Origin of the sequence: Actinomyces sp. oral taxon 897 (assembly GCF_002999235.1) — a bacterium.
GTDB lineage: Bacteria > Actinomycetota > Actinomycetes > Actinomycetales > Actinomycetaceae > Actinomyces.
Genome location: NZ_CP027236.1, coordinates 634388 through 865073, shown reverse-complemented (window position 1 = coordinate 865073; position 230686 = coordinate 634388). Strand labels below are relative to the sequence as shown.

Sequence of the window (230686 nt, the reverse complement as noted above, 5' to 3'; positions counted from 1 at the left end):
CCAGCTCGTGGCCCTGGTGCTCTCCGAGGCCCCCCTTCAAGGGCGTGACGAGCGCTGGCTGGACCTGTGCGCCGGGCCCGGGGGCAAGGCGGCCCTGCTGGGGGCCCGTGCCGCCCAGCGCGGCGCCACCCTGGTAGCCAACGAGGTCGCCCCTCACCGCTGCGACCTGGTGCGCGCCGCCGTACGGGCCCTGCCCGAGCGGGTCGTGGAGGTCCGCTGCGCCGACGGCCGGGAGGCGGGACGCCAGGAGCCGGGGGCCTACGACCGGGTGCTCGTGGACGTGCCCTGCTCGGGCCTGGGCTCGTTGCGGCGGCGCCCGGAGGCCCGGTGGCGCCGTCAGCCCCGTGACGTCACCGAGCTCGCCGCCCTCCAGCGCGACCTCCTGGCCAGCGCCCTGCTCGCCGTACGCCCCGGGGGGGTAGTGGCCTACACCACCTGCTCCCCGCACCTGCTGGAGACCAGCCTCGTGGTCAAGGACACCCTGGCCGCCCTGGCCAGGAAGGGGGTGGAGGCGAGTCCTCTCCACGCCGGTGAGGTGGCCGCCCGGGTGTCACCGGTGCCGCCGGCGGGGGCAGAGCAGCAGATGCTCCAGCTCTGGCCCCACCTGGACGGTACCGACGCCATGTTCTGCGCGCTGCTGTGCCGTCACTGACCCGCCGCCACGGTTACTGCTAACGTGCCTTAGTCGGCGGGGACGTACCTTAGAGGTACGTCCCCGGTGACCAAGGTACGTCGCAGGCGCATCACCTCGCGCACGTCCTCGGGTACGTACGTCCCCGGTGACCAAGGTACGTCGCCACCAGCTGCCCACCTGCCGCTTGCCCGACAGTCCGCACCGGCCACCCGCCGACCGGCCACCGCGCGCCGGCCCGTACCACCGTCCCGACACCCACCACCAGGAAAGAGCCCATGGAACCTGCTATCCACCCCTCCATCCTCAACTGCGACGTCGCCCACCTGGCCCGTGAGCTGGACCGGGTGGCGGCCGACCCCTCCAGCGGGCGGGCGGGGGCCGACGGGGTGCACGTGGACGTTATGGACAACCACTTCGTGCCCAACCTGTCCTGGGGCCTGCCCGTGGTCCAGGCCGTGCTCGCCCACACCCCCCTGCCCGTGGACGCCCACCTCATGATCGAGGCCGCCGACCGCTGGGCCCCGGCCTACGCGGAGGCCGGGTGCCACACCGTCACCGCCCACCTGGAGGCCAGCACGGCGCCGGTGCGTCTGGCCCGCGAGCTGCACCGCCTGGGCAGCCAGGCGGGGATCGCCCTGCGCCCGGCCACCCCCCTGGAGGCGGTGGCCGACGTGCTGGGGGAGTTCGACATGCTCCTGATCATGACCGTCGAGCCCGGGTTCGGCGGGCAGTCCTTTATCGATGCCATGCTGCCCAAGATCGAGCGGGCCCGGCGCATGGTGGGGCGCCGGGGCCTGGAGCTGCGCATCCAGGTCGACGGCGGGGTGAGCGCGACGACCATCGGCCGGGCCGCCGAGGCGGGGGCGGACGTCTTCGTGGCCGGCAGCGCCGTCTACCGGGCGTCCGACGCCCTGGACGCCGTGGACCAGCTGCGGGCCCTGGCCTCCGCCCACCGCCACGGCTACGTCAGCTGCTAGCGGGCTGGTGCCGGCGACGTGCCCTAGCCAGCGACGACGTACCTTAGCCGACGGGGACGTACCTCTAAGGTACGTCCCCGGTGACCAAGGTACGTCCCCGCTGGCAGACGCCGGGACGGGACCGTCGCCGGGGTGCGCCTGGCAGACCACGGCAGTGCGCCGGGTGCTACCGGGCGCCGGGACGCTAGTGGCTGCTGGGGTTGGTGACCACCTGGCCGCTCAGGGAGAGCACCGTGCGGCTGTAGCGGCCGTCCAGCTCATCCTTGGGCTCGGAGTACACATTGGCCTGGTCGGACATGTCCCCGCCCATCATGGGGCGCAGGCCGACGGCCTCCAGGTAGGCCGAGTCGCCCTCCGGGGTGGCCGGCGAGTAGTAGTCCTTAATGACAATGACGAACCGGTGGCTAATGGAGTCCCCCGGGGACAGGGGCTTCTCCCACTTGACGGTGATCGCCTTCGGCTGCCCGTAGCCCCAGGTGTTCACGCTCGACATCTGCGCGCACTCCGGCCCGCCCGCGTAGTACTTCTCCACCGAGACCCGGTCGTCGTCACGCTTGGGGGCGGTCCCCGAGCCGTGGTAGTCCACCTTGGACGTGGAGGAGGCGCTGCTGACGGCGGTGAGGATCGTGCGCACGGAGACGGTCGTGTCGAACTGCGACGTCGTGGCGGTGACGGTGAGCCGGACGGGGATGACGGCGTCGGTCCTGGGGTCGATCGAGCACGACGAGCCGATCTTCCTGTCCTGCGCGTCACTGAGCACCATCCCGGGAACGTAGTGCTCCGCGGCCCCCATGGCGATCGACAGGTCGTAGCCGTACCCGTTCTTATTGGTGTAGTGCCACACGTGGTCCGCGGTGGTCAGGGGCCCGGTCACTGCCGCGGCGGTGGTGGGCGCCGGGGTCGGGGACGGCGTCGTGTCCACCTGGGGCGTGTCCCCCGGGCCCGTGGCCTGTGGGCCGCTGGTCTCTGACTGCGTCGACCCGCAGGCCGCCAGGCACAGCAGGGTGGCGACGGCCACTGCCCGCGTGCCGACCCCGAGGCGCGACCGTGGTGACGTAGGCGGAAATCTCATGGACAAACTCCCTGGTGGGGGCGGGTTCGGACACGTGGTCGGCAGCTCGGCCGCCGATGTCGGGGGACGCTACCAGCGGCGCCGTCGTTACCGTAACGTGATCAGAGGGCAACTTCCTGCCCCCTTCAGGCCTTGACGCAGCAGGTCCCGGCGTGCTACGCCGATGGACGCCCAAGCACCCGCGGGCTCCTCGGGCGATGGCGTCGTGGTCGCGGCGTGGCGGGCGGCGGGCCCCGCCTTGAGTGCCTGTGGGTTCCTCCAAATCGTGCTGGTGCTTTGGTGCCCCTCTCCAACACCCGCGATATCCTGCGAGAAGCACCGTCCTGGCGGCAGCGGTTTCAAGGTGCCCGACGCCCTTTGTGAGGATTCCACAGTCGGGCTTCCCGTCGCCGGGCCCCTACCGTAAGGTCCGTGGGAGCGGGGCCGTCGCCCCCAGGAACCCGGAAGGAGCCCAGTGGCCAGCATCAACCGCGTCCTCATCGCCAACCGCGGCGAGATCGCCCTGCGCGTGGTCCGCACCCTGCGGGACCTCGGCGTGACCTCGATCCTGCCCTACACCCCCGACGACATCCTCACCCCGCCCGCCGAGCTCGCCGACGAGGCCCACGCCCTGCCCGCCGACACCCGGTACGACAACGCCGCCGCCGTGCTGGAGCTGGCCCGGGCCACCGGCGCCGACGCGATCCACCCCGGCTACGGCTACCTCTCCGAGGACGCCGACTTCGCCCGCGCCGTCATTGACGCCGGGATCACCTGGGTGGGGCCGTCCCCTGAGGCCATGGACGCCCTCGGGGACAAGATGAGCGCCCGCGCCACCGCCCTGCGGGCCGGGGTCGCCCCCGTGCCCGGCCTGAGTGAGCCGGTCACGGACGTGGACACCGTCCTGGCCTTCGCCGCCGAGCACGGCTGGCCCGTGGCCCTCAAGCGCACCGACGGCGGGGGCGGGCGCGGCATTACCGTGCTCCACGACGAGGCGCAGGCCCGGGCCACCGACGCCCTGGTCGGCGCCCAGGCCGCCGGGGCCACCCTGCTGCTGGAGCGGTTCGTCACCGCCGCCCGCCACGTGGAGACCCAGTGCGCCCGCGACGCCCACGGTGGCTTCGCCGTGGTCTCCACCCGCGACTGCTCCCTCCAGCGCCGCAACCAGAAGCTCCTGGAGGAGGCCCCGGCCCCGTTCCTGCCCGAGGGCGTCGAGGAGCTGCTCGTCTCCAGCTCCCACAGGCTCCTGGACGCCGTGGACTACGTGGGGGTGGCCACCTGCGAGTTCCTCCTGACCCCCACCGGCGAGGTCTACTTCCTAGAGGTCAACCCCCGCCTCCAGGTGGAGCACTGCGTCTCCGAGGAGGTCACCGGCACCGACCTGGTGGCCGTCCAGCTCACCCTGGCCTCCGGGGGGCACCTGCCCGCCATCCCCGCCCCCCGCGGCCACAGCATCGAGCTGCGCATCACCTGCGAGGACGCCACCCGGGGCCTGGCCCCCTGCACGGGCGCCATCACCCGCCTGCGCTGGCCCGCCGGCCCGGGGATCCGTATTGAGTCCGGGGTCGTGGAGGGCGACGTCGTCACCCCGTTCTTCGACCCCATGCTGGCCAAGATCGTGGTCACCGGCAGCAGCCGGGAGCAGGCCATTGAGCGGGCCCGCCGGGCCCTGTACGAGACCCTCGTGGAGGGGGTCACCGTGTGCACCGCCCTGCACGAGGACGTCCTGGGCCGTACGGACTTCACCCGGCCCACCGCCGACGGGCGCCTGGGCGTGACCACCCGCTGGATCGAGGACACCGTCCTGCCCGACCTGGCCGCGGGGGACCACGCGGCCGGCCCCGCCGTGGCCGCCGGGCCGGTGACCGCCGGCTCCCAGGCACCCGCCGCCCCCGCGCCCACCGCGCGCACCCGCTCCACCTACGTCATCGAGGTCAACGGACAGCGGGTCCAGCTGACCATCCCCGACGGCATCCTGGGCGGGGCGGGCCCGCGCGCCACCGTCGCCGAGCACCGCCGTCGCGTCCAGCCCCTGCGCGACCGAGCCCGGGCCACCGCGCGCCCCGGGGCCGCCGGGGCCGGGGCCGAGCCCGGGCTCATTATCGCCCCCATGCAGGCCATCGTCACCCGCGTCTGCGTGGAGGAGGGCCGCCGCGTCCAGGCCGGCGACCTGCTCATCGTCCTGGAGTCCATGAAGATGGAGAACTACGTGCACGCCCCGATCGACGGCGTCGTGACCAGCATCCAGGCGGTGGCCGGGCGCACGGTCAGCGCCGGGGACGTGCTGGTGCGACTGACCGGCGAGGACCCTGAGGAGGCCCGAGCATGACCACCACCCACGCCCCCGCAGCCGGGGCCGAGGCCGGGGCAGCCCCCGTGAGCGGGACCACCATGGCGGACTCGGCGACCACCACCGCCTTCCGCGAGCGCACCGCCCAGGTCGCCGCCGCCGCCGAGGAGCGCGCCGCCCAGCGCCAGCACGCCAAGGGCAAGCAGACCGCCCGCGAGCGCATTGACTCCCTGCTGGACCCCGGCTCCTTCCTGGAGATCGGCCGCTACACCGGGTCCGGGGCGGGGGAGGGGGCCCGGCCCTCGGCCGTCGTCACCGGCTTCGGGCAGGTCGACGGGCGCCAGGTGGCCGTCTACTCCCAGGACTTCTCCATCTCCGGGGGCGCCCTGGGCGCGGTGGAGGGGGACAAGATCGTCCGCCTCCTGGACGACGCCCTGCGCCTGCGCATCCCGATTATCGGCCTGATCGACTCCGGGGGGGCCAAGATCCAGGAGGGCGTGGGGGCCCTGCGCCAGTACGGGCGGATCTTCAACCGCACCTGCGCGGCCTCCGGGCTGGTGCCCCAGATCTGCGTCATCCTGGGGCCCTGCGCGGGCGGGGCGGTCTACTCCCCGGCCCTGACGGACTACATTATCGCCACCCGGCAGGCCTCCCACATGTTCGTCACCGGCCCGGACGTGGTGCTGGCCTCCACCGGGGAGAAGATCAGCGCCGAGGAGCTGGGCGGGGCCGACATCCACGGCTCGGTCTCCGGGGTGGTGCACTACGTGGCCGAGAACGAGGACGACGCCCTGAGCCAGGTGCGCACGGTCCTGGCCTACTTGCCCTCCTCCTCCGAGCAGGAGGCCCCCTCCTACGACTACGACGCCGTCGACCGCCAGGAGGACCTGGCCTCCGCCCGGCAGGTGGGTGAGCTGGTGCCCTCCTCCACCCGGCAGCCCTACGACGTGGTGGAGGTGGTCTGCGCGGTGGCCGACCACGGCGAGCTGGTCCAGGTCCAGGAGGACTTCGCCCCCAACGTGGTGGTGGGCTTCGTCTGCTTCGAGGGCCGTCCGGCCGGTGTCGTGGCCAACCAGCCGCTCCACGACGCGGGGACCCTGGACGTGGACGCCTCCGAGAAGCTGGCCCGGTTCGTGCGCTTCTGCGACGCCTTCGGCCTGCCGGTGGTCACCTTCGTGGACGTGCCCGGCTACCGTCCCGGCGCAGCCCAGGAGCACGCGGGCATTATCCGCCGCGGCGCCAAGGTCATTAACGCCTACGCCACCGCCACCGTCCCCCTGGTCACCGTCATCCTGCGCAAGGCCTACGGCGGGGCCTTTATCGTCATGGGCTCCAAGGCCATCGGCGCGGACCTGAACTTCTGCTGGCCCGGGGCCGAGATCGCGGTCCTGGGGGCGCAGGGGGCCGTGGGCATTATCCACCGCCGCACCCTGGCCGCCGTGCGCGCCCAGCAGGGCGAGGCCGCTGCCGCCGCCGAGCACGAGCGGCTGGTGGACGAGTACACCCGGGCCGTGATCAACCCCGACAAGGCGGTGGCCATCGGGGAGATCGACGCCGTCATCGCCCCGGAGGACACCCGGACGGTCATTGTCGACTCCCTGGCCGCCCTGCGCGGCAAGCGTGACGGACGACGTACGACCCCCAAGAAGCACGACAACGGACCCCTGTGAGGCAGGACAGACCAGCTGTGAGCACCCTATCCGCGCCCGCACCGGGCGCCCCGACACCCTTGACCCCCTCCGAGCAGAACCAGGATGAGAACCGGACGATGAGCACCACCCCCTCCACCGCGACGACCGCCGCGCAGCGACTCACTGACGGCGAGCCCTACATCGTGGCCTTCGGCGGCCAGGCCACCCCCTGGCGCGCCGTCCTGGCCGACCTGGTCGCCCTGGACCGTGACCTCGCCGCCTCCCTGGCCGACCTGGACGCGGCCGTGGCCGACCGCCTGGCCCCCGTGGCCGCCGAGCTGCTGACCGTCACCCCTACCGGTACCCGCCTGCTGACCGACCAGGCCGCCCCGGTGGTGGGCCGGCGCCGGGGCGCGGCGGACACCGCCGACGTGTCCGTGCCCGGTATCCTCCTGGCCCAGCAGGCGGTCCTGGAGGCCCTGCCGGCTGCGGGGGTGTCCCTGTCGGCCACGCCCCCGGCGGGGGCCGTCGGCCACTCCCAGGGCGTCCTGGGCGTGGCCCTGCTGGAGGCGCTGCGCGGCTCGCGTGACGCGGTCGTGGACGTCCACGCCCTGGCCCGTCTCATTGGGGCCGCCGCCGCCCGGGCCACCCGCCGCCTGGACCTGGGCACGGTGGGGGAGTCCACGCCCATGCTCTCGGTGCGCGGCGTGACCCGCCAGGAGCTGGACTCCGTGCTGGAGCGGGTGCCCGGCTCCGAGCGCCTGTCGGTGGGGGTCACCAACGGGCGCACCGCCCACATCCTCTCCGGGCGCCCCGGCGACCTGGAGCGCGTGGTCACCGCCCTGGAGGCGGCGGCCGCCGCCAGTGCCAGGGCCCGTAAGGAGCGTCGCCTGGGCGGGGCGGTCCTGGCCCCCGTCACCGAGTTCCTGACCACCTCCGTGCCCTTCCACACCCCGCTGCTGGCCGGTGCCGTGGAGGACGTCGTCGCCTGGGCGGGTGCCTGCGGCCTGGACACCTCCCTGGCCCGGGACCTGGGGGCCGCCGTCCTGACCGACCACGTGGACTGGCCCGCCACCGTCACCGCCGCCCTGGAGGGGGGCGTGCGCACCGTCCTGGACCTGGGTCCGGGGGCCGTCCTGTCCCGCCTGACCGAGGCCGTCCTGGCCGGGACCGGGGCCACCGTGGTGCCCGCCGGGACCGCCGCCGCCCTGGATAACCTGGACCGCCCCGGGGTCCGTCCCGCCGCCACCGTGGACCGCTCCCGGTTCGCCCCGCGCCTGACCCGCCTGCCTGACGGGCGCCTGACCCTGGAGACCGCCTTCACCCGCCTGACGGGCCGCTCCGCCGTCATGCTCGCGGGCATGACCCCCACCACGGTGGACCCGCAGATCGTGGCCGCCGCCGCCAACGCCGGCTACTGGGCCGAGCTGGCCGGCGGGGGCCAGACCACCGGCCCGGTCCTGGCCGCCAACCTCGCCGGCCTCCAGAAGCAGCTCAAGCCCGGGCGCACCGCGGCCTTCAACGCCATGTTCATGGACCGCTACCTGTGGAACCTCCACCTGGGCACCCAGCGCCTGCTGTCGCGGGCCCGCGCCGGGGGGGCCCCGGTGGACGGCATCACCGTCTCGGCGGGCATCCCCGAGCTGGAGGAGGCCGTCGCCCTCATTGAGCGCCTGCACGCCGAGGGCTTCCCCTACGTGGCCTTCAAGCCCGGTACCGTGGAGCAGATCCGCTCCGTGCTGGCCATTGCCCGCGCCGTGCCCACCACCCCGGTGATCATGCAGGTGGAGGACGGCCACGCCGGCGGGCACCACTCGTGGGAGGACCTGGACACCATGCTCCTGGCCACCTACGACGCCATCCGCCAGCGGGACAACGTCATCCTGTGCGTGGGCGGGGGCATCGGCACCCCCGAGCGGGCCGCCGACTACCTCACCGGCCGCTGGGCCCTGGCCTACGGCACCGCCGCCGCCCCGGTGGACGGGGTCATGGTGGGCACGGCCGCCATGACCTGCCTGGAGGCCAGGACCAACGACGACGTCAAGCAGCTGCTGGTGGACACCCCCGGGATCGACCCGCACGGGGCCAACCGCGGCTGGGTGGCCTCCGGGGCCTCCGAGGGGGGCATGACCTCGGGCCTGTCCCACCTGCGCGCCGACCTGTACGAGATCGACAACTCCTCGGCGCGGGCCTCCCGCCTCATCCAGGAGCTCGCCGGTGACGAGGCGGCCATGAACGCCCGCCGTGACGAGATGGTCGCCGCCCTGGCCAGGACCGCCAAGCCCTACTTCGGTGACGTGGAGGAGATGACCTACCTGGCGTGGGCCACCCGCTACGCCGAGCTGTGCGTGGCCCCCCACTCGGGGCGCGCCGCCACGGTGGCGGACTGGGCCGACGAGGGCTGGTACGACCGCTTCCTGGACCTGCTGCACCGTGTCGAGGCCCGGCTGAGCCAGGCCGACCACGGTCAGGTCCCCACCCTGTTCGCCGACCACGACGCCGTCATTGACGCCGACGCCGCCCTGGCGGCCCTGGCCGGGCGCTACCCGTCGGCCGCCACCACCCTGGTGGAGCCCGCCGACGCCGCCTGGTTCGTGGACCTGTGCCGCAAGCACCCCAAGCCGGTGCCCTTCGTGCCCGTCCTGGACGCCGACATCCTGCGCTGGTGGGGCACGGACTCCCTGTGGCAGTCCCAGGACCCGCGCTACACCGCCGACCAGGTCCGGATTATCCCCGGGCCCGTGGCCGTGGCCGGGATCACCACCATTAACGAGCCCGTGGGCCACCTGCTGGGACGCTTCGAGACCGCCGCCGTCGAGGCCCTCCAGGCCTCGGGGACCCCCGAGCGGGCCGTCGCCGGGCGCCTGGGCACCTCCTGGCTGCCTGAGGCGCACACCGTGGCCGACGCCACCGAGCTGGTGCGTACCACCCCGCACGTGCTGTGGAACGGCCACCTGACCGTCAACCCCGCCCGGGTCCTCACCGACGACGCCTACACGGTGGTGGCCCGCCCCGACGTCGCCCCTGACGCCTACGACCTGGACATCCACCTGGACACCCACTGGGACTCCACCCCCGGCGGGTCGGCCATCCACGCCGTGCGCCGCCTGGTGGTGCCGCTGCGCCTGGCCCGCGCCTGGGACGGGGCCGCCCCGCTGGTGGACCCCGAGCGCATTAGCGAGACCATGAACGACCTGCTGCGGGTGACCGCCGGGGTGGGGGCCACCTCCATTACCGGCGACCACGTCGAGACCCTGCCGCGGGTCCGGCCGGCCGTGCCGGGGGCCGTCGACGCCCTGGGCCGGCCCGCCACCCAGCCCTTCGGCACGGTCCACGCCCGCTTCACCCTGGCCGAGACCCTGGGCCACGACCACGCCTCGGTCACCGCCGACGCCCTGCCCACCACCCTGGCGGCCGCCTCCCTGGTCCCCGACGCCCTCCTGGGCCCGTGCTGGCCGGTGGTCTACGCGGCCCTGGGCAGCGTGGTGGAGGACGGCATGCCCCTCATTGAGGGGCTGCTCGGCGCGGTCCACCTGGACCACACCGTCGACCTGCGCCGCCCCCTGGCGCAGCTGGAGGCCGCCGCCCGTGAGGGCGCCGCGGCCGGGGACCGCCCCCGCGTCCAGGTCGACGGCTGGGTCGCGGCCCTGGAGGAGTCCAGTGCCGGGCGCGTGGTGGACGTGCGCCTGGAGCTGACCGACGTCGCCGACGGCAGCCTCATCGCCCTCATGCGCGAGCGCTTCGCCATCCGGGGCCGGGCCTCGGGATCCGCCGTCCCCTCCGCCCCCGAGACCGCCGGCGGCACCGGGCGGGCCACGGCCCCGGCCGCCCGCCGCCTGCTGCGCCGGGTGAGCGTGACCGCGCCGTCGGACATGACCGCCTTCGCCCGGGTCACCGGCGACTTCAACCCCATCCACACCAGCTACCACGCCGCCAAGGTGGCCGGTATGCAGGCCCCGCTGGTGCACGGCATGTGGCTGTCGGCCACCGCCCAGCAGGTGGCCGCCTCCACCGCCGCCGACGGCACCCACTTCGTCCTGGCGGGCTGGACCTACGTCATGACCGGCCCCGTGGAGCTGGGCGACCAGGTGGAGATCTCCGTGGAGCGCACCGGCCTGGTGCGCGGCGGCGGTTACGTCCTGGAGGTCGTCTGCCGTATCGACGGGGAGGTCGTCTCCCGCGGCACCGCCGTCACCGAGCCCGAGCCCACCGCCTACGTCTACCCCGGCCAGGGCATCCAGGTCGCGGGCATGGGCCTGGACGAGCGGGCCTCCTCCAAGGCCGCCCTGGAGGTGTGGAACCGGGCCGACGCCCACACCCGCTCCGCCCTGGGCTTCTCAGTGATCTCCCTGGTGCGCGACAACCCCACCGAGATGACGGCGCGCGGGGTCACCTACCGCCACCCCGAGGGCCTGCTCAACCTCACCCAGTTCACGCAGGTCGCCCTGGCCACCGTGGCCATGGCCACCACCGCCCGCCTGGCCGAGGCCGGGGCCCTGGTGGAGGGGGCGGCCTTCGCCGGCCACTCCCTGGGGGAGTACACGGCCCTGAGCTCCTACGGGCGGGTCATGGACGTGGAGACCACCATCTCCATCGTCTTCCAGCGCGGCTCGACCATGCACACCCTGGTCCCGCGTGACGAGCAGGGCGCCTCCGACTACCGCATGGGGGCCCTGCGCCCCAACCAGTGCGGCGTGCGCGCCGAGGACGTGGAGGCCTACGTGGCCGACGTGGCGGCGCAGACGGGGGAGTTCCTCCAGATCGTCAACCACAACCTGGCCGGTGTCCAGTACGCGGTGGCCGGTACCGTCAAGGGCCTCAAGGCCCTGGCGGCCGACTCCCGGGCCCGGGCCCGGGAGCGCGGCGGCAAGAACCCCTTCATGCTGGTGCCCGGTATCGACGTCCCCTTCCACTCCGAGGTCCTGCGCCCCGGCGTGGCGGACTTCCGTGACCGCCTCCTGGCCCTGGTGCCCACCGACCTGGACTACCACCGCCTGGTGGACCGCTACGTGCCCAACCTGGTGGCCCGGCCCTTCGCCCTGACCCCGGAGTTCGCCCGCTCCATCCTCCAGGTGGTCCCCTCCGAGCCGGTCCAGGAGGTCCTGGACTCCTGGGAGGAGTGGGCCGCCCGTCCCGTGGACCTGGCCCGGGTGCTCCTGGTGGAGCTCCTGGCCTGGCAGTTCGCCTCCCCGGTGCGCTGGATCGAGACGCAGGACGTCCTCTTCTCCTCCCCGGCCGAGGGCGGCCTGGGCATTGAGCACCTGGTCGAGGTGGGGCTGGCCAACGCCCCCACCCTGGCCAACCTCGCGGCCAAGACCCTCATGCTGCCGCGCCACGCCGGGCGCCACGTCACGGTGCACAACGCCCGCCGTGACGAGGCCCGGGTCCTGGCCACCGACACCGACCCGGCCGTGGACCTGGAGGTCCTGGACGAGCCGGCCGCACCGGCGCCCGCGACGCCCGCAGCAGCGGCGTCCGCGGCGCCCGCGCCTGAGCCGGCCCCGGCGGCACCTGCCCCGGCCCCGGCCGCCCCGGCTAGCGCCCCCGCCCCGGCTGGCGCCCCGGCGGGCCCGGTGGCGGACCTGCCCTTTGGCGCCACCGACGCCCTGACGGTGCTGCTGGCCCACGCCTCGCGCATCCGCCCCGAGCAGATCGGTGCCACCGACACCACCGAGACCCTCACCAACGGCGTCTCCTCGAGGCGCAACCAGCTCCTCATGGACCTGGGCACCGAGCTGGAGCTGGCCAGCATCGACGGCGCGGCCGACGCCGACATGACCGCCCTGGCCGCCACCGTGGCCAAGGGGGCCCCGGGCTACAAGCCCTTCGGCCCGGTCCTGTCCGAGGTCGTCCGCACCGGCCTGGCCCGGATCCTGGGGCCCTCGGGGGTGCGCGCCTCGCGCGTCGCCGAGCAGGTCACCGGCGTCTGGGGGCTGGGCGAGGGCTGGGTCTCCCACGTCACCGCCGCCCTGGTGCTGGGCACCCGCGAGGGCGTCTCCGTGCGCGGCCAGGACCTGGCGAGCCTGGGCACCTCCGCCCCGCTGACCAGCGCCGGGGCCGTGGACGCCCTCATTGACGCCGCCGTGGCGGCGGTGGCCGCCGAGCACGGGGTGACGGTGGCCAAGGCCTCCGCCGCCGGCGCCGGAGGCGGCGCGGTGGTGGACTCCGCGGCCCTGGACGCCTTCGCCGCCACGGTCACGGGCGAGCAGGGGGTCCTGGCCACCACGGCCCGCACCCTCCTGGACGCCCTGGGCCTGGCCGACAAGGTCAGCGTCCCAGCCGGTGCCGGGGACGAGGACGCCGCCACCAGGGCCGCCCTGGCAGCCATTGACGCCGAGCTCGGCAGCGGCTGGGTGAGGTCGGTGACCCCGGCCTTCGAGCCCGCCCGCGCCGTCCTCATTGACGACCGCTGGGCCACCGCCCGCGAGGACCTCGCCCGCCTGGGCAACGGTGAGACCCCCCTGGAGGAGGCCCGCCGCCTCCTGGCCCCCGAGCGCTTCACGGGCCTGGGGCAGGCCGTGGCCGACCAGGCCGACTGGTGGGCCACCACCCTGACCCGCTCCGCCCTGCCCGACCGCCAGGAGCGCGCGGAGCTGGCCGCCGCCCTGGCGGCCGCCGCCCGCCGCAGCCCCGCCCCCGGCCAGGACGCCGTACGCTGGGCCGACGACGTGGCCGTCGTCACCGGCGTGGCCCCCGGGTCCATTGCCGCGGCGGTCGCCGGCCAGCTCCTGGCCGGGGGCGCCACGGTGGTGGCCACCAGCTCGCGCCTGACCCACGAGCGCCTGGCCTTCGCCACGCGCCTGTACCGGGAGCACGCCAGCGCCGGGGCCCGCCTGTGGATCGTCCCCGCCAACCTGTCCTCCTACCGGGACGTGGACGCCCTGGCGGCGTGGATCGGGGGGGAGCAGTCCGTCACCAGCGGGGGCACCACCACCGTGGTCAAGGAGGCCCTGGTGCCCACCCTGCTCGTCCCCTTCGCCGCCCCCCGCGTGACCGGCTCCCTGGCCGACGCCGGCCCCGCCGCGGAGGCCCAGACGCGCCTGCTGCTGTGGAGCGTGGAGCGCACCATCGCCGCCCTGAGCGCCATCGGCACCGACACCCACGTCGACCACCGTCTCCACGTGGTCCTGCCCGGCTCCCCCAACCGGGGCACCTTCGGCGGTGACGGCGCCTACGGCGAGGTCAAGTCCGCCCTGGACGCCGTGGTCAACCGCTGGCGCTCCGAGCGGGCCTGGGCGCAGCGCGTCACCCTGGCCCACCCGCGCATCGGCTGGGTGCGGGGCACCGGGCTCATGGGAGGCAACGACCCGCTCGTGGCCGCCGTCGAGGCCGCCGGGGTGCGCACCTGGTCCACCCAGGAGATCGCCTCCGAGCTGCTGGACCTGTGCACCCCCCAGGTGCGTGCCGCCGCCGCCACCGCCCCGGTCCTGGCCGACCTGACCGGGGGCCTGGGCGAGGGGGTGGACCTGGTCGCCCTGCGCCAGGGCGCGGCGGGCACGGCCCCGGCCCCGGCCCAGGCGGCCCCCGGTCAGGTGAGCGTGCCCGCCCTGCCCACCCCCGTGGTCCCGCGCCAGCCCACCGCCCCCGCCTGGGGCGAGGTGGACGTGGACCTGGAGGACGTGGTCGTCATCGTCTCCACCGGCGAGGTCTCCACCTGGGGCTCGGGGCGCACCCGCCGCGAGGCCGAGCTGGGCATGACCGGCGGGGAGGACGTGGAGCTCACCGCCGCCGGGGTCCTGGAGCTCGCCTGGGGCATGGGCCTGCTGAGCTGGCAGGACTCCCCGAAGGCCGGCTGGTACGACACCGAGGGCGAGCTGGTCCCCGAGGAGGACGTCTGGGCGCGCTACCGCGACCAGGTGGTCGCCCGCTGCGGTATCCGCGAGTTCACCGACGACGGCCTCATCGCCACCGTCGCCGACGAGGAGGTGGGCGTCTACCTGGACCGGGACATCACCCTGTCCGTGGCCGACGAGGCCGCCGCCCGCACCATTGAGGACTCCGACCCCGAGCACACGCTCGTGGCGCCCGACGCCGCCACCGGCGAGTGGACGGTCACCCGCCTGGCCGGGTCCCTGGTCCGCGTGCCGCGCCGGGCCGCCCTGTCGCGCACCGTCGGCGGCCAGTTCCCGGTCGACTTCGACCCGGGACGCTGGGGCATCCCCGTCTCCATGACCCAGGGCATGGACCCCATCGCCTCGTGGAACCTGGTCACCGCCGTGGACGCCTTCCTGTCCGCGGGCTTCAGCCCCGCCGAGCTGCTGGCCGCCGTCCACCCCAGTGACGTCGCCTCCACCCAGGGCACCGGCTTCGGGGGCATGGAGTCCATGCGCAAGATGTTCGTCGGCCGCCTCCTGGGCCAGGAGCGCCCCAGCGACATCCTCCAGGAGGCCCTGCCCAACGTGGTGGCCGCCCACGTCATGCAGTCCTACGTCGGCGGCTACGGCGCCATGGTCCAGCCGGTCAGCGCCTGCGCCACCGCCGCGGTGTCCATCGAGGAGGGCTGGGACAAGATCGCCCTGGGCAAGGCCGACGTCGTGGTGGCCGGCGCCATCGACGACATCTCGATCGAGTCCGTCGTCGGCTTCGGCAATATGAACGCCACCGCCGAGGCCGCCGCCATGCGCGCCAAGGGCATCTCCGACCGCCACTTCTCCCGGGCCAACGACCGCCGCCGCGGCGGCTTCGTGGAGGCCGAGGGAGGCGGCACGGTCATCCTGGCCCGCGGCTCCGTGGCCGCCGAGCTGGGCCTGCCCGTGGCCGGCGTGGTCGGGTTCGTCTCCTCCTACGCCGACGGCGCCCACACCTCCATCCCGGCCCCCGGCCTGGGGGCCCTGGGGGCCGGCCGGGGCGGGCGGGCCTCCCGCCTGGCCCGCGCCCTGGCCGCCCTGGGCGTGGAGGCCGACGACATCGCCGTGGTCTCCAAGCACGACACCTCCACCGGGGCCAACGACCCCAACGAGTCCGAGCTGCACACCCGCCTGGCCCGCGCCCTGGGCCGCACCGAGGGCAACCCGCTGGTGGCCGTGTCCCAGAAGACCATCACCGGCCACGCCAAGGGCGGTGCCGCCGTCTTCCAGGTGGCGGGCCTGACCGAGATCCTGGCCACCGGCGTGGCGCCGGGCAACGCCTCCCTGGACGTGGTGGACGCCCCGCTGCGCAAGGACGGCTTCTGGGTGTGGCCGCGCAGGCCCATCCGCCTGGCCGGGCGCGGGGGCGCCTCCGGGCGCGTCCCGGGCGCCGGCCCGGTGCGCGCGGGCCTGCTGACCTCCCTGGGCTTCGGGCACGTCTCTGGCCTGATCGCGGTCGTCCACCCCGGCGCCTTCGAGGCGGCCCTGCGCCGCTCCGGCGGCCAGGAGGCCGTGGACGCCTGGGTGGAGCGCGCCAACGCCCGCCTGGCCGCCGGCACGCGCCGCCGCCGCGCCGGCATGATCGGCCGGGCCGAGCTGTTCACGCAGGTCAAGGGCCGCCGCCTGGGTGAGGCCGAGGACGGTCGCGACCCCCACGAGGTGGAGGCCGCCATGCTGCTCGACCCGCAGGCCCGCCTGGGCGCCGACGGCGTCTACCACGCCGGGGAGACCCTGCCCCGGGGCTGACGGGCCGCTCGGCGGCGAGGTGGGTCCGCCCGCACGGCTCTGGCCGCGCGGGCGGACCCACCGCATCGCCCTGGTCGTCCTCGCTCGTGGCCCGGCGCCCCTTTAGGTAACGTCCTCCCAGGCAGGAGGCTGACAGGAGGCCGATTATGCGGACCGTACCCAGTTCCCTGAAGACCGCCCCCGTGTACTCGCCCGCCGGTGCGCGCCACCTCCTGCCCGCTGCGGACCGCCTGGAGACGGGCCAGCGGCTCCGACCCGGCGGGGGAGGGCGGGAGCATGAGTGACCCGCGGCTCCCCGGGCTCACCGGCCCACCGGGAGGAGGGCTCGCCGTGGGCACGGACCTGGTCCACGTCCCCGGCCTGGCCGAGCAGCTGGGGCAGCCGGGCACGGTCTTCGCCGAGCGCGCCTTCACGCCCCGGGAGCGCCGGGAGGCCGCCCGCCGCTCCCGGGAGAAGGGGTCGGCGCAGGCCGAGCACCTGGCCGCGCGGTGGGCCGCCAAGGAGTCCTTTGTCAAGGCCTGGAGCCAGGCCCTGGTGCTGCGCGCGCGCGCTACCGGCGCGTCCGCCGCCCCCGTCATCGCTCCGCAGTCCGTTGACTGGCGCCAGGTCGAGGTCGTCTCCGACCGCTGGGGCAGGCCGTCTCTGCACCTGGTGGGCGAGGTGGCCGACGCCGTCGAGGCGAGCCTGGGCGCCGGGAGCGCGGAGCCTGGGTGCTGGCCGGTGTCCCTGACCCATGACGGGAACTGGGCGGCCGCCGTCGTGCTCTACACCCCGGCCCGGTAGGGGCCGTGCCCGCGGTGACCGTGCCCTGCACCCCGGCCCGGTAGGGGCCCGGGGGCGAGTCGTCCGGCAGCAGGCGGTCGGAGCCTGGAGGTGACGCGCCGTCCGTTCTCGGTTGCGCCGTGGGGCGGCGAGTGGTGTGTCACACTAATATGACCTGCCCATGCTCGTCCCGCGGTGGCCTTGAGGAACGCCGCCCGGTGCAAGAGGACTGGAGGCGTCATGACTGACACGACCTTCGAGGCCATCGCAATGACCGTCTACTTCGTCGCCATGATCATGATCGGCCTGTGGGCCTATGTGCGCACCTCCGACCTGGACGACTACATGCTCGCCGGGCGCGACCTGAACCCCTTCGTGGCGGCCCTGTCCGCCGGGGCCTCGGACATGTCCGGCTGGCTGCTCATGGGGCTGCCCGGGGCCCTGTACGCCTCGGGGATGGTGGAGTCCTGGATCGCCGTCGGACTGACCGTGGGGGCCCTGGCCAACTGGCTCGTGGTGGCGCCGCGCCTGCGCAGCTACACCGAGGTGGCCGGCAACTCCATCACCATCCCCAGCTTCCTGGACAACCGCCTCCACGACTCGCGCCACCTCATGCGCTGGGCCGCGGGCGTCATTATCCTGGTGTTCTTCACCTTCTACGTCTCCTCCGGCATGGTGGCCGGCGGCAAGTTCTTCGAGTCCTCCTTCGGCATGGACTACCGCCTGGGCACGACCCTGGTGGCTGCCATCACAGTCATGTACACGCTTGTGGGCGGGTTCCTGGCGGTCTCCTGGACCGACCTGGTCCAGGGCCTCATGATGGTGGCCGCCCTGGTGGCCGTCCCGGTCGTCGGCACCGTGCACGTGGGCGGCCCGGGGGAGGTGCTCCGCGCCGTCGGTGAGGTCGATCCCGACTACTGGGTACTGGTCGGGCCGACGGTCTCCCTCGTGGGCGTCATATCGGCCCTGGCCTGGGGCCTGGGCTACTTCGGCCAGCCCCACATTATCGTGCGCTTCATGGCCATCCGCTCACCGCGTGAGGCGGTCCAGGGCGGCGTTATCGGCATTAGCTGGATGCTCTTCGCCGTACTCGGGGCCGTCGGCACCGCCGTGGTGGGCGTGGCCGTCTACCAGCGCGACACCGCCCAGCTCAAGGACCCCGAGACGGTCTTTATCTCGCTGGGCACGCTCCTCTTCCACCCCCTGGTGGCGGGCTTCATGCTGGCCGCGATCCTGGCGGCGATCATGTCCACGATCTCCTCCCAGCTGCTGGTCACCTCCTCGGCCCTCATTGAGGACCTCTACCGGACCGTGCGCAGGAAGGAGCTCTCCACCGGTCACCTGATTATCGCCTCGCGCACGGCCGTCCTCGTCGTCGCCCTCGTGGCGGCCGTCATGGCCTGGAGCCCGTCGGAGACGATCCTGACGCTGGTCGCCTTCGCCTGGGCGGGCTTCGGCGCCTCCTTCGGGCCCACGGTGCTCCTGTGCCTGTACTGGAGGCGCCTGACCGTTCCCGGTGCGCTGGCCGGCATGGTGGCCGGGGCGGTCCTGGTGGCCGTCTGGGGGAACACCGACGGCGGTCCCGGCGGGATCTTCGACCTCTACGAGCTCCTGCCCGCTTTCATCGGGCACCTGGCCGTGGCTGTGGGCGTCTCGCTGCTCGGCCGCCCGGACCCGGCGGTCTCTCAGGAGTTCGACCGGGCCGTCGCCGGCCTCAGGGCCTGAGCGCGGAGGCACCAGGGTAGGGGGCCGTGGTGAGGATCGTAGTGGCGCCGGACTCCTTCAAGGAGTCCATGACGGCCCCGCAGGCGGCCCGGGCAATGGCGGCAGGGGCCCGTGAGGCACTCCCGTCCTGCGAGGTGGACCTCATCCCGGTCTCCGACGGCGGCGAGGGCTTCGCCCGGGCCGTGACCGAGGCCTGGGGCGCCTCCTGGCACCGGGTCGAGACCGTGGACGCGCTGGGCAGGGCGCGGACCGCGGGGTTCGGGCTCGACGGCGGCCGGGCCGTGGTGGACCTGGCCTCCTCGGTGGGTATTGAGCACGTCGCCGCCGCCGACCGCGACGCCATGCGCTCCTCGACGGCCGGGATGGGGCGCGTGCTGGCGGCCGCCGCGGACGCCGGGGCCCGCTCGCTGCTCATCGGGCTGGGCGGCTCGGCCTCCAACGACCTGGGGCTGGGCCTGCTCACCGCCCTGGGCGCCCGGTGCCTGGACGCCCACGGCCGGCCCGTGGCCCCGGTACCGGCCGCGTTCAGCAGTATCGCCGCCATTGAGACGGGCCCGGCACGCAGGCGGGTGGAGGGTATCGACCTGACCCTGGCCTGCGACGTGACGAACCCGCTCACCGGGCCCCGTGGCGCGGCAGCGGTCTTCGGCCCCCAGAAGGGGCTGACCGCGGCGCAGATCGAGCACCTCGACGCCCAGGCCTCACGACTGGCGGCGCTGCTCAAGGCGGGGGAGTGGGTCACGCGCCCGGGGACCGGCGCGGCGGGGGGCACCGCGTTCGCCCTGGCGGCGGTCCTGGGCGCCGGGCTGGTCCCGGGGATCGACTGCCTGGCCCAGGCGGTGGGACTGCGTCGGCGCATCCAGGACGCGGACCTGGTCCTGACCGGTGAGGGGTCACTGGACGCGCAGTCCCTGGAGGGCAAGGCCGTCAGCGGGGTGGTGCGCCTGGCCCGCGAGTGCGCGGTGCCCGTCATTATCCTGGCCGGGAGGGTCGACGCCGGGTCCTGCGGGCACGGCTGTGACGGCGGTGGCGGCAATGACCACGGCCTCGCAGACCTGGGGGCTGAGGCGGTCATCCGCATTAGCGACCCGTCGGTGCCGCTGCGCGACGCCCTGGCCCAGGGGCCGCAGAACCTGCGCCGCTGCACGGCCCGGGCCGTGCGTCGGTGGGCAGGGGCGTGAGGGGGCCTGCCAGGTGGTTCCCGTGGTGACCGGGGCGGGCGGCTGGGCCGTGCCCGGCGGGCTCAGGGGCGCAGGCCCAGGCCCTGGACGACCTGGGCGCCGGGCAGGGCGGCCAGCAGGGCCCCGGGGAGGATGAGCTTGGTCTGGCGTACGCCCGCGCCCACCAGGACGCTGTCCCGTCCTGCCACGGCGGCGTCCACCAGGACGCGCCAGGGGGTGGGCAGGCCCACCGGGGTAATGGCCCCGTACTCCATGCCGGACTCCTCCACGGCCCGGTCCATGGGCACGAAGCTCGCCTTGCGCACGTCCAGGAGCCGCTTGACCACGTGGTTGACGTCGGCCAGGTCGCTGGAGCGCACCACGCAGGCGGCCATCCTCTCCTGACCGGCGCGCCTGCCGGCCACCAGGACGCAGTTGCCGGTGGCGTCAGGGTCCAGGGCGAACCTGGTGTTGAGGGCCTCGGTGTCGGAGTAGGCCGGGTCGATGCCCACCACCCTGGCCCGGTGGACCAGGTCCGCGTCCTGGGGCGAGCGGGCCGCCAGGTCGGCCAGGGCCGCGTGGACCGGGGCCGCCAGCATCTCAGGGTGGTCCAGGGCGGCTACCCACTCGAAGACGTCCTCGGGGTTACGAAGCTGCTCGGTCATGGTGCTCCCTTCCGTGCGTCGGCCTCAAGCCTAGCCCTGGTGGGCGGCGGTCGGGACGGTGGCCGGTAGGCGGCCCGCTTCCGTTCCCGAAACGATCATGTTGCGTAATTAATGCCCTCGCCAGAGCCTCCCGGTCTTCTCAGACAGGCCTTACTGACTCTTACCTTTCGTTGATATGGCAACGATTGGCGGAACAGTCACGGCTCTGATCCATTGGGTTCCTTGCGGGGCGGCAGGAGGGCGGTTACCTTTCTAAATGTCACCGCGCCTCGCGCGACACCACTCACACCGGGAGGCTCATTATGACCGCGTTCACCGCTATCCGTTCCTGCGCCGCCACCGCCTGCGCCTTCAACCACGACGGCTGCACGGCCCCCGCCATCACCGTCGGCGGCACCGCTGGCGCCCCGGCCTGCGGCACCCTCGTGGTCCTGGACGCCCGTGGCGGGCTGCCGGTCGCCCAGGGGCGTGTGGGCACCTGCCAGCGCCTGGAGTGCGTCCACAACCAGAACCTCATGTGCACCGCCGAGGGCATCTCCCTGGGCGGGGAGACGGCCACCTGCCTGACCTACCGGGCCCGCTGACCACCCGCACCACGCCCACCCACCGCGAGAACGGTACTTATTGCTCGTGAGAACGGTACTTGTTCGTCGTGAGAACGGCTGGGCACCGGGGGCGTCCGTCCTGACCGGTGCGGGCGCCCCCGGCCCGCGCCCGTATCAGGGTGGTCTCGCTGCGCCGCCCGCGCCCTAGCCCAGGAGGCCCCCTAGCCCAGGAGAGACAGGCTCAGGGCGCTCAGGGAGAGCCCCTCCAGGGCCGGTCCCAGCGCCGCGGGCGTCAGGGGCGCGTCGGGGAAGAGCAGGACCACCGTGCGCGTGCGGGCCCTGCCCAGCTGCATGAGGGTGACCGAGCGGGCGTCGGCGTCCACGCACAGGACCCGTCCGACCAGTCCCGGGCAGATCCCCTCGCTGGGCCGCTCCGAGCACAGCACGCCGGGGACGTTCCCCGAGGCGACGGCGTCGCACAGGGCGTTCAGGGACAGGTCCCCCAGGTCGCGCACCGCCTCGGTGGCCACCAGCAGCTCGGCCGAGCCCCAGGAGACGGTGGGCTCCGAGCTCAGCGCGACCACGTCCTCGATGGCGTGGGCGCTGACCCCTGAGACGTCGTGAACCACCACCCTGTCGGTCTCGATGAGGGCCAGCCGGCCCCCCTCCACGGCCGCCAGCTCGGCGACCCCCAGGAGCGGGTCCTCGCCGGTGACGGCGCAGTGGCAGGTGGGGGTGCGGGCGGTGGTCAGGACCGTCTCCCGCATGGACGCGGGCACCCAGTGCAGGTGCCCCAGGAGGTGGGCGGTGGCCGCGGTCACCCTCACCGAGGCGTCGGCGGCGTCCAGGGTGACGTCCAGCCGTACGTGCTGGAGCTCGTCCTCGGGTGCCAGGTCCTCGCACAGGGCCGAGCCGGCGGCGGGGCGGACGGCGACGAGCACGTAGCCCTCGTCGGTCAGGGCGTGGGCCACGTAGGTGGTCTCGTTGGGGGCGCTGTGGTAGGCGGTGAGGCTGGCGCAGCCAGCGCCGGCCAGGAGCCGACGTGCGGTGCGGCGGGCGCGGGCGTCTGGGGAGTCGGCGTTCATGGGCACGAGGTGAGGCTACCCTCAGAGCCCGTTCTTGACCAGGGTGGCGCCCCCGTGAGGTGGCCCTGGCCGCCGCCACGCCCCGCGGGTCCCCCGCCAGCGCCCCCAGGGGGCGCACGCCCCCGCGGGCCCTGCCCTCACGGCCCCGGGGCACCACTGCCCGGGGTCTACCGCTGGTGGACGCTGGCGCGGGGGCGAGTCCGGGACGGCGCAGGGGGCCAGGGCGCGCACGCCCCGGCGGGCCCCAGGCTGGCGCCGGTCCTCAGGCCAGGACGCCGATCACGGGGTTCCACTCCCGGGGGGTGCGCCGGGCGATGAGGCCGGCCTGGTTGAAGGGGTCCTCCTCCAGCAGCGCCAGGGCCGCCGCCTCGTCCCGGGCGTGTACCAGGATCAGCGCCTCGTGTGTGCCCACGTAGGGGCCGGCGGCCAGCAGGTCGCCGGCCTGGGCCAGGGCCGCGTTGAAGGCCCGGTGGGAGGGGCGGATCCGGTCCAGGTCCTGGTCCCGGTCGGTCACGTACTGGTACTCCACGGCGAAGACGGTGCTCACCAGGCCATCCTAGCGCCGGGGCGGTGTGACCAAGCACCGCTCCGCCGTCGTCGAACACGTGTACGAGCGGTGGGGCCACTCAGCGCCCCCGCCCTAGACTCACGGCCGTGAACGACTCCCTCATTATCCGCGGCGCACGAGAGCACAACCTCAAGGGCGTGGACCTGGACCTGCCGCGCGAGAAGATGATCGTCTTCACCGGGCTGTCCGGCTCGGGCAAGTCCTCCCTGGCCTTCGACACGATCTTCGCCGAGGGCCAGCGCCGCTACGTGGAGTCCCTGTCCTCCTACGCCCGCCAGTTCCTGGGCCAGATGGACAAGCCGGACATCGACTTCATCGAGGGCCTGAGCCCGGCGGTGTCCATCGATCAGAAGTCCACCTCCCGCAACCCGCGCTCCACGGTGGGCACCGTCACCGAGGTCTACGACTACCTGCGCCTGCTCTACGCCCGCGCCGGGATCCAGCACTGCCCGGTGTGCGACGCCGTCATCTCCTCCCAGACCCCCCAGCAGATCGTGGACCAGGTCCGTGCCCTGCCCGAGGGTACCCGCTTCCAGGTCCTGGCCCCCGTGGTGCGCGGGCGCAAGGGCGAGTACACCGAGCTGTTCGGGGAGCTGCGGGGCCGGGGCTTCAACCGCGTCCGGGTGGACGGCCAGGTCTGGCGGCTCGACGACGTCCCGGCCCTGTCCAAGAAGCTCAAGCACGACATCGAGGTGGTCGTGGACCGCCTGGTCGTGCGCGAGGGCGTGCGCCAGCGCCTGACCGACTCGGTGGAGACCGCCCTGGGGCTGGCCGACGGCCTGGTGGTCATTGAGCAGGTGGACCTGGGGGCCGACGACCCGGACCGCTGGCGCCGCTTCTCCGAGCGGCGGGCCTGCCCCAACGAGCACCCCCTGGCCCTGGACGAGATGGAGCCGCGTACCTTCTCCTTCAACGCCCCCTACGGGGCCTGCCCGGAGTGCTCGGGCCTGGGGACCCGCCTGGAGGTCGACCCCGAGCTCGTGGTCCCCGACGAGGAGCTCACCCTGGCCCAGGGCGCCGTCGCCCCCTGGACCGTCCACCAGAAGCACTTCACCCGTCAGCTGGCGGCCCTGGGCGAGGAGCTGGCGTTCAGCGTGGACACCCCCTGGCGGGCCCTGCCCGAGCGCGCCAGGCAGGCGATCCTGCGCGGCCGGGACTACCAGGTCCAGGTGCGCTACCGCAACCGCTGGGGCCGCGAGCGCGTCTACTCCACCGGCTTCGAGGGCGTGCTGGACTACGTCATGCGCAAGCACGACGAGACCGAGTCCGACCTGTCCCGGGAGCGCTACGAGGCCTACATGCGCCAGGTCCCCTGCCCCGCGTGCCGCGGCGCCCGCCTACGCCCCGAGGTCCTGGCGGTGCGCGTGGGGGGCAGGTCCATCGCCGAGCTGTGCGACCTACCGGTGGGCGAGGCCCGGGACTTCCTGGCGGGCCTGTCCCTGACCGGCCAGGCCGCGAGGATCGCCGGCAGCGTGCTGGCCGAGGTCAACGCCCGCCTGGGCTTCCTGGTGGACGTGGGCCTGGACTACCTCAGCCTGTCCCGGGGCGCGGCCACCCTGTCGGGCGGGGAGGCCCAGCGCATCCGCCTGGCCACCCAGATCGGGTCGGGGCTGGTGGGTGTGCTCTACGTGCTGGACGAGCCCAGCATCGGCCTGCACCAGAGGGACAACGCCCGTCTCATTGAGACCCTCCAGCGGCTGCGGGACCTGGGCAACACCCTCATTGTCGTCGAGCACGACGAGGACACCATACGCGCGGCGGACTGGGTGGTGGACATCGGCCCGGGCGCGGGGGAGAGGGGCGGGCAGGTCGTCCACTCCGGGCCGGTGGGCGCCCTGGCCGACGTGCCGGGCTCCGTCACCGGGGACTACCTGGCCGGTCGCCGTCGCATCGAGGTCCCCGACAGGCGGCGCAGGCGCGAGCGGGGCCGGGAGGTCACGGTGGTGGGGGCCCGGGAGAACAACCTGAGGGACGTCACCGTCTCCTTCCCCCTGGGCCTGCTGACCGCCGTCACCGGGGTCTCCGGGTCGGGCAAGTCCTCCCTGGTCAACTCGGTCCTCTACCAGGTGCTGGCCAACCGCCTCAACCACGCCCGGGGCGTGCCCGGACGCCACCGGACCGTGCGCGGCCTGGAGAACCTGGACAAGGTGGTCCACGTCGACCAGTCGCCCATCGGGCGCACCCCGCGCTCCAACCCGGCCACCTACACCGGTGTGTGGGACCACGTGCGCAAGATCTTCGCCTCCGTGCCGGAGTCGAGGGTGCGCGGCTACGGCCCGGGGCGCTTCTCCTTCAATGTCAAGGGCGGGCGCTGCGAGGCCTGTAAGGGCGACGGCACCCTGAGGATCGAGATGAACTTCCTGCCCGACGTCTACGTGCCCTGCGAGGTCTGCCACGGGGCCCGCTACAACCGCGAGACCCTGGAGATCCGCTACAAGGACAGGACGGTGGCCGACGTGCTGGACATGACGATCAGCCAGGCCGCCGACTTCTTCGCCTCGACCCCCGTGGTCGCCCGCCACCTGACCACCCTGACCGACGTGGGCCTGGGCTACGTGCGCCTGGGCCAGTCGGCGACCACCCTGTCGGGGGGTGAGGCCCAGAGGGTCAAGCTGGCCGCCGAGCTCCAGCGCCGCTCCACGGGCCGGACCGTCTACGTGCTGGACGAGCCCACCACCGGCCTGCACTTCGAGGACATCCGCAGGCTGCTGTCGGTGCTCCAGGGCCTGGTGGACAAGGGCAATACCGTGGTGGTCATCGAGCACAACCTCGACGTCATCGCCAACGCCGACTGGGTGGTCGACCTGGGGCCTGAGGGCGGGTCGGGCGGTGGCAGCGTCGTGGCCGCCGGGACCCCCGAGCAGGTGGCTCAGGTGGAGGGCTCCTACACCGGGCGCTTCCTGGCCCGTCTCCTGGCCCGCCGGCCCGACTGAGCCGGCCCGGCGCGCGGGCCTAGGGGGCGGAGGGGGGCCGTACGGGCCCCGGCGCCGGGAACGGCGCGCCCGGCGGTGCGCCCGGGGCCTGCGGCGGTGCGGGCTCCTGGGCCGCCAGCCGGTTGTAGGCCAGGGACAGCAGGAAGCAGACCAGCCCCCCGACGGCCAGGGCCGCGATGCGTACCAGGGAGCTCTGCGTGCCCACGTCCACGACCGCGAGCTTGAGCACGGCCGCCAGGACCACGAGCAGCCCGTAGTGGCGCAGGGTGGTCAGCCGCCTGAGGAAGCCTCCGATAATGCACACGGTGCCGGTGGCCAGGACGACCCCGGACATGGTCATCCCCTGCACCGTGACGTCGGTGAGCGCGACGACGGTCCCCCACACCAGGAGGGTGGTCGTCGCCGTGACGAGGAGCAGGAGGCCGGGCTCGTCACGGGTCCACGGGGCCGTGAGCCAGACCGCGGTGGCGCACAGGGCCAGGACGACCACGGCGCAGGCCGCCTTCCACGGCCACGAGGAGTCCGCCTGGCCCACGGACAGCAGGGACACGGCCAGGGCCCACGAGGCCACCGTGGTGACCCAGATCTGGGGCGTGGGCAGGGTGGTGGCCCCGGGCGTCCCCGGGGAGCCGGCGCGCTGGCCCCGGGCGCTCCCGCCCAGCAGGACCAGGGGGGTCAGCTCCCTGGCGCACAGCCCCAGGCCCACCAGGGCCATGACGACCAGGGCCGCCACCAGGACCGGCAGGGTGCGGGCGACGTCACCGGACGGCAGGCGGCGCCACAGGAGGTTGGCGGGCAGGACGGTCAGGACCAGGGCCGCCACCCAGGCCGCGGCGGTGAGGAGGTTCTCCCGACCGGGCTCCTGGTCCGCCGTCTCGCGCTCGGGCAGCAGGTACTCCAGGAGCAGGGAGCCGCCGAGGGCGACGGCCGCCCCGGCGGCCAGGAGCAGGACGTCGGTGAGGGTGTCCCCGGGCAGGATGAGCGCGGCCCCGGCGGCCAGGAGCGTCAGGAGGGGCACGAACGCGCCCACGCGCAGGGCCGACAGGGCGCACACGACCAGGACCAGCACGGTCGTCAGGTAGGTGTGGGGCTCGACGCTGACGGCGACCAGCCCCAGCAGGACGGAGGCCCCCAGGACGGTGGGGGCGGCGCGCTGGCGCCAGGCCCGCTCGGCGAAGGGGGTCAGCAGGAGCAGGGCCGAGCCCCCGGTGACCACCAGGGCCAGCAGGATCACCAGGGTCTGCTGGCCGTGCACCGCCGCGGGGGTGGCGCCCGTCAGGCTGCGCTGGGCGGCCCCGTGCAGGACGCGCGCCACCGCCCCCAGCACCAGGGCGTGGCCCAGGCACCAGTCGGCGCCGGTCAGGGAGCGGTGCCCGTTGCGCCACAGCAGGGAGGACCAGTGGGCGGCCTGGCACAGCCCCAGGGTGCCGGTGGCCAGGATCATGAGGGTGTCCACCAGGGGGCTGGCCGCCTGGAAGGTGGGCACCGGCAGGCGGACCAGGGTGAAGGCGGTCAGCACCAGGGAGGCGGCGGGCATCCCGGGGCTCCACCGGCCGGACCGGCCCTGCTCGGACAGGACGGCGGTGCCGGTCGCGAACAGCACGACGTAGAGCAGGGTCGTGGCGCAGGCCAGGAACGTCTGGTCGGGGGTGCGCACGGCCCAGTCGGTGGCGAACCACACGGTGACCAGGGCGCCCAGGGTGGAGACCACGGTGGTGAAGACCTGGCGGGTGCGTGCCGACAGGACCAGGAGGAACAGGGCCCACAGGGCCATGAGGGCCAGGGCGGGGTAGGCGGGGAGCGTCTCCAGCAGCACCGCCCCGATGGCGGACACGAACCCCAGGACCCCGCCGGTCCCCGTCAGGGTGGCCCCCGCCACCCTCAGGCCGGGGCGGTGGCCGGCCACCCACGTCCCGGCGGCCGTCAGCCCGCCCGCCAGGAGCGCCAGGGAGCCGACCTTGACCAGGTCGGGGATGGAGTCCCAGGTCAGGGCGATGAGGCTGATACCGGCCAGGGCCACGAGCAGGGCCGCGGCGGCGGACAGCAGGTAGCGTCCGAGGTTGCCCTCCTGGGTCATCCGTGCCATCCAGTCCGGCAGGGCGTCCACGTCCTCGATCTCGGAGCGCTGCTCCGGGGGCGGCTGGTAGGGGGCGGGGGAGGGGCGGGAGGGCGGTGCGTACGGGGTGGGCCGCGGCGTGGCGGCCTGGTCGCCCGGGCGGCTGACCGGCTGCGCCCTGACGGCCGGGGCGTCATCCGGGGACCATGCGTCCATGGCCGCGATGACGGCCCTCGTCGCCGCGGACGCACCGGGGACGGCCAGAGAGGGGCGCGTCGCCGGGACGGTGTGCGGGCGCGGGTCGTGGGCCGCTCCGGGCGCGCCGTCCGGTGGCGCCCCGCCGGGGGACCCTGCGGCGGGGGAGGGGCGCGACCGGGGTGCCTGCGCCGGTCCGGCCGGTGCGGCCGCCTGCGGTGGCGCGGGCTGGTAGCGGGCGGCCGGGCTGGCGGCGATCCGGGCGACCCGGGTGGCCACCCAGTCCAGCTTGCGTTCCAGGCGGTCCAGGCGGGCGAGGACATCGACGTCCACGGGGTCCAGGGCGTCTGCCTGGGTGGGTGGGGCCGGCTCGGGGGTGAGACCGGGAGGGTAGGGGGCCGACATGGCACCTCCTCGTGGTTCGGGTACCTGAAGGATATCCCGGATTTCCGTCCTTAGCGAGAGGTAGCCGCAGATAGTTGTCAGATGTGGTTGAATGGTGGGGCTGTAGGAACACCTCTCCCTCAACCGAACAGACTCGACCAAATAGGGACAGAATCGCTCATCGTAGGGTAGGCTCGTCCCATGAGCAAGAACGGCCTGTCCGCAGCCCTGGCCAAGATGCGCGACGCCGGCGTCGCGCCCCAGGCCATGAACGTCTTCAGCCACTACTACGGCGAGCTCGAGCGGGGGGCCACCGGGCTCGTCCCCGAGGAGACCATTGAGCCGCTGAGGCAGGTCGCCTCCGTGGACGACGTCGAGGTCAGCGAGCACGACGCCCGCCAGGCCCTGGGCCGTACCGTCCTGATCAGGCTCAACGGCGGGCTGGGCACCTCCATGGGCCTGGAGCGGGCCAAGACCCTGCTGCCCGTGCGCGACGGCAGGACCTTCCTGGACCTGCTGGTGGCCCAGGTCATGGCCGCCCGCGCCAGGTACGACGTCACCCTGCCCCTGGTCCTCATGAACTCCTTCCGCACCCGCCAGGACACCCTGGCGGCCCTGGCCGCCTACCCCGACCTGGAGGTGGAGGGCCTGCCCCTGGACTTCGTGCAGAACCAGGAGCCCAAGCTGAGGGCCGACGACCTGACGCCCGTGACCTGGGACGCCGACCCCACGCTGGAGTGGTGCCCCCCCGGGCACGGCGACATCTACACCGCCCTGGTGTCCTCCGGCGTCCTGGACGCCCTGCTGGAGCGCGGCTACCGCTACGCCATGACCGCCAACGCCGACAACCTGGGTGCCGCCCCCTCAGCCCGCATCGCCGGCTGGTTCGCGGCCACCGGCGCCCCCTACGCCCCCGAGGTGTGCCGACGCACCCCTGCCGACGTCAAGGGCGGCCACCTGGCGGTGCGCAGGAGCGACGGGCGCATTATCCTGCGCGACACCGCCCAGACGCCGGCCGACCAGATGCACTACTTCACCGACCAGTTCCGCCACCCCTTCTTCCACACCAACAACCTGTGGTTCGACCTGCGCGTCCTGCGCCAGACCCTGGAGGAGCGCGACGGCATCCTGGGCCTGCCCCTGATCAGGAACACCAAGACGGTGGACCCCGCCGACCCCTCCTCCACCCCCGTCATCCAGCTGGAGACCGCCATGGGGGCGGCCGTGGAGGCCTTCGAGGGGGCCACCGCCGTGGAGGTGCCGCGCAGCCGCTTCCAGCCGGTAAAGACCACCAACGACCTGCTCCTGGTGCGCTCCGACGCCTACGAGCTCAACGCCGACGGGCTGCTGGTCCAGGTGGCGGAGCAGGCCTGTACGGTGAGCCTGGACGCCCGCTACTACAGGACGATCGCCGACTTCGAGGCCCGCTTCCCCGCGGGCCCGCCCTCCCTGCGCGGTGCCCGCACCCTGAGGGTGGAGGGGGACTGGACCTTCGGGGCCGGCGTCGTGGCCACCGGTGACGCCCACCTGGGCCCCGACGGCGCGCCGGGCACCGTCCCCGACGGCGCCCGCATCTAAGAGGGCCGGGGCGGCCCCGCGCCGGGGGCCGTGCTCTGCCGCACCTTCCTGAGACGGCTGTGTCGCATCGCACTATCATGGCCCCATGAGCCTGACTGACGTCGAGACCACCACTGTCGCAGCCGAGGCCGCCGCGCGGGTCCATCGCTCGTGGGCCGGCAGGCAGCTGGGACGGCGCTGGAAGTCCGGGGCCGACTTCGCCACCGACGTGGACGTCGCGGCTGAGGTCGCCGTCCTGGCTGTCCTGCGTGAGCAGCGTCCCCACGACGCGGTGGTCGCCGAGGAGTCCGGTCGCAGCGGGCCGCAGGACGCGGAGCGCGTATGGCTCGTGGACCCGCTGTGCGGCACTCTCAACTACGCTGCCGGGCAGGGGCCCTACGGCGCCTCGGTGACCCTCACGCGCGGCGACGACGTGCTGGCTGCAGCCGTCGCGGAGCCACACCGGCTGACCTGGACGGACGGGACGAGGGCCTTCACCCGTGTCGCCGGTCGCGACGAGCCCACCGCCCCGAGCGCGTCCTCGCGGATCGTCGAGATCCTCATGGAGACGGTCGACCCCGACGAGCAGGGTTTCTCCTCAGCTCGATTCTGGCGGTCCCCGGCCTTGCGGACCCTGAGCCCCCGGTTCGTAGGCACCGGGATCGCCCTGGCCTGGGTGGCCACCGGACTGCGTGCGGGCTTCGTCCTGCCGGGGTGGCGCGAGGCCAGCGTCCACTTCTCCAGCGGGATCGGGATCTGCCGAGCCGCGGGCTGTGTCCTGACTGATCTGCGCGGTGGGCCGCTCCACCTCGGCCACGACGGTCTCCTGTGCGCCGCCGACGCCGCGACCCACGCCCTGCTGCTGGCCGGGGTCGCCGAGCAGCTTGGCTGAGGGCCCGCGACCGCCTACCGGCCAGGAGCGGTACGGTGAGGGAGAGAAACGGGGTCGGAGCCACCCGGGCTCCGACCCCGTACGCCCCCGCGGGGGCCGGGAGTGGGCGATACTGGAATCGAACCAGTGACCTCCTCGGTGTGAACGAGGCGCTCTAACCCCTGAGCCAATCGCCCGCTGCGCAGGTAGGTTAGCCAGGTGGCCCCCACCGGGGCAACTCCGTGACCGGTGAGGTGAATCACCGGCCCGCCGTTTGCGTCCGGGCCGGGCGGGGGTGTTATGGTTCTCCAGCACCGGGCACCCCGGCAGGGGTGGTCGAGGCGACGCGGATGTGGCTCAGTTGGTAGAGCATCACCTTGCCAAGGTGAGGGTCGCGGGTTCGAGTCCCGTCATCCGCTCCGAGGAGCCGGGAGCGCCCAGCCCCCAGCGTCTCAGCGGTGGGTTGGCCGAGAGGCTAGGCACCGGCCTGCAAAGCCGTTTACACCGGTTCGAATCCGGTACCCACCTCGGGCGATTGGCGCAGCGGTAGCGCGCTTCCCTGACACGGAAGAGGTCACTGGTTCGATCCCAGTATCGCCCACCACCAGCCCGGCGCCGCGACACCGCCACCCGCTACCACCGCGCGGCGGACCCGCCCGCTACCCGGTCAGCCCCAGGCGCTCGAAGGCGTGGGCCAGGCCGTCCTCCTCCACGTCGTCGGTGACCAGGTCGGCCGCCTCCTTGACCTGCGGGGCGGCGTTGCCCATGGCCACCCCGGTGCCGCAGTGCCGGAGCATGCCAATGTCCACCACGGCGTCCCCGAAGGCGACCGTGTCCTCCAGGCGGGCCCCGAGAGCGGCGAGCAGGACGTCCACGGCCTCCACCTTGCTGGCCGCGGGCAGGGCGACGTCCCCGAACAGGGCCTCGTGCCCGCGCCCGCCCCAGGAGCCCACCAGCAGGTCGGGGAAGCGCTCCCGGGCCGCCTCCACGTCGGCCCAGGAGGACAGCACGAAGCTGATCTTGTTGACGTCACCGCGCACCAGGTCCTCGGTGAGGACCAGGCCGGTCAGGACGTCCTCCACCTCCAGGTCCCGCGCGTCCCGCCCCCGCCCGGCCGCGTAGGACCGGATAGCGGGGCGGGCCCCCTCGCGGAAGGCCGGTGGGGCGTACAGGCCGGAGTTGGCCTCCAGGTAGAAGACCAGGCCGCGGGCGCGCAGCCAGACCGTGACCGCCTGGCACTGCTCCCGGGACAGGTGCCGGTGGAGCAGGACCCGGCCGTCGTCCTCCACGTAGGCGCCGTTGCCGCCGATCATGCCGTCCAGGCCGATGTCCCAGATCTCCTCGGGCACCTCCGCGCGTGAGCGTCCGGTGCACACGTAGACGCGCCTGCCCGCCGCCCGGGCGCGGCGTACCGCCCGCACCGCCGAGGGCGGCAGCTGGTTGTCGTAGTCCACGAGGGTGCCGTCCACGTCCAGGAGGACGACCTGGCTGTTGCGCCCCATTGCAGGAACCGCCTTCCCGGGCCGCAGGACCCCGTCGTCGTGGGCGCCCCGCGCCCGGGCACCACCATACCCGGGCCCGGTGCCCGGCTCCGACCCGGAGCCCCCGCCCTCGTACCGGGGCCGCGCGCCCCATGGACCACCACTGCCTGCCCAGCCCGTGGGCCCGGCCCGGGGCCGTGGCGCCGACGGTGTGCAGCAGGGCCACCGGGACGCCCCGGGCCACCCGGCCCGGGGCCGTGGCGCCGACGGGGGCGGAGCCCGTAGGCTGCCGTGCATGGCCGACCCGTCCACCTACCGGCCCGCTCCCGGGGAGATCCCCGCCGCGCCGGGCGTCTACCGATTCCTGGACGGTCAGGGCCGCGTCATCTACGTGGGCAAGGCCAAGAGCCTGCGCGCCCGCCTGTCCAGCTACTTCCAGGACCTGTCCGCCCTGCACCCGCGCACCCGCACCATGGTCACCACCGCGGCCGCCGTGGAGTGGACGGTGGTGTCCACCGAGGTGGAGTCCCTGGCGCTGGAGTACTCCTGGATCAAGGAGTTCAACCCCCGCTTCAACGTCATGTACAAGGACGACAAGTCCTACCCCTACCTGGCGGTCACCATGTCCGAGACCTACCCGCGCGTCCAGGTGGTGCGCGGGGCCCGCAGGGCCGGGACCCGCTACTTCGGCCCCTTCGTGCAGGCCTGGTCCATACGCGAGACCCTCGACCAGCTCCTGCGGGTCTTCCCGGTGCGCTCCTGCGCCCCCGGGGTCCTGCGGCGCGCCCAGGCCTCGGGGCGCCCCTGCCTGCTGGGCTACATCGACAAGTGCTCCGCCCCCTGCGTGGGTCGCGTCAGCCAGGCGGAGCACCGCGCCCTGGCCGAGGACCTGTGCGCCTTCATGTCCGGGCGCACCGGCCCCTACCTGCGCCAGGTCGAGTCCGAGATGAGGGCGGCGGCCGCCGCCCTGGACTTTGAGAGGGCCGCCCGCCTGCGCGACGACGCCGCCGCCCTGCGCAAGGTCGTCGAGCGCAACGCCGTCGTCCTGCCCGACGCCACCGACGCCGACGTCTTCGCCCTGGTACGCGACGAGCTCACCGCCGCCGTCCAGGTCTTCCACGTCCGGGGCGGGCGGGTGCGCGGGCAGCGCGGGTGGGTCATCGACCTGGTGGACGCCCCCGGTGACGCCGAGCTCGTCCACAGGCTGCTCCAGCAGGTCTACGGGGCCCTGCCCGACCCCGCCGACCCGGGCCCCGGGGCGCGGGACGCGGGCGCGCCCCCGCGCTCTGGCCCCACCACGAGCCTGGGCGTGGGGGAGCGCGCCCCCGCCGACCCGGCGCCGCGCGCCGACCCCGCCCCCGGGCCCGCCCGCCGGGCGGCCACCAGCGTGGACGACGTGGCCCACACCGCCACCACCGCGGTGCCCCGCGAGATCCTGGTGCCGGTCCTGCCCCAGGACGCCGGGGCCGTCACGGACTGGCTCTGCGGCCTGCGCGGGGGCCGGGTGGAGGTGCGCGTCCCCCGGCGCGGTGACAAGGCCGCCCTCATGGACACGGTGCGCAGGAACGCCGAGGAGGCCCTGCGCCTGCACAAGACCCGCCGGGCCGGGGACCTGACCCAGCGCTCGGCCGCCCTGGAGGAGCTCGCCGAGGCCCTCGACCTGCCCGAGGCCCCCCTGCGCATTGAGTGCTACGACGTCTCCCACACCCAGGGCACCTACCAGGTCGCCTCCATGGTCGTCTTCGAGGACGGGGCGCCGCGCAAGGCCGACTACCGCCGCTTCACCGTCCGCGGCCAGGACGGGGCCGGGGCGGTGGACGACACCGCCGCCATGGCCGAGGTCCTCGCCCGCCGCTTTAGGCGGCTCGTCGCCGAGCAGGGCGCCGGGCCCGGGGACGCGGGCGCCGGGACCGTCGACGGCACGCCCGTCGATGACGACGGCCTCCCCATTGCCTCCGGCCCGATCGACCCCGCCACCGGCCGCGCCAGACGCTTCTCCTACGCCCCCAGCCTGGTGGTGGTCGACGGCGGCCTGCCCCAGGTGCGCGCCGTGCGCGCCGTCCTGGACGACCTGGGCGTGGAGGTACCCCTGGTGGGCCTGGCCAAGCGCCTGGAGGAGGTGTGGGTGCCGGGCGAGGAGTTCCCCGTCATCCTGCCCCGCACCTCACCGGCCCTCTACCTGCTCCAGCACCTGCGCGACGAGTCTCACCGCTTCGCCATCACCCACCACCGTAAGAAGCGCTCGGCGGGCATGACCCGCTCGGTCCTGGACTCGGTCCCCGGCCTGGGGCCCGCCCGCCAGGCCGCGCTGCTCAAGGAGTTCGGCAGCGTCAGGCGCCTACGCGGTGCCAGCGTGGAGGACCTCACCCGGGTCAGGGGCATCGGGGAGGCCCTGGCGGGTACGATCCTGGCCTACCTCAACGGCCCGGGCCCCGCGCCCGGCGGCTCCGGGCCCCGTGACAGAAGGACGCCCCCGTGAGGACTTTCGCGTGATTCGTGGCACAATCAGGGCATGGTGATCCTGAGGGTCCTGAACAACAACGTCGTACTGGCGCGCGACGAGATCGGGCGTGAGGCCATCCTCACCGGCCGCGGCCTCGGCTTCGGGCGCAGGCCCGGCCAGGACGTGGACGCCTCGCTCGTCGCCCGCCGCTACGTCCCGGCCGACAACGCCGAGTCCGTGGCCGAGGTGATCGCCGGGATCCCGCTGGAGCGCCTGGCCCTCATTGAGCGCGTCTTCCGGCGCGCTGCCCGGGAGCTGGGCACCGGGGTGCCCTCCTCCACCATCGTCGCGGTCGTGGACCACGTCAACCAGGCCATGGAGCGGGTACGCCAGGGACTGGTCATGGACTACCCCCTGCGCGCCGAGGCCGCCCACCTCCACCCCCAGGAGCTGGCCCTGGCCGAGGCCATGGTGGCCGAGCTCAACGCGGCCCAGGACGTGCAGCTGCCCGCGGGGGAGGCGGTCGCGCTGGCCCTCCACCTGTTCACCGCCGCCGTCGGGGCGCGCTCGACCCGGGAGGCCGCCCGCCGGTCGCGGCTCATCGGCCAGGTCTTGGACGTCCTCCGGGCCGCCTACGGCAGCGGCCTCGACCCCGACTCCATTGACGTCGCCCGCTTCGCGGCGCACCTGCGCTACTTCCTGGCCCGGGCCCGCAGCGGGATCCAGGTCGCCGACGGCGCCGCCTCCACCATCGGGGCCGCGCTGTGCCAGGCCCGGCCGCACGCCTACCAGGTCGCCCGGCGCGTCAGGGACCTCCTCGAGCTGAGGCTCGGTACCACCGTCTCCGAGGACGAGGTCGCCTACCTGACGGTGCACGTGGCCCGTCTCGAGGACGCGGCCGCCGCACGCCCGCCGACCGGCCATGAAGGTGAGGTGGATCATATGCGTGAGACCTGTCCGGCAGGGTACCGGTCGCCGTAGAATAACCACGGGCCCGTGAGGGCTCCCAGGATTGTGACCCGAGGGGGCAAGACCTGAGGCACGTATGCGCTGACACGCTGCGGGGTCTCGGGTCTTTTTTATTCCCCCGCACAGGTTCGCCGGATCAAGGAGGATACCAATGGCGAAGACGGACTACGCGGCACTGGCGCCGCGCCTGCTGGAGCGCGTGGGGGGTGAGGACAACGTCTCCGCCATGAACCACTGCGCCACCCGCCTGCGCTTCGTCCTCAAGGACGTCTCCAAGGCCGACACCGAGGGCATTAAGGCGCTCGACGGGGTGGTTACCGTGGTCCAGGCCGGCGGCCAGTACCAGGTGGTCATTGGCAACGACGTGCCCATCCTTTACGAGGAGCTGACGAGGCTCCTCCCCGGCCTGGGCGCGGACTCGGGGGAGAGCGGGCCGAAGGAGAGGCGCAACCCGCTCGACGCCTTTATCGGGCTCGTCTCCGCGATCTTCTCCCCGATGCTGTGGACGCTGGCGGGAACCGGCCTGTTCAAGGCGTTCCTCGCCATGTTCCTCACCTTCGGCTGGATCAGTGACACGTCCGACACCTACAAGGTGCTCTACGCCGCCGCGGACGCGTTCATGAACTTCCTCCCGCTCGTCCTGGCGGTCACGGCGGCACGCCACTTCAAGACCAACCAGTTCACCGCCATGGCGATCGCCGGCGCCCTCGTCTACCCCTCCATCATCGCCATGAACGACGGGGCCTCGCACACCTTCATGGGTATTCCGCTCGTCATTATGAGCTACACGTCGTCGGTGCTCCCGATCATTGTCGCGGTGTGGGTCCAGGGCTACGTCGAGCGCTGCTGCAACCGCTTTATCCCCAGCTCCTTCCGCAACTTTATGACGCCGTGGATCACGGTCCTCATTATGGTCCCGCTCACCCTGCTCACGATCGGCCCGGTGACCACGATCATCGCCAACGGCATCGCCTCCGGCGTCCAGTGGCTCTTCGTCACTGTCCCCGTCGTCGGCGGGATCGTCATCGGCGGGTTCTGGCAGGTCTTCGTCATGTTCGGCCTGCACTGGGGCCTCGTGCCGATTATGACCCAGGAGATCACGTCCAACGGCTACTCCCTGATCTACGGCCCGATCGAGGCGGCTGTCCTCGCCCAGGCCGCCTCGACCCTCGCCGTCATGATCCGCACCAGGGACAAGAAGACGAAGGGGCTCGCCGGGCCGGCGTCCCTGTCCGGGTTCCTGGCCGGCGTGACCGAGCCCGCGATCTACGGTGTCAACCTGCCGCGCAAGCTCCCCTTCTACTTCGGTGTCGTCGGCGGCGCCATCGGCGGCGCCATCGGGGCCATCGCCGGAGGCCGCGTCTCCCAGGCCGGGGTCTTCCCGTCCCTCATCGGGCTGCCCGCCTACCTCGAGACCCCGAACTTCCCCCTGTGGGCCTTCGGCGTCGTCCTCGCCGTCTTTATCGCCTTCGCCCTCACCTTCTTCTTCGGGGTCAAGGACGACGCCGTGGAGGGCAGGCCGCAGGCCCCGGCCGCGCCGACGACCGCGTCGGACGCCGAGCCCACCACCGCCCTGACCGCGCCCGTGGCCGGCACCGCCACGCCCCTGGAGAAGGTGGCCGACCCCGTCTTCTCCTCCGGGGCGCTGGGCAACGGCGTCGGCATCGTCCCCTCCGACGGACACGTGCGCGCCCCGGTGGCGGGCACCGTGGTGACCGCCATGGACTCCGGCCACGCCTACGGCATTAGGACCGACGACGGCGTCGAGGTCCTCGTCCACGTCGGCCTGGACACCGTCAACCTCAAGGGCGAGGGCTTCAGCCCCAGGGTGGGCGCGGGGCAGCGGGTGGACCGCGGCGACCCCCTGGTGGACGTGGACCTGGCCGCGGTGCGGCAGGCCGGCTACGACCCCACGACCGTCCTGGTGGTGACCAACACCGCCTCCCTGGGCGCCGTCGTGCCCGTCGTGGACGGCCCTGTCACCACCGCCACCACCGTGGTCGAGATCGACCACTGAGGACGCAGGCGCATCCGGAACGACAGCAACGAAGGGACGACAACCACCATGACAGCCACTACCCCTGCCTTCCCCGACGGCTTCCTGTGGGGCGGGGCCACCGCCGCCAACCAGCTCGAGGGCGCCTACAACGAGGGCGGCAAGGGCCTGAGCGTCCAGGACGTCATGCCCGGGGGCATTGTCAGGCCCCGCACGCAGGAGCCCACGCCGGACAACCTCAAGCTCAAGGCCATCGACTTCTACCACCGTTACAAGGAGGACATCGCCCTCTTCGCGGAGATGGGCTTCAAGGTCTTCCGCTTCTCCATCGCCTGGTCGCGGATCTTCCCTCTCGGGGACGAGGAGCAGCCCAACGAGGAGGGCCTGGCCTTCTACGACCGGGTCCTGGACGAGCTCGAGAGGTACGGCATCGAGCCCCTGGTGACCATTAGCCACTACGAGACCCCCCTGCACCTGGCCCGCACCTACGACGGGTGGGCCGACCGGCGCATGGTCGGCTTCTTCGAGCGCTACGCCCGGACCCTCTTCGAGCGCTACGGGCGGCGCGTGAGGTACTGGCTGACCTTCAACGAGATCAACTCCGTGCTCCACGAGCCCTTTATGTCCGGGGGCATTAACACCCCCAAGGAGGAGCTCAGCGAGCAGGACCTCTACCAGGCCATCCACCACGAGCTCGTGGCCTCCGCGGCCGCCACCCGCATCGCCCACGAGGTCGATCCCGGCATCCAGGTGGGCTGCATGATCCTGGCCATCCCCTTCTACCCGCTGACCCCCGACCCGCGCGACGTGTGGGCGGCCAAGCAGGCCGAGCGCGACAACTACGCCTTTGGCGACGTCCACGTGCGCGGCGCCTACCCCGGCTACTTCCTGCGCAAGCTCGCCGAGAAGGGGGTGGAGCTGGAGGTCACCGAGGCCGACCGGGCGCTGCTGGCCGAGCACACGGTGGACTTCGTGTCCTTCTCCTACTACATGTCCTCCTGCGAGACCGTCTCCCGGGAGCGCGAGTCCGGGGGCGGCAACCTCATGGGTGGGGTGGTCAACCCCACCCTTAAGGTCTCACAGTGGGGCTGGGCCATTGACCCGCTGGGCCTGCGCACCATCCTGAACGACTACTGGGACCGCTGGGGCAAGCCGCTGTTCATCGTGGAGAACGGCCTGGGCGCCAAGGACGTCCTCGTTCAGGGCCCCGACGGCCCCACCGTCGAGGACGGCTACCGCATCGACTACATGAACGACCACCTTGTTCAGGTCCGCGAGGCGATCGCGGACGGCGTCCAGGTCCTGGGCTACACCTCCTGGGGCTGCATCGACCTGGTCTCGGCCTCCACCGCCCAGATGTCCAAGCGCTACGGCTTCATCTACGTGGACCGCCACGACGACGGCACCGGCACCCTGGAGCGCTACCGCAAGAAGTCCTTCTACTGGTACCGCGACCTCATTGCCTCCAACGGGGCCACCCTGGTGGAGCGCACCGGGGCGCAGGACTGACCGGCACAGCGCACAGCCCGGCACAGCCCGGTACCTGGCCCGGCCACCAGAGGCTCGGTCAGGTACCGGCCGGGGCCGTCCCCCGGGGCCCGCGCGGGCCCCGGCGCGCCTCACACGCTGGGACGCACCGACGCGGCCGCCGTCGCCGCCCGGGCCCGGGCGGTACCCACGTCCTCGGCGCACGCCACCACCACCCCCAGGCGCCGGCCCGGGTGCGCCTCGGGCTTGCCGAACAGGCGCAGGTCGACGCCCTTAACGGCGAGCGCGGCCTCCACGCCGGCAAAGCTCACCCCCTGGCCCGGCGCCGAGTCCCCACCGGCCCTGATCGTCACCGAGGCGCCCGGGCAGCGCAGCGAGGTGTCCACCGGCAGCCCCAGCAGGGCCCGGGCGTGCAGCTCGAACTCGTTCAGACGCTGACTGGCCAACGTCACCAGGCCGGTGTCGTGGGGCCTGGGGGAGACCTCCGAGAACAGCACCTTCTCGCCGCGGACGAACAGCTCCACCCCGAACACGCCCCAGCCGCCCAGGGCCTCCGTCACCCGCTGCGCCACCGCCCGGGCCTGCTCCAGGACCACCGGGGCCAGGGCCTGGGGCTGCCAGGACTCCACGTAGTCCCCACCCACCTGCCTGTGCCCGATGGGGGCGCAGAAGCCCGTCACCGTCCCGCCGGTGCGCGGGTCGCGCGAGCGCACCGTCAGCAGCGTGACCTCGGCGTCGAAGTCCACGAACCCCTCGACGATCACCCGCCCGCGGTCCACCCGGCCGTCATCGGCCGCATGGCGCCACGCCGCGGCGAGCTCGTCAGGGCCGCGCACCACCGACTGCCCGTGGCCCGAGGAGGAGGTGACCGGCTTGACCACGCAGGGGAAGCCCACGTCCTGCGCCGCCCGAGCCAGCTCCTGGGGGCCGGAGGCGAAGGCGTAGGGGCTGGTGGCCAGCCCCAGCTCCTCAGCCGCCAGCCGCCGGATCCCCTCCCGGTTCATTGTCAGCTGCACGGCCCGGGCCGTGGGCACCACCCGCACCCGCCCCCCGGCCTCCAGGGCCACCAGGGCGTCGGTGGCCAGCGCCTCGATCTCGGGGACCACGACGTCCGCCCCGCTGGAGAGGACCGCCGCGGTCAGCGCCGCCGGGTCACCCATGTCTACCGTCAGCGCGTTGTGCGCCACCTGCTGGGCCGGGGCGCCCTCGTAGCGGTCGATGGCCGTGACCTCCACGCCCAGGCGGGTCAGCGCGATCGCCACCTCCTTACCGATCTCACCCGCCCCCAGCAGCGCGACCCTGGTGGCACAGCCCGTCCAGGGGGTACCGATAACCGGGGCTCCCGGGCCCCCGTGGGGGGCGGCAACGACGTCGCTCATCATGCTCCTTGGCAAACGGTAGGGACGACACCGCCCAGGCTACCGGCGCCACACACCGGTAGCCACACTCCAGCGCGGCCAGGGCCGTCCGTGAGAAGGTGGTGGTATGGACGCCCAGGACCGCCCCCCACGGGCACGCCCCCCACGCACCCGCTCGCCCCGCCCGGACACCGTACCCGCGGAGATCCCCGCCATGGACGCCGCGGCCCCGCCCGTCTCCCCGGCCGGGCGCCCCGAGATGATTATCGTCACCGGCATGTCGGGCGCGGGCCGCTCCCGGGCCGCCATGGCCCTGGAGGACCTCGACTGGTACGTCGTGGACAACATCCCGCCCCAGCTCCTGCCCGCCCTGGCCGGCATGATGACCACCGTCGGCGCCGGCGTCCACCGCCTGGCCGCCGTCGTGGACGTACGCAGCCGGGAGTTCTTCGCCTCCTTCATGACCTACCTCCGCCAGGTCCGCGAGTCCGGGACCGACGTCCGCCTCCTGTTCCTGGACGCCTCCGACGCCGCCCTGGTCCGCAGGTTCGAGTCCAACCGCCGCCCCCACCCCCTGGGCACCACCTCGGTCCTGGAGGGCATTACCAAGGAACGCACCCTGCTGGGCGGCCTGCGCTCCATGGCCGACACCGTCATCGACACCTCCGACCTGTCCGTCCACGACCTGGCCCGCCAAGTCCGCGACCTGGTCGCCGACGAGTCCGACATCGCCTTACAGGTCAACGTCGTGAGCTTCGGCTTCAAACACGGCCTGCCCCTGGACGCCGACCACGTCCTGGACGTGCGCTTCATCCCCAACCCCTACTGGGTCACCGAGCTGCGCCACCTCACCGGCCGCGACGCGCCCGTGGCCGACTACGTCTTCGCCCAGGACGGCGCCGCCGCCTTCGTCGACGCCTACGCCGACCTGCTGGCCCCGGCCCTGCCGCGCTACCTCGACGAGCTCAAGCCCTACGTGACCCTCGCCGTGGGCTGCACCGGCGGCAGGCACCGCTCCGTGGCCTCCGCCGAGCGCATTGCCGCCCGCCTGCGCGCCCGCGGCCTGGACGTCGTGGTCCAGCACCGGGACCTGGGGAGGCAGTGACATGCCCCAGCGAGTCACCCGCAAGACCGGGACCATGCTCGACGCCGCAGGCTGGCCCCTGCGCGGGGAGGAGGGCGCCGCGGTGGTCGCCCTGGGCGGGGGGCACGGCCTGTCGGCCACCCTGCGGGCCCTGCGGCACGTCACCCACCGCCTGACCGCCGTGGTGACCGTGGCCGACGACGGCGGCTCCTCGGGCCGGCTGCGCCGGGAGTTCGACTGCCTGCCGCCCGGGGACCTGCGCATGGCGCTGGCCTCCCTGTGCGACGACTCCGAGTGGGGGCTGACCTGGAGGGACGTCCTCCAGCACCGTTTCGCCGGCCACGGGGAGCTGGACAACCACGCGTTGGGCAACCTGCTCATCCTGGCCCTGTGGCAGCTGCTCGACGACGAAATCAAGGGCCTGGACTGGGTGGGGCGCCTCCTGGCCATCCACGGGCGGGTGGTCCCCATGAGCGCCTCCCCGCTGGTCATCGAGGCGGACGTGGTGGACGGGGGCCAGCGCCGCCGCGTCAGCGGGCAGGTGGCGGTGGCCACCAGCACCGGGCGGCTGGAGAACGTCAGCGTGGTGCCCACCGACGCGGACGCCCACCCCGAGGCCGTGCGGGCCATCGAGCGGGCCGACTGGGTGGTCATGGGGCCCGGCTCCTGGTACACCTCGGTGCTGCCCCACCTCATCCTGCCGGCCATGCGCCAGGCCCTGGAGCGTACCCGGGCCCGTAAGGCGGTGGTCCTCAACCTCACCGTGCAGCGGGGGGAGACCGACGGCATGAGCGCCGCCGACCACCTGCGGGTCCTGGCCGAGTACGCCCCCGGCCTGCGGCTGGACACGGTCGTCGCCGACCCGATGGCCGTGGGCGACGTGGACGACCTCCAGCGGGTGGCCTCGGACCTGGGCGCGTCCCTGCTGCTGCGCCAGGTGCGCACGGGGGAGTCCATGTGCCACCATGACCCCCTGCGGCTGGCAGCCGCCTTCCGTGACGCCTTCGACGGCGTCGTCTCCGACCTCGACACCTGAGCCCGGCGCGGCCGGCCCCGGGTCGGCCACCCTGCCCCGTCCTCAACCTAACCTAGGGAGATCCTGCCTCATGTCGCTGACGGTCATCGTCAAGGACGAGCTCGCCCACGTGAGCACCACCGCCTCCGCCGTGCGCCGCGCCGAGCTGGCGGCCACGCTGCGCTTCGGCGGCGGCCTGCACATCGTGGCCGGGAAGATCGTGGTGGAGGTCGAGCTCGACCACGTCGGCGCCCTGCGCCGCCTCCACCGTGACCTGCGCGAGCTCTACGGGATCGAGTCCGAGGTCATGATGATCCAGGGGGGCTCCCTGCACCGGGGCTCGCGCTACGTGCTGCGGGTGGCCGAGCGGGGCAAGGACCTGGCCCGCCTGTCCGGCCTGGTCGACACCCGGGGCCTGCCGGTGCGCGGCATGCCGGTGGCCGTGGTCCAGGGCGGGCGCACGGCGGCGGCCGCGGCCTGGCGCGGGGCCTTCCTGGCCCGGGGATCGCTGACCGAGCCCGGCCGCTCCTCCTCCCTGGAGGTCACCTGCCCGGGGTCGGAGGCGGCCCTGGCGCTGGTGGGGGCGGCCCGGCGCTTCGACGTCGCCGCCAAGGCCCGTGAGGTCCGCGGCTCGGACCGGGTCGTCGTCCGTGACGGGGAGGGGATCGGGATCCTCCTGCAGCGCATGGGCGCCCACGAGGCCTACCGGGTCTGGGGGGAGCGGCGCAGCCACCGGGAGAGCCGGGGGACCGCCAACCGCCTGGCCAACTTCGACGACGCCAACCTGCGGCGCTCGGCACGGGCCGCCGTCGCCTCCGGGGCGCGGGTGGAGCGCGCCTTCGAGATCCTGGGCGAGGACGTGCCGGCCCACCTGGCCGAGGCCGGGCGCCTGCGCCTGGAGCACAAGCAGGCGTCCCTGGAGGAGCTGGGCCAGTACTCCGACCCGCCGCTGACCAAGGACGCCGTCGCGGGGCGCATCCGCCGCCTGCTGGCCATGGCGGACAAGCGGGCCCAGGAGCTGGGGGTGCCCGACACCGAGTCGGTCCTCACCCAGGACATGCTCGACCTCTAGGCCCCTCCCGTCCGGACGGTCGGTCGCCAGGCCGTCTAGGACCAGGGTCCCGCCGGGGCGGTCGCGGACCTGTCAAACGTTGGTCAATCCCCTCCTGTTCGCCCCTGGCGTGCCAAGTGTCCCCGAAGGAGGGGTCCGTCACGCTAAACTCGGCCCTGCCGGATAGATAAGGGATCCGTCCCACAAGGTCCGGGGCACACACCGTGTGTGAAGACCCACGACACCGTGCGCCTGCCGGCGCACTAGGAGGACACAAAGTGACCACCCGCGTTGGTATCAACGGCTTCGGCCGCATCGGCCGTAACTTCTTCCGCGCCGCCCTCGAGCAGGGTGCGGACATCGAGGTCGTCGCCGTCAACGACCTCACCGACACCAAGACCCTCGCCCACCTGCTGAAGTACGACTCCATCAAGGGCCGCTTCGACGGCGAGGTCTCCCACGACGAGGACGGCATCATCGTCAACGGCAAGAAGATCAAGGTCCTTGCCCAGCGCAACCCCGCCGACCTGCCCTGGGGCGAGCTCGGCGTCGAGGTCGTCGTGGAGTCCACAGGCTTCTTCACCGACGGTGAGAAGGCCAAGGCCCACCTGGATGGCGGCGCCAAGAAGGTCGTCATCTCCGCCCCGGCCAAGAACGTCGACGGCACCTTCGTCATGGGCGTCAACGACGGCGACTACACCAACGACATGACCATCGTGTCCAACGCCTCGTGCACCACCAACTGCCTCGCCCCCCTGGCCAAGGTCCTCCACGAGAACTTTGGCATCGAGCGCGGCATTATGACCACCATCCACTCCTACACGGGTGACCAGCGTGTCCTGGACGCCCCGCACAAGGACCTGCGTCGCGCCCGCGCCGCCGCCCTGAACATGATCCCCACCAAGACCGGTGCCGCCCAGGCCGTGGCCCTGGTCCTGCCCGCCCTCAAGGGCAAGTTCGACGGCCTGGCCGTGCGCGTCCCCACCCCGACCGGCTCCCTGACCGACCTGACCTTCGTGGCCGAGAAGGAGGTCTCCGTCGAGGCCGTCAAGGCCGCCGTCAAGAAGGCCGCCGAGGGTGAGCTCAAGGGTGTCCTGGAGTACACCGAGGACCCGATCGTCTCCACCGACATCATGGGCGACCCGCACACCTCGATCTTCGACGCCACCGAGACCAAGGTCATCGGCAACCTCGTCAAGGTCCTGTCCTGGTACGACAACGAGTGGGGCTACTCCAACGCCCTGGTCCGCCTGACCGCCCTGGTCGGCTCCAAGCTCGCCTGAGGCCGGACGAGAGCATGACTCTCTAGAGACTGCGCCCGCGCACACCCCCGTGCGCGGGCGCAGTCCGCTCAGGGACCCAGGCCTCACGGTCAGGGCCCCGCCCCTGGGGCCGACGGCGGCCCCGCCATCCAACCCACCACCGATGAGAGGTTTCATGAAGACCATCGAGTCCCTGGGCGACCTCAAGGGCAAGCGCGTCCTGGTCCGCTCCGACTTCAACGTCCCGCTCGACGCCGACAAGAACATCACCGACGACGGCCGCATCCAGGCCGCCCTGCCGACCCTGCGCACCCTGCTGGACGCCGGGGCCAAGGTCATTATCGTGGCCCACCTGGGCCGCCCCAAGGGGAAGGTCAACCCCGACTACTCCCTGGCCCCGGTGGCCAAGCGCCTGGCGGAGGTCACCGGCGTGCACGTCACCCTGGCCGAGGACACCGTGGGCCCCTCCGCCAAGGCCGCGGTCGCCGCCCTGAAGGACGGCGAGATCGTCCTGCTGGAGAACGTGCGCTTCAACGCCGCCGAGACCTCCAAGGACGATGCCACTCGCGCCGCCTTCGCCAAGGAGCTGGCCGCCCTGGGCGAGGTCTTCGTCTCCGACGGCTTCGGCGTGGTCCACCGCAAGCAGGCCTCCGTCTACGACGTCGCCAAGCTCCTGCCCGCCGCCGCCGGCCTGCTGGTGGCCAAGGAGATCGAGTCCCTGGGCCGGGCCGTCAAGGACCCCGAGCGCCCCTACACCGTCATCCTGGGCGGCTCCAAGGTCTCCGACAAGCTCGGTGTCATCGCCAACCTCCTGGGCAAGGCCGACCGCCTCCTCATCGGCGGCGGCATGGCCTACACCTTCCTGGTGGCCCAGGGCTACCAGGTGGGCACCTCCCTGCTGGAGAAGGACCAGGTCGAGACCGTCAAGGGCTACCTGGACACCGCCAAGGCCAACGGCGTGGAGCTGCTCCTGCCGGTGGACACCGTGGTGGCCCCGGTCTTCGCCGCCGACGCCCCGGCCACGGTGGTCCCCTCCACCGAGATCCCGGCCGACCAGATGGGCCTGGACATCGGCCCCAAGACCCGTAAGCTCTTCGGTGAGGCCATTGCCACCTCCAAGACGGTGGTGTGGAACGGCCCCATGGGCGTCTTCGAGTTCCCGGCCTTCGCCGAGGGCACCAAGGCCGTGGCCCAGGCCGTCTCCGACTCCGACGCCTTCAGCGTCATCGGCGGCGGGGACTCGGCGGCCGCCGTGCGCACGCTCGGCTTCGACGTGTCCACCTTCTCCCACATCTCCACGGGCGGCGGCGCCTCCCTGGAGCTCCTGGAGGGCAAGACCCTCCCCGGTATCGCTGTCCTGGAGGGCTGAGACCAATGAGCAACCGCACCCCGCTCATGGCGGGCAACTGGAAGATGAACCTGGACCACCTCGAGGCCAACCACCTCGTCCAGGGCCTGGCCATGGAGCTGTCGGACCACGACCACGACTACGCCAGGTGCGAGGTCGTCGTCATCCCGCCGTTCACGGACCTGCGCACCGTGCAGACGGTCGTCGACGCCGACTCCCTGAGCATCAGGTACGGCGCCCAGGACGTCTCCGTGCACGACAAGGGCGCCTACACCGGCGAGATCTCCACCGCCATGCTCACCAAGCTCGGCTGCACCTACGTGGTCATGGGCCACTCCGAGCGCCGTGAGTACCACGGCGAGTCCGACGAGCTGGTCGGCGCCAAGGCCCGCAAGGTCCTGGACGCCGGCATGACGCCGATCCTGTGCTGCGGCGAGGCCCTGGAGGTGCGCAAGGCCGGCACCCACGTGGAGTTCGTGCTGGCCCAGATCCGCGCCGCCCTGAAGGGCTGGAGCGGTGAGGACGTCGCCAGGATCGTCATCGCCTACGAGCCCATCTGGGCCATTGGCACCGGCGAGACCGCCACCGCCGCCGACGCCCAGGAGGTCTGCCACGCCATCCGTCAGGCCCTGCGCGCCGACTACGGGGACGCCACCGCCGAGGCCACCCGCGTCCTGTACGGCGGGAGCGCCAAGCCCGGCAACATCAAGGAGCTCATGGCCCAGGACGACGTCGACGGCGCCCTGGTGGGAGGCGCCTCCCTCAAGGCCGACTCCTTCGCCGCCATGGCGAACTTCTACGCCTGAGATCCTGGTGGCGTCCTCGGCGCCACCGGCCCCGGCGGGCCCGGGCACCCTCACCGGTGCCCGGGCCCGCCCCGCTCTCAGGTAGAGTCACCCTGGACGGGCCGGTTCCGTCTCCTTAAGATCCTCACTCCTGTCGAAAGGGACGAGCGTGGACATCCTCCGCACCATCCTCCAGGTGCTGCTCGTGGCGTCGAGCTTCTTCCTCATCCTGACGATCCTGCTGCACAAGGGCAAGGGCGGGGGCCTGTCCGACGTCTTCGGCGGCGGGGTCTCCTCGGTGGCCAGCTCCTCGGGCGTGGCCGAGCGGAACCTCAACCGGATCACGGTGAGCGTGGCGTTGATCTGGGTGGCCACCATTGTGGGCCTGGGCCTGCTGACCAGGTACGCCTGACCGGGTACGGCCATTAGCACCACCACGCACCCGGGCCCGCGCGGGGACGCGCTGGAGCGCTCCCTGCGCGGCTACCTCTCCCACCTCCAGGTCGAGCGGGGGCTGTCTACCAACACGGTGGGCGCCTACCGCCGCGACCTGAGGCGCTACGCCTCCTTCCTGCGCGCCCGGGGCCGCGGGACGCTGGGCCAGGCCACCGAGGCCGACGTGACCGCCTACCTGGAGACGCTGCGCACGGGGGCGGACGGCGGCAGCGCGCTGGCCACCTCCTCCGCCTCCCGGGCGGTGACCGCCCTGCGCGGGTGGCACCAGTTCGTCCTCCAGGAGGGCGAGGCCACCGAGGACCCCTCCGCCAGGGTCCACCCGCCCCAGGTGGGGCGGCGCCTGCCCAAGGCGCTGACGGTCCCCCAGACCCAGGCCCTCCTGGAGGCCGCCGGGGACGCCGACACCCCGGTCGGGCTGCGCGACCGGGCCCTCCTGGAACTCCTTTACGCTACCGGCGCACGTATCTCGGAGGCCGTGGGCCTGGTGGTGGACGACCTGGATCCTGACTCGGGCTGCCTGCGCCTGTTCGGCAAGGGGCGCAAGGAGCGGATCGTGCCCATGGGCACCTACGCCTGGTCGGCCCTGGACGCCTACCTGGTCCGGGGCCGCCCGACCCTGGCCAGCCGCGGCCAGGGGGTACCTGAGGTGTTCCTCAATACCCTGGGGCGTCCTCTGAGCCGCCAGAGCGCCTGGGCGGTGCTGCAGGCGGCGGCCGCCCGGGCGGGCCTGGGCGGCAGGAAGGGGACCGGCAGCCAGCGGCCCGTCTCCCCGCACACCCTGCGCCACTCCTTCGCCACCCACCTCCTGGCCGGGGGGGCGGACGTGCGCGTGGTCCAGGAGATGCTCGGCCACGCCTCGGTGACCACGACCCAGATCTACACCAAGGTCACCATCGACCAGCTGCGTGAGGTCTACGTCACTAGCCATCCTCGGGCTCTCGGCTAGTTTTCAGCGCCCTGGGTTAGGCTGGGTGTGTGAATGACCCCATCCAGTCTGGTCCTGATGACCTGCCAGAGCCCCCCGACAAGGAGTTCCCGGCGCCAGCGCCCCTGGAGTCCCACGGGCCGGCTCGCATTATCTCAATGTGTAACCAGAAGGGAGGTGTCGGCAAGACGACGACGACGATCAACCTCGGTGCGGCCCTGGCGGAGTACGGGCGCCGGGTCCTCATTGTGGACTTTGACCCCCAGGGAGCCGCCTCCGCGGGCCTGGGAATTAACGCCAACGAGGTCGACAAGACGATCTACGAGCTCCTGGTGGCCCCGCGACCGGATATCCGCTCGGCCGTCCGCCCCACATCGGCGCCGGGGATGGACATTGTGCCCGCCAATATCGACCTGTCCGCCGCCGAGGTCCAGCTCGTCAACGAGGTCGCCAGGGAACAGGCCCTGGCCAGGGTGCTCCGTCCCGTCACGGACGACTACGACGTCATCCTGGTGGACTGCCAGCCCTCCCTGGGACTGCTGACCATTAACGCGCTGACCGCCTCCCACGGGGTCATCATCCCCCTGGAGACGGCGTTCTTCGCCCTGCGCGGCGTGGCCCTGCTGGTGGAGACCGTGGACAGGGTCCGTGACCGCCTCAACCCGCGGCTGCAGATTGACGGCATCCTGGCCACCATGGTGGACCAGCGCACCCTGCACTCCCGCGAGGTCATTGAGCGCCTGGAGCAGGCCTTCGGGAACAAGCTCTACGACACCCGGATCCGTCGCACCGTCAAGTTCCCCGACGCCTCCGTGGCGGCGGAGCCGATTACCAGCTACGCGCCCAGCCACCCCGGCGCCGAGGCCTACCGGCGCCTGGCCAGGGAGGTCATTGTCCGAGGCAATGTCGCCTGAGAGGCACGGGACCACGACGGCGCAGGCCGACGGGCCGCCGGTACCGCTGCCGGGCACGGAGGCCGGGGGGCAGGGACCCACCCGCCTGTCGGGCTTCCTGGTGGCGCTGCCCCAGTTCGAGGGCCCGTTCGACCTGCTCCTGACCCTGATCGCCCGCAGGCGCCTGGACGTCACCGAGCTGGCCCTGGCGGAGGTCATCGACGACTTCCTGACCCTCATGCGCACCTCACCCGACCTGGGGCAGGCCAGCGAGTTCCTGGTGGTGGCCGCTACCCTCGTGGCGCTCAAGGCCCACCGCCTCCTGCCCCAGGAGCCGGGTGAGGAGGAGGCGGACATGGAGTACCTGGAGGCCCGCGACCTGCTCTTCGCCCGTCTCCTGCAGTACCGGGCCTACAAGGAGGCGGCCGGTGCCATCGCCCGGGCGGTACGCGACGGCGCCCGCAGCGTGCCCAGGCGGGTCGTCCTGGCCCCTGACCTGGCCGCCCTCCTGCCGCCCCTGGTCGGCACGCTCAGCCCCCAGGACCTGGCCCGGCATGCCCTGCGGGCCCTGACCCGCCCGGGGCCGCCCGAGGTCCAGACCGTCCACCTCCACGAGCGGGTCGCGGTGGGGGAGCAGATGAACCTGATCGCCCTGCGGCTGCGGGGCGCCGGGCGCCTGGCCTTCAGCGAGCTCATAGGGGACGCCGACCACGCCTCCGTGGTGGTGGCGCGCTTCCTGGCGCTGCTGGTGCTGTACCGTCAGGGCAGTGTGGACCTGGAGCAGGCCGAGGCCATGGGGGAGATCGCCGTGACCTGGTGCGGCCCGGCGTCCGACCTGACCGGGCTGGTGGCCCCCGAGGTGGAGGAGGAGTTCACGTGAGCGTACGCCCTGCTGGGGATCCCGCCCAGGGGGAGGAGGCTGCCCTGAGGGAGGAGGCTGCGCTGGCCCCGGGGGGCCAGGAGCGTCTTCTGGCGGCGGTGGAGGCCGTCCTCATTGTCTCCGACGCGCCGGTGACCACCAGGGCGCTCTCGGCCGCCCTGGGCCTGGGGGCCACCGAGGTGGAGCGGCTCCTGGTGCGCCTGGCCGCCGAGTACCGCGGCGAGGTGCCCGGGTGCCGGGCCCGGGGGTTCGTGCTGCGGCGGGCGGCAGGCGGGTGGCGCCTGGCCTCCGCGCCTGCCTACTGTCGGGTGGTGGAGGGGTTCGTCATCGGCGGGGCCACCGCGCGCCTGAGCCAGGCCGCCCTGGAGACCCTGGCGGTCATCGCCTACCGCCAGCCCGTGAGCCGCTCACGTGTCAGCGCGATCCGGGGCGTGGCCGTGGACGGCGTCGTGCGCACCCTCCAGGCGCGCGGGCTGGTCGAGGAGGCTGGGACCCAGCCCAACGGGGCCGTCCTGTACCGCACCACCGAGGACTTCCTGGAGCTGGTCGGCCTGGACAGCCTGGAGGACCTGCCGCCCCTGGCCCCCTACCTGCCCGGGGCCGGGTCCCTGGACGAGCTCGACGCCGAGCTGGACGGCTGAGCCTCTGCCTACCCCTTTAACGCCCCATGCTGGTTGCCTACCGTCGGCAAGCTCAACCAGTCGGAGGACGGCACAGGGTAGTACCCAGAAGGTCGCCTTCGAGGTATGCCGTACTTTGTACAGGGCGGAACATTTTGTGCACAGGGTAACGTTTTGCGCAGAAGGTAACGAATCTAGGTCACTTTGTGCGCAATTGGTTACCCTGTGCACAAAATGTTCCGCTGCGCGCCGTACAGCGTGAGCAGGGCAGGGCCTGGTCGCGGGGAGGAGGTCCTCGTGGGATGAGCTGGGGCCCGCCGCGTGTTCTCGTGGTGGTGGGGTCGGAGGCGGTGCTGTTCCTGGCCGGGGAAGGTGGATGACGTTTGATGGCTTCAGCGCGAGGGTCAAGTCGATGGGATGGCAGAAGTATGTCAAGATCAGGTGACGGGTGTGAGGTCGGTGGCCCGGTCGGGCGGGTGGTGGGGGTTGCGGACAGGTGGCGTGCGGGGTGCTCCCTGCTGGCTCCCCGGGACGTGTCAGGGCGGGTGATGGGGGTCCTGGGCCGGTGCCTGACCACCAGGACGCGGGGCGGTGGGGGCGTCTCGGTGGAGCAGGCCCTGTCCGCGGCGGGGTTCCTGGATACCGCCGGGGTGAGGGTCCTGGCGCCCGCGCTGGTGTACTGGTCGACCGTGCTCAGGTACCGCGAGAGGGTGCTGCGCCTGCTGGGGCGGCTGGGCCGCCGGGGGATCTGCCAGGTGGTGGCCCCCTGCGTCAGGAGGGAGCTGTCCACCCCGGTGGGGCTCGACTGGTGGGACTACCGCTGCCACGCCGGCATCCTCTACCACTTCGGCCTGTACGACGAGGTTGCCTGGGTCGCGGAGCGGGCCCTGGCCAGTGAGGACCCCGAGGTGCGTGAGGTCGGCCAGGACGAGGTCGAGCGCCTCCTGGACCTGGACGACGGGCAGAGGCCGCCCCGGGGCTGCCCCGAGGCGCCGGTGGGCGGGGCGGCGCGCCAGGGCGCCCGGTTGGAGGACGTGCCGGTGGGCGGGGCGGACGCCGGCGGTCTCGGGCATGATGGGGCCTGGACCGCAGCCCGGCGCCCCAGGCCACGGGCGGGTAGACACGAGCAGGGGAGGCCCATGAGTACGCGACGTACCTTTGACCAGGTCGCACCGGTAGGGGAGCTGGGTAGCGAGGAGTTCTACGACGAGGACGACCTGGAGGAGCTTGACGGCTCCGCTGGCGCCGGTGCCCTGGCCTCCTTCGACCAGGACGCCATCGGGGAGGACGAGGAGGCCCGGGAGCTCACCCGGCGCCAGCGCGCGTCCCGGGGCGGGCAGGACGACCCCTACGTGGTCGGCGGGGAGCGTCTGGCCAAGGTCATGGCCCACGCGGGCGTGGCCTCCAGGCGCGCCAGCGAGGCCATGATCACTGCCGGGCGGGTGAGCGTGGACGGGGTGACCGTGCGCGAGCCCGGCATGCGGGTGGACCCCGCCTCCCAGGAGATCCGGGTGGACGGCTCCCGCCTCCTGGCCGACCCCGACGTCCTGACGGTCATGCTGCACAAGCCCGCGGGCGTGGTCACCACCATGGAGGACCCCCAGGGGCGTCCCACCGTGGCCGGCCTGGCCGAGCGCTACCTGGACGAGCACGCCCAGGAGCTGGGCGTGCGGGAGCGGCCCCGCTTGGTCCACGTCGGCCGCCTCGACACCCAGACCGAGGGGCTGCTGCTGCTGTCCAACGACGGTGAGCTCTCCCACCGCCTGACCCACCCCTCCTACGAGATCGCCAAGACCTACGTGGCGATCGTGGAGGGCAGGGTGGCGCCGTGGGTGCCCCGCAAACTCAGGCGCGGCATCGAGCTGGAGGACGGCCCGGCCCGGGCCGACCGCGTGGTGGTCAAGGAAGCCGGCCCGCGCCGCTCGATCGTGGAGATCACCCTGCACTCGGGCAGGAACCGGGTCGTGCGCCGCATGCTGGCCGCCGTGGGCCACCCGGTGGTGCGCCTGTCCCGCACCCGCCTGGGGCCGCTGACCCTGGCGGGCCTGCGCCCGGGGCAGGTGCGTGCGCTGACCTCCCAGGAGGTCGTCTCCCTCCAGAGGGAGGTCGGGCTGTGAGCACCTCGGGGATCCCCGACGTCCCGGACCCGGCGGGCGGGAGGACGGACCAGGCGGGCGGGGGGACGGACCCGGACCCGAGGACGGAGCCGGGGGAGCGCCCCCCGGGCCCTGAGGACGGTGCGCCCCCGGCCCGGCGCACGGCCACGCAGGGCCCCGTCCTGGTGGTGGGCACCGGCCTGCTGGGTACCTCCCTGGCCCTGGCGCTGAGCGCCGCCGGCGTGGAGGTCCAGCTCTCCGACACCTCCCCGACCTCCCTGGCCCTGGCCCGCGACATGGGCGCCGGGCGCCCCCGCCGCCCGGGCGACGCCGAGCCGCGGCTCGTGGTCGTGGCCACACCCCCGGACGTGGCCGCCGACGTCGTCCTGCACGCCCTCGCCGCCCACCCCCACGCCGTGGTCACCGACGTCGCCAGCGTCAAGGACCAGGTGGTGGCCCGGGTCCGCCGGCACGGGGGGGCGGCGTCCGGACGCTACGTGGGCAGCCACCCCATGGCCGGCCGCGAGCGCTCGGGGGCCGCGGCGGCGGACTCCGACCTCTTCGCGGGCCGCCCGTGGGTGGTGGTCGCCGACGGCTCGTCGGCCCGGGCCGAGCTGGTCGTCCGCGACCTCGCCGTGGACGTGGGGGCGACCCCGGTGCGCATGGGCGCCGCCGAGCACGACGCCGCGGTGGCGGCCGTCAGCCACGTCCCCCAGCTCGTATCCTCCCTGGTGGCGGCCCGCCTGGAGGGGCTGCCCGAGTCCTGCCTGGCCCTGGCGGGCCAGGGGCTGCGGGACGTCACCCGCGTCGCCGCCTCCGACCCCCGCCTGTGGTCGGCCATCGTGGTGGCCAACGCGGGGCCGGTGGTCGGGCTGCTGCGGGAGGTCGCCGCGGACCTGGAGCGGCTCATTGAGGGGGTGGCCCCGGCCGCCGGCGAGGTCGGCGGGGAGGGGGCCGTCGCGGCTCCCGGTGCCGTGGGGGCGGTCACCGACGTCATGAGGCGGGGCAACACCGGTCAGGCGCGCATCCCCGGCAAGCACGGTGGGGCGCCGCGCCGCTACGCCCGGGTGCAGGTCCTGGTCCCCGACTCCGCCGGCGAGCTGGGGCGCCTGTTCTCCGACGTCGGTGCGGCGGGGGTCAATATCGAGGACTTCTCCCTGGAGCACTCCGCCGGGCAGAGCGCGGGCCTGGCCCTGCTGTCCGTGGTGCCCGGGGCCGCCGCCGGCCTGGAGCGGGCCCTGGAGGGGTGCGGCTGGCGCGTGGTGCGCGGCTAGCGGCCGCCACGGGCGCCCTCGCCCCGCCCGGACCCGCCCGTCCACCGGGGACGTGCTTTAGTCACCGGGAACGTACCCTTAGAGTACGTCACCGGTGACTAAGGTACGTCGCCCATGACTAAGGCACGTTGCTGAAGGGGAGGGGCTAGCTGGGCTGCTCCATGCCCAGGCGGGAGCGGACGTCGTCGAAGCACTTGAGGATCGTGGACATGGCGCAGTCCAGCTGGAGGTAGATCTGCTTGTCGGTCACCCCGTGCTCCCAGTCGATGGCCACGGCGGCGCCGATGGAGAAGGTCAGGCCCGCGTCGTCGTTCTCCCGCCAGAAGGCGGTGGGCCACAGGTGGTCCCGGTGCCACTCGTCCAGGGCGAAGCGTGCCTCGTCGAGCCTGGTCATGGGGATGTCCTCCTTGATGTACCCCAGGACGTTGAGGATCTCGTTGTTGTCGCCGCGCAGCAGGTAGGAGAAGAAGTCGCCGTCCCAGACGGCGGTCAGGTCACCGTCGTCGTCCTCGCTGTAGCGCCACCCCCGCTCGTCGAAGATCGCCGCCACCCGCTCCTTGGTCAGGGGGCTGACCCGCTGGGCGGGCTCCGACGTCGGGCTGCTGGCCCGGGACAACCAGGGCATGAGGGTTCTCCGTTTCTCCGTGAGGGTGGGTGAGGGCGGGCCGGGCCCCTAGCGGCCCAGGGCCTTGTCCATGGACTCGTACAGGGTCAGGGAGGTCCCGATCGAGCACCGTACGTGCTGGAGCAGCTGGTCGTCGGTGGCCCCCATCTCGCAGTCGAAGGCGTTGGAGGCCATGACCCGGATCTGGCCCTCGTCGTCCATCCGGTACCAGCTCTTGGGGAAGGGGCGCCGCCGGTGGGAGTCCTCCAGGACGTCGCGGACGGTCCCCACCCGGGCGGGGTCGACCGTCCCGGGGTACTGGGAGCGGATCACCAGGAGCTCGTCGTCGGAGCCGGTGATGAAGAAGTAGAAGGTGACGTCGTCCCACTGCCCGCCCAGGTCGCCGTCGGAGTCAATGAAGTAGTGCCAGTCCTGTCTCCTGAACAGGTCGATGAGCCGCTGCTGGCTGATGGGGGTGGGCACGAGCGGGTCCGGCTCGTCCGGCTTCGGAGCGCGGCCGAGGAAGGGGAAGGGGGCCATAGGGGTTACCTTAGCCTGCGGCCAGACGGCTGGTCTCGTCCTGGTAGAGCAGGGCGGCCTCGCGCAGGCGCGCCCCCGCCGCCCGGGCGTGGTGTCCGCAGAAGTAGAGCTCGCCCCGGCCCAGGACCACCCGGACGTAGGCCTGGGCGTTGCAGACGTCACATCGGTCCGCACTGGTCAGGGGGCGGGAGGTCGGCCGGGTCGTCGCGGCGGGGACGTCCTGGACCCGTGCGGGCACGGCCGGTGCGGTGACAGGGGCGCTCATCGCGTTCATGGCTGCATTGCAGCACGCCAGGGGGCCGTCGTGCCCGGTTCCGCGCCTCTGTCCGCCTCCGGCGCACGGCTTACGCCGACGGCGCAGGCGCCGGGGGCGGGGAAGGTACGGGCGGCGCGGCAGAACACGTGTTCGACGGATGTGGGCTAGATTCGCGCCGTGGCCCAAGACAACTCGTACTCCGCCCGGCACCTGTCCGTCCTGGAGGGACTGGAGGCGGTGAGGAAACGCCCCGGCATGTACATCGGCTCCACCGACCAGCGCGGCCTCATGCACTGCGTGTGGGAGATCGTGGACAACGCCGTCGACGAGGCCCTGGAGGGGCACGGGGACACCATCGGCGTCACCGTCCACGCCGACGGCTCCCTCGAGGTGCGCGACAACGGCCGGGGCGTGCCCGTGGACGTCGAGCCCTCCTCCGGCCTGACCGGCGTGGAGCTGGTCTACACCAAGCTCCACGCCGGCGGGAAGTTCGGCGGGGGCTCCTACGGGGCGGCCGGCGGCCTGCACGGGGTGGGCGCCTCGGTGGTCAACGCCCTGGCCGCGCGCATGGACGTGGAGGTGGACCGGGGCGGGAGGACCTACGCCATGAGCTTCCACCGCGGCGTGCCCGGGGTCTTTGCCGACCCCGTCGGCCCCGACGGCACCCCGCTGCCCGGCCCGGGGTCGCCCTTCACGGAGTACACGCGGGCCACCGAGCTGCGGGTGGTCGGCAGGGTCGGGCGCGGGGTCACCGGCACCCGCGTGCGCTACTGGGCCGACCCCCAGATCTTCCCCGCCCCCACCGACTACGACGCCGCGGCCCTGGCCGCCCGCCTGCGCCAGACCAGCTTCCTGGTGCCGGGCCTGACCCTGCGCCTGGTGGACGAGCGCCCGGGGGACCCGGAGCACGCCCCCGGCCAGGCGCGGACCTTCCTGGCCAGGGGCGGCACCGCCGACTTCGTGGACTTCCTGGCCACCGACGCCTCGGTGACCGACACCCTCCACCTGACCGGGTCGGGCACCTACACCGAGACCGTCCAGCAGCTGGACCAGGACAGCGGGCACCTGCGCCCGGTGGAGGTGGAGCGCACCTGCGCCGTGGACGTGGCCCTGCGCTGGGGCATCGGCTACGACACCACCGAGCGGTCCTTCGTCAACATTATCGCCACCCCCATGGGCGGCACCCACCTGACCGGCTTCGAGCAGGCCCTGGTACGGGTGCTGCGCAGGCAGATCGAGTCCAACGCCCGGGCCCTGAAGGTCACCACCAAGGACCCCCGCATCGAGAAGGACGACATCCTGGCGGGCCTGACCGCCGTGGTCACGGTGCGCGTGCCCGAGCCGCAGTTCGAGGGGCAGACCAAGGAGGTCCTGGGCACCGCCCCGGTGCGCGCCATCGTGGCCAAGGTGGTCGAGGCCGAGCTCACCGCCCTGCTGACCAGCCCCAAGCGGGACCTCAAGGCCCAGTCCCGGGCCCTGCAGGAGAAGGTCGTCGGCGAGATGCGCGCCCGGGTCAGCGCCCGGGTGCACAAGGAGATATCCCGGCGCAAGAACGCCCTGGAGACCTCCACCCTGCCGGCCAAGCTCGCGGACTGCCGCAGCGACGACGTGGGCTCCTGCGAGCTGTTCATCGTGGAGGGCGACTCCGCCCTGGGCACGGCCAAGAACGCGCGCAACTCCGAGTTCCAGGCCCTGCTGCCCATCCGCGGCAAGATCCTCAACGTCCAGAAGGCCTCCCAGGCCGACATGCTGCGCAACGCCGAGTGCTCGGCCATTATCCAGGTGGTGGGCGCCGGGTCCGGGCGCACCTTCGACCTGGACTCGGCCCGCTACGGCAAGGTCATCCTCATGACCGACGCCGACGTGGACGGCGCCCACATCCGCACCCTGCTGCTGACCCTCTTCTTCCGCTACATGCGCCCCATGGTGGAGGCCGGGCGGGTCTTCGCGGCCGTCCCGCCCCTGCACCGGGTGGAGGTGGCCGCCAAGGGCAGGCGCCGCAAGGAGGTCATCTACACCTACTCCGACGCCGAGCTGGTGGACACCCTGCGCCGCCTGGAGAGGGCCGGGCGCACCTTCAAGGAGCCCCAGCGCTACAAGGGCCTGGGGGAGATGGACGCCCACCAGCTGGCCGAGACCACCATGGAGCCCGGGCACCGCACCCTGCGGCGCATCACCGTGGAGGACGAGGCCGCCCTGGCCGAGGCCGAGGGCGTCTTCGAGCTGCTCATGGGCGCGTCGGTCGAGCCCCGCCGGGACTTTATTATCGCCGGTGCCAGGGACATCGACCGCGAGCGCATCGACGCCTGACCCGCGCCCGGGGCGCCCCGGGGCAAAGGTCACGGGACGGTAACGTCCCTGCGGTAGCCTGGCAGCCACACCGACCCCAGGAGGTCCCCTTGACTCCCGTCTACGGCGGCCCCCGGCGGGGTACCGCCTGGTCAATGCTCCGACCCGGCCTGCGCTCCGCCCTACCCCGCCTCCTGAGCTGGTCCCCGCTGGGGCCCGCGGACAACACCGACCTCGCCGCGCTCATCGCCCGGGCGGAGCAGGCTGACAACCCTCCCTTCCGCACCAGCGCGGAGGAGACGGCCGAGTACTTCCTCGACCCCACCTACTCGGGGGTGGCCGGGCGTGACGAGGACGGGCTCATGCGGGCCTTCGGGCTGGTGCGCCTGCGCCCGGCCGCTGAGATCTTCGCCTCCATGAGCGGGGTGGTCGACCCCGCCTGGCGCAGGCGCGGCATCGGCATGGCCCTGCTGCACTGGCAGGCCGAGCGGGCCCGCCACCTGGTGGGGGCCGAGCGCAGCGGCCGGGCGTCCCCGGAGGGGGGCAGGCCGGTGCCCGCCCACGTGGTGACCACCGTCATGGAGGACGACGAGGGCCTCAAGGACCACCTGGCCGAGCTCGGCTTCGAGCCCCGGCGCTGGTACCGGGAGGTGCGCAGGTCCCTGAGCGAGCCGATCCCGCACGTGCGGACCGACGGGTTCCTGACTATCGAGCCCTGGACGGCGGAGCGTGAGGACGCGGTGCGCCGGGCCCACAACGAGGTCATCGGCCAGGGGTGGGGCAACCAGGTCCTCACCCCCGAGGAGTGGTCGGTGGGGCGCGCCTTCTTCGCCCCCTCCTGGAGCCTGGTGGCCGTGGACCGCTCCGGGGACCGGGACCGGGTGGCCGGCTACCTGCGCAGCGCCCGCTACGAGCAGGACTGGCAGGCCCTGGGGTGGTCCGAGGGCTACACGGACATGCTGGGGGTGCGCGCCCAGTACGTCGGGCGGGACGTGGGCCGGGCCCTGCTGACGGCGGCCATGCGCGCCTACGCGGCCGACGGCATGGACTACGCGGCGGCGGGGGTGGACTCGGAGAACCCCAGCGGGGCCGTCGACCTGTACGAGGGCCTGGGCTACCACGCCACCCGCGGCACCATCCTCTACGGCCTGGACGTGTGAGGGGCCCGGGGCGGGGGTGCTGTCTCCCGGGGGGCGGCCCGGCCCCGGGAGACAGCCTGACCGTTCCCCGGGAGACAGCCCGGCCCCGGGCGTCCCCGCCCGCGGGGACGGGCGTCACCCGACGGCGGCGATGGGGGCGGGTGCGGGCGTGCCGGAGGCGTCGCGGCGCTCGTCGGCCTCGGGCAGGTCCACGGCCCGGCCCCGGGCGTCCACGGCTCGGGCCGGCCCCAGGCCCACCCAGGCCAGGGTCAGGTGGTCCTCCCCGCGCAGGAAGCGCTGGGCGCGCACCCCCCCGGTGGCCCGCCCCTTGGCGGGGTAGCGGTCCAGGGGGGTGACCTTGACGCTGCCCGCGCTCGTGCCCGGCAGGGCCTGCCGGGCCCCGGCCACGGTGACCACCAGCGCCTCGGACACCAGGTCGGCCGGGACGCGGCCCGCGGCGACGACCCGGGCGCCCTCGTGCAGGCTGATGCCCGCCATGCCCCCGGCCCCCCGCCCCTGGGGGCGTACCCGGGCGGCCTGGAAGCGCAGCAGCTGGGCGTCGGAGGCCACCAGGACGATGACGTCGGTGTCGGCCGCCGTGGACGCCCAGACCACCTCGTCGCCCTCGGCCAGGGAGATGACCTCCCAGGCGTCGCCGTTCCTGGGCTCGTCACCGACCTTGACCCGCTTGACGACCCCCTGGGACGTGGCCAGGGCGATCGGCGCGGCCGGGCCGTCCCCGCCACGGTCCGACCCGGCCAGGGGGACCAGGCCCACCACGGTCTCGGCGTCCTCGAGCTCCGCCAGCAGGCCTGCGGGCGTGCCCCCGTCCAGGGCGGGCGCCCCCTGGGTGCGGGCCACCTCCGGGACGGAGACCACCTCCAGGCGTACCAGCCGCCCCCGGCTGGTGACCGCCCCGACCTGGCCGCGCACGCTGCCCGCCACCTGGGAGGCCAGCGCGTCGTGGGCCTGGCGCGCCCCGGTGCGGGGCACCGCCTGCGCCCCGGGCACGCGGGCCACCAGGCCGGTGGCGGACAGCAGCACCCGGCAGGGGTCGTCGGGGATGGTCAGGGGCACGTCCCTGGCCCCGGCCACGAGGCTGACCGCCGGGCCCGCCTCCTGGGGCCCGGCGTCGGCCCCCGGGGTCGGGGGCCCGGCCACCGCGACGCCACCGGGTGACTCCATCAGCGCCGTGCGCCGCGGGGTGCCCAGCTCCCTGGCCACCTGCGCCAGCTCCCTGGAGACCAGGCGGCGCAGCCGGGCGTCGTCGGCCAGGACCGCCTCCAGGTCCTTGATCTCACGGGCCAGCTCGTCACGCTCCTTCTCCAGCTCGATGACGGAGAACCTGGTGAGCCGGCGCAGCTGGAGCTCCAGGATGTAGGAGGCCTGGGGCTCGGAGAGGTCGAGGGCCTCCATGAGGCGCGTCCGGGCGGCGGTGGCGTCGTCGCTGGAGCGGATGAGCGCGATGACCTCGTCAATGCTGACCACGGCCACCAGGAGCCCGTCCACCAGGTGGGCCCGCTCACGCCGCCTGCCCAGGCGGAAGCGGGTGCGTCGCCTCACCACCGCCAGGCGGTGGCCCACGAACACCTCCAGCAGCTCACGCAGGCCCAGGGTGCGGGGCTGGCCGTCCACCAGGCACACGTTGTTGATGCTGAAGGAGTCCTCCAGGGGCGTGTACCGGTAGAGCTGGGCCAGGACCGCCTCGGGGTTGTAGCCGTTCTTGACGGTGACCACCAGGCGGGTGCCGTTGTGGCGGTCGGTCAGGTCCGCGATGTCGGCGATGCCCTGGAGCTTCTTGGAGGCCACCGTCTCCTTGACCCGGGCGATGACCTTCTCCGGGCCCACCAGGTAGGGCAGCTCGGTGATGACAATGCCCTTCCTGCGGGGGGTGAGGTTCTCCACGCGGGCCACCGCCCGGGTGGAGAAGCGGCCCCGCCCGGTGCGGTAGGCCTCCCGGATCCCCTCCAGGCCCACCACCACGCCGCCGGTGGGCAGGTCCGGGCCGGGCACGAGGGCCGTCAGGTCCTCCAGGGTGGCGTCCGGGTGGCTGACGAGGTGGCGGGCCGCGGCCACCACCTCGGCCAGGTTGTGGGGCGGCATGTTCGTGGCCATGCCCACCGCGATGCCCGAGGCCCCGTTGACCAGCAGGTTGGGGAAGGCCGCGGGCAGCACCTCGGGCTCGGTGAGGGTGTAGTCGTAGTTGGGGGAGAAGTCGACGGTGTCCTGGTCGATGTCCGCCGTCAGCGCCAGCGCCGGGGCGGCCAGGCGCGCCTCGGTGTAGCGGGGGGCCGCCGGGCCGTCGTCCAGGGAGCCGAAGTTGCCGTGCCCGTCCACCAGGGGCAGGCGCATGGTGAAGGGCTGGGCCAGGCGCACCAGGGCCTCGTAGATGGCCGTGTCCCCGTGCGGGTGCAGGCGTCCCATGACGTCGCCCACCACCCGGGAGGACTTCACGTGGGGCCGGTCGGGGCGCAGGCCCATGCGGTCCATCTGGAACAGGATGCGCCGCTGGACCGGCTTGAGGCCGTCGCGGGCGTCGGGCAGGGCGCGCGCGTAGATGACGGAGTAGGCGTACTCCAGGAAGCTGGTGCGCATCTCCACCGACAGGTCCTGCTCGACGACCTCGCCGTCGCCGTGCACGGAGGAGGGAGGCGTCGAGGGCTGAGGAGTCATGGCGGCATTATGGCCTGCCCCTCCGACGTGCCCGCGCAGGGCGGGGCGTGAGGTGGACGGCGCCGCCTGGGCCCGGCGGTGGCACAATGGCGGCCATGACGCAGCCCTCCCCTACGGACGCAGACGCGGCCACCACGCTCGCCGCCCAGGTCGCCCGCGCCGGCTACTACCCCGAGCTGGTGCTGGCCTCCCTCGACCTGGCCCTGGGGGCCGAGGAGGTCGTGGCCGACCTGGTCCAGAGCGAGACGACCTTCGGGGAGGACGTCCACCGGCACGTGACCGTCATGGCGCTGACCGCCACGCGCCTGGTCATCGTCCACGTCGACGACGTCCCGGGCCCTGACGGGGCCCCCGGGGCCGTCGCCACCAGCGAGGCCGTGCCCGTGTCCTCCATACGCTCGGTGGTCCTGACCCGCGCGGTGACCAGCCCGGCCGACGCCGGGGGGGTGCTCACCGAGCTGACCATCGCCGTGGCCTGGGGCGCCGTACGCCGGCTGGACCTGGAGCCGGCCTCCTGCCCCGACCCCGCCTGCAAGGCCGACCACGGCCTGACCGGCACCTCCGTGCCCGAGGACGTCGTCATCCGGGTGGCCGCGGGGGTCGAGGGCGCCCACGCCCTGGCCCGTGCCGAGGCCTTCGCCCGCAGCCTGTCCGCCGCGACCGCGCGCTCGCCGTGGTGAGCCCCGTGCCCCCCGGTCCGGGGAACGCGGCACGGCCCCGCCCGGGGGCGGGGACCGTGACCGGGGCGACCGGCGTGCCCCACCTGCGTGAGGTGCTCGCCGCCGCCGCCGTCAGCTCCGGCCTGCACCTGCACGGCACCGTCCCGGGGGCCCTGACCCACGACCAGGCCTGCCGGGCCGCCCGCTCCTGGGGCCTGGGCCAGGACCCCGGCGGGACCGTGCTGGTCATGGCCGACGGGCTGGGCCTGGAGCTCCTCCTCCAGCGGCGCGGGCACGCACCCACCCTGCGCTCGTGGCTGGCCGAGGCCGAGTCCGCCCCCACCCTGGAGGCCACCACCTGCGCCCCCACCACCACCGCGGCTGCCCTGACCACCCTGGGGACCAGCGCCCTGCCCGGGACCACCGGCATGGTCGGCTACAGCGTGGTCAACCCCGCCCACCAGCCCCTGCCCCCCGATGCCACCCCCTGCCGGGAGCACCTCCTGTGCCTCATCTCCTGGGAGGGCCAGGACGCCCCCGCCCCCCGCGCCTGGCAGGACGTCCCCACCGTCTTCGAGCGCCTGCGCCCCGCCGCCCGCGCCGCCGCCCCCCTGGCCGTGGCCGTCACCCCCGCCCGGTTCGCCGGCTCGGGGCTGACCGAGGCCGCCCTGCGCGGGGCCCGTCACGTCGGGGCCGACCGCCTCGAGGACCGTCCCGCCCACGCGGTCAGGGCCCTGCGCCGCGGGGTCCCCCTGGTCTACCTCTACGTCGGCGAGCTCGACCACGCCGGGCACGCCCACGGCTGGCGCTCCCAGCAGTGGCTCACCCAGCTCGAGCGCCTCGACAGGGCCCTGGACCACCTCCTGCGCGCCGTGCCCGCGGGCACCCGGGTCGTCCTGACCGCCGACCACGGCATGGTGGACACCGACGCCGACCACCGTGTCACCGTCACCGACCACCCGGACCTGGTCCGGGACGTCACCGCGGTGGCCGGCGAGCCGCGCCTGACCTCCCTGTGCGTGCGCGGCTCGGACCCCGACCTGGCCCACGAGGTGGCCCGGCGCTGGCGCGACCACCTGGGCCAGGCCGCCCTGTGGGTGGGCACCCGCGAGCAGTCCGCCGCGCTGCTGGGGCCCCTGTCACCGCGTGCCCGGGGTGTCGTGGGGGACGTCCTGGTGGCCATGGCCGGCTCCTGGGTCGTCGTCGACCCCCGCGTCCACGCCCCCGCCGCCATGGCCCTGCCCGGGGTCCACGGCTCCCTGACCCGTGCCGAGACCAGCGTCCCCCTGCTGGTGCGTCGCGCCTGAGGCCCAGGCCCGGCCCGACCTGGGAGGGAAGACGACCACGGTTCCCTGGTCGGGAGCGGTGTCCTCCTGCCGGGGCGCCGGGGTGGGCTGGGCCCCGTCCGGCCGGGGCGGGCCGGAGCGGTCCTTGTGCATCTTGAGGTGGAAGGCGAACTCGACCACGTCGATCACGCGTTCCTGGGCGGGAGCGGGCTCCTCCTCCCAGGGCATCGGGGTGAGCGGGTCGGAGTAGTCCCTGTGTGGCTTGTCGTGGGAGGCGGATTCGACCATGTCCATCGGGAGTCCGAGAGTAACGTCCTCCTCCTGCCGAGGTCGTCGGGGTGCCGGGGTGGGTCGGGTCCCGTCCGGCCTGGCGCCGAAGACGATCTCGTCCCAGGAGGGTATGCGCCTGCGGGGCTCGGGTTTCTCCGGGCCGGTCTCGGGCTCTGCTGGTTCGGGCTCCTCCGGGCCGGTCTCGGGCTCTGCTGGTTCGGGCTCCTCCGGGCCGGTCTCGGGCTCTGTCGGCTCCCTGTCCTGGGTGTCGTGGTCAGCGTCAGCTACCGGGGTGGGCTGGGTCCCGTCCGGCCTGGCGTTGAAGACGATCTCGTCCCAGGAGGGCAGGCGCCTGTGGGGCTCGGGCTCCTCCCCGGGCTCTGTCGGCTCCCTGTCCTGGGTGTCGTGGTCAGCGTCAGCTACCATGGCCGTCTCCCTTGCAGTCAGTGGTTACGGGCGGTGGCGCCCTACTCGGGCTTGGCGCCGAAGACGATCTCGTCCCAGGAGGGCACCTGCTGGCGGCGCTTGCGCTTGCGCTGGGAGCGGCGGGGTTCCTCCAGGACGCCGTCCTGGACGATCTCCTCCTCCACGGGGCGCTGGGTGCCGGTCAGGGCCGTCTGCACGCCGGCGGTGGTGCGCACGGCCCCCGTGAGCGTGTGTACCGCCCCGGTCACCGGCGCCTCGGAGGGGGCCTGGGCCGACGCCTGGCCGTAGGCGCGGCGGTGGTCCGACATGGACAGCACCTGGGCCTGCCCCTCCTCGTCGGCCTCCCGGATGTCGTCCTCGTCCTCCTCCGGGGGCTCCAGCACCGTCAGGCGCCGGCCCCGGTTGGAGGCCAGGTTCTCCAGGAGCACGTCGGTGCCGGTGGGGGAGACGGACTCGGCGTCCTCGGGGTGGGAGGACGCCCCGGAGGCCTCGGTGTCCTGGTCGAAGACCGAGGGGCGGCGCCCCAGCGAGGCGGCCTCGGTCAGCCAGCGGGCCTCGTCGTCCAGGGCGATGACCGAGCGTGCCGGCAGGTTGAGCTCCCAGCGGGCCTCCTTCTCCTCGGCCCCCTGGATAAAGGTCAGGGTGATCTGCCAGGGGTCGCGGCCGTGGCGCAGCGCGTCCCAGCTCAGGGTGGCGGGATCCACCCCGCGGGTGGCCAGGCGGTCCACGACGAGCTCGCCCAGGACGGGGGAGTCCTTCTCCCAGCCGATTCGGTAGGACTGGGCCTGCCGGACCGCGTTGTGGCGCTCGGCGCTCACCGGGCCCTCGAACCGGGAGACGTGGTCCACCGTCAGGCCGGTGGCCGTGGCCACCTCCTGGACGGAGGCCCCCGAGCGCAGCAGGGCCTGGATGTCACGCGGACGCACCGGCGTGCCGGGGGCCGGGGGCTCCTCGGCGGACGGACGGGCGGAGGGGCGCTCCCTGCGGACCGCCGCGCGCAGGGCGTCGTCGACCACAATGTTGTACCGCGTCCCGCGCGCGTCGGTCATCACGACGCTGTCGCCGTTGGCGCCCAGCAGCTCGAGCTCGATCATGGACGGGCCTCCTCGTGTCGCGCTGTCCGCATCCCAGACTGCCATCACCGGTGGTGTCAGGGGCGGAGGCTGGCCGGTGTGGCACATTGTGACGCGGCAGCCGCCCCGAATCCACCCGTACCTGTTCGCCCACAGCCCCTATGACAGACCCGGCTCCGGGTGCCCGGGGGCGGTTAGCGGTGCTACTGTGCGCGTGCCTCGCCCGGCGCGCGGACCCGCTTACCACAGTGAGACCGGCCACGTCCCGGGCACCCAGTGCCGTCGACGAGCGAGAGAGAGTGACGAGGCCATGGCAACTGACTACGACGCCCCGCGCAAGAACGATGACGAGCCGGAGGCCGATTCCATCGAGGAGCTCACCGCCCGCCGCAAGGACCACTCCCAGGAGGCCATCGAGGAGGACGAGAACGAGGTCGCCGAGGGCTTCGAGCTGCCCGGCGCCGACCTGTCCCGCGAGGAGCTCAGCGTGCACGTCGTACCCCAGGCGGAGGACGAGTTCACCTGCTCGGAGTGCTTCCTGGTGCACCACCGCAGCCAGCTCGCCTACGTCGACGACGCCACCGGCCTGCCGGTGTGCACCGACTGCGCCAGCTGACACCGGCCGTCCCGGCCCACCACCACGCCCGCCGACGGCGGGCCACACCACCCAAGGAGCCCGTCATGGGTCTGTTCTCCCGCCACCGTGCCGCCCGCGTCGCCGACGCCGCCCCCGAGCCCGCCCCGCCCGACCCGGACCCCCAGGGGCCCTGGGACGCGGCCGCCGTACCCGAGGCCGTCAGCACGGCCTCCTACATTGACCTGGGCTCCCTGCGCGTGCCCGCCGTGGCCGGCATGCAGCTGCGCCTGGAGAGCATGACCCCCGACGGCCACCCCACGGCCGCCGTCATCGTCCTGGCGGGCTCCAGCCTGGAGCTGCGCGCCTTCGCCGCCCCGCGCACCACCGGGATCTGGGAGGAGCTGCGTGAGGACATCACCCTGGAGCTGCGCCGCGGCCGGGCCCGCACCTCGGTCACCGACGGCCCCCACGGCCCGGAGATCACCAGCCAGGTGCCGGTACGCGACTCCCAGGGCCACGAGGCGGTGGTCAACGTGCGGTTCATCGGCGTGGACGGCCCCCGCTGGTTCCTGCGCGGCGTCCTCCAGGGGCGGGCCGCCTCCGACGAGGCCGCGGCCGCCCCCCTGCGCGAGGTCCTCGACCAGGTCGTCGTGGTACGCGACTCCCAGGCCCGCCCGCCCCGCGAGATCCTGCCCCTGCGGGACCCCTCGGCGGCTGCCGGCCCGGAGCCGGAGGACCTGCCCGGGCTCGACCCCCTGCGTCCCGGGCCGACGATCGCCGAGGTCCGATGAGCCTGGCCGGACGCGCCCACGACCTGCTGGCGGCCCTGCGCTGGAGCCGTGAGGACCTGGACGCGCGCGACGAGGCGGCCTCGGCCAGCGCCCGCGGCACGGTCCCCATCGGCGACCTCACCCCGCGCAGCCCCGCCCGGGTCTCCGGGGTGCTGCGCGCGGTGACCTACCGACCCGCCACCGCCAAGCCCGTCCTGGTGGGCCAGCTCTTCGACGGCACCGGCAGCGTGGACCTGGTGTGGATCGGACGGCGCTCCATCGCCGGGGTGACCCCCGGCAGGCACCTCATCGCCTCGGGCACCGTGGTGGCGGGCCGGGCCCGCCCCGTCATCTACAACCCCGCCTACGAGCTCCTGGTGCCAGGCGCATGAGCACCCCACCGGCCCGCCCGGCCCGGGGGGTGGGCGCCCTGGGAGCGCAGTCCTTCGACGCCCTGGCCGCCCTGGGCGGGTGGCGCGGCGTCACCGAGTCCGTGGCCCCCACGCTCGTCTTCGTCCTGGTCCTGGCCGCCCGGCCCAGCGCCCTGCTGGCGGCCCTGGGGGCCTCCCTGGCCCTGAGCGCCCTGGCCCTGGCGGCCCGCCTGCTCCGCCACGAGCCCCCCACCCAGGCCGTGGGCGGGGCCGCCCTGGCGGCCCTCAGCGCCGCCTGGGCCTGGCACAGCGGCAGCGCCACCGACTTCTACGCCACCGGCCTGCTCGTCAACGCCGCCTGGCTGGCCGGCTCCCTGGCCTCCCTGGCCCTGGGCTGGCCGGTGGTCGGCCTCGCCCTCAACGGCGTCCAGGCCCTGGCGGGCGCCACGGGAGCCGGGGGGCAGGACGCCGCCCAGGCCCCCCGGGACGCCCCGGCCCCCTGGGCCTGGCGCACCGACCCCGGCCTGCGCCACCTCAATCGGCGCTACCGGCTGGGGACCTGGATCCTGGCCGCCATGTTCGCCACCCGCCTGGCCGTGGAGACCCCCCTGTACCTGGCCGGCGCCACCGGCCCCCTGGGGGCGGCCCGCCTGGCCCTGGGCGTCCCCCTGTTCGCCCTGACCCTCTGGCTCATCTGGCTGCTGGTCGGCCCCGCCCACCACGCGGCCCCCGATACCACCGCCCCCTAGAGCAGCTCGTCCAGCTCCTCGGGGGCCGGCGCGTCGTCCTCGGGGGAGAAGATCAACGGGATCTCGCCCAGCGTGCCCTCACCCTCCCTGGCGGTCAGGAAGATCAGCTCGTCCCCGCGCTCAAAACGCTCGTCCCTGTCAGGGTTGATCGGACGGTACTCACGCAGGATGGCGGCCAGCACCGTGTGCGGGGGCAGGGGGATCTCGCTGACCAGCTCACCGATGACCGGCGAGTCGTCAGGCAGGGTCAGCTCGTGCATGAGCGCCCCGGACTGGTGGAAGGAGAACACCGGCACCAGCGACCCCACCGAGACCGCCTCCTCCACCAGGGAGGTCATGATACGCGGGGTCGACACCGACACGTCCACGCCCCAGGCCTCGTCAAAGAGCCACTCGTTCTTGGGGTTGTTGATCCGCGCCACCACCTGGGGGACCCCGAACTCCGTCTTGGACAGCAGGGAGACCACCAGGTTGGTCTTGTCGTCCCCCGTGGCCGCCACCATGACGTCGCAGTCCCCCACACCGGCCTCGGTCAGCATGTCGATGTCACCGGCGTCAGCCAGGTGCCAGTCCGCCTCAGGCACCGAGGCGATACGCATGGCCTCAGGGGACCGGTCGATCAGGACCACACGGTGCCCGTGGCTAATGAGCTCACGGGAGATGGAGCACCCCACCGACCCGGCCCCGGCGATAACGATCTTCATGACTCACACCTCACTGGCAGGGGGACGGGACAGGGCACGCTGCACGGCACCCACACGCTCGGAGACCACCGCCACGTGCAGCCGGTCCAGATCCTGGACCACCGTGGCCGCCTCGGGCAGCAGGGCCGACGAGCCCCGGGAGATCCAGGCCACCCGCACCCCCAGGCGCTCCTCCAGGGACGACACCGTCATCCCCACCCAGGCGCCCGCCACGTCAGGCTGCACCAGGCTCACCGCCCCCGAGGCGTCGACCATCTCACTGGCCGCGCCCCCGGGCAGGACGTGACGCATCATCTGGTCAGCGGTCTGACGCACCGTCGCCACCGTCGGGATCCCCAGGCGCTCGTAGATGTCGGCCCGGCGGGCGTCGTAGATACGCGCCACCACCCGCTCCACCCCGAAGCTCTCCCGGGCCACCCGCGCGGCCACGATATTGGAGTTGTCCCCGTTGGAGACCGCCGCGAAGGCGTAGGCCTCGTCAATGCCCGCCTGCTCCAGGGAGTCACGGTCATAGCCGATCCCCTTGACCTTACGGCCGTTGAAGGTAGAGGGCAGGCGCCTGAAGGCGTCCGAGCTCTGGTCGATCACCGACACCGAGTGCCCCATCCGGTCCAGCTGCGTGGCCATGGAGGCGCCCACGCGCCCACAGCCCATAATGACGAAGTGCACGGGGCCAACCGTACCCCTCGTCCCGCCCCGGAGCGGCCACGGAGTAGCATCTGAGTTTGTGCGTGACTTCGCTGACCGCCTCAAACGGCTCCTCGTCGGCCGCCCGGTACCCAGCCAGGCCCTGGGGGAGACCCTCCTCCCCAAACGGATAGCCCTGCCGGTCTTCGCCTCCGACGCCCTGTCGTCCGTGGGGTACGCCCCCGACGAGGTCTTGGTCACCCTCGCCGTGGCGGGCCTGGCCGCCACCGCCCTGTCACCCTGGATCGCCCTGGCGGTCGTCGGCGTCCTGGTCGTCGTCGTGGCCTCCTACCGCCAGACCGTCCACGCCTACCCCTCCGGCGGCGGGGACTACGAGGTGGTCTCCACCAACCTGGGCTCCCACGCCGGCCTCCTGGTGGCCTCCGCCCTCCTGGTCGACTACGTCCTGACCGTCGCGGTCTCCGTCTCCTCGGGCACCTCCTACCTGGCCGCCGCCGTACCCTCCGTGGCCCCCTACAAGGTCCAGGTCGCCGTCGGCGTCGTCACCCTGCTGGCCGTGCTCAACCTACGCGGCTCCAGGGAGTCCGGCGGCGCCTTCGCCGTCCCCACCTACCTGTACATGGCCGCCATCGGCGCCATGGTGGTGGCCGGGCTCTTCCAGGAGCTCACCGGCCACCTGGGACGCGCCGAGTCCGCCGGCTTCGACATCGTGGCCCAGCCCGGCTGGGACCAGGGCCTGGCCGGCCTGGCCGGGGCCTTCCTCATCCTGCGCGCCTTCTCCTCAGGCTGCGCCGCCCTGACCGGCGTGGAGGCCATTAGCAACGGCGTGCCCAGCTTCCAGCGCCCCAAGTCCAGGAACGCCGCCACCACCCTGCTCCTCCTGGGCTCCATCGCGGCCCTCATGCTGCTGAGCATCATCCACCTGGCCGGCGCCACCGGCGTCCACATGGTGGAGAACCCCGCCACCGGCCTGACCAGCAACGGCCAGCCCCTGGGCGCCTCCTACCACCAGGACCCCGTCATCGGGCAGATCGCCGCCACCGTCTTCTCCGGCTTCAAGCCCATGTTCTACCTGGTCACCGCCGTGACCGGGCTCATCCTCGTGCTGGCCGCCAACACCGCCTTCAACGGCTTCCCCGTCCTGGCCAGCGTCCTGGGCCGCGACGAGTTCCTCCCCCGCCAGCTCTCCCAGCGCGGCGACCGCCTGGCCTACTCCAACGGCATTATCGTGCTGTGGCTGGGAGCCGTCGCCTTCATCGTGGGCTTCCAGGCCGACACCAACAGCCTCATCCAGCTCTACATCGTGGGCGTGTTCATCTCCTTCACCCTGTCCCAGGTCGGCATGGTGCGCCACTGGACCCGCGAGCTGGCCACCGTCACCGACGCCCGGTCGCGCTCACGGATGCGGCGCTCGCGGGTCATTAACGCCGTGGGGGTGGCCGGCACCGGCCTGGTGCTGGTCATCGTCCTGGTCACCAAGCTCACCCGGGGTGCCTGGGTCACCCTGACGATCATGGGCTTCCTCTACCTGGTCATGAACCGTATCCGGCGCCACTACCAGCGGGTGGCGGAGGAGGTGGCCGTGGCCGACCTCCACGACTCTCGGGTCCTGCCCGCCCACGTCCACGCCATCGTCCTGGCCTCACGCCTCCACCAGCCCACCCTGCGGGCCCTGACCTACGCCCAGTCCACCCACCCGACCTCCATCGAGGCGGTGACGGTGGACACCGGCAACGGCGCGGCCGAGGAGCTGCTGGACGCCTGGGACGACGCCGAGCTGCCGGTGCCGCTGACGGTCCTGGACTCGCCCTTCCGTGACATCACCCGCCCCATCGTCTCCTACGTGCGCAGCGTGCGCCGGGAGTCCCCCCGCGACCTGGTGGTGGTCTTCCTGCCGGAGTACCTGGTGCGCCACTGGTGGGAGCAGGTCCTGCACAACCAGACGGCGCTGCGGATCAAGACGGCGCTCCTGTTCACCCCCGGCGTGGTCGTGGCCTCCGTGCCCTGGCAGCTGGGCCTGGGGGAGGGGGCCCGCCTGAGCCGTACCTCCCGGAGCCGTACCGACATCCAGGACGCCGACGTCGCCTCCCGTGACGCCGACGCCAGCCGCCTGGCCCCCCTGCCTCACGAGGAGCAGCCATGACCCCCACCCCGTCCGCCGCGCCCGCCCGCCCACGGCCCTGCCCCCAGGCCCCCGGCGGGGGCGGGACAGCCCCCGAGCTGCTGGAGCTGGACGCCGGTGCCCCCGCCCACGGAGGCTTCTGCGTGGCCCGCAAGGACGACGACCCCACGGGCGTGGTGGTCCTGGTCCGCCACTGCCTGCCCGGGGAGAGGGTCCGGGCCCGGGTAACCGCCAGGGCCTCCAGGGTCTGGTACGCCGAGGCCGTCGAGGTCCTCCGGGCCTCACCGGACCGGGTGAGCCCGGTGTGGGCGGAGGCTGGCCCGGGGGGCGTGGGCGGCGGCGAGCTCTCCCACGTGGCCCTGGGCGCCCAGCGCACCTGGAAGCGCTGGGTGCTGGCCGACTGCCTGCGGCGGATCGGGGGAGGCGACGTCGTCCAGGCCGTGGAGGCCCTGCCCGGGGCGGCCCCGGGGCAGGCCGTGGCCGTGGAGGCCCTGCCCTCCGAGCTGGCCGCGCAGGCCAGTGACGACCCCCGCACCCGGGCCCGGGCGGGCACCCGGACGCGCACGCGCGTGTCCCTGGAGGTCACCGCCCAGGGGCGGGCCGGTATGCACGGCTTCCGCTCCGGGCAGGTCCTGGAGGTCCGGCAGCTGCCCCTGGCGGTCGCGCCGATCCAGCAGCTGGGCCTGACCCAGGACCGGCGGTGGCGCCACCACTACCGTCCCGGTGCCCGCCTCACGGCGGTGGCACCCAGCACCGGCGAGCCCCTGGTCGTCGTCGGCGAGGAGGTCCTCACCGCCCGGGCCCGTCCCACCGGCCGGAGGCGGGTCACCGAGGTCGTGGACGCCACCGCCCTGGGGCTGGGCGAGCTGCGCTACCACGTCCACGTGGGCGGCTTCTGGCAGGTCCACCGGGACGCGCCCCGGGTCCTGACCGAGCGGGTGGTGCGGGCGGTGGTGGAGGACCACCCCACCGCGGCGGGCGGCCACCCGGGCCCCGGCGCCCTGAGGGCCGACGGGCTGCGGGTCCTGGAGCTGTACTCCGGCTCGGGGCTGCTGACCCTGCCGCTGGCCGCCCTGGGGGCCCGGGTGACCTGCCTGGAGGGATCCGCCCAGGCCGTGGCCGACGCCCGCAGGAACCTCCACGACCACCCCGACGCCCGCCTGGTGACCGGGGCCGTCACGGCGGACTCGGTCACCGAGCTGGGGAGCTCCTTCGGACCCGGCCGGGGGCGGGGGGCCGACGTCGTCGTCCTGGATCCCCCGCGGCGGGGGGCCGGGCGGCGGGTGGTGGAGGCCGTGGCCGCGCTGGGTCCCTCCCGGGTGGTCCTGGTGGCCTGCGACCCGGCCGCCCTGGCCCGGGACCTGGCCGCCTTCCTGGGCCTGGGGTTCAGGCTGGGGGACCTGGCCGCCCTGGACATGTTCTCCCACACCCACCACCTGGAGGCGGTCGCCGTCCTGACCCGGTAATCCCGTAAAATGTAGGTGTCGGCGCTCCCCACCGGTCCGGTGGAGGGCAAGCCGCTAGACCGCGGCACCATCGTCAGGTACCGGCAAGCTAGGGAGGTGAGGTGCATGGCGCATGTGAGCGAGTACGAGATAAACCGCTACCGCATTTACGCGGTCAAGGCTGCCAAGAGGCGCGTGCTGGAGTCGAACCAAAACGGATACGTGTTCGCCTGCACCGGCTCGGGTAAGACCCTAACTTCGTTCAAGCTTGTCCAGCTGCTGCGCGACGAGTCGAGGGTGGATAAGGTCGTGTTCCTCATCGACCGCAAGGATATCGACGACCAGACGGTGGCTGAGTGCAACAGCTTCGAGAAGGACTGCGCAGGCATGCCCACCTCGACGCGCGTGCTCGTGAGCCAGCTCAAGGACGACTCGGCGCGGCTCGTCGTGACGACCATTCAGAAGATGGCGACCGCCGTACGCGCCAAAAAGTATGAGAACGTGACGGACGTCTACCGCACAAAAAGGTCGTGCGATGAGCAACAGTAACCCCACCCCTCCGCGAGCCATTTCTCCCGCCTTGAGCGTTGACAATCCTGAGCTGATTTCGGCGGCCGAGTTGAATCAGTGGGCGGACAGGGGCGACGCCAAGCAGGCGTTCCCAGAACTAATGCGGCGACTGCTTGCCCAGACTCCTGGAATTACAAACATAGACATCCGCGCCCACGAAGGCACATCTGCGCCGGGATGGGACGGCACCGCCGACTCTACCGGCTCATCCTTTCTCCCCGCAGGGAAATTGCGTTTCGAGTTCGGGACAGGCAAGGACTCAAAGAAAAAAGCGGAAAGTGACTATAAAAAGCGCGCCAACGATAAGAGGATGACAGGTGACTATGTATTCGTTTTCGCAACGCCGCGGAACTGGCCGGACGCACAGAAGTGGGAAGTTAACCGTACTAACGACGGGATTTTTGCGCAAGTCAAGTCTATCGATGCACATGTCCTCGAGGGCTGGTTGCAGGATACACCCTCGGTACACTATTGGATCTCAGAACGACTGGGCCGCCGTCCTCGGGCAGTCAGCACCCTACAAAATTGGTGGGAATCCTTCCAAGGAAATTCAAAGATCAGCATTCCGCCCGAGTTTTATACGGCGGGCCGCAAGTCCCAGAGCGATAAGTTAGTAAGTCTGTTACTGTCGGCAGGTTCCGGCGATACGATTCCTGTCGTTAAGTCGTCCTGTGTCGACGAGTCGTTGGCATTCATTTACGCGGCGTTGGTGGACGCTCCCGATCTTCTCGAACTGGCAATGGTCGTTGCAACTCCGGATGCATGGCACCAGTTGGCGATGTCTCCTACAAGAGAACTCCTGATACCCACATTCAATCATCCAGATTTGCATGCCGTGACTCATGGGCATCGCGTCGTACTCGTCGCGGGAAGAGATTCATGCGTTCGTCGCGATGAAGATGCTATAGAACTTCCGAAGATTGGAAGGGCTACGGCAGTTGAGGTACTGCAAAAACTAGGTCTGCGTCGCCCCGAACATGTAGTGGCACTCGCCCGACGGAGTATTCCAGCTTTTCTGCGCTCGGTGTCTCGTAATCCTTCGTTTGAGAAACCCGAATGGGTGCAAAGCGCAAAGAAAGCTGCCGTATTGGCTCCACTAGTCCTTGTGGGTTCTTGGGACGACAGCAAGGACGATGATAAGCGGGGGGTCGAAGAGTTTGTTGGCTTGCCGTTTAAGGAGATCACTTGCCTCCTGAAGGATCTCTGTAACTACCCAGATGCGCCGTTCGTGCAATCAGGAGGGGACTGGCGTCTTACAAACCCAGCAGAAGCAGCTGAGCTACTACTCCCTGAGTTGGATTCTGATATCCTTGCGCGTTGGGATAAGTTCGTGCTCGACGTGCTGCTGATCGACGATCCATTTGCTAATCTGACAACCAACGAACGTTTTGTCGCACAGCTTCGGGGCATGAAGCCGCGCTATTCAGACACGTTACAAAGGCATGTCGCTGAGGGGCTGGCGCTGGCGGCGACAACCGCATCAGTCAACCTAAATATACCACGCCTCCAAGGTTACGTCGATCATACAGTGGAGCTATTGTTTCAGCAAGCTTATCAAGATGCAAGTGGAGCTAAGCTAGCCGTTCTGTCCAAGTCATTCTCTTTCCTGGCCGAAGCGTCGCCCGATGTTTTCTTGAAATCTTTAGAGGGAGGTCTGACCGCCGACAAACTGCTTGTCAGAACACTGTTTCGAGATAGTTCTGATTCAAACTGGCTTTTTGAACCCTTGTCACCACATTCTAATCTCCTGTGGGCGCTCGAAAGATTGTGTTGGTCGGCAGACCATTATGGCCTGGCTACATCAATGCTCGCGAAGCTTATAGCTATCGACCCTGGCGGGAGAATGGCGAACCGCCCTCTGGATAGTCTACATGCATTCACATCCGGTTGCGCTCCTTACGGAGCCGCTTCTGCGGAGGACAAGATTACTGCTATAAGACGGGCGGTCAAGCTTTCCCCTGATACAGGGTGGGAACTCATAATGAAACTGTGGCCTTCTCGTGGCACGGTCACTATGATGGCTCCTAATAAACCTCAGTATCGGGATTGGGAGCCGTCACAAGACGGTGGCACGCGTGACGAATTAGATCGATACGTTAAGGGCCTGGTTGACCTTGCTCTTGACTCGGCTGGAGACTCGGCAGACCGATGGGTAGAAATTATTGAGAGGATTGGCAACACGCTTGCCGCGGAACGTCCCAAAATAATTGACGCTCTTCGCAATGCACTATGTAGGTCGTCATGGTCACCCGACGAGGTGTACCGGGTGTGGAGCGCGTTAACGAATCTCATTGAACGGCACACGCGGTTGTCTGATGCCGACTGGGCAATGCCCGATACTGTGCTTGCTGAACTCAGAGGAATTGCGACCAAACTTGAATCGTCGACTGATCCTCGTCATAACTCACGACTATTTGATTGGGATAGTTTTATGGTTATAGACGGCCTCAAGCACGGTGACGATGGATTCGAAGAACGACTAGAGGAGAAACGCCGACAGGCGGTAAAGTGTACCGTCGATCAAGGAATTGAGGCGATAAAGGCCCTCATAGAGAACGCGAAGCGGCCAAATGTTGTTGGAGAACATCTCGCGCAGATCGATGGCGTTTGCCGGTCAGATCTTCTCGTCTGGCTCGATGCTGAGTCGTCTCAGCTCCGGTGCGCTGTCATCGCCTATGCCTGGTGTAAGGTGGTGAACCATGGGGTCGGCTGGCTGAAAGCAGCACTTGAGGAAACCTCTCTCAGTGATAACGCTCAGAAACTGCTCATGTCGTCCGTGCCCATTGGTAAGACATACACCGAAGCTGGCCAGCTATTCCTTGAACATAACCGTCCCTGGCAGGCCGTCGATATTGCGTGGACCATTCTTTACGCTGGGCAAGAGCTAGACGTTGACTTCGTCAAGAGCGCGCTATGTGCTGCTTGCCGTGCGGCAGATACGTATAACCCGGTAAACGATACTGAGTATGCTGTCTCGGAACTGCTAAAGTGGCTGGAGCGTGAGGCTCCGGACGACCCGGTCCTTCCAGGCCTAGAATTTCAGTTCTTCGATTTTCTCCACGACCATAATCCGTCCAGTGCGCTTTACAGGGCGCTTGGCGGCAGTCCCGCTGACTTTGTTCGGCTGGTGAGGTCGGTCTACGTCCGAGAGCCGGACGAGATGGAAGGTAGCGATAAAGAACAGAAGGAAGCCTGTTCCCGGCGCTCCTGGAACGTCCTGAATGAGTGGAGCATACTTCCGGGGCCTCGTGAGGATGGCACGGTTGACAGGGACCATCTTCTTGGCTGGGTAAAACAGGCGCGTGATTTGCTTGCGCAGTGCGACTGCCTGGATGTAGGTGATTCTCAGATTGGACACGTGCTATCTTGCAGCCCTGATGATACGGATGGCGTCTGGCCAGCTGTGGCAGTGCGCGATGCTGTTGAGGAAGTAGCGAGCGAAAGAATGGATTCCGGAATCATCAAGGGGAAGCTGAATAGACGAGGCGTGTCGTTAAGAGGGGTGTTTGACGGCGGAAGTCAAGAGCGAGACCTTAGCGGTCAGTATTCGAGAATGGCCCGACAAGTGGCCAATCGCTGGCCGCGAACAGCGACCATCCTCCGTGCCATTGCATCGGAATACGAAGGAGAAGCGCAATTTTTTGACATGCAGGCGGAACGCCTGGCTGATGACGGGTGATATAATCACTCCCCCAGCGCACGTACCAGGCGGCGGGATCTCTCGGGTATGGGGTCCAGGACGCGGATACCATCACCGATGTAGATCGATTCAGTCCTCGTCCTTACCGTTGAATCGGTGGCGAGCGATGTCGAGGTGTCCATCGTGCTCGACAGTGGTGCCCCGGGCAACCCGTGCGCTGCGGGCCACGGACAGCCGGTAGAGGCAGAGCAGGACAGCGGCGTACGCGCCGAGACGATCGTCGTGCTCGACAGGGTCTGGAGGGACGAGGGGTGCCCGCCGTGGCCGATGTGGGCTGCGACGCGCGGAGCCAGCGGTGCCAGGGTGGGAGCTCGTAGCCGCCCAGGTGCTGCTCGCTGGCTGCGGCCCGCCCGCTGAATGCACGCGGACGGGCTTGCGTAAAGCGAGCCGCGTGACGCCGTGTTGACGCCGTGTCACAGGGCGTCGGCTATGGTGACGGGGTTCCTCGCCTGCTGAGCCAGCAGGATCCCCTTGCCAGAACAGGAGTCAGACCGGTGAGCCTGGATACCTTCGCCTCCCGCAGCACCCTGAGCGTAGCCGGTACGGACTACGAGATCTTCCGCCTGGAGGCCGTCCCCGGCCTGGGGCGCCTGCCCTACTGCCTCAAGGTCCTGGCCGAGAACCTGCTGCGCACCGAGGACGGGGCCAACGTCACCGCCGACCACGTGCGCGCCCTGGCCACATGGGATCCCGCCGCCGAGCCGGACACCGAGATCCAGTTCACCCCTGCCCGCGTGATTATGCAGGACTTCACCGGCGTGCCCTGCATCGTGGACCTGGCCACCATGCGCGAGGCCGTGGCGGACCTGGGCGGCGACCCCGCGGTCATCAACCCCCTGGCGCCCGCTGAGATGGTGATCGACCACTCCGTGCAGATCGACTCCTTCGGCCTGTCCTCCTCCCTGGAGACCAACAAGGAGCGTGAGTACGAGCGCAACGCCGAGCGCTACCAGTTCCTGCGCTGGGGGCAGGGGGCGCTGGACAACTTCCGGGTGGTCCCCCCGGGCACCGGCATCGTCCACCAGGTCAATATCGAGTACCTGGCCCGTACCGTGTTCACCAGGCAGGTGGTCGGGCCCGACGGGGCGCGCACGGTCCAGGCCTACCCGGACACCTGCGTGGGGACCGACTCCCACACCACCATGGTCAACGGCCTGGGCGTGCTGGGCTGGGGCGTGGGGGGCATTGAGGCCGAGGCCGCCATGCTGGGGCAGAGCGTGTCCATGCTCATCCCGCGGGTGGTCGGCTTCAAGCTCACCGGCTCCATCCCGGCCGGGGCCACCGCCACCGACGTCGTGCTCACCATCACCCAGATGCTGCGCGCCCACGGGGTGGTGGGCAAGTTCGTGGAGTTCTACGGGGCGGGCGTGGCCGCCGTGCCGCTGGCCAACCGGGCCACCATCGGCAATATGAGCCCCGAGTTCGGCTCCACCGCCGCGATCTTCCCCATTGACGAGGTCACCCTGGACTACCTGCGCCTGACCGGCCGGGACGAGGCGCAGGTGGCGCTGGTGGAGGCCTACACCAGGGCGCAGGGCATGTGGCACGACCCGGGGCGCGAGCCGGTCTACTCCGAGTACCTGGAGCTGGACCTGTCCACCGTGGTGCCCTCCATCGCCGGGCCCAAGCGCCCCCAGGACCGTATTGAGCTCTCCCGCTCCAAGGAGTCCTTCGAGGCGACCCTGCCCGCCTACGCCGCCCAGCCCCACCGGCCCACCCCGGTGACCCTGGCCGACGGCACGGTCACCGAGCTCGACCACGGGCACGTGGCCATCGCCTCCATCACCTCGTGCACCAACACCTCCAACCCGTCGGTCATGGTGGCCGCCGGCCTGCTGGCCCGCAACGCGGTGGCCCGGGGGCTGAGGAGCAAGCCGTGGGTCAAGACCTCCACGGCGCCGGGCAGCCAGGTGGTCACCGACTACTACGCCAAGGCCGGGCTGTGGCCGGCCCTGGACGCGCTGGGCTTCAACGTGGTGGGCTACGGCTGCGCCACGTGCATCGGCAACTCCGGGCCGCTGCCCGCCGAGGTCAGCGCGGCCGTGGCCGACGCCGACCTGGCGGTGGTCTCGGTGCTCAGCGGCAACCGCAACTTCGAGGGGCGTATCAACCCCGACGTCAAGATGAACTACCTGGCCTCCCCGCCGCTGGTCATCGCCTACGCCCTGGCCGGGACCATGGACTTCGACTTCGCCACCCAGCCCCTGGGGCGCGATACGCAGGGCCGTGACGTCTTCCTGGCCGACATCTGGCCCGACCCCGCCGAGGTCCAGGCCACCATCGACGCCACCATCGACCGCCAGATGTACACCCGCGACTACGCCGACGTCTTCGCCGGCGACGAGCGGTGGCGCGGCCTGCCCACCCCGGCGGGGCGGACCTTCGCCTGGGACGAGGCGTCCACCTACGTGCGCAAGGCCCCCTTCTTCGAGGGGATGACCATGGAGCCGGCCCCGGTGGGCGACATCGCCGGAGCCCGCGTCCTGGCGCTCCTGGGCGACTCGGTGACCACCGACCACATCTCCCCGGCTGGCGCCATCAAGGCCGACTCCCCGGCGGGCCGCTACCTGGCCGCCCACGGGGTGGCCCGCCGCGACTTCAACTCCTACGGCTCGCGCCGCGGCAACCACGAGGTCATGATCCGCGGCACCTTCGCCAACATCAGGCTGCGCAACCTGCTGCTTGACGGCGTGGAGGGCGGGTACACCCGCAACTTCCTCACCGGTGAGCAGGAGTCCATCTTCGACGCCTCCCAGGCCTACCAGGCCGCGGGCGTCCCCCTGGTGGTGCTGGGCGGCAAGGAGTACGGGTCCGGCTCCTCACGTGACTGGGCGGCCAAGGGCACCGCGCTGCTGGGGGTCAAGGCGGTCATCGCCGAGTCCTTCGAGCGCATCCACCGCTCCAACCTCATTGGCATGGGCGTGGTCCCCCTCCAGTTCCCGGCCGGTGAGTCGGCCGCGAGCCTGGGCCTGGAGGGCACCGAGACCTTCACCGTCACGGGGCTGACGGCACTCAACGACGGCGTCACGCCCCGGACTGTGAAGGTGGAGGCGGCGAAGGCCGACGGGTCGGTCGTCTCCTTCGACGCGACCGTGCGCATCGACACCCCCGGCGAGGCCGACTACTTCCGCAACGGCGGCATTCTCCAGTACGTCCTGCGGGGTCTGGCGCGCGGCGAGTCGGCCTGAGGGCCGGGTCGGCCGCGGTCAGTCATCCCTTCCCCGGCGCGTACGCCGTGACCCGCCCGCTCTGGTAGTCCAACGCGATTATGAGGGAGGGGTTGGCGAGGTAGAAGATGCTCTTCTCCGTATTCGATCCGGGGAAGGTGATTTCTCGCTGGTCGGCGAGCGTCCAGGCCTTCATAATACGGGCGGACTCGGGGGAGAACGGCGAGTCCAGCAGGGCCATCATGACTTCCCCGCCCTCGGAGGGGGAGTAGACGGAGGGATATGTCATGCAATTGGTGCCCGTCGACTCGATCCTGCTCTCAATCGTGGTCCCGTCGAAGCTGATGCTGACGTCGCACCCGTCCTTTCCCAGGCCGGTGTAGCTCACGGAAGCCTCGGCCCAGGAGAGGTCCCCCTCTTCGACGTGCCCGCGGTACTGCTCGCTGGAGGGCCACTCCTGCGACGGCGTCGCCCCGAACTGTTTATCCGGATCCCACCCGCTTCCGGCTCGGAAAGTGTCTTTCTTCTCGCCCGTGGGGGACAGGATCGTGTATTCACTGCCGTTGTAAGCGACCCAGCCATCGGTGGTGGCGGTCACGGAGGTGTAATCGTCCGAACTCAGGTCGAAGGTCTCCCCGGTGTCGACGTCCACGAGCGTCTTCGGGGACAGGGCGATAATGGTGCGCTCCCCGGCATGGACGTTCGTGCGCGAGTCGAATCTCATTCCGTCGATGCCGAGGAGCGCCTGCCAGCCCTCGGCGGTGATGCTCCACACCCGGGAGGCGGGGTCGGAGGACCTCCAGGCCTCGCAGGCGTTCGACTTGCGGCAGGCGATCGCCGTGTCATTGATGACGATGAGGACGTCGGGATCGGACCACGGCGCACGCGTGTTCTGGCCGTCCGAGCGACTGATGAGTTCGCCGCCGACGATAAGATAATCGCCCCAGACGCCGCGCTGATATCCTTCCATGTCGCGCATCTGGGTCTCCCACTGCTTCTCCGGCTCGGCGCCGGAGATGGAGTAGGCGATCATCGAGGCGGGAGTGGATTCCGGAGTGTATGTGGTGACGAAGAGTTGATCGTCGACGACGGTGATCGAGGTCCTCTCCTTCTCCCCGGCGTCGAGGCTCCACGCCTCGTGGGCGCCGTCGGCCCAGGCGGCGTCGGGCACGGCCACATTCGTGGTCGGGCCGGCCGAGGGGGTCTTCGACGCGTTCTCGGCCGGTCCGGACACAGGCGAGCTCCCCGCTCCCAAGAAGCGGATCCCGGCCCAGGCCGCGCTGCTTAGAACGAGGACGGTCACGAGTACGACGGCGATGACGGCGGGGCGCGGGAGCCTGGTCTTTCGCTTCGTCTTGGCGGTCGGTGCGGGCGCGGTGGACGTTGACGGGTTCGTGGGGGCGTCTGTCGTTTTGGCGGGTGCTTTCGCCTGTGCCGGTGCCGCTTGCGTCGGTTCTGGTTGGGCGGGCGCGGCCGTGCGCTGGGTGAGGGCGGTTTGGACGGCGGGGTCGGGGGAGGTGCGCAGCCAGTCGACGAGGTCGGGGTAGGTGGCGGGGTTGGTGGCCAGGGCGGGGTGCAGGTCGGGTCGGGAGGCGGCGATGCGGGCCAGCTCGGCGGCCGGGGTGGAGGGGGAGGAGGCGGCCAGGCGGTCCGCGTCGGCGTCGGACCCGGCCGCACCCGAGTTGGTTGGGGACGGCTGGGACGACGGGCCCGGCGGGTCGGCTGGGGACGATGGGGAGGCGGTCATGCCCACATGGTATGGGGACGCGCGCCCCCGCCCGGCGCCCGCGAGTACACAATTTCTTGTACTTCTGCCCCGCCGCCCGGCCGCGGAGGTGCGACCGGGGGCGCGGCTCGCCCCGCCCGGCCTACTTCTTGCCGGGGCGGTAGGCGGTGAGCTCTCCGCTCGTGTCACGGGCCACGATGAGTTCGGGATTGACGAGGTAGAAGACGGTTCCCTCGTCGAAGCTGTTGCCGGGGAAGTCGATGGTCTCACCGTCCTTGACGGTCCACGCGCCGCTGAGCCACATGCCCGTGGACGTGCTCGTCGGATCGGTGGACACTCGCATGAGCACCGACCCGTCCGAGGACGGGGAGTACAGAACGACGCCGTCCGGTTCGTAGCATTCTCCCGACTCGTTGGCCGGTTTGAAAGTCGACTTGCCGATCGTGAGCTTGGTCGGGCAGCTGCTGCTCGAGTTCCTGGTGGTGGTGATCTTGATCTTCGCCCAGCTGACGTCCTCGTCCTGGATGAAGGATTTGAATTCGGCCGCGCTCATGAGAGGGTGGTCGAGGGTGGGCGCGGCGTAAACGTTCTCGGGGTACTCCCCGTCGAAGCTCTCGCGCTCCTCGCCGGTGGGGGATAGGATCGTGAACCGCTCCTTTATGTAGTTGTACTTGCACCAGCCGTCGGCCAGGGCGAAGACGAAATCCGAACTGGTCGTATCGAAGTCGTAGACGTCGCCGGTGACCACGTTGATCCAACTGCTCTCGGAGGCCTGCGTAATGAACTTGCCGTCCCCCTGGTATGGCTGGAATTAAACAAGATCGGTGTGTGGTGGTGTGACTGGGAGGTGCTCGAGGTCGTAGTCGAAGGTGCGGTTGGTGATGTAGGTGGTGAAGGCCGTGAAGGTTTTCTCCGGGGTGTCGCGTTGGAGGTTGGCGGTGCTGGTTCTTGGCGGCGTCCCGTACGTGTTCCGTGGGACCCAAGGTCGGGGGCGTAGGGGGGAAGGTAGATGGGTGTTATGCGTCCGGGGCCTGGCCGGGGGCGTAGAGGTCGGTCAGGGCCCTGGCGTGGTGGAACCTGGCGTTGTCCAGGACGACGGCGATCTTCTTTCCCTCGTCGGTCTCTCGTTGGAGGCGGCCCCGTCATGAGGATGGTCTGCTCGGTGTTCTGGTTTCCCTCGACGGGGTAGATCCTCATTTTCCTGGTCGTCAGGCCCGGTGCCCCGAAGAACGACTGGCTCGCCTTCTCACGGTCCACGTACAGTTTTGTCCTCCTTCCTCTGGGGAGCCACATGCGCCTTGTCTCGGCCTCGTGGCGGGCGCGGACCTCGTCGACGGTGTAGACCTCCCAGCCCTCCTGGAGCAGGTCGTTGACCTGGTGCCGGGTCCCGGTCATCCGCCTGGTGATGGCCTCCTCGTCGCGGCGCCCCCGAACGGGTCGGGGAAGCAGAGGCCCGTGCCCAGGAAGCGCATGAGCAGCAGGTCAGGAGGAGTCCGACCTGTACCAGGCGCCGAACCTGATCTGCACGACGTCCCTGAGAGCCGGGACGTCCCAGAACTCTGCTCTGACTCCCGACTCCGATGGTGGCTTACTGAGAATCTCCTCCAGCTCCTCCTTCTGCGCCCTCCTGAGCTTCGCCGCGTTCTCGTTTCCGGCGTGACCGGTCACCACGGATCCCAGCCTGTACCTCCGCCATTCCGAGAGCCACTCGCGTACCGTCTTCTCGGTCCGCTCGACCATCTCCGCGATAATGTCCAGGCCGACGCCACGGGCGGCGTACACAATCGCCTCCGCCCCCGTCCGAACCAGCTTGTGGGTGTCCGAACGCTTCTTCCACCTGATGAGGATGTCCCGCTCCTCGTTCGTCATGTCGATCTGCACGAGACAATCCTGCACGAGATACTCCGAAGACGTCAACCAGGAACCCCGCAGAAGCCACCCCAGAATACCGTTTTGTTTAATTCCGGCCATAGGTGGATCTGCTCGCGGAGGGCATGCCCTGGAAGTCGGAGCTGCCGGAGACGGTGGCCTCCCACAGTTTCTGGTCCGGTTTCGCGGCGCTCCAGCCGGTGCACCGGTCCTTGCGGTCGCAGGAGAATGCGTAGGCGCCGACAATGGTGGGGTTATTATGCCAGGGGGCGTCGGTGGTCTTGCCGGTGTCGGCCTTGATGAGAATGTCTCCGGCGACGACGTAGTCGCCCCAGTAGGACAGGTAGAAGGAGTCGGTGCGGGGATCCGTGGACCACTTCTTCTTGGGCTTGTCGCCGGAGACGTCATAGGCGGTCACCGTCGTGATCTTGTAATCCGAGTCCATATCGGCGACGACGAGCTGGTCCTTATCGCCGATGAGCATCGACCGTTCGCCGACATCCATGTCCCAGGCCTTGTGGGAGCCCTTCGCCCAGCTGTTGGAGGGGGCGGTGGGCCCGTTCGCGGAGTCCCCGCGCAGCAGGTGCAGTCCCAGCACGACCGCACCGCTGATGACGAGGACGACGACGGTGATGATGACGGGCCGTGAGGCCCGGCGGCGCGGCGGCGCGGGGGCGGCGGGCGCCGGCTGCACAGCCGCCGCGGGGTATCCGGCGGTTTGCGGGCCCGGGACGGCGAAGCTCCCCGAGGCGGGCGTGCCCGCCCCGGGCGGCAGTGCCGGTAGGGAGCTGGGCGCCGAGACGGCGACCGGCGCCGAGGCTGTGGCCGGGGGAGCTGGGCGCCGAGACGGCGACCGGGGGCGGCGGGGGCGCCGGCGCCGCCCCGGGGTGTGCGAAGCGGGCCGCGAGCGCGGCCTGGACCGCGGGGTCCTCGGACTGCCGCAGCCAGTCCACGAGGCCCGGGTACGTCGACGGGTTCGTGGCGAGGACGGCGTGCAGGTCGGGCCGGTAGGTGGCGATGCGGGCCAGCTCGGCGGCGGGGGTCAGGGGGGAGGCGGCGGCGTCGGCGTCGGCGGCATCGGCCGGGGCGTCGGCGTCGGCGTCGTGAGGAAGGGCCGAGGAGGGCGGAGTGCTCATAGGGGCAAGGTAGGCGCCCGGAGCCCGGCATCCTGGGACTTCGGGGCCGTGACACGGCGGCGAGATCCCTCATGGCGCGGCGCGACCGGCGTCACTCGCCGTCGGGAATGAAACGCCCCGATCTCATGGTTCACGCCTATCGAGAATCGAGTGCAAGGAGAACCGCTGTGACTCACGTCGACACGCCCGCCGCAGCCCCCGACCCCGCCGTCCCGACCGGGCCGGCCGAGACGACCGAGGATGTCGACCTGCTCGTCGTCGGCGGCGGCAAGGCGGGAAAGTCCCTGGCGATGCTGCGCGCCAGGGCCGGGGACAGGGTCGTCATGGTCGAGCGCGACAAGGTCGGCGGGACCTGCATTAACGTGGCCTGCATCCCCACCAAGACCCTCATCTCCGCCGCCCGCGTCCTGCACGACGTCCAGGGTGCGGGTACCCACGGCGTCACCCTGCCCGAGGCCGACGGCGGGACGGCCGCCCTGGAGCGGGCCCGCATCGACCTGGCCGCCCTGCGGGCGCGCAAGGAGGGCGTCGTGGGCGCCATGGTGGCCGCCCACGAGACGATGTTCCCCGCCTCCGGCATGGACTTCGTGCGCGGCACCGCCCGCTTCGTCGCCGAGCGCACCGTGGAGATCACGCTGACCGACGGCTCCACCCGGCGCGTGCGCGGGGCCAGGGTGCTCATTAACACCGGCACCACGCCGTCCGTCCCCGCGATCGAGGGGCTGGAGGGCGTGCCCTACTGGACCAGTGAGGACCTGCTGGCCCTGCCCGAGCTGCCCAGCCGCCTGGTGGTGCTGGGAGGCGGCGTCATCGGCGTGGAGATGGCCTCCCTCATGGGCCTGCTCGGCGTGCCGGTCACGCTCCTGCACGCCGGGGAGCACGTCCTGGACCGTGAGGACGCCGACGTCGCCGCCGAGGTCACCGCCGGACTGGAGGCCCTCGGCGTCACGGTCCTCACCGGGGCCCGCGCCACGCGGGTGGGCGCCGCCCCGGGCGGCGTCGTCGTGACCGCCCAGGACGGTCGCGAGGCCACCGGCTCCCACCTGCTCGTCGCCCTGGGACGCACCCCCGTGACCGCGAACCTGGGCCTGGAGGCCGCCGGGGTAGAGACCACCGGGCGCGGCTTTATCAAGGTGGACGACCACCTGCGCACCAGCGCCGAGGGCGTCTACGCCGCAGGCGACGTGGCCGGGAGCCCGCAGTTCACCCACGCCTCCTGGAACGACTTCCGTATCCTGCGCGACCTGCTGGCGGGCAAGGAGGCCTCCACCTCCGGGCGCCTGGTCCCCTGGGCCGTCTTCACCACGCCCGAGCTGGGGCACGTGGGCCTCACCGAGGCGCAGGCCCGCGCCGCCGGGCACGAGGTGCGCGTGGCCAGGACCCCCACCGCCGCCGTCCCGCGCGCCAGGACCCTGGGACGCACCGAGGGCTTCTACAAGGTCGTGGTCGACGCCGAGTCCGAGAAGATCCTGGGCGCCGCCGTCATCGGCCCCGAGGCCAGCGAGGTGGTCACCAGCGTGCAGATGGCCATGCTGGGCGGCCTGACCTGGCGCCAGGTGCGCGACGCCGTCATCACCCACCCCACCATGGGCGAGGGCCTCAATATCGTCCTGGACTCCCTGGGCTAGGACCCCGCAGCCGGGCACGCAGGTGCCCCGCCGCCCGCCCCCGAGGCCGCCCAGCCCCGGCGCACCCGCGTGCAAGCCACCGGCGCGCCGGCGGCCGGACGGCGTCAGCCGGCAGCCAGGTGGCGGGCGACACGCTCCTCCAGACGGGCCCTGACCCGGGGCCAGGTGTCGGGCGTCACGTAGTACATGGCCGTGTCCCGCACCCGCCCCTGCTCACCGGGCGCCAGGGAGGGCTGCCAGGCGTGCAGCACGGCCTCGAGGCACGCCCCCGTGGCCGCGACAGCCCGGCGGGCCACCTCGTTGCGGGCGTCGGTCTTAATGTCGAGGCGGTCCACGCCCCAGCCCTCAAGGGCCTGGGTCATCAGCAGGAGCTTGGCGGCGGGGTTGACGGCCGTGCCCCGGGCGGCCGGGGCCAGCCAGGTGGACCCGACCTCGACGGCGAACAGGCGCCCGTCCGGCATCCACCGCGGCGTCAGGTAGGCGGTGTGCCCCAGGACCCGCCCGGTAGCGGCGTCGACCTGGGCGTAGGGCCAGTAGCACCCGGTGGCGCGCCGCCCCAGGCTGTGCTCCACGTAGGCCTCCACCTCCTCCGGGGTGGGGACGGTGGCCCAGGCGCCCGGCCCCGCCCCGTCAGCGGCCTGGCGCAGGCCGGGCACGTGGGAGGCGCGCAGCGGCTCAAGACGGACGACGTCGCCCTCCAGGGGCGGGGCGGTCAGGACGTGGGAGGTGGTCATGACCGCGAGGATATGCGACCGCCTACCCCCCGGGGCGGCGTCGACCAGGGCGGACGCCCCCGGCCCCGGGCCCGGAGGCCGGTGGCAGGATGACCCCGTGCTGCACGTCATCTTCTACGAGCCCCGCATCCCGGGCAACACCGGGGCCGCCATACGCCTGAGCGCCAACACCGGGGCCTGGCTCCACCTGGTCGACCCCCTGTTCGACATGGAGGACTCCAAGCTGCGCCGGGCGGGCCTGGACTACCACGACCTGGCCCACACCCTGGTCCACCCCACCTGGACGGACTGCCTGAAGAGGATCCCGGGACGGATCTACGCCTTCACCTCCCACACCACCACCCTGTACACCCAGGTGGACTGGCAGGACGACGACGCCCTGCTGTTCGGCCCCGAACCCACCGGGCTGCCCGAGGCCGTCATGGACGACCCCCACGTCACCGCACGCGTACGCATCCCCATGGTAGAGGGCAACCGCTCCCTCAACCTGGCCAACTCCGCCGCCATCGGCCTGTACCACGCCTGGCACACCCTGGGCTTCACCGGCGGGCGCTGAACCCCCTTAGCGGCCGGCCTTCTCCGGGCGGACACTCAGATCCTCCACAATCGTGTCGTGCGGCATACTCACGGCCAGACGCACGCAGGAGGCCACCGAACCCGGCCGCATATGGTCCCTGGCCCGGTAGGGCCGACGCCGCCCCGAGCTGGTCAGCGGCGCCGCATGACGGTGCAGACGCTTCTGCATGGGGGTGTCCACCCGCCCGGGGTAGATCGAGGTGACCCGCACCTGACCGCGCTCCTCCTCACGCAGGGCGTCAGCCAGGGCCACCAGCCCGTGCTTGGCCGCCGAGTACAGGGCCTGCCCCGGCCAGGAGTGCTGACCGGCCCCCGAGTTAATGAAGACGACCAGCCCCTGGGCGTCACGTACAGCCGGCAGCAGAAGACTAGTGAGATGAGCCACCGCCACCAGATCCAGGTCCAGCACGTCACGCCACCGGGCGGGACTGAGCCCCTCCACGACCCCGGGCCCCTCCACCCCCGCGGAGTGGACCAGGACGTCCAGGCTCTCCACGCCCAGCTCGGCGATCGCCTGGGCCAGATCCGTGTCCAGGGTCAGATCCACCGCACAGGTAGTCACCAGGCAACCGGTCTCCCGGTGCAGCAGACGCGCCAGGTCCTCCAGGTCCGAGGCGGTACGGGCCAGCAGGATGAGGTCGTGGTCATGAGCCAGGTCATGGGCCACGGCCAGCCCGATCCCACTAGTGGCACCCGTGACCAGGGCCAGGGGACGACGCTCGTGACGCCCCGAGCGCGAGACGCTGCGGGAGGCCGCACGCGACGAGCCACGAGAGGCGGCGTTGACGGAGTCCAGGCGACGCCGACGACGGGTCTGGGCGGTAGTGATCGTCGGGGTCACTGGGCGTCCCGCAGGAAGGGGGCGGCGCCATCGACCCCCTGGACCTCAAAGGTGGCGGTCAGGGTGGCACGGGCGATGCAGTGGTGGACCACGGTAAAACCCACCGCCGCAGGAGTAGCGTCCTCGTCCAGCTCCAGGCTCTCCACGTCCAGGGCACTGACCGCGAACACGTAACGGTGCACCCCGTCCCCCGCAGGCGGGCAGGGCCCGAAGTAGGCGTGCTCACCATTGTCCCCACGCACATGGAAGGCGGCACCGTCCAGACCCAGGTCAGAGGCCCCCGCCCCCTGCGCCAGGCAGGTGGTGGACAGAGCCAGGTCCACCACCACCCAGTGCCACCACCCCGACCCCGTCGGGGCGTCAGGATCCAGGCACGTCACGGCAAACGACCGCGTCCGCCCCGGGAACCCCGACCAGTGCAGCTCAGGGGAGACCCCCTGACCCAGGGCGGTAAAACGCTCCGGCACCGGGGCGCCCTCACTCAGATCCGCCGATGCCAACTCAAAGGCAGGAACCGGGGGAAGGAGGTCGTAAGGGAAAGGGGGACGCGGTCGGGCCAGGTTGACGGACACAGGAACCTCCAGAAACAGGTAATCACCACGGCGCCACCTACTCTACGGCCTCCGCCAGGCCCATGCGGCCCCGCGACCACACAGGTCGCCGCCGATGAGCCCTGACAACCAGGACCGACAAGGGCCCCCGGCGCGCGTACACCAGCCGTGACCGCGACGTCACCCCCGACCAACCCCACCCCACCAGGAACAAGGTGCGATCAGTCACACGCGAGACGTCACCTTGGCGATAACCGTGACACCCGGTAGTCTTGCTGCCCAGCAACGTGCTCCGGGGTCGGTGAAAGTCCGAGCCGGCGGTAACAGTCCGCGACCCGGCCACACCACCCCGCCGGGGTGACGTGACCGGCTGAGCCGGTGGAACCCCGGCACCGACGGTGAGAGTCCGGATGGGAGGAGACACGAGGCGCCCAGGACCCTGCGCAAACAGGGCCCTGGGCACCTGGCGCCTGCGCCCTCACCCCGGACTGTCCCGGGGACGCCCCCGAGGAAGGGCAGGCCCCATTGAGCACCACAACCCACCCTGAACACCCGGCCAACCACCAGGACCCCACACCACCACCCACCCACCCCGGCAGCACCGGCAGCACCCGGCGCCCCCGGGGACACCACCCCCGACACACCCACCGCCCACCCTGGCCGGCCCTGACACTAGGCGCGACCCTGCTCCTGACCTGGGACCTCACCACCCGCTCAGGCTCCGTACCCGCCGTCTTCCTACCCGCACCCACAGCCGTCCTGCACCGCCTGTGGCTGGGACTGACCCGAGCCCACCTACTGGACTACGCCGCAACCACCCTGCACGAGGCCCTCCTGGGCTGCCTACTGGCCGCGGCCCTGGCCCTGCCCCTGGCCTGGACCCTGCACCACTGCCGCCTCTTCTCCCGCGCCACCCTGCCCTACGTGGCCGCCAGCCAGGCAGTACCCGCCATCGCCATCGCCCCCCTGCTGGTCCTGTGGATCGGCTACGGAACCCTCCCGGTAGTCATCCTGTGCGCCTTCATGGTCTTCTTCCCCATCACCGTCACCGTCCTCCTGGGCCTACGCGGACTGGACACCGACATCATCGACGCCGCCCGCCTCGACGGCGCCCACGGCACCAGCATGCTGGTCTACATGGAACTGCCCATGACCCTGCCAGCCGTCCTCACCGGCCTGCGCACCGGCTTCACCCTGTCCATCACCGGAGCCGTCGTAGGGGAGATGACCATGGGCGGCACAGGACTCGGCCTGCTGCTGTCCTCCCAGCGCGACGCCGTCGACACCACCGGCCTGTTCTCCACCATCACCCTGCTGTGCACCCTGGCCACCACCATCCACTGGGCCCTCACCGAGCTGGAGCACCGCAGCCGCACCGTCTCCGCCCTCCGCGGCCGCCGCGCCACCTGAGCACCACCGGCCAGGCACGCCAGCCACCTGCGCGCTCGCGGCCCAGGCCCCTTCGTCCCCGTCGTCATCGTCTAAGGAACCTGTTATGACCACCGTGAACCGCCGTCGTCTCCTGACCGCCCTGGCCCTGGGCGGTGCCGGGGCCCTGGCCGCCTGCGCCTCGGGCACCGCCGCCAGGAGCCGGTCCGCCTCGCCCGGCTCCGGCGGGACGGACGCCCTGACCCTGGGCCTGACCTACACCCCCAACATCCAGTTCGCCCCCGCCTACCTGGCCCTGCGTAACGGCGACTACGCCGCCAACGTCGCGCTGCGCCACCACGGGGCCCAGGAGGGCCTGTTCGACGCCCTGCTGGCGGGCACCGAGCACGCGGTGGTCGCCGGCGGGGACGAGGCGGCCGTGGCGGCGTCCAACGGCCGTGAGCTGGTGGTGATCGGCGGCTACTACCAGAGGTACCCGGTCCAGGTCATTGTGTCCCAGGACTCCCCGGTCACCACCCTGGCCGACCTCAGGGGCAGGACCGTGGGCCTGCCCGGCCGCTCCGGGGAGACCTGGTACGGCCTCAGGCTGGCCCTGGACACGGCGGGCCTGAGCCAGGACGACGTCACGGTGCAGGAGACCGGCTACACCCAGGTCTCCGCCCTCATGACCGGCAAGGTCGACGCCATTGTGGGCTTCTCCAACAACGACGCCGTGCAGCTGGGCCAGGCGGGCTTCCCGGTGCGGGGGCTGGACGTGGCGCAGACGGTCCCCCTCCTGGGCGCCTCCATCGTGACCAGCGCCAGCGTGCTGGCGGCGCGCAGGGCGGAGCTGGCCGACGCCGTGGTGGCCACCGCCCGGGGCATGAGCGCCTTCGTCGAGGATCCCGACGCCGCCGTGGAGGCTGCCAGGGCCTACGTCCCGGACCTGGTGGACGCCACCCAGGCGGCCCACGCCCGGGAGGTGGCGGTGGCCACGGCCGCCCTCATTAAGCCGGACGAGGGCAGCGTCATCGGGGCCCTGGACCGCGAGCTGGTCACCAGCATGGTCAGCTTCCTGGGCAGCCACCAGCTGCTCGGGGACACGGCCGTCACGCCCGAGACGATCTGCGACCCGCTGCTGACCGTCTGAGACAGAGGGACCGGGTTTCTGCCACTATACTGCGGGTCACGGTTGTCCTGCGCACCAGGAAGCAGCGTCAATGAGTGACACAAAGTTTGACAGAACGCCCATGGCGTCAAGGCGGGTCCTCGCACCAGGGGGCCGCGTGAGGGCCGTGCTGTCGCTCGCAGGGAGGCTCAGGTACGTCGCGGTTGCGTGGGATTATCGCGGCCTCCTCTGCCACGCTGCCGTCGTCGTAGTCGTCATGGTGGTCGCGGCACTGGTGGGCCTTGATGCTCCCGGGCCGGTTCCTGAGGCGGGGTGGAAGGACGCTGTCCCCTCGTGTCAGGCCGGTAGCGGGCAGGTGGGTGGTGGCCTGGAGTCGTGGGACTACGCGCAGGGCACGACCGCCCCTGCTATTGCCCAGGTGGTGCGGGACACCGACCTGACCGACGAGGAGATCCGGACCTTCCAGGATGAGTACGGTCCCGCACTGGGGGACCCGTTCGTGGCGAACGCCCTCATGGAGACGGTATCGGCTCGCGAGCTGTACGCCTTTGCGGAGCGTGTGGGAGTGCCCTCACCGTACTCGACGGCGGGACGGGCCCGTGCGGATATCCTGTACGAGCTGGGTGAGGTGCTGGTGCTGTCCACCGGCGGGGTGAACCTGGGGTCGGCGGCGCAGGCCGGTTTTGACCAGGTGCGTGGTGACCTGCGCGGTGCCCACGGTGAGACCATGGACGAGCTGGCTGCCTACCGGGTGGCCGAGTACCAGGAGGCCGGGCGCAAGGTGTTCGGCCAGGTGCGCCAGACCCTGGGCTACTCCCTGTTCTCCCAGCTCACGGGGGCCGCGGCCCAGAGGAACCCGGGCCTGGCCCTGGGGGCCGGGTTCTACCAGGAACATGACTCAGGTCCTTCCATGGCGGCGGACATAGTCACCTGGGACCATGACGAGGAGGTCGGGAGCGAGGTCTTCCACGCGGATATGGCAGATACCGAGTTAATGGTGGGGTCAGACCGGTCGGTCATGGATCCCCTGCACTCCGTGTACCTGCTCTCTGACACCCCGGACCCTCTCTGCGCTGCTGCCGACCCGGCAGTGGGCCCCGTGGAGGAACGGCGCCTGGAGGCACTGCGGGGCTTCCTGGCCTCGGACACCGGTTTCAACGTCGACGCAGTGGAGATGCTCAAGCCATTCCCCATGAGTACCGCACGGTACCTTACCGGGCACCGGGCGGACGGGGACTTCCCCGGCTTCCAGGACGGTGGTGAGGCGTTTGGTGACGTACTGGCGGACGCCTCGCGCCCGGATCCGGACACGGACGCGGACTGGAGATCGCCTGACCCAAGTGCCTACGCAGGCGGTAAGGACGACCCGGCCTACCTGGAGGACCGGGACGCTTACGACGCCAAGAAGGCCGACGACAAGCTCCGCGCCGATATAGCTGCGAACTTTGTGATCGGCTACCAGGACGGGCTCGACTGGAGACGAGGGTCGCCGCAGGACGACGTCGAGCGGGAGGCCGACGGTGAGCCCGCCTGGGGGCGAGCGAGCTCCCGGCTGCGTTCCTGGGCCGGAACGATTATCTCACCCCACCTGAGCGGCATGGCGAATTCTCTCGGTGAACGCTATCCGATAAATGTGCATACGTTAGTGATCGGAGGAAGAAGGGGGCATGACACCGTAATCAAGTTTGACCCCAGCAGCAGGTTCCGTTTATTGAATAGAGGTAGCATATTCGAGGATCTCGCCTTTGACGCCCCGGCGGTCACTGACCCCCACGACCCGGACGACCCGCGTGACGACGAGTACGAGGGCGGCAGGCCCCCGGCCATTAAGACGCTGCTCGCGTCGGCCCAGGACGGCTACACCCGCGACCTCGCCGAGGCGATCTCCGCCCCCGCACAACAGGACCAGTACCTAAAACAGCCCCTTGATAACGTGGGCAGGAAATGGGCGATGCTCCTGACCGTCCTCTACGCCGCACCCGCCGAGGCGACCAGGTCGGTAGCGCAGGCCGTGGACGAGGAGAACGCGGCACAGAGATCCATTATCGGAGAGGCCTACGACCTGGTGCCGTACAGCAACCTGGTCGATAGGAAGCTCGCCGACTGGCTGCTCGACGGGGCCCCCAGCTACCTGTCCCGGGGCCTGGACCGCCTTCTTCCCACCAACAATGCCGAGCAGGCCTGGCCCGCCGTCAAGGAGAAGAGGACCGAGGCCGCCAGGTGGATGACGGAGGAACTGTACGCGGCTATTGCCGACGGCGGCACCCTCATGGATATGAACGGGAGGCCCATTGACCTGGAGGCCCTGTCTAGATCCTTTTCTAAGGACAGTAGTTTCGTTGACGACGACAATCATCTGATCCCGTGGTCCTCCATGACCGATGAGCAGAAGGGGACCTTTATGCACTACGTGAGTGATAATACGGGCTACTACAAGGTCCTCAGGAACCTGCGCCAAAAGATCTTGGACGCAGGGGAAATGCTGGACCAGATCCGCTCCGGACGCTACTGACCGGACCCGGGGCTCAGGCGTCGTCCCCCTACAGCCGGCAAGCCAGGAGCTCACAGACCAGGATGGCCCGCGCCCCCACCTCGTAGAGCTCGTCCATGACGCGATTGACGTCCTTGCGAGGCACCATGGAGCGCACCGCCACCCAGTCAGGATTCTGCAGCGGGGAGACGGTGGGCGACTCAATGCCCGGCGTGATCGCCGTCGCCCGGTGCAGGTCGTCCGCCCGCACGTCGTAGTCAATGAGCACGTAGGAGCGGGCCCGCAAGACCCCCTCCAGGCGCCGCACCAGGGTGGCCAGGGCGGGCTCGTCACGGTACCGCCCGGTGGTGATCAGGACGGCCTCGCTGGCCAGGATGGGCTCCCCGAAGACCTCCAGCCCCGCGGCCCGCAGCGTGGTGCCGGTCTCCACCACGTCCGCGATGAGGTCGGCCACCCCCAGCTGGACGGAGGACTCCACGGCGCCGTCGAGGTGGACGGTGGTGGCCTCAATGCCCCTGCTGGCCAGGAAGCCACGCACCAGGACGTCGTAGGAGGTGGCGATACGCCTGCCGGCCACGTCCGCGAGCGCGCTCATGGTCCCGGCCGGTGCGGCGAAGCGGAAGGTGGAGCGGGCGAACCCCAGCGCCAGGTGCTCCACGGCCTCCACCCCGGAGTCCAGGAGCAGGTCCCGTCCGGTGATGCCCGCGTGGACTGTGCCCTGCCCCACGTAGACGGCGATGTCACGCGGGCGCAGGAAGAACAGCTCCACGTCGTTGGGCTGGTCGACCAGCACCAGCTCCCGGCCGGTGCGGCGGGTACGGTAGCCGGCCTCCCTGAGCAGGGTGGTGGCGGGCTCGGACAGGGACCCCTTGTTGGGGACGGCGATACGTAGCATGGACGCTCCTGGCAGGTGGGGGTGGCGTGGGCCGGTGCTCACAGGAACCGGTAGACGTCCGCCAGGGTGTAGCCCTTGGCCAGCATCATGACCTGGACGTGGTAGAGCAGCTGGCTGATCTCCTCGCAGGCGGCCTCGTCCGGCTCGTGCTCGCAGGCCATCCACGCCTCGGCGGCCTCCTCCACGAGCTTCTTGCCGATGAAGTGCACGCCCCGGTCCAGCTCGGCCACCGTGCCCGAGCCCTCGGGACGGCTGGCCGCCTTGGCCTGGAGCTCGGCGAAAAGGTCCTCGAACGTCTTCATGGCGCTGAGCCTAGTGCACCCGGTGGCGCCTTGCCGTGGCGGCCGGGGCTAGGCTGGTCCCATGATGTGGCGTGATGGCGAGGTGGGCGGGGTCCGGCGGATCTGGGGCAGTAGGCCCAGACGCTGCGCCGAGCTCGTGGTTAAGGTCACCCGCGCCCCTGCCGGCGCCGACACGCTCCTGGCGGGCACGGTGGTCCGGGCCGTGGCCTACGAGACCCTCACCGGGCTGCCGGAGGTCGGCGAGGCCGTCCGCCTCGAGGTCTCCGCCCTCGCCCGGGGCCTGGGCACCGGCGGCCACGCCATGCTTGCCGCCCGCCTGTCCGTCCTGCCCGAGGACCCCGCCCCCGGCGGCCACCTGGTCAAGGCCCGCTACATGCCCGACCAGGTCATGGTCACCGGGGTCGACGAGCAGGACACGCCCCACCACCGGCTCCTGTCCGCGCCGGTGGGTACCCTCACCCTGGGGTGTGTGCCCGTGGTCGTGGCCGACCTGCACTCCAGTCTCCCCGCCGTGGTCGCGGGGGTCAGGGCGGGTGCCGCGGGCGTGCTCCCGGGCCGCGGCGAGGCGGCACCGCGCGTGGTCTACGTCATGACCGACGGCGGCGCCCTGCCCCTGCCCTACTCGCGCACCGTGGCGGCCCTGACCGGGGCGGGCTGGCTGGCCGGGACCGTGACGGCCGGACAGGCCTGGGGCGGTGACGTCGAGGCCGCCAGCCTCCACAACGCCCTCCTGGCGGCCCGTCACGTCCTGGGGGCCGACGTCGTCGTGGTGGCCCAGGGCCCGGGGAACCTCGGTACGGACACGCCCTGGGGTTTCTCCGGCGTGGCCTGCGGGGACGCCGTCAACGCCGTCGCCACCCTGGGCGGGCGCCCGGTCGCCTGCCTGCGCGTCTCGCAGGCGGACGCCCGTGACCGGCACCGCGGCGTCTCCCACCACTCCCTGACCGCCTACGGGCGCGTCGCCCTGGCCGGTGCCGACGTGGTCCTGCCCGAGCTGGAGGAGACCGGCGACGGCCTGGCGGCGCGCGTGCGCCGGGACGCCCAGGGGCTCTGCGGGCCGCGGGAGGGGCAGCGGCACCGCCTGGTTGCGGTCAGCACCTCAGGGCTGCGCGAGGTCCTGGAGGCCGCGCAGCGGCAGACGGGCCTGCGCCTGTCCACCATGGGGCGCGGCCTGGAGCAGGACGAGGCGGCCTTCCTTGCCGCCGCGGCCGCCGGACGCCACGCCCGGGCGCTCCTGGCGGGCGCGACCGGGCGCCCCTAGGGCCACCCCGTACCTCTTCCGGCTCCTGCCCGCTAGGCTGTGGGCCGTGAGCCAGACCGTCCCGACCCAGGAGCGCCAGATCAACCTCCTCCTGGCGCTGCGGCACACCCGGGACGGGATGAGGCCCCAGGACGTCATCAGCCAGGTCTCCGGCTACGACGCCACCTCACCGCAGGCCGCCTACCGCATGTTCGAGCGGGACATCGCGGTCCTGCGGGACCTGGGGATCACCCTCGTCGTGACCGGCACGAAGGGCGCCCTGTGCTACCGGGTCCCCCGGGGCGACGCCCTGCCACCGCTGCACCTGGACGCCGCACAGGCCGCGGCCCTGACCCTGGCGGCCTCCGCGTGGAGGGACGGGGACCTGCCCGAGGCCGCCCACCGGGCCCTGACCAAGCTGCGTGCCGTGGCGGAGCCGGGGGCCCCGGACGCCCTGCCCGCCCTGAGCCTGGACCTGGCCGGTCAGCAGGTGCCCACCGCCCTGGCCACCGCCGTCGTCCAGCGCCAGGTGGTCACCTTCGACTACGCCGGCCCCGGGCAGGGGCCCCGGACGCGCCGGGTGGAGCCGCACCGGCTGCACCTGTCAGAGGGGGCCTGGTACCTCCAGGGGGTGGACACCTCGGTGGGGCAGGTACGCCGGTACCGGCTGACACGGATCACGGGGCCGGTCACCCCGGTGGGCCCGCCCGGGGCCTTCACCCCACCGGCCCCGGCGCGCGAGCCGACGGCACTGGTCGCGACCCTGGCCCTGGCCCCCCGTCGGGCGCTGGCCCTGCGGGCCCAGGCCCTGGAGGCGGCCCCCGCCACCGACTGCCCCGGGCAGGGGCCACCGCCGGACGGCACGGGGCGCTGCGGGGCGGCGTTGCACCAGGCGGCGTTGCGGGCCGGGCGGGACGTGGTCAGCGTGCCCTACACCGACCCCCTGGCCTTCGCGGGCCTCCTGGCCTCCTACGGTGAGGGCGTGGTGGTGCTGGCCCCCGCCTGCCTGCGCGCGCAGGTGCTCCAGCACCTGGCCGGGGCCGCCGCCCTGCCGGCAGGGGCCCCGGACCCGGACGGCGCGGGGGCCCTGCCCGGGCGGGGGCGGGTATGACCCGCCAGTCCGCCACCGGGCGCCTGGTCCGACTCCTGGCCCTGCTCACCTGGGTGGCGGACCACGACGGCGTCACCGTCCAGGAGGCGGCCAGCCACTTCCAGGTCAGCCCCGCCACCATCCGCCGGGACGTGGAGACCCTGTGGCTCTCCGGCCTGCCCGGGGGCATGCCCGACGACCTGGTCGACTTCGACGCCACGGCCTGGGAGGCGGGGCGCCTGCGCCTGACCGACTCCCAGGGCCTGGACCACCCGGTACGCCTGACCCCGCAGGAGACCGTCTCCCTCCTGCTGTCCCTGCGGGTCCTGGAGGACCTCCTGGCCTCCGACCCCCACGCCGGTACCGTCATCACCCGGACCAGGCAGGCCCTGGCGGGGGCGCTGGGCGCCGACCCGCACGCCGCCGGGGCCGTGGCCGGGGCGCCAGGCGGGCCAGGCGGGCCCGACCCCGCCGTCCTGGCCGCGGTCCGCCAGGCCATGGACGGGGGCCGCCGCCTGCACCTGGCCTACGTCTCGGCCACCGACCGGCGCACCGAGCGTGACGTGGACCCCCTGGAGCTGGTCAGTAACGGATCCCACCTCACCCTGCGGGCCTGGTGCCTGGACAGCGGGGCGGAGCGCAGCTTCCGCCTGGACCGGGTCCTGGCGGCCAGGGTCCTGGGGGAGCGCTCCCGTCCCCACCGCCTACGACGTCGCCCCGCCGGGGCCAGGCCCACGGCCACGCTGCACCTGCGCCCCACCGGGCGCTGGCTGACCGAGCAGGTCCCGACCCTGCGGACCACCACGAACCCCGACGGCACCATTACGGCGGTGGTGGAGGGGCGTGACGAGGAGTGGCTGGTCGGTCTCGTCCTGTCCGCCGGACGTCACGTCCTGGACGTCCAGCCCCTCGACCTGGCTCATGTCACAGTCCGGCGGGCGAGGGCCGCACTGGCCGCTGACCAGGCCGTTTACCAGGATCTCGCACCTACGCCTGTGGTGGAACAGGACGTTGGGCGTGACGAGGCGGGTCCGCGGGGACGTTAGACTCACGACTACCCGGACCACCACGAGATCACTAGGATGTCGAGCCATGAAGTTCACGCCGACCCACATTATCGTCCTGCTCATCGTCCTCATCCTGGTCTTCGGCAGCACCAAGCTCCCGCAGATCGCCAGCAGCCTGGGCCAGTCGATGAAGGTCTTCAAGAAGGAGATCAAGGAGCTGCGCGACGAGGACACCACGGCCGCCTCCGGCCAGCAGGCCCCGGCCCAGATCCAGCAGCCGGCTGAGGGCACCTACTACACCCAGCCCACGCAGACCGGTCAGGCCGCCCCCCAGCAGCCCACCGAGACCCAGAAGTAAGGCCCCGGCGGCCCTACGCCCGGCGCCCCCGTAGCCCGGGCGCCGCCTGGCTGACCGAAACGCGAGAGGGAGACACCGATGCCCAGACTGCCCAGGGTCTCGAAGGTGCGCCGCAAGGAGAACCCCGAGGCGCGCATGTCCATCGGAGACCACCTGCGCGAGCTGCGTAACCGTCTTCTTGTCTCCGCCGTCGGCGTCCTGGTCATGTCGGTGGTGGGCTACATGCTCTACGACCCGGTCTTCGCCCTCATTACCACCCCCATTACCGAGGCCAACGCCAGGGGCGCCCACCTGTCCATCAACTTCGACACCATCCTGTCCTCCTTCGACATGAGGCTGCGCGTGTCGATCTGGCTGGGCGTCATCCTGTCCTCGCCCCTGTGGGTGTTCCAGTTCTGGGCCTACGTGGGCCCGGGCATGACCCGCAAGGAGAAGCGCTACGCCTGGGCCTACGGGACCGTCGGGGTGGTCCTGTTCACCGCCGGGGCGGCGCTGGGCATGTGGGTCATGCCCCACGCGGTGGTCATCCTGACGAACTTCATCCCCACGGATGTAGGAACCGGGTTCATCCAGGCCAGTCTCTACCTGTCCTTCATTATGAGACTGGTCCTGGTCTTCGGCGCGGCCTTCCTGCTGCCCGAGCTGCTGGTGGCGCTCAACAGCCTGGGCCTCATGCGCGGCACCACCATGATCAAGGGCTGGCGCTGGGCCGTGGTCATCATCTTCACCTTTATGGCGTTCGCCAACCCGCTCCCCGACCCCTGGTCCATGATCTTTATGGCCGTGCCCGTCACCGGCCTGTACTTCCTGGCCTGCTTTATCGCCATCCGCCACGACAAGCGCGTGGACAGGAAGCGCGCCGCCTTTGAGGCCGAGCTCGACGCCGCCCTGAGCTCCGAGGGCCCCGCCGCCCTCGCCCCGCCCTCCCAGCCGCAGGGCTGAGCGGACCAGTACGAGACACCCGCCCCACCATGCGTATCGTCCTGCTGAGCAACCCCACCTCCCGGCACGGCCGCCACAGCGGTGCGGCCGACGCCGCTGTGGCCGCCCTGGAGGACGCGGGCCACGAGGTGCTGGTGGCCACCTCCACCGGCTACGAGGCCACCCGCCGTAGGGCCGTCGCGCTCCTTACCGACATGGGCCACCGGCCCGACGCCCTGGTCGTGGTGGGCGGCGACGGCATGATCCACCTGGGCCTGGGCGTCGTCGCCCGCACCGGCGTGCCCCTGGGCGTGGTGGCCGTGGGCACCGGCAACGACATCGCCCGCCACTTCGGGCTGCCGGTCGGCGACGTGGGTGCCAGCGTGTCCATTGTCAACCACGCCCTGGCTGGCACCGGGCGCGTCCTGGCGGTGGACGCCATCCACGCCGCCCGCCCCGACGGCACCCCGGTGCAGGCGTGCCACCAGTGGTCCATGGCCACCGTGGGGGCCGGTATCGAGGCGGCCGTCAACGCCCGCGCCAACACCCTGCCCTGGCCCTCCGGGGAGAGCCGCTACACCGTGGCCGCCCTGGAGGAGATCGTCCGGCTGGCGCCCTACGGCTACCGGCTCACCACCGACTCCGGCACCTGGACCGGGGCGGCCCTGCTGGTCAGCGCCGCCAACACCCGGTACATCGGCGGCGGCATGGACCTGGCGCCCCAGGCCGACCCCACCGACGGCCTCCTGGAGGTCGTCCGGCTGGACCCCTGCGGGCGCCTGAGCGTCCTGGCCCTCCTCCGCCGGGTCTTCGCGGGGACCCACGTGGGCCGCCCGGGGGTCCACGTGGAGCGCAGCCGGAGCCTGACCATCGAGCCCTGGCCGGACGACGGTGCCGGCGGCTGGCTGCGTGACCCGCCCCACCCCTACGCCGACGGTGAGCGCCTGGCCAGCCTGCCCCTGCACCTGGAGGCGGTACCGCAGGCGGTAGGCCTCCTGCTGCCCGCCTGAGCGGGCCCGGTGAGACGGGCCCCTGGTGCCCGGGCGCACCATCACGGGTAGTCTTGCCCCTATGCCGTCAGCCGCAGAGCGCTACGCCGCCGCACGCCGTCGTCAGGCCGCCGCCAACAGTGAGCTGTCACGCTTTGCCACCAGCTACGACTTCCCCTTCGACGACTTCCAGGTCCAGGGCTGCCAGGCCCTGGAGCGCGGTGAGGGCGTGCTCGTGGCCGCCCCCACCGGCGCGGGCAAGACGATCGTGGGGGAGTTCGCCGTCCACCTGGGGCTGGTCAGGGGGCTCAAGACCTTCTACACCACCCCCATTAAGGCCCTGTCCAACCAGAAGTACCTCGACCTCGCGGCCCGCTACGGGCAGGAGGCCGTGGGCCTGCTGACCGGCGACACCTCCGTCAACCCCCACGCCCAGGTCGTGGTCATGACCACCGAGGTGCTGCGCAATATGCTCTACTCGGGCTCACGCAGCCTGGAGGGGCTCGGCTTCGTGGTCATGGACGAGGTCCACTACCTGGCCGACCGCTTCCGCGGCCCCGTGTGGGAGGAGGTCATTATCCACCTGGACCCCGCCGTCCAGGTGGTCTCCCTGTCCGCCACCGTGTCCAACGCCGAGGAGTTCGGCGACTGGCTGGGCCAGGTGCGCGGCACCACGGCCGTGGTCGTCTCCGAGCACCGCCCCGTCCCCCTGACCCAGCACATAATGGTGGGCCGCCACCTCATGGACCTCTACGCCGCGGAGCCGCCCGGGCCCACCGGATCGCCCGACACGGACACGGGCACCCCGCCGCTCAACCCCGACCTGGTCAGGGCCGTCAAGAACGCCCGCCGAGCCGCCGCCAGTGAGCAGACGGCCCGGTCCCAGACCTGGAGGCGTGGCCGCCGGACCACGTGGCCCGCCCCGGCCGGCGCCCGGGCGGCCCGGCTCCGTCCCCCCTCGCGCACCACCGTCATTAGCGTCCTGGACCAGGCCCACCTGCTGCCGGCCATCGTCTTCGTCTTCTCGCGCAACGGGTGCGAGCAGGCCGTCCGCCAGGTGGTGGCCGGGGGAGCGGACCTGACCACCAGGGCCCAGGCCCGGCAGATCGAGGAGGTCATCGAGCGGCGCACCGCCGCGGTACCCGAGGGCGACCTGGCCGTCCTGGGCTTCCACTCCTGGGCGCACGCCCTCCAGCGGGGCGTGGCCGCCCACCACGCCGGGCTCCTGCCGGTGTTCAAGGAGACGGTCGAGGAGCTCTTCAGCGCCGGGCTGGTCAAGGTCGTCTACGCCACCGAGACCCTGGCCCTGGGCATTAACATGCCGGCACGCACGGTGGTCCTGGAGTCCCTGCGCAAGTGGAACGGCTCCGGGCACGTCCAGCTCACCCCGGGGGAGTACACCCAGCTCACCGGGCGGGCGGGACGCCGGGGGATCGACACCCAGGGGCACGCCGTCGTCCTGGCCGCCGACCAGGTGGAGCCCCAGGTCGTGGCCTCCCTGGCCTCCAGGCGCACCTACCCCCTGGTCTCGGCCTTCCGGCCCACCTACAACATGGCCGTCAACCTCCTGGGACGCACCTCCCGGGCCCGGGCCCGGGAGGTCCTGGAGTCCTCCTTCGCCCAGTTCCAGGCCGACCGGGGCGTGGTCGAGCTCGCCGCCCAGGCGCGCCGGGCCCGCCAGGGGCTGGCCGCCCTGGAGAGGCAGATGGAGTGCAGCCACGGGGACTTCCGGGAGTACGCCATGCTGCGCCAGCGCCTGGGGGAGGTGCAGGCCGAGCTGGCCCGCGCCAACCGGGAGGGGCGTCGCAGTAACGCACGTCACTCCATGGAGTCCCTGCGCCGCGGTGACGTCGTGGTCTACCCCCGGGGCCGACGCCGCCGCCACGGCGTGGTCCTGGGCACCGGCACCGACCAGACCGGGGTCCCCCTCCTGGAGGTCCTGGGGGAGGACTCCCGCCTGGTGACCCTCACCCCGGACACCGCGCCCGACGGCGTCGTGAGGGTCGGGGCCCTCACGGTGGCCGACACCGTGGACCCCCGTCGCCCCCGTCAGCGGGACCGTCTGGTGCGTCGCCTGGTGGACGCCATCCGCTCAGGCGACCTGGCCCAGGACGGGCGCCGTCGACGGCGCACCCGGGCAGGGGAGCAGGCGGAGGACGGGACCGGCACCGACGTGGGCCAGGTCCAGGCGCTGTGCCACGAGCTGCGCAACCACCCCTGCCACGCCTGCCCGGACAGGGAGGAGCACGCCCGCGTCGGCCGCAGGTGGGCCAAGGCCCTGGTCACCTCCGAACGGCTCCAGGAGCGTATCCAGGCGCGCACGGGCACCATCGCCCGGCTCTTCGAGGCCGTCTGCGAGGTCCTGACCGCCCTGGGCTACCTGGAGCCCGTGGACCGGGGGCACCCTGAGCGTGAGCTGCGGGTCACCGCGGCCGGACGGGTCCTGTCGCGGGTCTACGCCGAGCGGGACCTGCTCATCGCCCAGTGCCTGCGGGAGGGGCTGTGGGAGGACCTGGGACCGGCCGAGCTGGCGGGCGCCGTGAGCGCCTGCGTCTACGAGCCGCGCGCAGCCGTGCGCTCCGTGGGCCCGGCCGTGTCCCCGGGCTCGCGCCTGGGGGAGGTCCTGCGCGCCGAGCTGGACCTGTCACGCAGGATCCACGACCTGGAGTCCCTGGCGCAGATCGAGTCCTCCTCGGGTGCCGAGCCCGCCCTGGCCGGGGCGGTCCTGACCTGGGCGCAGGGGGCCCACCTGGCCCAGGTCCTGGAGGACAGCGACCTGACGGCCGGGGACTTCGTGCGCTGGTGCAAGCAGCTGCTTGACGTCCTGGGGCAGATCTCGGCCCTGGAACCCGCCCTCGCGGAGCAGGACACCGCCCTGGCCGTCCTGGCCCACGGCGCCGCCCAGGCCAGCAGCGCGGTCAACCGGGGGGTCCTGGCGTGGTCGGCCCTGTGAGCCGACCGGCCGCGCGGCGGGCGGCCGCCGTCCGCCACCGGCTCGGCCTGCTCCTGGCGGCGGTCGGCAGCGGCCTGCTCATGGACGCGGCCTTCGCGCCGTTGTCCTGGTGGTGGGCCGCCCCGCTGGGGGTGGCGGGGCTGGTGACCGTGCTGTACGGACGCCGGGTGCGCGCGGGCGTGGTGCTGGGGCTGGTCCACGGGCTCGGGTTCTTCACCCCGCTGCTGCACTTCACCGCCGTGTCCATGGGCAACGTCGTGGGCTGGCTGGCGGTGACCGTGGTGGAGTCCCTCTACCTGGCGGCCCTGGGCGGGGCCTGGGCGGTGGCACAGCGCCTCGTCCCCGGTCCTGGTGCCCGGTGGCGGGGCCCGGCCGTCCGGGCCGTGTGCTTCCCGGTCCTGTGGGTGGCCGTGGAGGAGGTGCGCTCCTCCTGGCCCTGGGGAGGTCTTCCCTTCGGGCGGCTGGCCTTCGCCATGGCCGACGCGCCCGTCCTCCCGCTGGCGTCCCTGGCCGGGAGCACGGGGCTGGGGCTCCTGGTGGCCCTCACGGGCGCGGTGCTGGCGGAGGGGATCCGGGCGCTGCGCGACGGGCGGCGTGCCACGACGCTGGTCTGCGCGACCGCCGCCTGCGCCCTGACCGTCTCCCCGGCGTTCGTGGGCCTGCCGGAGCGGGCCGAGGACGGCACCATCCGCGTCGCCGCCGTCCAGGGCAACGTGGCCGGGGACGCCCAAGACGCCTACTCACGGGCCCTGGAGGTCACCCGCAACCACGTCCTGGCTACCGTGGAGCTCGCCGCCAGCGGCTCCGCCACCGGGGTGGACCTGGTCATCTGGCCCGAGAACGCCGCTGACCGCGACCCGCGCCAGGACCGGGTCACCGCCGTCCTGGTGGAGCGCGCCGCCCAGGCCGTCGGGGTCCCGGTCCTGGTGGGCGCCATCGCCTTCGCCGACCGCCCGGAGGGGATGAGCGGGGTGACGGGGCGGGTCCGCTACAACGACATGGTGGTGTGGACCCCGGGCAGCGGGGCGGGCCAGGTCTACACCAAGCACCGGCCGGTGGCCTTCGGCGAGTTCGTCCCGCTGCGCCGCCTCATTCGAGCGGTCAGCGGGCAGGTGGACCGGATCGGCTCGGACCTGCTGCCCGGCAGCGGGGGCCACACGCTCACCGTCCGCACCCGTGACGGCCGTGACGTGCCCCTGGCCGTGGGGATCTGCTTCGAGGTGGCCTACGACGACGTGCTGCGCGCGGGCGTGCGCCAGGGCGGGGAGGTCATTGTGGTCCCCACGAACAACGCCTCTTTCATAGGCTCCAGCGAGGCCGCCCAGCAGCTGGCCCAGGGCCGGGTCCAGGCGGTGACGCACGGCCGGGCCGTGGTCCAGGTCTCGACCGTGGGGGTCACCGCGGTCATTAGCCCCCGGGGCGTGGTCACCCAGGAGGCCCGGCCCTACACCCGTGCGTACCTGGTGGCCGACGTGCCCCTGCGCCGGGGGCTGAGCGTGGCCGACCGCCTGGGGCCCTGGCCCGCACGGGTCGTCCTGGCCGCCGCCACTATCCTGGTCCTGGCAGGTGCTGCCCCGGTCCTGACAGGTGCGATCCCGGCCCGAGCAGGTGCTGTCCCGGTCCGGGCGGGCGCCGTCTCCGCCGGGGCCAGCCGTCCCACCCGAGCGTGAGAACGGTACTTATTCGTCGCGAGAACGGTACTTGTTTGTCGTGAGAACGGTACTTATTGCTCGCGAGAACGGGTTACGGGCCGACTCCGCACCGGTGCGCAGCCTGCTGGGCCCCTGCCGGGCGGGCGGTCAGCCCCTGACCTGCGGCTGCCGCCCTCTGACTCCGGACGCCGGCTTTAAGGCGGGCTGGCCCTGACCCCAGCCCCAGCAGCCCCGACCCCGACGTCGGACTGGCGGCGGATCTCCGGCCGCCGGCAGGCGCGATCGGCTGGCCCGGGCCGCGGCGTCGGGGCTCAGAAGCGTTCCCGGTAGATCTCCCCGCTGCGCAGCATGGTCAGACGCTCCTCCAGCAGGACCTTGAGCTCGTCGACGCTGCGCCGCTCCAGGAGCATGTCCCAGTGGGTGCGCGGCGCCTTCTTGGGCTCGTCGCCCTCAGGCTCCTCGGACTCGCCGCGGCGGGCCGCCGCCTGCCCGCACTCGGGGCACTCCCAGGTGGGTGGGACCTCCGCCTCCTTGGCCATGGGAATGGTGGTCGTGTGCCCCAGCGGGCACTCGTAGGTGACAGTGATCCGCTCAGCGAACTCGACGCCCTCCTCGGACTCCATCGACTTGGCGCCGATCGTCATCCCCCGTAGCGCGCGGTCTGCCATGCTGTGCCTTCCCTCGTGGCTCTCGTCGGCCCCTGGCCGGTAGTTGCAACACTGCGACGCCCGGGACTGTTCCCGCGCCCGCGCAGCGACGCACCATTGTACCGTCCGCACCGGGCCCGGGCCCACCGTCGTCGGTCCGGCACCAGGAACGGCGCAAGAGGGTGCACCCGGTTTGTCCCACCACGCCCCCTGGCGGGCCTGTGACCTCTATCCTAGGTGCTATGGCAACCAAACGCATCGGCATCCTGACCGCGGGCGGCGACGCCCCTGGACTCAACGCGGCGATCCGCGGATTCGGCAAGGCCGCGATCCAGGACCACGGCTGGAGCCTCATCGGCTTCCGGGACGGTATGCGGGGCCTGGCGGAGAACCGCTTCACCGTGCTGGACGGCGCGGCCCTGTCCGGCATCCTGACCACCGGCGGAACCATGCTGGGCACCAGCCGGGACAAGGTCCACCGCATGGTGGTCGACGGCCAGGCCCGCGACATGATCCCCACCATCGTGGAGAACTACGAGAAGAACGAGCTGGACGCCCTGGTCTGCCTGGGCGGCGGCGGTACCGCCAAGAACGCCAAGCGCCTCATGGACGCCGGTCTCAACGTCGTGCACCTGCCCAAGACCATTGACAACGACATCGTCGAGACGGACACGTCCTTCGGCTTCGCCACCGCCCTGGAGATCGCCACCGAGGCGGTGGACCGCCTGCACTCCACGGCCCACTCCCACCACCGGATCATCCTCACCGAGATCATGGGGCACCGTGCCGGCTGGCTGGCGCTGGGCGCGGGCATCGCCGGAGGGGCCGACGTCATCCTCCTGCCGGAGATCCCCTACTCGGTGGAGGCGATCGCCGAGCGGATCGAGCAGCGCCGCTCACGCGGCTCCACCTTCTCCGTGGTGGCCGTGGCCGAGGGCGCGCTGAGCGTGGTCGACCGCGAGGAGATCACCCACGCCGAGGCCCTGGTCAAGGACGCCTCCTCCCCGGAGGCCAAGGCCGCGGCCAAGCGTGGCGTCAAGCGCCTGGAGGCCTCGCACCGTGCCAACACCTTCACCCTGGCCGAGCAGCTGGAGGCGGCCACCGGCCTGGAGGCGCGCGTGTCGATCCTCGGCTACGTCCAGCGCGGCGGCACCCCCTGCGGGGCCGACCGGCTCCTGGGCACGCGCCTGGGAGTGGCCGGCGCCGACGCCATCGCGGACGGCAGCTTCGGGGTCATGGTGGGTGACCGCGGTAACGGCACCGAGCTCGTGCCCCTCAAGGAGGTCGCTGGCAAGGTCAAGTACGTGCCCCGCGACCACGAGTGGATCCAGGCGGCCCGCTCCGTGGGCACCGCCCTGGGCGACTGATGCCTCCCGGGCCGGGAGCACCCCGAGGGCGCCCCACGTGCACCTGGTTTGCGACGGGCGCCACGTCTGGGCCCGGAGGCACGGTCCTGGCCGACGCCGACCGCGGCCGCCCCGAGACCCTCCGGCCCCCGGGCGGTCCCAGGTGACGGCGGCCCGCCCGGGGGCCGGGGTCCACCTTGCCGACGGGGCCCGCCTGCGCCGCTGGCCGGGCCCGGTGCCCGACGAGCCGGCGGGTCTGTGCCTGGTCGTCCCGGGCCGGGGCTACCCGGCCACCATGCCGCTGCTGTTCTGGCCGGCCACCGCGCTCGTGGAGGACGGTTGGGCGGTGACGGTCCTGGAGTGGGGCACGCCGCCTACTGATCCCGCCGCGCTCGAGGCCCTCGCCGAGGCCGCCCTGTCCCGCGCGCTGGAGGCGCCTCTCAAGCAGGCTGACGTCCCGCTGCTCCTGGTGGCCAAGTCCCTGGGGACCCGCCTGGCCCCGTGGGCGGGCCGTCACGAGGTGGCCGGGGTGTGGCTCACGCCCCTGCTCGACGACGCCCGGGTCAGGCGGGCCATTGAGACCTACCCGGCCCCCGGCCTCGTCGTCGGCGGGACGGACGACCCCCACTGGGACGGCGGCCCCGCCCTCACCCCGGTGGCGGCAGGCGTGCAGGTCTGGGCGGTCCCCGGTGCTAACCACTCGCTGCAGGTGCCCTCCTGGCGCGCCTCGGTACGCACCCAGTGCGAGGTCACCGACCGCGTCCTGGCGCTGGCGCGCGGGCTGCCCGCCGGGCGCGCCCCCAGCGGCCCAGGCACGCGGGTGTCCTGAACTGGCACGCAGCTCACCGGCCCCGGCCCCGCGCTGGCGGGCGCTCGGCCCCGGCCCTGGTTGTTGGGCGCCCGGCCACGCTGATTCTGCCCGACCCGAGCTTGGAGACCCCGCCCCGCGCTGGCGGGGGAGTAGCGGTGTACGTCGTCACGGGCCCGGATGCCGAGCCGTAGGCCCCGTGCCCACGGGCACATCCTTCACTTATGGCCGAGCGTGAGCAGGCCCCGGGGGAGTGGCACCACTTTCCGGCTGGGTGTCGGGCCGGGATGGAGGAACCTGCGCAGGAGCCTACTGTATAGTACCCGCGTGTGATCCCTCTAACTACTGAGCGGCTGCGGCTGCGTGCCTTTGCGCCCGGTGACCTCGAGTTCGTGCGCCGTCTGCACGCCAACCCGGATCTGGTCCGCTTCATCCCGTCGGCCACCACCCCCGACGAGGCGACGGCACGCAGGCGCCTGGGGCGCTTTATGAGCCTGGTGGACCATCCCGTCCAGGGCTTCAGCCTCATTGAGCTGCGCGACGGAGGCGGAGGTGGCGGGCGGACGGCACCGGGGACCGCCGTCGGGCTCGTCCTGGTCAAGCCGATTCCGTCCTCGGACGGGGCAGAGGCCAGCGTGCTGGAGATCGGCTGGAGGCAGGTGGCCGAGCACTGCGGGCACGGCTATGTCACCGAGGCGGCGCGGGCCGTCCTGGACGCCGTGCACGCCGCCGGGGTGGAGCAGGTCGTGGCCGTCACCGACCCGGAGAACCTCGCCTCGCAGCGCGTGGCCGAGCGCATCGGCATGGAACGCCTCGGCCTGAGCCGGGACTTCTACGGCGCCCGGCTGGTGCTGTTCCGCTCCTTCGATGCCGGCCGTGGCGCGGGCTGGCTGCCGGCGGGCTGGGAGCTGCTCGACGTGGGGGAGTACGCCTTCCCGGGGCCGTCGCGCGACCGGCTGGTGGCGGCGGTCCTGGCAGGCGGCAAGCGCACGACGACGGCGCTGCTGGCCGAGTACGAGGCGGGCTCCGAGCTCCTGCCGGCCCCCGGCCGCCGCGAGCTCGTCGTCGACTCCGCCGGGACGCCCGTGTGCGTCACCGAGGACGTGGCTGTCGACGTCATCCGCCTGGGTGAGGTCACCCTGGAGCACGCCGTGGCCGAGGGGGAGGGGCACACGGATCTGGTCGGGTGGCGTACGGCCCATGAGCGCTTCTGGACGGGGCCCGACTACCGGGGGTGGTTCACCGTGCGCGGCACCGAGCCCCCCGACGTCGACGACGACACGCTCGTGGTGTGCACGCGCTTTGAGGTCGTCGCCCGGCGCCCCGGGCGGGAGGGCGGGCGGTAGCCCGTCGCCGTCTCTCGCCCGTCGGTGGGATCGTGCCGACCACGGTGGAGCCCCGGCGCTCGTGCAGGCGGGCAGGTAGGGTGCCCGCCCCGATGACGGCGATCATGGTCCGGTCGCCTGGTGCGAGGCCCCGGTGGGTGCAGTCAGGGGCCTGTCGCAGGCCCTAGTCCTGAGGTGTGGGTGCTGGGGTGTGGGTGGCAGGCCGCGTTGCCACCTGGTCCGGGGCCTGCCCCGGAGTGAGGAGGGGAGAGTATGTGCGGCCCCGGCGGTGGCGAGCGGACGGTTCTGTCGCAATCTGAGGATCAGAGCCGACCCCACCCTGCACAACTCTTTGTACACCCAATGTCCACGCAGGTCAGGAGCCTGGGCCTCGACGCGGTCAAGGGTGGCCCTCGTTCTGATCCTCAGATTGCGACACGTGCACGAAACCGGGCCAGCAGACAGGCGGTAGACCATCCAGAGAACTGCATAGAACCACCCGAATCCCGCGCCACGAGCAATCAGGGACCCCCGCCCCCGCAAACCAATCGTGTTTTACTCACGCCATAGCGGTGCGAGGTACTCCCTGACCGAGAGCCAGACCGCCTACATCATCAGCCTACTCGAGTCTTAATGCACCTAACGGTGCGGGGTGGTCCCTGACCCTGCTCCTGGGAGCCGCGTGGTTGCAACGTTTCCAGGGACTGGATCGCCACCGGTCTGTGGGGGGCCTTCCGGGAGCGGCCGGAACAAACCTATTTTTACCACCTTTCGTTGGTATGACGCCACTCGCCACAGACGGCCCCCGGGAGCGGATCCGGCGCCGGCTTTGGACGAGACCATGCGGAAAAGTGGCGGTCAAGAGGGGTGTCCCGCACCACATCGATGGTGACCAAGACCACAAGTCTGGCTGGCCTCAACCCCGCGAGCACCCGCCCCACGCCCTCTCCGCCCACCAAGATCCCCTCCGATACAGGCCCCGTCGTCGATTACAGGCGCCGTGCCGTAGACCTCCACCCGTCTCGCACACGACGCGCGCAATGAGGCGGCGACGGACCACGTCACTGGACCCCCTATAACACCAAAACAAAACCTAAATCCTGGACCTATTTGTCCGAGGCAGGCCGGGAGACAGGGGAAAACCCTTCAAAATAGTAGCACGCTGCCCCCACCCGCACCAGCGGGACCAGGGGACGTCCCGCACAATGAGTCCCTGTTCCGTTCACGCTATTGCGTATGAGGGACCCCGTCGTCGAGCTGTCCGGTAAAAAGGCGGTATCGTCAGCCGGAGACGTCAGGGAGTCAAGGGGCGTCTTCGGGCTCGCACTGGTTGAGCTGGTCGCAGGCGGGGGAGGAGCGGCTGAGCAGAGAACAACTGGGACGCGCGGGACCGCCAGGTCATTCACCCGTCGTACCAGGCCTGGGGCCAGCCGGTCCGGCAGGGCCGAGAGGCCCGCGGACCCAGGCGACCTCGCGATCGGCCAGGCTCTGGGGGTCCTGTCCCGCGACAATGACGTCGGCACGCTCCCAGGGACGGTCCACGGCGAAGAAGGCTCGCTCAGCCGCCATCCACTGGTGCCAGAAACGCACCGACTCCTGGGCGTCACCATTCACGCCCTCGGCGATGTCGCGCCTGATCCCGCGCTGCTTGGCGACGTCGTCACCGGTCTGGACCCACACGTGGGCGTCAATCAGGCCGTTGACGGCGCGCATGCCCGCCCCGCTGCCCTCCACGATGACCAGCGGACAGGAAGAGATATTGATCGACCCCTCCACATGGTGGGCCTGCCAGGCCGGGGGCACAAGGTCGAGGACACCGGTCTGACGCAGCTCGGTCAGTGCGGCCACAAGCAGGTAGTCCCACTGGTAGAAGGGCTCGTTCCAGGCCAGGTCGTCAATGCACAGGACCTGGGCACTGGGGTAGAGGGCCGTGATCGCTCTGGTGAGGGTGGTCTTGCCCGCTCCGCCGCGCCCGTCGACGGCAAAGACCGCAGGATGATAAGGAAGGTCGTCAAGTGGACCGACCAGGTCGAGCAGGTGACTGATGAGGGTGGGCAGAGTGGTGACGTCCCAGGTGGTCACCGCGGGCTCCTCGGGCTGGAGGGCCACCGGCAGTCGCGCTGGCAGGGTGCGTACAGGTCGGCGGCTGGCCGGGCTGGTGGTCACGGGACCTCCTTAAAGTGGTGGAGGCAAGCCTACCCGGCCGGCAGGGGGTGAGGACCCGGAGCTGCACATTCTTTTTACAATGCCCGAACATAAAACGTTGCAACCACACGGATCCGTGCGGTGGAGCGGGGACGGGAACCAGGATGAATGTGCAACGGCGCCGGAGTTGCACATTCATCCTGGTTCCCGTCCCCGCCTGGAGGCACAAAACGTTGGAATCACGCCACCGGCCGGTCAGCGACCCCCGGATGAATGTGCAACTGACCGCTCGGTAGGGTGGGGGAGGGGACTCCCCCCGGGCGCAGACGGACGTGCGCCCGGCGCCCGCGCGGACGCCAGCTCGGTTGAGACGACTTCTGACCCAAGGTGGGCCCGGCCGGCGCAGACGCCGCCCCTGGGTCAGAAGCAGGGGATGAGGTCGCGCAGGTCGGCGACCACGTTCAGGTCCTGCTCCACCCTGTCCAGGGCCAGGACCGTTCCGGGGCGCACCAGCAGCACTGCCGGCATGCCCGCCGCCGCCGCGGCGCTGGCGTCAATGACGCGGTCGCCCACGCACAGCACGCTGGCGGGATCCAGGTCGTGACGCCGGGCCAGCAGGAGGTTCATCTCCGGGCTGGGCTTGCGTGCCAGCCCGTCGGGTGCGCAGACCATGTCGTCCAGGTCGAGCCCGAGCACGGTGACCAGCATGGTGGCGCTGGCCCGGTCCCGGTGGGTGGCCACCATATTGAGCCCGCCCTTCTCCCACACGCGGGCCATGAGCTCGCGGGCGCCGTCCATAACAGGGGCGGGGCGGGTGCGCCACCGCGTCTTGAGATCCTCCAGGGCCTGCTCCAGGTCCTTAGGCGCGACGCCGCGGGCGGCGGACAGGGTCGTCACGGCGTGGGCGGTCGAGACGTGCGTCAGGGAGCCCGTGTACCGCAGGTGCTCGGGGGCGGTGTCCCCGTAGGCGGCCCGGCACAGGGCGGCCACGACCCCCGGGTAGGTGTCAATGAGGGTGCCACCCATGTCCCAGATAATGTGCTTCATGCCACCATTATCCCGGACGGGGACGATCCTGTCAGCCCCACCAGAGGGTTTCCCCGAGGCCCGGGCCAGCCGCGACCGCAGACCGACGTCGCAGGGCTACCGAGCACCCGGGTTCATGGCGGCGTCCTCGGGCCGTGCAGCTGCCCAGCCAGGCGAACACGCATCCAGGCGCTACCGTCCCCGGATCCTGCCCGGGCAGGCGCCCGCCTACGCGAACACTGTTCTCGTAGGCGGGCCCCAAAGCGCGCGCCACCTAGGGCGGAGGAGGAAAGGAGGACAAGTACACAGGTGGGGTCCGGAGTGTTCGCGCCCACATATCACTATCGCCGATAATGGACATTATGTCATTCTGTCGGCGGCGGCGCAGCTCCTGCCCCTTCCTCCCTCAAAGCGCCTCTGACCTGCGAGGACGCTCCTGCCTGGGGTGCGCAGGAAATCGGATCCTATATAGTCCCCGCAAAAGAGGAACCGGTCCCCCAATTGATGCCCGGACGCTCGTAAGAACCGGTGCCCGACTGGTGCGCAAAGGCGTCGCCCACCTGGCCGCCACGTCCCTGCGACCGCGGAAATACAGGGAAATACGGCGGAGTACGGCACGGCGCAAGGACGCCCGGGACCGGCCGGGCGCCCGGAGCGACACCGCTGACAGCGGGCGCCCATCCGACAGGACGGCCCAGGATCGGCGCGGCGACGTTCTCACAGCGGCCCTGAGATCGCGGTCCCGCGACGACAGCGCCACGGGATCGCGCCCGCGGCGCTGACAGGGCCGCTGACAGCAGGCGCCCTGGGCACCGCCCCGCCTGCCCCGGCGCGCCACGGAGGGGTCGAAAATGACATAAGCACTCTCCCGGGCGAGCCCTACCCAGGAGCAGCTCGTGGGTGGTCCGGACTGTGAGCTGAAGACACGGCGGGTCCCGCCCCTAGGAGCAGCGGTGCGGGTGGCCCTACGCCGGTGCCGGAGCGAGCCCCCGCTAGGAGCAGCTGCTGGTCAGCCTGGGGCTGGCCACGATGACCGGGTTGACGTGCCTCTCGGTGGCCCCGGCCTCGGCGACGTCGGCGTCGGTGGCGGCCTGGACCACCATGAGGACGAGGACCTCCTCATTGGCCGCGGGCGTGTACTGCGCCACGAGCGTGGACGTGGTCGGCGCGCTGCCGTGCGCGGTCAGGGCCTCGGCGGTCGAGCCGAGCCAGGCCCCCGCGCTCAGGGGGGCGTCGGAGTAGCGCGCCGGCCTGAGCGCGGCCGGGACGAACCCGACCGTCAGCCGCAGGTTGCGCTGCTCGATGTAGCCGGTCCACACCTCCGCCTGGAAGGTGTAGGTGCACCCCGCACCCAGCTTCTGCGTCTGGGACATGAGCGTGGTCCGTGACGTGGCCCCGCTCCCCTTGGGGTCCCCGGTGAAGGCGAGGTAGGGTCCGGGCAGGCTGGGTGAGACGCTCCCGCCCGCCGGGTCGGTCAGGACCAGGGGGTTCTTGATCCCCGGGGTCTCGGGCCTGCCCCAGGCGTCGGCGTCGTGGTAGCGCAGCAGCCAGCCCCAGCTGCTGAGCCTGGGCTGTCCCGCGTAGACCGGGGTGTCCACGTAGGTGGAGTTGTCGGTGGCCATCCAGGTCCACCTGTCGACCCCTCCCACCCACGGCCGCCGGATCACGCCGCTGCCCAGGCGCCTGGCCTCCATCCCGGTCCCCGGCTGGAAGGAGACGTCGGTTATGCGCTCGGTGTAGCTGACGGCCATGACCGGGGCCGCCGCCGCCAGGGCGATCGTCGGTACGGACCAGGCGAGTCCCTGGGCGACCCTGCGCCGACTGGGCTCCGGGACAGGGTGGGCTGAGGATGCCATGGCTGCGAACACCTTTGTCTGCTACGAGCGACTGATAGCAATGACCATAGCAAGAAGGGTGCGGGCCCGCAAAGATCCTTAGGTCCTTCCTACCTGCGGCACCGCTCCCGGGGGCACTCCCCACCCGCCCCTCCCCCGGCGTACAGTGGCCGGTGCGCCCACTCCCCCGCAGGCCTTGGCCGCGGCGCCCGGACCTGACCACCGGGCGCTCGGGGCCAGGGCGGCGACACGGGTCGGCCGCGGTCCCCTGGGTCTGCCGACCCGCTCCCCGGTCCCAGGTGGGCACGGGCGTCCGGGCTGGTAGGCGTATGCTCAGCCCTGTCATCAGACGATCGAAGGAGATGCGATGCCGGCCCGCCGTGAACCCACTCTCGCGGACGTCGCCGAGCGTGCGGGCGTCTCCCTGACCACCGTCTCCCGGGTGCTGAACAACCGCGGCTACCTGAGCCAGTACACCCGGGACCGGGTCGCCTCGGCCATTAAGGAGCTGGGCTACCGGCCCAACCAGGTGGCGCGGGCGCTGCACGGCATGTCCACCAACACCGTCGGGGTCATTATGCCCACCACGTCCCTGCCCTTCTTCGGCGAGCTGGTGGCCGGGCTTGAGAGCACCCTGGCCGAGGCCGGCTACCGCACCCTGCTGTGCAACTCCATGGGACGGGTGGACCGGGAGCGGGAGTACCTGGACCTCCTCATCGCCCAGCGGGTGGACGGCATTATCTCCGGGGCCCACAACGAGATGCAGATGGACTACGACACGGTGCGAATGCCCCTGGTGACGATCGACCGTGACCTATCCCCCACCATCCCCAATATCCGGGCCGACAACCTGGCGGGCGGACGCCTGGCCACCGAGCACCTCCTGGCACGCGGGCGCACCCGACCCGCGATCCTGACCTCGCGCACCGGGCCGCACAACCTACGTGAGGCTGGCTACCGCGCGGTCCTGGCCGAGCACAGCATCCAGCCCGTGCTCCTGACGGTGGAGTTCCACACCCCGGACTCCATGCGCTACGGGCTGGTCAGCTCCCAGCTCGACGCCGTCGCCCAGGAGATCGACTCCGTGTTCGCCACCGACGACCTCGCTGCCGCCGCCGTCCTGGAGTGGGCCTACCAGCACGGCAGGCGCGTGCCGGAGGACTTCGCGGTGGTGGGCTTTGACGGCACCAGCGCCGTGCGCCGCGCGCTGCCGGGACTGACCACCATCCAGCAGCCGATCGCCCAGATCGCCCGGGCGGCCGTCAGCCAGCTCCTGGAGCAGGTGCGCGCCTACGCCGACGGGCAGGAGGTCCGCACCAAGCCCACCCGCGCCACCGAGCTGCCCATTACCCTCCTGGAGGGGCGCACCGCCTAGGCAAGCCCCTGCCGGGCCTGGGCAGGGGCGCACCCGGCCGGGCACCGCCTGAGCCCCTGCCGGCCGACCGCCGCGGGGATCCGTGGACCCCGGCGTGGGCAGGGACAGACGCCAGCCGGGCTCGCGTGCCGTCCCGCCGTCGGGCACAGGTGTGGGGAGGCCTGACAGATCGCAGGCCTCCCCACATGTCCATCGATGGAGAGCTGTTGCCTCAGACCTTGGCGGCAGCCTCGGCCGGGGCCACGGAGTAGAAGGCGTCGCCCAGGTTGACCTCGGTCGGGGAGGTCTCCGAGACGCCCCCGAACTTGGTGGCGTTGGACACGACGACCGGGGTCACCGTCTCGTAGCCGGCGGCCTTAATGGCCGCCCAGTCCACGTCCACCAGGGGGGTGCCGCGGCGGACCTTGTCACCGGCCTTGACGTGGGGGGTGAAGCCCTTGCCGTCGAGCTTGACGGTGTCCATGCCCACGTGGATGAGCAGCTCGACGCCGCTGGCCGAGCGCAGCCCGTAGGCGTGGCCGGTCGGGAAGGCGACGAGCACCTCGCCGTCCACCGGGGAGACCACCGGCCCGGAGTCCGGGACGATCGCCATGCCCGGGCCGAGCAGGCCCTGGGAGAAGGTCGGGTCGGCGACCTCGCTCAGCGGCACCGAGCGGCCCTTAATGGGGGCGGTCACGGTGAGGTCGTGCGCGGCCTCGGCCGGGATCTCCACGGGAGCGGCCTGGGCGGCCGCACCGTCCGCCGGGGCGCCGTCGTCACCGGCCAGGGAGGCCTTGCCCTTGGGGGTACTGGCGTAGAACAGGGCCCCGGCGAAGGAGATCACGAAGGTGATCACCTCCAGGACCAGGTACATGGGGATGTCCTCGGTGCGGATGGACACGAAGCCCACGAAGCCGGCAGCACCCAGGGAGGCGCCACGCACCCCGAAGAGGGCCACGCCGGCGGAGCCAATGGCGGCCGCGCCCATACCTACGAAGAAGGGCCAGCGCAGGCGCAGGTTGACACCGAAGATGGCGGGCTCGGTGATACCGAAGATGGCCGACATACCACCGGCCCCGGCCAGGCCCTTCATCTTGGCGTCCCGGGTGCGCAGGAAGACCGCCAGGGCGGCGGCGCCCTGGGCGACATTGGCCATGGAGGCAATGGGGAAGATAAAGTCTCCGCCGGTTCCGCTGTTCTGGAGCTCGGTAATGAGCGGGAGCTCGACGGCAGGGAAGGACTGGTGCAGGCCGGTGACCACAATGGGCGAGTAGAACAGACCGAAGATGAGGCCGCCGATGACGCCCAGGGTGTTGAACGTCCAGTTCAGTCCGTCCGTGATCCACACGGAGAGCTGGCGGGTGAGGGGGCCGACCGCCACGAAGGTGAGGAAGCCGGTCACCAGCATGGTAATGAGCGGGGTCAGGAGGAAGTCGGTGGTACCCGACAGGCGCTTGTGGAGCCACTTCTCAATGACCGACATAATAAAGGCCACGCAGATAATGGGGATGACCATGGCCTGGTAGCCAATCTTATCCACATGGATACCGAACAGGTACCAGGCGCTAGCAGCCGGGATCGACCCCTTGGCCGACAGGTCGGCAATGCAGCTGGCGTCTGTCAGGGCGCAGTCCGTACCGATGCCCTGGTACAGCCAGAAGTTGTTGGCGGCCGCGTCATTGGCCATGGAGTAGGCGCTGAGCAGGGAGCTGGAGACCATGGCCGCGCCCATGGCGGCACCGAGGTAGACGTTGCCGCCGAAGCGCTTGGCCGCCGAGAAGCCCACCAGCACGGGCAGGAAGGCGAAGGGGGCGGCGGAGATGAGGTTAATGAGGTCGGCGTAGTCCTTGAGCCACTTCATCTGGTCCACGAGGGACTGCTCGCCAAAGAGGCCCTTGGCCTGGAGCACGTTGTTAATGGCCATCATGAGGCCGCCGGCGATAAGGGCCGGAAGGATCGGGACGAAGATGTCCGCGATCATCTTGATAAAGCGCGAGAAGAGGTTGCCACTCTTGGCGGCCTCCTCCTTGGCCTCGTCCTTGGAGACCTCCCGCACGCTGTGGTCCTTGACCATGTGGTCGAACACCTGGTCCACGTCACCAGGGCCGACAATGATCTGGAACATGCCGCCAGCCAGGAAGGTGCCCTTGAGGTCGGGATCCTTGTCGAGGGCCGCCTGGTCGACCTTGTCCATATCGTTAATGACCAGACGCAGGCGGGTCGCGCAGTGCGCCGCCGCGTCAATGTTGTCTGCGCCGCCGAGGTACGTCACGACGTCTCTGGCGACTCGGGCGTGATCCATAGCCACCCGGGTGTCCTTTCTCTGTAGGCCTGCGCTCAGCGCCGCGTCCTTGGGGCGTGCGGTTGTGAGGGGTCGGGGACGTCCCGCCGCAGACCGTGTGTCAATCGTTGGTCACAGTACTTGCGACCGCCCGGTCTTGCAACCGAAGATCACAAGTGAGTTGCATCACGTATGGGTGTGCGTGTCAGTCCCTCGCCTGGAGGGACACGACCCGCATCTGGGCACCGCCACTGCTCAGCAGCGAGACGCCTGACGTGCCAGGTGTCACAAACGAGCGTAGCGCGAAAACCGTCTCCCCGTCTGCCGAGACGATCTCCGTGACCGAGCGGTCGTGGAGGACCTCCAGGACGGAGTCGGCGCCCGGGGGCAGGGTGACCACCCGGCGGGCGCCGTGCTGGGTGTAGCGGGAGGTCGAGCGGTCCACCACCAGGGAGCCGTCCTCGATGGTGACGTCCACGTGGCAGTCCGCGGTGCCAATGCGCACCCCCCACGTGGGAGCGGGGCCACCGGCCTGGGGCCCCTCCACCCGCAGCTGCCAGGACCGGGAGCCGGACAGCTCGGGCACCGGGGTGGCCCCGGCGGTCAGGACACTGCCGGACAGGCAGCTGGTGGAGGCCCCCTCCCCCAGCTCCAGGACCGGGCGCTGGACGAGGCGCCCGCCGCGCAGCGACAGGCGCCGCGGGACGCTCAGGGCGTGGACCCAGCCGCCGGTGGACACCGAGGGCTGGTCGTCCTCGCCGGCGTTGCCCAGCCACCCCACCAGGGTGACCGCCCCCGGCTCGCTGGGGCGGCGTGCGAAGGCCTGGGGGGCGTAGAACTCAAAACCGCGGTCCACCTCGTGGAAGGTGCCGTCGCAGTCGCGCAGCTCGGTGCCCACCAGGTGGCCGACGGTGTAGGTGCAGGCGAAGACGTTCTCGTAGCCCTCCGCCTGGGGGCTGATGCCCTGCGGGCACCAGATGAGCACGTCCCAGTCCTCACCGGTGAGCTCGTCGGTGAGGCGGACGATGCCGGGGCACTCCCACATGTAGCCGAAGCGCTCGAAGGCGCCCCCGGCGTCGGGGAAGGTGAGCTCGCCCTCCAGGTCCCAGGAGAGCAGGTCGGTGGAGCGGTACAGCAGGGCCGCCCCGGTCTCGTCCTGGCGCTGGACCCCCAGCAGCATGCGGAACTGCCCGGGGGCGTCGGGGTCGCGGAAGACCTGGGGGTCGCGGTAGTGGGCGGTGTAGCCCGGCGCGTGCGTGGGGATGAGGGGGTTGCCCTCCCACTTGGTGAAGGTGACCAGGTCCCGGCTGGTGACCAGGTTCTGGCTGGCGGTGCGCTCCCCCGTCACCGGGTCCTTGAGGTTGCCGGTGAAGAAGAGCTGGTAGGGGGCGGACGCGGGGGCGGCGGGCAGCTCGGCGCCCTCCAGCACGATCGCGTTGCCCGAGTAGGCGCCGTTGGCGTCGTAGGGGGAGTCGGGCACGACGGCGGGGGCGTGGTGCTCCCAGCGGGCCAGGTCCGTGGAGGAGGTGTGCCCCCAGTACACCAGCTTGCGGTGCGGGTGCAGGGGGGTGAACTGGTAGAAGACGTGGTAGGTTCCGCCGTCCACCAGCAGGCCGTTGGGGTCGTTGAGACGTCCCACCGGCGGGGCGACGTGGAAGACGGGGTAGTCGGGGTCGGACGCAGCCCGCGAGGCGGCCACGGCGTCCTTGGCGAGTGCGGAGAGGTCCTCGGTCACATCCCCCAGGGTAGCAGTGACCGGGGCCTCATGACGCTCGTTAGGGACAATCTCTGGTCGGTTCCCCGCCCGGCCTCAGTGGAAGTAGGGGATGAGCAGCCACAGGCCGAAGAGCGCGATGGCCACGACGCACAGGATGAAGAACCCGGCCGCGACCTCCGCGGCGTGCAGGCCCTGGACCTCACCCGCCCTGCGCTTGAGGTGGATCTGGCCCAGCAGACGTACCGCCGAGGCGCAGATGACCAGGATGAATGAGGTGCCCAGGACGGTCACGCCCGTGACCAGCCCCAGGGAGGCCCAGTCCACGCTCATCGCAGCCCCTTCCCGCCCGCGGTGGCGAGCTCCTGCTTGACCTCGGCGATGCTGCGCGCGGGGCGGGCCAGCTCGGGGTCGTTCTGCTTGCCCACGACGACCTCGTTCGCGTCGTTGACGTTGGAGAAGTCCACCTTGTTGTGGTTGGCCTGGCGGATAATGAGCAGGGTCGCCGCAATGAGCAGGACGATGACGCCGACCACGCCGACCACGCCGCCCTTGACGGCGATGAAGGAGGTCAGTGCCCCGACCACCGCGGAGCAGGGCAGCGTGACCAGCCAGGCGATGCCCATCCGCCCGAAGGTGCCCCAGGAGACCTTCGAGCCCCGTCCGATGCCCGAGCCCAGGATGGAGCCGGTGCAGATGTGCGTGGTGGACAGGGCGAAGCCCAGGTGGGAGGAGGCCAGGATGGAGACGGTCGAGGCCGTCTCGGCGGCGAACCCCTGGGGGGAGTCAATGTGGACCAGGCCCTTGCCCATGGTCCGCATAATGCGCCAGCCCCCGGAGTAGGTGCCCAGCCCAATGGCCAGCCCGGCCGCGGCGATGACCCACCAGTGCGGGGAGCTGCCCGCCCCCTGATACCCGGCCGCGACCAGGACCAGGGTGATCACGCCCATGGTCTTCTGCCCGTCGGAGGTCCCGTGGGACAGGGCCACCATGGAGGCCGAGACGCGCTGGCCGTAGCGGAAGATTCCCTGGCTGTAGCGGTCCTCGGGACGCGCCAGGCGGTAGGCCAGGAAGGTGGCCAGGGCGGCGGCCAGGCCGGCCACGCAGGGGGCGATGAGGGCGGGGAGGATGATCTTGGAGACCACGGTGCCCCAGTGGACCCCCTCCAGGCCCGCGGCCACGATGACCGCCCCGATGAGGCCGCCGAACAGGGCGTGGGAGGAGGAGGACGGCAGCCCGAAGAGCCAGGTCGCCAGGTTCCACAGGATGGCCCCGGCCAGGCCGGCGAAGACCATCTCCGGGGCGGCCTGGATGAGCGCGTCGTCGAACATGCCGTGGGAGATCGTCTTGGCCACCTCGGTGGACAGCAGGGCGCCGACCACGTTGAGGACGGCGGCGACGAGCACCGCGCGCCTGGGGGTGAAGGCCCCGGTGGCCACCGCGGTGGCCATGGCGTTGGAGGAGTCGTGGAAGCCGTTGGTGAAGTCGAAGACCAGCGCCGTGACGACGACGACGACCACGATGAAGAGGGTTGTAGTCATACCAATCCCAGTCCAGAGTGCGGTCCGACGGCCTGGCGGGCAGTCCGCCGGCCGTGGTCCGTGGCCGCGTGAGCGCGGCCTGACGTCATTGTTACCAGCCGGGGCCCCGGCAGCGAAGCCAGTTCACCAACTGTTCACCTCCCCGGCGCCACGTGGTCCTTCGTCCCAGGCCCGGCCGCCTGCCGACGAACACCACACGCCGGGGCCGCGACGGGCGCCCGGAGGCTCCCGGCTTTTACGCCTCGGCACGGATAAGGTCGCCCCATGGCTGCTCCAGTCCCGACCTCAACGCCCCACCCATCCGGCCCCGACCGGGCGAACCGGGAGGGACCTGTCCTCGACATCGGCGTCGACCTGGGAACGACCCGCACCGTGGTCGCCCGCGCCGACCGCGGCAACTACCCGGTCCTGACCTTCAACGACACCGCCGGTGACCCCCAGGAGTACCTACCCTCCCTGACCGCGCTCACGCCCCAGGGACTGGTCCACGGGTTCGCGGCCCGGGCGGCGGCGCGCCAGGGCGCCCCGCTCCTGCGCAGCCTCAAGCGCGTCCTGGCCTCACCCAGGGTCACCCCCGCCACCACGGTGGAGCTGGGCGGGCGGACCTTCACGGTCCTGGAGATCCTCACTGACTACCTGCGCACGCTGCGCACGGCGGTGGAGGCCTCCCTGGGGGTCGGCATCGACCGCGCCCGGGTGGTGGTCGCGGTCCCGGCCCACGCCTACGGGGCCCAGCGCGTCCTGACCCTGCAGGCCTTCGGCGACGCCGGGTTCCCCGTGGTGGCCATGCTCAACGAGCCCAGCGCCGCGGGATTTGAGTACACCCACCGCAAGTCCGGGACGATCTCCTCGCGCAAGACCCGCGTGGTGGTCTACGACCTGGGCGGCGGCACCTTCGACACCTCCCTGGTGGACGTGCGCGGCACCTCCCACGACGTCCTGGCCTCCCGGGGCCTGTCCGACCTGGGCGGGGACGACGTGGACCTGATCCTGGCCCAGCTGGTCCTGGAGCGCGCCGGCGTGGCCGAGGAGTCCCTGAGCAACACCGAGCGCGACGACCTGCTCGACCAGTGCTGCCGGGCCAAGGAGTCGCTCTCCCCCCAGTCCCGGCGCATCCTCGTGGAGCTGCGGGGCCAGGACGTCGTCCTGCCCGTCCCCGACCTCTACGCGGCCACCGAGCCCCTCATCGAACGCTCCATCCAGACGGTCACCCCCCTCATTGACCGCCTGGACTCCGGGCGCCCGGACCTGACGGAGGTGGCTGGCATCTACCTGGTCGGCGGGGCCTCGGCCTTCCCCCTGGTCCCCCGCCTGCTGCGGGAACGCTTCGGGCGGCGCGTGCACCGCTCCCCCTACCCGGGGGCCTCCACCGCGATCGGCCTGGCCATTGCCGCCGACCAGAACTCCGGCTACGACCTCACCGACCGCCTCTCACGCGGCTTCGGGGTCTTCCGTGAGGCCGAGGGCGGGGCGCGGACCACCTTCGACGCCATCCTGACCCAGGACTCGGTCCAGGCCCGGGTGGACGGGACCGAGGGCACCGTCATCATCCGCCGCTACCCGGCGGTGCACAATATCGGCTGGTTCCGCTTCGTGGAGTGCGCCGGGGTGGACGACCGCGGGGAGCCGCGCGGGGAGCTGGCCCCCTACCAGGACGTCCTCTTCCCCTTCGACCCCGCCCTGCGTGAGGTGGAGGACCTGCGCGACGTCCCGGTGGAGCGTGCCGGCTTCGGCCCCTACATTGAGGAGCGCTACGAGATCGACTCCACGGGGGTGGTCCAGGTGAGCCTGACCGACCTGGGTGACGGCTACTCCCGCTCCTACGTCCTGGGCCGCAGGACCGCCTGAGTCCCAGGACCGGGTATAAGGACGGCGCCGCCCCACCTCTTCGGTGGAGCGGCGCCGTCCCTTACGTACCGGCTGGCCGGTGGCCTTAGGAGGCCACGCGCTGGCGCTTGGCCGCCCGGCGGGCGGCGAGCTCGTCGTCGACCTCGGGGGCGGGCTCGGCGTACTCCACGGGGAGCTCGGCCAGGGTCCCCTCGACCTCCTGCCACACCCGGCCCACCGCGATCCCGAAGACCCCCTGGCCGCCCTGGACCAGGTCGATGACCTCGTCGGCGCTGGTGCACTCGTAGACCGAGGCGCCGTCGCTCATGAGGGTAATGGCGGTCAGGTCCTCGACGCCGCGCTCGTGGAGGGCGTTGACGGCCACGCGGATCTGCTGGAGCGAGACGCCGGTGTCCAGGAGCCTCTTGACGACCTTGAGCAGCAGGATGTCGCGGAAGGAGTAGAGCCGCTGGGAGCCCGAGCCCCGGGCGCCCCTGACCGTGGGCTCGACCAGGCCGGTACGGGCCCAGTAGTCGAGCTGACGGTAGGTGATGCCGGCGACGCGGCAGGCGATGGGCCCCCGGTACCCGGAGTTGGCGTCAAGGTCGGGCAGCGGGTCACCGAAGAGCATGGCCTGGGCGCGCTGGGGCACGGCGTTGAGACTCGCGCGGGTAGCACTCATGGGCCTGCTCCTGTCATGAATCATGGGACGCACACGGGGGGCGTGCGGTGCGGCGTGGTCTACGCCAGCCACAGAGAACACATTAGGCCGCCTGGGGGCACGCCGGTCGCAAGGGCGCGCCGCCTGCACGGGTCACTCTTATCTCAACCTCGACTTGAGGTTGAGATCCGCTCTTGGGACAGCCACTTTTCCCTGCAATGAAGCCAGAGGTTAAAAAGGCGACAAACGTCAACGTGTCTTAGTTCACAAAGTGTGGTCGGAAGGTGACCTACGCCCGCGTGTCGCCCGGCATCCCGGGGCTCTACGCTCCCAGCGGAGCCCCTTGGGGGCACCCGGAGCCGACGCCCTCACCCCAGGGAGGCCACCGCCCGGTGCAGCAGGACCGCGTGGAGGTCGCTCAGGGCCTCGGCCAGCTCGGAGGCGGCGTCCTCCGCCCGGGCCGTGGAGCGCGAGCGGGTGTGCTGCACCGCCTGGTCGATCGCGTCCGCCTCCAGGTCCGCGGCCCGGCGCACCGCGCGCAGGTTGCGCAGCGGGATGCCCTTGCGGTTCACCGCCAGGGCCAGCTCGACGGTACGCAGCGCCGAGGGCCTGAAGCGGCCGTGGGCGTCAGGGGTCACCAGGCTGGCCCGTACGAGCTCGGCCACCTCCTTCTCCGTGGCACCGGTGTGGGCCGTCAGGGCCGCCAGGTCCAGGCCCTTGCCACGCAGCTCCCCGTCGGAGGCCACCACCCGGGCCACCGGCACGTGGGCGTCCTGCCCGGAGTCGAGCTTGGCCAGGCGCTCGCGGATGACGGACAGGGGAAGGTACTCCTCCCGCTGGGCCGTCAGGGCGAAGCGCAGCCGCTCCAGGTCGGCGACCGAGTAGCGGCGGTAGCCGTTGCCCACCCGGTGGGGGAAGATCAGGCCCTCGCTCTCCAGGTAGCGCACCTTGGAGATGGACAGGGCCGGGAACTCCTTCTTGAGGCGGTCCACGACCTCGCTAATGCGCATGACAGGCTCACGCGAGGCACCACGAGGCCAGGGCTGGCTCGTGGGTACCGCGGAGGCAGCGGCGTCACGCCCGTTCCCAGGACGCCGCGCGGCCAGTGCGCTCACCGGGCGACGGGACGCTGCGGACCGGGGTGGTACGTCATCCGGTACTTGCCGATCTGGACCTCGTCACCGGGGTGGAGGAACGCCTCCTCGACCCGTTCGCGGTTGACGTAGGTGCCATTGAGGCTGCCGGAGTCACGCACCGCGAAACCGCCCTGGCGGGCCAGGAAGATCGCGTGCTTGCGCGAGACGGTGACGTCGTCCAGGAAGATGTCCGCACGGGGGTGGCGTCCCACGGTGGTCTCGGCTGAGTCCAGGAGGAAACGGGCCCCCGTCGTGGGCCCCTGCTGCACCAGGAGCAGGGCGGTACCGGGGGGCAGGGCGGCGACGGCGGCCGCGTCCTGCGCGGAGAGCCCGGGGGCGATGGACTCCAGGAAGGAGCCGAAGTCGAGGAACCCAAAGACCTGGGTCGAGGAGGGATCCGGCTCGATCGGCGTCGACATCTGGTCTCCTTGGGTCGGGCGGCACGGGATGCGCCGCGGGCAGAACCACAATACCTGGCAAACCGGGGCAGGTGGGACGAGTGTGCCAGGAGTGAAGCGCCGCTAGGCGTCCGCGCTCCGCCGGCTGGCCGCGTCCCGCACCCGGACGGCCCGGTCGAGGTCATCATAGGACTTCAGCACCAGGCGACGCAGCGCGGGCGGGGCCTGCTCGTGGTCCGCCAGCCACCGCCGCACCGCCCGGAGGTCGTCCGCGTCCCCGGCGGCCGGGAAGAGCCCGGTGACCAGGCGGGTGGCGATCTCCTGGCTCCGTGTGGACCAGATCCCCTCCAGGGCCGCCAGGTAGCGGGTGGTCAGGGGCGCCGTGAGACCGCGGTGGGCGTCCACGCCAAAGGCCGCGACCAGGGCGTCCACGTGGTCGTTGCCCAGCGTCCGGTCCTCCAGCAGGCGGGCCAGGACCGCCTCCTTGACCTCCCTACGCGGGCGGGAGGAGGAGGCCTGGAGGTGGCGGGTGACGCCCAGGGCCCCCGGGTCGGCCTCCAGCTGGGCGCTGAGCTCCTCGTCGGTGACCGCGTCCAGGCGGGCCAGGGCCGTCAGGGCCCGCCAGCGCAGGTCGGCGGTCAGCTCCAGCCCGCTCAGGGCGCCGTCCAGCAGGCGGCGCACGCGCCCGGCCACCGCAGTCCCCTCCCCCGCCAGGCCTGCCTGCCCGGCGGCCGACAGCCAGGCCCGGGCACGCACCAGCTGGGCGTCGGAGCCCGGGGCGGAGGCACGCAGCAGGCCCCAGCATCCCCGGGCGGGGGCACCGCCCTGGTCGTCCCCCACCAGGCGGGCGACCAGGGCGGCCGAGCCGCCCCCGGCGTAGCGGGTGGCCGCCTGGAGGGCCTGGGACAGCAGGGTCGCCAGGGTGGCCGCCTCCGTGGTGTCGTCGGCCTGGCGCAGGACCGTGTCCACGAACGCCTCCGCCTCAAGGAGCCCGTCACGCACCAGGTTGTGCAGCATGGACCACAGCAGGGAGCGGGCCAGGGGGTCGGCCAGGTCGGCCAGGTGCGTGCGGGCCGTGGCCAGGGAGCGGGCGTCGGGACGGACGACGGCGTAGGTCAGGTCCTCGTCGTTGACCAGGACCAGGTCGGGGACGTCCAGGCCCACCGCCCCGGCCACCTCCGCCTCCCGCCCCGTCAGGGTCACCGGCAGGCGGTGGGTGCGCACCAGCGCCCCGGAGGGGTCCAGGGAGTACAGGCCCACCACGAGGGTGTGCGGACGCAGGACGTCCCGGCCGGTGGACAGGTCCACGCCCTCCTGGCGCACGGTGAGGCGGGCCACCCGCGCGTCGTGCACCTGTGTGGTGCTGCTCAGGTAGGAGGGGCCGGAGGTCCGCAGCCAGGCGTGGGCCCAGGCGCTCATGTCCCGGCCGGAGGCGTGCGTGAGCGTCTCCAGGAACTCCGACAGCTCCCCGTTGCCGAAGGCGTGCTCGGCGAACCACGTGTTCGCGGCCGCCAGGAAGCGCTCCTGGCCAACGTAGGCGACCAGCTGCTTGAGGACGGAGGCGCCCTTGGCGTAGGTGATGCCGTCGAAGGCCTGGCGGGCGGCCTCGACGTCGTGGACGGTGGCGACCACCGGGTGGGTGGTGTCGGGGCGGGTGTCCTCCTGGTAGGCCCACAGCTTGCGGGAGGAGGCGAAGGCCACCCACGCCTCGGCGTAGCCCAGCTGCTCCTCGGCCCAGGTGCCGGTGTAGTCGGCGAAGGACTCCTTGAGCCAGGTGTCCTCCCACCAGCGCGGGGTGACCAGGTCCCCGAACCACATGTGGCACATCTCGTGCAGAAGGGTGTTGGCCCGTCCCGCGTGCTGGGCGCGCGTGGCGGGCCCCCGGAAGAGGTAGGCGTCCTCCGAGAAGGTGACGCAGCCGGGGTTCTCCATGGCCCCGATGTTGTACTCCGGGACCAGGACGCAGTCGTAGGAGCCCCACGGGTAGGGGTAGGTGTAGGTGCGCTCGTACAGGGACAGCCCCCGGCCGGTGAGGTCCAGGAGCTCGTCGGCGTCCAGGTGGGCGGCCAGGCTGGAGCGACAGGACCAGGACAGGGGCACCGGGGCGGTAGGCGCGGCGGGGACCCAGGTCCCGGTCACGCGGTGCCAGGGCCCGGCCGCCAGGGCGGTCAGGTAGGTGGGCAGCGGCTCGGTGGTGGACAGGCCGGACACGACGGCGGCGCCGACCTGCCGGGTGGTGGCCACCGTCCCGTTGCCCAGGACGGTCCATCCCGCCGGGTGGGTCACCGTCAGCCTCAGGCGCGCCCTGAGGTCGGGCTGGTCCAGGCACGGCCAGGCACGGCGGGCGTCGGAGGGCTCGAAGTGGGTGTAGAGGTAGGTGGCCCCGTCCACCGGGTCGGTGAGGCGGTGCAGGCCCTGCCCGGAGTTGGAGTACCGGCCGACGGCCTGGATGACCACCTCGTGCTCCCCCGCGGCCAGGGCGGGCAGCCCCACCCGGGCGCCGTCCCAGGCCACGGGCACCGCCGCGCCGTCGAGCACGACGCGGTCCACCGACTCCCCCAGGAAGTCCGCCCACAGGCCCTCCACGTCCTGGCGGGCCACCAGGTGCAGCGTGCTGCTCACGGGGAAGCCCGTGGTCCCCGCGTCCACGGCGCCGGTGACGTCCACGTGCACGTCCAGGGCGGTCACGTGGACGACGTCGGAGCGCCACCGGGCCTCCTGGCGGGACAGGTTGGTGGGGCTGGTCAGGCGTGCGGGCGGGACGGAGAGGGTCATGAGGGCCTCGGTTCGGCAGGGGTGGGGCTCCCCCGGTGCCCCGGGGAGCCGCGTTGACGCGCCCATGCTAGAGGGCGGGCTGCCGAGGCGACGGCAGGAGGCCGGTCCCTACCGGTCCCACCTCTCCTCGGCGCGCCCCGGCGTGGCCCACAGGACGTGGTAGACGCCCTCGGGGTCGTCCACGCGGTGGTAGGTGTGCGAGCCGAAGAAGTCGCGCTGGCCCTGGATGAGGGCGGCGGGCAGGCGGGGTGAGCGCAGCTGGTCCACGTAGGCCAGGGAGGCGCAGAAGGCCGGGGCGGGCACGCCCGACCTGGCGGCGGTGGCCACGACCTCGCGCCAGGCCGGCAGGGACGCCTGGAGGCCCTGGAGGAGGCCCGGGGCGGTGAGCAGGCTGACCAGGTGGGGGTCCTGGCGGTAGGCGCGGGTGATGTCGTCCAGGAAGCGGGCCCGGATAATGCAGCCGGCACGCCAGATCCGGGCCATGTCCCCCAGGCTCACGTCCCAGCCGTACCGCGCGCTGGCGGCGGCGATCTCGTCGAACCCCTGGGCGTAGGCGGCGATCTTGGAGCCGTAGAGGGCGGCGCGCACGGCGTCCACGAAGGTGTCACGCCCGGCGGGGCTGGGGACGCTGGTGGTCCCGGGATCGATCCGGGCGGCGCGCACGGCGGCGCGCGGCCCCGGGCTGGAGGAGACGGCCCGGGCGAAGGCGGCCTCGCCGATGGCGGGCACGGCCACGCCCAGGTCCAGGGCGGTCTGGGTGGTCCAGGCGCCGGTGCCCTTCTGGCCCGCGGCGTCCACCACCACGTCCACGAAGGGCTCGCCGGTGGCCGGGTCCACCCTCTCCAGGACCTCGGCGGTGACGTCAATGAGGTAGGAGTCGAGCTCGGAGCCCCTCCAGGAGCGGAAGACCCCGGCCACCTCCGGCACGCTCAGCCCGCCCACCCGGCGCAGGAGGTCGTAGGCCTCGGCAATGAGCTGCATGTCGGCGTACTCGATGCCGTTGTGGACCATCTTGACGAAGTGCCCGGCGCCGTCGGGCCCCACGTGGGTCACGCAGGGCGTGCCGTCGGGCGCGGTGGCGGCGACGGACTCCAGGATCGGGCCGAGGCGCTCGTAGGAGTGCGCGCTCCCCCCGGGCATGATCGAGGGCCCCAGGAGGGCGCCCTCCTCGCCTCCGGAGACGCCCATGCCCACCAGGTGCAGGCCGCGCTCCCGCAGGGCGGCCTCGCGGCGCCGGGTGTCGGTGTAGAGGGTGTTGCCCGCGTCCACGACAATGTCCCCCGGCTCCAGGAGGTCGGCGAGCTGGTCGATGACGGCCTGGGTGGCGTCGCCGGCCTGGACCATGACGACCGCCACGCGCGGGCGGCGCAGGGAGGCGGTGAAGTCGGCGAGGCGCTCGGACGGGACGAAGGTCCCCTCCTGGGCGTAGCGCTCCATGAGGCGCTGGGTGCGTGCCGTGGTCCGGTTGAACACGGCGACCTCGTGGCCGTGACGGGCCAGGTTGCGAGCCAGGTTGGCACCCATGACGCCCAGGCCCACGACGCCGATGTCGGCGCTCTCGCGCTGGGGGGTGAGGCTGGTGGTCTCGCTCATGAGGAGCCTTTCTTCAGGCCGGGGCGGCTGGTGGTCCGGCCCCGGGCTGACGGGTGCCGCCGTCGGCGAGCCTACCCGTACCCGGGTGGTGCCACCGGGTGCCGGGTGCCGCCGGCTGCCGGGCGGCGGGTGAGGGGCCGGGGCCGTACAGTGGGGCGGGACCGCCCGTACCGGCAGGCCGACGCCCGTCCTAGGAAGACTCATGCCCATCTCCGCCACCGCACCGCAGGGTGTCAACCCCCTGCTCGACTCCCGCGACCTGCGTCTGCCGCGTATCGCGGACCCCTGCGTCCTGGTCATGTTCGGCATCACCGGGGACCTGGCCAGGCGCAAGCTCCTGCCCGCCGTCTACGACCTGGCCGGCCGCGGCCTGCTCTCCCCCGCCTTCTGCCTGGTGGGGGTGGGGCGGCGCGACTGGGACGACGAGGCCATGCGCTCCTACGTGGCCCAGGCGGTCCGCTCCGGGGCCCGCACGCCCTGGCGCCCGGCCGTCTGGGAGCAGCTGGCCGCCGGGATGCGCTTCGTCACCCTGAGCTCCTTCGACGACGCCGCCGCCTACGCCCGCCTGACCCAGGTGGTGGAGGACCTCGACGCCAGGCGCGGTACCGGCGGCAACCGGGCCTTCTACCTGTCCATCCCACCGGGCTGGTTCCCGACCGTCACCCAGCAGGTGGCCGCCTGCGGGCTGGTGGAGGAGGCGCCGGGCGCCTGGCGGCGGGTCATTATCGAGAAGCCCTTCGGCCACGACCGCGCCTCCGCCGCCGAGCTGGACACCCTGGTCGGACGTATCGTGCGCCCTGACGACGTCTTCCGGGTGGACCACTACCTGGGCAAGGAGACCGTCCAGAACATCCTGGCGCTGCGCTTCGCCAACACCATGCTCGAGCCGCTGTGGAACCATCGCTACGTCGACCACGTCCAGATCACCATGGCCGAGGACATCGGCATCGGCACGCGCGCTGGCTACTACGACACCATCGGCTCGGCCCGCGACGTCATCCAGAACCACCTTCTCCAGCTGCTGGCACTGACGGCCATGGAGGAGCCGACCTCCATGACCGCTGCGGCCGTGCGCGCGGAGAAGGAGAAGGTTCTGGCCTCTGTGCGCCTGGAGCGCCGCGGCGAGCTGGACCTGGACGCCACGACCGCCCGTGGGCGCTACGACGCCGGGTTCCAGGGCGGCGTCCCCGTCAAGGGGTACCTCGAGGAGGACGGCGTCGCCCCCGGCTCGCGCACCGAGACCTTCGCGGCCATCCGCCTGGAGATCGCCAACCGCCGCTGGTCGGGTGTGCCCTTCTACCTGCGCACCGGCAAGCGCCTCGCCCGCCGTGTGACCGAGGTCGCCGTCGTCTTCGAGCGGCCGCCCTTCCTGCCCTTCGACGGCGCCGCCACCGCCGGGGTGGGCGCCAACACGATCGTCCTGCGGATCCAGCCCGACGAGGGCGTCACCATGCGCCTGGCCTCCAAGGTCCCCGGCTCCCACATGGAGCTGCGTGACGTGTCCATGGACTTCGGCTACGGCGGCACTTTCAACGAGGAGTCCCCCGAGGCCTACGAACGGCTGATTCTCGACGCCCTCCTCGGCGACGCCCCGCTGTTCCCCCACCAGCGGGAGGTGGACCTGTCCTGGCGGATCCTGGATCCGGTCATCGATCGGTGGGCCGCCGCAGGCGAGCCCGACGGATACCGGCCGGGCTCGTGGGGACCGGCGTCGGCCCACCAGCTCCTCGCCCGCGACGGCCGTACCTGGAGGCGCTCATGATCACCACCCTCACCGCCACGACCACCGACGAGATCGTCTCCGTGCTCCTGACCCAGGAGGGGGCGGCCGGATCCAGCCGGGTCCTGACCCTCGTCATCGACACCTGCGCCGCCGACCTGGAGGAGGCCCTGACGGCCGCCCACGGGGCCAGCCGCGACCACCCCAGCCGGGTCGTCGCCGTCGTGGCCCCCGGGGACCCCCGGGCCGGTGCCGGTCTCCCCGGCGCCGCCGTCCCGCCCGCCAGCACCGCCCACGCCGGGCACGACGCGGGGGGCGGGCACCTCGACGCCGAGGTCCGCCTGGGCCACCACGCCGGCGCCGGGGAGACCGTGGTCCTGCGGCCCTTCGGGGAGGCGGCCAGGCACACGGACACCCTCGTGGTGCCCCTCCTGCTGCCCGACGTCCCCGTGGTCACCTGGTGGCCGGGCCCCTTCCCCGCCGTGCCCGCCCAGGCGCCGCTGGGCCGCCTCGCCCACGCCCGGATCACCAACACCCCGGCCCAGGCCGACCCGGCCGCGGCGCTGGCCTCCCTGGCGGCGGTGCACACCCCGGCGGACACCGACCTGGCCTGGACCCGTATCACCCTGTGGCGCGCCATGGTGGCCTCCGTCCTGGACCCCGCCCTGCGCAGGCAGGCGGTAGAGCACGTCGTCGTGGCCGGCGAGCCGGGCAACTCCTCGGTACGCCTCATGGCCGCCTGGCTGCACCTGCGCCTGGGGCTGCCGGTGAGCCGGACGGACGTCGCGGGCATCCGCGGTATCGCCTCCATCACCACGCGCACCACCGAGGGCGATATCACCATCACCCGCCAGGACCCCGACCGCGTCGTCATCACCAGGCCGGGGCGGGGCCAGCCGGAGGCCGTCACCATGGCCCGGCGCGAGCCGGTCACCACCCTCAACGAGGAGCTGCGGCGCCTGGCCCCGGACCTGGTCTACCAGGAGGTCCTGGCCTCCCTGGAGCAGGGGCCCGGGAAGGGGGAGCCCCGGTGAGCACCACGTCAGGTACCGGCGCGGGGGCGCGCGGCGCCGACCCCGCCGCGGCCACTGAGGCCGCAGCCGCCGCGCTCCCGGCCCCCACCGTCCGTGTCCTGGGCGACCTCGCCGCCGCCGCGCACCTGGCCGCCCAGGACACGGCCGAGCACCTGGCCAGGGCGGTGTCCGCCCGGGGCGTGGCCCACCTGGCCCTGACCGGCGGCTCGGCGGGCCAGGCCCTGGCCGGCCTCCTGGCCCAGGTCCTGCCCCGACGCCTGGGCGCGGGGCTGGGGGCCGTGCACGTGTGGCTCGGTGACGAGCGCTTCGTGCCTGCCGGGGACCCGGAGCGCAACGACCTGCTGGCCGCGGCCCTGCTCGACGCGGGGCTGGGGGACGGCAACCTCCACGCCGTGCGCGGCCCGGAGCGGGTCGCCGACGTGGAGGCCTCCGCCCGGGCCCTGGAGGCGGACCTGGACAGGTGGCTCGGCCCGCCCGGGACCGGGCGCCTGGACGTGGTCCACCTGGGCCTGGGGCCGGACGCCCACGTGTGCTCCCTGTTCCCGGGCCACCGCGCCGCCCTGGCCCAGGGGACGCGCGCCGTCGCCGTGCGCGACTCCCCCAAGCCGCCCGGCCAGCGGGTCTCCCTGACCTTCACGGCCCTCCAGGCGGCACGCTGCGTCATGGTGGTCGCCGGGGGCGCGGCCAAGGCGCGCTCGGCCGCCCTGGGGCTGGGCAGGCCCGACGTCCGGCGGGCCCCGGCCTCCTGCGGCCGCGGTCGGCAGACCCGGTGGTACCTCGATGAGGCCGCCGCGTCCCTGCTCCGCTGAGGTGCCCGGGCAGGCCGGGCGCCACGCCGTCGGACCCGCCGCCGATGCCGGCGCCCCGTCCTACCCTGCACCCATGGCCTCTACCACCCCGCCCCACCCTGCGCGCCACCCGGCCCCGCTGCGCCGCCTGGCAGCGGCCCTCTGCCTCAGCCTCCCGGTCCTGGCCTTGCCGCTGGCAGGCGTCCCCACGGGGGCGGCCCACCCGGTGGCCCAGGTCCTCTCGGTCCCCTCACCCACTCCGTCGGCGGGCTGGGACGAGCGCGGCGACATGGTCATGGGCGCCCAGGACGCCCTGGCCGCCCTCGACGCGCTCCCGGCTGACAACCCGGCGGCGACATCCTGGGGCGAGGGGGGCAGGCTGAGCTGGTTCGGCCAGTCCTGGGAGGACGTGGACGGTGACGGCTGCGACACGCGCAACGAGATCCTGGCCCGGGACCTGACGAGCCCGGACTTCTCCCGCTCCCAGGGGATCCAGGACCGCAGCCAGGGGGCCGGTCAGGGCGCGGCGGGCTGCCCCAACGCGACCGTGTGGTCCGGGACCCTCCACGACCCCTACACGGGGCGCGACATCAGCTTCAGGCGGGGGCAGGACACCAGCGGTGCCGTCCAGATCGACCACGTCATCCCCCTGAACTACCTCTACGCCCACGGCGCGTGGGCCTGGGACCAGCGCACCCGGCTCCTGGTGGCCAACGACCCCCTCAACCTCCTGGCCGTGGACGGCCCGGCCAACAACGCCAAGGGGGCCTGCGGGCCGGCGACGTGCCCGGCAGGCTCCACGGAGAGGGGGAACTGGAACCCGGCCAAGGGGGGCGGCTGGTGGCCGCCGAACGACGCCTACCGCTGCCAGTACGCCCAGCATTTCGTGACGGTGGCCGCCACCTACCAGCTGGGACTGCCGGAGGCGGACAGGAAGTCACTGCGCTCGGCCCTCAGTGACTGCGCGGCCGGAGGCGACGGCGCCCCCTTCCCGGGCCACCAGATCCAGCAGCTGGTGGAGGCGGTCCTGGGCGACTCCTGGATCTCGGCCCTGACGGCCGCGGGGCTGTCGGCGCTCGGCGTGGGGCTGATAATGCGGGTCCGCCGCAGGCTGGGGCGTGGCAGCGGGCGCCGCTAGGATCGCTAGGAATCGCTAGGATCAGGCCATGACTACCCAGCAGGCCTTGGGCAACGGGCCGGTGAGCGTCCGGGTGGACGTGTGGCTGTGGAGCGTGCGGCAGGCCCGCTCTCGCTCCGCGGCCACCGCCGCCTGCCGGGCCGGGCACGTGCGGGTCAACGGTGAGACCGCCAAGCCGGCCCAGCACGTGCGGGTGGGCGACGAGGTGCGCTACCGGGTGGACGGGTTCGACCGCTTCCTGCGGGTGCGTGCTCTCCTGCGCAAGCGCGTGGGGGCGCCGCTGGCCCGGACGGCCTACGAGGACTTCTCCCCGCCACGCCCCTCGCCCCTGGACGCCCCCGCGGCCATTATCCGCCCCCGTGGCGCGGGGCGGCCCACCAAGAAGGAGCGCCGCCAGCTGGACGCCCTCATGGGAGGGGGCCGCCACCCGGGTCGGTCATCCGGCTGACCCCTCCTGCCTGAGGGCCCCGGGATCTCCGCCATACGTCCCTACCAGACAGGTGAGGTGGACGGGCCGCGGAGGACGTAGCCTGCACAGGTCCCAATCGTGCCTCACGTCTCAGGAGATCCCCATGATCCCGTGCTCGGCGCAGACCCACTCCGTCGGCTCCCTCGCCCTGGCCGGGCTGGCCGCCCTGGGGGCGGCGACGGCGTTCAGCACCCGCCGCCCTGACCTGGGGCCCGCCTTCCACCTGGTCTCCCCCGAGCTCCGCGCCCCGCTGCTCGTCCTGGGGCACGGGCCCACGCAGGCCCCCGAGCCTGCCCCCTCCAGGCGGCGACGGGGCTCGACCATGACCATGGGCAGGGTCTTCCCCCGAGGCCTGGGGCACCCCTGCATCGTCATGTGCCCGGACCGGGCGGTGCGCACCTGGTTCTACGAGACCCCCGAGCGCGGCGAGAAGGGGCCGACCGGGGTCCTGGTGTGGTTCCACGGTGGCGGCATGATCTCGGGCTCCCCCGCCCAGGACCACCCGTGGTGCAGCCGGATCGCCTACGAGCTGGGGCTGCTGGTCATCTCGGTGGACTACCGCCTGGCCCCGCAGCACCCCTTTCCCGCGGGGCTCGACGACGCCTTCGACGTCGTGACCTGGGTGCACGAGCACGCCCAGGACCTGGGCGTGGACCCCCGGCGTATCGCCGTGGGCGGGGCCAGCGCGGGGGGCGGTATCGCCGCGGCGCTGGCCCAGCGCGCCCATGACGCGGGGGTGCCGCTGGCCCTCCAGCTCCTGGTCTACCCCATGCTGGACTGCACCACCGGGGCCGGTGGCGTGGAGGTGCCCGGGCGCGGCGACTTCGTGTGGACCGCGCACCAGAACGTCGAGGCCTGGAAGGCCTACCTCGGCCACTCCGCCAGCGAGCCGGAGACGCGCCCCTACGCCTCCCCGGTCCAGCGCGAGGACCTGCGGGGCCTGGCTCGGGCGTGGGTCGGTGTCGGTGACCTCGACCTCTTCTACGCCGAGGACCTGGCCTACGCCGACAGGCTCGCCCAGGCCGGTAACAGGGTGACGGTCAGGACGGAGCCGGGGATGTACCACGGCGCCGACTACATCCCCTGGGCGGCCGCCATGCGTGAGTTCCGCGCGGACGCGCTCAGGTCGCTGCGTGAGGCCGTGGCCGCCTAGCTGCCGGCCCTGTCCCAGGGCCTTGGGGACGGGGCCCGACCCCGGGCGGGGTGCGACGCAGGAGCTCGGAGATGGTGCGCAGGACGCCGTCGTCGGTGTTGGCCGGGGCCGTGTAGTTGGCGACGGCCTGGATACCGGGGTGCGCGTTCTCCATGGCGAAGGAGAGATCGGCGTAGTCGTACAGGCCCAGGTCGTTGAGGTAGTCCCCGAAGACGGCCGTCTGGGCAGGGGTGATGCCGTGCGCCTCCTGGAGGGCCCTGAGGGCCAGGCCCTTGGAGGCGGTGTAGGAGATCATGTCAGTCCAGTGGATCCCGGCGGCCATGACCTGGACGCCGGTGACGGCGGACATGAGGGCCTGGGAGCTGCCCCTCTCCACGTCCTGGAAGTCGAAGGTGGCCGCCTTGACCACGTTGTCCAGGTCAATGGTCAGCAGGTCGTCCACCTCCTGGCAGGAGGCGTAGAAGCGGCGGACCTGCTCCATAAAGCGCTCGTCACGGCGCTCCACGTAGGCCCGCTCCACGCCTGAGACGACGATGCCGACGTCGTAGCCCTGCTCAAAGAGCCGCCGTGTGGCCAGCACGGCCTGGCGCACGGCGGGAGCGGGCATGGTGTTGGTGTAGATGACCCTGGGGCCGTCGGCGACAATGGTGCCGTTCTCGGCGATCACGGGCCCCTGGGCCACGATCTCCCCCAGGAGCTCCTGGAGGTTCCCCAGCTGGCGTCCGGAGGCGGGGGCGAACAGGACCCCGTGCTCCCTCATGCGCGCCAGCACCTCGTGCAGGCCGGCGGGCAGACAGCCGTCGCCGTCCAGGAGCGTCCCGTCCATGTCACTGACCACGAGCCGGAGATCCACCGTCCGGGGCAGGGCGTTAACCAGGCGAGGTGGAAGGGGGGCAGGCGTCATAGAGGCATCATCGCAGGGAGCCCCGGAGGCCGCCACACCGGCACGACGTGATCTGACCACGGCCGCCTGCCCCGGGGTGCCTGTAGCGCCTCAGGCACCCTGAGGACCGACGCCCCACCCTCCCCGCCCTTTTCGCGAGAACGGTACTTATTGCTCGCGAGAACGGTACTTGTTCGTCGTGAGAACGGTACTTGTTTGTCGTGAGAACGGTACTTGTTGCTCGTGAGAACGGAGTGTGCCCGGCAGGCTCCCGGGGCCGGTCTGCGCAACCGTCCTGCTGGCGGGTGTGAGGAGCTGGGCCTCGGCGCGTGAGGTATCTGTCCTGCCGCTGGCGTGAGGGCCTCGACGGCGCCTGACCGGGCCCGAGGGTGACCGGGACCCGTCCCCCGGGCGTGGGGATCTCTTAGCCGGTCTGACCGTAGGGGGGCTGGGTGCCGTAGCCCGTGGCCCCGGGCCGGCCGTAGCCGGTCTGCGGACTCTGCCCGTAGCCGGGGGTCTGCCCATAGGTGGTGGGCGTGGGCTGGGTGCCGTGAGGAGACTGGGTGCCGTAGCCGATCTGCGGGGGCGTGCCCTGCGTGCCGCGAGGCCCTGGGGTGCCAGGAGCTGTGGTGCTGTGGGCTCCTGCGATGCCGTGGGGCCCTGTCTGGGTAGCGGACTGGGCCTGCCCATAGCTGGTGGCCTGCCCGTAGCCGGTCTGCGGACTCTGCCCGTAGGTGGTGGCCTGCCTCGAGGACCTCTTGTTCAGGGCGCGCCAAATCCCGCGGCCGGCCCTGAACAGGAGGACAAAGGGAAGTGTCAGGAGCCGGAGCAGGAGCTTGAAGAGGTACTCCCCGATCTCGTCACCGAACAGGAACATAATGATCATGAGCAGTATCACGGCCCCGATCAGGATCCCGAACTTGACCTCAGCAGAGAGGTAGCCGTTGACCCACAGGTAGACAATGGCCCCCAGCACCACCAGGACCACGACAACAGCGTACAGGAACGTGCGGTGGCCGTGGTGGTTGTCATTGACTCCCCGGGGTGCGGGACCAGGAACTGACGAGGGCGGTCCCTCGGAAGAGAAGTAGGAGATGGCAATCCTAATAACCTCAACAAGACGTTGGAGCAGTCCCTTAGGAGAGGAGTGGGAGGGCCGGGACGGCGGCTGTGAGCTCATAGGCTCTATCGTGCCTGCCTCATGGGGGCAGGACGAGTAGGACAGGGCCCGTCCCGCCGGAGTATCTCCTGTTCGTGCCGCCGGGGGGCGGGGCCCGCGTCGGGAGTCGAGCACCGCGGGGACGCGACCGGTCCGGCGTCAGGTAGGTGCAGGTAGGTGGCGGAACGGGGACGGGCCGCAGTCGACGGCGACCGGCGCCGCTCACCCACGTAACCCCCGTACCAGCTCCCCCGGATCCACGTCCAGGACACGGGCGACACGCAGGATGTTGTGCAGGGACAGGTTGCGCTGGCCGCGTTCGACCTGGCCAATGAACGTCCAGTGCAGCTCGCTGCCCTCGGCCAGGGCCTCCTGGGACAGCCCCAGCTCCCGGCGTCGGGCACGCACCCGCGCCCCGAACTCGCCGGCAGCAGACGAGATGGGCGGCTTGGGCGAGGTACCAGACACCTTCTCATCACAGCGAGCCCAACCTTCTGTGTCCAGAGACTATGCGTCTCAAGTAAATATATCCTATACCATGGCTAAATATGTTCTATACTGTGGTGCGACAGTCAGACCGAGGAGGTGGTGCTTATAGGGCGACAAGCGGTACAACAAGGCACCTGCGTCACACACGTCAGGCGGAGATGACGTGACGGCCCGCGCTGCTACTGCGTAAAAGCGCCGTCGCGCCTCGCCGCCTGAAGGATCCCCCACGACGAGGGTGAGCTCTGTACACGTGCCTGAGAGCGCCCGTCACCGCATGACGGGCGCTCTCAGGCTTTGTGCGCCTGCATTGCTCGGCTGGCACGCCCTTTGCGTCCTGGGAGCCGGACAAGGCCACGCCGTCCGCCCCGCGCGGGCGCACTTTCCTGCAGATCTCACGACCCGCGGAGGAGCGTACGGGGCCTTACGGTTTATCCCGATATACCTCGGAACCCGGTGAGGGACCGGCACAGGAGCCCGCGGGATCTGCAAGGAGCTCGTGCAACAGCTTCCCTCCGAAACAAAGGGGAAACCCCGTGCTAAAGGTGCAGACAAGGGTAGAGCCGGAGACGGGCTCTGGGGTCCGCTCGGCGAGTTATCGCCCTGACTCCCGGAGACGACGAGAGCCGCTGGGAGTCCCAGCGGCTTGCGGTCGGCGCAACCCTATCCCACTCTAACCTCTGGGAAGCCTGCTGGCGGTACGTGATGCAGCATGCTGCCCAGGAGGGTTCGGGTGGCTCCCCTGACCGGGCTGCTGATACCGAGGGTCCTGACGGCGGCAGGGCTACCGTGTCTGCGCCCCGGCGCATCAACCGCTACCTCAGGCCTGAGCTGGTTGAGGAGATGGTGGAGCTATACCAGGCCGGCTGCACGGTCAAGGAGCTCGCTCAGCGGTTTGGCTTCCATCGGCAGACCGTGGCTCGTCACCTGAAGCGTGCTGGTCTGAGGCTGCGCACCGACATCGCCGATGAGTCCTTCCGCCAGCGGGTTCGCCAGGCCTACGCCGCTGTCGGGACGATCAAGGGCACGGCGAGACAGCTCGGGGTCAGCAGGAGCACGGTGCAGAAGGTGGTGCGGGGAGAGTAGCCCGGCCTTCCTCGTAGTGAGGTTGCTCACCCCACCGGTTCCAGCAGCTTCCGGGGGTCCACCTCCAGTACCTCGGCGATGCGTTCCAGGCTGCGCAGGGTGAGGTTGCGCTCGCCTCGCTCGACACCGCCCATGTAGGTGCGGTGCACGCCCAGGACCTCGGCGAAGGCTTCTTGGCTCAGGCCGCGGGCGTGGCGCCAGGCGCGCAGGTTCGCGCCCACCGTCCGCTGGAGTTCTCCCTGGGCCATGTAGCCCAGCGTGAACGGATGCCACTTGAGAGTCTACATACTTATGAGTAGCATCGATGGTGTCCGGCAGGCAGATGATGAGGGGGTGAGTACCATGGGCGGCGACTGAGCGACAGGCAGGAGGTGAGGGTCGCTCGCCTCCCCAGTACGAGCGCACCCGTTTAAGCCGCCTTGGATGGACGGGTGTGCTCGTGCTGCGTCTGTCGTGCTGAACTCGATGACATGGCAGCGGCCGCTAGTGTCTTCGGTAGCGTCCAAGAAAAGACGAGGCCTGCCCGTGGGAACAGCCATCCGTCATAGCGGTAGCGTAGCGTCTTTGTCTCCTGGTCTCTGTCTGCACGCCCACCTTCACCAATGGAGGCGAAATCAAGCATCCGCACCTCAGCAACATCGGCGTCGCTGTAGTGGAACTCGACTTCCAGCCCCCTGGTTGGACGATCAATATCCAGGTGAACGACATGTCCGTCACGCCTGGTCCGTGTTCTAAACCGGAACGACACCACTACTGACTCACCTCGTTGAACAACTTCTTCTCCGAGGTCTACCACGTAGACCTGTGACACATCGTCTACCTGGCGCTCGAAAGATACTTCGTCTCCGTCCACGGTGAACTGCTCCAGCGCGAACACCTCCGGGTCGGTGACGTCAAACCCGGCTGCTGGCCGGCGATACCACACGCTCGTCTCCCCGCGCTGAGCTGCCAGCTCCTCGTAGCGCCGTCGGTCTGACACTACCGCGAACTTCCGGAACCGGTGGCGTGGTACCACCCGGTATTCCCAACGAACAAGTAAATCGAAGAAAGGGTTAGAGGCGAAGCCTCTAACCCTAGCTATAGCTAGGGTTGCGTCGATACGAGCATCGTACCAGCGCTCCTCCGCCGTGATAGCCTGGTGCTTAATATCCCCATACACCTCCCGGCCGAAGGCTGCGTCACCGAAGCGCAATCCCAGGCTTGTCTCGGCCAGGTCGTCCAGCAGCTCCGATGTCGCGATCCGACCCACGTCCTGACGCTGGAATCGGAAGGCCTCAATCACGGCGTCGCGCAAGGCAGGTGCCTCGTCGTGGATCGTCTGCCGGAACCGCTCCACGGTGGCCTCTTCCTGGTCCCGGTGGAAGGTGTATTCAAAAAGAGTACTGAGCAGCCCGGCGCCGAACAGCGTCCCGCCGAGTTCACCGAGTGGCAGGGCGTGTAGCCAGCTCCATGTGCCGAGATCCTGTCCGGCCAGCCACCCGTTGGACATGATGAGCAGGATACCGGCAAGCGTCAGCGAGACAGCGAGCAGTGCCGCCTTGGCTCTGCGCAGGCGATGAACGGTGGAGACGGAGCTAGTGGGCTTGTCTGAACGGCGACTCATTTCTGTATGGTATTGTAGCAAAGTGGTTGTGATTATGCCAGGCAGGCAACAGGTCGCGAGAACTGAGGGTGACAAGACAACGCGCAGTACGCAAAAGAAAACTCAAGAGAGGCTACTCCTCTCCTGAGCTATGGATTTACCCTATACGCCTACACCGCCTCATCCATCTCATTCACCTCCTCCAGATACATCAGCAGCATGGCTGTCAGCCGCCGCGCGCTCTCCGGGCTCAGGTCGAAGCCGTGGAATCCGTCTCCGAGGTAGAGCCAGGTATCACGGTCTGCAGCGTAGCGGTACTGTTCAAGGTACAATGTTGCAGCAGCAGGGTTACGTAACACGGCACCGTCCTCGTTGGTGCGCCGCTCTAGGACGACGCAGGGAACCCCACGGCAGAGAGCTTCGTGCAGGTAATCTGACGGAGGATCCTCCGGATCGTGGATGGCGACACACCAGGCTGGACAGGATCTGTTCACCCGGACTGGGTGGTTGTGCATGGCTGAGCTCCTCCTCCGCGCTTCGTCTGGTCTGGTACACCGCCCGAGGGACGGTCGGGCACCAGACAGACAACCGTGAGGAGGGACGGAAGTCCAGGGAGAACGCTGGGGGAGAAAAGCGCACCTACCCTATCTCGTGTCTCATGTACCTTTCTGTGGCGCGATCGATTTACTCATGCGAAAAATCCAAGAAGCATAAACACCTATAACAACTATGATTAGTATTCGCGGAGAAAGAAGAATCCAATCGCACCACGACGCCCCTATCCATGCAACAGGAAACCCTTCGTGAGGTGAGCGAACCGCGAGAATCCGTGGTCCGGTCGGGCTTAATAGAAAGGTAATAACCAGCACAACGAGAGCTGCTAAGGCACGCCTGTAACGTTTAGTCAATTGACGATGCATGTAGGAAGATTTGATCGATTCCGTCACTCCCGCCACGACAAAGGGGGCGAGCAGGGCGGTCATAAGGAAGAATGCGCCACCGCGCGCCTGAGGATCACGATATGATACTCGACCAAAAAACCAAAATACGCAACAGATGAACGACACCAAGTAGCCATGAAGGGTCGGAAAAATAATTTGTGTGCGACATGGAGCTATCCAGAAGAGCCAGCGTATACTAATCGCCCCAACAGGGACATCTCTATCATGATTAGCTCCCCATCGATCAGAATAAATATCCATTTTTCTATTGGTGGGGGCAGAAATTTGACCACCATAAGTGCCATACGCTCTTACTAGACGTATATCTTTTGGCATAAAAACCTTTATCGATTCGATAGGTCTGGTCACCGCAGTCCTTTTCACGCAATACCCTGTTCTGTCCGATCCCGGCATAAGACTACTGCGCCACACCCCGGTACGACGCTCTGAGGTCTTAATCAATGAAAAGTCACGATCCGCGCGCAACTTGATCGCAACAATATGATGTTTCTCAACCTTTTCAAGATACTGATCAAATTGCGGTTGCGACCCCAAGCTCTCCCAATGCAGATTATGAACACGAAACTCGTTACACGTACAGAAACATTGACTCTTATCCTTGCGTGCGTCATTGCATACGATCCGAGCAACATATTCGTTAATGCATTCAGGCAAGTCGTCACCGAACCACTGCAGAAACAGCCAATATGCGTATCCTTCATTAAACTTGCGATTCATGAGGGAAGCGGAATGCCCGTCGTTTAATGAACAGTCGTACTGAAGATATGATTCCTTCGTTCTCCATCCGAGCGGAATGTATAAAAAGTTTTCTCTCTTTTTGCCACCCTGTGCAGGTAGATAAAACTTCTTTGCCAGATCGATTAAGATCGTAGTCCTAATGTCGATTGACTCTTTTTCTAACCAGGTTCGTCGACCTTCACTGAAATCAAGCATGAGAAGATGGCGTCGACTCCAAGCAGACCTATTCTCCTCAAGCTTAAACAGCATTTGGTATGCACGACCATATTTCCTGACTGAGTCCATCAGCAAAGAGCTGAAGCGTCCCATCGGAACCTCCGCATTCGCAAACCAGCAATAGTGTCTCTGCCTATTTCAGATATTGTGCGGCGAAGTATCGAGTCTACGCCCTACGCCTTAAACTTAGAATATATATGTTCCTCCATCGGAGTCTCCGAGTGCATCACGAGCCTGTTCTTCAAATGCTTCATATGCGTCTTTTTGGGAATATGTCGGGTGCGGGTCGAATTGCGTCCACGGCGTCAGTAGGTCACCCGGCTTCCAATATTCTGAATTCTTTTTCTTTAACTTTTTGAGATTGGTTCCCTTCATGGTTGCAACCATAACTCCCACCTGTATGAGATCAACAATTTGTCTACCTATACTCCGAGATTGCTCGCTATGTTCATTTTCTTCACTCTCAGTATCGTTAACATGTTCGCTCATTTCATTTCCTATACTCTCACATGATTCTCTGGATGGCAATACACTGGCAGATAGTGAAAATCTTACTCCCACTCCCATCCCATTCCGCTGAAGAGTCCTCCGTAGAGGTCGTGGTACTGTGTGGTCACGGTGCTGCCTCCTTTTAGGTCGAGCTGGTTGTTGGTGGTGGGTGTGCCTGGTCGTTCGAGGAAGCTGAGGCGGTTGAAGGACCAGACCGTCCGGGGTCTGGCGCCGAGGAACACGGTCTCGAAGATGGCGGTCAGGGTGCGTTCGTGGAAAGCGCGGCTGGTCTCGCGGAGGCGTCCGGGGTGTCCGTAGTCGGGGTCGGGGACGAGTTTGTAGCGCAGGTCGTAGAGGTGTCCGCGGCGCATGGGCCCGGCGTGGTGGAAGTCGTGGTTCCAGGAGTCGTTGAGGCGTCTGGTCCGTACCGTGAACGGCGGCTCCGGGACAGGGCGGCCCGGGAACGAGCTGGAGATACGCAGGTAGTCCGCCTCGTCAAACAGGGCCAGGAAACGGTAGTGCTCGCGGGTCTCCTGCCAGTACCCGTCGGCCACCACGGTGGTGATACGCACGCTCTCGTTGACGATCCCGTTGTGCAGTTCCGGCACCCGCACGCCTAGCGGGGAGGCGGGGTACCAGCCGGTGAGCAGCTGGTTGCGCAGGTTCACCACGGCCTGCTTCTCGCGCGCGGCCACGGTCTCGGCCTTGCGCCCGACCTTGTCCCCGTAGTAGGCCCGTCGCTCCCTGAGTAGCCCCATCCGCCCGGTATCCGGGCTCAGGGCGAAGACGTCCATGAGCAGCTCGGCGTCCGCCTCGTGCAGGGACCGGATCGCCGAGACCAGGCGCTCACGCACGTCCGCGTAGGAGAGGTCCTGCCCGCCGAGCACCAGCCGTAGCACCCCCGCAGCGTTGACTCGCTCCGGCGTCACACCCGCCCCCTTGCGCAGGTAGAGCAGGTCGGCCTCCAGGTCCTGGATGTCGGTCGGCACGGTGGGACGGGTACCTCCTTTACGGGGCAGCGGACAGGACACCGGGGGCGTGTCCGGCGTCACGAGGGGGATTCTACGCCAGGACCCCGACGATCCAGGTACAAGTTCCTGCCGTTTTACAACTTTGCCCCAACTTCCACCGCGCCCGCACGGGCACGGGTTGCCTGGTCCCGTGCCCACCACCTGGTGGCACCGGCCCCGCCAGCAGGGCCGACCTACCCACCACGCAGGAAGGGGATCGTTCCCGTGCCCACCGACATCACCGCCCCGCAGGACCCTGCTCCCACGGCCGGCCAGCGCCCCCGGACCCTGGCGCGCGCCCGACGCCGCGACCTGGCCGCCCTGGAGGCGCGCACCGAGCTGGCTCACGCCACGGACCAGGCCCGAGCCCTCCTGGCCGCCAGCGCCATGCACAACCTCGCCGCCCTGGGCGCCCTGGCGGACCAGCTCTACCAGGTCACCCCCACGGCCGCCCCCTACTACGACGCCATCATCCACACCTACGCCGCCACCGCCGCCCGGACCATCACCACCCTCTAGGGCCACCAGCCCCGAGACCACCCAGCAGGAGAACCAAAGGAGACCCCGCCCATGGACACCACGACCCTGGCCGCGCTCGCCGTACCCACCGCCCTGGCGCTGCTCACCCTCCTGGTCCGCCGTGCCCGCCACCGCCACGACCACCAGGCCGCCCGCCGCCAGGCCTGCATGCGCGCCCATCCCGCAGGCAGGGCCCTGGATGACACCACCAGCGGCCTGTGGGCCCGCACCGCCACGGCCAGGTACGCCCAGGACCAGGCGGCCCTCCGGGCCGCCACCACCATGATCCGCACCGCGCTCCACCACCAGCCCCGCGACCGGCCCTGACACGACAGGGGGCAGGCAACCCCTCCAGGAGCGGGACCCGGGGCGCCGGGCAGGAGAGAGGGGTGGGGCAACCGCACCCCTGCCCACGGCCCGGTGCTCCGGGAACCACCGGCCGGGCAGGAGCGCCCGGGACAAACCGCCTGTCGTCATTTCCACATCACTCGCACCCACGACCACAAACCCGGGGGAGCCCGCACCCCACCAGGAGGGAGCGGCTCAGCCAACCCGTCCGACCGCTAACAGAACCACTGCTCGCACCCATTGTCATCTCGCATGCTCTCAGGCTCACTAAAGGGCAACGGCAACCGCAGGACATCGAAAGAGGCATTACAAGCCACAAGAACCTCCTCTAGAACCCTTCCGCAGCCGTAACAGAATCACTAACACCCCTCCACCAGGAGCAGAGGGAGGGGAGACAAGGAGACCCGCCATGCACGACACAGGACACCACCCCCAGAACAACCAGGGGAAGGACGGACCCGGCGCGCCCGCCGCCTACAGCGGCCCACGCTTCCGTACCATCCTGGCCGACCCGCCCTGGGACACCCACCAACGCGGGCCCCTTGGCGCCTCCCGTCACTACGACCTCATGACCCTCGACCAGATCCGCGGCCTCCCCGTGGCCCAGCTTGCCCAGCCGGACGCCCACCTGTGGCTGTGGGTCACCAACGCCACCCTGAGAGCCGGCTACGACCTGGCAGAGGCCTGGGGCTTCACCCCACGCTCCCCACTGACCTGGATCAAGCCGCGCTTCACCCTGGGCAACTACCTGCGCAACGCCACCGAGCACCTCCTCCTCGCCACCCGGGGGCGGGCACCCGTGGCATACCACTCCCAGCCGACCTGGATGTTCGCGCCCCTCCAGGACCACTCCCACAAGCCCGAGGAGCAGTTCGCCGTCATCGAGCGGATCAGCCACGGCCCCTACCTCGAGCTCTTCGCCAGACGCCACCCACCCAGCAACAGGAACTGGGCCGTCTGGGGCAACCAGATCCCCTCGGACATCCACATCCCCGGCTACCCCGTACCACGGTACAGCGAGAGAGCCGGACGGGACGAGAACGGGCGTGACCACGCAGACAGGGACAGGTCGTGAGAGGGGTCAAGCATGCCGGACGGTGGCGGGCCGCGCTCGCTCGCGGCGAGGTTCTGGAGGAGCTGCCTGTACGTGTTCGGCGGCGTCGTGCTGCTGACGTGGACGGTGGACCTGATCTGCCGCTACTGGTGGGCCCTGGCGACCGCAGGCGCCGTGGCCGCGACCGCGGCCGTCGTGCGCTGGTACCTGCGGCGCTGGTGAGAAGAAGCAGGCGGAGGCGGTCATGACCTACCGGAGCAGGAGGAGCAGCGGTCGCGGTACTCAGCGGCGGTACCGGGCAGTGGCCTCATGGCGTCGGAAGATCGACGTCGAGGCGCTGGCTCGGGTCCTGCTGGTGCTGGCCCTGCACCACGCCGAGCAGGAGGCTGCGACAACCGACCCGGACGAGACGGCGAGAACCCTTCGGCCAGCTGGCGCCAGGAGCGAGCCTCCTCAGACGGAGGACAGGTCGTGAACGGGACCTGGCAGTGGCAGGAGCTGGCCTGGGACAGCCCGGCAGCACCCGCGGTGGGCGCAGCGGCGCTGGAGCGCCTGGCTACCGCCGTCGAGGTGGGGCCGGTGGTGCTGGAGCTGCGGGCCTGGGCCGGTGGGGAGTGCTGGCTGGTCGGCTGCCGGCCGGGTCGGGCCGTTGAGCTCGAGCAGCTGCTGGGCCATCACCTGCCGGCACGGCTGCACCGTCCTCAGCGACAGCGCCCGGCGGTGGGCCAGGCGGTACGGCTGCAGGTCCGCGGCAGCCATGTCAGCACGTCAGCGGATCGTGTCGTAGCGGCGACCCGGGCGCTGTACGCCTGCCTGAGCGGCCTGCACGAGGACCAGCAGGCGGTGGTGCAGCTGCTGATCGGACGCCGCCTGCCGTCGTCGTCCTTCACCGGGCCACCAGCACCGGGCTGGCGTGAGCTGTTCCTGGGCCAGCCCGCTCCGAGGTCACCGGAGCGTCCGACCAGGACGACCAGCGAGCAGCACGGGGCGGCGGCCTGCCTGCGCCTGGGACATACCGGCACGCCCGCCCAGGCGCACCAGTTGTTCTCCCGGTTGCTGGGGGCGCTGCGGATCGTCGAGACGCCCCGGGCCCGGTTCCGCCTGAGCGCCGAGACGCCAGACAGGCTCAACCGGGTGTCACGCCCGTGGGCCTGGCCGCTGCGTCTGCGCTCGGGGCAGCTGGCAGCCCTGTGCGGCTGGCCGATCGGCGAGCCACCGCTACCGCTCCTCGGCGACCTGCACCCGCGTCTGCTGCCACCACCAGCCAGTCTGGTGAGATCCGAGCGGGTCATCGGCCTGACCAGCACCCCAGGGTGCAGGCAGCCCGTCGCGATCCCGATTCGTGACGCGGTCTTCCACACCCATCTGCTGGGTCCCACCGGTACCGGGAAGTCAACCGTGCTGCTGTCCCTCGCCCTGGCCGACGTCGAGGCCCACCGGGCGGTGCTGCTGCTCGACCCCAAAGGCGACCTGGCGACCGACCTGCTGGCCCGCGTCCCGGAGGGCCGCCACGAGGACGTGGTGGTGATCGACCCGACCAATCCTGCTCCGGTGGGGTTGAATCCGTTGGCCGGGCCAGCCCGCCTGGCACCAGTGACCGCCGACAGCCTGCTGGGAACGCTGGCAGCACTGTTCCGTGAGCACTGGGGCGTCCGCACCGCCGACGTCCTCAACGCAGCACTGCTGACCCTGGCGCGCACGCCGGGCGCCAACCTGCTGTGGCTGCCGCCGCTCCTGACCGACCCGGCCTTCCGGCGCCGGGTACTGGACGACCAGGACGACCCGCTGGGCACCGGCGCCTTCTGGGCCGCCTACGAGGCCAAGAGACCACAGGCGCAGGCGGTGGAGATCGCCCCGGTGCTCAACAAGCTGCGCCAGCTCATCCTGCGGCCCCACCTGCGCGCCGTTCTGGGACAGAGCGCTCCACGCTTCACGGTCGAGGAGCTGTTCACCCGCAAACGGATCGTGGTGGTCAACCTCAACCGCGGCCTGCTCGGGGCGGAGGCCGCCCGCCTACTGGGAAGCCTGCTGGTCGGACAGCTGTGGTCACGGCTGCTGGCCCGCCAGGCGCTACCGCCCGAACGCCGCCACGTCGTCTCCGTCTACATCGACGAGGCCCACGACTTCATCAACGGCCTGCCCGGCGACCTGTCCGAGGCACTGGCCCAGGCCCGGTCCCTGGGCGGAGCCCTGCACCTGGCCCACCAGTACCGCGCCCAGCTCAGCCCGTCCATGGTCCAGGCCCTGGAGACCAACGCCCGCAACAAGATCTACTTCGGCCTGTCCGGCACCGACGCCGCCGCGGCCGCCCACCTGGCACCAGGACTGGAGGCCCAGGACTTCATCGGACTGCCCGCCTACCACGCCTACGCCACCCTGATGCAGCAGGGGCGGTCCACCGGCTGGCTGTCCGTCACCACCAGGCCCGCACCACCGGCCCGCCAGGAACCAGCGTCCCTGTACGCCGCCAGCCACCAGCGCTACGGCGTCCCAGCCGCCCGAACCGAGCAGCAGCTACTCGCCCTGACCAGCCGCACACAGCAGACGAACCACCACCCACACCCACCACCGAACCAACCGGACGAGCCCGACCAGCCGGACCCTATCGGCCGCCGACGCCGATAAGAACCCGAGACGGGTCGGGCGACGATCCGGCAGACACGCCGCCACCACCGACCAGCACCAGAGAACCCCCGTACACCACCGAGACCGCCGCCGTAGAGGACGGTGACTGACCCCGCCGAGCCGGACGCCTCCCGTACGGACAGGCGCACCGACCCACCCGGTGGCAACCAGATACCCGGATAGCAAGGAAAGGAGCCCCTCATGAACCAGTCCCTGAACCGACCCACCACTCTCGACCACCCGATCTACCCGCGCCTGCTGGGGCTGCTGCAGGCGCACAGGTTCGCCACCACCACCCAGCTGGCCCGACTGACCGCTGACGCCTACACCAGCCTGCGCTCGGCTACCCGTCAGACCCTGCGTCACCTCAACCAGCTGCTGGAGCAGCACCTGGTGACGTGCCTGGAACGCCGCGTCGGCGGCTGGCGGGGCGGCTCCACCGCCGGCATCTGGGCCCTGACCACCCACGGGGCACGCACCCTGACCGGCCGGGCCACACGCCAGCGCAACCAGGCCGTCTCGACCAGCTTCCTGGCCCATCTGCTGGCCGTCACCGAGACCCGCACCATTATCGACGAGACCGTCCGCCAGCTGCCCGGCACCACCGCCACCATCACCACCGAGCCGGACTGCTGGCGCCCCCACCTGGGCACGGCCGGCCAGCACCTGACCCTGCGACCCGACCTGCACGCCGTGGTCACCAGCCCCGGCTACCAGGACCACTACTTCATCGAGGTCGACCGAGACACCGAGAACCCAGCCCGCGTCATCACCACCTGCCACCGCTACCAGGCCTACTACGCCACCGGTATCGAGCAGCAGGCGGGCGGCGTCTTCCCGGTCACCCTGTGGATCGTCCCCCACGACAGGCGCCAGCGCCAGCTCCAGCGATACCTGGATGCCGAGTCCGATCTGAACCCCCACCTGTTCGCTGTCACCACCCAGCAACAGCTGCCGGAGATCATCACAAGTGGACCACCAACCACCGACCAGGCAGAGGAGGATCCCTCATGACACAGCGCGCCACCAATAACACCAACTCTTCAGACCTACGAAACCCGAGAGAAACACCCGACAGATCTCCCACAGGAGAATCATATAAAGCGCTGGACACCTCGCACAAAAAGAGCGTTAATGGAAACATGAACGCATCTACAATACCATTTACTAGCCAGAACGCCATGGCGCTCCTGGCCCAGGAACTCACCCCCAAGCGAGCCGTGTCCTACCTGCGGGTGTCCACCCGCGAGCAGGCCCAGCGCGGCGGCCACGAAGAGGGCTTCTCCATCCCCGCCCAGCGAGCGGCCAACAAACGCAAGGCCAAGACCATCGGCGCGACCATCGTCAAGGAGTTCGTCGAGCGCGGAGCCTCGGGCACCTCCACCCGCCGCCCGGCCCTGCAGGCCATGCTGCGCTACCTGGAGGAGGCCATCGCCAGCGGTGAGACCATCGACTACGTCATCGTCCACAAGCTCGACCGCCTGACCCGCAACCGCGCCGACGACGTCGTCCTCAACCAGCGGTTCCACGAGCTCGGCACCCGCCTGATCTCCACGTCCGAGAACATCGACCAGACCCCCGGCGGCATGCTGCTGCACGGCATCATGGCCAGCATCTCGGAGTTCTACTCGAACAACCTGTCGAGCGAGGTCAAGAAAGGCATGAGCGAGAAGGCACGCAACGGCGGCTGCATCGGCAAGGCGCCCCTGGGATACCGCAACACCACCACGACCAGTAACGGCCGCGAGGCCCACGTCGCCACCATCGACCCGGACCGGGCCGAGCTCATCACCCGGGCGTTCACCGCCTACGCCACCGGCGACTACACGCTCAAGTCTCTGGCTGCCGAGCTGAATAGCCGAGGGCTGACCGTCCCGGCCACGGCTCGCCTGCCGGAGCGTCCGATCTCGATCCAGTCCCTCCACCGCATCCTGTCCAACCCCTTCTACACCGGCCAGGTCGTCTACCACGACTGCCTCTACCCCGGCACCCACCAGGCGCTGGTGGACCAGCAGACCTTCCAGCGGGTCCAGGCCATCCTGGCCGGCAAGGTCAACGGCGAGCGCACCATCCGCCACCCGCACTACCTGAAGTCCACCGTCTACTGCGGCATCTGCCACTCCCGCCTGATCATCACCACCGCCAGACCCAAGAAGACCACCTACCAGTACTTCGTCTGCCTGGGCCGCCACTCCAGGAAACAGCCGGACTGCACCTTCCGCGCCACCCAGACCGAGACCGTAGAGGACGAGGTCGAACACCTCTACCAACGCATCCACCTGCGGCCCACCCGGCGCGAGGAGCTGGAACAGGCACTCCACCACCAGCTGGGCCAGCTGGTGGTGGACACCCAGCAGCAGCTGGCCCAGATCACCGCCACCCGGCAGAAGCTAAAGCACCAGCAGCACAAGCTCCTCCAGGCCCACTACGAGAACGCCATCCCCGTAGAGTTGCTACGCAAGGAACAACAACGTATCACCCACAGCCTAACCACTGCTAACCATCGTATCCAAACCTTAGAATAAGACCTAGAAGATAAAGAAAAACTAGTTGTCCAGGCACTGGACATCGCCCAGCACATGGCCAGCGCCTACCACCACGCGCCCAACCACATCCGCCGCATGCTCAACCAACTACTCTTCGAACACGTCTACCTCGTCCCCCACGACGACACCAGACAGCTCACCGCTACCGCCACCTGCATACCACCCTTCGATAGCATCCTGGGATGGAGCGGGAGCCCGACAGACAGCGAGCAGACCTCGCAGGCATCAGGGGGTCACGAGGTCGCAAACACCAGACCCGACATGCAGCCTCCGAACCGGCAGAGCTGCCTCAAACCACCAAAAACCGCCCAGAACAAGCCGTGTTCAACCCAAAAACCCACGCCTGAGGTCTCTCAGGACGTGGGTTTGAGTGTCGAACACTTGGTCGGGCTGGCGGGATTTGAACCCACGACCCCTTGACCCCCAGTCAAGTGCGCTACCAAACTGCGCCACAGCCCGTGCCCTGCGCAGCCGCTTGTGGCAGCCCGCCCGGGACGAGAAGAACCTTAGACCACGATCCGCCCGGACCAGAAATCGACTCGCGGTGACACCTCCCACACCTCCTGTCCGACGGCGTCGTCGCGGGCGGTTCGGGGCCTGCCCCGGGGCAGGCCCCGAACGGGTTCAGGCGTTGGCGAGCCAGGCCCGCATGCCGCCGCTGACGTTGAGGAGCTCACCGGGGTACCCGGCGGCGGTCAGCGCCTCAATGGCGCGTGCTGAGCGTACGCCTGCCGCGCAGACCACGGCCGTGGGCCTGGTGGCGTCGAGCTCGTCGCGGCGCTCCACGACCTGTCCCAGGGGGATGCTCACCGAGCCCTTGATGGCCGCCTGGGCGACCTCGTGGGGCTCGCGCACGTCGAGGACCACCAGGTCCCCCTTCTCCAGGCGGTCGCGCAGCTCCTCGGTACTGATCTCCTTCACGGGCTCCTCCTTTTCAGGCTCGGTGGTGGTCAGGCGCCGTAGCGCAGCGCCCGGTAGCGGGTGATCAGGCCCTGGGTGGAAGCGTCCTGGGCCCCCAGGGCATCGGCGTCGCCCTGGACGGCGGGGGCGATCTGCAGGGCGAGCTTCTTGCCCAGCTCCACGCCCCACTGGTCGAAGGAGTCGATGCCCCACACGATGCCCTGCGTGAAGGTGATGTGCTCGTACAGGGCGATGAGCTGGCCCACCACGCTCGGCGTGAGCGCCGGGGCCAGGATCGACGTCGTCGGCCGGTTGCCGGGGAAGACGCGGGCGGGCACGATCTCCTCGGCCGTGCCCTCCGCGCGCACCTCCTCCTCGGTCTTGCCGAAGGCCAGCGCCGCCGTCTGGGCCAGGTAGTTGGACAGGAACAGCTCGTGGACGTCCACTCCCCCGTCCTTGGTGGGGTGAGCGGGGGTGGCCACGGCGATGAAGTCCGCGGGGATGAGCTGAGTGCCCTGGTGGATGAGCTGGTAGAAGGCGTGCTGGCCGTTGGTGCCCGGCTCGCCCCAGAAGACCTCGCCGGTCTCAGTGGTCACGGGGCTGCCGTCCCAGCGCACGGACTTGCCGTTGGACTCCATGGTGAGCTGCTGGAGGTAGGCGGCGAAACGGTGCAGGTACTGGGCGTAGGGCAGGATGGCGTGGGAGTCTGCCTTGAAGAAGTTGACGTACCAGACGTTGAGCAGGCCCATGAGCATGGGGACGTTCTCGGCCGGGGCCCTGGTGGCGAAGTGCTCGTCGACGGTGTGGAAGCCGGAGAGGAAGTCGGCGAAGTTCTCCGGACCGATGGCCACGGCCAGAACCGTGCCGACGGCGGAGTCCACCGAGTAGCGCCCGCCCACCCAGTTCCAGAAGCCGAAGGTGTTGGCCGGGTCGATGCCGAAGGCCTCGACCTTGTCCAGGGCGGTGGACACGGCCACGAAGTGCTTGGCGATGGCGCCCTCGGCGTCGATGCCCCGCGCCTCGAGCGCGCCGAGGAACCAGTCGCGGGCCATGCGGGCGTTGGTGAGGGTCTCCAGGGTGGTGAAGGTCTTGGAGGCGATGATGAACAGGGTCGTCTCCGGGTCGAGGTCCGCCACCTTCTCGGCGCAGTCGGCGGGGTCGATGTTGGAGATGAAGCGGCACTGAAGGCCCTTCTGCACGTAGGGCTTGAGGGCCTCGTAGACCATGACGGGGCCCAGGTCGGACCCGCCGATGCCGATGTTGACCACCGTCTTGATGGGCTTACCGGTGATGCCGGTCCACTGCCCCGAGCGCACGCGGCGGGCGAAGGCGTAGATCTTCTCCAGGACCTCGTGGACGTCGGCGACGACGTCCTGGCCGTCCACGCTCAAGGAGTCAGTGGCCGGGCGGCGCAGGGCCGTGTGCAGGACGGCGCGGTCCTCGGTGATGTTGATGTGCTCACCGGCGTACATGGCGTCACGACGGCCCGGGACGTCCACCTGCTCGGCGAGCTCGGCCAGGGCGTCGCGAACGTCATCGGTCAGCAGGTTCTTGGACAGATCGACGAACAGGTCCCCCAGCTCGTAGGAGAAGCGCTCGGCGCGGCCGGGATCCTCGGCGAACCAGGCTCGCAGATCGGGGTCCAGGGACTCGTGGAGAGCGGTGAGAGCGGACCAGGCGGGTGTGGTGGTGGCGTCAATGGGCTTGATCATGACGCCCAGTCTAAACGGGGAAGGTCCCGGCGAGGGGCGCTCCGGCCCCGCGGGGCGGGGGAATCATGGCGCTGCGCGGGGAGGGCCGGCGGCCCCGGCCCTACAGCCCCGCCCGCCTCAGCTCATCGTGCACGGTGGGGCGGTGCCGGCAGCTGTCGCGCAGGTTGTCCAGCCAGACCCGGAAGCGCCTCGTGTGCGCGCCGACCCGCCGCCCCGCCCCGGCGGTCCCGACGGCGCCCCCGCCCTCATCCGCCGGGCCCGCGCCCGCGTCGGCGGCGGTCTCGGCCGCGGCCGCCTCGTCGGCCGCCGCGGCGATATCGCGCAGCCGCACGGCGAACTGCGCGATCCTCTGCGACGTCTCCCTGCCGGAGCGCCGCCCCAGCGTCCGCGTCACCGCCTCCTCGTACAGGCGCATCGCGTCCGCGGGCCGGGGCTGGGGCGCGGCGTCGGCCAGCTTTTGCCAGGCGTCGTCGGCGCCCCACCGGTCGGCGGCCCGCCAGGCGCGCTCGACGTCGCCCTCGTGCAGCGCCAGGGCGATGGGGATGTCCGCGTCGCGCCAGTTGCGCCCGTCGATCCACGCCAGCGCCGCCTCGCGCTCCCGGTCCCGGCGGCCCAGGCGCTCCGCGGTGTCCAGGAGCAGGTCGTAGGCGTCCGCGCCGGGGTTCTCCCGGAACAGCCGGTGCGCCAGCTCCACGGCGTCGTCGGGCCGTCCGGCCCCGATGTACAGGTCGATCGCCCGCGGCGCGTCCAGGCGCCTTCTGACGATGTCCGTCTCCTCCGGCCGGTCCCAGAAACTCCTCCCCACGCTCTCGGCGGCGACGGCGCGGTCGAGCCAGGCCATCGCCTCGTCCCGCCGCCCCGCCGCCAGCAGCCGCTCGACGATCGAGGCGTACCAGGGGCCGGTGTTCTCCTCGGCCAGGAGCCCCACGGCCCGGTCGACGTCCCCGTCCGCGTCGGCCAGCTCCACCTCGAGCACGAACCTCTGCCGACTCGGCGGCGCGGCCTCGACGGCCCCCCGGTAGACGGCGAGCCCCTCCTCCCCCAGCGCCGGGAGGAAATCGGTCAGGGCCAGCTCCGGGCAGCTCAGGCCCTCCAGCCGGAACTGCGCCAGCCAGGCCGCCAGCGCGCCGACGTCGGGCCGGCCCTCGCGGCAGGCGCGCGCGTACAGCTCCGCGGCCCGGTCGCTGGCCCGCTCCATGAGCCCGCCGGTGTCACCCAGGCCCTCGTACAGGTCCGGGCGCAGGCGCACAATGATCATGTGCAGCGGCGGGGCGGCGGCGTCGGCCCCGCCGTCGTCGATCAGGGCCTCCAGCTCGTCGAGGAAGTCGAGGATGTCGGTGGCGTAACCGTTGTCCGCGTACTCCCCGTACTCGAAGTCGTAGGATTCGTAGTCCTCGTAGCCCTTGGGCGCGGACAGCAGGGCGGCGGCCCGGCGGACCGGGTCCTCGCCCGCCCCGCCCCGGCGCTCCCCGGCCAGCTCCGCGACGGCCTCCAGGGTGCGGCGCACCGTCTCGGAGCACTCGGCCAGCGTGAGCACCAGCTCGTGCAGCTCGGAGCGGCTCAGGCCGTCCAGGTAGGCCTGCACCGCGGGGCCCGGCCCGTCTTCGCCGATCACGACCTTCATCGCACCGTCCTCCTCGACTGTCCCGGCGCTCCGCTGCACCCGAAATCCGCCGCCCGCCGGGGCGACCGGGCCGGCGACGGCTACAGTCTACGGGGTCAGCCCCGTGCCGCGCCCGCGCGGCCGCGACCCGCAAGGAGCCCCATGGCCCCCGCCGAGCCCGCCCTCACCACGGCCGACGCCGTGCGCGCCGCCCTGGCCGGGTTGTCCGACGACTCCAGGGCGGAGCAGTGAGAGGAAGCCCAGATGTCTGAGACGACCGGTACGAGGAGGCCCCGCCGCGGGTTCCTGCGCGCCGTGACACGCCGGTTCGGTACGTGGCCCCTGTTCGGCGTCATCCTCGTATGGGTGGTGCTCGCCCTGGTCGTGTTCACCGTCCTGGGGTGGCTGTGGGGTGAGGGCCCGCTCTGGTCCTGGCAGCGGTGGCTGACGAACTGGCGCGGCGCCAGCGCGGGGGCGGGTTCGCTCGACCTCGTCAAGGTGTCCCTGACCACCATCGGAGGCATTGGAGGCACTGGCTACCTCGTCATCAAGTACCGCGAGCGGGCCAGCGCCGAGCGCGCCGAAAGGGATGCCGAGCAGGACAGGGCCGAGCAGAGGCTGCTCAGCGGGGTGCAGCAGCTGGGAAGCGGGTCACCACAGGTGAGGATCGCCGGGGTCTACTCCCTCGCCGACGTGGCGGACACCTACCGCGGGGAGTACCGCCAGCGCGTGGTGAGCATCCTGTGCGGGTACCTGCGAACGCAGCGCGGTGAGCGGAGGACCATCGTCAACGAGCAGGACGGACCGGAGCAGTCCAGCGAGGAGAAGGTCTACGTGAGCCACGACGGCGCCGTCGAGTCGACGGTGCTGGAGGTGCTCGTCAGACACCTGCACAAGCGCTGCGAGAAGACGAAGCACCGCGAGGCGGTCACCCAGCTGGTCGAGGACGACCAGCTCTGGTGCGACTGCACCATCGACCTTCACGACGCCGTTCTCACCGAGTTCGCCAACTTCCGGGACGCGACCTTCAACGGCTACGCCGACTTCCGGGGCGCGACCTTCAACCGCTACGCCGACTTCGAGCGCGCGACCTTCAACCGCTACGCCGACTTCCGGGGCGCGACCTTCAACCGCTACGCCGACTTCCGGGGCGCGACCTTCAACCGCTACGCCGACTTCCGGGGCGCGACCTTCACCAACGCCAACTTCCGGGGCGCAACCTTCAACCGCTACGCCAACTTCTGGGACGCGACCTTCACCAACGACGCCAACTTCTGGGACGCGACCTTCACCAGCTTCGCCGACTTCGAGCGCGCGACCTTCACCCACGACGCCGACTTCCAGGACGCGACCTTCAGCAGGTCGGCACCACCGAGGGGTCTTCCACCTGGGCGGGTCGATAAGGACGGTCTGCCGCACGGTGCCCGGTGGGCCGACGCCGATGACGAGGGCCTCGAGGCCGGCTCCCCTGACGACGCCCCCGCTTGAGGGCACGGGCCCCGGTTCCGCCGGCTCCGCTGCCTCGTGACCGCCGGGAACCGCTGACCGCGCGGCAACGGCGCCGCCTCACCGCCGCCGGCGCTTCTCGCGCGCGCGCACCGAGATCTGGATGGGCGAGCCGGTGAAGCCGAAGTCCTCGCGCAGGCGGCGCTCGATAAAGCGGCGGTAGCCGGCGTCGAGGAAGCCGGTGGTGAAGATGACGATCCGTGGTGGTGCCGTCTGCACCTGGGTGGCGAAGAGGATCCGCGGCTGCTTGCCGCCGCGCAGGGGGTGGGGGGTGGCGGACTGGAGCTCGCCGAGGAAGGCGTTGAGGCGTCCGGTAGGGACGCGGGTGGTCCAGCCCTCAAGGGCGGCGTCCAGGGCGCGTGCCAGGCGGTTGGTGTGCCAGCCGGTGCGGGCGGCCAGGTTGATGTGGGGGGCCCAGGCCACGTGCGCCAGGTCCTGGTCGGTCTGACGGGCGAGCTGGGTGCGGCGGTCCTCGTCCACCAGGTCCCACTTGTTGTTGACCAGCACCAGGGCCCGTCCGGCGTCGACGACCTGCTGGATGACGCGCACGTCCTGCTCGCTCAGGGGCTGGGAGGCGTCCAGCAGGACGACGGCGACCTCGGCCTTCTCAATGGCGCCCTGGGTGCGCAGGACGGCGTAGTAGTCCGCGCCCCGCACCTGGCGTACCCGGCGGCGGATGCCGGCGGTGTCGACGAACACCCACTGGCGTCCGTCGAGCTCGATGACCTCGTCCACCGGGTCGCGGGTGGTGCCGGCGGTCTCGTTGACCACGACCCGGTCCTGGGCGGCAATGGTGTTCAGGAGGGAGGACTTGCCCACGTTGGGGCGTCCGACCAGGGCCACGCGGTGCAGCCTCCCCTCGGGCGGGGGGGCGGCGACCGCCGAGACCTGCGGCAGGACGCTGACGACGGCGTCGAGCACCTCCCCGCTGCCGCGGCCGTGGAGCGCCGAGACCGGGTAGGGCTCGCCCAGGCCCAGGCCCCACAGGGCGGCGGCGTCGCCCTCCTGGGCCGAGGAGTCCACCTTGTTGGCGGCCAGGACCACGGGCTTGCCGCTGCGGCGCAGCATCCTGACCACCTGGGCGTCGGTCTCGGTGACGCCGACCCGGGCGTCCACCACGAGCAGGACGGCGTCGGCCCTGTCGACGGCGACCTCGGCCTGGGTGGCCACGGCGGCGTCCAGGCCGGCCACGTCCACCTCCCAGCCGCCGGTGTCCACGATGGTGAAGCGGCGCCCGGCCCACTCGGCCGGGTAGGAGACCCGGTCCCGGGTGACGCCGGGGGTGTCCTGGACCACGGCCGCCCGGCGTCCGATGACCCGGTTGACCAGGGTGGACTTGCCCACGTTGGGGCGTCCGATGACGGCCAGGACCGGCAGGCCCGCCTCGGGGGCGTCTCCGGCGGGGCCCTCCTGGTCACCCGAGAGCAGGGCCAGGTCCTCCTCGTCCAGCTCGTAGTCCTCCAGCCCGGCGCGCAGGGCCCGGGCCCGCTGGTGGTCCTCCTGGCTCTCCGCGGGGTCCTGGGGCCGGGCCCCGGGGCCGGACGGGCCGGGCAGGGCGGCCCGGACCAGGTCCAGGACGTGCCCGACCGTCTCCTCCAGGGTCATGTCGGAGGTGTCCACGAGGGTGACGCCCTTGGGGGCGGTGAGGAACTGGGAGACGGTGGCGTCGTCCCGGTCCCGGCGCAGCACCTGGTCGCGCAGGGCGGCCGCGTCCACGGCCTTGCCCGCGGCCTCCAGGTCCCTGGCGCGGCGCTCCAGGCGGGCCTGCTCCGAGGCGGTGAGCAGGAGGCGTACGTCGGCCCCGGGGGCGATGACGGTGGTGATGTCACGGCCCTCGGCCACGATCCCGGCGCCCCCGGAGAAGGAGTCCGGGCTGGTGGACTCGCGCTCAATGACCTCGCGCTGGAGGCGGGCCAGCTCGGGACGCACCCGCGGGTTCGTGGCCACCGTGGAGACCACGGCGGCGATGTGGGGCTCGCGGACGGCGGCGGTCACGTCCTGGCCGTCGCAGTGGACGCGGGGGTCGGCGGGGTCCACGCCCACCTGGAGCGGCATGGCCTCCACCGCCGAGGCGACGGCGTCGGCGTCACTGAGGTCGATGCCCTGGCGCTCGCACCACCAGGCGGCGGCGCGGTACATGGCGCCGGTGTCCAGGTAGGCCAGGCCCGCCCGGGCCGCTACCAGCCTGGAGACCGTCGACTTCCCCGATCCGCTCGGTCCGTCAATCGCGACAACGACTCCCATGGGGCTCCTTACACGTCAGGGCAGGCTGGGCCCACCGGCCATCTGGGACCAAGCCTGCCACGGGGCCCGGGAGCCCACGGTGCCCGGTGCCATGAGTTCGCGCACGCCCCCAGGCCTCCCCCCCGGCCGCCCCGGGGCGCGCGGCCACCGGCCGGGGCCCAGGTCGGGCGGCGGGCCCGCCTGGTGTGCACGCGCGGTCACCGGCCGGCAGGGAGGCCCTAGTCCAGGTAGTCGCGCAGCACCTGGGAGCGGGAGGGGTGGCGCAGCTTGGACATGGTCTTGGACTCTATCTGCCTAATGCGCTCGCGGGTGACCCCGTAGACCTTGCCGATCTCGTCCAGGGTCTTGGGCTGGCCGTCGGTCAGGCCGAAGCGCATGGACACCACCCCGGCCTCACGCTCCGAGAGGGTGTCCAGCACGGCGTGGAGCTGCTCCTGGAGGAGGGTGAAGCTCACCGCGTCGGCCGGGACCACGGCCTCGGAGTCCTCGATGAGGTCGCCGAACTCGCTGTCCCCGTCCTCGCCCAGGGGGGTGTGCAGGCTAATGGGCTCCCGGCCGTACTTCTGGACCTCCACGACCTTCTCGGGGGTCATGTCCAGCTCCACGGCCAGCTCCTCGGGGGTGGGCTCGCGGCCCAGGTCCTGGAGCATCTGGCGCTGGACCCGGGCGAGCTTGTTAATGACCTCCACCATGTGCACCGGGATGCGGATGGTGCGGGCCTGGTCGGCCATGGCCCGGGTGATGGCCTGGCGGATCCACCAGGTAGCGTAGGTGGAGAACTTGTAGCCCTTGGTGTAGTCGAACTTCTCCACGGCGCGGATCAGGCCCAGGTTGCCCTCCTGGATGAGGTCCAGGAAGAGCATGCCGCGCCCGGTGTAGCGCTTGGCCAGGGAGACCACCAGGCGCAGGTTGGCCTCCAGCAGGTGGTTCTTGGCGCGCTGGCCGTCCTGGGCGATCCAGTGCAGCTCGCGGCGGTTCCTGGCCTGCAGGGTGGAGCCGGTGGTGGCCAGCAGGTGCTCGGCGTACAGGCCGGCCTCGATGCGCTTGGCGAGCTCGACCTCCTGGAGGGCGTTGAGGAGGGCGACCTTGCCGATCTGCTTGAGGTAGTCCTTGACCGGGTCCGCGGTGGCCCCGGCGGTGACCACCTTCTGGGCGGGCTCGTCGGCCTCGTCGGAGTCGGAGACGGTGAAGGAGCCGTCCTTGTCCTTGTCCTGGTTCCTGGAGCGCCTGCCCGAGCGCTTGGCGGCCGCCTTCTCCGCCTCCTCGCGGCGCATGCGCTCCAGCTCACCGGTCAGGGCGGCGATGGAGGGCTGCATCTTAATGCCCTTAATGACCCAGCCGCGGAAGATGTAGCCGTTCTGCGTCAGGAACTCGCGGGCCACCATGGGGGCGGAGTCCCCCACGATAAAGCGTGGCACCGGGCCGTGCCCGTAGGGGGCCATGGTGATGGGGGCCTCCAGGGTCCCGTCGCCGCAGATCTCCAGGCCCGTCACCACGGTGCGGGAACGCACGTAGAGGGTGGAGCCGGGGGTGATCCTGAGTCCCTTGAGGACGGCGGGGTCGTTGAAGGGGTGCTTCTTGGTGCCGTCCCCGTTGGCCTCCAGGGAGACGTCGAGGTAGTAGTCGTGCGGCTCGGGGACCGGCTCCTGGTCGGGCTCCTGGTGGGAGCCCTCCTCCGGGTGCTCGCCGCGGCCCTCGCCGGCCTCGGCGCCGTCGTGCTCGTCGGTCCCGTCAGCGCCGCCCGGGCCGGTGTCCTTCTCGTCCTGGGGGTCGTTGACGTGGTCCACACGGGTGCGCGTAGCGGTGGAAGAAGCCACGGAGTTCCTTTCGCGTCAGGTAGGCCAGGCGGTGGCTGGTGCGGGAGCAGCGCGACCAGCCTCACCAACTCAGCAGACAACCTCGCTATTGTAGCGTTTATTCCCGTTTCTGACGCCCTGTGCCCGGGGCCGGTTAGGCTGGGGCAATGAGTGAGCTGAGCTTCGTCACCACGCTGGTACGCGCCGCCGTCGACCGCCGCCTGCACGAGCTCACGGACCGGTGGCGCTCCCGGCTGCCCGGGGAGGCGGGGGCCGACCTGCTGGGGCCGGCACAGCAGGCCCTCTCCGGCGGCAAGCGTATGCGCCCGGTCCTGGCCGCCGTGGGCATGACCCTGCGCACCCGGGCGGGGCGCCCGGAGGTGATGGGCGGGGCGGCCTCGGCCCGCCTGGGCGCGGCCCTGGAGCTCTACCAGGCCAGCGCCCTGGTGCACGACGACGTCATTGACGCCGCCCCCACCCGCCGGGGCCTGCCCGCCGCGCACCGCTCCTTCTCCACGGCCCACCGGCAGCGCGGCTGGCGCGGACGGCCCGGCACCTACGGCACCAGCGCGGCCCTGGTCCTGGGGGACTGGCTGCTCTCACAGGCCGGGCTGGAGATGGGGGCCGCCTGCGCCGCCGCCCGGGACGGGGCGGGAAGCGGGGCCGCGGGCCCCTGGCGGGCCCGGGAGCTCTTCGACCGCATGACCGCCGAGGTCGCCTACGGGCAATTCCTCGACGTGCGCGCCGAGGTGGTGCCCCTGCCCGGTGAGGAGGACCCGGCAGGGGCCGGGCAGGAGATGCTGGGACGGGCCCTGGAGGTGGTACGCCGCAAGTCCGCCCGGTACTCCGTCGTGCAGCCCCTGCTCCTGGGCGCCCTCCTGGCGGGCACCGACCCGGACGCGGCCCTCCTGGGGGGCCTGGCGCGCTTCGGCGAGGAGGTGGGGACCGCCTTCCAGCTGCGCGACGACGAGCTGGGGGTCTTCGGCGACCCGGCCGTGACCGGCAAGCCGGCCGGGGAGGACCTGCGTGAGGGCAAGCGCACGGCCCTGCTGGCCCTGACCTGGCAGCGCACGGACACCGCCGGACGCGACCTGCTGCGCCGGGTCCTGGCCTCCCCCGGGGACGGGACCGGGGCCGCGGCACGCCTTATCGAGGACTGCGGGGCCAGGGCTGCCCACGAGGACCTCATCGCCTCCCACCGGGCGTGCGGCCTGGAGGCCCTGGAGGCGGTGCGCCCCCTCATGGAGGCCCCCAGCGCCGCGCTCCTGGAGGCCCTGGCCGACCGGCTCACGCGCCGCAGCGCCTGACTCCCCGGGGGCGCCCCGGCGTGCCCGCCGCGCGGCGCTTCCGCCACGGGTCGCGGCCCCGTACAATCCCGCTCGTGGTCGCAGATCCGCTTCTTGATCGCCTGATCGACTCTCGCTACGAGGTTGTCGAGCGCGTCGCCCGTGGTGGCATGGCCACGGTCTACAAGGCCAGGGACAGGCGCCTGGACCGGGTCGTGGCCCTCAAGCTCATGCACCCCCACCTGGCGGACTCCCCCGACTTCGTGGCCCGCTTCCGCCGGGAGGCCCGGGCCGCGGCACGCCTGTCCAACCCCGGTGTGGTGGCCGTCTACGACCAGGGCAGTATCGACGGCGTCGCCTACCTGGTCATGGAGTTCGTGGACGGCACCAACCTGCGTGACCTGCTGGAGGCCGGGCCGGTCTCGGTCAAGGAGGCCCTGGGGCTGACCGCCCAGATCCTGCGGCCCCTGGCGGCGGCCCACCGGGCCGGTCTGGTCCACCGGGACATCAAGCCCGAGAACGTGCTCCTGCCCGCCGACGGCTCAGTGGCCAAGGTGGCCGACTTCGGCCTGGCCCGCGCGGTCACGGAGGTGACCCAGACCACCACCGGCAATGTGCTGGGGACGGTGGCCTACCTGGCGCCCGAGCTCATGACCACCGGCAGCTCCACCCCCCGGGCCGACGTCTACTCCGTGGGCATTATCCTCTTCGAGCTGCTCACGGGCCACCAGCCCTTCACCGCCGACTCCCCCATCCAGATCGCCTTCCAGAACGTCCACGAGGACGTCCCCGCCCCCTCCACCCGGGTGCCCGACATGCCCGCGGAGGTCGACAGGCTGGTGGCGCAGATGACGGCCCGCGACCCGCAGGCCCGCCTGGAGGACGGTGACACCGCCCTGACCCGCCTGCGTCAGGTGGCCGCCTCCCTGAGCGACGCCGAGCTCGCCGTCCACCTGGGCGGGGGGACCGGGACCGTGGCGGCCCAGGAGGTCCTGGCCGCCAACGCCGCCGCGGCCAGCGCGGCCGTCAGCGCCACCCCGGCCACCGCCCAGGAGGCGGCCGCCCCCCACGCCGGCCTGCGCACCGTCTCGGTGCCCATCGGCTCCATCGGACCCGGCCCCGCCGACGGCGTCACCACCATGCTGCCCCGCGGCCAGGCCCCCCAGGCCGACGGCAACGAGACCGTGGTGCTCTCCCCCCTGCCCCGGTTCCTGAGCCGGCGCGCCCTGCTGGTGGGCGCCGGGGTCGTCCTCCTGGGCGGGGGCGCCACCACCTGGTACTTCACCATGGGACCCGGGCGCACCGTGACGGTGCCGGACACCACCGGCATGACCGAGGACCAGGCACGTGAGGCCGTCCAGGCGGTCAGGCTGACCTGGGGGCCGGTGACCAAGGCCTTCTCGGACACGGTCCCCGAGGGGGCGGTCATCTCCACCGAGCCGGGGGCCGGCAGCGGCGCCCGGGTGGGCTCGGAGGTGTTGGCGACCGTCTCGCGGGGGATTGAGAAGAAGATCGTGCCGGACCTGACGAACATGACCCAGGCCCAGGCGGCCCAGGCCCTGGAGGACGCCGGCCTGTCCCTGGGCGCCGTCACCCAGGAGTACTCCCCCACCGTCAAGGAGGGCCTGGTGGCCTCCTCCTCCCCCGCCGCGGGGGCCTCGATCGACCACTCCTCGGCCGTGGCCATCGTCGTCTCCAAGGGGCGCCAGCCCGCCAGGGTCCCCGAGGTCAAGGGCAAGACCCTCCAGGAGGCCACCGCCATGCTCACCGCCGCGGGGCTGAAGGTGGGGGCCACCACGGAGGAGTACTCCGACACCGTGGAGTCCGGCAAGGTCATCTCCTCCGACCCCGAGGCCGGCAGCGGCGGGCACTACGCGGGCGAGGAGGTCTCCCTCAAGCTCTCCAAGGGCCCTGAGATGGTCACCGTCCCCAACGTCACCGGCAAGTCCAGGGACGAGGCGGTCTCCGCCCTGGAGGCCGCGGGCCTCAAGGCCGATGTCAGCAACGTCCTGGGGGGCCTGATCGACTCCGTGCGCTCCACCGACCCCGAGGCCGGTACCAGCGTCAGGAAGGGCTCCACGGTCAAGGTCAGCGTGTGGTGAGCCCGCCGCGGGGCGCCTAGCTGCGCAGCATCTCAGCGACCTCGAAGGCGATCTCCAGGGACTGCTGGTGGTTCAGGCGCGGGTCCACCAGGGTCTCGTAGCGCTCCTCTAAGGTGGCGGTGCCAATACGCTCCCCGCCCCCGCGCACCTCGGTGACGTCGTCGCCGGTGAGCTCCACGTGCACCCCGCCGGGGACGGTCCCCAGCGCCTGGTGCACCTCGAAGAAGCCGCGGACCTCGTCCATGACCGTCTCGAAGTCGCGGGTCTTGTAGCCGTTCTCCGCGGTGACGGTATTACCGTGCATAGGGTCGGTGATCCATGTCACCGGACGGCCGTCGGCCTGGACGGCCTCGACCAGGGCGGGCAGGACGTGGCGGATCCGGTCGGCCCCCATACGGGTGATCAGGCTCAGGCGCCCGGGCTCGCCGTGCGGGTTGAGGCGGTCCATGAGGGAGAAGACGTCCTCCGGGCTCGTACCCGGGCCGATCTTGACCCCCACCGGGTTGTGGACCCCCTGGAGGATGGCCACGTGGGCGCCGTCCACGTCCCGGGTGCGCTCCCCCACCCACAGGAAGTGGGCGGAGGTGTCGTACAGGCGCCCCGAGCGGGAGTCCCGGCGGATCATGGCGTCCTCGTACTCCAGCAGGAGGGCCTCGTGGGCGGCGTAGAAGTCCACCTGGCGCAGCGCCTCGAAGTCCACGCCCGCGGCCTCCATAAAGCGCATGGCCCGGTCGATCTCCTCGGCGAAGGCCTCGAAGCGCGAGTAGGCGGGGTTGGCCGTGAAGCCCCGGTTCCAGGAGTGGACCTCCCGCAGGTCGGCGTAGCCGCCCATGGTGAAGGCCCGGATGAGGTTGAGGGTGGTGCCGGACCGCAGGTAGGCGTCCAGCATGCGGCGGGGGTCGGGGGTGCGGGCCCGGGGGCTGAACTCGTGGGAGTTGACCGAGTCCCCCCGGAAGGAGGGCAGGGTGACCCCCCGCGGGTCTCGGTGTCGGCGCTGCGCGGCTTGGCGTACTGCCCGGCCATGCGCCCGACCTTGACCACCGGGGTGGAGGCGCCGTAGGTCAGGACGGCGGCCATCTGGAGGATGGTCTGGACCTTGAGGCGGATATTGTCCGCCGTGTTGTCGCTGAAGGACTCCGCGCAGTCCCCGCCCATGAGCACGAACGCCTCCCCCGCGCTGGCGGCGGCCATGAGCTCACGCAGGGCGTCGACCTCCCCGGCGAAGACCAGCGGGGGGCGGGTGCGCAGGTCGGCGACCACCGCGGCCAGCTCGACGGCGTCGGGGTAGACGGGCTGCTGGGCGGCGGGACGCTCCCGCCAGGGGCGGGCGGGTGGCGGGGCGAGGTCAATCACGTGTACCACCATATGGCACCCACCGGCCGCGCCAGCCCTGCGACCACATGGTGAGACACCCTGTGCCGGCCGGGTACAGGGCCCTCCCCCGCACCCGGCCGGCAGGGCCGGGCCTCAGCGGGCGGGGCTGGCGGGCTCCACCTTCTGGCCCAGGTCGGCCATGAGGTCGGTGAACCAGGACTGGGTGACGTCGAAGGGCTTGCCCCCGGCGATACGCGGGAAGGCGATGGCGCACAGCTCGTCGTCGTTCTCCTCGTCCTGGCCGATGACGCCGGACTCCCCGCGCAGGGCGCACTCGACGGCCAGGTCGCACATCCTCTTAATGAGGGCCAGGTCCTCGGCGTTGGCGGCCGAGGCGCGCGAGTAGTAGCCGGACTTCTGGACCATGACCTTCTCGGCGCCGATCAGCTCGGAGAACTGCCTGGCGAACCACTGGCCGGGGTTAATGGTGTCGAGCTTGACGTGGCCGAAGGGGTCGCGCTGGACCTCCTGGCCGGCCGCCTCCATCTCCGCGATGATCTCGGGTACGCCGGCGCCCTCGGACAGGAAGATGTTGACGTTGCCCTGGGAGTCCATAATGGCCTTGAGGCGCTTGGCCTCGGCGGCGATGTCGAGCTTGGCCTCGGGGACGAACACGGCGTGGACGTCCCAGCGCTCGCGGGTCAGGCCCAGCGAGGGGACCCACTGCCTGGTGGCCAGCAGCTCGTGGTAGCGGCGGGCGGTCTCGGCGGTGAGGTAGCCGCAGTTGCGGCCCATGCACTCGTGGACAATGAGCATGCGCGGGTTGGAGCGGTGCTCACCAATGACGTTGAAGGCGAAGCGGGCGCCCTGCTCGGCCGCGGTCCAGGCACCCAGGGACTGGCGGATCGGGACGACGTCGTTGTCAATGGTCTTGGGCAGGCCGACGACGGTGAGCTCGTAGTCGTTGTCGTGCAGGTAGGCGGCCAGGTCGGCGGCGGTGGTGTTGGTGTCGTCCCCGCCGATGGTGTGCAGGACGTCCACCCCGTCCTTGCGCAGCTGCTCGGCGGCGAACTCCAGGGGGTTGACGCCCTCGGCCACCAGGCCGCGCTCGACGAGGTTCTTGGCGTTGGTGAGCTTGACGCGGGAGTTGCCGATCGGCGAGCCGCCGAAGTCGCGCAGGATGCCCGCGTTCTTGCGGGCCTCGTCGTCGATGACAATGTAGTTCCCGGTCAGCAGGCCGTGGTAGCCGTACTGGTAGGCGATGATCTCGACCTCGGGGGCGACCTCGGTGTAGCGCTCGATGAGGTCGCCGACGGCGGCGGACAGGCAGGGGGCGAAGCCGCCCGCGGTGAGCAGGGCGACGCGACGGATTGACATCGTGGACCTTTCGGGTTGGGTGCGTGGGGCGCGGGCCCCGCCGGATCGTGGGGCGCAGGCCTCATTGCGCGCCAGTCTAAGGGGAGAGTGCCCCGGCCGACAGGGACCGAAGGGCTGGGCCCGGCGCCAGCGTCGGGGACGGGGGCCAGGAGCGGGCGCCCGGGACGGGTACCGGGCCCGCAGGGCGGGTACCTCCCCGAAGGCTCAGTCCTGCTGGTCCGTCTGCGCACCCTCGGCGTCGGGCGCGTCCTCGTCCTCGCTCTCGGCGTCGGGCGGCTCGGGGACGCTGACCTCCGGCGCCGGCCGGCCGCCGGGGGCGTGGACCTCGGGGGCGGCGGGGCGTGCCGCGGCCTGGGCCGCCAGCATCTGGGCCACCACCTCCTCGGCGCTCTTCTTCTCGGCGCCCATGGCCTTCTTGACGTCCGCAGCGTAGAGGTCCACGTACTCCTGCCCGGACAGGCACATGAGGGAGTACATGACCTCGTCGGTAATGCTGCGCAGCACGAAGCGGTCGTTCTCCAGGCCCTGGTAGCGCGAGAAGTCCAGCGGCTCACCCACCACGATCCCCACCCGGTGGCGGGTGGAGGGGATGGCCCGGCCAATGGGCTGGGCCAGGTCGGAGCCGATCATGGCCACGGGGACGACGGGGGCGCCCGTGGCCAGGGCGACCCTCGCCACCCCCGTCTTGCCCCGGTACAGGCGCCCGTCGGGGCTGCGGGTGCCCTCGGGGTAGATGCCGAACAGCTCCCCGGCGCGCAGGCGGTCGATCCCGGCCTGCAGGGCGGCCTGGGAGGCCTTGCCCCCGGAGCGGTCCACCGGGATGGTGCCCACGGTCTTCATAAAGTTCTTCACCACCCAGCCCTTGACGCCCTTGCCGGTGAAGTAGTCCGACTTGCCTATGAAGGCCACCTCCCGGTCCACCAGGAGCGGCAGGAAGAAGGAGTCAATGACCGCCAGGTGGTTGGAGGCCAGGATGGCGGGGCCCTCGGCGGGTATGTTCTCCTCGCCCCGGATCCAGGGCTGGTAGAGCATCTCGATGGCCGGTCCGGCGGTCGCCTTGATCCCTCGGTAACCCATCGGTGGCCTCCTGTGCGTGTGCGGCTGGCATGGTCGGGCGGGGGCGCCCCGCGTGCGGGAACTCCTGGAGGCAGAGTCTATAGCCTCGTCCCGTGCCGCATCCTGCCGGTCCCGGCCTCCCCCGCGCGGGGCGGGCTCGTGCCAGGTGGGTGGGGCTGGTGGCGGCGCACGCCTGGCGGGCGGCCGGGCCCTGAGGAGCCCCGCGGCCGGGCGCTGAGAAGATGGGCGCAGGCCGTGACCTCCGTCGGCGGGCCCGAAGACACCGGGGCCCGGCCCTAGGCGGCCGCCGGGTGGCGCAGGGCGGAGGCCACGGCCTGGGCCAGGGCCAGGGTGTCCAGGGGGCGGGGCACCACGGCATCGGCCCTGGCCCAGGCGGCCAGCCAGCGGTCCTGGGGGCGGGCGGTCAGCAGGACCACCGGGGGGCGGTGCTCCATCTCGGTGTAGAGCTCGTGGGCCAGGCCCATGCCCCCCAGCTTCTTGGCCTCAGCGTCCAGGATGAGCAGGTCAAAGGGCCTGTCCCCGGCCCGGGAGCGGTCCCTCAGGGCCAGGCGGACCCCCTCGGCGGTGGCGGCCTGGGTCCAGGCCACCAGGGGCAGGTCGGCGGCGGGGCGGCGCCCGACGCCCTCCATGACCTCCTGGCGTACGCGGGCGTCGTCGGAGTAGACGAGGATCGTGAGGCGGTCGGCGTCCTGGTTGGCCATGGGGTCCTCCGGCAGGGGCACGGACAGGTTCTGCGCACAGTGTAATCGCGCCCGGGACGGTGGTCGCGCGCCTCGGCCCGCGTCTAGCATGAGGCCCGTCCAGGACTTCGGTCCCATATCGGGGGCCGGGTCATGCCAGACCGAAAGGCATCCTCATGGCCGTGTACACGCTTCCCGACCTCCCCTACGACTACGCCGCCCTGGAGCCGTACATCTCCGGGCGCGTCATGGAGCTCCACCACGACCGCCACCACGCCGCCTACGTCGCCGGGGCCAACGCCGCGCTGGAGGCCCTGGCCGCCGCCCGCGACGACGGGGACCTGGGCGCCGTCAACCTGTGGGAGAAGAACCTGGCCTTCAACCTGGGCGGGCACACCAACCACTGCGTGTTCTGGGCCAACCTCTCCCCCGCCGGCGGTGGGAGGCCCGAGGGCGAGCTGGCCGAGGCCATTAAGGACTCCTTCGGCTCCTTCGAGCGGTTCCAGGCCCACTTCACCGCCACCGCCCTGGGCATCCAGGGCTCGGGCTGGGCGGTGCTGGCCTACGACTCCGTCTCTGGCAAGCTCGTGGTCCTCCAGCTCTTCGACCAGCAGGGCAACGTGCCGGTGGGCACCATCCCGCTGTTCATGGTGGACATGTGGGAGCACGCCTTCTACCTGGACTACCTCAATGTCAAGGCCGACTACCTCAAGGCCGTCTGGAACATCGCCAACTGGCAGGACGTCGCCGGGCGCCTGGCCGACGCCGTGGCCAGGGGCCGCGGCCTCATCGTGCGCTGAATCGTGCGCCAAGACGCGGCGCGGGCCCCGGTTTGGTTTCCGGGGACCCGCGCCGCGTCCGGGGACCCGCTCAGGCCAGGCGGTCCAGGTCCATGACAAAGGCGGCGGCGGGCTCACCGACCTTGGCGCCGGGCAGCAGGATGACCACCCGCGAGCCCACCGGGACCCCTACCAGGCCGGCCAGGGCCGGGGATGAGGCCATGGAGATGGTGTCGGGCTTACCCGTCTTCCAGGTGGACTGGTCCTTGGAGTTGGTCCAGTCCGTGGCCGCGTGCTGGGCGATGATGGTGGACTGGGCGGTAACGGCCTCCCCGGTGCCGCGTGCCAGGACGATGACCTCGGGCTGGGTCGGCTCGGTGGCCCCGTCCTTGACGGTAATGGTGGCGGAGGCCCCCAGGGCGCCGCTGACGGTGATGCCGCGGTCGGCCAGGGCCTGCTCGCCCTCCACGGTGGCGTCCTTGGTCCCCGCGGTGACCTCGGCGACCGTGAACACGTCCTTGATCTCCACGACGAAGACCAGCGTGCCGGCGGGGCCCACGCTCTCGTCGTTGCCGTAGCCGAGCTCGGGCGGCACGGAGATCTCCAGGCGGTCGCCCACCCTGTGCTTGTTGAGCCCGCAGCGCCAGCCCGGCACCACGCCGCCCAGGCTGAAGGAGGACGCCTTCCCGCGGCTGTAGGAGGAGTCGAACGGCTTGTCCTTGTTCCACTGCCAGCCGACGTAGTCGGTCACCACCCAGCTGTCCTGGGCCACGGGGTCGCCGTCCCCGGCCGCGAGGGTCTTGACGGTGAGGTTGGTCGGGGCCTCCTGCCCGGTCCAGGTCGGTGTCGGCTCCTGCCCGGCGTCGCCGGACACGCTCGGCAGCGCCGTGTTGTCCTTGTCAATGGTCAGGTCGGAGCAGTCCGTCTTGTTGTTCACGGGGACGGTGGCCTGGGTGGGGGTGGACGTGGACTCCACCTCGGTGTCCGTCGGGCCGGAGCTGCACCCGGTCAGGACGATCGCCCCGGTCAGGACGAGTGAGGCCAGGGCAAGGGGTGTGCGGCGCACAGGGGCTCCTTCTGGTCGTACGGTCCGTGGCGGGCGGGGGGTGCCCCGTGGCCTGCTCACGCACCTGGGGTCAGTGGAAGGACTCGCCACAGGCGCAGGTGCCGGTGGCGTTGGGGTTGTCGATGGTGAAGCCCTGCTTCTCAATGGTGTCGGCGAAGTCGATCGTGGCACCGGAGAGGTAGGGCACGCTCATGCGGTCCACGACGACCTCGACCTGAGGCATCTGGGGGTCCCCGGTGGAGAAGGCGCGCACGGCGTCGCCGTCCAGGGTCCGCTCGTCGAAGTAGAGCTGGTAGACCAGGCCCGAGCAGCCGCCGGGCTGGACCGCCACCCGCAGGCGCAGGTCGTCACGGCCCTCCTGGGTCAGGAGGCTGGCGACCTTGGCGGCCGCCGCCTGGGTCAGGAGGACCTCGTGCCCGGGGGCCTGGGTCGTGGGCTCGGTAGTCGTGGCTTCAGCCATTATGTTCTCCTCATGTCCGGGGCGCCGGGACGGCGCTGGCAGCGGGGCGGGGCACCCTGGACTCGAACGCCTCGGGGGTGGGTTGTGTTCCCGGCGCACACTCTACGTCCTGTCGCCCGCGGCGTCGGTACCCGGGCCCAGCGTGGCCGACGCCGCGTCTCAGGCCAGGGTGACCAGCTCGAGGTAGGAGTCCGACCACAGGTCCTCGTCGCCGTCGGGCAGCAGGAGGACCCGGTCAGGGCTGAGCGCCTCGACGGCCCCCTCGTCGTGGGTGACCAGGACGACAGCGCCCTCGTAGGTGCCCAGGGCCCCCAGGATCTCCTCGCGGCTGGCGGGGTCGAGGTTGTTGGTGGGCTCGTCCAGCAGGAGCACGTTGGCCCCGGAGACCACCAGGGTGGCCAGGGCCAGGCGGGTCTTCTCCCCCCCGGAGAGCACCCGGGCGGGCTTGTCGGCGTCGGCCCCGGAGAACAGGAAGGAGCCCAGCACGCTGCGCACCCGGGTGTCGTCCAGGCCCGGGGCCGCGGCGCGCAGGTTCTCCACCACGGTCAGGGTGGTGTCAATGGTCTCGTGCTCCTGGGCGTAGTAGCCGACCCGCAGCCCGGTGCCGGCCACGACCCGGCCCGAGTCGGGCTGCTCGGTACCCGACAGGAGCCGCAGGAGGGTGGTCTTGCCCGCGCCGTTGAGGCCCAGGACCACCACCCGGCTGCCCCGGTCGACGGCCAGGTCCACCCCGGCGAAGACCTCCAGGGAGCCGTAGGCCTTGGACAGGCCGGTCGCGCGCAGGGGGGTCTTCCCGCAGGGGGCGGGCTCGGGGAAGCGCAGGCGGGCGACCTTCTCCGCGGCCCGCTCGGCCTCCAGGCCGGACAGGAGCCTGTCGGCCCGCCTGAGCATCTGCTGGGCGGCCACGGCCTTGGTGGCCTTGGCGCGCATCTTCTCCCCCTGGGCGCGCAGGGCCGCGGCCTTCTTCTCCGCGTTGACCCGCTCGCGGCGTCGGCGGTGCTCGTCGTCGGCCCGCTGCCTGAGGTAGGCGTCCCAGCCCAGGTGGTAGACGTCCAGCGCGCCCCGGCTGGCGTCCAGGTACATGACCTGGTTGACGGTGTCGCGCAGCAGCTCGACATCGTGGCTAATGACCACGAAGCCCCCCGAGTAGGTGCGCAGGTGGTCGCGCAGCCACAGCACGGAGTCGTGGTCGAGGTGGTTGGTGGGCTCGTCCAGCAGGAGGGTGTCGGGCCGCTGGAACAGGACGCGGGCCAGCTCCACGCGCCGCCGCTGGCCCCCCGACAGGGTGCCGACGCCCTGGTCCAGCACGCGGTCGGGCAGGCCCAGGGCGGCGGCGATGCGGGCGGCCTCGGAGGCGGCCGCGTAGCCGCCGGCCATGGTGAACTCGTGGTCCAGGCGCGTGTAGCGGTCCAGGGCCCTGGCCTGGGCCGCCCCCTGGGTGGTGGAGATGCGCTCCTCGGCCTTGTGGATGCGGGCCAGCAGGGCGTCGATGCCGCGGGCCGAGAGGATCCGGTCGCGGGCGGCCTGGGTGAGGTCGCCGACCTTGGTGTCCTGGGGCAGGTAGCCCACCGAGCCGTTGCAGGTGATGGTGCCCTCGTGCTCGACGGCGGCCAGGCCGTGGCGGTCGTCGGCGTCGGCCACGGCCTGGCTGGTGCCCTGGGCCACGGAGGCGGCTGCCAGGAGCTTGGTCATGGTGGTCTTCCCCGCCCCGTTGCGCCCCACGAGGCCGATCCGCATGCCCTTGTCGACGCGGAAGGAGGCGTGGGCGACGAGCTGGCGGGCACCGATACGCATGGTGAGGTCCTGGACGTTGATCACGCGCGCCATGGTAACGGGCCGGGCGGTCAGTCCCACCAGAACCACCAGCCGCTCTCACCCCCGCCCCAGGGCGGCGCCATCCGGAGGATCTCGTCGGGCACGGCCGCGGCGTCGAGCTGGTAGCGGGCGGCCACCACCTTCCACAGGCTCTCGCACTGGCAGCCGGCGTCGTGCTCGGGGGACACCCGGTAGCCTCCCAGGTCCTCGTCGCGCAGCCACAGCGCCTCGACGCTGACGCGCTCGTCGCTGCGCTGGGGGCCGATGCCGTAGCCGCACAGCAGGAGCCTGTCCCCGCTGGCGGCGCAGGCCCGCAGGAGGCTGCGCAGGGTGGGGCCGTTGTTCTGCCGGTCCTCCAGGGCCTGTGCGGGGAGCCACTCCAGGAGGTCCAGGGCGGCCTCGCAGGTCAGGCCCGCGAAGGTCACGTACTCCTCCCGGGGCGCCCCGTCCGTCAGCAGGTAGCCGGGCAGGAGGCTGCCGTCGGGCTGGTAGACCGGCTGGGTGGGGAAGGTGCGCAGCAGGTACCACAGGGGCGTGCGGGTGGTCCAGCCCCGTGGCCCGTACAGGCCGGGGGCGGGCTCCTCGGGGGTGGTGTCGTTGGTGGTCGTCGGGGGGATCTGCGTGGTGGTCATGGTCGTTCTTCCTCTGTCCGCCGCGTGCCGGTACAGTGCTCGACGTCCTGCGTAGCCTGAGAGGCTGTTAGGTAGCGTGAGAGCACGTCAACCATTCTTAAGGGTCCGGCACTTGGGACCGCGGACCGGCCACCGAATAGACCTCGCGGTAGGTTCTCGCCCGGGTTACCCACAGCCTGTGCGCACGAGTGGGGCCGCACCAGGGCGCGGATCCCCTGTGACCCTCGTTTGACACACGGGCTCCGTGAACTTCTTGGCGATCGACCCGTAGATTTTTCTGCCAGACGGGGAACATGTGACTAGACTCGCAGGGAGGTCCTCCGCCCCGGCGACCGCGTCGCGCCTGGCACACCGTGTCGTCTCAGGCAGACGCCGTCCCCGGGAGCAGTACCCCGCACCCCCGCCCAACACCGCTTGGCCCCTAAAGGGCCGGCGGCCCACGGAAAGGCCACACATGGCAACAACCACATCGACACCCGAGGCGATCCTCGCGGCCGTCGGTGGCGCAGAGAACATCACGCACCTGACCCACTGCGCCACGCGCCTACGCTTCGAGCTCCGCGACGCCTCCGTCGTCGACAAAGCCACTGTCGAGGCGATCCCCGGCGTCCTGGGCGCGGTGCCCCAGGCCGGTGACCGCTACCAGATCGTCATCGGCGGTGCCGTCGCCAGTGTCTACGAGCAGATCAGCAACCTGCCCGAGATGAAGAACGCCGCCCACCCCTCTGACGCCGACGTCAAGGCCGCCGCCCGCGCCAAGGCCCGGGGCAAGAACGCCTGGGTGGACGCCTTCTTCGAGTACCTCTCGGACTCCTTCCGCCCGCTCCTGCCGGTGCTGCTGGGAGCCTCCCTCATTATCGCCGGCGAGGCCATCTGCGAGGCCTTCGAGCTCATCGACACCCACGCCGAGGCCGCGGACAAGCCGGCCACGCTGCTCTTCGTGGACGCCATGTTCCGCAGCGTCTTCTACTTCCTGCCGCTCATGGTGGCCTACAACGCCTCCAATAAGCTCAAGATCGACCCCTGGGTGGGGGCCTCCATTATGACGGCTCTCCTCACCCCGGAGTTCCTCGAGCTCACGAACCACCCGAGTACCACCTGCATCCACAATGAGACCCTGAACAAGGACCTGTGCACCGCGCACATTATGGGCCTGCCCATGCAGCTCAATGAGTACGGCGGCCAGGTCTTTGTGCCGCTGCTCATGGTCGTGGTACTGGCGGGGGTCTACAAGCTCCTGGTCAAGATCGTCCCGGACAACGTCCAGATGGTCTTCGTGCCCTTCCTCTCCTTCTGCATTATGATGCCCGTGACGGCCTTCATTATCGGCCCCATCGGGATCTGGGTCGGCACCGGCCTGGGCACGGGACTCTTCTGGCTCAACGCCCACGCCCCGATCGTCTTCGCCATTGTCATCCCCATGGTCTACCCCTTCCTGGTGCCCCTGGGCCTGCACTGGCCGCTCAACGCCCTCATGCTCGCCAATATCGCCTCCGAGGCCACGGGCAAGACCGACTTTATTCAGGGCCCCATGGGGGCGTGGAACTTCGCCTGCTTCGGCGCCACCGCCGCCGTCCTGGTGTGGTCCGTCCGGGACAGGGACAAGGAGATGCGCCAGACCGCCACCGGCGCCCTCTTCGCAGGCCTCCTGGGCGGTATCTCCGAGCCCAGCCTGTACGGTATCCACCTGCGCTTCAAGCGCATCTACCCCTTTATGCTGGTGGGCTGCTTCGTGGGAGGCCTTATTGAGGGCATTGGCGGCGGTGTCAAGACCGGCACCTTCGTCTTCACCTCGCTGCTGACCATCCCGGTGTTCAACCCCATGTTCCTCTACGCGGTCGCGGTCGTGGCGGCCTTCGCCACCTCCTTCACCCTCATCCTCTTCTTCAACTACCGCACCAAGGAGGAGAGGGCCGAGGCCCTGGCCGCGGCGGGCGTCGCGGAGGCCTCCGCCGAGGAGACCGCCGCCGACCTCGCCCTGGAGCAGGGTGGCGCCCAGGCAACCGCCCCCGCCCTGGTCCCCGGGACCGTCACCGAGATCGCCTCCCCCCTGACCGGGTCCGCCATGGCCCTGGACGCCGTCCCCGACCCGGTCTTCGCCTCCGGGGCCATGGGCGGCGGCGCGGGCGTGGACCCCTCGGGCGACGTCGTGGTGACCGCCCCGGCTGACGGCACCGTCGTGGTCGCCATGGGCTCCGGCCACGCCTACGGCTTGTCCCTGGACAGCGGCGTGGAGATCCTCATCCACGTGGGCCTGGACACCGTCAACCTCGAGGGCAAGGGCTTTGACGTGAAGGTCGCCAAGGGCGACCGGGTGCGTGCCGGCGACGTCCTGGTGCGGGTGGACCGCTCCGTGGTGGAGGCCGCCGGGTACTCCCTGGTGACCCCGGTGATCGTCACCAACACCGCCAAGTTCTCCTCCGTGGAGCTCGTGGCACCCGGCAGCGTCGCCTCCGGCGCCCCGCTGCTGCGCGTGACGGCCTGACCCCAGATCGCGTGACGGCCTGACCCCTACCGCACCGCCCCCGGGGGCGGGGACCACCACGGTCCCCGCCCCCGTCCCGTGAGAACGGTACTTGTTTGCCGCGAGAACGGTACTTGTTGCTCGTGAGAACGGTACTTATTCGTCGCGAGAACGGTACTTGTTCGCCGTGAGAACGGGTTCCGCCGCAGCTCCCTGACGCCCGGCTCCGTCAGCCCGCACGACGACGCTCAGCAGCCGTACGCAGCGCGACGACCGGCGCGCCCTCAGTCATTGTCCGGGGCAGCTCGCCACGCAGGCGGTCGACCACCCAGGAGCCGTCGCAGACCGCCTCGGGGGTAAAGCGGATGACGAGGAAGCCCGCGTCGCTGATGGCGCGCTCACGCCACTGCTGGGCCCGCAGGGTCCGCTCGGCGTCGTCCTGGTACTTCACCGCACCGTCCACCTCCACCACGAGGCGCGCGTCCCACCAGCCCAGGTCGGCGTAGAACTCCCCTGCACGCGTCCGAACCGGCATCTGCGGCTCCGGCGCCACGATGCCGTAGGCCAGGCACAGACGGCGCAGCTCGCTCTCCCACACGGACTGGCTCAGGGGCGTCATGGCCGCCACGACGGCGCGAGCCTGCCGGACCCCGCGCTCGCCCCGCCGTCGCGCGAGCGCCTTCTCAACCTGACGCCGCAGGTCCGCGGCCCTTGCCTCGACCTCGGGGCGTCGGTCCCAGGGACAGCGCCCCGCGCCAGCGGCCACCGCGACGAGCGAGTCCGCGGCCGCCAGGGCACGGTCGGCGGGGAGGAACCGCGCGCAGTCCTCCAGGGTGCGCTCAAGGCTCGTGACCCTCAGCCCCTCGATCGTGACGACCTCGTGCTCCCCCAACGTGTAGCAGTGGCGGACAATGGGACGCTGCCCCAGCACCCGCCGGTGGCCGGAGGGCCCCAGGGACCGGGCGGAGGGCCGCTCGGGGTCGCGGCGGGTCGGCGGACGCCTGAGGCCCGAGGAGTGGTGCGAGCGGATGAGATCCACCTTGCCCGGAACCGTCAGCGTCCGTCCTCCGTGGAGGAGGACCGCGCTCTCCCATCCGACGACGCCGTCGAGCCCCTCGTCGCTCACGGCCCCGAGAAGCAGCGCGTGGCGCTCCTGGGCGATCTCCCAGTGCTGCCGGGTGATGTCAGTGCGCTGGTAGGTACCTCGGCGCAGCCGTACGAGCTCGGACCTACCCGGCACGGCGAGCTCTGTCTCATAGATATCAGTACGACGCAGTGGTTGTGCTACTCGGTCCATACTGTATGGTACATCATCTTAGCCTCTTTTTGAGGCTGTACCTCTGTCTCAGGTGCGACACACCCGTTCTCACGGCGAACAAGTACCGTTTTCGCGGGCAATAAGTACCGTTCTCGCGGTGTCACGGTGTCGCGGTGGGTCAGGTGCGCAGGGCCCAGAAGGCGACGGCCGCCGCCGCGGCCACGTTGAGGGAGTCCACCGCCCCGGCCATGGGGATGCGCACGACGACGTCGGCGGCGGCCAGGGTCCGCGTGCTCAGGCCGTCCCCCTCGGTTCCCAGCACGAGGGCCACCCGCGAGTCCGGGGCCGTGCAGGCCTCCGAGGCCGCGAACTCCTCCAGGTCCACCGACTCCCGGCTCAGGGCCAGGGCGGCCACGGTCATACCCGCCGCGTGCAGCCCGTCCAGGTCGGGCCAGCGCCCGGTCCGCGTCCAGGGCACCTGGAAGACCGTGCCCATGGAGACCCGTACGCTGCGCCGGTAGAGGGGGTCGGCGCAGCGCGGGGTGACCAGGACGGCGTCAACGCCCAGGGCCGCGGCGCTGCGGAAGGCGGCCCCCACGTTGGTGTGGTCGACCAGGTCCTCCAGGACGGCGACGCGGCGCGCCGGGGCGCCCGAGCGCGCGGTGGCCAGGAGCTCGTCGAGGCCGGGCAGGGCGGGGCGGTTCATGGCGGCCAGGGCGCCACGGTGCAGGTGGAAGCCGGTGACGGACTCCAGCACCTCCTCCGGCGCCAGGAACACCGGCACATCCCCGCCGTCCTCCCGCCCGCCCGTGCCCGCCGCGGCGGCGACGACCGGGCGCATCTGCTCGTAGTGGCGCCCGCTCATGAGGAAGGAGCGCGGGACGTGCCCGGCGGCCACGGCTCGGGCGACCACCTTGGTGGACTCGGCCATGTACAGGCCCCGCCGCGTCTCCAGCCGACGGCGCAGGGCCACGTCGGTCAGGCGCGTGTAGTCCGTGAGCCGCTCGTCGTCCGCCCGGTCCAGGGTGATGATCATGCGGCCACTGTACGCACCGCGCCGTCCGGCGGGACGGGGGCGCGGGGCTGGCCTTGAGGCCCTCGCCCGCTGGCGGTTCCCTACCCGGAAAGAGGGAGACCGACGAGAAGCGGTGGGGTGGTGGGGACGTTGCCACCACCCCACCGCGGCCCCTACGTCCGTGGGCGCGGGCCCGGCGCGGAGCTCAGCAGCCCAGGCCACGGGAAATAAGTACCGTTCTCACGACGAACAAGTACCGTTCTCACGACGAACAAGTACCGTTCTCACGACGAACAAGTACCGTTCTCACGACGAACAAGTACCGTTCTCGCGGTGGTCAGTAGCCCACCATCCCCGGGGTGCCGGGTGCGGGCGGGTACGTCCTGGGGGTGCCGGACGCCGGACGCGAGCCAGGGGCGGAGTGCCGCGAGCGCGAGGGGGTGGACGGGTCGGCGGTGTGGGTGGCGCTGGCCACCTCGCCGCGGGCCTCGGCCAGGGCGTCCTCGGGTGCCTGGAGGTTGGTGGCGGCCAGGTCGCCGGCGATGCCCAGGTCGGTGTCCATGCCTGAGAGGTCCACCCTCACCGGGGTGTCGCCGGGGCCGGAGGGGCCGTCGTCCTTGTCTCCCCCGCCCAGGGCGCCGGCGATGCCGTCCAGGGCCGCGGTGAACTCCGTGGGCACGATCCACATCTTGGACGAGGAGCCGTTGGCGATCTTGGGCAGGGTCTGGAGGTACTGGTATGCCAGCAGCTTGGGGTCGGCGTTGCCGCGGTGGATGGCGTCGAAGACCTGGAGGATGGCGCGGGACTCGCCCTGGGCCTTGAGGATGGCGGACTGGGCCTGGCCCTCGGCGCGCAGGATGGCGGACTGCTTGTCGCCCTCGGCCGTGAGGATCTGGGACTGCTTAACGCCCTCGGCGGTCAGTACCGCGGCGCGCTTGTCGCGCTCGGCGCGCATCTGCTGTTCCATGGCGCCCTGGATGGAGGCCGGGGGGTCGATGGACTTCAGCTCGACGTTGCTCACCCGGATGCCCCAGCGGCCGGTGGCCTGGTCCAGGACCCCGCGCAGCTGGCCGTTGATCTGGTCGCGGCTGGTCAGGGTCTGTTCCAGGTCCATGGAGCCGATGACGTTACGCAGGGTGGTGACGGTCAGCTGCTCGATGGCCTGGAGGTAGTTGGCGATCTCGTAGGTGGCCCGCCTGGGGTCGGTGACCTGGTAGTAGATGACCGAGTCAATGCTCACCACGAGGTTGTCGGAGGTGATCACCGGCTGCGGGGGGAAGGAGACGACCTGTTCGCGCAGGTCGACCGTGGTGCGTACGCGGTCGATGAAGGGTACCAGGAAGTGCATCCCGGCGCCGTACTCGGCCTGGAACTTGCCCAGGCGCTCGACGATGATCGCGTAGGACTGCGGCACGATTCTCACGGCCTTGGCGATCAGGGTAATGCCGAAGATGACGAGGAGGGCTGCGACGACGATCGTCATCGTCTGGACTGAGCTGTCAGACACAGCGGTCACCTTTCTGTTGAAGGACTTTTGAGGGCTGGTTCCCGCCCCGGCTGGGGAGGGCCGGTGGGGTTCTCAGGGGCGGGGTAGGGGTACGACGACGGCTACGGCCCCGTCGATAGCGGTGACTCTTACGGCCGTCCCCTCGGGCAGGGGGGTGGGGGCGCCGGCCGGGCCGGTGGTGGCCAGGCGGGCGCTCCAGTCCCCGCCGGCCAGGCGGACGCGGCCACCTGAGGTCGTGACCTCGGTCAGGGTCACTGCCTCGAGCCCGATGAGGGCCTCCGCGTTGGTGCGTACTCCTGGGGAGGTGGCGGCCAGGCGGCCCCTGACCCAGGGGCGTACCACCAGGAGCAGGAGTGCTGAGACAATGACGAAGACGAGTGCCTGGAGGGGCAGGGGCGCCCCTAGGAGCGCCACGAGCACGGCTCCCAGGGCGCCTCCGGAGAGCATGAGGAAGGTCAGGTCCGCGACGAGTGTCTCGATGGCGCCCAGGGCGATCGCTGCCGCCAGCCACCAGAGCCAGATCATAGTTGTCTCCTTGCTTTGAGGTGAGGGTAGGGGCCCTTCAGGCCGTGTGCTCGCCCCTGGTGGGGCCGGGTAGGGCGCCGCGGGCGGTGTAGCGTCCGCGGTCGTGGCTGACCTCTAGCTCCAGGCCGAAGGTGGTGCTCATGACCTGGCTGGTCAGGACCTGGGTCAGGGGGGCGGCTCGTACCACTGATCCTGCTCTCAGGGCCAGGGCGTGGGTGAAGCCCTGGGGGATCTCCTCCAGGTGGTGGGTGACCAGCACCATGGCGGGGGCCCCGGGGGCCTGCACGATCTCGGCCAGGGCGGCCAGGAGCTGTTCGCGTCCGGCCACGTCCAGTCCTGAGGCGGGCTCGTCCAGGATGAGGAGCTCGGGGTCGGGCATGAGGGCGCGGGCGATCTCCACCCGCTTGCGCTCCCCGGAGGACAGGCTCCCCCAGGCGCGTCCTGCTAGGCCGTCGGCGCCCAGGGCCTCCAGCAGGGCCCGGGCCCGTTCCACGTCGAGGGCGTCGTACTCCTCGCGCCACACCCCGATCCGCCCGTAGGAGGCGGACAGGACCACGCCCAGCACGCTCTCCCGGTCCTGGACGTGCTGGGCCAGGGCGGAGGAGGTCAGGCCGATGCGGGGGCGGAGCTCGCTGACGTCCACGCGCCCCAGCCTCTCCCCCAGGACCTCCACGGTCCCGCTGGAGGGGAAGAGGCGGGCTGCGGCAATGCGTGAGACGGTGGTCTTGCCCGCCCCGTTGGGGCCCAGGACCACCCAGTGCTGGCCCTCGTCCACCACCCAGCTGACGTGGGAGAGGATCTGGGTGTCGCCCCGGTGCAGGGAGACGTCGGTGAGGCGAAGCACACTGGTCATGGGCCTAACCTTAGCGCGTACCCGTGACAGAGGTCCTAACTGCCGGCTCCGGGTGTGCCTGGCGTCGTAGGCTCTGGTCCCATGTCGTCTCTCAGTGCGCCGGTCAGTGTCCTCCTGGCCCTGTGGGCGCCCCTGCCCTCCTCCTGGGGCGCGGTCGTCGCGGGTCCGGGCCCCCACCTGGTCCGTGACCAGAGGACCGGGGCGCTCGTCCCCCTGGGGGCCTGGCTGGACGCCGTCCGTCCCCTGCGGCGCTGTGCCGCGCTCCTGCCGGTGCCCGGGGACGGGCTCCCCGGCGGCGTGCCGGCTGGTGACCGGGGTCAGGCGGTGCTCCTGGAGGGTGCCGCCGACCCGGCCGGGACCGCCGTGGTCCTAATCCCGCAGGGGGACGGTGAGGCCTGGCGGGCCGACGTCCTGGAGGCGGTGGTCCCGCCGCTGGACGCCACCCAGCTGCGCCGGGAGGTCCACCTGGCCACCGAGGAGGCCATTGCGGCCCTGACCGGCCTGGATCTGGCCAGGGAGCGTCCTGAGCTGGCCGACGAGCTCACCGACCTGGTCACCGCGGTGGTGGACCCGCGTCTGCTGCCGCCGATGCCGTCACGTCGTCGTGACCTGCTGGAGCGCTCCCTGCGGCTGGCGGGCCTGTGCGAGCGGGCGCTGGAGGACGACGGCGCGGCCGCGAGCGCCGCCCAGGCCGCCCGCCGGTCCGCCGTCCTGCGTCCTCTGCTGGCTGTGGCGCGCAGGGGCGTCTGCGCGGCGACCGAGTGGTGGGCCTAGGGGCCGGGGCGGCCTGCCGGGGCGGGGTGCACAAGGCGCCCCGCCCCGGGTCGGTCAGCCGTTCTGGAGCACCCAGTTGTAGACCGCCATCGTCTTGACGGCGATGGACTGCCAGGAGAAGTGCTCCTCGACGCGCTTGCGGGAGGCGGCCCCCATCTGGCGGGCCCGCTCGGGGTCCGTGGCCAGGCTGGTGAGGCGCTCGGCCAGGTCGGACACGAAGATCTCGGGGTGGAGCGGGGTGCCGGTGCCGTCCTGGACCTGCTCGATGGGCACCAGCAGGCCGGTGGTGCCGTCCACGATGACGTCGGGGATGCCGCCGGTGGCGCTGCCCACCACGGGCAGGCCCACGGCCATGGCCTCCAGGTTGACGATGCCCAGGGGCTCGTAGACGCTGGGGCACACGAAGACGTCGGAGGCGGTCAGGACGGCGATGAGCTGGGGGCGGGGCAGCATCTCCTCGACCCAGACCACGCCGGTGCGCTTCTCGCGCAGGCGTGCCACCAGGCCCTCGACCTCGGCCTTGATCTCGGCGGTGTCCGGGGCGCCGGCGCACAGGACCACCTGGACCTCGGCGGGCAGGAGCTCGCAGGCGCGCAGGAGGTAGGGCAGGCCCTTCTGGCGGGTGATGCGTCCCACGAAGACGACCGTGGGGCGGTCGGGGTCGATGCCCAGGCGCTTGAGGGTGGCGGCGGCCTGGGCGGCGGCCTCCTCGCCCTCGGGGCGCTGCCAGGCGTCCAGGTCGATGCCGTTGTGGACGACCTTGACCCGCTCGGGGTCCACGGCCGGGTAGGAGCGCAGGATGTCGGCGCGCATGCCGTTGGACACCGCGATAATGCCGGCGGCGGCCTCGTAGGCGGTCTTCTCCGCCCAGGAGGACAGGGCGTAGCCGCCGCCGAGCTGCTCGGCCTTCCAGGGGCGCAGCGGCTCCAGGGAGTGGGCGGACAGCACGTGCGGGGCCCCGTGGAGCAGGGAGGCCAGGTGGCCGGCGAGGTTGGCGTACCAGGTGTGGGAGTGGACGATGTCCGCCCCCTGGCAGCCCTGTGCCATCTCCAGGTCCACGCCGAAGGTCTTCAGGGCCGCGTTCGCGCCCTCGAGCTCGGCGATCTCGGGGTAGCCGGTGACGCCTGGCTCGGCGTCCTCGCGGGGGCCGCCGAAGGCGTGGACGCGGACGTCGGCGAGGGGTCGCAGGACCTTGGCCAGCTCGTTGACGTGGACGCCGGCTCCTCCGTAGATGTACGGCGGGTACTCCTTGGTGAGCAGGTCAACCCTCATAGTCACGTCTCCTCTGTGGGCTCGGGGTGGGGTCGGACGGTGGCGCTCGTGGCCACCACGGCCGACGGTACCCGGTAAAACAGGGTGCGCGTCACATGTTGGGGCGTGGAGGGGGCCCGTGTCGCCCCAAGGCGGGCCCTGGGGGCCCCGGGGGCGCCGTCGCCCGGCCATAGGTCCTAGATCACAGGTCCTGAGGGGCGTGGAGGGGAGCCTGTGGCGCGACGCGCCCGACCCAAATTTTCCGGATTGGTCGCGGACGTGTCTGGGGTCACCGTATGGTTGGCCCATGGCTTCTCCTCGAGTCCTCGCAATCATCCTCGCCGGCGGTGAAGGCAAGCGCCTCATGCCCCTGACCGTCGACCGCGCCAAGCCGGCCGTCCCCTTCGGCGGGATCTACCGGCTCATCGACTTCTCACTGTCCAACATGATCAACTCCGGCTTCCTGAAGGTCGTGGTGCTCACCCAGTACAAGTCCCACTCCCTGGACCGGCACATCGCCAAGACCTGGCGCCTGTCCTCCATGCTCGGCAACTACGTCGCCCCGGTCCCCGCCCAGCAGCGTGTGGGCAAGCACTGGTTCCTCGGGTCGGCCGACGCCATCTACCAGTCCCTCAACCTGCTCGACGACGAGCGCCCGGACTACGTGGTCATCACCGGTGCGGACAACATCTACCGCATGGACTTCTCCCAGATGCTGGAGCACCACGTCGCCTCCGGGCTGCCGTGCACCGTGGCGGGCATCCGCCAGCCGCGCTCGCTGGCGGACCAGTTCGGCGTCATCGAGTCCGACCCCGAGCGCCGCGGCGTCATCAAGGCCTTCGTGGAGAAGCCCAAGGAGACCCCCGGCCTGCCGGACTCCCCCGACGAGGTCCTGGCCTCCATGGGCAACTACATTATTAGCGCCGACGCCCTCATGGAGGCCGTGACCAAGGACGCGGCCGAGGAGGACTCCAAGCACGACATGGGCGGCAACATCGTGCCGTGGTTCGTGTCCCAGGGCGGCGCGGGCGTCTACGACTTCAAGGACAACGACGTCCCCGGCGCCTCTGAGCGCGACCGCGACTACTGGCGTGACGTGGGTACCGTGGACGCCTTCTACGAGGCCCACCAGGACCTCATTAGCGTCACCCCCGTGTTCAACCTGTACAACGAGCAGTGGCCGGTCTTCGCCGGGAGCCAGAACTCCGTGCCCCCGGCCAAGTTCGTCTACGGCCACCACGAGCGCCTGGGCCACGCGGTGGACTCGATCGTCTCCCCCGGTGTCATTGTCTCCGGCGGCGAGGTCATCTCCTCGGTCCTGTCCCCGGGCGTGCGCGTGAACTCCTGGTCCTCGGTGCGCGAGTCCGTCCTCATGGACGGGGTGAACGTGGGCCGTAACACGGTGGTCAACCGCACCATCCTGGACAAGTACGTCCGCGTGGAGGAGGGCGCCATGGTGGGGATCGACCCCGAGCACGACCGTGAGCGCGGCTTCACCGTGACCGACTCCGGTATCACCGTGGTGGCCAAGGGGCAGGTGGTCTCGCGCTGAGGCCCCCCGGCACCCGTCCGGCCGGCCACCCACCGGTGGCCGGCCGGACTCTGTTCTCGCAGCCGGGCCGGGCCGGCTGCGGGGCGGTGGCCGGCCGGGCTAGCCTGGGGCCATGGAGCGACTTCGTGGCGCGCTGAGCAGCGGCCCCCTGGTGGAGGAGGGGCCCGGCCTGCTGGTCATGGACGTGGACTCCACCCTCATTGAGCAGGAGGTCATTGAGCTCATTGCCGAGCGCGCCGGCACCCGGGCGCAGGTCGCCGAGGTCACGAGGCGGGCCATGCGCGGTGAGCTGGACTTCGCCGCCTCCCTGCGTGAGCGCGTGGCCACGCTCGAAGGCGTGGGCGAGGGCGTCTTCGCCGAGGTGCTCGCCGAGGTCCGCCTGACCCCCGGCGCCCAGGAGCTCATTGGCACCCTGCACGCCACGGGCTGCGCGGTGGGGGTGGTCTCGGGCGGCTTTGAGGAGGTGGTGGGCCCCCTGGCCCGGCGCCTGGGTATTGACCACGTGGCGGCCAACCGCCTGCAGGTCGCCGACGGCGTCCTGACCGGGAGGGTCCTGGGCCGCGTCGTGGACCGGGGCGTCAAGGAGCGGTGCCTGCGCGCCTGGGCCGCCCGGCACCGTGTGCCCCTGGAGCGCACCCTGGCCGTAGGCGACGGCGCCAACGACCTGGACATGCTCCGCGCGGCGGGGCTCGGCGTGGCCTTCTGCGCCAAGCCGGTAGTGGACCGGGCCGCCCGGGCCGCCGTGAGGGTACGTGACCTGGCGGCGGTGCTGGAGCTTATCGGCGCGCGCTGAGGACGTCGTACAGGTGGGCGCTGCGGGCCCCCAGGACCGCCCAGGGCACCGGGACCTCCAGGACGCAGGCGGTGGCCGTGGGCAGGCCGAAGGAGACCTGGCGGGCCAGCTCGTCGTCGTCGGCGTCGTGGAGGGCGTAGGCCAGGGCGCTGATGGTGGGCTCGTGCCCGACCACGACACCGGCCCGGGTGGTCTCGTCCAGGGCCCGGATGAGGGCGAGGATACGCTCGATCCCCGCGTGGTAGATGGCGGGCTCGACCACGAAGGCGGCCTGCGGGTAGTAGTCGGCCAGGGGCAGGGCCGTCTGACGGGTGCGGGCCGCCGGGGAGACCAGGAGGGTCTGGACCTCGGGGACGCGGGAGCTGACCTTGCGGGCCAGGGCGTCGGCCAGGTCGACCCCCCGGGGCGTCAGGGGCCTCTCCAGGTCCGTGGGGGCGTCGTGGGAGGCCTTGGAGTGGCGGACGAGCACGAGCGTGTGGGCGGCACCTGGGGTCTGCGGGGTCACGCCCCACACTGTACGACACGTGTGGCCCCGCCCGCCCCCCAGGGGGTGGCACTCAACGTCAGGACGGCGAGGTGCCCCCCATCGCGTTGACCGCCAGCGGCACGCCCCGGCACGTCAGGACGGCGGCCGGAAGCCGAGCTCCCGGTACAGGTGCGCGGCGGCCGCGGAGGTCCCCTCGCCGGTGCGCAGGGAGAGGGTCTTCTCCCCGGCACGGGCGCAGGCGCGCACGGCGCCGCCCAGCAGCGCCCGCCCGGTGCCTCGCCCCCGGGCGCCGGGGACCACGACGAGGTCGATAATGAAGGGGCCGGGGAGGTCCGCGTCCCAGATCGAGCGCTCGACGGTGAAGACGGCCCCGACGGCCGCCCCGCCGTCGTACGCCACCAGGCTGGCGTCCGGCCGCAGGACGCCGTACCCACCGGTAAGGGTCAGGGCCATCTCGGCACGGGCCTGGGCCAGGTCCGCGGCCGCCACGCCGGGAGGGTAGCCCTCCAGGTAGATCCGGGCCAGCTGGTCCGGGTCCTCCCCCAGCAGCGGGCGAAGATCCGCCTCCCCCGTGGGCGGGGCCGGGATCCTCAGGAGATCCAGTACCAGGAGGTCGTGGGCAAGCACTGTCCGCTCCTTATCGTTCTCTCAGCCGCCGGAGGCGTCGGACTCGGCCTGCCCCAGCAGGGCCCGCTGGTCCGGGGACAGGTATTGCCTGCCGCGTTCACGCCAGTGGACAGTGTAGCAGGGCCCGCTGGTCCGGGGACAGGTAGGGTGAGTCCAGCCAGCCGTCGGGCAGGTGGGGTCGTCGGGGCGCCCCGGCCCGGCCCCGCGGCCCCTCGACGGCCTGGCCCGGGTAGGGCACGACCCGGGGCAGGCCCGAGCGCACCTGCTCCAGGGCGGCCTCCAGGCCGGCCAGGGAGCCCACCCGGGCCAGGGCGGCGCGCCCGGCCCCGCCCACCGGGTAGCCCCTGAGGTACCAGCCCACGTGCTTGCGCAGGTCGCGTACCCCCCGGTCCTCCCCCAGCTCCGCGGCCAGGAGGCGGGCGTGCTGCCGGAGCGTGTCCAGGACGGCGTCCAGGTCGGGGCGGGCGCGCTCCCCCGAGCCGGTCAGGGCGTGGACGATGTCGGCGAGGAGCCAGGGGCGCCCCTGGCAGCCGCGCCCCACGACCACCCCGTCTGCCCCCGTGGAGCGCATCATGGCCGCCGCGTCGTCCCCCGTCCAGACGTCCCCGTTGCCCAGGACCGGGATGTCCACGGCCTCCTTGAGGGCGGCGACCCGCTCCCAGTGGGCGTGCCCGGAGTAGTGCTCCTGGGCGGTGCGGGCGTGCAGGGTGACGGCGGCGATACCGGCGTCCTGGGCGGTGCGCCCCGCCTCCAGGAAGGTCTCGTGCTCGGGGTCGATGCCAATGCGCATCTTCATGGTCACCGGGACGGCGTCGCGGTGGGCGGCGCGCGAGGCCGCCTCGGCGGCACGGACCGTCTCACGCAGGATCGCGGCCAGCAGGTCGCGCTTCCAGGGCAGGGCCGCGCCCCCGCCCCTACGGGTGACCTTGGACACAGGGCAGCCGAAGTTGAGGTCAATGTGGTCCGCCAGGTCCTCCTCCACCAGGATCCTCACCGCCTGCCCCGCCACCACCGGGTCCACGCCGTAGAGCTGGACGGAGCGGACCCGCTCGGCGGGGTCAGGGCGGACCATGGCCAGGGTCCTCTCGTTGCGCTCCACCAGCGCCCGGGTGGTGACCATCTCGGTGACGTACAGGCCGGCCGGGGCCGTCAGGGACCCGTCAGGCGCCCTCAGGGGGCCGGGGGCGCCCGGGCGCAGCGAGGCGGGCAGGGCCGACTCCCCCTGCTCGCGGCACAGGCGCCGGAAGGAGGCGTTGGTGACCCCGGCCATGGGGGCGAGCCCCACGGGGACGGTGACGGTGAGCGGCCCGATGCGCAGCGGAGGGAAGGGGCCGGGCGCCGGGGCCGGCACGGGGGCGCGCTCAGGCGCTGTGGCGTCCACGCCGCACCTCCCGCGGCCCGGGATCCGGCACGGGGGCCGGTGCGGGGGCCGCCGTGGTGGGGCACAGGGCCGCGGCAATGGCCGTGGTGACCGGGATGGCCAGGACCAGGCCGATGGAGGACACCAGGGTACGCACCACCTCCTCGGCGATCTCCCCGCTCAGGACCGTGTCCACCACGGCCCGGTCGATCAGGGAGGCCGTCAGGATCAGGGGCAGGGCGGTGCCCGCGTAGGCGAAGGCCAGGGTGTACACCGTCGAGGCGATGTGGTCCCGCCCGATCCTCATACCGCCGGTGAACAGCCGCGCCCGGGACAGCCCCGGGTTGGCGGCGTGCAGCTCCCACACGGCCGAGGCCTGGGTGATGGTCACGTCGTTGAGGACGCCCAGGCCGGCTATGACCATGCCGCAGGTCAGCAGGGAGGTCAGGCTCAGGCCCGGCACCAGGCTCATGAGCGTCACGGAGGTCTCGTCGCTGGCCCCGGTCAGGTTGGCTGCCCCGGTCCCCCACAGGGACAGCCCGACCGTGATGACCACCCCGGCGAAGGTGCCCAGCAGCGCCGTGGTGGTACGCACCGATATCCCGTGGGCCACGTAGACGGCCACCAGCATCATGGTGGTGGAGCCCACCAGGGTCACCGCCAGGGGGGAGCGGCCGGAGAGCAGGGCCGGGATCATGAAGAGCACCAGGACCGCCGTGGCCAGCAGCAGCCCGACGACGCTGAGCGCCCCGCGGCGGCCCGCCACCGCCACCACCAGGACCAGGTAGACGACCCCCAGGGCCGCCACCGGCAGCTGGTGCTGGTAGTCCACGAACACGTAGGGGGTCCCCCCGGCCAGGGCCGAGGGCGTGTACATGACCTGCAGGCGGTCGCCCACGTCAGCGACCCGGCGGGACTCGGTGGGCACGTGGACGGGCAGGACCAGATCCTTGCCCGCCCCGGAGGTGATCCTGGCGCACAGCGCGTCGGCCAGCAGGGAGGCGTCCGCGCTGCCGCCCAGGGAGGCGGCAGCCTGGCGGCAGTCGCCCACGTCCAGGGAGGTGACCGTGGCGGTCTCCAGGCTCGCCCCCGGGGCGGCGAAGGGCCGCGAGCCGATCGGGCTGCCCTCCCCCCGGGGCCAGAGCACCACCATGCCGACGACGGCGGCCAGGACCAGGGGCACGATGACCGCCGCCAGGACGAACCGGACCCGCCGGGCCTCGTGGTCGGGCAGGACCAGCGGCCCCGACGCGTGGGAGTGGCCGTGTCCGTGGCCCATTACCCCGCCCCCGCCTCAGGCGCCCACGAGGCGCTCGGCGAGGTAGCGCTCCACGCCCTCGAGCGGGACGCGCTCCTGGACCATGGTGTCGCGCTCGCGCACGGTGACCGCGCCGTCGCCGGGCGAGTCGAAGTCGTAGGTGACGCAGAAGGGGGTGCCGATCTCGTCCTGGCGGCGGTAGCGGCGGCCCACCGCCCCGGCGTCGTCGTACTCCACGTTCCAGATCCGGCGCAGGCGCGCGGCCAGCTCCCGGGCCGGGGCGGTGAGCTCCTCCTTACGGCTCAGCGGCAGCACGGCGGCCTTGACCGGGGCCAGACGCGGGTCGAGCCGCAGCAGCACCCGCCTGTCCACCCCGCCCTTGGTGTTAGGGGCCTCGTCCTCGGTGTAGGCCTCCACCAGGAAGGCCATGAGGGAGCGGGTCAGCCCCGCGCTGGGCTCGATGACGTAGGGGGTCCAGCGCTCGTTCCGCGTCTGGTCGAAGTAGGACAGGTCCTTGCCGGAGTGCCTGGCGTGGGTGGACAGGTCGAAGTCGGTGCGGTTGGCGATGCCCTCCAGCTCACCCCACTGGCTGCCGGCGAAGCCGAAGCGGTACTCCAGGTCCACGGTGCGCTTGGAGTAGTGGGAGAGCTTCTCGGCGGGGTGCTCGTAGAGGCGCAGGTTGTCCTCGCTAATGCCCAGGCCGGTGTACCAGGCCCTGCGGTAGTCGATCCAGTACTGGTGCCACTGCTCGTCGGTGCCCGGCTCGCAGAAGAACTCCAGCTCCATCTGCTCGAACTCCCGGGTGCGGAAGATGAAGTTGCCCGGGGTGATCTCGTTGCGGAAGGACTTGCCCACCTGGCCGATGCCGAAGGGCGGCCTCTTGCGGGCGGCGCTCATGACGTTGGCGAAGTTGACGAAGATGCCCTGGGCGGTCTCGGGACGCAGGTAGTGCAGGCCGGCCTCGTCGTCGACCGGGCCCAGGAAGGTCTTGAGCAGCCCGGAGAAGGCCCGCGGCTCGGTCCAGGAGCCGGCCTGGCCGGTGACCGGGTCGGGCACGTCGGCGAGCTGGACGGTCTCGGGGTCCAGGCCCTTGCGCTCGGCGTAGGCCTCGATGAGCTCGTCGGCCCGGTAGCGCCGGTGGGTGTGGAGGGACTCCACGAGCGGGTCGGTGAAGGCGCTCACGTGCCCGGAGGCCACCCACACCTCCCGGGGCAGGATGACCGAGGAGTCCAGGCCCACGACGTCGTCGCGGGAGCGGACCATGTACTGCCACCACTGGCGCTTGATGTTCTCCTTGAGCTCGACCCCGAGCGGCCCGTAGTCCCAGGCGGCCCGGGTGCCGCCGTAGATCTCCCCGCAGGGGAAGACGAAGCCGCGGCGCTTGGCCAGGTTGATGACGCGCTCGAGCGTGGAGGGTGTCTGTGCCACCGGTGATCTCCTGGGTCGTTGTCCGCACCTGGTTGGTGGGAACGAGTGCGGTCAGTGTACGCCGGGTGCCCGGGCTCACCCCGACCCCGTTTGACGGCACCCCACCCTTAAGTGAGAATCATTCCCATGCGGACCCTCAACCTGAGGCGCCTGACCGCCGTCGGCGCCGCCCTGACCCTGACCGCCGCCCTGACCGCCTGCTCGGCGCTGTCCTCCGACTCCCCCTCCACCTCGGGGGCCTCCGCCGACCCCTCCTCAACGGCCTCCCAGGGCAAGCTGGCGGTCTCGGTGTCCTTCTACCCCATCGCCTACCTCGCCGAGGCGATCGGCGGGGAGCACGTCTCGGTCACCTCCGTGACCCCCGCCAACGTCGAGCCCCACGACTTCGAGCTCTCCCCCAAGGACGTCACGTCCCTGTCCTCCGCCAAGGTGGTCCTCTACGTCGCGGGCTTCCAGGCCTCCATGGACGACGCCGTCAGCCAGGTCTCCGGCCCCTCGGTCACGGACCTCTCCGGGGTGGTGGACCTGCGCCACCACGACGGCGTCGAGGAGGAGCACCACGACGACGCCTCGGCCACCGAGGCCGACCACGACCACGACGCCAGCGCCCTGGACCCCCACTTCTGGCTCGACCCGTCCCGGATGCAGAAGGCGGCCGACGCCGTGGAGAAGGCCCTGGCCGCGGCCGACCCGCAGCACGCCGGCGACTACGAGGCCAACCTCAAGGCCCTGACCGCCACCCTGACCGACGTGGACACCTCCTACACCCAGGGCCTGTCCCAGTGCGAGCGGACGACCTTCATCACCTCCCACGCCGCCTTCGGCTACCTGGCCGACCGCTACCACCTCACCCAGGCCCCCATCTCCGGCATCGACCCCGAGTCCGAGCCCAGCCCCGCCGACCTCGCCGCGATCAAGCAGGTGGTCCAGTCCACGGGCACCACCACGATCTTCACCGAGGAGCTCGTCTCGCCCAAGACCGCCCAGGCCCTGGCCAGCGAGACCGGCACCACCACCAAGGTGCTCAACCCCCTGGAGTCCGCCCCGGACTCCGGTGACTACGCCTCGGAGATGAAGAACAACCTCTCCGAGCTGCGTACCGCCCTGGCCTGCAAGTAGCCCCCCGCCCGCCGACGGCGCCGCGCCGTCCCCACCACCCACAGGACACGGTCTATGGCACCCTCCCCCACCGAGCCGGCCCAGGCCCGGGCGCCCCGCGCCCCCGGCAGGCCCCCCGACCCGCCCGTCAGGGTGCAGGACCTCAGCGTGGTCCTGGGCACCAGCCTCATCCTGTCCGGCATCGACCTGACCGTGGGCGCCGGGGAGTCGGTGGCCCTGCTGGGGGCCAACGGCTCGGGCAAGTCGACCCTGGTCAGGACCCTGCTGGGCCTGAACCCGGTGGCCGGCGGCAGCGTGCGCCTGTTCGGCGCCGACGTCCGCCAGCGCTCCCGCGTGCCCTGGGACCGGGTGGGCTACGTGCCCCAGCGGGTGGGGGCCGCCGCGGGGGTGCCCGCCACCGCCCTGGAGGTGGTGCGCTCGGGACTGCTGGGGCCGCGCCGGCCCTGGGCGGACCGGGGGCGGCGGGCCCGGGCGCGGGCCGAGGAGGCGCTGGAGGCCGTGGGCCTGGCCCACCGCGCCCACGACCACGTCCAGGTCCTCTCCGGCGGGCAGGCCCAGCGGGTCCTCATCGCCCGCGCCCTGGTGCGCCGCCCCGAGCTGCTGCTGCTGGACGAGCCCCTGGCCGGCATCGACCGGGAGAGCCGCCAGGGGCTGGCAGGCATCCTCACCGCCCTGAGCGCCTCGGGCCTGACCCTGGTGACCGTGCTCCACGAGATGGGTGAGCTCGCCCCGGTGGTCCACCGCGCCGTCGTCCTGGCCGAGGGGCGCCTGGTGGCCGACCGGCCCGCGGCGGACCTGGCCCCCACGCAGTACGACCCGGCCGACCCCGTCGGGCACGACCCCGCCCTGGGGTGCGAGCACGAGCACGTCCACGGGAGCACCGCCCCCGTGGTCCACCACGCCCCCCGGCTCCTGGACCACGACACCTGGAGGGACCGCCCATGACGGACACGCTCTACGACATGCTCTCCAGCCCCCTCATGCAGCGGGCGCTCATTGTGGCCGTGCTCGTGGGCCTGTCCGCCCCGGTGGTGGGCACCTACCTGGTCCAGCGGGGGCTGGCGCTGCTGGGCGACGGGATCGGGCACATCGCCCTGACCGGGGTGGCCCTGGGGTGGCTGGCCGGGGCCGGGGCCAACGTCACCCCCAACGACGCCTGGGCCGTGCCCGGGGCGATCCTGACCTCGGTGGCGGGCGCCGTCCTCATCGAGGTCATCCGCGCCCGGGGCCGCACCCGCGGCGACGTGGCCCTGGCGATCCTGTTCTACGGGGGCATCGCCGGCGGGGTCATCCTCATTAAGCTCGCCGGGGGCACGACGACGAACCTGACCAGCTACCTGTTCGGCTCCATCGCCACGGTCAGCGTCCCGGACGCCTGGTTCACCATCGCCCTGGCGGCCCTCGTGCTGCTCGTCGGCCTGGGGCTGCGCGGCCCGCTGTTCTGCCTGTGCCACGACGAGGAGTTCGCCCGCTCCATCGGCCTGCCCACAGGGGCCCTCAACGTCCTGGTCGCGGTGGTGGCCGCCCTGACCGTCTCGGTGTCCATGCGGGTGGTCGGGGCCCTGCTGGTCAGCGCCGTCATGATCGTGCCGGTGGCGATCGCCCAGCTCGTGTCCGGCTCCTTCGCCCTGACCATGCGCCTGGCCATGGGGATCGGGGTGGTCTCCTGCGTCCTGGGCCTGGTGGTCACCTACGTGGTGTCCGCTTCGCCGGGCGCGATGATCGTGGTCATCCTGGTGGGCGCCTACGCCCTGACCGCTATGGTGACCTCCATTGTCCGGTTGGCGGTGCGTGGGCGCCGCCGTGAGGAGGTCAGCACATGAGCACGGCAGCCAGGCAGGACGGACCGGCCACGCCCGGCGTCCGCAGGCAGCGGGCCACCAGGCAGCGGGCGGCGGTCGCCGACATCCTGTCCCGCACCGAGGAGTTCCGCTCCGCCCAGCAGATCCACGCCGCGCTCGACGCCGAGGGCACGCGGGTGGGGCTGGCGACCGTCTACCGCAACCTCACGGCCCTGGCGGGGAGCGGGGAGGTGGACCAGATCCGCAACGCGGAGGGCGAGACCCTCTACCGGCGCTGCGACGCCCACAGCCACCACCACCACCTCGTGTGCCGCTCCTGCGGCACCACCGTGGAGGTCTCCGCCGCCCCGCTGGAGACCTGGGTCGCCAGGATCAGCCAGAAGAACGGGTTCACCGACGTGGAGCACACCGCCGAGCTCTTCGGCCTGTGCGCCGCGTGCTCGGCGAGGCAGGGCTGACGCCCCTGGCTGGCCAGCCGAGGCCGCTCGCCGGCCTGCGCCCCTAGCCGGCCTGGGCCGCGTGGTCCACGGCCCCCCCGAAGCGGCGGTCGCGGTTCACGTACGCCTCGACCGCCTTCCACAGCTGGACGCGGTCGAACTCCGGCCAGGGCAGGGGCGAGAAGTACAGCTCGGCGTAGGCCGACTCCCACATGAGGAAGTTGCTCGTGCGCAGCTCGCCGGAGGTGCGGATAAAGAGGTCCACGTCGCGCATGGTCGGCGAGTAGAGGTAGCGCCGGACCGTCCTCTCGGTGATGGAGGAGGCCTTGAGCCGCCCGGCGGCCACGTCCTGGCCCATGGCGCGGGCGGCGTCGGCGATCTCCGCCCGGCCCCCGTAGTTCAGGCACATATTGAGCACCGTGCCGGTGTTGGCGGCGGTAATGCGCTCGGCGCGGCGGACCTCGGAGAGGACCGACTTCCACAGCCGCGGCTCCCGGCCCACCCAGCGCACCCGCACGCCCCAGCGGTCCAGGTCGTCGGTCTGGGAGCGCAGGACGGTACGGGTGAAGCCCATGAGGAAGCGGACCTCGGCCGGCGAACGCCTCCAGTTCTCCGTGGAGAAGGCGTAGACGCTCAGCTCGGGGATGCCCAGCTCCACCGCCCCGGCGATGACGTCCATCATGGTGGCCTCCCCCACCCGGTGGCCCTCGGTGCGCGGCAGGCCCCGGCTGTTGGCCCACCGGCCGTTACCGTCCATGACGCAGGCCACGTGCTGGGGCAGGGCCTGGGCGTCCAGGTCCGGGGGCGTCAGCCCCGGGCGGTGCAGGGGCACGTGCTCGACGGCCAGCCGGTCGGTGTCAGCCATCTCAGGTCCTTTCCACGAGGCTCAGGGAACGCAGCCTACGCTCCAGGTGCCAGGTCAGGTAGGCCGAGACCACCCCCGAGGCCTGGGCCCGGTCGCGGGCCGTGGAGGCGTCCGCCACCGCCCAGTCCCCGGACAGGAGCGCCCCCAGGAGCGCCATGGCGCCGGGCTCGACCTCCACGGCCCCGGCGGTGCGGCAGGAGGCGCACACGGCCCCGCCGTTCTGGACGTGGAAGGCGGCGTGGGGCCCCGGCGCGCCGCACCGGGCGCAGTCGTAGCACGACGGCGCCCACCCGGCCAGGGCCAGGGCCCGCAGGAGGTAGGAGTCCAGGACCAGGCCGGGGGCGTGACGGCGTCGGGCCATGGCCGCCAGGGCCCCGGCCAGGAGGAGGTACTGCCGGGGGCTGGACTCGGTGCCCAGGTCCCCGTCGTCCCGGGTGAGGCGCTCGGCGGTCTCGGCCATGGTGGTGGCGCAGGTGAACATGGCGTAGTCGGCGCACACGACGCGGCAGAAGGGGTCGATGGTCTCCACCTGGGTGACCACCTCCAGGCTGCGTCCGGGGCGCAGCTGGACGTCGACCATGCTGAAGGGCTCCAGGCGGGCCCCGATGCGGGAGGTGGTGCGCCGCACCCCCTTGGCCACGGCCCGGACCTGGCCGTGGTGGCGGGTGAGGGCGACCACGATCCGGTCGGCCTCACCCAGCTGGTAGGTCCGCAGGACCACGGCCTCGTCCCGGTACAGCCTGACGCCCACGTCCGCCTCAGCGCAGGGCGCGGTTGACCGCGGAGATGACGGCCCTGAAGGAGGAGGTGGTGATGGAGGGGTCGATACCCACGCCCCACAGGACCTGGCCGTCCACCTCGCACTCGACGTAGGAGGCGGCCAGGGCGTCGCGCCCCTGGCTCAGGGCGTGCTCGGCGTAGTCCAGGATGCGCACGTCCACCCCGGTGGACTCCAGGGCGAGGACGAAGGCGTCCAGGGGGCCGTTGCCCGAGGCGGTCAGCAGCCGCCGGGCGCCGCCGTCGCGCAGGGTGACGGTGAGGACGGAGTCCTCGTCCTGGCTCTGGGTCAGGGTCGCCCCCGTGAGCGCGAAGCGGCCCCAGGGGGCCAGGTCGGCCCCGGGGGCGGCCTTGGCGGGCAGGTACTCGTCGGTGAAGATCGTCCACAGGGTCGCGGCGTCGATCTCCCCGCCGTAGGTGTCCGCGTGCCGCTGGACAATGCGGGAGAACTCGATCTGGAGGCGGCGGGGCAGCTCCAGGTTGTGCGTGGTCCTCAGCAGGTAGGCCACGCCGCCCTTGCCGGACTGGGAGTTGACGCGCACCACGGCCTCGTAGGAGCGGCCCACGTCGTGGGGGTCGATGGGCAGGTAGGGCATGGACCAGGTCACCGCGGTCTCGGCGCCCTCGGCGTCGAGCCCCTCGGCCCGGGCGGCCTCGACCTGCTTGGCGCGGGCGGCGAAGCCCTTCTTAATGGCGTCCTGGTGGCTCCCGGAGAAGGAGGTGTAGACCAGCTCGCCGACGTAGGGGGTGCGCGGGGGCACGTCCATGCCGGTGGAGCGCTCCACGGTGCGCCGGATGCCGTCGATGTCGGAGATGTCGAGCATGGGGTCCACGCCCTGGCTGAAGAGGTTGAGGGCCAGGGTGACCAGGTCCACGTTGCCGGTGCGCTCGCCGTGGCCGAACAGGCAGCCCTCCACCCGGTCGGCCCCGGCCAGCAGGCCCAGCTCGGCGGCGGCCACCCCGGAGCCGCGGTCGTTGTGGTTGTGCAGGGACAGGCACACGTGCTCCCGGTGGGGCAGGTTGCGGCTCATCCACTCGATCTGGTCGGCGTAGACGTTGGGGGTGGCCCGCTCCACGGTGGCCGGCAGGTTGATAATGATCTCCCGGTCCTCCCCCGGCTGCCACACCCCCATGACGGCCTCGCAGACCTCCAGGGCGTACTCGCGCTCGGTGTCCACGAAGATCTCCGGGGAGTACTCGAAGCCGAAGACCGTCTCGTCGCCCAGGACCTTCTCGGCCCGGGCCAGCACCTGGCGGGTGCCGTCCACGGCGAGCTCGCGGATGTCGTCCCGGCCCATGCGGAAGACGACCTCGCGGAAGAGCGGGGACAGGGCGTTGTAGAGGTGGACGGTGGCCCGGGGCAGGCCCACGCAGGCGTCCAGGGTGCGGTCAATGAGGTCCTCACGGGACTGGGTGAGCACCGAGACGGTCACGTCCTGGGGCACGGCACCGTCCTGGACCAGGGAGCGCACGAAGTCGTAGTCGGTCTGGGAGGCGGCGGGGAAGCCGATCTCGATCTCCTTGAACCCCATGTCCACCAGCAGGTCGAAGACGGCGCGCTTGGCGGCGGGGCCCATGGGCTCGATGAGGCTCTGGTTGCCGTCACGCAGGTCGGTGCTCAGCCACCGGGGGGCGTGGGTGATGCGCCTGGTGGGCCAGGTGCGGTCGGGCAGGTCCGTGACCACCGTGTCCAGGAAGGGCCTGTACTTGGCGTACGGCATGCCGGAGGGCTGCTGGGGGGCGGGGCGGGCGGTGCGCATCGGGGACTTCTCCTGTGACGTGGTGCTTGTGGGCCCGTGGCAGGCGCCTGCCACGGGCCTGGCCGGGCAGGGGGCGTCAGCCGCGGTCGGGGTGCCGGCCGTTCAGACCCCGCCGCGGCGACTAAGCAGGAGGCCCGCCCCCGGGCGCGTGGTCGCTCGCACGGAGACGACGTTACCGCAATGACGCGCCGCGCGTCGCGTGGCCGGGGCCGGGCCCCACCGGGAGGCAGGCGGAGGGGGGCAGGGACACACAGGAGGTAGCGGACTCCTCCGTCATTCTGTAGCATGTGTACTACATCCAATGGCATACCTACTGAGGAGGTTTCTGTTGCCCCCTGCTATCATCACCACGGAGAGCCTGGAGTTCTCCTACGGGGCGGAGCCGGTCCTGCGGGGCCTGAGCCTGTCGGTCGAGGCCGGCGAGGTCGTCTGCCTGCTGGGCCCCAACGGGGTCGGCAAGACGACCCTGGTGGAGAACCTGCTGGGCTCCCTGACCCCCACCGCCGGCTCGGTCCGGGTCCTGGACACCGACCCGCGCCGGGCGGGCGCCGCCTTCTGGGCGCGCGTGGGCCTGGTCCAGCAGAACTGGACCGACCACCCCAAGTGGCGGGTGGTGGACCAGCTGGAGTGGATCCGCGCCATCCAGCTGACCGCCTCCCCCGACGTCATGGGCACCTCCGAGGTGCTTAACGCCGTCGGGCTGGCCGACAAGGCGACCTCCCGCCTGTCCCGCCTCTCAGGCGGGCAGCGGCGCACCATCGACTTCGCCGCCGCCCTCATGGGCCGCCCCGAGCTGCTCGTCATGGACGAGCCGACCACGGGCCTGGACCCGGCCTCCAAGGCCCACCTGCACGACCTCATCCTCCAGTGCGTGGACGACGACAACGCCACCGTCCTCATGACCACCCACGATCTGGCCGAGGCCGAGCGCATCGCCTCGCGCGTGCTCATTATGAGCCGGGGGCGCGTGATCGCCGACGGGACTGTGACCGCCCTGCGCGAGCGCCTGGGCCACGACGCCGAGGTCACCTGGGTCCAGGACGGGGAGCACCACGTCCACGCCACCGCCGCCCCCGAGCGCTTCCTGGCCCAGCTCGACCTGGGCGCTATCACCGACCTCACCATTACCCGCCCCACCCTGGAGGAGACCTACCTCGCCCTGGTGAACAAGGAGGAGCAGTCATGACCATGCGCACCGTCCCCGCCGTCCTGCACGCGGCCGCCCGGCAGGCGGCCAGCGACCTGCGGCCGGTCATCCTGGGAACGGGGGCCGTCTCGCTGCTGTTCACGGCCGTCCCCGTCATCCTGGTCGGCAGGCTCAGCAACGGCGCCGTCGACGCGGCTACGGCGTTCGGCCCCATGTTCGTCGCCGGCAGCATCGGCGCGTTCGGCTGCTTTATCACCATGCAGATCGTCGGGGAGACGTACGGCGACCGCGTCGGAGGCGCCCTGCTGCGGGTGCGCATCCTGCCCCACGGCCCGGCCGTGTGGGCGCTCGGCAAGACGATCTCCACCATTGCGAACACCATGGCGATCCAGGCGGTCATGCTCCTGGCCGCCGTGCTCTTCGTCGACCTGCCCCTGAGCGCGTCCCAGATCCTGACCTGCCTGCCGCTCATCGCGCTGTCCGCCGTCGCCTCGGCCCCCCTGGGCTTCCTCATGGGCGCCCTGGCACGGGGCGTCTACAGCATGCTGGTCACCTACCTGGTCATCTTCGCCCTCGTGCTCACCAGCGGCGTCCTCTTCCCCCTGTCCTGGCTCCCGGGCTGGGCCCAGGGGGTCCAGCTCGTGCTGCCCACGTACTGGTCGGGGCACCTGAGCCGGTGGGCGCTGGCGGGCGACCCGGCCTGGGAGATCGGCGGGGCCTTCGCCCCGGCCCTGGCCGCAGGGGTCCTGGCGGCCTGGGCCGTCGTCGGCTTCGCGGCGGTGCCCGCGGTCGTCCGCCGCTCCTTCCGCAGGGAGAGCATCGGTACCCTGTCCCGTATGCAGTCCACTATCCGCTCGCAGTCGGGCCTGTAATGGCCGAGGAGAGCGTCCACAACCGGATCGCGGTCCTACGCGCCGACCGCAGGGTCAGCCGCCGCGAGCTCGCCCAGGCCCTGGGTGTGCACTACCAGACGGTGGGCTACCTGGAGCGCGGCGAGTACGCCCCCTCCCTGCACCTGGCGCTGCGCATCGCCCGGTACTTCGACGTGCCCGTGGAGTCGGTGTTCTCCCTGGAGGAGTTCCCCCGCCTGAGGTGAGACCAGGCCGCCGAGCGCCCCCGCGGGCCGAGCCAGGATCCGTCCCCCGCCGCGTGCCGCCCTGCCGACCAGGAGGGCGGCACGCGCGCGTGCCCGCCGCCTGGTCCCCTTAAGACGCACACCGCTACAACTTGACATGTGTTGCGCACCATATTTTACTTACTGGTATGTCCCTCCCGACGTCGGGAGGGGACCCGCCCCAGCCGTGCGCCCACCGCGCAGGGCCCTCGGTGCCGGTCACCGGCACCCTCGCGCGGGGAGACTACCAACGGCACGCAGGACCGTCGGCACCTCCCCCGCCCCGTGTACGCCGACGCCTGCGCGCAGGCCCGCTGACTCCTATCGGCCCAACTCTCTCCGGCGTGCTGCACAACAGCGTGAGCACGCACCACCCCACCCCAGGAGAAGTCACAACTATGAACCCACTCGTCCTACGATCATCCATTGTCGCAGCAGTCGGAGGACTCATCTTCGGTTTTGACACCGCGGTCATCTCCGGAGCCCAGAGAGGCATTATCGCGCACTTCGGCATCACCGAGACCCGGTACGGTTTCGTGGTGGCCACCGCGCTCATCGGCACCATTATCGGGGCCGTGATCGCCGGCAGGCCCGCCGACCGCTACGGGCGCAAGCGCGTCCTGGTGTGGATCGGCTTCCTCTTCCTCGCCGGGTCCCTGCTCACGGCCATCTCCCCCAACCTGTGGCTCCTCATGGCCTTCCGGCTCCTGGGAGGCGTGGGCGTGGGCATGGCCAGCGTCCTGTCGCCCATCTACACCGCGGAGATCGCCCCGCCCTCAAAGCGCGGCCGCCTGGTGGGCCTGGTGCAGCTGTCCGTGGTCATCGGTATCCTGACGGCCTACCTGTCCAATGTCGTGGTCCTCAAGCTCGTCCCGGCGATCGTGTCCGGCGACCCGACAACGGTCGAGTGGCGCTACATGCTGGCGGCCATGGCCATCCCCACGCTGATCTTCCTGGCCCTGCTGCCCACCATCTGCGAGACCCCGCGCTGGCTCATCGGCCAGGGCCGCATCGCCGAGGGCGAGGCCGTCGCCCAGCGCCTGACGGACGACGAGGAGGAGGCCGCCACCATGGTCGCCGAGGTCCGCGCCCAGATCGAGCAGGACCGGGCCCTCAACGCCACCAAGGCGCCCTTCTTCGTCAGGCAGAACCGCAAGGTCATCCTCCTGGCCATCGCCATCGCGGCCTTCAACCAGCTCTCGGGCATTAACGCCGTCCTGTACTACGCCCCCGAGATCTTCAGGCTCGCCGGCTTCGACACGACGGCCTCCTTCCTGCAGTCCGCCGGCATCGGCCTGGTCAACCTGGTGGCCACCGTGGCGGCGGTCTCCATTATCGACCGGGTGGGCCGGCGCAGGCTCATGCTCATCGGGACCGTGGGCTACCTGGTCTCCCTGGGGACCCTGACGGTCCTGTTCTTCACCGTCATCAAGAACAACGGCGCCGAGAGCACCGGCAGCCCCGGCGGGGCCTCCTACCTGGTGCTCGCGGCCCTGGCCCTGTTCATCGCCTCGCACGCCTTCGGCGAGGGGTCGGTCATCTGGGTCTTCCTGTCCGAGATCTTCCCCTCGCGCATCAGGGCCCGGGGACAGTCGCTGGGCTCGCTGACGCACTGGACCGCGGCCGCGATCATTACCTGGCTCTTCCCCGGCGTCGTGGCCAGGATCGGGCCGGCGGCCGGCTTCGGCTTCTTCTTCGTGTGCATGGTGGGCCTGCTGTTCTGGGTCATCCTCGTCATGCCCGAGACCAAGGGGGTCGCCCTGGAGGACATGGACGAGTACCTGGGCCTGGAGGAGCCCAAGACGGCTGGCGCGAGCCGGTAGCGCGCGCCACGGGCCGACAGACCGGTAGCGGGGGCGGGAGGCCGATCGGATCGGCCTCCCGCCCCCGCTACCGCTTAAGGGCCGGCGCCCTAGAGCAGCCCGGCGGCCAGGTCCAGCGGGGTGCCGAAGCGGTGGGCGGTGACCGACACGGCCTGCTCACGCAGGAAGGGCAGCAGCTCGGTGTGCGGGCAGGCGGTCACCGCACCGGTGTACAGGGCGACGTCGGGGCTGCCGGAGGTGGCCCGGCAGGCCTGCTCCCACCGCTCCCGGGCCGACTGGGTGCGCGGGCCGAGGATCCGCACCCGCGCCCCCTGGGGGCCGCAGGCGGCCGTGTCGGCCAGGCGGGCGCTCCACACCCGGCCCCGCTCCACGGCCACCACCACCCCGGCACCCGTCAGGGCGGCGCCCAGCTCCGGGGGCAGCGGCTCGGCCACCGACAGGCTCAGCGGCCCCGCGGCGCGCACGCCGGCCGCCAGGACCCGGACCAGGTCGGCCAGGTGGGTGCCGGCCTCGGCCCGCACGACCACCGCGGTGGGCCGGTAGCGCAGGACGTTGCGCTCGCACACCAGGGCGCCCACGTCCCGGCTGCGCCCGTAGGCGTTCTCCCAGGCCTCGGCGTCGGCCAGCAGCGCCTGGTGGAGGAACACGGAGTCCTCACGGCCCAGGCCGGAGCGGACGGCGTCGTAGACGGCCCTGACCCCTCCGTCCAGGTGCGCCCGCAGGTCCCCGGCCCCGGGCGGGGCGGCGTCGGCGGCCACGACCTCCCCCAGGCCCAGCAGGTAGCTGGGGCCGCCGGCCTTGGTGGTCGCGCCGATCGCCGAGCGCTTCCAGCCGCCGAAGGGCTGGCGGCGCACAATGGCGCCGGTAATGCCGCGGTTGACGTAGAGGTTGCCGGCCTGGACGCCCTCCAGCCAGGTGGCCAGCTCGTCGCGGTCAAGGGTCTGCAGGCCCGAGGTGAGCCCGTAGTCCACGGCGTTGACGACGTCCACGGCCTCCTGGAGGGTCTCCACGCGCATGACCCCCAGGACCGGGGCGAAGTACTCGGTGAGGTGGAACTCGCTGCCGGGGGCCACCCCCACGCGGATGCCGGGGCGCCACAGCCCGCCACCCAGGTAGCGGGGCTCGAGCACCCAGCGCTCACCGGGCCCCAGGGTGGTCAGGCCCCGCAGGGCCTTGGGGTCGTCGGGCACCACGGCCGGGCCGACCTGGGAGTCCAGGTGCGCGGGGCCGAGCACCCGCAGGGAGGCGGTGGCGTCAATGAGCTGTCGGGCCAGGCGCGCGGAGCGGCCCGCCGAGCCCACCAGGACCAGCAGGGAGGCCGCCGAGCACTTCTGCCCGGCGTGGGCGAAGGCGGAGGCCACCACGTCGCGCACCGCCAGGTCCGGGTCGGCCGAGGGGGTGACCACAATGGCGTTCTTGCCGCTGGTCTCCCCCAGCAGGTGCATGTCCGGCCTCCAGGAGCGGAAGAGGCGGGCGGTGTCGTAGGAGCCGGTGAGGACCACGCGCCCCACACCCGGGTGGGTCACCAGGTGCCGGGAGACCTCGCCGTCCTCCACGGGGGCCAGGACCAGGACGTCAGCGGGCACGCCCGCGTCGTGCAGGGCCCGCACGAGCTCGGCGGCGCAGCGGCGGGCCGGGGGCGCCGGCTTGAGGACGACGCCGCTGCCGGTGGCCAGGGCCGCCACGGTGCCGCCCACGGGGATGGCCAGCGGGAAGTTCCAGGGGGAGGCGACCACGGTCACGGCCACGGGCTCGAAGCGCGCCCCCACCAGGTAGGCGGGGTCCTCCAGATCCAGGGCGGCGGCCGCGTAGTGGTGGCAGAAGTCAATGGCCTCACTGACCTCCGGGTCGGCCTGGTCAATGGTCTTGCCGGCCTCGGAGGCGGCGACCTCGATGAGCTCGCCGCGGCGGGCGGCCAGGACGTCCCCGGCGTGGTGGAGGACGGCGGCCCGCTCCCGGGCCCCCAGCGCGGCCCAGTCGGCGGCGGCCCGGGCCACGGAGGCGAGGACGGCGTCGACGTCGGCGGTGGTGGCCCAGGCCCCCTGGGCGTCCTGGACCGCCTGGGCGCCGCGCGTGGAGGTGGGCACGGCCTCGGCGATGCCGCGGGCCCAGCGGCGGTTGGCCTCCAGGGACGGGTCGGAGTCGGGGGTGGAGGCAAAGGGGCGGCGGGCCCGCTCCTCCAGGCTCCCGGTCGGCTCGGGCACCCCGGCCCCGGCCTCGGCCAGGCGGTCCTGGACCCGGCGGGGGGCGGGTGAGGGCGCACCGGGGTCGAGGTCGGCCAGGGAGGCCAGGAAGCGGTCGCGCTCACGGGCGAACACGGACCCGTCGGTGGCCAGGGAGAAGACCCCGGACATGAAGTTCGCGGGGGCGGCGTTCTCCTCCAGGCGGCGCACCAGGTAGGAGACGGCGACGTCGAACTCGTGGGGGTGGACCACGGGGACGTAGAGCAGCAGGTGCCCCACGTCACGGCGCACCACCTCGGCCAGGTCGGTGGCCATGCCCGAGAGCATCTCGAACTCCACGGCGTCGGCGTCCTCCAGGCGGGCGGCGCGCAGCTCGTAGGCGAAGGCGATGTCGAAGAGGTTCTGCCCGGCCACGCCCAGGCGCACGTTGGCGGTGCGCTCGGGGGTCATGGCCCAGGTGAGCATGCGCTTGTAGTTGGTGTCGGTGGCCTGCTTGGTGGGCCAGGTGGTCAGCTCCCAGCCGTGGATCTCGGCGTCCACCCTCTCCATGGACAGGTTGGCGCCCTTGACCACGCGCACCTTGACCCGGGCCCCGCCCCCTGCCACCCTCCGGGCCGCCCAGGCCTGGAGGCGCTCCATGGCGGCCGGGGAGTCGGGCAGGTAGGCCTGCAGGACGATGCCGGCCTCGTAGTCGCGCAGGTCCTCCTGGTCGAGGATCCCGGTGAAGACCGCCAGGGTGAGGTCGAGGTCCTTGTAGTCCTCCATGTCCAGGTTGACAAAGGTGCCGTGGTCGCGGGCCAGGCGGTACAGGGGGCTGAGGACCTCCACGCCGTGGGCGACGACCTCGGTAAAGCCCCAGGGGTTGTGGGGGCCGGTGACGGCCGAGACCTTGACGGAGACGTAGTCCACGTCCTCGCGGGTGACCAGGCGGGAGACCTCGGCCAGGCGGCGGGCGGCCTCCCTCTCCCCCAGGACCGCCTCCCCCAGGAGGTTGACGTTGAGGCGGTTGCCTCCGGCGCGCAGCCTGGCCAGGGCGGGGCCCAGGCCCCGGTCGGTGGCGTCGACCACGAGGTCGCCCACCAGCTCCCGGAAGGTGCGGCGGGCCACGGCGGCCACGGCCCTGGGGGCCAGGCGGGCGGCCGCGCCCCCCAGGCCCATGGCGGCGGCCAGGGGGACGGGCAGGAAGTCGGTGCGCCCGGCGGCGAGCCTGGTCAGGGCCGCAGCGGCCACGTCGAGGTCGGCGGGGCGCACCACGTCGTCCACGAAGCGGGTGGTGAAGCCCAGGCCCTCGGGGTCGGCCAGGACGGAGGACAGGAGCCTGGCGGTGCGCGGCGTGGGCTCGTTGACGGACTCGTCGGCCCAGCGGCGGGCCCGCTCCACTGCTTTGAGACCAAGGTCCCACAGGTGATCGGGGCAGCGGCGCTCCCGGGCGGAGGGCGGACAGGTGGGGCCGGAGACGGGGGCCTTCATGGGGGGCTGCCTTTCGCGAGGCGTGCGGTGACCCCCACAGTGTGCGTCATTGCGGCGTTCTACGCACCTATATTACGAGGTGTCGCCTCGGGGGCGCCCGGGCGGAACCAGGGCGCGGGGCCTGGGGGCGACGGGCAGGGAGATGGCGCAGACGCCGACACGACTAGGACTAAAGTCCCCGCCAGGGGCGCTGACCAGCGGTGTCAGTGGGCGGGCCCGCCGCCCGCGCTCAGAAGCCGAGCCGGGCCAGGGCCCTGGGGTCGGACTGCCAGTCCCTGGCGGTGCGCACGTGCAGGTCCAGGTAGACCCTGCGGCCCAGGAGCCGCTCGATCCCGGCGCGGGCGCGCACCCCCACCTCCTTGAGGCGGGCCCCGCCCCGCCCGATGACAATGGCCTTCTGGGAGTCACGCTCCACGACCAGGCTCACCCGCACCTGGAGGCGGTTGCCCGACCCCTTGACACGGCTGCCCCGCTCGCGGGCGGAGCGGGGGTCGACGATCTCGTCCACGACCACCGCCAGGGAGTGCGGCAGCTCGTCACGCACCCCCTCCAGGGCGGCCTCGCGCACGAGCTCGGCGACCATGACCTCCACGGGCTCGTCGGTGACCTCCCCGGTGGGGTACAGGGGCGGGGAGGGGGGCAGGTGGGAGACGAGCACGTCGGTCAGCACGCCGACCTGCTCGCCGCGCACGGCCGAGACCGGGACGATGTCCGCCCAGTCCCCCAGCGCGTCCACGGCCAGGAGCTGGGCGGCCAGGGCCTGGCGGCTGACGGTGTCCGTCTTGGTGACCACGGCGACCACGGGAGCGCGCAGCCCGGCCAGGTCGCGGGCGATGTAGCGGTCACCCGGCCCGATCCTCTCGTTGGCCGGCAGGCAGAAGGCGATGACGTCCACGTCCGCCAGGGTCTCGCGGACCAGGTCGTTGAGCCGCCTGCCCAGCAGGGTCCTGGGACGGTGGAGCCCGGGGGTGTCCACCAGGACCAGCTGGGCGCCCTCGCGGTGGACGACGCCGCGCACGTTGTGCCGGGTGGTCTGGGGGCGGCCGGAGGTGATCGCCACCTTGGTGCCCACCAGGGCGTTGGTCAGGGTGGACTTACCCGTGTTGGGGCGCCCGACCAGGCACACGAAGCCGGCGCGGAAGCCCTGAAGGGCCTCGGGGACCTCCACGCGCGCCGAGGCGGGCAGGGGGTCGTGCGCGCCGCCGGGAGGGCGGACGGGCTCACCGGCGGCGGTGGTGTCGGTGCCGGCACCGCCGTCGCCGGTCTGCTCGCTGGCTGGGTCGCTCATGGGCGCTGTCCTCTCTGGCCTCTCTGGGGGCTCCGCCACGCGCCGTGCCCGCGCTGCGGGCGGCCCGGCGCCGAGGCGAGGTCTTACGGGTACCACCCGGTAGTCTGCCACGCCCTCGGCGCGGCAGGCGCAGCCGGTCCCGGGGGCAGGCGGCCGGGAGGCGGGGCGCGCCGGCGGGCCGCTACCCGGAGGCGGGCCCGGGGTCGCGGCTGGCAAGGAGGGTGGCGACCTGGCGGCGTCGCCCCATGGCCTGCTCGGCCTCCAGGCGCAGGCCCTGGGCGTAGCCCACCGCCCCGGGCAGGGGGACCCGGCCGACGGCCTTGGTGAGCAGGCCCCCGGCGGTGTCCACGTCGTCGTCCTCGACCTGGGTGCCGAAGAGCTCCCCGAGCTCGTCCAGGCCCAGGCGCACCGGGACCCGGTAGACGCCCCCGCCCAGGTCCTCGGCCTCCGGCTCGGCGTGGTCGTGCTCGTCGGTCAGGTCGCCGACGACCTCCTCCAGCAGGTCCTCCAGGGTCACCAGCCCGGCGGTGCCCCCGTACTCGTCCACGGCCAGGACCATGTGGACGTGGCTGACCTGCATCTCGCGCAGGAGGTCGTCGGCGAGCTTCGTCTCCGGGACGTAGACGGCCTCCCTGGCGTAGGAGCCCACCTCGTGGTGCTCGCGCCCGGGGTCCTCGGTGACGTGGCGCAGCACGTCCTTGAGGTAGAGGATGCCGCGCACGTCGTCGGCGTCCTCCCCCACCACGGGCACGCGCGAGTAGCCCGAGCGCACGAACAGGCGCAGCGCGGAGGCCATGGTCTTGGCGGCGTCGATGGTGACCATGTCGGTACGGGGCACCATGACCTCGCGCACCAGGGTCTGCCCCAGCTCGACCACGCTGCGCAGCATCTGGCGGTCCTCGTCCTCAATGGACTGCGGCTGCCCGATCTCGTCGATCATCTCACGCAGCTCCTGGCCCACGACCTCCCGGGCCTCGGCCTGGGTCAGGGTGGAGGAGCGCCCGAAACGCTGCTCCAGCCAGCGCCAGGGGGCCCCCAGGGAGTTGACCCGCAGCAGCAGGCCGGCCAGGACCAGCAGGACGCCCTCGGGGTCGCGCCGTCCCAGGGTGCGCGGGGACAGGCCCACGACCCCGCCCAGCAGCAGGGTGTTGAGCACCAGCGCCACCCCCAGGACCTGCCACCAGGAGGTCAGGACGCCGGCGACGGCCAGGGTCAGCAGGATCGCGGCGAGCATGTAGACCGCCACCCGGGTGCTGCCCACGGTGGTCAGCACCTGGCTGCGGCGTCGGGTCAGCTCCACGACCTGCTCCGCCCCCCGGTGCCCCTGGTCCACCAGGTCCTCGGCGGCGGCCCGGGTCATGCGCACCAGCGCCGACTCCCCCGCGGCCAGGACGGCCCCGAGGGCGAGCGCCACGACGGCGCAGAGCACCAGGAAGGCGACTGGCACGTGGCTCATGCCTGCCGCTCCGCCAGGAAGGTCAGCAGCAGGGTGCGCTGGAGCTCGAACATCTCCTGCTTCTCCTTGGGCTCGGCGTGGTCGTAGCCCAGCAGGTGGAGGATGCCGTGGGTGGTCAGCAGCAGCATCTCCTCCACCGTGGAGTGCCCGGCCGCCAGGGCCTGCTGGGCGGCCACCTGGGGGCAGATGACAATGTCGCCCAGGGTCCCCGGCGGGGTCTCGGAGCCGGGTGTGCCCGGGCGCAGCTCGTCCATGGGGAAGCTCATGACGTCGGTGGGGCCGGGCAGGTCCAGCCAGCGCAGGTGGAGCTCGGCCATGGGGTCGGGCTCAATGAAGATGATATTGAGCTCGGCCATGGGGTTGACGTGCATGGCCCGCAGCACGTGGTCGGCCAGGGCGGCGAACTCGGCGCCGTCGATCTGGACGTCGGTCTCGTTGTTGACCTCAGTGGTCATACGCGGTTCTCCTCACGGCTGCGGCGGGCTGGTTGCGGGGGCGGGCCCCGGGACGGTAGCGGCCCCCGCGGTGGCGCCCGCCCTCCCCCGCCGCCAGGGCGGCCGCCTCGGCGTCGTAGCGGGAGTAGGCCTCGATAATGCGGCCCACCAGGCGGTGGCGCACGACGTCGGCCGCCCCGAGCTCGCAGAAGCGCACCCCCTCCACGTCCTGAAGGATACGCCGTACCACGACGAGCCCGCTGGGGCGGCCCCCGGGCAGGTCCACCTGGGAGGTGTCCCCGGTGACCACCATCTTGGAGCCGAAGCCCAGGCGGGTGAGGAACATCTTCATCTGCTCGGGAGTGGTGTTCTGGGCCTCGTCCAGGATGACGAAGGCGTCGTTGAGGGTGCGTCCGCGCATGTAGGCCAGGGGCGCCACCTCGATGGTGCCGGCGGCCATGAGCCGGGGCAGGGCCTGGGGCTCGAGCATGTCGTGCAGGGCGTCGTAGAGGGGGCGCAGGTAGGGGTCGATCTTGTCGGTCAGGCTCCCGGGCAGGAAGCCCAGGCTCTCCCCGGCCTCCACGGCGGGGCGGGTCAGGATAATGCGGGAGACCTGCTGGCGGGCCAGGGCGTCCACGGCCTTGGCCATGGCCAGGTAGGTCTTGCCGGTCCCGGCCGGGCCGACGCCGAAGGTGATGGTGGACTCCTCAATGGCGTCGGTGTAGGCCTTCTGCCCCAGCGACTTGGGGCGGATGGTGCGGCCGCGGGCGGTCAGGACGTCCTCGGCCAGGACCTCGACGGGGCGGGCGGCGGCCTCCAGCAGGCTGATGGCGCGCTCGACGGCGTCCGCGCCCAGGGGCGTGCCCGTGCGGGCGACGTCAATGAGCTCGCTGAGCAGCACCATGACGGTGTCCACCCGGGGCGCCTGGCCGCTGACGGTGACGGCGGTGCCGCGCACATGGATGTCCACGTCCGGGAACCCCTTCTCGACGGCGCGCAGCACCTCGTCGCGGGCGCCGAGGATCTGGACGGGGGCGAGGTCGCCGGGCAGGACGAGGGTGCGGGTGGTACCGGTGGCGGGGCTGTCTGTCATTGTGGCCTGATCCTATGCGTGAGGCGCCCAGAAGCGCGTGCGCCGCCCCCGCGCCACGGCCCTGCGGGCCCCACTACCTGGCGCCACCTGCGGCCCCGCGCCACCTGCCGGGCGCCGGGCGGGGGTCAGGCGGGGTCGAACTGGCTGTTGTACAGCGTGGCGTAGGCCCCGCCGCGCTCCAGGAGCTCGTCGTGGGTGCCGGACTCCTTCACGTCCCCGCCCTCGAGGTAGAGGATGAGGTCCGCGTTCTTGATCGTGGACAGGCGGTGGGCGATGACGAAGCTGGTCCGCCCGTGCATGAGGCGGTCCATGGCCGCCTGGACCTGGAGCTCGGTGCGCGTGTCCACCGAGGAGGTCGCCTCGTCCAGGATGAGCAGGGGCGCGTCCTTGACCATGGCCCGGGCGATGGTCATCAGCTGCTTCTGGCCCGCCGAGAGGGTGACCGTCTCGTCCAGGAGCGTGTCGTAGCCCTGCGGCAGCTGGCGGACCAGCTCGGTGATCCCGGTGGCGGCGCAGACCTCGTCCAGGCGCTCGTCGCTCACGCCCTCGACGTTGTAGACGAGGTTCTCCCGCAGGGTCCCCTGGAAGGTCCACGTGTCCTGGAGGACCATGCCGAACAGGTCGCGCAGCTGGGCGCGGGTCATGGCCGTCACGTCGTGCCCGTCGATGCGGATCCTCCCGGAGTCGGCCTCGTAGAAGCGCATGAGGAGGTTGACGATGGTGGTCTTGCCCGCCCCGGTGGGTCCCACGATGGCCACCTTCTGGCCGGGCTCCACCCGTGCGGACAGGTCGTGGAGGATGACGCGGTCCCTGGTGTAGCCGAAGCGCAGGTGCTCCACGTCCACCTCGCCGCGCACCACCTCCCCCGGGCGCGGCGCCCCCGCCGGGTCGTCGCTGGTGATCTCCGGCCCCATCTCCTCCTCGTTCAGCAGGGTGAAGACGCGGCGCGCCGCCGCCGTCATGGGCTGGATGGAGGCGGCCACCTGGCCGACGGTCTGCAGGGGCTGGGTGAACAGGCGGATGTAGACCATGAAGGCCACGATCGTGCCGAACTCGATGGACCCGTTCATGGTCAGCACGGCGCCCACCACGCAGACCACCACGTAGGAGAGGTTCCCGACGAAGATCATCAGGGGCATCATGAGACCCGAGAGGAACTGGCTCCTCCAGGCGGAGTCGTAGAGCTCGTCGTTGCGCTCGTGCATGACGCGGCTGGCCCGCGCCTCGCCCCGGAAGGCCTTGACCACGGTGAAGCCGTCGTAGGTCTCCTCCACGTGGCCGTTGAGCGCCCCCAGCTGCTCGGCCTGGCGCTGGAAGTACACCTGGGACCTACGCACGGTCCCCATGGTCAGGGTCATGCCCAGCAGGGCCGCGGCAATGCCGGCCAGCGCGAGGACCCAGTTCGTCCAGAGCATCATGACGGTGCTGCCCACCAGGAGGGCCGCCGAGGAGACCAGGGAGGACATGGACTGGTTCATGGACTGGCTCATGGTGTCCACGTCGTTGGTGACGCGGGAGAGCACGTCGCCGGTGGAGCGTGAGTCCAGGTAGCTCAGCGGGAGCCGGTTGAACTTGCGCGACAGGTCCTGGCGCACGGCGCGGGTGGTGGACTGGACCACGCCGGCCATGAGGTAGCCCTGGACGTAGTTGAGCACGAGCCCCAGGGCGTAGAGGAGGGCCAGGACCGCGGTGAGGCGCCCGACCCGGGCCAGGTCGACGCCGCCCGTGAGCCCCTCGGCCACGATGTTCGTGATCCTGGAGAGCTGGGAGGGGCCGACGAGATTGAGGACGGAGCCGCCCAGCGCCATGAGCGCCGAGAGGCAGATCGTCCAGCGGTGGGGCCGCAGGTAGGCCTTAAAGCCCTCCCGGACGGTGTGGCGGGCCACGAGGCGGGGACGCAGGGCCAGGGCCGCCTCCGCTACCTCCTCCGCCTCGGGCCGGGCGTCGGTCCGGTCGTCGGCCCGGCTGGTGGCCAGGCCGGTGGGGCGGGCGTCGGCCCGGCCGGTGGGGCGGGCGGTCCTGTCGGTGGTGTCAGGCACGGAGCTCCTCCTTGCTGAGCTGAGAGCTGGCGATCTGCTGGTAGGTGGGGCAGGTGGCGAGGAGCTCCGCGTGGGTCCCCTGGCCCACCACCTGGCCGTGCTCCAGGACGATGATCTGGTCGGCGTCGCGGATGGTGCCAATGCGCTGGGCCACCACGAGGGTGGTGGCGCGCGGGTCGCGCCGGGCCAGGGCGCGGCGCAGGGCGCGGTCGGTGGTGTAGTCCAGGGCCGAGAAGGAGTCGTCGAAGATGAGGATCCCGGGGCTGGCGGCCAGGGTCCGGGCAATGGACAGGCGCTGGCGCTGCCCGCCGGAGACGTTGGTACCGCCCTGGGTGATGGTGGCGTCGGCCCCGCCCTCCATCTCGGCGACGAACCCGGAGGCCTGGGCGGTCTCCAGGGCCCGCCCCACGGCGTCACGCCCCTGCTCGGTGAGCTCGTCCCCATGGGGGTAGGCGACGTTGGAGGCCACGGTCCCGCTAAAGAGGTAGGAGCGCTGGGGCACGTAGCCGATACGGTCGCGCAGGTCGCTCAGGGCGTGGTCGCGCACGTCCCGGCCGTCCACGAGGACACGTCCGGCAGTGACGTCGGCGAAGCGGGGGACGAGGTTGACCAGGGTGGACTTGCCGCTTCCGGTGGCGCCGATAAAGGCGACCGTCTGGCCGGCCAGGGCGGTGAAGCTGATGTCAGTCAGGGCGTCGTCGCCCGCCCCCGCGTAGCGGAAGGACACGTTCTCGAAGGTGACGCTACCGGCCTCCTGGCCGGTCCCCTCCTGGCCGGTCCCCTGGCCGGGCGCGGCCGATGGGGCCCTGTCGGCCGTGGCGCCGTCGGCGACGCTGGGGACGGTGCGCAGGACCTCGGTAATGCGGCGGGCGGAGACCTGGGCGCGCGGCAGGAGGATAAAGACCAGCGTCAGGAGCATAAAGGCCATGACGACCTGCATGGCGTAGTTGGAGAAGACCACCATGTCCGCGAAGAGGGCCACGCGGTCCGCTCCGGCGGCGGCCTCGACGAGGTGGGCGCCAATGGCGTAGACCGACAGGGTCAGGCCCGAGGAGATAAAGATCATACCAGGGCCCATAATCGCCATGACCCGGTTGGCCACGAGGTTGTTGCCGGTGAGGTCGTCATTGGCACCGGCGAACTTGCGCTCCTGGTACGCCTCGGCGTTGTAGGCGCGCACCACGCGGATGCCGGTGAGCTGCTCGCGCGAGACCCTCCCCAGGACGTCGGTGAGGCCCTGGATGCGCTGGAAGCGCGGGATGGCCACGACGATAATGACCCCGAGCATTGTGCACAGGACAATGACGGCCACGGCCGTGGCGGTGGTCCACTCCCAGGCCTTGCCCGAGATCTTAATGACCGCCCACACCGCGAGGATGGGGGCCTTGACCACGGCCTGCATGCCCATGGCGATGACGCCCTGGATCTGGGTGACGTCGTTGGTGACGCGGTTGATCAGGCTCGGTGCCGAGAACCGGTCGACCTCGGCGTCGGAGAAGGCCAGGGAGTGGTCAAAGACCTCCTCGCGCAGAGAGCGGGCCAGGCCCGCGGCGGTGCGGGCGGCGAGGTAGCCCACGGCGACCGCGCAGGCCATGGAGCCCAGGGCGCAGGCGAGCATGTAGCCGCCCTGCCTGAGCACCTCGCCCATGGCCGAGTCCTGGGTGGTCACCAGGGTGGTAATGGTGGACATGTAGTCCGGGAGCCTCAGATCCAGCCAGACCTGGAGCACGATAAAGACGAGGGCGGTGCCCGCCATACGCCTCTCCCTGGGGGGAAGACGTCTCAGGACGTTCAGCATGTGCTGCTCCTTAGCGTACGGCCCTGCCTCCAAGGGGCAGGGCGGAAGGTGGTCTGGGGCGCGGTGGGCCGGCTGGCTGCGCGGGCCAGCTGCGTGTGCGGGCCAGCTGGTGGGCTGGCTGCGTAGGCCAGCTGGCTGCGTGCGTGGCCGGCCAGCTGCGCGGTGGGCCGGTGGTCAGGTGTCCGCAGGCGGCGGGGGCGGGGGGAGGGCCCCGGAGTCCACGAGCTCGCGGATCCGTCCGAGGATGCGCACCGCGGCGCGCCCGTCCTCAGGACCCAGGGCCGTGAGCAGGCAGGTGGTGCTGGCCAGCATCTCCTCGCCCCGACGGCGGACCTCCTTCTGCCCCGCCGGGGTGAGCCGGACGAGCACCCGCCGGCGGTCCACGGTGTCGTGGAGACGCTCGACCCGTCCCTTGCGCTCCAGGCTCTTGAGGATATTGGCTACGCGGGCGCTGCTCAGGCCCAGGGCGGCAGCCAGGACGCCGGGGGTGAGACAGGCGTCCGTCTCCGGGCGCCCCGGTCCGCCACGCCGGTGGGACAGGAAGAGCAGGACGGCGGTCTCACCCCGCGTGCCGGCCTGGATGTCCTGGCTCCTGCCGTGGTGCATCGCCCCCAGGTGACGCAGCACCTGGCCGGCCAGGTCACGGGCCTCGGCCTCCCACGCCGGGCTGGTGGCGGCCCCGGTTCCCGGGGAGCCGGTCCCGGCAGCCCCGGTGCCAGTGGGCCGGGTGCCTGAGGCGGGGCCGGTGTCTGAGGTGAGCTCGGCGCTCGGGGCGGGCCCGGCACTGGGCGTGGGCCCAGCACCAGGGGTGGGTTCCTCGGTTCCCGGGGCGGGCCCGGGATCCGGGGCCCTCAAAGGGTCCGACGGACGCGGCAACCCGACCACCTCAATCCTGCTAGCACTGGAAGAGACTATGACACGATATATCTTCTAGTGCAAGCAATCCGGGTGTCCGCTGCCTCTCAGACCTGTGGACCAGGTAGGCGGCGGTGGGCGCAGTGCCGAGGCGGCCGCCTGCCGCGGCAGGGGCCGGGTGTCAGTGCCGACGTCGCCTCACGCGACGCCGACGGCCGGTCCGCTACGGCAGGGGCCGGTGCTCGCGCCCCGGCGTCGGTGACGGCGGGGCGCCTGCCGCGGCAGGAGACGAGGGACGGGGCCCGACCGGTCCTACCGGCTCAGGCCTCTCTGCCGCGCGGCGTCGTCCCCGGCGCCGGAGGCGGCACGCACCTCCTAGGCGTCCTCGTCCTCGATCCCGGCACTGATCACCTGGGCCACCTCCTCGCGGATCCTGTCCCCGGCGTCGTCGCTCGCGACCAGGTCCTCCTGGGGCTCGGGGCTGACGGCGGCCACGATCTTGCCCCGCCCGTGCCCGGTGGCCAGGCGCTCCAGGCCGCGGGGCACGTCCTCCAGGTCGACTACCTCCTGGACACAGGGGTCGATGCCGCCCTCCAGCAGCAGGGAGAGCAACTCGGCGAGCATGACAGACAGGTCGCGCACGGCGACCTCGTCCCCGTGGGAGTAGGCCGCCCCCAGGGAGATCTCGTGCAGCGAGGGGGCGACCCCGAAGGGGGGCAGGACGTCCAGGTCGGGGCGGCCGGCCGTGTACGCCAGGGCGCCGTTGAAGGCCAGGGCACGCAGGTTGTCGGTGGCCGACCGGCTGCCCACCGTGTCCAGGACGGCGTCGACCCCGCGCCCGTCAGTGCGCTCACGCACCTGGGCCACCACGTCCTGGGCCTGGTAGTCAATGACCTCGTCCGCGCCCAGGGAGCGCACGTAGTCCAGGTTGGCCGCCGAGGCCGTGGCAATGACCCGGGTCCCCAGGTGACGGGCCAGCTGGACGGCGTAGCCCCCCACCCCTCCGGCGCCGCCGGTGACCAGGAAGCTGCTGCCCGAGGTCAGCGCCAGGCGGGTCAGCGCCTGGTAGGCGGTCATGGCGGCGCAGGGCAGGGCGGCGGCGTCCTGGGCCGAGACCCCCTGGGGGATCCGGGCCAGGGCGCAGGCGTCCACCACCACGTAGTCGGCGTAGCCCCCGCCGCGGCGCAGGTCGTGGTGGAGGACCACGCGGCTGCCCACGCCCAGCTCGGGGATGGTCGCGGCCTGCTCGGCCCCCTCCCCCACGGCCTCCACGGTCCCGGCCACGTCCAGGCCCAGCACGTGGGGCCAGTGCCAGGCGTCGTCGCCGCTGCGGGCGGTCTTGACGTCCACCGGGTTCAGGCCACAGGCGTGGACCCGCACCAGCACCTGACCGGGGCCGGGCTCGGGGACGGGGATCTGTGCGATGTGAAGGGACTGCGGGTCACCGGGGGCGTCGAGAACAAGCGCGCGCATCGTCATGAGCGGCATCCTGTCATGCCTCGGGCCCAATACCGGTATTCTGAGGCTGTTCCTCGTGTCTCCTGCCCCGCCCCGGGCCCCCGCCCCCGGAGACGGCCCGCCGTCTGTGGGACGATCCTGGGAGCCTGCTGTGAATATGTCCGTTCTCACGACGAATAAGTACCGTTCTCGCGGTGGGGGCGGGCGCGGTGGGGCGGCGCGGGGGGGTAGGAGGGCGGGCCTCAGCGGGTGCGCCGCGGCATGGTCAGGGGCGCGGCGGCGAGCACGACCAGGCCGGTGACCACCAGGACCCCCAGGTCGCACACCAGGCCGGCGGTCACGACGTCGCTGGTGCGGACCTCGTCAACGGCGTTGACGGCCCAGCTCATGGGCAGCAGGCGGCTGACCAGCTCCAGGACGCGCGGCAGCTCACCGCGCGGCACCAGGATCCCGCACAGGAAGAGCTGGATGCCGACGACCAGGGGCATGAACTGGACCGCCTGGAACTCGCTGCGTGAGAAGGCCGAGACGAGCAGGCCCAGGGCCACCCCCACGAAGGCGTCCACCAGCGCCACCAGGACCACCCAGGCCCAGCTGCCGGCCAGGCTCACGCCCAGGCCCCAGGCGCACACCGCCACCAGGAGGAGGGACTGCCCCAGGGACAGCAGGGTGAAGGCGGTGGCGTAGCCCATGACCAGGTCGGCCCGGTGCAGGGGCGTGGTCCACAGGCGCTCCAGGGTGCCGCTGGCCCGCTCCCGGAGCATGGTGACGCTGGTAACCAGGAACATGACGGCCATGGGCAGGATCGCGATCATGGAGACCGCCAGGGAGTCGAAGAGCACCTCGCCCAGGGGGGAGTCGAGGTAGACCAGGTACAGCAGCGTCACCAGGGCAGAGGGCACCACCATAATGAGGCCGATGGTGCGCCGGTCGTGGCCGAGCTGGGTCAGGACGCGGGCGGTGGTCGCCAGGTAGGTGCGCGGGTTCATCGGACGGCCTCCGTGGTGCTGGCGGTGCGGGCGTGGTCGGCCTGGCGGATGACGGCCAGGAAGGCGGCGTCCATGGTGGGGGCGCCGGTGCGCTCCATGAGGTCCGAGGCGGTCTCGTGGGCCAGGAAGCGGCCGTCGCGCATGAGCAGGACGGAGTCGCAGCGCAGGGCCTCGTCCATGACGTGGCTGGAGACCAGCAGGGTGGTCCCGCGCTCGGCCAGGTCGCGGAAGGTCACCCACAGGTCCTCCCGGGTCAGCGGGTCCAGGCCGACGGTGGGCTCGTCCAGGACGAGCAGCTCGGGGGCCCCCACCAGGGCGCAGGCCAGGGACACCCGGTTGGTCTCGCCGCCGGAGTAGGTCGAGCCCGGGCGGTCCGCCAGGGCGGTGAGGCGGACGCGCTCCAGGACCTCGGCGGGGTCCATGGCGCGGGGGCCCGCCAGGCGTGCGAAGTAGGTGACGTTCTGGCGGGCGGTGAGGTCGGTGTAGACGCTCCTGCCCTGGGTCATGTAGCCGACGCGGTCGCGCAGGGGGCGGGCCCCGGGCCGGTGGCCCAGGACGGTGACCTGGCCCCGGTAGCGCTGGACGCCGACCAGGGTGCGCATGAGGGTGGTCTTGCCGCAGCCGGAGGGGCCCAGCAGCCCGGTGACGGAGCCTGCGGGCAGGTCCAGGTCAAGGCCGTGGAGGATCTCGGTGCCTCCCCGGGAGACGGTCAGCGCCCGGGTGGTGACGGCGGGTCGGGTGGGTCCGCCGGGTCCCGGCACGATTTTCATCATGTGATGAATATAAGGGCGTGACCCACCCCTGTCCAGTCCGCCGGGCGGCTGCCGCGGCTGGCCGCCCGGGCGTTGGCCGGAGCCGCAGGCGGGGCTGTGGGCGAGGCCGCGGGCGGGTGCGCTCAGGGGAGCCCGTCCCGGGGCAGCACCGGCGCCGGGGCCTTAAGGCAGGTCGCCCAGGACGTAGCGCTCAATGGAGGGACCCACCAGGGCCGCCAGCCCCTCGGCGTCCAGGGCCGCGATCTCGCCCATGCGCGCCCCCCAGCGGGCGATCCCCAGGCCGATCAGCTGGGTGGCCACCAGCTGGGCGCGCAGGGCGGGACGGTCAGGGGACAGGCGCCGGGTCAGGGGCCCCAGGACGGCGGTGACGACGAAGTCGCGCACCGGGTTGATAATGAGCTCGTTCTCCAGGGCGGCGCGGACCACCGCCATAAAGCGGTCGGCCCCCATCTCGTCCCACAGGGACACGAAGAGGCGCACCAGCGCGGCCCCCACCCCCTGGGCGGGCAGGGTGCGCACCAGCGCGGCCCGCTGGGCCAGGGCCACCGGGGCCCCGGCGGCGGTGGAGATGACGGCCTCCACGAAGAGCTGCTCCCGGTCGGGGAAGTAGTGGTGGACCAGGGCGGGGTCGACCCCGGCGTCACGGGCCACGCCGCGCAGGGAGGCGCGGTAGCCCTCCCGGGCGAAGGCGGCACGGGCGGCCACCAGGATGGCCGCGCGGGCGTCGGGGCTGCCCGCGGGGCGCCGTCCCCGGGGGGTCATGACCACAGCCCCGCCCGCTGGGCCAGGACGGCCAGCGCGACGGGCCCGGCCGAGGCGGTGCGCAGCACGTGCGGTCCCAGCCGCACCACGAGCGCACCGGCGTCCCGCAGCGCCGTCGTCTCCGTCTCGCTCACGCCCCCCTCCGGCCCGACGACGACGGCCACCACCGGGCGGTGCGGGCCCGGCCGGGGCAGGCCCACCCCGCCGATGGGGGCCGTCGCCGCCTCGTGCAGGACCAGGACCAGCCCCCCGGCCGCCACGACCTCGCCCGTCCAGCCGGCCAGGTCCCTGGTCGTACGCACCTGGTCCACCTGCGGCACGCGGGCGCGGCGGGCCTGCTTGGCGGCCTCCCGGGCCGTCGCCTGCCACCGGTCCCGCCCCCTGACGGCCCTCGGGCCCCTCCACACCGACACGCACCGCTCCGCCTGCCAGGGCACCACCACCTCGACCCCCACCTCGGTGGCGGTCTGGACGGCCTGCTCGTCACGGCCCCCCTTGGCCAGGGCCTGCACCAGGGCCAGGCGCAGCGGCGGGGGCGTCTCGACGACGCGCTCGACCACCCGCACCCCCAGGCGGTCCGGGCGCCCGCCCTCGGCCACCTCGCACACCAGGCGCAGCCCGGCGCCGTCAACCAGGTCCACCCGCTCCCCCGGGCGCAGGCGGCGCACGGCCACGGCGTGGTGGGCCTCGGGGCCCGTCAGCGTCAGCGTCCCGCCTCGGCGGGCCGTCTGCGCGCCGCCGGCGGGCTCAAGCGTGTCGGGGGTCAGGACGAAGACGGGGGCGCTCACTGCCCCAGCCTATGGCCGCCGCGGGACCCGGGGGAACCGGTAGCCCGCGCCGGCGCACCGGTGCTAGCGTCACGCGCATGACCGAGCCGCAGCTCCCGGACCGGGCCCCCTCCCCCGCGCCCCAGGCCGTACCCGCCACCGTGGAGGACCTCCGCCGCAACCTGGCGGCCGTACGAGCCCGGATCGCCGGGGCCGCAGAGCGCGCCGGGCGACCCGCCGCCGGGATCCGCCTGCTGCCGGTGTCCAAGACCGTGCCCGAGGAGCGGCTGCGGCTCGCCCACGCCGCTGGCGTCACCCAGATGGGTGAGAACAAGGTCCAGGAGGCCAGGCGCAAGGCCCGGGCACTGGCGGACCTGGGCATCCGCTGGGTGCTCATCGGCCACCTGCAGACCAACAAGGCCGGGGACGTGGCGGCCTTCGCCGACGAGTTCCAGGCCCTGGACTCCCTGCGCGTGGCCCAGGCCCTGGACCGTCGCCTGCAGGCGGCGGGGCGGGGCCTGGACGTCTACGTGCAGGTCAACTCCTCGGGCGAGGCCTCCAAGTTCGGCCTCGAGCCCGCTGAGGTGCCCGCCTTCCTGGCGGCCCTGCCCGTCTTCTCCTCGCTGCGGGTGCGCGGCCTCATGACGCTGGCCGCCCGCACCGGTGACCAGGCGCGCGTCCGCGAGTGCTTCCGGACCGTGCGCGCCCTGCGCGACGCCGGGCTCCAGGACGGCACGGTCGGTGACGGCCAGCTGTCCATGGGCATGAGCGGGGACCTCGAGCTCGCCGTCGAGGAGGGCTCGACCTGTGTGCGCGTGGGCCAGGCGGTCTTCGGGCCGCGTCCGGCCGGCTCCCGCTGACCGGGCGCGCAGGCGCCCCTGGGGGCCGGCCCTCAGCGTCCGGCGAGCTTGTCCTTGATCTTCCCGCGCAGGCCCTCGTCGCGGGCCGGCGGGTAGCTGTCCTCCCCGCGCAGGGCGGCGAGCTCGCGCAGGAGCGTCCTCTGGCGCTCGTCCAGGCGGGTGGGGGTCTCCACCACGATGCTCACGTGGAGGTCGCCGCGGCCGTGACGGCGCAGGCGGCCCACGCCCAGGCCGCTGAGGACCACCTCGTCCCCGCCCTGGGTGCCAGCCTTGACGGAGACCTGGCGCGTCCCGTCCAGGGTGTCGATGGAGAACGTCGCTCCCAGGGCGGCGGCCGTCATGGGCACGCGCAGCTCGGTGTGGAGGTCGTCACCCTGACGCTCCAGGAAGTCGTGGCGCTTCTCGACCACCTCCAGGTAGAGGTCCCCGGCGGGCCCCCCGGCGGGCCCGGCCTCGCCCCGGCCGGGCATGCGGATACGGGTGCCGGTGGTCACGCCCGCGGGGATGGTGGCCTCGATGTCCTGGTGGGCCACCACCCGCCCCTGCCCGGAGCACTCCTTGCAGGGGGTGACGATGACGGTGCCGTAGCCCCGGCAGTCGGGGCAGGGTGAGCTGGTCATGACGTTGCCCAGGAAGGAGCGGGCCATGCGCTGCACGGAGCCGCTGCCGTTGCACGTCGAGCAGGTCACCGGCTCGGTGCCCGGCTCGGCGCAGGCGCCGTGGCAGCGTCCGCAGGTGACGTAGGTGTCCACCTCCACGGTACGGGTGGCGCCGAAGGCCACGTCGGCCAGGTCCACCTCCACGGCCACCAGGACGTCCTGGCCGCGGCGGGCCCGGGAGGCGGGTCCGCGCTGGGTCATGGAGCCGCCGAAGAAGGAGGTGAAGATGTCCGAGAAGGTGCCGAAGTCGCCGGTGAACCCCGGGCCCCCGCGCAGGGCGTCCTGGCCGCCCAGGTCGTAGACCTGGCGCTTCTCGGGGTCGGAGAGCACCTCGTAGGCGACCGTGACCTCCTTGAACTCCTCCTCGTGGCCCGGGCCGGCGACGTCGGGGTGGAGCTGGCGGGCCTTGCGTCGGTAGGCCCTCTTGATCTCCTCGGCGTCGGCCTGTCGGGTGACGCCGAGGACCTCGTAGTAGTCGCTCACTGTTGTCCTTCTCACGCTGGGCGCGTTGTGGTTGGGAGGGCCGACGGCGTCGCGTCCGCCCGGTGGTGTGGGGTGCGGGTGGCGCCCTACCCCGCGGGCCCGGCCATGAACCGGGAGAGGTAGCGGGCCACGGCCCGCACCACGGTCATGGTGGCGGGGTAGTCCATGCGGGTGGGGCCGATGACCCCCAGGCGGGCCAGGACCCGGCCCTGGCCGACGCCGTAGCCGGCGGTGACCACGGAGGCCTCGGCCAGGACGTCGTCGTGGTTCTCGCTGCCGATGCTCACCCGCATGCCCGTGGGGTCCTCATCGCCCGTGGGGTCCTCGTCGGTCTCGGGGCTCAGCAGGCGCAGCAGGACCACCTGCTCCTCGATGGCGTCCAGCAGGGGCCCCAGGGAGGAGAAGTCCGGTGTGGAGCGGGCCAGGTTGGCGGTGCCGGCCACGGCCAGGCGCTCCTCGGCGTCGGGGCGCAGCGCGGCCACCAGCTCGCCTATGACCGCCGCCAGCAGGGTGCGCTCGTCGTCAGGGGCCTGCTCGGCCAGGTGGGTCAGGACCGGCACCACCTCCTGGGCGCGGCGCCCCACCAGGGCGGCGTTGAGCCGCAGCCGCAGCCGCTCCAGGACCAGGGGGTCGAGGGCGCCCACCACCTGGGGCCCGGGCCCGGCCAGGGTCACGGTACGCTGCTCCACCCGCCCGGTGTCGGTGACAATGACCATGAGCAGGCGCGCGGGCCCCAGGGCCACCAGCTCCAGGTGCCGCAGGGCGGTGCGGCGCAGGCTGGGGTACTCCACCACGGCGAGCTGGCCGGTGAGCTGGGCCAGGACGCGCACGGTGCGCACCACCACCTGGTCCAGGTCCACCGCCCCCGCCAGCAGGGCGGTCATGGCCTCGCGCTCGGGTGCCGACAGGGGCTTGACACGGGCGACCTCGTCCACGAAGAGCCGGTACCCCTTCTGGGTGGGGACCCGCCCGGCGCTGGTGTGGGGCTGGTAGATGTAGCCCTCGTCCTCCAGGGCGGCCATGTCGTTGCGGATGGTCGCCGGGGAGACGCCGAGCCGGTAGCGCTCGGTCAGGGCCCGGGAGCCCACCGGCTCGCGGGTGCGCACGTAGTCGGTCACGATGGCGGAGAGGACCTGCAGCCTGCGCTCACTGGGCACTGCTCCTCCTTCCCGCCGGGGGCGTCCCGCCCCCTTAGCACTCGGTGTCCGTGAGTGCCATCCTACGCCCGGGTCCGGCGCGCCCCCAGGGGTGCGCCCGTGACCTTCGCCTACCGTGCCCGTCGTGAACCCCTACCGGCCCGTACCCGGATCGACCGCGGCCCGCCGTGCCGCCCTGCGCCAGCAGGCCGCCACCGCTACGCCCGCCCGTCCCCGCCGCGACCCCGCCCCACCGCGTGGCCCCGGGGCACGGTCACAGGACCTTCGCGGCCATGGACAGGACCCCGCCCCACCGCGAGCCCCCGGGGCCGCCGACCGCTACGGCTCCGACGTCCTGGCAACCGACCCCCACCGCGTGGGCCCCGCCGCGACCCGGCCCCGCTCCGTGGAGGTGGCCGCGGAGCCCGGCATGGTCCTGGAGGACCGCCAGACCGGGTTCGTGGGGGCGGTCGTGGCCGTGGAGAAGTCGGGGGGCACCTACCTGGTGGTCCTGGAGGACCGCCACGGGCTGCGGCGCGGCTTCCCCCTGGGCCCCGGCTTCTGGCTGGAGGGGCGGCCCGTCGTCCTGGCCCCGCCGCCTGGGCGCGTCCGCCCCACCGGCCCGGTCAGCGCCGCGGGCCGCGCCCTGACCGCCTCGGGCTCCTACGCCGTGGCCGGTGAGCGCGCCAGGGTGGCCCGGGCCTCACGGATCTGGGTCGAGGGCAGGCACGACGCAGAGCTCGTGGAGAAGGTCTGGGGCGACGACCTGCGCCACGAGGGGGTGGTCGTCCTCATGCTCGACGGCGTGGACAACCTGGAGCGGGTCATATCCGACTTCGGCCCCGGCCCCGCCCGGCGTGCCGGCGTCCTGGTGGACCACCTGGTGGCGGGCTCCAAGGAGTCCCGGATCGCCCAGAGGGTGCGCTCCCTGCCCGGCGGGGACGACGTCCTGGTCCTGGGCCATCCCTACGTGGACGTGTGGCAGGCCGTGCGGCCCGAGCGGGTGGGGCTGCGCCGCTGGCCGGAGGTGCCCCGGGGCACCGACGTCAAGCACGGCACCCTCCAGGCCCTGGGGTGGCCCCACGCCACCCAGGCCGACGTCGCCCGCGGCTGGCAGCGCATCCTGGGCAGCGTGCGCAGCTACAAGGACCTGGAGCCCGCCCTGCTGGGGCGCGTGGAGGAGCTCATTGACTTCGTCACCGCCCCCGTCATTGCCGGGGACGTACCCTAGTCACCGAGGGCGTACGATAGCTATCAGGGACGTACCTTAGAAGGCTTCCAGGGTACGTCGCCGGCAACTAAAGTACGTCGCCAATGACCAGGGCACGTCACCGGCCAGGGCACGTCCCCGGGGCGTCAGTCCGCCAGGGCCAGGCGCCTGCTGCGCAGGACCAGGACGGCGTCCTTGGCCAGCAGCGCCGCCGCCAGGCCCACGCCGACAGCCGTGGTGACCAGGCCGTCGGCGACGAAGATCAGGACCATGGCGGCCAGGACCGGGACCAGGTGCAGGAAGGTCTGCCCCACGTAGGCGCCGAAGCCGGGCATGACCACCCCGTCGGCCTCCGCCACGGACTTGACCATGAAGTTGGGGCCGTTACCGATGTAGGTGATGGCGCCGCACAGCACCGCCCCCAGGGAGATAGGCACCAGGAAGACCTCGGGGACCCCCGCCACCACGGCCCCCCCGGGGCCGGCCACGTGACGGGCCACCTCGAAGAAGGTCGCGTAGGTGGGGGCGTTGTCCAGCACGGAGGACAGCCCCCCGGTGAAGACGAAGAAGGTCACCTCGTTCATGGGCAGGTGGGGGGCCACCTCGTCCAGGTAGGCCAGGGCCGGGATCATGGTCAGGAAGATCCCCACGAACAGGGTGGCGACCTCGGCGATCGGCCCCCACTGGAACTGGTTGTCCTCAAACCGGGCCCGCCGGTCCCCCAGGCGGTAGGAGAGCCCGGCGGCGGTGAGCATGATGACCTCACGCACCGGCAGCCAGCTGACCAGGGTGGCACGGCCGGCCTCAATGGCCTCCACGTCCACGGAGGGCGCCAGGGCCACGGCCAGGACGATGACCGCGAACCACACGAAGTTGCCCGCGCCCCGCAGGCCCAGGGGCTCGATCTGGGCCCGGTCCTGCCTGACGGCGCTGGCAGGCTCCTTGGAGTGGTAGAAGCAGTCCAGCGAGTAGTAGGCCACCAGCAGCATGGTGTTGACGAAGAGCCACTCCGGGGCCAGGCCCAGGGTCCAGGTGAAGGGCACGCCCCGCAGGAACCCCAGGAACAGCGGCGGGTCGCCCAGCGGGGTGAGCAGGCCGCCGCAGTTGGCCACCACCAGGATGGTGAAGATGACGGTGTGGACCCGGTAGCGGCGCTCGCGGTTGGTGGCCAGCAGCGGGCGGACGAGCAGCATGGCCGCCCCGGTGGTGCCCACGAAGGACGCCAGCAGGGCCCCCACGGCCAGGAAGACCGTGTTGCTGCGGGGCGTGGCCTCAATGTCGCCCTTGAGGTAGATGCCCCCGGATACCACGAACAGGGCCAGCAGCAGGCAGATGAACTGCGTGTACTCCACCACCGAGGCGAGCACCTCCTGCCAGCCCAGGGCCGCCCACACCCAGGCGGCCACGGGCACGCCCAGGAGCAGGGACACCGTCATCTGGCTGGAGCGCCTCTCCCACCAGTGGGCGGTGGCGGGGACCAGGGGCAGGACCGCGATCGAGGCCAGCATGGCCGCGAAGGGCAGGACGGACCACCAGTGAAGGACCACGGACTTCTCCTGACGTCGGGGGGCACGGCCCACCCAGCGTACAGGCCGCGGCCCCCTGCGACCTGGCCAGACCACCTCGTGGACCGCCCCGTGGGCAGGCGGCCCGGTGTCCGACGCCGACCGGCACCGGGTCGGGGCACCGGCCACCACCCGGCGGCACCACCCCGCGGCACCGCCCGGCGGGTGCACCTGGGGGCGCCTTAAGGCACCTCAGGGGCACCGGGCGCGGTGCGACGCCGCCGCGGCTAGGGGCGGGTACGGCGGGCGGCCCGGGAGGCCCACCAGGCCACCAGCTCCACGCCCAGGCACACACCCGCCCCGACCGTCCCCAGGACCACCCAGGTCAGCGGGGCGGGCCAGGCCAGGTCGAAGAAGCTGCGCAGCCCCTCCAGGAACACCGTCATCAGGGCGGCGGCGGCCATGAGCACCACCAGGACCACCCGCCACCACACCCAGGGCCGGGCCGTGCAGGACAGCAGCCACAGCCCGCCGAGCACCAGGACCAGGGTGGCCCCGGTGGTCACCTGGCCCGAGGCGGCGCCGGCCAGGGACAGCCAGGTGCGGGTGACCAGGACCCCGGCCCCGATCACCAGGCCGGCCGGGACGGCCAGGCGCAGCACGCGCCCCAGGAAGCCCGGCCGGTAGCGCTGGTGGGTGGGCGCCAGGGCGATGACCGTGGCAGGGATACCGATGGTCAGGGAGGAGACAATGGTCAGCTGGCGGGGCAGGTAGGGGTAGGAGATCCCGGCCAGGGCCACCACCACGGCAATGAGGGCCGCGTAGGTGGTCTTGGCCAGGAACAGGGAGGCCACGCGCTCCATATTGGCAATGACCCGCCGCCCCTCGGCCACCACCCCGGGCAGGGAGGCGAAGCGCCCGTCCAGGAGCACCAGGCGGGCCACGGCCTTGGTGGCGGGGGCGGCGTTGCCCATGGCGATCCCCAGGTCGGCGTCCTTGAGGGCCAGGGCGTCGTTGACGCCGTCGCCGGTCATGGCCACCACGTGCCCGCGCGAGCGCAGGGCGCGCACGAAGTCGCGCTTCTGCTCGGGGGTGACCCGGCCGAACACGGCACCGGTCTCCAGGACGTCGGCCAGGGCCCGCCCCTCCTCCTCCTGGGCGTCGGGCAGCACCCGGGCGTCCACGCCCTCGGCCTGCCCCCCGTCGGGGGCCCGCACGCCCACGCCGCGGGCGATCGCCGCCACCGTGGTGGGGTTGTCCCCGCTAATGATCTTGACGGTCACGCCCTGCTCGGCGAAGTAGCCCAGGGTCCGGGCGGCGTCAGGGCGGACCTCCTCGGCCAGGACGGCCAGGACGACGGCGTGCAGGCCCTCGGGCAGGCTGGGCTCGCCCTCCCTGGGCAGGTACCACAGGCCGGTGGAGCGGGCCAGGCACAGGACCCGCTGGCCGGCACCGGCCAGGTCGGAGACCTTCTCCAGGGTCGCCCGGGCGGCGTCGTCACCGGCGGCCAGGGCCGGGGCCAGGACGATCTCGGGGGCCCCCAGGACGTAGTGGGCCCGCCCCGAGGGCTCCTCCACGGCCAGGGCGGACCACTTGCGGGCGCTGGAGAAGGGGACCTGCCCGGCCCCCTGGGCGGGGGTGACCCCGCTCAGCCCGGCGGCCACGGCCCGGGCGGTCGCGTTGGCCTCCTCGCCTCCCACCATGGCGGCCAGGGCCGCCAAGGCGCGCCCGTGGGAGCCGTCCTGCCCGTCCGCCGAGGGGTCCTGCGGGCCCGCGGGACCGACGAGGTGGCCGTGGTCGTCCAGGCCCAGGATCTGCTGGAGCTCGACCCCCCCGGAGGTCAGGGTGCCGGTCTTGTCCAGGCACAGGGTGTCCACCCGGGCCAGGACCTCCACGGCGGGCAGCTCCTGGACCAGGACGTGCTGGCGGGCCAGGGACAGGCTGGCTGCGGCGAAGTTGACGCTGGTCAGGAGCACCAGGCCCTGGGGGACCATGCCGACCACCCCGGCCACGGCCAGGACGACGGCGTGCCGCCAGCCGCCGTTCGCCCAGGCGGCCGACCAGCCCCCGGCCACGCGCATCTGGGACCACAGCAGCAGCAGGGTCATGGGAACGATCACCCAGCTGATCCAGGTCAGGACCCGGTTGGTGCCCGCCTGGAGCTCGGAGGTGACCACGCTGTAGCGGCGGGCCTCGGCCGCCAGGCGGTGGGCGTAGGCGTCGGCGCCCACCGCGTCCACGGTGACCAGGGCGGTGCCGGCGGTCACCGTGGTGCCCGACATGACCCGGTCGCCCGGCTCCTTGCGGACGGTGGCCGACTCCCCGGTGAGGATGGACTCGTCGATCTCCACGCCCTGCTGCTCGACCACCACGCCGTCGGCGGGTACCTGGTCGCCGCTGGAGACCCGGATGAGGTCGCCCAGGACGACCTCGGCCACGCCCACTGAGGACTCCGTCCCGTCACGGATGACCTGGGTGAGCGGGGCGGCCAGGACCGACAGGCTGTCCAGGGCCCGCTTGGCCCGGATCTCGGCCACCGTGCCGGTGGCCGTGTTGATCAGCAGCACGAAGCCGAACAGGGCGTCACGCCAGCTGCCCACGGCTAGGATGACCACCAGGGCGGCGCCGAGGATGGCGTTGAAGACGGTGAAGACGTTGGCGCGCAGGATCTCGCGCGCGGAGCGCGAGGTGGGCTCCTGGTAGGCGTTGGTCCGCCCGGCCCGGACGGCGTCGGCCACCTGGGCGGCGCTCAGGCCGCGGCGGGGCGCGGGGTCGTCCTGCCCCGGGTGGGGGTCCGGTCCCCCGTCCGCCTGGGTGGGCGAGGGTGTCGGGTCAGGGCTCATGGGCGCCTCCTGGTTGGGATACGGTCGGGGCCGGGGGCTAGGCCGGGGTGGAGGTGACGGGACCGGGCTGGGGCGCCTGGTCGGCGTCGCGGCGGGCCCGGCGTCGACCCACCGTCAGGGAGGCGAGCACCGTGACCAGCATGGTGACAACGATAAGGCACAACGAGGCCCCGATGCCCGGCTCGGGGACCACGTGCCAGGGCCGGCCGCCGTTGACGAAGGGGACCTCGTTGGTGTGCAGGGCGTGGTTGACCAGCTTCAGGCCGATGAACCCCAGGATCACGGCCAGCCCGTAGTGGAGGTAGACCAGGCGGTCCAGCAGGCCGTCAATGAGGAAGTAGAGCTGGCGCAGGCCCAGCAGGGAGAAGGCGTTGGCGGCGAAGACCAGGTAGGGCTCGGTGGTCCAGGAGTAGATCGCGGGGATGGAGTCCATGGCGAACATGACGTCGGTGGTGCCGATGGCGATAATGACCAGCAGCATGGGGGTCACCAGGGTGCGCCCGGCGTGACGGTGCAGGACCTTGCCGCCCACGTAGCCGTCGGTCATGGGCACCACCCGGGCCAGGGCCCGCACCAGCCGGCTGGGCTCGTACTCCCCCTCCTCGTGGGTCCCGGGCTCGGACACCCCCTCGCGCGCCTGGGACAGGGCCGTCCACAGCAGCCAGGCGCCGAAGAAGTAGAACACGAAGGAGAAGTTCTCCACCAGGGCCGCCCCGGCCAGGATAAAGAGCAGGCGCAGCACCAGGGCGATAACGACGCCCGCCAGGAGCACCTCCTGCTGGTACCTGCGGGGTACCCGGAAGGTGGACATCATAATGACGAACACGAAGAGGTTGTCCACGCTCAGGGCCTTCTCGGTGAGGTAGCCCGCGAAGTACGCGCTCCCGTAGGGGTGGCCCCAGACCGCCCACACCACGCCCCCGAAGACCACCGCCATGGCCACGTAGGCCACCGACCACCAGGCGGCCTCCCGCATGGAGGGCACGTGGGGGACCCTGACGTGGCCGACGACGTCGATCGTGATCATGGTCAGGATGACGGCGGCCAGGGCCGCCCACCCCAGGGCATGGACGTGCACGTGTGCTCCTCCGGTACGGGTCGGGTACCGGAGGTCTCCTCCCGCCCCGCCCATACCGGGCCGGGCCCGCGACGCCGGGGGAGTCCGGACCGTGGCACGGTACCGGCACGCTCCACCGTGGTGACGACGCCGCTGTTGGTGGGAGTACTCCCCTCCGAGTGCTGATCGTCAGAGTCTACTGTCCCCTCCCTCGTCCCCGCCCGTCGGCCGGGAGAGCAGGTGGTGTGATCCTCACCGGCCCCGGTGGTACCGGGGTGGGCGGCATCCGGTGCTGCGCTCCCGGTGCGCGCCCCTCACGGGCGGCCGTGACACGTCCGTCAGGGACGCCGCCCCGGTGGTGCCGCTCCCGGCCCGGGGGCGCCCTAGGCCCGCAGGTCCCCGCCGCGGACCTTGGCCTCGGCCAGGTAGGGGTTGGCGCGGTGCTCGTGCGCCATAGTCGTGGCCGCCCCGTGCCCGGGCAGCAGGACCGTGGCCGGGTCCAGGACCGAGGCCAGCAGCCGCAGGGTGGCCAGCATCTGCACCTGGTCCCCGCCGGGCAGGTCGGTGCGCCCCACCGACCCCTTGAAGATGACGTCCCCGTCCAGGGCCAGCAGGTAGTCGCGCTCCACGTCGGCCTGGGCGGGGTCGGCCTCGCACAGGGCGGGGACCTCGGCCTCGTACAGCAGGGGGTTGTCGGCCAGGGACGCGCCCAGCAGGAACAGGCTGGAGCCCTCCGAGTGCCCGGGGGCCGGCACGCCCCGCAGCCCGAGGCCGGGGACGAGCTCGACCGCCTCGGACAGGCCCCGGGCGGGGAAGGGGCGCACCCCCTCCGGACGCACCCAGGGGCCGCCCGCCAGGTCGGCGAAGGTCAGGCCCTCGGCCAGGCGGATGCCGGTGGTGGCGTCGGGGTCGTCAAGCCGGTAGAGGTCGGGCCCGGGGACGTAGACCGGCACCTGACAGCCCTCCTGGACGAGCCCCTGGTCGCGGGCGCCCTCGACCAGGGCGCTGGTGTCCCACACGTGGTCGGCGTGGCCGTGGGTCAGCAGAACCGCCCCCAGGCTCAGGCCGTGGGAGCGCAGCAGGGCCAGGGCGCCCCGGGCCGCCCCGGCGCCCGGGTCCACCACCAGCGCGGCCGCACCGGGAGCGGGGGCCAGCACGTAGCAGTTGGCGGCGAAGACGGGGGCAATCGTGCGCTCGAGGATCATG

General features: G+C 71.8%; 183 protein-coding genes, 5 tRNA genes, 2 pseudogenes and 1 riboswitch (1 of these 191 only partly in view). Of the genes and pseudogenes, 96 read left to right on the top strand and 94 right to left on the bottom strand.

What is annotated here, in order from left to right:
- Positions 1-652 carry the end of an RsmB/NOP family class I SAM-dependent RNA methyltransferase gene (locus C3V41_RS03510; RefSeq protein WP_106110640.1) on the top strand. 728 nt of this gene lie to the left of the window's left edge, so only the last 652 of its 1380 coding nucleotides appear in the window; its start codon lies beyond the left edge, outside the window; it ends in the stop codon at positions 650-652.
- Positions 653-909: 257 nt separating this feature from the next.
- Complete coding sequence (gene rpe / locus C3V41_RS03505; protein WP_106109122.1) at positions 910-1611, top strand: ribulose-phosphate 3-epimerase; 702 nt, start codon at positions 910-912, stop codon at positions 1609-1611.
- 184 nt (positions 1612-1795) lie between these two features.
- Here rpe and C3V41_RS03500 read toward each other — a convergent pair whose 3' ends face one another.
- Positions 1796-2683 (bottom strand): hypothetical protein, encoded by an 888-nt coding sequence (locus C3V41_RS03500; protein ID WP_129591469.1) that lies wholly within the window; start codon positions 2681-2683, stop codon positions 1796-1798.
- Positions 2684-3137: 454 nt separating this feature from the next.
- On the opposite strand from C3V41_RS03500, the gene C3V41_RS03495 reads away from it, so the two are divergent.
- From C3V41_RS03495 to C3V41_RS03470, 7 genes are all read left to right on the top strand, one after another.
- The gene (locus C3V41_RS03495) at positions 3138-4991 is read left to right on the top strand and encodes an acetyl/propionyl/methylcrotonyl-CoA carboxylase subunit alpha (RefSeq protein WP_106109120.1); all 1854 of its coding nucleotides are present in this window, start codon (positions 3138-3140) and stop codon (positions 4989-4991) included.
- A gap of 62 nt (positions 4992-5053) precedes the next feature.
- Positions 5054-6622, top strand: coding sequence for an acyl-CoA carboxylase subunit beta (locus tag C3V41_RS03490; protein ID WP_441299720.1), 1569 nt, complete (start codon positions 5054-5056; stop codon positions 6620-6622).
- A 98-nt stretch (positions 6623-6720) separates the two neighbouring features.
- Positions 6721-16176, top strand: coding sequence for a type I polyketide synthase (locus tag C3V41_RS03485; RefSeq protein ID WP_106109118.1), 9456 nt, complete (start codon positions 6721-6723; stop codon positions 16174-16176).
- Positions 16177-16322: 146 nt separating this feature from the next.
- Positions 16323-16460 carry a hypothetical protein gene (locus C3V41_RS13035; protein WP_165271569.1) on the top strand — a complete coding sequence of 46 codons (138 nt, stop codon included), beginning with the start codon at positions 16323-16325 and terminating at the stop codon, positions 16458-16460.
- Positions 16453-16959 (top strand): holo-ACP synthase AcpS, encoded by a 507-nt coding sequence (gene acpS / locus C3V41_RS03480; protein ID WP_106110639.1) that lies wholly within the window; start codon positions 16453-16455, stop codon positions 16957-16959. The genes C3V41_RS13035 and acpS overlap by 8 nt, the downstream gene beginning before the upstream one ends.
- Before the next feature lie 219 nt (positions 16960-17178).
- Positions 17179-18663: a sodium/proline symporter PutP gene (gene putP / locus C3V41_RS03475; protein WP_106109117.1), complete on the top strand. Its 1485-nt coding sequence runs from the start codon at positions 17179-17181 to the stop codon at positions 18661-18663.
- Positions 18664-18692: 29 nt separating this feature from the next.
- The gene (locus tag C3V41_RS03470) at positions 18693-19844 is read left to right on the top strand and encodes a glycerate kinase (protein WP_106110638.1); all 1152 of its coding nucleotides are present in this window, start codon (positions 18693-18695) and stop codon (positions 19842-19844) included.
- Between the two features lie 62 nt (positions 19845-19906).
- Here C3V41_RS03470 and C3V41_RS03465 read toward each other — a convergent pair whose 3' ends face one another.
- Positions 19907-20488, bottom strand: a complete 582-nt coding sequence (locus C3V41_RS03465) for a YbaK/EbsC family protein (RefSeq protein WP_106109116.1) — start codon at positions 20486-20488, stop codon at positions 19907-19909.
- A gap of 302 nt (positions 20489-20790) precedes the next feature.
- Here C3V41_RS03465 and C3V41_RS03460 point away from each other — a divergent pair, with 302 nt between their 5' ends.
- A complete protein-coding gene (locus C3V41_RS03460; protein WP_106109115.1) occupies positions 20791-21072 on the top strand; it encodes a DUF1540 domain-containing protein in 282 nt (93 codons plus the stop codon).
- Between the two features lie 182 nt (positions 21073-21254).
- Here the strand turns inward: C3V41_RS03460 and C3V41_RS12760 are convergent, their stop codons facing one another.
- Together C3V41_RS12760 and C3V41_RS03450 are read right to left on the bottom strand one after the other, a co-directional pair.
- Positions 21255-22118, bottom strand: a complete 864-nt coding sequence (locus C3V41_RS12760; protein WP_129591624.1) for a hypothetical protein — start codon at positions 22116-22118, stop codon at positions 21255-21257.
- A gap of 262 nt (positions 22119-22380) precedes the next feature.
- Entirely contained in the window at positions 22381-22665 is a 285-nt protein-coding gene (locus tag C3V41_RS03450; RefSeq protein WP_106109114.1) for a YciI family protein, read from the bottom strand.
- A 107-nt stretch (positions 22666-22772) separates the two neighbouring features.
- Here C3V41_RS03450 and uvrA point away from each other — a divergent pair, with 107 nt between their 5' ends.
- Entirely contained in the window at positions 22773-25619 is a 2847-nt protein-coding gene (gene uvrA / locus C3V41_RS03445; protein WP_106109113.1) for an excinuclease ABC subunit UvrA, read from the top strand.
- 19 nt (positions 25620-25638) lie between these two features.
- Here the strand turns inward: uvrA and C3V41_RS03440 are convergent, their stop codons facing one another.
- Positions 25639-28275, bottom strand: coding sequence for a DUF2339 domain-containing protein (locus C3V41_RS03440; RefSeq protein WP_106109112.1), 2637 nt, complete (start codon positions 28273-28275; stop codon positions 25639-25641).
- A 180-nt stretch (positions 28276-28455) separates the two neighbouring features.
- Between C3V41_RS03440 and C3V41_RS03435 the strand changes: the two genes are divergently transcribed.
- Positions 28456-29832: a UTP--glucose-1-phosphate uridylyltransferase gene (locus C3V41_RS03435; RefSeq protein ID WP_106109111.1), complete on the top strand. Its 1377-nt coding sequence runs from the start codon at positions 28456-28458 to the stop codon at positions 29830-29832.
- An 85-nt stretch (positions 29833-29917) separates the two neighbouring features.
- Positions 29918-30703 carry an inositol monophosphatase family protein gene (locus tag C3V41_RS03430; protein ID WP_106109110.1) on the top strand — a complete coding sequence of 262 codons (786 nt, stop codon included), beginning with the start codon at positions 29918-29920 and terminating at the stop codon, positions 30701-30703.
- A gap of 103 nt (positions 30704-30806) precedes the next feature.
- On the opposite strand, the gene C3V41_RS03425 is transcribed toward C3V41_RS03430, so the two are convergent.
- Positions 30807-30879: transfer RNA gene (locus C3V41_RS03425), tRNA-Val, on the bottom strand.
- A gap of 149 nt (positions 30880-31028) precedes the next feature.
- On the opposite strand from C3V41_RS03425, the gene C3V41_RS03420 reads away from it, so the two are divergent.
- The 3 genes from C3V41_RS03420 (at position 31029) to C3V41_RS03410 (ending at position 31286) form a co-directional block, all read left to right on the top strand.
- Positions 31029-31101, top strand: a tRNA-Gly gene (locus tag C3V41_RS03420).
- Positions 31102-31139: 38 nt separating this feature from the next.
- A tRNA-Cys gene (locus tag C3V41_RS03415) sits at positions 31140-31210 on the top strand.
- Between the two features lies 1 nt (position 31211).
- A tRNA-Val gene (locus tag C3V41_RS03410) sits at positions 31212-31286 on the top strand.
- Positions 31287-31341: 55 nt separating this feature from the next.
- Here C3V41_RS03410 and C3V41_RS03405 read toward each other — a convergent pair.
- Positions 31342-32184 (bottom strand): HAD family hydrolase, encoded by an 843-nt coding sequence (locus C3V41_RS03405; RefSeq protein WP_106109109.1) that lies wholly within the window; start codon positions 32182-32184, stop codon positions 31342-31344.
- Between the two features lie 274 nt (positions 32185-32458).
- On the opposite strand from C3V41_RS03405, the gene uvrC reads away from it, so the two are divergent.
- From uvrC to C3V41_RS03385, 4 genes are all read left to right on the top strand, one after another.
- Positions 32459-34642, top strand: coding sequence for an excinuclease ABC subunit UvrC (gene uvrC, locus C3V41_RS03400; RefSeq protein ID WP_106109108.1), 2184 nt, complete (start codon positions 32459-32461; stop codon positions 34640-34642).
- A 33-nt stretch (positions 34643-34675) separates the two neighbouring features.
- A complete protein-coding gene (locus C3V41_RS03395) occupies positions 34676-35587 on the top strand; it encodes a PRD domain-containing protein (RefSeq protein ID WP_106109107.1) in 912 nt (303 codons plus the stop codon).
- Between the two features lie 139 nt (positions 35588-35726).
- Entirely contained in the window at positions 35727-37592 is a 1866-nt protein-coding gene (locus C3V41_RS03390; RefSeq protein WP_106109106.1) for a beta-glucoside-specific PTS transporter subunit IIABC, read from the top strand.
- 48 nt (positions 37593-37640) lie between these two features.
- Positions 37641-39080 (top strand): glycoside hydrolase family 1 protein, encoded by a 1440-nt coding sequence (locus C3V41_RS03385; protein WP_106109105.1) that lies wholly within the window; start codon positions 37641-37643, stop codon positions 39078-39080.
- A gap of 110 nt (positions 39081-39190) precedes the next feature.
- On the opposite strand, the gene purT is transcribed toward C3V41_RS03385, so the two are convergent.
- Positions 39191-40438: a formate-dependent phosphoribosylglycinamide formyltransferase gene (gene purT, locus C3V41_RS03380; protein ID WP_254423662.1), complete on the bottom strand. Its 1248-nt coding sequence runs from the start codon at positions 40436-40438 to the stop codon at positions 39191-39193.
- A 106-nt stretch (positions 40439-40544) separates the two neighbouring features.
- Between purT and rapZ the strand changes: the two genes are divergently transcribed.
- From rapZ to C3V41_RS03315, 13 genes are all read left to right on the top strand, one after another.
- Positions 40545-41522, top strand: coding sequence for an RNase adapter RapZ (rapZ, locus tag C3V41_RS03375; protein ID WP_106109103.1), 978 nt, complete (start codon positions 40545-40547; stop codon positions 41520-41522).
- 1 nt (position 41523) lies between these two features.
- Positions 41524-42537 (top strand): gluconeogenesis factor YvcK family protein, encoded by a 1014-nt coding sequence (locus C3V41_RS03370; protein WP_174714752.1) that lies wholly within the window; start codon positions 41524-41526, stop codon positions 42535-42537.
- Positions 42538-42607: 70 nt separating this feature from the next.
- On the top strand, positions 42608-43588 hold the full coding sequence (gene whiA / locus C3V41_RS03365; RefSeq protein WP_106109102.1) for a DNA-binding protein WhiA: 981 nt from the start codon (positions 42608-42610) through the stop codon (positions 43586-43588).
- A 257-nt stretch (positions 43589-43845) separates the two neighbouring features.
- Positions 43846-44850 carry a type I glyceraldehyde-3-phosphate dehydrogenase gene (gene gap / locus C3V41_RS03360; protein WP_106109101.1) on the top strand — a complete coding sequence of 335 codons (1005 nt, stop codon included), beginning with the start codon at positions 43846-43848 and terminating at the stop codon, positions 44848-44850.
- Positions 44851-45004: 154 nt separating this feature from the next.
- Positions 45005-46198, top strand: coding sequence for a phosphoglycerate kinase (locus C3V41_RS03355; protein WP_106109100.1), 1194 nt, complete (start codon positions 45005-45007; stop codon positions 46196-46198).
- 5 nt (positions 46199-46203) lie between these two features.
- Positions 46204-46983 (top strand): triose-phosphate isomerase, encoded by a 780-nt coding sequence (tpiA, locus tag C3V41_RS03350; protein WP_106109099.1) that lies wholly within the window; start codon positions 46204-46206, stop codon positions 46981-46983.
- Positions 46984-47131: 148 nt separating this feature from the next.
- Positions 47132-47374, top strand: coding sequence for a preprotein translocase subunit SecG (secG, locus tag C3V41_RS03345; RefSeq protein ID WP_106109098.1), 243 nt, complete (start codon positions 47132-47134; stop codon positions 47372-47374).
- Positions 47375-47437: 63 nt separating this feature from the next.
- Positions 47438-48364 (top strand): site-specific tyrosine recombinase XerD, encoded by a 927-nt coding sequence (gene xerD / locus C3V41_RS03340; protein WP_106109097.1) that lies wholly within the window; start codon positions 47438-47440, stop codon positions 48362-48364.
- 29 nt (positions 48365-48393) lie between these two features.
- Positions 48394-49257 (top strand): ParA family protein, encoded by an 864-nt coding sequence (locus tag C3V41_RS03335; RefSeq protein WP_106109096.1) that lies wholly within the window; start codon positions 48394-48396, stop codon positions 49255-49257.
- Positions 49247-50116 (top strand): segregation and condensation protein A, encoded by an 870-nt coding sequence (locus C3V41_RS03330; RefSeq protein WP_106109095.1) that lies wholly within the window; start codon positions 49247-49249, stop codon positions 50114-50116. The genes C3V41_RS03335 and C3V41_RS03330 overlap by 11 nt, the downstream gene beginning before the upstream one ends.
- 62 nt (positions 50117-50178) lie before the next feature.
- Complete coding sequence (gene scpB / locus C3V41_RS03325; RefSeq protein ID WP_106110636.1) at positions 50179-50757, top strand: SMC-Scp complex subunit ScpB; 579 nt, start codon at positions 50179-50181, stop codon at positions 50755-50757.
- Positions 50758-51875: 1118 nt separating this feature from the next.
- Entirely contained in the window at positions 51876-52853 is a 978-nt protein-coding gene (locus C3V41_RS03320) for a pseudouridine synthase (protein WP_106110635.1), read from the top strand.
- 161 nt (positions 52854-53014) lie between these two features.
- On the top strand, positions 53015-54106 hold the full coding sequence (locus C3V41_RS03315) for a prephenate dehydrogenase (RefSeq protein WP_254423713.1): 1092 nt from the start codon (positions 53015-53017) through the stop codon (positions 54104-54106).
- Between the two features lie 145 nt (positions 54107-54251).
- Here the strand turns inward: C3V41_RS03315 and C3V41_RS03310 are convergent, their stop codons facing one another.
- The 3 genes from C3V41_RS03310 to C3V41_RS03300 are packed head-to-tail and all read right to left on the bottom strand — an operon-like array spanning position 54252 to position 55524.
- Entirely contained in the window at positions 54252-54731 is a 480-nt protein-coding gene (locus tag C3V41_RS03310; RefSeq protein ID WP_106109094.1) for a YbjN domain-containing protein, read from the bottom strand.
- A gap of 48 nt (positions 54732-54779) precedes the next feature.
- The gene (locus C3V41_RS03305; protein ID WP_106109093.1) at positions 54780-55250 is read right to left on the bottom strand and encodes a YbjN domain-containing protein; all 471 of its coding nucleotides are present in this window, start codon (positions 55248-55250) and stop codon (positions 54780-54782) included.
- Positions 55251-55260: 10 nt separating this feature from the next.
- Positions 55261-55524, bottom strand: coding sequence for a DUF7455 domain-containing protein (locus tag C3V41_RS03300; protein ID WP_106109092.1), 264 nt, complete (start codon positions 55522-55524; stop codon positions 55261-55263).
- A 159-nt stretch (positions 55525-55683) separates the two neighbouring features.
- Between C3V41_RS03300 and C3V41_RS03295 the strand changes: the two genes are divergently transcribed.
- A complete protein-coding gene (locus C3V41_RS03295) occupies positions 55684-57816 on the top strand; it encodes a DNA gyrase/topoisomerase IV subunit B (RefSeq protein WP_254423661.1) in 2133 nt (710 codons plus the stop codon).
- Between the two features lie 89 nt (positions 57817-57905).
- Positions 57906-58955, top strand: coding sequence for a GNAT family N-acetyltransferase (locus tag C3V41_RS03290; protein ID WP_254423660.1), 1050 nt, complete (start codon positions 57906-57908; stop codon positions 58953-58955).
- A gap of 114 nt (positions 58956-59069) precedes the next feature.
- Here C3V41_RS03290 and C3V41_RS03285 read toward each other — a convergent pair whose 3' ends face one another.
- Entirely contained in the window at positions 59070-61607 is a 2538-nt protein-coding gene (locus C3V41_RS03285; RefSeq protein WP_106109089.1) for a DNA gyrase/topoisomerase IV subunit A, read from the bottom strand.
- 95 nt (positions 61608-61702) lie between these two features.
- Between C3V41_RS03285 and C3V41_RS03280 the strand changes: the two genes are divergently transcribed.
- The gene (locus C3V41_RS03280) at positions 61703-62287 is read left to right on the top strand and encodes a DUF5998 family protein (protein WP_106110633.1); all 585 of its coding nucleotides are present in this window, start codon (positions 61703-61705) and stop codon (positions 62285-62287) included.
- Positions 62288-62343: 56 nt separating this feature from the next.
- Entirely contained in the window at positions 62344-63573 is a 1230-nt protein-coding gene (locus C3V41_RS03275) for an alkaline phosphatase family protein (protein ID WP_174714751.1), read from the top strand.
- A 716-nt stretch (positions 63574-64289) separates the two neighbouring features.
- On the opposite strand, the gene sepH is transcribed toward C3V41_RS03275, so the two are convergent.
- Complete coding sequence (gene sepH / locus C3V41_RS03265; protein WP_106109087.1) at positions 64290-65342, bottom strand: septation protein SepH; 1053 nt, start codon at positions 65340-65342, stop codon at positions 64290-64292.
- A 289-nt stretch (positions 65343-65631) separates the two neighbouring features.
- Between sepH and C3V41_RS03260 the strand changes: the two genes are divergently transcribed.
- The 4 genes from C3V41_RS03260 (at position 65632) to C3V41_RS03245 (ending at position 67788) form a co-directional block, all read left to right on the top strand.
- A complete protein-coding gene (locus C3V41_RS03260) occupies positions 65632-65937 on the top strand; it encodes a DUF4193 domain-containing protein (RefSeq protein WP_106109086.1) in 306 nt (101 codons plus the stop codon).
- 65 nt (positions 65938-66002) lie between these two features.
- Positions 66003-66689, top strand: coding sequence for a DUF3710 domain-containing protein (locus C3V41_RS03255; RefSeq protein ID WP_106109085.1), 687 nt, complete (start codon positions 66003-66005; stop codon positions 66687-66689).
- Positions 66686-67060 (top strand): OB-fold nucleic acid binding domain-containing protein, encoded by a 375-nt coding sequence (locus C3V41_RS03250; RefSeq protein WP_106109084.1) that lies wholly within the window; start codon positions 66686-66688, stop codon positions 67058-67060. Before C3V41_RS03255 ends, C3V41_RS03250 begins: the two co-directional genes overlap by 4 nt.
- Positions 67057-67788: a DUF3159 domain-containing protein gene (locus C3V41_RS03245; RefSeq protein WP_106109083.1), complete on the top strand. Its 732-nt coding sequence runs from the start codon at positions 67057-67059 to the stop codon at positions 67786-67788. Before C3V41_RS03250 ends, C3V41_RS03245 begins: the two co-directional genes overlap by 4 nt.
- Here C3V41_RS03245 and C3V41_RS03240 read toward each other — a convergent pair.
- Together C3V41_RS03240 and C3V41_RS03235 are read right to left on the bottom strand one after the other, a co-directional pair.
- Positions 67785-68492: a potassium channel family protein gene (locus C3V41_RS03240; protein WP_106109082.1), complete on the bottom strand. Its 708-nt coding sequence runs from the start codon at positions 68490-68492 to the stop codon at positions 67785-67787. The genes C3V41_RS03245 and C3V41_RS03240 overlap by 4 nt on opposite strands.
- Positions 68493-68495: 3 nt before the next feature.
- The gene (locus tag C3V41_RS03235; protein ID WP_106109081.1) at positions 68496-69161 is read right to left on the bottom strand and encodes a potassium channel family protein; all 666 of its coding nucleotides are present in this window, start codon (positions 69159-69161) and stop codon (positions 68496-68498) included.
- 58 nt (positions 69162-69219) lie between these two features.
- On the opposite strand from C3V41_RS03235, the gene C3V41_RS03230 reads away from it, so the two are divergent.
- The 5 genes from C3V41_RS03230 (at position 69220) to acnA (ending at position 80165) form a co-directional block, all read left to right on the top strand.
- On the top strand, positions 69220-71283 hold the full coding sequence (locus C3V41_RS03230; protein ID WP_106109080.1) for an APC family permease: 2064 nt from the start codon (positions 69220-69222) through the stop codon (positions 71281-71283).
- On the top strand, positions 71280-72728 hold the full coding sequence (locus C3V41_RS03225; RefSeq protein WP_106109079.1) for a class I SAM-dependent RNA methyltransferase: 1449 nt from the start codon (positions 71280-71282) through the stop codon (positions 72726-72728). The genes C3V41_RS03230 and C3V41_RS03225 overlap by 4 nt, the downstream gene beginning before the upstream one ends.
- Before the next feature lie 15 nt (positions 72729-72743).
- Positions 72744-73256, top strand: a complete 513-nt coding sequence (locus C3V41_RS03220) for a DEAD/DEAH box helicase family protein (protein ID WP_217350951.1) — start codon at positions 72744-72746, stop codon at positions 73254-73256.
- Positions 73243-76956, top strand: a complete 3714-nt coding sequence (locus tag C3V41_RS12755) for a hypothetical protein (RefSeq protein WP_129591468.1) — start codon at positions 73243-73245, stop codon at positions 76954-76956. The genes C3V41_RS03220 and C3V41_RS12755 overlap by 14 nt, the downstream gene beginning before the upstream one ends.
- 515 nt (positions 76957-77471) lie before the next feature.
- Positions 77472-80165 (top strand): aconitate hydratase AcnA, encoded by a 2694-nt coding sequence (gene acnA / locus C3V41_RS03215; protein WP_106109078.1) that lies wholly within the window; start codon positions 77472-77474, stop codon positions 80163-80165.
- Positions 80166-80187: 22 nt separating this feature from the next.
- On the opposite strand, the gene C3V41_RS03210 is transcribed toward acnA, so the two are convergent.
- The 5 genes and pseudogenes from C3V41_RS03210 to C3V41_RS14485 form a co-directional block, all read right to left on the bottom strand.
- Positions 80188-81891: a variant leucine-rich repeat-containing protein gene (locus C3V41_RS03210; RefSeq protein ID WP_165271568.1), complete on the bottom strand. Its 1704-nt coding sequence runs from the start codon at positions 81889-81891 to the stop codon at positions 80188-80190.
- 121 nt (positions 81892-82012) lie between these two features.
- Entirely contained in the window at positions 82013-82618 is a 606-nt protein-coding gene (locus C3V41_RS03200; protein ID WP_106109075.1) for a hypothetical protein, read from the bottom strand.
- 734 nt (positions 82619-83352) lie between these two features.
- The gene (locus tag C3V41_RS03190; RefSeq protein WP_106109074.1) at positions 83353-83751 is read right to left on the bottom strand and encodes a helix-turn-helix domain-containing protein; all 399 of its coding nucleotides are present in this window, start codon (positions 83749-83751) and stop codon (positions 83353-83355) included.
- A gap of 76 nt (positions 83752-83827) precedes the next feature.
- A complete protein-coding gene (locus C3V41_RS03185; RefSeq protein ID WP_106109073.1) occupies positions 83828-84433 on the bottom strand; it encodes a hypothetical protein in 606 nt (201 codons plus the stop codon).
- Between the two features lie 214 nt (positions 84434-84647).
- Positions 84648-84875 (bottom strand): annotated as a pseudogene (locus C3V41_RS14485) (variant leucine-rich repeat-containing protein); the annotation flags it as partial.
- Between the two features lie 290 nt (positions 84876-85165).
- Here C3V41_RS14485 and C3V41_RS03175 point away from each other — a divergent pair.
- Positions 85166-86503 carry a dihydrolipoyl dehydrogenase family protein gene (locus C3V41_RS03175; protein WP_254423712.1) on the top strand — a complete coding sequence of 446 codons (1338 nt, stop codon included), beginning with the start codon at positions 85166-85168 and terminating at the stop codon, positions 86501-86503.
- 104 nt (positions 86504-86607) lie between these two features.
- On the opposite strand, the gene C3V41_RS03170 is transcribed toward C3V41_RS03175, so the two are convergent.
- A complete protein-coding gene (locus C3V41_RS03170) occupies positions 86608-87237 on the bottom strand; it encodes a GNAT family N-acetyltransferase (protein WP_106109070.1) in 630 nt (209 codons plus the stop codon).
- A 97-nt stretch (positions 87238-87334) separates the two neighbouring features.
- On the opposite strand from C3V41_RS03170, the gene C3V41_RS03165 reads away from it, so the two are divergent.
- Positions 87335-87793, top strand: coding sequence for a tRNA (cytidine(34)-2'-O)-methyltransferase (locus tag C3V41_RS03165; protein ID WP_106109069.1), 459 nt, complete (start codon positions 87335-87337; stop codon positions 87791-87793).
- Positions 87794-87799: 6 nt separating this feature from the next.
- Here the strand turns inward: C3V41_RS03165 and C3V41_RS03160 are convergent, their stop codons facing one another.
- Together C3V41_RS03160 and C3V41_RS03155 are read right to left on the bottom strand one after the other, a co-directional pair.
- Entirely contained in the window at positions 87800-88654 is an 855-nt protein-coding gene (locus C3V41_RS03160; RefSeq protein ID WP_174714750.1) for an SDR family oxidoreductase, read from the bottom strand.
- Positions 88651-89226 carry a YbhB/YbcL family Raf kinase inhibitor-like protein gene (locus C3V41_RS03155; RefSeq protein WP_106109068.1) on the bottom strand — a complete coding sequence of 192 codons (576 nt, stop codon included), beginning with the start codon at positions 89224-89226 and terminating at the stop codon, positions 88651-88653. Before C3V41_RS03155 ends, C3V41_RS03160 begins: the two co-directional genes overlap by 4 nt.
- Positions 89227-89489: 263 nt before the next feature.
- A riboswitch (FMN riboswitch) is annotated at positions 89490-89632 on the top strand.
- A 239-nt stretch (positions 89633-89871) separates the two neighbouring features.
- Between C3V41_RS03155 and C3V41_RS03150 the strand changes: the two genes are divergently transcribed.
- From C3V41_RS03150 to C3V41_RS03140, 3 genes are all read left to right on the top strand, one after another.
- Complete coding sequence (locus C3V41_RS03150) at positions 89872-90615, top strand: ABC transporter permease (RefSeq protein WP_106110629.1); 744 nt, start codon at positions 89872-89874, stop codon at positions 90613-90615.
- Positions 90616-90700: 85 nt separating this feature from the next.
- Entirely contained in the window at positions 90701-91723 is a 1023-nt protein-coding gene (locus tag C3V41_RS03145) for an ABC transporter substrate-binding protein (RefSeq protein ID WP_106109067.1), read from the top strand.
- Between the two features lie 235 nt (positions 91724-91958).
- Positions 91959-94214: a hypothetical protein gene (locus C3V41_RS03140; protein WP_129591467.1), complete on the top strand. Its 2256-nt coding sequence runs from the start codon at positions 91959-91961 to the stop codon at positions 94212-94214.
- 28 nt (positions 94215-94242) lie between these two features.
- Here C3V41_RS03140 and hisG read toward each other — a convergent pair whose 3' ends face one another.
- Together hisG and C3V41_RS03130 are read right to left on the bottom strand one after the other, a co-directional pair.
- On the bottom strand, positions 94243-95088 hold the full coding sequence (gene hisG / locus C3V41_RS03135; RefSeq protein WP_106109065.1) for an ATP phosphoribosyltransferase: 846 nt from the start codon (positions 95086-95088) through the stop codon (positions 94243-94245).
- 38 nt (positions 95089-95126) lie between these two features.
- Positions 95127-95390 (bottom strand): phosphoribosyl-ATP diphosphatase, encoded by a 264-nt coding sequence (locus C3V41_RS03130; protein ID WP_106109064.1) that lies wholly within the window; start codon positions 95388-95390, stop codon positions 95127-95129.
- A 61-nt stretch (positions 95391-95451) separates the two neighbouring features.
- On the opposite strand from C3V41_RS03130, the gene C3V41_RS03125 reads away from it, so the two are divergent.
- From C3V41_RS03125 to lnt, 8 genes are all read left to right on the top strand, one after another.
- Positions 95452-96651, top strand: coding sequence for a DUF3866 family protein (locus C3V41_RS03125; protein WP_106109063.1), 1200 nt, complete (start codon positions 95452-95454; stop codon positions 96649-96651).
- A 46-nt stretch (positions 96652-96697) separates the two neighbouring features.
- Positions 96698-97741, top strand: coding sequence for a helix-turn-helix transcriptional regulator (locus tag C3V41_RS03120; protein ID WP_254423659.1), 1044 nt, complete (start codon positions 96698-96700; stop codon positions 97739-97741).
- Positions 97738-98766 (top strand): helix-turn-helix transcriptional regulator, encoded by a 1029-nt coding sequence (locus C3V41_RS03115; RefSeq protein ID WP_106109062.1) that lies wholly within the window; start codon positions 97738-97740, stop codon positions 98764-98766. The genes C3V41_RS03120 and C3V41_RS03115 overlap by 4 nt, the downstream gene beginning before the upstream one ends.
- Positions 98767-98812: 46 nt before the next feature.
- Positions 98813-99085: a Sec-independent protein translocase subunit TatA gene (gene tatA / locus C3V41_RS03110; protein WP_106109061.1), complete on the top strand. Its 273-nt coding sequence runs from the start codon at positions 98813-98815 to the stop codon at positions 99083-99085.
- A 78-nt stretch (positions 99086-99163) separates the two neighbouring features.
- A complete protein-coding gene (gene tatC / locus C3V41_RS03105; protein ID WP_106109060.1) occupies positions 99164-100027 on the top strand; it encodes a twin-arginine translocase subunit TatC in 864 nt (287 codons plus the stop codon).
- Between the two features lie 29 nt (positions 100028-100056).
- Complete coding sequence (locus C3V41_RS03100) at positions 100057-101016, top strand: diacylglycerol/lipid kinase family protein (RefSeq protein ID WP_106109059.1); 960 nt, start codon at positions 100057-100059, stop codon at positions 101014-101016.
- Positions 101017-101077: 61 nt separating this feature from the next.
- A complete protein-coding gene (locus C3V41_RS03095; protein ID WP_106109058.1) occupies positions 101078-103948 on the top strand; it encodes a DEAD/DEAH box helicase in 2871 nt (956 codons plus the stop codon).
- A complete protein-coding gene (gene lnt, locus C3V41_RS03090; protein WP_254423658.1) occupies positions 103945-105618 on the top strand; it encodes an apolipoprotein N-acyltransferase in 1674 nt (557 codons plus the stop codon). Before C3V41_RS03095 ends, lnt begins: the two co-directional genes overlap by 4 nt.
- A 293-nt stretch (positions 105619-105911) precedes the next feature.
- Here the strand turns inward: lnt and C3V41_RS03085 are convergent, their stop codons facing one another.
- Positions 105912-106268, bottom strand: coding sequence for an RNA polymerase-binding protein RbpA (locus tag C3V41_RS03085; RefSeq protein WP_106109057.1), 357 nt, complete (start codon positions 106266-106268; stop codon positions 105912-105914).
- Positions 106269-106489: 221 nt separating this feature from the next.
- Between C3V41_RS03085 and C3V41_RS03080 the strand changes: the two genes are divergently transcribed.
- From C3V41_RS03080 to C3V41_RS13025, 3 genes are all read left to right on the top strand, one after another.
- A complete protein-coding gene (locus C3V41_RS03080; RefSeq protein WP_106109056.1) occupies positions 106490-107614 on the top strand; it encodes a 6-phosphofructokinase in 1125 nt (374 codons plus the stop codon).
- A 142-nt stretch (positions 107615-107756) separates the two neighbouring features.
- The gene (locus tag C3V41_RS03075) at positions 107757-108422 is read left to right on the top strand and encodes a hypothetical protein (protein WP_106109055.1); all 666 of its coding nucleotides are present in this window, start codon (positions 107757-107759) and stop codon (positions 108420-108422) included.
- 308 nt (positions 108423-108730) lie between these two features.
- Positions 108731-109747 (top strand): GNAT family N-acetyltransferase, encoded by a 1017-nt coding sequence (locus tag C3V41_RS13025; RefSeq protein ID WP_165271567.1) that lies wholly within the window; start codon positions 108731-108733, stop codon positions 109745-109747.
- Positions 109748-111124: 1377 nt separating this feature from the next.
- Here C3V41_RS13025 and C3V41_RS03065 read toward each other — a convergent pair.
- From C3V41_RS03065 to C3V41_RS03055, 3 genes are all read right to left on the bottom strand, one after another.
- Positions 111125-111892 (bottom strand): uridine kinase family protein, encoded by a 768-nt coding sequence (locus C3V41_RS03065; protein WP_254423657.1) that lies wholly within the window; start codon positions 111890-111892, stop codon positions 111125-111127.
- 399 nt (positions 111893-112291) lie between these two features.
- Positions 112292-112918 carry an HAD family hydrolase gene (locus C3V41_RS03060; RefSeq protein WP_106109054.1) on the bottom strand — a complete coding sequence of 209 codons (627 nt, stop codon included), beginning with the start codon at positions 112916-112918 and terminating at the stop codon, positions 112292-112294.
- Between the two features lie 971 nt (positions 112919-113889).
- Positions 113890-114753 carry a hypothetical protein gene (locus C3V41_RS03055; RefSeq protein ID WP_106109053.1) on the bottom strand — a complete coding sequence of 288 codons (864 nt, stop codon included), beginning with the start codon at positions 114751-114753 and terminating at the stop codon, positions 113890-113892.
- Between the two features lie 346 nt (positions 114754-115099).
- Between C3V41_RS03055 and C3V41_RS03050 the strand changes: the two genes are divergently transcribed.
- Positions 115100-116107: a LacI family DNA-binding transcriptional regulator gene (locus C3V41_RS03050; RefSeq protein ID WP_106109052.1), complete on the top strand. Its 1008-nt coding sequence runs from the start codon at positions 115100-115102 to the stop codon at positions 116105-116107.
- A 211-nt stretch (positions 116108-116318) separates the two neighbouring features.
- On the opposite strand, the gene C3V41_RS03045 is transcribed toward C3V41_RS03050, so the two are convergent.
- From C3V41_RS03045 to C3V41_RS03030, 4 genes are all read right to left on the bottom strand, one after another.
- On the bottom strand, positions 116319-118388 hold the full coding sequence (locus C3V41_RS03045; RefSeq protein ID WP_174714749.1) for a PTS beta-glucoside transporter subunit IIBCA: 2070 nt from the start codon (positions 118386-118388) through the stop codon (positions 116319-116321).
- 184 nt (positions 118389-118572) lie between these two features.
- Positions 118573-120102, bottom strand: a complete 1530-nt coding sequence (locus C3V41_RS03040) for a glycoside hydrolase family 32 protein (RefSeq protein WP_106109050.1) — start codon at positions 120100-120102, stop codon at positions 118573-118575.
- 75 nt (positions 120103-120177) lie between these two features.
- Positions 120178-120414, bottom strand: coding sequence for a hypothetical protein (locus C3V41_RS03035; RefSeq protein WP_106109049.1), 237 nt, complete (start codon positions 120412-120414; stop codon positions 120178-120180).
- Complete coding sequence (locus tag C3V41_RS03030) at positions 120411-121622, bottom strand: inorganic phosphate transporter (protein ID WP_106109048.1); 1212 nt, start codon at positions 121620-121622, stop codon at positions 120411-120413. The genes C3V41_RS03035 and C3V41_RS03030 overlap by 4 nt, the downstream gene beginning before the upstream one ends.
- Positions 121623-121886: 264 nt before the next feature.
- On the opposite strand from C3V41_RS03030, the gene C3V41_RS03025 reads away from it, so the two are divergent.
- Positions 121887-123470: an Hsp70 family protein gene (locus tag C3V41_RS03025; RefSeq protein ID WP_106109047.1), complete on the top strand. Its 1584-nt coding sequence runs from the start codon at positions 121887-121889 to the stop codon at positions 123468-123470.
- Positions 123471-123555: 85 nt separating this feature from the next.
- On the opposite strand, the gene C3V41_RS03020 is transcribed toward C3V41_RS03025, so the two are convergent.
- From C3V41_RS03020 to gndA, 5 genes are all read right to left on the bottom strand, one after another.
- Entirely contained in the window at positions 123556-124131 is a 576-nt protein-coding gene (locus C3V41_RS03020) for a MerR family transcriptional regulator (RefSeq protein ID WP_281433028.1), read from the bottom strand.
- A gap of 347 nt (positions 124132-124478) precedes the next feature.
- Positions 124479-125120 (bottom strand): transcriptional regulator FtsR, encoded by a 642-nt coding sequence (ftsR, locus tag C3V41_RS03015; RefSeq protein WP_106109046.1) that lies wholly within the window; start codon positions 125118-125120, stop codon positions 124479-124481.
- Positions 125121-125221: 101 nt separating this feature from the next.
- Positions 125222-125665 (bottom strand): FHA domain-containing protein, encoded by a 444-nt coding sequence (locus C3V41_RS03010; protein WP_106109045.1) that lies wholly within the window; start codon positions 125663-125665, stop codon positions 125222-125224.
- Between the two features lie 102 nt (positions 125666-125767).
- Positions 125768-128419: an aminopeptidase N gene (gene pepN / locus C3V41_RS03005; protein WP_106109044.1), complete on the bottom strand. Its 2652-nt coding sequence runs from the start codon at positions 128417-128419 to the stop codon at positions 125768-125770.
- A 108-nt stretch (positions 128420-128527) separates the two neighbouring features.
- The gene (gene gndA, locus C3V41_RS03000; RefSeq protein WP_106109043.1) at positions 128528-130012 is read right to left on the bottom strand and encodes an NADP-dependent phosphogluconate dehydrogenase; all 1485 of its coding nucleotides are present in this window, start codon (positions 130010-130012) and stop codon (positions 128528-128530) included.
- 202 nt (positions 130013-130214) lie between these two features.
- Between gndA and zwf the strand changes: the two genes are divergently transcribed.
- The 6 genes from zwf (at position 130215) to C3V41_RS02970 (ending at position 136314) form a co-directional block, all read left to right on the top strand.
- Positions 130215-131774: a glucose-6-phosphate dehydrogenase gene (zwf, locus tag C3V41_RS02995; RefSeq protein WP_106109042.1), complete on the top strand. Its 1560-nt coding sequence runs from the start codon at positions 130215-130217 to the stop codon at positions 131772-131774.
- Complete coding sequence (locus tag C3V41_RS02990) at positions 131771-132766, top strand: glucose-6-phosphate dehydrogenase assembly protein OpcA (RefSeq protein WP_106109041.1); 996 nt, start codon at positions 131771-131773, stop codon at positions 132764-132766. Before zwf ends, C3V41_RS02990 begins: the two co-directional genes overlap by 4 nt.
- Positions 132763-133575 (top strand): 6-phosphogluconolactonase, encoded by an 813-nt coding sequence (gene pgl, locus C3V41_RS02985; RefSeq protein WP_174714748.1) that lies wholly within the window; start codon positions 132763-132765, stop codon positions 133573-133575. Before C3V41_RS02990 ends, pgl begins: the two co-directional genes overlap by 4 nt.
- Positions 133576-133648: 73 nt before the next feature.
- Positions 133649-134692: an HNH endonuclease family protein gene (locus tag C3V41_RS02980; protein WP_106110622.1), complete on the top strand. Its 1044-nt coding sequence runs from the start codon at positions 133649-133651 to the stop codon at positions 134690-134692.
- 28 nt (positions 134693-134720) lie between these two features.
- Positions 134721-135140: an RNA-binding S4 domain-containing protein gene (locus C3V41_RS02975; protein WP_106109040.1), complete on the top strand. Its 420-nt coding sequence runs from the start codon at positions 134721-134723 to the stop codon at positions 135138-135140.
- Positions 135141-135264: 124 nt separating this feature from the next.
- Positions 135265-136314, top strand: coding sequence for an alpha/beta hydrolase (locus C3V41_RS02970; protein WP_106109039.1), 1050 nt, complete (start codon positions 135265-135267; stop codon positions 136312-136314).
- On the opposite strand, the gene C3V41_RS02965 is transcribed toward C3V41_RS02970, so the two are convergent.
- The 3 genes from C3V41_RS02965 to C3V41_RS02955 form a co-directional block, all read right to left on the bottom strand.
- The gene (locus tag C3V41_RS02965; RefSeq protein ID WP_106109038.1) at positions 136283-137218 is read right to left on the bottom strand and encodes an HAD family hydrolase; all 936 of its coding nucleotides are present in this window, start codon (positions 137216-137218) and stop codon (positions 136283-136285) included. The two genes, C3V41_RS02970 and C3V41_RS02965, sit on opposite strands and share 32 nt — an antisense overlap.
- Positions 137219-137621: 403 nt before the next feature.
- Positions 137622-138377, bottom strand: coding sequence for a hypothetical protein (locus C3V41_RS02960; protein ID WP_129591466.1), 756 nt, complete (start codon positions 138375-138377; stop codon positions 137622-137624).
- 201 nt (positions 138378-138578) lie between these two features.
- Positions 138579-138824 (bottom strand): helix-turn-helix domain-containing protein, encoded by a 246-nt coding sequence (locus tag C3V41_RS02955; protein ID WP_246742085.1) that lies wholly within the window; start codon positions 138822-138824, stop codon positions 138579-138581.
- Between the two features lie 861 nt (positions 138825-139685).
- Here C3V41_RS02955 and C3V41_RS13360 point away from each other — a divergent pair.
- On the top strand, positions 139686-139928 hold the full coding sequence (locus C3V41_RS13360) for a helix-turn-helix domain-containing protein (RefSeq protein ID WP_217350950.1): 243 nt from the start codon (positions 139686-139688) through the stop codon (positions 139926-139928).
- A 26-nt stretch (positions 139929-139954) separates the two neighbouring features.
- Here the strand turns inward: C3V41_RS13360 and C3V41_RS02945 are convergent, their stop codons facing one another.
- The 6 genes from C3V41_RS02945 to C3V41_RS02935 form a co-directional block, all read right to left on the bottom strand.
- A complete protein-coding gene (locus C3V41_RS02945) occupies positions 139955-140176 on the bottom strand; it encodes a helix-turn-helix domain-containing protein (protein WP_106109036.1) in 222 nt (73 codons plus the stop codon).
- Between the two features lie 161 nt (positions 140177-140337).
- A complete protein-coding gene (locus C3V41_RS02940; RefSeq protein ID WP_254423655.1) occupies positions 140338-141531 on the bottom strand; it encodes a hypothetical protein in 1194 nt (397 codons plus the stop codon).
- Between the two features lie 149 nt (positions 141532-141680).
- Positions 141681-142025 carry a DUF6907 domain-containing protein gene (locus C3V41_RS14480; RefSeq protein WP_441299714.1) on the bottom strand — a complete coding sequence of 115 codons (345 nt, stop codon included), beginning with the start codon at positions 142023-142025 and terminating at the stop codon, positions 141681-141683.
- A gap of 141 nt (positions 142026-142166) precedes the next feature.
- Positions 142167-143519: a hypothetical protein gene (locus C3V41_RS12745; protein ID WP_129591464.1), complete on the bottom strand. Its 1353-nt coding sequence runs from the start codon at positions 143517-143519 to the stop codon at positions 142167-142169.
- A 93-nt stretch (positions 143520-143612) separates the two neighbouring features.
- A complete protein-coding gene (locus tag C3V41_RS12740) occupies positions 143613-143915 on the bottom strand; it encodes a hypothetical protein (protein WP_129591463.1) in 303 nt (100 codons plus the stop codon).
- A 62-nt stretch (positions 143916-143977) separates the two neighbouring features.
- The gene (locus tag C3V41_RS02935) at positions 143978-144904 is read right to left on the bottom strand and encodes a hypothetical protein (protein WP_106109035.1); all 927 of its coding nucleotides are present in this window, start codon (positions 144902-144904) and stop codon (positions 143978-143980) included.
- Positions 144905-145150: 246 nt separating this feature from the next.
- Between C3V41_RS02935 and C3V41_RS02930 the strand changes: the two genes are divergently transcribed.
- From C3V41_RS02930 to C3V41_RS02905, 7 genes are all read left to right on the top strand, one after another.
- A complete protein-coding gene (locus C3V41_RS02930; RefSeq protein ID WP_106109034.1) occupies positions 145151-145444 on the top strand; it encodes a phosphoenolpyruvate carboxylase in 294 nt (97 codons plus the stop codon).
- A gap of 51 nt (positions 145445-145495) precedes the next feature.
- Positions 145496-145771 (top strand): hypothetical protein, encoded by a 276-nt coding sequence (locus tag C3V41_RS12735; RefSeq protein WP_129591462.1) that lies wholly within the window; start codon positions 145496-145498, stop codon positions 145769-145771.
- Positions 145772-146201: 430 nt separating this feature from the next.
- Positions 146202-146867, top strand: coding sequence for an MT-A70 family methyltransferase (locus tag C3V41_RS02920; RefSeq protein ID WP_106109032.1), 666 nt, complete (start codon positions 146202-146204; stop codon positions 146865-146867).
- A gap of 72 nt (positions 146868-146939) precedes the next feature.
- Positions 146940-147068 (top strand): hypothetical protein, encoded by a 129-nt coding sequence (locus tag C3V41_RS14145; RefSeq protein WP_302475978.1) that lies wholly within the window; start codon positions 146940-146942, stop codon positions 147066-147068.
- Between the two features lie 249 nt (positions 147069-147317).
- Positions 147318-149471, top strand: a complete 2154-nt coding sequence (locus tag C3V41_RS02915; RefSeq protein WP_174714747.1) for a type IV secretory system conjugative DNA transfer family protein — start codon at positions 147318-147320, stop codon at positions 149469-149471.
- A 201-nt stretch (positions 149472-149672) separates the two neighbouring features.
- The gene (locus tag C3V41_RS02910; protein ID WP_106109031.1) at positions 149673-150485 is read left to right on the top strand and encodes a replication-relaxation family protein; all 813 of its coding nucleotides are present in this window, start codon (positions 149673-149675) and stop codon (positions 150483-150485) included.
- Positions 150486-150613: 128 nt separating this feature from the next.
- A complete protein-coding gene (locus tag C3V41_RS02905; RefSeq protein ID WP_165271566.1) occupies positions 150614-151996 on the top strand; it encodes a recombinase family protein in 1383 nt (460 codons plus the stop codon).
- A gap of 403 nt (positions 151997-152399) precedes the next feature.
- Here C3V41_RS02905 and C3V41_RS02900 read toward each other — a convergent pair.
- The 4 genes from C3V41_RS02900 to C3V41_RS02885 form a co-directional block, all read right to left on the bottom strand.
- Positions 152400-152476 (bottom strand) — tRNA-Pro (locus C3V41_RS02900).
- Positions 152477-152641: 165 nt separating this feature from the next.
- Positions 152642-152938 (bottom strand): rhodanese-like domain-containing protein, encoded by a 297-nt coding sequence (locus tag C3V41_RS02895; protein WP_106109029.1) that lies wholly within the window; start codon positions 152936-152938, stop codon positions 152642-152644.
- 29 nt (positions 152939-152967) lie between these two features.
- Complete coding sequence (pgi, locus tag C3V41_RS02890; RefSeq protein ID WP_106109028.1) at positions 152968-154629, bottom strand: glucose-6-phosphate isomerase; 1662 nt, start codon at positions 154627-154629, stop codon at positions 152968-152970.
- A gap of 100 nt (positions 154630-154729) precedes the next feature.
- Positions 154730-156253, bottom strand: coding sequence for a hypothetical protein (locus C3V41_RS02885; RefSeq protein ID WP_106109027.1), 1524 nt, complete (start codon positions 156251-156253; stop codon positions 154730-154732).
- 243 nt (positions 156254-156496) lie between these two features.
- On the opposite strand from C3V41_RS02885, the gene C3V41_RS02880 reads away from it, so the two are divergent.
- Positions 156497-157720 carry a pentapeptide repeat-containing protein gene (locus tag C3V41_RS02880; RefSeq protein WP_106109026.1) on the top strand — a complete coding sequence of 408 codons (1224 nt, stop codon included), beginning with the start codon at positions 156497-156499 and terminating at the stop codon, positions 157718-157720.
- Between the two features lie 78 nt (positions 157721-157798).
- Here the strand turns inward: C3V41_RS02880 and der are convergent, their stop codons facing one another.
- Positions 157799-159982 carry a bifunctional cytidylate kinase/GTPase Der gene (gene der, locus C3V41_RS02875; RefSeq protein WP_106109025.1) on the bottom strand — a complete coding sequence of 728 codons (2184 nt, stop codon included), beginning with the start codon at positions 159980-159982 and terminating at the stop codon, positions 157799-157801.
- Between the two features lie 218 nt (positions 159983-160200).
- On the bottom strand, positions 160201-161799 hold the full coding sequence (locus tag C3V41_RS02870; protein WP_106109024.1) for an RNA polymerase sigma factor: 1599 nt from the start codon (positions 161797-161799) through the stop codon (positions 160201-160203).
- A 146-nt stretch (positions 161800-161945) separates the two neighbouring features.
- On the opposite strand from C3V41_RS02870, the gene C3V41_RS02865 reads away from it, so the two are divergent.
- Together C3V41_RS02865 and pknB are read left to right on the top strand one after the other, a co-directional pair.
- Positions 161946-163085, top strand: a complete 1140-nt coding sequence (locus C3V41_RS02865; protein ID WP_106109023.1) for a polyprenyl synthetase family protein — start codon at positions 161946-161948, stop codon at positions 163083-163085.
- 74 nt (positions 163086-163159) lie between these two features.
- A complete protein-coding gene (pknB, locus tag C3V41_RS02860; RefSeq protein WP_106109022.1) occupies positions 163160-165166 on the top strand; it encodes a Stk1 family PASTA domain-containing Ser/Thr kinase in 2007 nt (668 codons plus the stop codon).
- Between the two features lie 16 nt (positions 165167-165182).
- Here the strand turns inward: pknB and C3V41_RS02855 are convergent.
- The 4 genes and pseudogenes from C3V41_RS02855 to C3V41_RS02840 form a co-directional block, all read right to left on the bottom strand.
- Positions 165183-166531 (bottom strand): annotated as a pseudogene (locus tag C3V41_RS02855) (class II 3-deoxy-7-phosphoheptulonate synthase).
- 102 nt (positions 166532-166633) lie between these two features.
- Entirely contained in the window at positions 166634-167857 is a 1224-nt protein-coding gene (locus C3V41_RS02850; protein WP_106109021.1) for a pyrophosphate--fructose-6-phosphate 1-phosphotransferase, read from the bottom strand.
- Positions 167858-168061: 204 nt separating this feature from the next.
- A complete protein-coding gene (locus tag C3V41_RS02845; RefSeq protein ID WP_106109020.1) occupies positions 168062-168934 on the bottom strand; it encodes a lysophospholipid acyltransferase family protein in 873 nt (290 codons plus the stop codon).
- Between the two features lie 275 nt (positions 168935-169209).
- Positions 169210-169635, bottom strand: a complete 426-nt coding sequence (locus C3V41_RS02840; RefSeq protein ID WP_106110619.1) for a hypothetical protein — start codon at positions 169633-169635, stop codon at positions 169210-169212.
- A 155-nt stretch (positions 169636-169790) separates the two neighbouring features.
- Here C3V41_RS02840 and C3V41_RS02835 point away from each other — a divergent pair, with 155 nt between their 5' ends.
- The gene (locus C3V41_RS02835; protein ID WP_106109019.1) at positions 169791-170414 is read left to right on the top strand and encodes a superoxide dismutase; all 624 of its coding nucleotides are present in this window, start codon (positions 169791-169793) and stop codon (positions 170412-170414) included.
- 70 nt (positions 170415-170484) lie between these two features.
- On the opposite strand, the gene C3V41_RS02830 is transcribed toward C3V41_RS02835, so the two are convergent.
- The 4 genes from C3V41_RS02830 to C3V41_RS02815 all read right to left on the bottom strand — a co-directional run bounded on the left by C3V41_RS02830 (position 170485) and on the right by C3V41_RS02815 (position 174366).
- Positions 170485-171459 carry an FKBP-type peptidyl-prolyl cis-trans isomerase gene (locus tag C3V41_RS02830; RefSeq protein WP_106109018.1) on the bottom strand — a complete coding sequence of 325 codons (975 nt, stop codon included), beginning with the start codon at positions 171457-171459 and terminating at the stop codon, positions 170485-170487.
- Between the two features lie 70 nt (positions 171460-171529).
- Positions 171530-171919: a HesB/IscA family protein gene (locus C3V41_RS02825; RefSeq protein WP_106109017.1), complete on the bottom strand. Its 390-nt coding sequence runs from the start codon at positions 171917-171919 to the stop codon at positions 171530-171532.
- A gap of 159 nt (positions 171920-172078) precedes the next feature.
- Complete coding sequence (locus tag C3V41_RS02820) at positions 172079-173737, bottom strand: ABC-F family ATP-binding cassette domain-containing protein (RefSeq protein WP_174714746.1); 1659 nt, start codon at positions 173735-173737, stop codon at positions 172079-172081.
- A 26-nt stretch (positions 173738-173763) separates the two neighbouring features.
- Positions 173764-174366, bottom strand: coding sequence for a hypothetical protein (locus C3V41_RS02815; protein WP_246742084.1), 603 nt, complete (start codon positions 174364-174366; stop codon positions 173764-173766).
- Positions 174367-174820: 454 nt separating this feature from the next.
- Here C3V41_RS02815 and C3V41_RS02810 point away from each other — a divergent pair, with 454 nt between their 5' ends.
- On the top strand, positions 174821-176851 hold the full coding sequence (locus C3V41_RS02810) for a glucose PTS transporter subunit IIA (RefSeq protein WP_106109016.1): 2031 nt from the start codon (positions 174821-174823) through the stop codon (positions 176849-176851).
- Between the two features lie 208 nt (positions 176852-177059).
- On the opposite strand, the gene C3V41_RS02805 is transcribed toward C3V41_RS02810, so the two are convergent.
- The 5 genes from C3V41_RS02805 to C3V41_RS02785 all read right to left on the bottom strand — a co-directional run bounded on the left by C3V41_RS02805 (position 177060) and on the right by C3V41_RS02785 (position 181988).
- On the bottom strand, positions 177060-178127 hold the full coding sequence (locus C3V41_RS02805) for a DUF559 domain-containing protein (protein WP_129591461.1): 1068 nt from the start codon (positions 178125-178127) through the stop codon (positions 177060-177062).
- Positions 178128-178266: 139 nt separating this feature from the next.
- Positions 178267-179124 (bottom strand): TrmH family RNA methyltransferase, encoded by an 858-nt coding sequence (locus tag C3V41_RS02800; RefSeq protein WP_106109014.1) that lies wholly within the window; start codon positions 179122-179124, stop codon positions 178267-178269.
- A 316-nt stretch (positions 179125-179440) separates the two neighbouring features.
- The gene (locus tag C3V41_RS02795) at positions 179441-180586 is read right to left on the bottom strand and encodes an SPFH domain-containing protein (RefSeq protein WP_106110616.1); all 1146 of its coding nucleotides are present in this window, start codon (positions 180584-180586) and stop codon (positions 179441-179443) included.
- A gap of 96 nt (positions 180587-180682) precedes the next feature.
- Positions 180683-181135: an NfeD family protein gene (locus C3V41_RS02790; protein ID WP_106109013.1), complete on the bottom strand. Its 453-nt coding sequence runs from the start codon at positions 181133-181135 to the stop codon at positions 180683-180685.
- A 37-nt stretch (positions 181136-181172) separates the two neighbouring features.
- Complete coding sequence (locus C3V41_RS02785) at positions 181173-181988, bottom strand: ABC transporter ATP-binding protein (RefSeq protein ID WP_106109012.1); 816 nt, start codon at positions 181986-181988, stop codon at positions 181173-181175.
- An 81-nt stretch (positions 181989-182069) separates the two neighbouring features.
- Between C3V41_RS02785 and C3V41_RS02780 the strand changes: the two genes are divergently transcribed.
- Positions 182070-182762: a hypothetical protein gene (locus C3V41_RS02780; RefSeq protein WP_106109011.1), complete on the top strand. Its 693-nt coding sequence runs from the start codon at positions 182070-182072 to the stop codon at positions 182760-182762.
- 54 nt (positions 182763-182816) lie between these two features.
- Here C3V41_RS02780 and glgA read toward each other — a convergent pair whose 3' ends face one another.
- Positions 182817-184034, bottom strand: coding sequence for a glycogen synthase (gene glgA / locus C3V41_RS02775; RefSeq protein ID WP_106109010.1), 1218 nt, complete (start codon positions 184032-184034; stop codon positions 182817-182819).
- A 286-nt stretch (positions 184035-184320) separates the two neighbouring features.
- Here glgA and glgC point away from each other — a divergent pair, with 286 nt between their 5' ends.
- A complete protein-coding gene (gene glgC, locus C3V41_RS02770) occupies positions 184321-185565 on the top strand; it encodes a glucose-1-phosphate adenylyltransferase (RefSeq protein ID WP_106109009.1) in 1245 nt (414 codons plus the stop codon).
- A gap of 112 nt (positions 185566-185677) precedes the next feature.
- The gene (gene serB / locus C3V41_RS02765) at positions 185678-186358 is read left to right on the top strand and encodes a phosphoserine phosphatase SerB (protein WP_106109008.1); all 681 of its coding nucleotides are present in this window, start codon (positions 185678-185680) and stop codon (positions 186356-186358) included.
- Here the strand turns inward: serB and C3V41_RS02760 are convergent.
- The 5 genes from C3V41_RS02760 to C3V41_RS02740 form a co-directional block, all read right to left on the bottom strand.
- The gene (locus C3V41_RS02760; protein WP_106109007.1) at positions 186342-186863 is read right to left on the bottom strand and encodes a SixA phosphatase family protein; all 522 of its coding nucleotides are present in this window, start codon (positions 186861-186863) and stop codon (positions 186342-186344) included. The genes serB and C3V41_RS02760 overlap by 17 nt on opposite strands.
- Positions 186864-186977: 114 nt before the next feature.
- The gene (locus C3V41_RS13355) at positions 186978-187472 is read right to left on the bottom strand and encodes a GNAT family N-acetyltransferase (protein WP_200511035.1); all 495 of its coding nucleotides are present in this window, start codon (positions 187470-187472) and stop codon (positions 186978-186980) included.
- A gap of 97 nt (positions 187473-187569) precedes the next feature.
- Positions 187570-188742 (bottom strand): tRNA dihydrouridine synthase DusB, encoded by a 1173-nt coding sequence (dusB, locus tag C3V41_RS02750; RefSeq protein ID WP_106110614.1) that lies wholly within the window; start codon positions 188740-188742, stop codon positions 187570-187572.
- 91 nt (positions 188743-188833) lie between these two features.
- On the bottom strand, positions 188834-190111 hold the full coding sequence (locus tag C3V41_RS02745; RefSeq protein WP_106109006.1) for a YibE/F family protein: 1278 nt from the start codon (positions 190109-190111) through the stop codon (positions 188834-188836).
- A 15-nt stretch (positions 190112-190126) separates the two neighbouring features.
- Positions 190127-191518, bottom strand: coding sequence for a glycine--tRNA ligase (locus C3V41_RS02740; RefSeq protein WP_106109005.1), 1392 nt, complete (start codon positions 191516-191518; stop codon positions 190127-190129).
- A gap of 126 nt (positions 191519-191644) precedes the next feature.
- Between C3V41_RS02740 and C3V41_RS02735 the strand changes: the two genes are divergently transcribed.
- Genes C3V41_RS02735 through C3V41_RS02720 form a run of 4 tightly spaced genes read left to right on the top strand, consistent with a single transcriptional unit; the run spans position 191645 to position 194897 of the window.
- Positions 191645-192637: a metal ABC transporter substrate-binding protein gene (locus tag C3V41_RS02735; protein ID WP_106109004.1), complete on the top strand. Its 993-nt coding sequence runs from the start codon at positions 191645-191647 to the stop codon at positions 192635-192637.
- A gap of 54 nt (positions 192638-192691) precedes the next feature.
- Complete coding sequence (locus C3V41_RS02730) at positions 192692-193582, top strand: metal ABC transporter ATP-binding protein (protein WP_106109003.1); 891 nt, start codon at positions 192692-192694, stop codon at positions 193580-193582.
- Entirely contained in the window at positions 193579-194460 is an 882-nt protein-coding gene (locus tag C3V41_RS02725) for a metal ABC transporter permease (protein WP_106109002.1), read from the top strand. The genes C3V41_RS02730 and C3V41_RS02725 overlap by 4 nt, the downstream gene beginning before the upstream one ends.
- Positions 194457-194897, top strand: coding sequence for a Fur family transcriptional regulator (locus C3V41_RS02720; RefSeq protein WP_106109001.1), 441 nt, complete (start codon positions 194457-194459; stop codon positions 194895-194897). Before C3V41_RS02725 ends, C3V41_RS02720 begins: the two co-directional genes overlap by 4 nt.
- A gap of 43 nt (positions 194898-194940) precedes the next feature.
- Here C3V41_RS02720 and uppS read toward each other — a convergent pair whose 3' ends face one another.
- From uppS to leuA, 3 genes are read right to left on the bottom strand one after another with little or no spacing between them, the layout of a single operon-like run.
- The gene (uppS, locus tag C3V41_RS02715) at positions 194941-195741 is read right to left on the bottom strand and encodes a polyprenyl diphosphate synthase (RefSeq protein ID WP_106109000.1); all 801 of its coding nucleotides are present in this window, start codon (positions 195739-195741) and stop codon (positions 194941-194943) included.
- Between the two features lies 1 nt (position 195742).
- Positions 195743-196492, bottom strand: a complete 750-nt coding sequence (gene recO / locus C3V41_RS02710; protein ID WP_106108999.1) for a DNA repair protein RecO — start codon at positions 196490-196492, stop codon at positions 195743-195745.
- Between the two features lie 7 nt (positions 196493-196499).
- Positions 196500-198278 carry a 2-isopropylmalate synthase gene (gene leuA, locus C3V41_RS02705; protein ID WP_106108998.1) on the bottom strand — a complete coding sequence of 593 codons (1779 nt, stop codon included), beginning with the start codon at positions 198276-198278 and terminating at the stop codon, positions 196500-196502.
- Positions 198279-198606: 328 nt separating this feature from the next.
- On the opposite strand from leuA, the gene C3V41_RS02700 reads away from it, so the two are divergent.
- From C3V41_RS02700 to C3V41_RS02685, 4 genes are all read left to right on the top strand, one after another.
- Complete coding sequence (locus C3V41_RS02700) at positions 198607-199464, top strand: ABC transporter ATP-binding protein (RefSeq protein ID WP_106108997.1); 858 nt, start codon at positions 198607-198609, stop codon at positions 199462-199464.
- Positions 199461-200297 (top strand): ABC transporter permease, encoded by an 837-nt coding sequence (locus C3V41_RS02695; protein ID WP_106108996.1) that lies wholly within the window; start codon positions 199461-199463, stop codon positions 200295-200297. Before C3V41_RS02700 ends, C3V41_RS02695 begins: the two co-directional genes overlap by 4 nt.
- The gene (locus C3V41_RS02690) at positions 200297-200521 is read left to right on the top strand and encodes a helix-turn-helix transcriptional regulator (RefSeq protein WP_106108995.1); all 225 of its coding nucleotides are present in this window, start codon (positions 200297-200299) and stop codon (positions 200519-200521) included. The genes C3V41_RS02695 and C3V41_RS02690 overlap by 1 nt, the downstream gene beginning before the upstream one ends.
- Positions 200522-200937: 416 nt before the next feature.
- A complete protein-coding gene (locus tag C3V41_RS02685) occupies positions 200938-202362 on the top strand; it encodes a sugar porter family MFS transporter (RefSeq protein ID WP_106108994.1) in 1425 nt (474 codons plus the stop codon).
- An 89-nt stretch (positions 202363-202451) separates the two neighbouring features.
- Here C3V41_RS02685 and C3V41_RS02680 read toward each other — a convergent pair whose 3' ends face one another.
- The 13 genes from C3V41_RS02680 to C3V41_RS02620 all read right to left on the bottom strand — a co-directional run bounded on the left by C3V41_RS02680 (position 202452) and on the right by C3V41_RS02620 (position 219748).
- A complete protein-coding gene (locus C3V41_RS02680) occupies positions 202452-206015 on the bottom strand; it encodes a proline dehydrogenase family protein (RefSeq protein WP_106108993.1) in 3564 nt (1187 codons plus the stop codon).
- 229 nt (positions 206016-206244) lie between these two features.
- A complete protein-coding gene (era, locus tag C3V41_RS02675) occupies positions 206245-207303 on the bottom strand; it encodes a GTPase Era (protein WP_106108992.1) in 1059 nt (352 codons plus the stop codon).
- 181 nt (positions 207304-207484) lie between these two features.
- Positions 207485-208759, bottom strand: a complete 1275-nt coding sequence (locus tag C3V41_RS02670) for a hemolysin family protein (protein WP_106108991.1) — start codon at positions 208757-208759, stop codon at positions 207485-207487.
- Complete coding sequence (ybeY, locus tag C3V41_RS02665; RefSeq protein ID WP_106108990.1) at positions 208756-209214, bottom strand: rRNA maturation RNase YbeY; 459 nt, start codon at positions 209212-209214, stop codon at positions 208756-208758. The genes C3V41_RS02670 and ybeY overlap by 4 nt, the downstream gene beginning before the upstream one ends.
- Complete coding sequence (locus C3V41_RS02660) at positions 209204-210286, bottom strand: PhoH family protein (protein ID WP_106108989.1); 1083 nt, start codon at positions 210284-210286, stop codon at positions 209204-209206. The genes ybeY and C3V41_RS02660 overlap by 11 nt, the downstream gene beginning before the upstream one ends.
- A 125-nt stretch (positions 210287-210411) precedes the next feature.
- On the bottom strand, positions 210412-212325 hold the full coding sequence (locus C3V41_RS02655; protein ID WP_217350949.1) for an ABC transporter ATP-binding protein: 1914 nt from the start codon (positions 212323-212325) through the stop codon (positions 210412-210414).
- Positions 212318-214123, bottom strand: a complete 1806-nt coding sequence (locus C3V41_RS02650; protein WP_106108988.1) for an ABC transporter ATP-binding protein — start codon at positions 214121-214123, stop codon at positions 212318-212320. Before C3V41_RS02650 ends, C3V41_RS02655 begins: the two co-directional genes overlap by 8 nt.
- 174 nt (positions 214124-214297) lie before the next feature.
- Positions 214298-214999 carry a MarR family winged helix-turn-helix transcriptional regulator gene (locus C3V41_RS02645; protein WP_129591460.1) on the bottom strand — a complete coding sequence of 234 codons (702 nt, stop codon included), beginning with the start codon at positions 214997-214999 and terminating at the stop codon, positions 214298-214300.
- A gap of 354 nt (positions 215000-215353) precedes the next feature.
- Positions 215354-216457, bottom strand: coding sequence for a zinc-binding dehydrogenase (locus C3V41_RS02640; RefSeq protein WP_200511015.1), 1104 nt, complete (start codon positions 216455-216457; stop codon positions 215354-215356).
- A 221-nt stretch (positions 216458-216678) separates the two neighbouring features.
- On the bottom strand, positions 216679-217425 hold the full coding sequence (locus C3V41_RS02635) for an ABC transporter permease (RefSeq protein ID WP_106108986.1): 747 nt from the start codon (positions 217423-217425) through the stop codon (positions 216679-216681).
- Positions 217422-218198 (bottom strand): ABC transporter ATP-binding protein, encoded by a 777-nt coding sequence (locus tag C3V41_RS02630; protein WP_106108985.1) that lies wholly within the window; start codon positions 218196-218198, stop codon positions 217422-217424. Before C3V41_RS02630 ends, C3V41_RS02635 begins: the two co-directional genes overlap by 4 nt.
- A 162-nt stretch (positions 218199-218360) precedes the next feature.
- Positions 218361-218960: a TetR/AcrR family transcriptional regulator gene (locus C3V41_RS02625; RefSeq protein ID WP_106110611.1), complete on the bottom strand. Its 600-nt coding sequence runs from the start codon at positions 218958-218960 to the stop codon at positions 218361-218363.
- Positions 218957-219748: a 16S rRNA (uracil(1498)-N(3))-methyltransferase gene (locus C3V41_RS02620; protein ID WP_106108984.1), complete on the bottom strand. Its 792-nt coding sequence runs from the start codon at positions 219746-219748 to the stop codon at positions 218957-218959. The genes C3V41_RS02625 and C3V41_RS02620 overlap by 4 nt, the downstream gene beginning before the upstream one ends.
- A 77-nt stretch (positions 219749-219825) precedes the next feature.
- On the opposite strand from C3V41_RS02620, the gene C3V41_RS02615 reads away from it, so the two are divergent.
- Positions 219826-220587, top strand: a complete 762-nt coding sequence (locus C3V41_RS02615) for a YggS family pyridoxal phosphate-dependent enzyme (RefSeq protein ID WP_174714745.1) — start codon at positions 219826-219828, stop codon at positions 220585-220587.
- Between the two features lie 32 nt (positions 220588-220619).
- Here C3V41_RS02615 and dnaJ read toward each other — a convergent pair whose 3' ends face one another.
- Both dnaJ and hrcA read right to left on the bottom strand, forming a co-directional pair.
- A complete protein-coding gene (dnaJ, locus tag C3V41_RS02610) occupies positions 220620-221729 on the bottom strand; it encodes a molecular chaperone DnaJ (protein ID WP_106108982.1) in 1110 nt (369 codons plus the stop codon).
- Positions 221730-221815: 86 nt separating this feature from the next.
- Positions 221816-222886, bottom strand: a complete 1071-nt coding sequence (gene hrcA / locus C3V41_RS02605; protein WP_106108981.1) for a heat-inducible transcriptional repressor HrcA — start codon at positions 222884-222886, stop codon at positions 221816-221818.
- A gap of 124 nt (positions 222887-223010) precedes the next feature.
- On the opposite strand from hrcA, the gene C3V41_RS02600 reads away from it, so the two are divergent.
- Entirely contained in the window at positions 223011-224096 is a 1086-nt protein-coding gene (locus C3V41_RS02600) for a DUF3097 domain-containing protein (RefSeq protein ID WP_217350948.1), read from the top strand.
- Between the two features lie 125 nt (positions 224097-224221).
- On the opposite strand, the gene C3V41_RS02595 is transcribed toward C3V41_RS02600, so the two are convergent.
- The 4 genes from C3V41_RS02595 to C3V41_RS02580 form a co-directional block, all read right to left on the bottom strand.
- Entirely contained in the window at positions 224222-225622 is a 1401-nt protein-coding gene (locus C3V41_RS02595) for a sodium:proton antiporter (protein WP_106108980.1), read from the bottom strand.
- 245 nt (positions 225623-225867) lie between these two features.
- Positions 225868-228423, bottom strand: a complete 2556-nt coding sequence (locus tag C3V41_RS02590; RefSeq protein WP_106108979.1) for an HAD-IC family P-type ATPase — start codon at positions 228421-228423, stop codon at positions 225868-225870.
- 37 nt (positions 228424-228460) lie between these two features.
- A complete protein-coding gene (locus tag C3V41_RS02585) occupies positions 228461-229501 on the bottom strand; it encodes a TerC family protein (RefSeq protein ID WP_106108978.1) in 1041 nt (346 codons plus the stop codon).
- A gap of 362 nt (positions 229502-229863) precedes the next feature.
- On the bottom strand, positions 229864-230685 hold the full coding sequence (locus C3V41_RS02580; protein WP_106108977.1) for an MBL fold metallo-hydrolase: 822 nt from the start codon (positions 230683-230685) through the stop codon (positions 229864-229866).
- Between the last annotated feature and the right edge of the window lies 1 nt (position 230686).

What these genes read in the sequence shown, in the direction of transcription:
- C3V41_RS02590 (WP_106108979.1), bottom strand. Translation starts at nt 228,423, where the DNA reads ATGAGCCCTGACCCGACACCCTCGCCCACCCAGGCGGACGGGGGACCG.
- C3V41_RS02660 (WP_106108989.1), bottom strand. Translation starts at nt 210,286, where the DNA reads ATGACAGACAGCCCCGCCACCGGTACCACCCGCACCCTCGTCCTGCCC.
- C3V41_RS02795 (WP_106110616.1), bottom strand. Translation starts at nt 180,586, where the DNA reads ATGACGATCGTCGTCGCAGCCCTCCTCGTCATCTTCGGCATTACCCTG.
- C3V41_RS03390 (WP_106109106.1), top strand. Translation starts at nt 35,727, where the DNA reads ATGGCGAAGACGGACTACGCGGCACTGGCGCCGCGCCTGCTGGAGCGC.
- C3V41_RS03465 (WP_106109116.1), bottom strand. Translation starts at nt 20,488, where the DNA reads ATGACCGAGCAGCTTCGTAACCCCGAGGACGTCTTCGAGTGGGTAGCC.
- C3V41_RS02635 (WP_106108986.1), bottom strand. Translation starts at nt 217,425, where the DNA reads ATGAACCCGCGCACCTACCTGGCGACCACCGCCCGCGTCCTGACCCAG.
- C3V41_RS03045 (WP_174714749.1), bottom strand. Translation starts at nt 118,388, where the DNA reads ATGGATCACGCCCGAGTCGCCAGAGACGTCGTGACGTACCTCGGCGGC.
- C3V41_RS03300 (WP_106109092.1), bottom strand. Translation starts at nt 55,524, where the DNA reads ATGAACGCGATGAGCGCCCCTGTCACCGCACCGGCCGTGCCCGCACGG.
- era (WP_106108992.1), bottom strand. Translation starts at nt 207,303, where the DNA reads ATGAGCGACCCAGCCAGCGAGCAGACCGGCGACGGCGGTGCCGGCACC.
- C3V41_RS02980 (WP_106110622.1), top strand. Translation starts at nt 133,649, where the DNA reads ATGGCCTCTACCACCCCGCCCCACCCTGCGCGCCACCCGGCCCCGCTG.
- C3V41_RS03240 (WP_106109082.1), bottom strand. Translation starts at nt 68,492, where the DNA reads ATGAAGATCGTTATCGCCGGGGCCGGGTCGGTGGGGTGCTCCATCTCC.
- glgA (WP_106109010.1), bottom strand. Translation starts at nt 184,034, where the DNA reads ATGAGGGTTGACCTGCTCACCAAGGAGTACCCGCCGTACATCTACGGA.
- C3V41_RS02840 (WP_106110619.1), bottom strand. Translation starts at nt 169,635, where the DNA reads ATGGCCAACCAGGACGCCGACCGCCTCACGATCCTCGTCTACTCCGAC.
- whiA (WP_106109102.1), top strand. Translation starts at nt 42,608, where the DNA reads ATGTCGCTGACGGTCATCGTCAAGGACGAGCTCGCCCACGTGAGCACC.
- C3V41_RS03460 (WP_106109115.1), top strand. Translation starts at nt 20,791, where the DNA reads ATGACCGCGTTCACCGCTATCCGTTCCTGCGCCGCCACCGCCTGCGCC.
- C3V41_RS02630 (WP_106108985.1), bottom strand. Translation starts at nt 218,198, where the DNA reads ATGATGAAAATCGTGCCGGGACCCGGCGGACCCACCCGACCCGCCGTC.
- C3V41_RS03175 (WP_254423712.1), top strand. Translation starts at nt 85,166, where the DNA reads ATGCTGCGCGCCAGGGCCGGGGACAGGGTCGTCATGGTCGAGCGCGAC.
- C3V41_RS03435 (WP_106109111.1), top strand. Translation starts at nt 28,456, where the DNA reads ATGAGCAAGAACGGCCTGTCCGCAGCCCTGGCCAAGATGCGCGACGCC.
- C3V41_RS02810 (WP_106109016.1), top strand. Translation starts at nt 174,821, where the DNA reads ATGGCAACAACCACATCGACACCCGAGGCGATCCTCGCGGCCGTCGGT.
- C3V41_RS02940 (WP_254423655.1), bottom strand. Translation starts at nt 141,531, where the DNA reads ATGAGTCGCCGTTCAGACAAGCCCACTAGCTCCGTCTCCACCGTTCAT.
- C3V41_RS03310 (WP_106109094.1), bottom strand. Translation starts at nt 54,731, where the DNA reads ATGCCCTGGTTGTCCCGGGCCAGCAGCCCGACGTCGGAGCCCGCCCAG.
- C3V41_RS02785 (WP_106109012.1), bottom strand. Translation starts at nt 181,988, where the DNA reads ATGACCAGTGTGCTTCGCCTCACCGACGTCTCCCTGCACCGGGGCGAC.
- C3V41_RS03145 (WP_106109067.1), top strand. Translation starts at nt 90,701, where the DNA reads ATGACCACCGTGAACCGCCGTCGTCTCCTGACCGCCCTGGCCCTGGGC.
- hisG (WP_106109065.1), bottom strand. Translation starts at nt 95,088, where the DNA reads ATGCTACGTATCGCCGTCCCCAACAAGGGGTCCCTGTCCGAGCCCGCC.
- C3V41_RS02670 (WP_106108991.1), bottom strand. Translation starts at nt 208,759, where the DNA reads ATGAGCCACGTGCCAGTCGCCTTCCTGGTGCTCTGCGCCGTCGTGGCG.
- C3V41_RS02965 (WP_106109038.1), bottom strand. Translation starts at nt 137,218, where the DNA reads ATGACGCCTGCCCCCCTTCCACCTCGCCTGGTTAACGCCCTGCCCCGG.
- C3V41_RS02865 (WP_106109023.1), top strand. Translation starts at nt 161,946, where the DNA reads ATGAGTGAGCTGAGCTTCGTCACCACGCTGGTACGCGCCGCCGTCGAC.
- C3V41_RS03285 (WP_106109089.1), bottom strand. Translation starts at nt 61,607, where the DNA reads ATGACTCCTCAGCCCTCGACGCCTCCCTCCTCCGTGCACGGCGACGGC.
- C3V41_RS02850 (WP_106109021.1), bottom strand. Translation starts at nt 167,857, where the DNA reads ATGTCAATCCGTCGCGTCGCCCTGCTCACCGCGGGCGGCTTCGCCCCC.
- C3V41_RS13035 (WP_165271569.1), top strand. Translation starts at nt 16,323, where the DNA reads ATGCGGACCGTACCCAGTTCCCTGAAGACCGCCCCCGTGTACTCGCCC.
- ftsR (WP_106109046.1), bottom strand. Translation starts at nt 125,120, where the DNA reads ATGCGCATTAGCGAGGTCGTGGACCGCCTCAAGAAGGAGTTCCCGGCC.
- C3V41_RS03100 (WP_106109059.1), top strand. Translation starts at nt 100,057, where the DNA reads ATGCGTATCGTCCTGCTGAGCAACCCCACCTCCCGGCACGGCCGCCAC.
- C3V41_RS03430 (WP_106109110.1), top strand. Translation starts at nt 29,918, where the DNA reads ATGAGCCTGACTGACGTCGAGACCACCACTGTCGCAGCCGAGGCCGCC.
- C3V41_RS02805 (WP_129591461.1), bottom strand. Translation starts at nt 178,127, where the DNA reads ATGGACCGAGTAGCACAACCACTGCGTCGTACTGATATCTATGAGACA.
- C3V41_RS03245 (WP_106109083.1), top strand. Translation starts at nt 67,057, where the DNA reads ATGAGCACCCCACCGGCCCGCCCGGCCCGGGGGGTGGGCGCCCTGGGA.
- leuA (WP_106108998.1), bottom strand. Translation starts at nt 198,278, where the DNA reads ATGCGCACCGCCCGCCCCGCCCCCCAGCAGCCCTCCGGCATGCCGTAC.
- C3V41_RS14480 (WP_441299714.1), bottom strand. Translation starts at nt 142,025, where the DNA reads ATGCACAACCACCCAGTCCGGGTGAACAGATCCTGTCCAGCCTGGTGT.
- acpS (WP_106110639.1), top strand. Translation starts at nt 16,453, where the DNA reads ATGAGTGACCCGCGGCTCCCCGGGCTCACCGGCCCACCGGGAGGAGGG.
- C3V41_RS03030 (WP_106109048.1), bottom strand. Translation starts at nt 121,622, where the DNA reads ATGACTACAACCCTCTTCATCGTGGTCGTCGTCGTCGTCACGGCGCTG.
- C3V41_RS02825 (WP_106109017.1), bottom strand. Translation starts at nt 171,919, where the DNA reads ATGGCTGAAGCCACGACTACCGAGCCCACGACCCAGGCCCCCGGGCAC.
- C3V41_RS03025 (WP_106109047.1), top strand. Translation starts at nt 121,887, where the DNA reads ATGGCTGCTCCAGTCCCGACCTCAACGCCCCACCCATCCGGCCCCGAC.
- ybeY (WP_106108990.1), bottom strand. Translation starts at nt 209,214, where the DNA reads ATGACCACTGAGGTCAACAACGAGACCGACGTCCAGATCGACGGCGCC.
- C3V41_RS02735 (WP_106109004.1), top strand. Translation starts at nt 191,645, where the DNA reads ATGCGGACCCTCAACCTGAGGCGCCTGACCGCCGTCGGCGCCGCCCTG.
- C3V41_RS03355 (WP_106109100.1), top strand. Translation starts at nt 45,005, where the DNA reads ATGAAGACCATCGAGTCCCTGGGCGACCTCAAGGGCAAGCGCGTCCTG.
- glgC (WP_106109009.1), top strand. Translation starts at nt 184,321, where the DNA reads ATGGCTTCTCCTCGAGTCCTCGCAATCATCCTCGCCGGCGGTGAAGGC.
- C3V41_RS12760 (WP_129591624.1), bottom strand. Translation starts at nt 22,118, where the DNA reads ATGAACGCCGACTCCCCAGACGCCCGCGCCCGCCGCACCGCACGTCGG.
- rpe (WP_106109122.1), top strand. Translation starts at nt 910, where the DNA reads ATGGAACCTGCTATCCACCCCTCCATCCTCAACTGCGACGTCGCCCAC.
- C3V41_RS03225 (WP_106109079.1), top strand. Translation starts at nt 71,280, where the DNA reads ATGACCCCCACCCCGTCCGCCGCGCCCGCCCGCCCACGGCCCTGCCCC.
- C3V41_RS03485 (WP_106109118.1), top strand. Translation starts at nt 6,721, where the DNA reads ATGAGCACCACCCCCTCCACCGCGACGACCGCCGCGCAGCGACTCACT.
- pgi (WP_106109028.1), bottom strand. Translation starts at nt 154,629, where the DNA reads ATGATCAAGCCCATTGACGCCACCACCACACCCGCCTGGTCCGCTCTC.
- C3V41_RS02685 (WP_106108994.1), top strand. Translation starts at nt 200,938, where the DNA reads ATGAACCCACTCGTCCTACGATCATCCATTGTCGCAGCAGTCGGAGGA.
- C3V41_RS02885 (WP_106109027.1), bottom strand. Translation starts at nt 156,253, where the DNA reads ATGAAGGTCGTGATCGGCGAAGACGGGCCGGGCCCCGCGGTGCAGGCC.
- purT (WP_254423662.1), bottom strand. Translation starts at nt 40,438, where the DNA reads ATGAGCGACGTCGTTGCCGCCCCCCACGGGGGCCCGGGAGCCCCGGTT.
- C3V41_RS02880 (WP_106109026.1), top strand. Translation starts at nt 156,497, where the DNA reads ATGTCTGAGACGACCGGTACGAGGAGGCCCCGCCGCGGGTTCCTGCGC.
- uppS (WP_106109000.1), bottom strand. Translation starts at nt 195,741, where the DNA reads ATGGCTGACACCGACCGGCTGGCCGTCGAGCACGTGCCCCTGCACCGC.
- C3V41_RS02970 (WP_106109039.1), top strand. Translation starts at nt 135,265, where the DNA reads ATGATCCCGTGCTCGGCGCAGACCCACTCCGTCGGCTCCCTCGCCCTG.
- C3V41_RS03330 (WP_106109095.1), top strand. Translation starts at nt 49,247, where the DNA reads ATGTCGCCTGAGAGGCACGGGACCACGACGGCGCAGGCCGACGGGCCG.
- C3V41_RS03490 (WP_441299720.1), top strand. Translation starts at nt 5,054, where the DNA reads ATGGCGGACTCGGCGACCACCACCGCCTTCCGCGAGCGCACCGCCCAG.
- C3V41_RS12735 (WP_129591462.1), top strand. Translation starts at nt 145,496, where the DNA reads ATGGACACCACGACCCTGGCCGCGCTCGCCGTACCCACCGCCCTGGCG.
- C3V41_RS13360 (WP_217350950.1), top strand. Translation starts at nt 139,686, where the DNA reads ATGGTGGAGCTATACCAGGCCGGCTGCACGGTCAAGGAGCTCGCTCAG.
- C3V41_RS02640 (WP_200511015.1), bottom strand. Translation starts at nt 216,457, where the DNA reads ATGACGATGCGCGCGCTTGTTCTCGACGCCCCCGGTGACCCGCAGTCC.
- C3V41_RS02910 (WP_106109031.1), top strand. Translation starts at nt 149,673, where the DNA reads ATGAACCAGTCCCTGAACCGACCCACCACTCTCGACCACCCGATCTAC.
- C3V41_RS12740 (WP_129591463.1), bottom strand. Translation starts at nt 143,915, where the DNA reads ATGAGCGAACATGTTAACGATACTGAGAGTGAAGAAAATGAACATAGC.
- C3V41_RS02730 (WP_106109003.1), top strand. Translation starts at nt 192,692, where the DNA reads ATGGCACCCTCCCCCACCGAGCCGGCCCAGGCCCGGGCGCCCCGCGCC.
- C3V41_RS02845 (WP_106109020.1), bottom strand. Translation starts at nt 168,934, where the DNA reads ATGGGTTACCGAGGGATCAAGGCGACCGCCGGACCGGCCATCGAGATG.
- tatA (WP_106109061.1), top strand. Translation starts at nt 98,813, where the DNA reads ATGAAGTTCACGCCGACCCACATTATCGTCCTGCTCATCGTCCTCATC.
- C3V41_RS03055 (WP_106109053.1), bottom strand. Translation starts at nt 114,753, where the DNA reads ATGGCATCCTCAGCCCACCCTGTCCCGGAGCCCAGTCGGCGCAGGGTC.
- C3V41_RS03140 (WP_129591467.1), top strand. Translation starts at nt 91,959, where the DNA reads ATGGTGGTCGCGGCACTGGTGGGCCTTGATGCTCCCGGGCCGGTTCCT.
- C3V41_RS03385 (WP_106109105.1), top strand. Translation starts at nt 37,641, where the DNA reads ATGACAGCCACTACCCCTGCCTTCCCCGACGGCTTCCTGTGGGGCGGG.
- pepN (WP_106109044.1), bottom strand. Translation starts at nt 128,419, where the DNA reads ATGACCCTCTCCGTCCCGCCCGCACGCCTGACCAGCCCCACCAACCTG.
- C3V41_RS12745 (WP_129591464.1), bottom strand. Translation starts at nt 143,519, where the DNA reads ATGGGACGCTTCAGCTCTTTGCTGATGGACTCAGTCAGGAAATATGGT.
- zwf (WP_106109042.1), top strand. Translation starts at nt 130,215, where the DNA reads ATGCCCATCTCCGCCACCGCACCGCAGGGTGTCAACCCCCTGCTCGAC.
- C3V41_RS03170 (WP_106109070.1), bottom strand. Translation starts at nt 87,237, where the DNA reads ATGACCACCTCCCACGTCCTGACCGCCCCGCCCCTGGAGGGCGACGTC.
- C3V41_RS12755 (WP_129591468.1), top strand. Translation starts at nt 73,243, where the DNA reads ATGAGCAACAGTAACCCCACCCCTCCGCGAGCCATTTCTCCCGCCTTG.
- C3V41_RS02580 (WP_106108977.1), bottom strand. Translation starts at nt 230,685, where the DNA reads ATGATCCTCGAGCGCACGATTGCCCCCGTCTTCGCCGCCAACTGCTAC.
- uvrC (WP_106109108.1), top strand. Translation starts at nt 32,459, where the DNA reads ATGGCCGACCCGTCCACCTACCGGCCCGCTCCCGGGGAGATCCCCGCC.
- C3V41_RS02960 (WP_129591466.1), bottom strand. Translation starts at nt 138,377, where the DNA reads ATGAGCTCACAGCCGCCGTCCCGGCCCTCCCACTCCTCTCCTAAGGGA.
- C3V41_RS02835 (WP_106109019.1), top strand. Translation starts at nt 169,791, where the DNA reads ATGGCCGTGTACACGCTTCCCGACCTCCCCTACGACTACGCCGCCCTG.
- C3V41_RS03395 (WP_106109107.1), top strand. Translation starts at nt 34,676, where the DNA reads ATGGTGATCCTGAGGGTCCTGAACAACAACGTCGTACTGGCGCGCGAC.
- C3V41_RS03085 (WP_106109057.1), bottom strand. Translation starts at nt 106,268, where the DNA reads ATGGCAGACCGCGCGCTACGGGGGATGACGATCGGCGCCAAGTCGATG.
- C3V41_RS02625 (WP_106110611.1), bottom strand. Translation starts at nt 218,960, where the DNA reads ATGACCCCCCGGGGACGGCGCCCCGCGGGCAGCCCCGACGCCCGCGCG.
- C3V41_RS02905 (WP_165271566.1), top strand. Translation starts at nt 150,614, where the DNA reads ATGAACGCATCTACAATACCATTTACTAGCCAGAACGCCATGGCGCTC.
- C3V41_RS03405 (WP_106109109.1), bottom strand. Translation starts at nt 32,184, where the DNA reads ATGGGGCGCAACAGCCAGGTCGTCCTCCTGGACGTGGACGGCACCCTC.
- C3V41_RS03010 (WP_106109045.1), bottom strand. Translation starts at nt 125,665, where the DNA reads ATGTCGACGCCGATCGAGCCGGATCCCTCCTCGACCCAGGTCTTTGGG.
- C3V41_RS02615 (WP_174714745.1), top strand. Translation starts at nt 219,826, where the DNA reads ATGACCGAGCCGCAGCTCCCGGACCGGGCCCCCTCCCCCGCGCCCCAG.
- gndA (WP_106109043.1), bottom strand. Translation starts at nt 130,012, where the DNA reads ATGAGCGAGACCACCAGCCTCACCCCCCAGCGCGAGAGCGCCGACATC.
- dusB (WP_106110614.1), bottom strand. Translation starts at nt 188,742, where the DNA reads ATGGCCGGGGTCACCAACGCCTCCTTCCGGCGCCTGTGCCGCGAGCAG.
- der (WP_106109025.1), bottom strand. Translation starts at nt 159,982, where the DNA reads ATGGGAGTCGTTGTCGCGATTGACGGACCGAGCGGATCGGGGAAGTCG.
- C3V41_RS03060 (WP_106109054.1), bottom strand. Translation starts at nt 112,918, where the DNA reads ATGAAGCACATTATCTGGGACATGGGTGGCACCCTCATTGACACCTAC.
- C3V41_RS03440 (WP_106109112.1), bottom strand. Translation starts at nt 28,275, where the DNA reads ATGTCGGCCCCCTACCCTCCCGGTCTCACCCCCGAGCCGGCCCCACCC.
- C3V41_RS03080 (WP_106109056.1), top strand. Translation starts at nt 106,490, where the DNA reads ATGGCAACCAAACGCATCGGCATCCTGACCGCGGGCGGCGACGCCCCT.
- C3V41_RS02975 (WP_106109040.1), top strand. Translation starts at nt 134,721, where the DNA reads ATGACTACCCAGCAGGCCTTGGGCAACGGGCCGGTGAGCGTCCGGGTG.
- C3V41_RS03260 (WP_106109086.1), top strand. Translation starts at nt 65,632, where the DNA reads ATGGCAACTGACTACGACGCCCCGCGCAAGAACGATGACGAGCCGGAG.
- C3V41_RS03035 (WP_106109049.1), bottom strand. Translation starts at nt 120,414, where the DNA reads ATGAGCGTGGACTGGGCCTCCCTGGGGCTGGTCACGGGCGTGACCGTC.
- C3V41_RS02725 (WP_106109002.1), top strand. Translation starts at nt 193,579, where the DNA reads ATGACGGACACGCTCTACGACATGCTCTCCAGCCCCCTCATGCAGCGG.
- C3V41_RS02695 (WP_106108996.1), top strand. Translation starts at nt 199,461, where the DNA reads ATGACCATGCGCACCGTCCCCGCCGTCCTGCACGCGGCCGCCCGGCAG.
- C3V41_RS02745 (WP_106109006.1), bottom strand. Translation starts at nt 190,111, where the DNA reads ATGGGCCACGGACACGGCCACTCCCACGCGTCGGGGCCGCTGGTCCTG.
- C3V41_RS02720 (WP_106109001.1), top strand. Translation starts at nt 194,457, where the DNA reads ATGAGCACGGCAGCCAGGCAGGACGGACCGGCCACGCCCGGCGTCCGC.
- C3V41_RS03095 (WP_106109058.1), top strand. Translation starts at nt 101,078, where the DNA reads ATGCCGTCAGCCGCAGAGCGCTACGCCGCCGCACGCCGTCGTCAGGCC.
- C3V41_RS03280 (WP_106110633.1), top strand. Translation starts at nt 61,703, where the DNA reads ATGACGCAGCCCTCCCCTACGGACGCAGACGCGGCCACCACGCTCGCC.
- C3V41_RS03125 (WP_106109063.1), top strand. Translation starts at nt 95,452, where the DNA reads ATGATGTGGCGTGATGGCGAGGTGGGCGGGGTCCGGCGGATCTGGGGC.
- C3V41_RS03320 (WP_106110635.1), top strand. Translation starts at nt 51,876, where the DNA reads ATGAGTACGCGACGTACCTTTGACCAGGTCGCACCGGTAGGGGAGCTG.
- C3V41_RS03115 (WP_106109062.1), top strand. Translation starts at nt 97,738, where the DNA reads ATGACCCGCCAGTCCGCCACCGGGCGCCTGGTCCGACTCCTGGCCCTG.
- C3V41_RS02945 (WP_106109036.1), bottom strand. Translation starts at nt 140,176, where the DNA reads ATGGCCCAGGGAGAACTCCAGCGGACGGTGGGCGCGAACCTGCGCGCC.
- C3V41_RS03250 (WP_106109084.1), top strand. Translation starts at nt 66,686, where the DNA reads ATGAGCCTGGCCGGACGCGCCCACGACCTGCTGGCGGCCCTGCGCTGG.
- C3V41_RS02680 (WP_106108993.1), bottom strand. Translation starts at nt 206,015, where the DNA reads ATGAAGGCCCCCGTCTCCGGCCCCACCTGTCCGCCCTCCGCCCGGGAG.
- tpiA (WP_106109099.1), top strand. Translation starts at nt 46,204, where the DNA reads ATGAGCAACCGCACCCCGCTCATGGCGGGCAACTGGAAGATGAACCTG.
- C3V41_RS03130 (WP_106109064.1), bottom strand. Translation starts at nt 95,390, where the DNA reads ATGAAGACGTTCGAGGACCTTTTCGCCGAGCTCCAGGCCAAGGCGGCC.
- C3V41_RS03500 (WP_129591469.1), bottom strand. Translation starts at nt 2,683, where the DNA reads ATGAGATTTCCGCCTACGTCACCACGGTCGCGCCTCGGGGTCGGCACG.
- tatC (WP_106109060.1), top strand. Translation starts at nt 99,164, where the DNA reads ATGCCCAGACTGCCCAGGGTCTCGAAGGTGCGCCGCAAGGAGAACCCC.
- C3V41_RS02800 (WP_106109014.1), bottom strand. Translation starts at nt 179,124, where the DNA reads ATGATCATCACCCTGGACCGGGCGGACGACGAGCGGCTCACGGACTAC.
- C3V41_RS03370 (WP_174714752.1), top strand. Translation starts at nt 41,524, where the DNA reads ATGCCCCAGCGAGTCACCCGCAAGACCGGGACCATGCTCGACGCCGCA.
- C3V41_RS03255 (WP_106109085.1), top strand. Translation starts at nt 66,003, where the DNA reads ATGGGTCTGTTCTCCCGCCACCGTGCCGCCCGCGTCGCCGACGCCGCC.
- C3V41_RS02920 (WP_106109032.1), top strand. Translation starts at nt 146,202, where the DNA reads ATGCACGACACAGGACACCACCCCCAGAACAACCAGGGGAAGGACGGA.
- C3V41_RS02990 (WP_106109041.1), top strand. Translation starts at nt 131,771, where the DNA reads ATGATCACCACCCTCACCGCCACGACCACCGACGAGATCGTCTCCGTG.
- C3V41_RS02790 (WP_106109013.1), bottom strand. Translation starts at nt 181,135, where the DNA reads ATGATCTGGCTCTGGTGGCTGGCGGCAGCGATCGCCCTGGGCGCCATC.
- putP (WP_106109117.1), top strand. Translation starts at nt 17,179, where the DNA reads ATGACTGACACGACCTTCGAGGCCATCGCAATGACCGTCTACTTCGTC.
- C3V41_RS03305 (WP_106109093.1), bottom strand. Translation starts at nt 55,250, where the DNA reads ATGGCCCCCTTCCCCTTCCTCGGCCGCGCTCCGAAGCCGGACGAGCCG.
- C3V41_RS02815 (WP_246742084.1), bottom strand. Translation starts at nt 174,366, where the DNA reads ATGACCACCACGCAGATCCCCCCGACGACCACCAACGACACCACCCCC.
- C3V41_RS02690 (WP_106108995.1), top strand. Translation starts at nt 200,297, where the DNA reads ATGGCCGAGGAGAGCGTCCACAACCGGATCGCGGTCCTACGCGCCGAC.
- C3V41_RS03050 (WP_106109052.1), top strand. Translation starts at nt 115,100, where the DNA reads ATGCCGGCCCGCCGTGAACCCACTCTCGCGGACGTCGCCGAGCGTGCG.
- C3V41_RS03020 (WP_281433028.1), bottom strand. Translation starts at nt 124,131, where the DNA reads ATGAGTGCTACCCGCGCGAGTCTCAACGCCGTGCCCCAGCGCGCCCAG.
- C3V41_RS02650 (WP_106108988.1), bottom strand. Translation starts at nt 214,123, where the DNA reads ATGCTGAACGTCCTGAGACGTCTTCCCCCCAGGGAGAGGCGTATGGCG.
- C3V41_RS03210 (WP_165271568.1), bottom strand. Translation starts at nt 81,891, where the DNA reads ATGACCGCCTCCCCATCGTCCCCAGCCGACCCGCCGGGCCCGTCGTCC.
- C3V41_RS02780 (WP_106109011.1), top strand. Translation starts at nt 182,070, where the DNA reads ATGTCGTCTCTCAGTGCGCCGGTCAGTGTCCTCCTGGCCCTGTGGGCG.
- rapZ (WP_106109103.1), top strand. Translation starts at nt 40,545, where the DNA reads ATGGACGCCCAGGACCGCCCCCCACGGGCACGCCCCCCACGCACCCGC.
- sepH (WP_106109087.1), bottom strand. Translation starts at nt 65,342, where the DNA reads ATGATCGAGCTCGAGCTGCTGGGCGCCAACGGCGACAGCGTCGTGATG.
- serB (WP_106109008.1), top strand. Translation starts at nt 185,678, where the DNA reads ATGGAGCGACTTCGTGGCGCGCTGAGCAGCGGCCCCCTGGTGGAGGAG.